Source organism: Pseudomonas sp. TH49, from assembly GCF_016650625.1.
Lineage (GTDB): Bacteria > Pseudomonadota > Gammaproteobacteria > Pseudomonadales > Pseudomonadaceae > Aquipseudomonas > Aquipseudomonas fluorescens_H.
Map to the genome: position 1 here is coordinate 1,804,112 of NZ_JAEKFL010000001.1, position 224,541 is coordinate 2,028,652.

Annotated in this window: 218 protein-coding genes, 1 other RNA gene and 1 pseudogene (1 of these 220 running past the window's edge); 123 read left to right on the forward strand and 97 right to left on the reverse strand. The window is 61.5% G+C overall.

Annotated elements, in window-relative coordinates; all coding sequences use genetic code 11:
- Window positions 1-458: 458 nt before the first annotated feature.
- Window positions 459-719 carry an accessory factor UbiK family protein gene (locus JFU48_RS08120; protein ID WP_007920416.1) on the reverse strand — a complete coding sequence of 87 codons (261 nt, stop codon included), beginning with the start codon at window positions 717-719 and terminating at the stop codon, window positions 459-461.
- A gap of 413 nt (window positions 720-1,132) precedes the next feature.
- Between JFU48_RS08120 and glnK the strand changes: the two genes are divergently transcribed.
- The 4 genes from glnK (at window position 1,133) to sutA (ending at window position 3,917) form a co-directional block, all read left to right on the forward strand.
- Window positions 1,133-1,471 (forward strand): P-II family nitrogen regulator, encoded by a 339-nt coding sequence (gene glnK, locus JFU48_RS08125; RefSeq protein ID WP_002555808.1) that lies wholly within the window; start codon window positions 1,133-1,135, stop codon window positions 1,469-1,471.
- A gap of 37 nt (window positions 1,472-1,508) precedes the next feature.
- Window positions 1,509-2,846 (forward strand): ammonium transporter, encoded by a 1,338-nt coding sequence (locus JFU48_RS08130; RefSeq protein WP_103483682.1) that lies wholly within the window; start codon window positions 1,509-1,511, stop codon window positions 2,844-2,846.
- A gap of 216 nt (window positions 2,847-3,062) precedes the next feature.
- Window positions 3,063-3,488 (forward strand): secondary thiamine-phosphate synthase enzyme YjbQ, encoded by a 426-nt coding sequence (locus JFU48_RS08135; protein WP_003229414.1) that lies wholly within the window; start codon window positions 3,063-3,065, stop codon window positions 3,486-3,488.
- 102 nt (window positions 3,489-3,590) lie between these two features.
- Window positions 3,591-3,917, forward strand: a complete 327-nt coding sequence (gene sutA / locus JFU48_RS08140) for a transcriptional regulator SutA (protein WP_003229413.1) — start codon at window positions 3,591-3,593, stop codon at window positions 3,915-3,917.
- Between the two features lie 188 nt (window positions 3,918-4,105).
- Here sutA and JFU48_RS08145 read toward each other — a convergent pair whose 3' ends face one another.
- Genes JFU48_RS08145 through lptM form a run of 6 tightly spaced genes read right to left on the reverse strand, consistent with a single transcriptional unit; the run spans window position 4,106 to window position 8,718 of the window.
- Window positions 4,106-4,813, reverse strand: coding sequence for an HAD family hydrolase (locus JFU48_RS08145; RefSeq protein ID WP_201136258.1), 708 nt, complete (start codon window positions 4,811-4,813; stop codon window positions 4,106-4,108).
- A complete protein-coding gene (gene xerC / locus JFU48_RS08150; protein WP_003229409.1) occupies window positions 4,810-5,709 on the reverse strand; it encodes a tyrosine recombinase XerC in 900 nt (299 codons plus the stop codon). Before xerC ends, JFU48_RS08145 begins: the two co-directional genes overlap by 4 nt.
- 2 nt (window positions 5,710-5,711) lie before the next feature.
- Window positions 5,712-6,437, reverse strand: a complete 726-nt coding sequence (locus tag JFU48_RS08155) for a DUF484 family protein (RefSeq protein WP_003229406.1) — start codon at window positions 6,435-6,437, stop codon at window positions 5,712-5,714.
- Between the two features lie 13 nt (window positions 6,438-6,450).
- On the reverse strand, window positions 6,451-7,281 hold the full coding sequence (gene dapF, locus JFU48_RS08160; protein WP_201136259.1) for a diaminopimelate epimerase: 831 nt from the start codon (window positions 7,279-7,281) through the stop codon (window positions 6,451-6,453).
- Between the two features lie 3 nt (window positions 7,282-7,284).
- Window positions 7,285-8,532, reverse strand: a complete 1,248-nt coding sequence (lysA, locus tag JFU48_RS08165) for a diaminopimelate decarboxylase (protein ID WP_003229402.1) — start codon at window positions 8,530-8,532, stop codon at window positions 7,285-7,287.
- Between the two features lie 9 nt (window positions 8,533-8,541).
- Window positions 8,542-8,718, reverse strand: coding sequence for an LPS translocon maturation chaperone LptM (gene lptM, locus JFU48_RS08170; RefSeq protein WP_003229400.1), 177 nt, complete (start codon window positions 8,716-8,718; stop codon window positions 8,542-8,544).
- Window positions 8,719-9,033: 315 nt separating this feature from the next.
- Here lptM and cyaY point away from each other — a divergent pair, with 315 nt between their 5' ends.
- The 3 genes from cyaY to rnk all read left to right on the forward strand — a co-directional run bounded on the left by cyaY (window position 9,034) and on the right by rnk (window position 10,268).
- Window positions 9,034-9,366, forward strand: coding sequence for an iron donor protein CyaY (gene cyaY, locus JFU48_RS08175; protein WP_003229398.1), 333 nt, complete (start codon window positions 9,034-9,036; stop codon window positions 9,364-9,366).
- A gap of 4 nt (window positions 9,367-9,370) precedes the next feature.
- Window positions 9,371-9,589, forward strand: a complete 219-nt coding sequence (locus JFU48_RS08180; protein WP_082920365.1) for a DUF1289 domain-containing protein — start codon at window positions 9,371-9,373, stop codon at window positions 9,587-9,589.
- A 259-nt stretch (window positions 9,590-9,848) separates the two neighbouring features.
- A complete protein-coding gene (gene rnk, locus JFU48_RS08185) occupies window positions 9,849-10,268 on the forward strand; it encodes a nucleoside diphosphate kinase regulator (RefSeq protein ID WP_201136260.1) in 420 nt (139 codons plus the stop codon).
- 7 nt (window positions 10,269-10,275) lie between these two features.
- Here the strand turns inward: rnk and JFU48_RS08190 are convergent, their stop codons facing one another.
- From JFU48_RS08190 to JFU48_RS08200, 3 genes are all read right to left on the reverse strand, one after another.
- Entirely contained in the window at window positions 10,276-13,116 is a 2,841-nt protein-coding gene (locus JFU48_RS08190) for a class I adenylate cyclase (RefSeq protein WP_201136261.1), read from the reverse strand.
- A gap of 183 nt (window positions 13,117-13,299) precedes the next feature.
- Window positions 13,300-13,545, reverse strand: a complete 246-nt coding sequence (locus tag JFU48_RS08195) for a TIGR02647 family protein (protein WP_003229392.1) — start codon at window positions 13,543-13,545, stop codon at window positions 13,300-13,302.
- A gap of 255 nt (window positions 13,546-13,800) precedes the next feature.
- Window positions 13,801-14,085 (reverse strand): hypothetical protein, encoded by a 285-nt coding sequence (locus JFU48_RS08200; protein ID WP_201136262.1) that lies wholly within the window; start codon window positions 14,083-14,085, stop codon window positions 13,801-13,803.
- A 123-nt stretch (window positions 14,086-14,208) separates the two neighbouring features.
- On the opposite strand from JFU48_RS08200, the gene JFU48_RS08205 reads away from it, so the two are divergent.
- Window positions 14,209-14,868: a glutathione S-transferase family protein gene (locus tag JFU48_RS08205; RefSeq protein WP_103483675.1), complete on the forward strand. Its 660-nt coding sequence runs from the start codon at window positions 14,209-14,211 to the stop codon at window positions 14,866-14,868.
- A 110-nt stretch (window positions 14,869-14,978) separates the two neighbouring features.
- Here the strand turns inward: JFU48_RS08205 and argH are convergent, their stop codons facing one another.
- Window positions 14,979-16,373, reverse strand: coding sequence for an argininosuccinate lyase (argH, locus tag JFU48_RS08210; protein ID WP_103368168.1), 1,395 nt, complete (start codon window positions 16,371-16,373; stop codon window positions 14,979-14,981).
- A 327-nt stretch (window positions 16,374-16,700) separates the two neighbouring features.
- Between argH and JFU48_RS30510 the strand changes: the two are divergent.
- The 8 genes and pseudogenes from JFU48_RS30510 to rsd form a co-directional block, all read left to right on the forward strand.
- Window positions 16,701-16,841, forward strand: a pseudogene (locus JFU48_RS30510) (sensor histidine kinase); the annotation flags it as partial.
- A complete protein-coding gene (locus JFU48_RS08215; RefSeq protein ID WP_003229385.1) occupies window positions 16,838-17,584 on the forward strand; it encodes a LytR/AlgR family response regulator transcription factor in 747 nt (248 codons plus the stop codon). The pseudogene JFU48_RS30510 and the gene JFU48_RS08215, both read left to right, overlap by 4 nt.
- 137 nt (window positions 17,585-17,721) lie before the next feature.
- Window positions 17,722-18,663, forward strand: coding sequence for a hydroxymethylbilane synthase (hemC, locus tag JFU48_RS08220; RefSeq protein WP_003229384.1), 942 nt, complete (start codon window positions 17,722-17,724; stop codon window positions 18,661-18,663).
- Complete coding sequence (locus tag JFU48_RS08225; protein WP_201136263.1) at window positions 18,660-19,427, forward strand: uroporphyrinogen-III synthase; 768 nt, start codon at window positions 18,660-18,662, stop codon at window positions 19,425-19,427. The genes hemC and JFU48_RS08225 overlap by 4 nt, the downstream gene beginning before the upstream one ends.
- 16 nt (window positions 19,428-19,443) lie before the next feature.
- Entirely contained in the window at window positions 19,444-20,586 is a 1,143-nt protein-coding gene (locus JFU48_RS08230) for a uroporphyrinogen-III C-methyltransferase (protein WP_201136264.1), read from the forward strand.
- Window positions 20,583-21,821: a heme biosynthesis protein HemY gene (locus JFU48_RS08235; protein WP_201136265.1), complete on the forward strand. Its 1,239-nt coding sequence runs from the start codon at window positions 20,583-20,585 to the stop codon at window positions 21,819-21,821. The genes JFU48_RS08230 and JFU48_RS08235 overlap by 4 nt, the downstream gene beginning before the upstream one ends.
- 218 nt (window positions 21,822-22,039) lie before the next feature.
- Window positions 22,040-22,591, forward strand: coding sequence for a disulfide bond formation protein B (locus JFU48_RS08240; protein WP_003229380.1), 552 nt, complete (start codon window positions 22,040-22,042; stop codon window positions 22,589-22,591).
- 186 nt (window positions 22,592-22,777) lie between these two features.
- Complete coding sequence (gene rsd, locus JFU48_RS08245; protein WP_201136266.1) at window positions 22,778-23,236, forward strand: sigma D regulator; 459 nt, start codon at window positions 22,778-22,780, stop codon at window positions 23,234-23,236.
- Window positions 23,237-23,314: 78 nt separating this feature from the next.
- Here the strand turns inward: rsd and JFU48_RS08250 are convergent, their stop codons facing one another.
- Window positions 23,315-23,980 carry an FKBP-type peptidyl-prolyl cis-trans isomerase gene (locus JFU48_RS08250; protein WP_003229378.1) on the reverse strand — a complete coding sequence of 222 codons (666 nt, stop codon included), beginning with the start codon at window positions 23,978-23,980 and terminating at the stop codon, window positions 23,315-23,317.
- Window positions 23,981-24,172: 192 nt separating this feature from the next.
- On the opposite strand from JFU48_RS08250, the gene JFU48_RS08255 reads away from it, so the two are divergent.
- Entirely contained in the window at window positions 24,173-25,318 is a 1,146-nt protein-coding gene (locus JFU48_RS08255; RefSeq protein ID WP_201136267.1) for an AlgP family protein, read from the forward strand.
- Here the strand turns inward: JFU48_RS08255 and JFU48_RS08260 are convergent.
- On the reverse strand, window positions 25,315-25,779 hold the full coding sequence (locus tag JFU48_RS08260; protein WP_201136268.1) for a TIGR02444 family protein: 465 nt from the start codon (window positions 25,777-25,779) through the stop codon (window positions 25,315-25,317). The two genes, JFU48_RS08255 and JFU48_RS08260, sit on opposite strands and share 4 nt — an antisense overlap.
- A gap of 50 nt (window positions 25,780-25,829) precedes the next feature.
- On the opposite strand from JFU48_RS08260, the gene JFU48_RS08265 reads away from it, so the two are divergent.
- From JFU48_RS08265 to rhtB, 3 genes are all read left to right on the forward strand, one after another.
- On the forward strand, window positions 25,830-27,740 hold the full coding sequence (locus JFU48_RS08265; RefSeq protein ID WP_003229372.1) for an ATP-binding cassette domain-containing protein: 1,911 nt from the start codon (window positions 25,830-25,832) through the stop codon (window positions 27,738-27,740).
- A complete protein-coding gene (locus tag JFU48_RS08270) occupies window positions 27,740-28,321 on the forward strand; it encodes a mechanosensitive ion channel family protein (RefSeq protein WP_003229371.1) in 582 nt (193 codons plus the stop codon). The genes JFU48_RS08265 and JFU48_RS08270 overlap by 1 nt, the downstream gene beginning before the upstream one ends.
- Window positions 28,322-28,523: 202 nt before the next feature.
- Entirely contained in the window at window positions 28,524-29,156 is a 633-nt protein-coding gene (gene rhtB, locus JFU48_RS08275) for a homoserine/homoserine lactone efflux protein (RefSeq protein WP_064589768.1), read from the forward strand.
- Window positions 29,157-29,345: 189 nt separating this feature from the next.
- Here rhtB and JFU48_RS08280 read toward each other — a convergent pair whose 3' ends face one another.
- From JFU48_RS08280 to JFU48_RS08300, 5 genes are all read right to left on the reverse strand, one after another.
- Entirely contained in the window at window positions 29,346-30,089 is a 744-nt protein-coding gene (locus JFU48_RS08280) for a penicillin-binding protein activator LpoB (protein WP_201136269.1), read from the reverse strand.
- Between the two features lie 3 nt (window positions 30,090-30,092).
- Complete coding sequence (gene lpoB, locus JFU48_RS08285; RefSeq protein WP_201136270.1) at window positions 30,093-30,680, reverse strand: penicillin-binding protein activator LpoB; 588 nt, start codon at window positions 30,678-30,680, stop codon at window positions 30,093-30,095.
- 36 nt (window positions 30,681-30,716) lie between these two features.
- Window positions 30,717-31,091 (reverse strand): YcfL family protein, encoded by a 375-nt coding sequence (locus JFU48_RS08290; protein ID WP_003229363.1) that lies wholly within the window; start codon window positions 31,089-31,091, stop codon window positions 30,717-30,719.
- Window positions 31,092-31,106: 15 nt separating this feature from the next.
- Complete coding sequence (locus JFU48_RS08295) at window positions 31,107-32,501, reverse strand: COG3014 family protein (RefSeq protein ID WP_201136271.1); 1,395 nt, start codon at window positions 32,499-32,501, stop codon at window positions 31,107-31,109.
- 214 nt (window positions 32,502-32,715) lie between these two features.
- On the reverse strand, window positions 32,716-34,110 hold the full coding sequence (locus JFU48_RS08300) for a COG3014 family protein (RefSeq protein WP_201136272.1): 1,395 nt from the start codon (window positions 34,108-34,110) through the stop codon (window positions 32,716-32,718).
- A 191-nt stretch (window positions 34,111-34,301) separates the two neighbouring features.
- Here JFU48_RS08300 and JFU48_RS08305 point away from each other — a divergent pair, with 191 nt between their 5' ends.
- The 3 genes from JFU48_RS08305 (at window position 34,302) to JFU48_RS08315 (ending at window position 37,749) form a co-directional block, all read left to right on the forward strand.
- Window positions 34,302-35,201, forward strand: coding sequence for a LysR family transcriptional regulator (locus tag JFU48_RS08305; RefSeq protein ID WP_201136273.1), 900 nt, complete (start codon window positions 34,302-34,304; stop codon window positions 35,199-35,201).
- 86 nt (window positions 35,202-35,287) lie between these two features.
- A complete protein-coding gene (locus tag JFU48_RS08310) occupies window positions 35,288-37,183 on the forward strand; it encodes an FTR1 family protein (protein WP_201136274.1) in 1,896 nt (631 codons plus the stop codon).
- Between the two features lie 110 nt (window positions 37,184-37,293).
- Complete coding sequence (locus JFU48_RS08315; protein WP_103483661.1) at window positions 37,294-37,749, forward strand: YaiI/YqxD family protein; 456 nt, start codon at window positions 37,294-37,296, stop codon at window positions 37,747-37,749.
- Between the two features lie 130 nt (window positions 37,750-37,879).
- Here the strand turns inward: JFU48_RS08315 and elbB are convergent, their stop codons facing one another.
- Window positions 37,880-38,548 carry an isoprenoid biosynthesis glyoxalase ElbB gene (gene elbB / locus JFU48_RS08320; protein WP_201136275.1) on the reverse strand — a complete coding sequence of 223 codons (669 nt, stop codon included), beginning with the start codon at window positions 38,546-38,548 and terminating at the stop codon, window positions 37,880-37,882.
- 114 nt (window positions 38,549-38,662) lie between these two features.
- Here elbB and JFU48_RS08325 point away from each other — a divergent pair, with 114 nt between their 5' ends.
- Window positions 38,663-39,898: a sterol desaturase family protein gene (locus JFU48_RS08325; protein WP_201136276.1), complete on the forward strand. Its 1,236-nt coding sequence runs from the start codon at window positions 38,663-38,665 to the stop codon at window positions 39,896-39,898.
- On the opposite strand, the gene JFU48_RS08330 is transcribed toward JFU48_RS08325, so the two are convergent.
- The gene (locus JFU48_RS08330) at window positions 39,879-40,529 is read right to left on the reverse strand and encodes a DedA family protein (RefSeq protein WP_003229351.1); all 651 of its coding nucleotides are present in this window, start codon (window positions 40,527-40,529) and stop codon (window positions 39,879-39,881) included. The two genes, JFU48_RS08325 and JFU48_RS08330, sit on opposite strands and share 20 nt — an antisense overlap.
- Window positions 40,530-40,736: 207 nt before the next feature.
- Between JFU48_RS08330 and hemB the strand changes: the two genes are divergently transcribed.
- A complete protein-coding gene (gene hemB / locus JFU48_RS08335; protein ID WP_201136277.1) occupies window positions 40,737-41,750 on the forward strand; it encodes a porphobilinogen synthase in 1,014 nt (337 codons plus the stop codon).
- A gap of 18 nt (window positions 41,751-41,768) precedes the next feature.
- Window positions 41,769-43,994, forward strand: coding sequence for a polyphosphate kinase 1 (gene ppk1, locus JFU48_RS08340; protein WP_003229347.1), 2,226 nt, complete (start codon window positions 41,769-41,771; stop codon window positions 43,992-43,994).
- A gap of 178 nt (window positions 43,995-44,172) precedes the next feature.
- Here ppk1 and ppx read toward each other — a convergent pair whose 3' ends face one another.
- The 5 genes from ppx to JFU48_RS08365 form a co-directional block, all read right to left on the reverse strand.
- Window positions 44,173-45,675, reverse strand: coding sequence for an exopolyphosphatase (ppx, locus tag JFU48_RS08345; RefSeq protein WP_003229345.1), 1,503 nt, complete (start codon window positions 45,673-45,675; stop codon window positions 44,173-44,175).
- Window positions 45,676-45,917: 242 nt separating this feature from the next.
- A complete protein-coding gene (locus JFU48_RS08350; RefSeq protein WP_007968440.1) occupies window positions 45,918-46,655 on the reverse strand; it encodes an amino acid ABC transporter ATP-binding protein in 738 nt (245 codons plus the stop codon).
- On the reverse strand, window positions 46,642-47,292 hold the full coding sequence (locus JFU48_RS08355) for an amino acid ABC transporter permease (protein WP_201136278.1): 651 nt from the start codon (window positions 47,290-47,292) through the stop codon (window positions 46,642-46,644). The genes JFU48_RS08350 and JFU48_RS08355 overlap by 14 nt, the downstream gene beginning before the upstream one ends.
- Window positions 47,289-47,957: an amino acid ABC transporter permease gene (locus JFU48_RS08360; protein ID WP_201136279.1), complete on the reverse strand. Its 669-nt coding sequence runs from the start codon at window positions 47,955-47,957 to the stop codon at window positions 47,289-47,291. The genes JFU48_RS08355 and JFU48_RS08360 overlap by 4 nt, the downstream gene beginning before the upstream one ends.
- A 22-nt stretch (window positions 47,958-47,979) precedes the next feature.
- Complete coding sequence (locus JFU48_RS08365) at window positions 47,980-48,765, reverse strand: transporter substrate-binding domain-containing protein (protein ID WP_201136280.1); 786 nt, start codon at window positions 48,763-48,765, stop codon at window positions 47,980-47,982.
- 256 nt (window positions 48,766-49,021) lie between these two features.
- Between JFU48_RS08365 and JFU48_RS08370 the strand changes: the two genes are divergently transcribed.
- From JFU48_RS08370 to JFU48_RS08395, 6 genes are all read left to right on the forward strand, one after another.
- Window positions 49,022-49,729: a FadR/GntR family transcriptional regulator gene (locus tag JFU48_RS08370; RefSeq protein WP_045122669.1), complete on the forward strand. Its 708-nt coding sequence runs from the start codon at window positions 49,022-49,024 to the stop codon at window positions 49,727-49,729.
- Between the two features lie 120 nt (window positions 49,730-49,849).
- Complete coding sequence (gene trxA / locus JFU48_RS08375) at window positions 49,850-50,179, forward strand: thioredoxin TrxA (RefSeq protein ID WP_201136281.1); 330 nt, start codon at window positions 49,850-49,852, stop codon at window positions 50,177-50,179.
- A gap of 247 nt (window positions 50,180-50,426) precedes the next feature.
- Window positions 50,427-51,686 (forward strand): transcription termination factor Rho, encoded by a 1,260-nt coding sequence (gene rho, locus JFU48_RS08380; RefSeq protein WP_003229334.1) that lies wholly within the window; start codon window positions 50,427-50,429, stop codon window positions 51,684-51,686.
- A 195-nt stretch (window positions 51,687-51,881) separates the two neighbouring features.
- Window positions 51,882-53,882 (forward strand): acyltransferase family protein, encoded by a 2,001-nt coding sequence (locus JFU48_RS08385; RefSeq protein WP_201136282.1) that lies wholly within the window; start codon window positions 51,882-51,884, stop codon window positions 53,880-53,882.
- A 69-nt stretch (window positions 53,883-53,951) separates the two neighbouring features.
- Window positions 53,952-55,418: a 4-hydroxy-3-polyprenylbenzoate decarboxylase gene (gene ubiD / locus JFU48_RS08390; RefSeq protein WP_003229330.1), complete on the forward strand. Its 1,467-nt coding sequence runs from the start codon at window positions 53,952-53,954 to the stop codon at window positions 55,416-55,418.
- Window positions 55,418-56,386: a CDP-6-deoxy-delta-3,4-glucoseen reductase gene (locus JFU48_RS08395; RefSeq protein WP_103483652.1), complete on the forward strand. Its 969-nt coding sequence runs from the start codon at window positions 55,418-55,420 to the stop codon at window positions 56,384-56,386. Before ubiD ends, JFU48_RS08395 begins: the two co-directional genes overlap by 1 nt.
- A 23-nt stretch (window positions 56,387-56,409) precedes the next feature.
- Here the strand turns inward: JFU48_RS08395 and JFU48_RS08400 are convergent, their stop codons facing one another.
- Window positions 56,410-56,886: a hypothetical protein gene (locus tag JFU48_RS08400; protein ID WP_003229327.1), complete on the reverse strand. Its 477-nt coding sequence runs from the start codon at window positions 56,884-56,886 to the stop codon at window positions 56,410-56,412.
- Between the two features lie 354 nt (window positions 56,887-57,240).
- Here JFU48_RS08400 and JFU48_RS08405 point away from each other — a divergent pair, with 354 nt between their 5' ends.
- Window positions 57,241-57,909 carry a gamma-glutamylcyclotransferase gene (locus tag JFU48_RS08405; RefSeq protein WP_201136283.1) on the forward strand — a complete coding sequence of 223 codons (669 nt, stop codon included), beginning with the start codon at window positions 57,241-57,243 and terminating at the stop codon, window positions 57,907-57,909.
- Here JFU48_RS08405 and glpT read toward each other — a convergent pair.
- A complete protein-coding gene (glpT, locus tag JFU48_RS08410; protein ID WP_003229323.1) occupies window positions 57,885-59,234 on the reverse strand; it encodes a glycerol-3-phosphate transporter in 1,350 nt (449 codons plus the stop codon). The genes JFU48_RS08405 and glpT overlap by 25 nt on opposite strands.
- A gap of 226 nt (window positions 59,235-59,460) precedes the next feature.
- On the opposite strand from glpT, the gene JFU48_RS08415 reads away from it, so the two are divergent.
- Together JFU48_RS08415 and JFU48_RS08420 are read left to right on the forward strand one after the other, a co-directional pair.
- Window positions 59,461-60,090, forward strand: a complete 630-nt coding sequence (locus JFU48_RS08415; RefSeq protein WP_201136284.1) for a flagellar basal body-associated protein FliL — start codon at window positions 59,461-59,463, stop codon at window positions 60,088-60,090.
- 177 nt (window positions 60,091-60,267) lie between these two features.
- Window positions 60,268-60,882 carry an energy transducer TonB gene (locus tag JFU48_RS08420; protein ID WP_103483649.1) on the forward strand — a complete coding sequence of 205 codons (615 nt, stop codon included), beginning with the start codon at window positions 60,268-60,270 and terminating at the stop codon, window positions 60,880-60,882.
- A 90-nt stretch (window positions 60,883-60,972) separates the two neighbouring features.
- Here the strand turns inward: JFU48_RS08420 and JFU48_RS08425 are convergent, their stop codons facing one another.
- Window positions 60,973-61,950, reverse strand: coding sequence for an NADPH:quinone oxidoreductase family protein (locus JFU48_RS08425; RefSeq protein WP_201136285.1), 978 nt, complete (start codon window positions 61,948-61,950; stop codon window positions 60,973-60,975).
- 150 nt (window positions 61,951-62,100) lie between these two features.
- Between JFU48_RS08425 and JFU48_RS08430 the strand changes: the two genes are divergently transcribed.
- The gene (locus tag JFU48_RS08430) at window positions 62,101-62,508 is read left to right on the forward strand and encodes a flagellar basal body-associated protein FliL (protein WP_103519715.1); all 408 of its coding nucleotides are present in this window, start codon (window positions 62,101-62,103) and stop codon (window positions 62,506-62,508) included.
- A gap of 16 nt (window positions 62,509-62,524) precedes the next feature.
- On the opposite strand, the gene JFU48_RS08435 is transcribed toward JFU48_RS08430, so the two are convergent.
- The 4 genes from JFU48_RS08435 to JFU48_RS08450 form a co-directional block, all read right to left on the reverse strand.
- Entirely contained in the window at window positions 62,525-63,643 is a 1,119-nt protein-coding gene (locus JFU48_RS08435) for an ABC transporter permease (protein WP_003229315.1), read from the reverse strand.
- Window positions 63,643-66,369, reverse strand: a complete 2,727-nt coding sequence (gene rbbA / locus JFU48_RS08440; RefSeq protein ID WP_201136286.1) for a ribosome-associated ATPase/putative transporter RbbA — start codon at window positions 66,367-66,369, stop codon at window positions 63,643-63,645. Before rbbA ends, JFU48_RS08435 begins: the two co-directional genes overlap by 1 nt.
- Window positions 66,366-67,331, reverse strand: a complete 966-nt coding sequence (locus JFU48_RS08445; protein ID WP_201136287.1) for an HlyD family secretion protein — start codon at window positions 67,329-67,331, stop codon at window positions 66,366-66,368. The genes rbbA and JFU48_RS08445 overlap by 4 nt, the downstream gene beginning before the upstream one ends.
- A gap of 121 nt (window positions 67,332-67,452) precedes the next feature.
- Window positions 67,453-67,902 carry an EVE domain-containing protein gene (locus JFU48_RS08450; RefSeq protein WP_201136288.1) on the reverse strand — a complete coding sequence of 150 codons (450 nt, stop codon included), beginning with the start codon at window positions 67,900-67,902 and terminating at the stop codon, window positions 67,453-67,455.
- Between the two features lie 197 nt (window positions 67,903-68,099).
- Here JFU48_RS08450 and JFU48_RS08455 point away from each other — a divergent pair, with 197 nt between their 5' ends.
- Window positions 68,100-68,255 carry a hypothetical protein gene (locus JFU48_RS08455; RefSeq protein WP_003229308.1) on the forward strand — a complete coding sequence of 52 codons (156 nt, stop codon included), beginning with the start codon at window positions 68,100-68,102 and terminating at the stop codon, window positions 68,253-68,255.
- Between the two features lie 35 nt (window positions 68,256-68,290).
- Here the strand turns inward: JFU48_RS08455 and JFU48_RS08460 are convergent, their stop codons facing one another.
- The 4 genes from JFU48_RS08460 to JFU48_RS08475 form a co-directional block, all read right to left on the reverse strand.
- Window positions 68,291-68,896, reverse strand: a complete 606-nt coding sequence (locus JFU48_RS08460) for a 5-formyltetrahydrofolate cyclo-ligase (RefSeq protein WP_201136289.1) — start codon at window positions 68,894-68,896, stop codon at window positions 68,291-68,293.
- A gap of 79 nt (window positions 68,897-68,975) precedes the next feature.
- A non-coding RNA gene (ssrS, locus tag JFU48_RS08465) (6S RNA) lies at window positions 68,976-69,154 on the reverse strand.
- A 30-nt stretch (window positions 69,155-69,184) separates the two neighbouring features.
- Window positions 69,185-69,502, reverse strand: coding sequence for a cell division protein ZapA (locus JFU48_RS08470; RefSeq protein ID WP_003229305.1), 318 nt, complete (start codon window positions 69,500-69,502; stop codon window positions 69,185-69,187).
- Window positions 69,499-69,708: a TIGR02449 family protein gene (locus tag JFU48_RS08475; RefSeq protein WP_103483758.1), complete on the reverse strand. Its 210-nt coding sequence runs from the start codon at window positions 69,706-69,708 to the stop codon at window positions 69,499-69,501. Before JFU48_RS08475 ends, JFU48_RS08470 begins: the two co-directional genes overlap by 4 nt.
- 134 nt (window positions 69,709-69,842) lie before the next feature.
- Here JFU48_RS08475 and JFU48_RS08480 point away from each other — a divergent pair, with 134 nt between their 5' ends.
- The 9 genes from JFU48_RS08480 (at window position 69,843) to gcvH (ending at window position 79,412) form a co-directional block, all read left to right on the forward strand.
- Window positions 69,843-70,403, forward strand: a complete 561-nt coding sequence (locus JFU48_RS08480; RefSeq protein WP_201136290.1) for a YecA/YgfB family protein — start codon at window positions 69,843-69,845, stop codon at window positions 70,401-70,403.
- Window positions 70,404-70,430: 27 nt separating this feature from the next.
- On the forward strand, window positions 70,431-71,765 hold the full coding sequence (pepP, locus tag JFU48_RS08485) for a Xaa-Pro aminopeptidase (protein ID WP_135296803.1): 1,335 nt from the start codon (window positions 70,431-70,433) through the stop codon (window positions 71,763-71,765).
- Entirely contained in the window at window positions 71,762-72,949 is a 1,188-nt protein-coding gene (gene ubiH, locus JFU48_RS08490; RefSeq protein ID WP_201136291.1) for a 2-octaprenyl-6-methoxyphenyl hydroxylase, read from the forward strand. Before pepP ends, ubiH begins: the two co-directional genes overlap by 4 nt.
- Entirely contained in the window at window positions 72,942-73,427 is a 486-nt protein-coding gene (locus tag JFU48_RS08495; protein WP_201136292.1) for a DUF4442 domain-containing protein, read from the forward strand. The genes ubiH and JFU48_RS08495 overlap by 8 nt, the downstream gene beginning before the upstream one ends.
- Before the next feature lie 9 nt (window positions 73,428-73,436).
- Window positions 73,437-74,654 carry a 2-octaprenyl-3-methyl-6-methoxy-1,4-benzoquinol hydroxylase gene (locus JFU48_RS08500; RefSeq protein ID WP_201137063.1) on the forward strand — a complete coding sequence of 406 codons (1,218 nt, stop codon included), beginning with the start codon at window positions 73,437-73,439 and terminating at the stop codon, window positions 74,652-74,654.
- A 220-nt stretch (window positions 74,655-74,874) separates the two neighbouring features.
- Window positions 74,875-75,879: an extracellular solute-binding protein gene (locus JFU48_RS08505; protein ID WP_201136293.1), complete on the forward strand. Its 1,005-nt coding sequence runs from the start codon at window positions 74,875-74,877 to the stop codon at window positions 75,877-75,879.
- 245 nt (window positions 75,880-76,124) lie between these two features.
- A complete protein-coding gene (locus JFU48_RS08510; protein WP_003229293.1) occupies window positions 76,125-77,741 on the forward strand; it encodes an ABC transporter permease in 1,617 nt (538 codons plus the stop codon).
- 156 nt (window positions 77,742-77,897) lie between these two features.
- Window positions 77,898-78,980, forward strand: coding sequence for a glycine cleavage system aminomethyltransferase GcvT (gene gcvT, locus JFU48_RS08515; protein ID WP_003229291.1), 1,083 nt, complete (start codon window positions 77,898-77,900; stop codon window positions 78,978-78,980).
- Window positions 78,981-79,028: 48 nt separating this feature from the next.
- Complete coding sequence (gene gcvH, locus JFU48_RS08520) at window positions 79,029-79,412, forward strand: glycine cleavage system protein GcvH (protein WP_201136294.1); 384 nt, start codon at window positions 79,029-79,031, stop codon at window positions 79,410-79,412.
- 56 nt (window positions 79,413-79,468) lie between these two features.
- On the opposite strand, the gene JFU48_RS08525 is transcribed toward gcvH, so the two are convergent.
- On the reverse strand, window positions 79,469-80,611 hold the full coding sequence (locus tag JFU48_RS08525) for a DegT/DnrJ/EryC1/StrS family aminotransferase (RefSeq protein WP_103519705.1): 1,143 nt from the start codon (window positions 80,609-80,611) through the stop codon (window positions 79,469-79,471).
- A gap of 156 nt (window positions 80,612-80,767) precedes the next feature.
- Here JFU48_RS08525 and gcvP point away from each other — a divergent pair, with 156 nt between their 5' ends.
- Window positions 80,768-83,641 (forward strand): aminomethyl-transferring glycine dehydrogenase, encoded by a 2,874-nt coding sequence (gene gcvP / locus JFU48_RS08530; RefSeq protein WP_201136295.1) that lies wholly within the window; start codon window positions 80,768-80,770, stop codon window positions 83,639-83,641.
- Window positions 83,642-83,829: 188 nt separating this feature from the next.
- On the opposite strand, the gene JFU48_RS08535 is transcribed toward gcvP, so the two are convergent.
- Window positions 83,830-84,147 carry a DUF2388 domain-containing protein gene (locus JFU48_RS08535; RefSeq protein ID WP_003229284.1) on the reverse strand — a complete coding sequence of 106 codons (318 nt, stop codon included), beginning with the start codon at window positions 84,145-84,147 and terminating at the stop codon, window positions 83,830-83,832.
- 138 nt (window positions 84,148-84,285) lie between these two features.
- On the opposite strand from JFU48_RS08535, the gene JFU48_RS08540 reads away from it, so the two are divergent.
- The gene (locus JFU48_RS08540) at window positions 84,286-85,263 is read left to right on the forward strand and encodes a hypothetical protein (RefSeq protein ID WP_045122851.1); all 978 of its coding nucleotides are present in this window, start codon (window positions 84,286-84,288) and stop codon (window positions 85,261-85,263) included.
- A 4-nt stretch (window positions 85,264-85,267) separates the two neighbouring features.
- On the opposite strand, the gene JFU48_RS08545 is transcribed toward JFU48_RS08540, so the two are convergent.
- Window positions 85,268-87,052 (reverse strand): GspE/PulE family protein, encoded by a 1,785-nt coding sequence (locus JFU48_RS08545; protein WP_003229281.1) that lies wholly within the window; start codon window positions 87,050-87,052, stop codon window positions 85,268-85,270.
- 90 nt (window positions 87,053-87,142) lie between these two features.
- The gene (locus JFU48_RS08550) at window positions 87,143-87,481 is read right to left on the reverse strand and encodes a hypothetical protein (RefSeq protein ID WP_201136296.1); all 339 of its coding nucleotides are present in this window, start codon (window positions 87,479-87,481) and stop codon (window positions 87,143-87,145) included.
- A gap of 126 nt (window positions 87,482-87,607) precedes the next feature.
- On the opposite strand from JFU48_RS08550, the gene JFU48_RS08555 reads away from it, so the two are divergent.
- Complete coding sequence (locus JFU48_RS08555; RefSeq protein ID WP_027610503.1) at window positions 87,608-88,072, forward strand: Lrp/AsnC family transcriptional regulator; 465 nt, start codon at window positions 87,608-87,610, stop codon at window positions 88,070-88,072.
- A 142-nt stretch (window positions 88,073-88,214) separates the two neighbouring features.
- Here JFU48_RS08555 and JFU48_RS08560 read toward each other — a convergent pair whose 3' ends face one another.
- Complete coding sequence (locus JFU48_RS08560; protein WP_003229277.1) at window positions 88,215-89,585, reverse strand: CYTH domain-containing protein; 1,371 nt, start codon at window positions 89,583-89,585, stop codon at window positions 88,215-88,217.
- A gap of 156 nt (window positions 89,586-89,741) precedes the next feature.
- Here JFU48_RS08560 and argE point away from each other — a divergent pair, with 156 nt between their 5' ends.
- Both argE and argA read left to right on the forward strand, forming a co-directional pair.
- Entirely contained in the window at window positions 89,742-90,896 is a 1,155-nt protein-coding gene (gene argE / locus JFU48_RS08565) for an acetylornithine deacetylase (protein WP_201136297.1), read from the forward strand.
- A gap of 266 nt (window positions 90,897-91,162) precedes the next feature.
- Window positions 91,163-92,461, forward strand: coding sequence for an amino-acid N-acetyltransferase (gene argA, locus JFU48_RS08570; RefSeq protein ID WP_003229273.1), 1,299 nt, complete (start codon window positions 91,163-91,165; stop codon window positions 92,459-92,461).
- Window positions 92,462-92,583: 122 nt separating this feature from the next.
- Here argA and tauA read toward each other — a convergent pair whose 3' ends face one another.
- Window positions 92,584-93,576: a taurine ABC transporter substrate-binding protein gene (gene tauA / locus JFU48_RS08575; protein ID WP_003229271.1), complete on the reverse strand. Its 993-nt coding sequence runs from the start codon at window positions 93,574-93,576 to the stop codon at window positions 92,584-92,586.
- Between the two features lie 366 nt (window positions 93,577-93,942).
- On the opposite strand from tauA, the gene JFU48_RS08580 reads away from it, so the two are divergent.
- The 8 genes from JFU48_RS08580 (at window position 93,943) to JFU48_RS08615 (ending at window position 101,216) form a co-directional block, all read left to right on the forward strand.
- Window positions 93,943-95,286, forward strand: a complete 1,344-nt coding sequence (locus JFU48_RS08580; RefSeq protein WP_003229270.1) for an OprD family porin — start codon at window positions 93,943-93,945, stop codon at window positions 95,284-95,286.
- 294 nt (window positions 95,287-95,580) lie between these two features.
- Window positions 95,581-96,219, forward strand: a complete 639-nt coding sequence (locus tag JFU48_RS08585; protein WP_003229268.1) for a peroxiredoxin — start codon at window positions 95,581-95,583, stop codon at window positions 96,217-96,219.
- A gap of 317 nt (window positions 96,220-96,536) precedes the next feature.
- The gene (gene ssuE, locus JFU48_RS08590; protein ID WP_003229266.1) at window positions 96,537-97,130 is read left to right on the forward strand and encodes an NADPH-dependent FMN reductase; all 594 of its coding nucleotides are present in this window, start codon (window positions 96,537-96,539) and stop codon (window positions 97,128-97,130) included.
- A gap of 88 nt (window positions 97,131-97,218) precedes the next feature.
- Entirely contained in the window at window positions 97,219-98,199 is a 981-nt protein-coding gene (locus tag JFU48_RS08595) for a sulfonate ABC transporter substrate-binding protein (protein WP_201136298.1), read from the forward strand.
- Between the two features lie 25 nt (window positions 98,200-98,224).
- The gene (gene ssuD / locus JFU48_RS08600; RefSeq protein WP_003229262.1) at window positions 98,225-99,373 is read left to right on the forward strand and encodes an FMNH2-dependent alkanesulfonate monooxygenase; all 1,149 of its coding nucleotides are present in this window, start codon (window positions 98,225-98,227) and stop codon (window positions 99,371-99,373) included.
- A gap of 8 nt (window positions 99,374-99,381) precedes the next feature.
- Complete coding sequence (ssuC, locus tag JFU48_RS08605) at window positions 99,382-100,164, forward strand: aliphatic sulfonate ABC transporter permease SsuC (RefSeq protein ID WP_201136299.1); 783 nt, start codon at window positions 99,382-99,384, stop codon at window positions 100,162-100,164.
- Window positions 100,161-100,967: an aliphatic sulfonates ABC transporter ATP-binding protein gene (gene ssuB / locus JFU48_RS08610; RefSeq protein WP_103486210.1), complete on the forward strand. Its 807-nt coding sequence runs from the start codon at window positions 100,161-100,163 to the stop codon at window positions 100,965-100,967. The genes ssuC and ssuB overlap by 4 nt, the downstream gene beginning before the upstream one ends.
- A gap of 33 nt (window positions 100,968-101,000) precedes the next feature.
- Window positions 101,001-101,216 (forward strand): TOBE domain-containing protein, encoded by a 216-nt coding sequence (locus tag JFU48_RS08615; RefSeq protein WP_003229256.1) that lies wholly within the window; start codon window positions 101,001-101,003, stop codon window positions 101,214-101,216.
- A 166-nt stretch (window positions 101,217-101,382) separates the two neighbouring features.
- Here the strand turns inward: JFU48_RS08615 and JFU48_RS08620 are convergent, their stop codons facing one another.
- Both JFU48_RS08620 and JFU48_RS08625 read right to left on the reverse strand, forming a co-directional pair.
- Complete coding sequence (locus JFU48_RS08620) at window positions 101,383-102,015, reverse strand: TetR/AcrR family transcriptional regulator (protein WP_045122665.1); 633 nt, start codon at window positions 102,013-102,015, stop codon at window positions 101,383-101,385.
- Between the two features lie 249 nt (window positions 102,016-102,264).
- Complete coding sequence (locus JFU48_RS08625; RefSeq protein WP_003229254.1) at window positions 102,265-103,641, reverse strand: glutamine synthetase family protein; 1,377 nt, start codon at window positions 103,639-103,641, stop codon at window positions 102,265-102,267.
- Between the two features lie 730 nt (window positions 103,642-104,371).
- On the opposite strand from JFU48_RS08625, the gene JFU48_RS08630 reads away from it, so the two are divergent.
- From JFU48_RS08630 to JFU48_RS08660, 7 genes are all read left to right on the forward strand, one after another.
- Window positions 104,372-105,730 carry a glutamine synthetase family protein gene (locus JFU48_RS08630; RefSeq protein WP_003229252.1) on the forward strand — a complete coding sequence of 453 codons (1,359 nt, stop codon included), beginning with the start codon at window positions 104,372-104,374 and terminating at the stop codon, window positions 105,728-105,730.
- Between the two features lie 56 nt (window positions 105,731-105,786).
- Window positions 105,787-107,151 (forward strand): aspartate aminotransferase family protein, encoded by a 1,365-nt coding sequence (locus tag JFU48_RS08635; protein ID WP_103485652.1) that lies wholly within the window; start codon window positions 105,787-105,789, stop codon window positions 107,149-107,151.
- 171 nt (window positions 107,152-107,322) lie between these two features.
- A complete protein-coding gene (locus JFU48_RS08640; RefSeq protein ID WP_003229249.1) occupies window positions 107,323-108,432 on the forward strand; it encodes a polyamine ABC transporter substrate-binding protein in 1,110 nt (369 codons plus the stop codon).
- Window positions 108,433-108,619: 187 nt separating this feature from the next.
- A complete protein-coding gene (locus tag JFU48_RS08645; protein ID WP_103520968.1) occupies window positions 108,620-109,717 on the forward strand; it encodes a polyamine ABC transporter substrate-binding protein in 1,098 nt (365 codons plus the stop codon).
- A gap of 67 nt (window positions 109,718-109,784) precedes the next feature.
- Window positions 109,785-110,927, forward strand: coding sequence for an ABC transporter ATP-binding protein (locus JFU48_RS08650; protein WP_003229245.1), 1,143 nt, complete (start codon window positions 109,785-109,787; stop codon window positions 110,925-110,927).
- Window positions 110,928-110,962: 35 nt separating this feature from the next.
- The gene (locus JFU48_RS08655) at window positions 110,963-111,844 is read left to right on the forward strand and encodes an ABC transporter permease subunit (protein WP_177434709.1); all 882 of its coding nucleotides are present in this window, start codon (window positions 110,963-110,965) and stop codon (window positions 111,842-111,844) included.
- Window positions 111,841-112,731 carry an ABC transporter permease subunit gene (locus JFU48_RS08660; protein WP_064589709.1) on the forward strand — a complete coding sequence of 297 codons (891 nt, stop codon included), beginning with the start codon at window positions 111,841-111,843 and terminating at the stop codon, window positions 112,729-112,731. Before JFU48_RS08655 ends, JFU48_RS08660 begins: the two co-directional genes overlap by 4 nt.
- 142 nt (window positions 112,732-112,873) lie before the next feature.
- Here the strand turns inward: JFU48_RS08660 and JFU48_RS08665 are convergent, their stop codons facing one another.
- The gene (locus JFU48_RS08665; RefSeq protein WP_201136300.1) at window positions 112,874-113,515 is read right to left on the reverse strand and encodes an HD domain-containing protein; all 642 of its coding nucleotides are present in this window, start codon (window positions 113,513-113,515) and stop codon (window positions 112,874-112,876) included.
- Between the two features lie 314 nt (window positions 113,516-113,829).
- Between JFU48_RS08665 and JFU48_RS08670 the strand changes: the two genes are divergently transcribed.
- Window positions 113,830-114,795: a GlxA family transcriptional regulator gene (locus tag JFU48_RS08670; protein ID WP_201136301.1), complete on the forward strand. Its 966-nt coding sequence runs from the start codon at window positions 113,830-113,832 to the stop codon at window positions 114,793-114,795.
- Window positions 114,796-114,909: 114 nt separating this feature from the next.
- Here the strand turns inward: JFU48_RS08670 and JFU48_RS08675 are convergent, their stop codons facing one another.
- Window positions 114,910-117,321, reverse strand: a complete 2,412-nt coding sequence (locus tag JFU48_RS08675; protein WP_201136302.1) for a penicillin acylase family protein — start codon at window positions 117,319-117,321, stop codon at window positions 114,910-114,912.
- Between the two features lie 102 nt (window positions 117,322-117,423).
- Window positions 117,424-118,002, reverse strand: coding sequence for a DUF6436 domain-containing protein (locus JFU48_RS08680; protein ID WP_003229233.1), 579 nt, complete (start codon window positions 118,000-118,002; stop codon window positions 117,424-117,426).
- 99 nt (window positions 118,003-118,101) lie between these two features.
- Here JFU48_RS08680 and JFU48_RS08685 point away from each other — a divergent pair, with 99 nt between their 5' ends.
- Entirely contained in the window at window positions 118,102-119,049 is a 948-nt protein-coding gene (locus tag JFU48_RS08685) for an alpha/beta hydrolase (RefSeq protein WP_201136303.1), read from the forward strand.
- A 103-nt stretch (window positions 119,050-119,152) separates the two neighbouring features.
- Here JFU48_RS08685 and JFU48_RS08690 read toward each other — a convergent pair whose 3' ends face one another.
- Window positions 119,153-119,905, reverse strand: coding sequence for a DUF2059 domain-containing protein (locus tag JFU48_RS08690; protein ID WP_201136304.1), 753 nt, complete (start codon window positions 119,903-119,905; stop codon window positions 119,153-119,155).
- Between the two features lie 108 nt (window positions 119,906-120,013).
- Between JFU48_RS08690 and JFU48_RS08695 the strand changes: the two genes are divergently transcribed.
- Both JFU48_RS08695 and JFU48_RS08700 read left to right on the forward strand, forming a co-directional pair.
- On the forward strand, window positions 120,014-120,646 hold the full coding sequence (locus JFU48_RS08695) for a 2OG-Fe(II) oxygenase (RefSeq protein WP_103484326.1): 633 nt from the start codon (window positions 120,014-120,016) through the stop codon (window positions 120,644-120,646).
- Window position 120,647: 1 nt separating this feature from the next.
- Entirely contained in the window at window positions 120,648-121,133 is a 486-nt protein-coding gene (locus JFU48_RS08700; protein WP_201136305.1) for a DUF523 domain-containing protein, read from the forward strand.
- A gap of 121 nt (window positions 121,134-121,254) precedes the next feature.
- On the opposite strand, the gene JFU48_RS08705 is transcribed toward JFU48_RS08700, so the two are convergent.
- Entirely contained in the window at window positions 121,255-121,821 is a 567-nt protein-coding gene (locus JFU48_RS08705; protein ID WP_003229223.1) for a transporter substrate-binding domain-containing protein, read from the reverse strand.
- Between the two features lie 135 nt (window positions 121,822-121,956).
- On the opposite strand from JFU48_RS08705, the gene JFU48_RS08710 reads away from it, so the two are divergent.
- Window positions 121,957-122,382, forward strand: a complete 426-nt coding sequence (locus JFU48_RS08710; RefSeq protein WP_103484323.1) for a DUF4399 domain-containing protein — start codon at window positions 121,957-121,959, stop codon at window positions 122,380-122,382.
- A 62-nt stretch (window positions 122,383-122,444) separates the two neighbouring features.
- Here the strand turns inward: JFU48_RS08710 and serA are convergent, their stop codons facing one another.
- Window positions 122,445-123,674 (reverse strand): phosphoglycerate dehydrogenase, encoded by a 1,230-nt coding sequence (serA, locus tag JFU48_RS08715; RefSeq protein ID WP_003229219.1) that lies wholly within the window; start codon window positions 123,672-123,674, stop codon window positions 122,445-122,447.
- Window positions 123,675-123,878: 204 nt separating this feature from the next.
- Here serA and JFU48_RS08720 point away from each other — a divergent pair, with 204 nt between their 5' ends.
- From JFU48_RS08720 to JFU48_RS08735, 4 genes are all read left to right on the forward strand, one after another.
- Window positions 123,879-125,273 carry an FAD-binding oxidoreductase gene (locus tag JFU48_RS08720; RefSeq protein ID WP_201136306.1) on the forward strand — a complete coding sequence of 465 codons (1,395 nt, stop codon included), beginning with the start codon at window positions 123,879-123,881 and terminating at the stop codon, window positions 125,271-125,273.
- 39 nt (window positions 125,274-125,312) lie between these two features.
- Window positions 125,313-125,978 (forward strand): fumarylacetoacetate hydrolase family protein, encoded by a 666-nt coding sequence (locus JFU48_RS08725; RefSeq protein ID WP_003229216.1) that lies wholly within the window; start codon window positions 125,313-125,315, stop codon window positions 125,976-125,978.
- A gap of 192 nt (window positions 125,979-126,170) precedes the next feature.
- On the forward strand, window positions 126,171-127,094 hold the full coding sequence (locus JFU48_RS08730; protein WP_103484321.1) for an SdiA-regulated domain-containing protein: 924 nt from the start codon (window positions 126,171-126,173) through the stop codon (window positions 127,092-127,094).
- A gap of 102 nt (window positions 127,095-127,196) precedes the next feature.
- Window positions 127,197-128,114, forward strand: coding sequence for an SdiA-regulated domain-containing protein (locus JFU48_RS08735; protein ID WP_201136307.1), 918 nt, complete (start codon window positions 127,197-127,199; stop codon window positions 128,112-128,114).
- A gap of 148 nt (window positions 128,115-128,262) precedes the next feature.
- Here JFU48_RS08735 and rpiA read toward each other — a convergent pair whose 3' ends face one another.
- Window positions 128,263-128,937 carry a ribose-5-phosphate isomerase RpiA gene (gene rpiA / locus JFU48_RS08740; RefSeq protein ID WP_007913886.1) on the reverse strand — a complete coding sequence of 225 codons (675 nt, stop codon included), beginning with the start codon at window positions 128,935-128,937 and terminating at the stop codon, window positions 128,263-128,265.
- A 301-nt stretch (window positions 128,938-129,238) separates the two neighbouring features.
- Between rpiA and ilvA the strand changes: the two genes are divergently transcribed.
- Both ilvA and JFU48_RS08750 read left to right on the forward strand, forming a co-directional pair.
- Window positions 129,239-130,753 (forward strand): threonine ammonia-lyase, biosynthetic, encoded by a 1,515-nt coding sequence (gene ilvA, locus JFU48_RS08745; RefSeq protein WP_201136308.1) that lies wholly within the window; start codon window positions 129,239-129,241, stop codon window positions 130,751-130,753.
- Window positions 130,754-130,792: 39 nt separating this feature from the next.
- Window positions 130,793-131,218 carry a DUF2269 domain-containing protein gene (locus tag JFU48_RS08750; RefSeq protein ID WP_003229208.1) on the forward strand — a complete coding sequence of 142 codons (426 nt, stop codon included), beginning with the start codon at window positions 130,793-130,795 and terminating at the stop codon, window positions 131,216-131,218.
- A 103-nt stretch (window positions 131,219-131,321) separates the two neighbouring features.
- Here JFU48_RS08750 and JFU48_RS08755 read toward each other — a convergent pair whose 3' ends face one another.
- Window positions 131,322-131,978, reverse strand: a complete 657-nt coding sequence (locus tag JFU48_RS08755; RefSeq protein ID WP_003229206.1) for a histidinol-phosphatase — start codon at window positions 131,976-131,978, stop codon at window positions 131,322-131,324.
- A gap of 143 nt (window positions 131,979-132,121) precedes the next feature.
- Between JFU48_RS08755 and JFU48_RS08760 the strand changes: the two genes are divergently transcribed.
- Both JFU48_RS08760 and ptsP read left to right on the forward strand, forming a co-directional pair.
- The gene (locus JFU48_RS08760; RefSeq protein WP_003229203.1) at window positions 132,122-132,601 is read left to right on the forward strand and encodes an RNA pyrophosphohydrolase; all 480 of its coding nucleotides are present in this window, start codon (window positions 132,122-132,124) and stop codon (window positions 132,599-132,601) included.
- Between the two features lie 22 nt (window positions 132,602-132,623).
- Entirely contained in the window at window positions 132,624-134,903 is a 2,280-nt protein-coding gene (gene ptsP / locus JFU48_RS08765) for a phosphoenolpyruvate--protein phosphotransferase (RefSeq protein ID WP_003229199.1), read from the forward strand.
- A gap of 116 nt (window positions 134,904-135,019) precedes the next feature.
- On the opposite strand, the gene JFU48_RS08770 is transcribed toward ptsP, so the two are convergent.
- Window positions 135,020-135,766, reverse strand: a complete 747-nt coding sequence (locus tag JFU48_RS08770; RefSeq protein WP_201136309.1) for an NRDE family protein — start codon at window positions 135,764-135,766, stop codon at window positions 135,020-135,022.
- Window positions 135,767-135,896: 130 nt separating this feature from the next.
- Here JFU48_RS08770 and JFU48_RS08775 point away from each other — a divergent pair, with 130 nt between their 5' ends.
- The 3 genes from JFU48_RS08775 to JFU48_RS08785 all read left to right on the forward strand — a co-directional run bounded on the left by JFU48_RS08775 (window position 135,897) and on the right by JFU48_RS08785 (window position 138,610).
- Window positions 135,897-136,679 (forward strand): sulfite exporter TauE/SafE family protein, encoded by a 783-nt coding sequence (locus JFU48_RS08775; RefSeq protein WP_103521532.1) that lies wholly within the window; start codon window positions 135,897-135,899, stop codon window positions 136,677-136,679.
- A gap of 93 nt (window positions 136,680-136,772) precedes the next feature.
- Complete coding sequence (gene lgt, locus JFU48_RS08780; protein WP_003229193.1) at window positions 136,773-137,588, forward strand: prolipoprotein diacylglyceryl transferase; 816 nt, start codon at window positions 136,773-136,775, stop codon at window positions 137,586-137,588.
- A 50-nt stretch (window positions 137,589-137,638) separates the two neighbouring features.
- Complete coding sequence (locus tag JFU48_RS08785; protein ID WP_047596629.1) at window positions 137,639-138,610, forward strand: thymidylate synthase; 972 nt, start codon at window positions 137,639-137,641, stop codon at window positions 138,608-138,610.
- Window positions 138,611-138,733: 123 nt separating this feature from the next.
- Here JFU48_RS08785 and cadR read toward each other — a convergent pair whose 3' ends face one another.
- Window positions 138,734-139,183: a Cd(II)/Pb(II)-responsive transcriptional regulator gene (gene cadR / locus JFU48_RS08790; RefSeq protein ID WP_003229189.1), complete on the reverse strand. Its 450-nt coding sequence runs from the start codon at window positions 139,181-139,183 to the stop codon at window positions 138,734-138,736.
- An 84-nt stretch (window positions 139,184-139,267) separates the two neighbouring features.
- On the opposite strand from cadR, the gene JFU48_RS08795 reads away from it, so the two are divergent.
- The 7 genes from JFU48_RS08795 (at window position 139,268) to JFU48_RS08825 (ending at window position 148,355) form a co-directional block, all read left to right on the forward strand.
- Window positions 139,268-141,523 (forward strand): heavy metal translocating P-type ATPase, encoded by a 2,256-nt coding sequence (locus JFU48_RS08795; protein WP_201136310.1) that lies wholly within the window; start codon window positions 139,268-139,270, stop codon window positions 141,521-141,523.
- 16 nt (window positions 141,524-141,539) lie between these two features.
- Window positions 141,540-142,403, forward strand: coding sequence for a LysR substrate-binding domain-containing protein (locus tag JFU48_RS08800; protein WP_201136311.1), 864 nt, complete (start codon window positions 141,540-141,542; stop codon window positions 142,401-142,403).
- 241 nt (window positions 142,404-142,644) lie between these two features.
- Window positions 142,645-143,721, forward strand: a complete 1,077-nt coding sequence (locus JFU48_RS08805) for a putative 2-aminoethylphosphonate ABC transporter ATP-binding protein (protein WP_201136312.1) — start codon at window positions 142,645-142,647, stop codon at window positions 143,719-143,721.
- Window positions 143,721-145,445 carry a putative 2-aminoethylphosphonate ABC transporter permease subunit gene (locus JFU48_RS08810; protein WP_201136313.1) on the forward strand — a complete coding sequence of 575 codons (1,725 nt, stop codon included), beginning with the start codon at window positions 143,721-143,723 and terminating at the stop codon, window positions 145,443-145,445. Before JFU48_RS08805 ends, JFU48_RS08810 begins: the two co-directional genes overlap by 1 nt.
- A gap of 47 nt (window positions 145,446-145,492) precedes the next feature.
- Complete coding sequence (locus tag JFU48_RS08815; protein WP_003229178.1) at window positions 145,493-146,518, forward strand: putative 2-aminoethylphosphonate ABC transporter substrate-binding protein; 1,026 nt, start codon at window positions 145,493-145,495, stop codon at window positions 146,516-146,518.
- 146 nt (window positions 146,519-146,664) lie between these two features.
- A complete protein-coding gene (locus tag JFU48_RS08820; protein ID WP_201136314.1) occupies window positions 146,665-147,798 on the forward strand; it encodes a TIGR03364 family FAD-dependent oxidoreductase in 1,134 nt (377 codons plus the stop codon).
- The gene (locus JFU48_RS08825) at window positions 147,798-148,355 is read left to right on the forward strand and encodes a phosphonate degradation HD-domain oxygenase (RefSeq protein ID WP_201136315.1); all 558 of its coding nucleotides are present in this window, start codon (window positions 147,798-147,800) and stop codon (window positions 148,353-148,355) included. The genes JFU48_RS08820 and JFU48_RS08825 overlap by 1 nt, the downstream gene beginning before the upstream one ends.
- Window positions 148,356-148,477: 122 nt before the next feature.
- Here the strand turns inward: JFU48_RS08825 and JFU48_RS08830 are convergent, their stop codons facing one another.
- Complete coding sequence (locus JFU48_RS08830; protein WP_103484307.1) at window positions 148,478-149,854, reverse strand: GTPase/DUF3482 domain-containing protein; 1,377 nt, start codon at window positions 149,852-149,854, stop codon at window positions 148,478-148,480.
- Window positions 149,847-151,220, reverse strand: a complete 1,374-nt coding sequence (locus JFU48_RS08835) for a DUF2868 domain-containing protein (RefSeq protein WP_201136316.1) — start codon at window positions 151,218-151,220, stop codon at window positions 149,847-149,849. The genes JFU48_RS08830 and JFU48_RS08835 overlap by 8 nt, the downstream gene beginning before the upstream one ends.
- An 85-nt stretch (window positions 151,221-151,305) precedes the next feature.
- On the opposite strand from JFU48_RS08835, the gene JFU48_RS08840 reads away from it, so the two are divergent.
- On the forward strand, window positions 151,306-151,818 hold the full coding sequence (locus JFU48_RS08840; RefSeq protein ID WP_003229170.1) for a dihydrofolate reductase: 513 nt from the start codon (window positions 151,306-151,308) through the stop codon (window positions 151,816-151,818).
- A gap of 106 nt (window positions 151,819-151,924) precedes the next feature.
- On the opposite strand, the gene JFU48_RS08845 is transcribed toward JFU48_RS08840, so the two are convergent.
- A complete protein-coding gene (locus JFU48_RS08845) occupies window positions 151,925-153,316 on the reverse strand; it encodes an L-cystine transporter (protein ID WP_096795779.1) in 1,392 nt (463 codons plus the stop codon).
- A 241-nt stretch (window positions 153,317-153,557) separates the two neighbouring features.
- On the opposite strand from JFU48_RS08845, the gene JFU48_RS08850 reads away from it, so the two are divergent.
- Entirely contained in the window at window positions 153,558-154,613 is a 1,056-nt protein-coding gene (locus JFU48_RS08850; protein ID WP_003229167.1) for a hypothetical protein, read from the forward strand.
- A gap of 225 nt (window positions 154,614-154,838) precedes the next feature.
- On the opposite strand, the gene ilvD is transcribed toward JFU48_RS08850, so the two are convergent.
- The 6 genes from ilvD to JFU48_RS08880 form a co-directional block, all read right to left on the reverse strand.
- Complete coding sequence (gene ilvD / locus JFU48_RS08855) at window positions 154,839-156,680, reverse strand: dihydroxy-acid dehydratase (protein ID WP_003229166.1); 1,842 nt, start codon at window positions 156,678-156,680, stop codon at window positions 154,839-154,841.
- Between the two features lie 257 nt (window positions 156,681-156,937).
- Window positions 156,938-158,170, reverse strand: coding sequence for an MFS transporter (locus JFU48_RS08860; protein WP_201136317.1), 1,233 nt, complete (start codon window positions 158,168-158,170; stop codon window positions 156,938-156,940).
- Window positions 158,163-159,140: a diiron oxygenase gene (locus JFU48_RS08865; protein ID WP_201136318.1), complete on the reverse strand. Its 978-nt coding sequence runs from the start codon at window positions 159,138-159,140 to the stop codon at window positions 158,163-158,165. The genes JFU48_RS08860 and JFU48_RS08865 overlap by 8 nt, the downstream gene beginning before the upstream one ends.
- On the reverse strand, window positions 159,137-160,210 hold the full coding sequence (locus JFU48_RS08870) for a SagB family peptide dehydrogenase (RefSeq protein ID WP_201136319.1): 1,074 nt from the start codon (window positions 160,208-160,210) through the stop codon (window positions 159,137-159,139). The genes JFU48_RS08865 and JFU48_RS08870 overlap by 4 nt, the downstream gene beginning before the upstream one ends.
- Window positions 160,211-160,647: 437 nt before the next feature.
- Entirely contained in the window at window positions 160,648-161,844 is a 1,197-nt protein-coding gene (locus tag JFU48_RS08875; protein WP_003229162.1) for a class I SAM-dependent rRNA methyltransferase, read from the reverse strand.
- A gap of 250 nt (window positions 161,845-162,094) precedes the next feature.
- Window positions 162,095-162,634 (reverse strand): type 1 glutamine amidotransferase domain-containing protein, encoded by a 540-nt coding sequence (locus JFU48_RS08880; RefSeq protein ID WP_003229161.1) that lies wholly within the window; start codon window positions 162,632-162,634, stop codon window positions 162,095-162,097.
- 228 nt (window positions 162,635-162,862) lie between these two features.
- Here JFU48_RS08880 and JFU48_RS08885 point away from each other — a divergent pair, with 228 nt between their 5' ends.
- The 3 genes from JFU48_RS08885 (at window position 162,863) to JFU48_RS08895 (ending at window position 164,893) form a co-directional block, all read left to right on the forward strand.
- Window positions 162,863-163,675 carry an HDOD domain-containing protein gene (locus tag JFU48_RS08885; RefSeq protein WP_177434710.1) on the forward strand — a complete coding sequence of 271 codons (813 nt, stop codon included), beginning with the start codon at window positions 162,863-162,865 and terminating at the stop codon, window positions 163,673-163,675.
- Window positions 163,676-163,687: 12 nt separating this feature from the next.
- A complete protein-coding gene (gene mutM / locus JFU48_RS08890) occupies window positions 163,688-164,500 on the forward strand; it encodes a bifunctional DNA-formamidopyrimidine glycosylase/DNA-(apurinic or apyrimidinic site) lyase (protein ID WP_003229159.1) in 813 nt (270 codons plus the stop codon).
- A 69-nt stretch (window positions 164,501-164,569) separates the two neighbouring features.
- Entirely contained in the window at window positions 164,570-164,893 is a 324-nt protein-coding gene (locus tag JFU48_RS08895) for a multidrug transporter (protein WP_096795774.1), read from the forward strand.
- A 133-nt stretch (window positions 164,894-165,026) separates the two neighbouring features.
- On the opposite strand, the gene JFU48_RS08900 is transcribed toward JFU48_RS08895, so the two are convergent.
- The 5 genes from JFU48_RS08900 to JFU48_RS08920 all read right to left on the reverse strand — a co-directional run bounded on the left by JFU48_RS08900 (window position 165,027) and on the right by JFU48_RS08920 (window position 169,728).
- Complete coding sequence (locus JFU48_RS08900; protein WP_003195146.1) at window positions 165,027-165,278, reverse strand: YfhL family 4Fe-4S dicluster ferredoxin; 252 nt, start codon at window positions 165,276-165,278, stop codon at window positions 165,027-165,029.
- A 135-nt stretch (window positions 165,279-165,413) separates the two neighbouring features.
- A complete protein-coding gene (gene coaD, locus JFU48_RS08905) occupies window positions 165,414-165,893 on the reverse strand; it encodes a pantetheine-phosphate adenylyltransferase (RefSeq protein ID WP_003229157.1) in 480 nt (159 codons plus the stop codon).
- A 115-nt stretch (window positions 165,894-166,008) separates the two neighbouring features.
- Window positions 166,009-167,604 carry a GMC family oxidoreductase gene (locus JFU48_RS08910; protein WP_201136320.1) on the reverse strand — a complete coding sequence of 532 codons (1,596 nt, stop codon included), beginning with the start codon at window positions 167,602-167,604 and terminating at the stop codon, window positions 166,009-166,011.
- 119 nt (window positions 167,605-167,723) lie between these two features.
- Window positions 167,724-168,269 (reverse strand): twin-arginine translocation pathway signal protein, encoded by a 546-nt coding sequence (locus tag JFU48_RS08915; protein WP_201136322.1) that lies wholly within the window; start codon window positions 168,267-168,269, stop codon window positions 167,724-167,726.
- A 28-nt stretch (window positions 168,270-168,297) separates the two neighbouring features.
- Window positions 168,298-169,728 (reverse strand): coniferyl aldehyde dehydrogenase, encoded by a 1,431-nt coding sequence (locus JFU48_RS08920; protein WP_201136324.1) that lies wholly within the window; start codon window positions 169,726-169,728, stop codon window positions 168,298-168,300.
- 145 nt (window positions 169,729-169,873) lie between these two features.
- Here JFU48_RS08920 and JFU48_RS08925 point away from each other — a divergent pair, with 145 nt between their 5' ends.
- Window positions 169,874-170,545 carry a TetR/AcrR family transcriptional regulator gene (locus tag JFU48_RS08925; protein WP_027610562.1) on the forward strand — a complete coding sequence of 224 codons (672 nt, stop codon included), beginning with the start codon at window positions 169,874-169,876 and terminating at the stop codon, window positions 170,543-170,545.
- A 32-nt stretch (window positions 170,546-170,577) separates the two neighbouring features.
- Window positions 170,578-171,432 (forward strand): sulfurtransferase, encoded by an 855-nt coding sequence (locus tag JFU48_RS08930; protein ID WP_201136326.1) that lies wholly within the window; start codon window positions 170,578-170,580, stop codon window positions 171,430-171,432.
- Window positions 171,433-171,543: 111 nt separating this feature from the next.
- Here JFU48_RS08930 and JFU48_RS08935 read toward each other — a convergent pair whose 3' ends face one another.
- The 5 genes from JFU48_RS08935 to JFU48_RS08955 form a co-directional block, all read right to left on the reverse strand.
- Window positions 171,544-172,383 carry an AraC family transcriptional regulator gene (locus JFU48_RS08935; protein WP_201137064.1) on the reverse strand — a complete coding sequence of 280 codons (840 nt, stop codon included), beginning with the start codon at window positions 172,381-172,383 and terminating at the stop codon, window positions 171,544-171,546.
- Window positions 172,380-173,375 (reverse strand): hydrolase, encoded by a 996-nt coding sequence (locus JFU48_RS08940; protein WP_201136327.1) that lies wholly within the window; start codon window positions 173,373-173,375, stop codon window positions 172,380-172,382. The genes JFU48_RS08935 and JFU48_RS08940 overlap by 4 nt, the downstream gene beginning before the upstream one ends.
- A gap of 162 nt (window positions 173,376-173,537) precedes the next feature.
- A complete protein-coding gene (rsmD, locus tag JFU48_RS08945) occupies window positions 173,538-174,149 on the reverse strand; it encodes a 16S rRNA (guanine(966)-N(2))-methyltransferase RsmD (RefSeq protein ID WP_003229150.1) in 612 nt (203 codons plus the stop codon).
- On the reverse strand, window positions 174,149-175,636 hold the full coding sequence (locus JFU48_RS08950; RefSeq protein WP_201136329.1) for a M16 family metallopeptidase: 1,488 nt from the start codon (window positions 175,634-175,636) through the stop codon (window positions 174,149-174,151). Before JFU48_RS08950 ends, rsmD begins: the two co-directional genes overlap by 1 nt.
- Window positions 175,629-176,984 carry a M16 family metallopeptidase gene (locus tag JFU48_RS08955; RefSeq protein ID WP_201136331.1) on the reverse strand — a complete coding sequence of 452 codons (1,356 nt, stop codon included), beginning with the start codon at window positions 176,982-176,984 and terminating at the stop codon, window positions 175,629-175,631. Before JFU48_RS08955 ends, JFU48_RS08950 begins: the two co-directional genes overlap by 8 nt.
- 344 nt (window positions 176,985-177,328) lie before the next feature.
- Between JFU48_RS08955 and ftsY the strand changes: the two genes are divergently transcribed.
- The 4 genes from ftsY to rpoH all read left to right on the forward strand — a co-directional run bounded on the left by ftsY (window position 177,329) and on the right by rpoH (window position 181,509).
- Window positions 177,329-178,849, forward strand: coding sequence for a signal recognition particle-docking protein FtsY (ftsY, locus tag JFU48_RS08960; RefSeq protein WP_201136333.1), 1,521 nt, complete (start codon window positions 177,329-177,331; stop codon window positions 178,847-178,849).
- On the forward strand, window positions 178,846-179,517 hold the full coding sequence (gene ftsE / locus JFU48_RS08965) for a cell division ATP-binding protein FtsE (protein ID WP_003229148.1): 672 nt from the start codon (window positions 178,846-178,848) through the stop codon (window positions 179,515-179,517). The genes ftsY and ftsE overlap by 4 nt, the downstream gene beginning before the upstream one ends.
- The gene (gene ftsX / locus JFU48_RS08970; protein ID WP_201136335.1) at window positions 179,514-180,539 is read left to right on the forward strand and encodes a permease-like cell division protein FtsX; all 1,026 of its coding nucleotides are present in this window, start codon (window positions 179,514-179,516) and stop codon (window positions 180,537-180,539) included. Before ftsE ends, ftsX begins: the two co-directional genes overlap by 4 nt.
- A 115-nt stretch (window positions 180,540-180,654) precedes the next feature.
- Complete coding sequence (gene rpoH / locus JFU48_RS08975) at window positions 180,655-181,509, forward strand: RNA polymerase sigma factor RpoH (protein ID WP_003229146.1); 855 nt, start codon at window positions 180,655-180,657, stop codon at window positions 181,507-181,509.
- A 179-nt stretch (window positions 181,510-181,688) separates the two neighbouring features.
- Here the strand turns inward: rpoH and mtgA are convergent, their stop codons facing one another.
- The gene (mtgA, locus tag JFU48_RS08980) at window positions 181,689-182,411 is read right to left on the reverse strand and encodes a monofunctional biosynthetic peptidoglycan transglycosylase (protein WP_003229145.1); all 723 of its coding nucleotides are present in this window, start codon (window positions 182,409-182,411) and stop codon (window positions 181,689-181,691) included.
- A gap of 74 nt (window positions 182,412-182,485) precedes the next feature.
- Here mtgA and JFU48_RS08985 point away from each other — a divergent pair, with 74 nt between their 5' ends.
- The 4 genes from JFU48_RS08985 (at window position 182,486) to trmB (ending at window position 184,727) form a co-directional block, all read left to right on the forward strand.
- A complete protein-coding gene (locus JFU48_RS08985; protein ID WP_103484289.1) occupies window positions 182,486-182,857 on the forward strand; it encodes a DUF423 domain-containing protein in 372 nt (123 codons plus the stop codon).
- Window positions 182,858-182,936: 79 nt separating this feature from the next.
- Window positions 182,937-183,137: a sulfur carrier protein ThiS gene (gene thiS, locus JFU48_RS08990; RefSeq protein ID WP_177434703.1), complete on the forward strand. Its 201-nt coding sequence runs from the start codon at window positions 182,937-182,939 to the stop codon at window positions 183,135-183,137.
- A gap of 60 nt (window positions 183,138-183,197) precedes the next feature.
- The gene (locus JFU48_RS08995) at window positions 183,198-183,992 is read left to right on the forward strand and encodes a thiazole synthase (protein WP_047297148.1); all 795 of its coding nucleotides are present in this window, start codon (window positions 183,198-183,200) and stop codon (window positions 183,990-183,992) included.
- Between the two features lie 9 nt (window positions 183,993-184,001).
- Window positions 184,002-184,727, forward strand: a complete 726-nt coding sequence (gene trmB, locus JFU48_RS09000) for a tRNA (guanosine(46)-N7)-methyltransferase TrmB (protein WP_003229138.1) — start codon at window positions 184,002-184,004, stop codon at window positions 184,725-184,727.
- Window positions 184,728-184,856: 129 nt separating this feature from the next.
- Here trmB and JFU48_RS09005 read toward each other — a convergent pair whose 3' ends face one another.
- From JFU48_RS09005 to JFU48_RS09055, 11 genes are all read right to left on the reverse strand, one after another.
- Window positions 184,857-185,405, reverse strand: a complete 549-nt coding sequence (locus tag JFU48_RS09005; protein ID WP_201136336.1) for an RNA 2'-phosphotransferase — start codon at window positions 185,403-185,405, stop codon at window positions 184,857-184,859.
- 138 nt (window positions 185,406-185,543) lie between these two features.
- Window positions 185,544-185,867, reverse strand: coding sequence for a DUF3392 domain-containing protein (locus tag JFU48_RS09010; protein WP_003229134.1), 324 nt, complete (start codon window positions 185,865-185,867; stop codon window positions 185,544-185,546).
- 28 nt (window positions 185,868-185,895) lie between these two features.
- Window positions 185,896-187,101, reverse strand: coding sequence for a radical SAM family heme chaperone HemW (gene hemW, locus JFU48_RS09015; protein ID WP_242486628.1), 1,206 nt, complete (start codon window positions 187,099-187,101; stop codon window positions 185,896-185,898).
- Window positions 187,098-187,694 carry an RdgB/HAM1 family non-canonical purine NTP pyrophosphatase gene (gene rdgB / locus JFU48_RS09020; protein ID WP_201136341.1) on the reverse strand — a complete coding sequence of 199 codons (597 nt, stop codon included), beginning with the start codon at window positions 187,692-187,694 and terminating at the stop codon, window positions 187,098-187,100. Before rdgB ends, hemW begins: the two co-directional genes overlap by 4 nt.
- A complete protein-coding gene (locus tag JFU48_RS09025) occupies window positions 187,691-188,125 on the reverse strand; it encodes a DUF4426 domain-containing protein (protein ID WP_201136342.1) in 435 nt (144 codons plus the stop codon). The genes rdgB and JFU48_RS09025 overlap by 4 nt, the downstream gene beginning before the upstream one ends.
- 26 nt (window positions 188,126-188,151) lie before the next feature.
- The gene (gene metW / locus JFU48_RS09030) at window positions 188,152-188,772 is read right to left on the reverse strand and encodes a methionine biosynthesis protein MetW (protein WP_003229126.1); all 621 of its coding nucleotides are present in this window, start codon (window positions 188,770-188,772) and stop codon (window positions 188,152-188,154) included.
- 7 nt (window positions 188,773-188,779) lie between these two features.
- Window positions 188,780-189,919, reverse strand: coding sequence for a homoserine O-succinyltransferase MetX (metX, locus tag JFU48_RS09035; protein ID WP_003229124.1), 1,140 nt, complete (start codon window positions 189,917-189,919; stop codon window positions 188,780-188,782).
- A gap of 230 nt (window positions 189,920-190,149) precedes the next feature.
- Window positions 190,150-190,443, reverse strand: a complete 294-nt coding sequence (locus JFU48_RS09040; RefSeq protein ID WP_201136344.1) for a DUF167 family protein — start codon at window positions 190,441-190,443, stop codon at window positions 190,150-190,152.
- Window positions 190,440-191,030, reverse strand: coding sequence for a YggT family protein (locus JFU48_RS09045; protein WP_003229120.1), 591 nt, complete (start codon window positions 191,028-191,030; stop codon window positions 190,440-190,442). The genes JFU48_RS09040 and JFU48_RS09045 overlap by 4 nt, the downstream gene beginning before the upstream one ends.
- 10 nt (window positions 191,031-191,040) lie before the next feature.
- Complete coding sequence (gene proC / locus JFU48_RS09050) at window positions 191,041-191,859, reverse strand: pyrroline-5-carboxylate reductase (RefSeq protein ID WP_201136345.1); 819 nt, start codon at window positions 191,857-191,859, stop codon at window positions 191,041-191,043.
- A 28-nt stretch (window positions 191,860-191,887) separates the two neighbouring features.
- Window positions 191,888-192,574 carry a YggS family pyridoxal phosphate-dependent enzyme gene (locus JFU48_RS09055; protein ID WP_003229116.1) on the reverse strand — a complete coding sequence of 229 codons (687 nt, stop codon included), beginning with the start codon at window positions 192,572-192,574 and terminating at the stop codon, window positions 191,888-191,890.
- Between the two features lie 56 nt (window positions 192,575-192,630).
- On the opposite strand from JFU48_RS09055, the gene JFU48_RS09060 reads away from it, so the two are divergent.
- On the forward strand, window positions 192,631-193,665 hold the full coding sequence (locus tag JFU48_RS09060) for a type IV pilus twitching motility protein PilT (RefSeq protein WP_103485177.1): 1,035 nt from the start codon (window positions 192,631-192,633) through the stop codon (window positions 193,663-193,665).
- A gap of 143 nt (window positions 193,666-193,808) precedes the next feature.
- Here the strand turns inward: JFU48_RS09060 and JFU48_RS09065 are convergent, their stop codons facing one another.
- Window positions 193,809-194,435, reverse strand: coding sequence for a C40 family peptidase (locus tag JFU48_RS09065; protein WP_201136346.1), 627 nt, complete (start codon window positions 194,433-194,435; stop codon window positions 193,809-193,811).
- A 248-nt stretch (window positions 194,436-194,683) separates the two neighbouring features.
- Here JFU48_RS09065 and JFU48_RS09070 point away from each other — a divergent pair, with 248 nt between their 5' ends.
- Entirely contained in the window at window positions 194,684-195,115 is a 432-nt protein-coding gene (locus JFU48_RS09070) for an NINE protein (protein WP_041063521.1), read from the forward strand.
- Window positions 195,116-195,267: 152 nt separating this feature from the next.
- On the opposite strand, the gene JFU48_RS09075 is transcribed toward JFU48_RS09070, so the two are convergent.
- The 7 genes from JFU48_RS09075 to gshB form a co-directional block, all read right to left on the reverse strand.
- Entirely contained in the window at window positions 195,268-196,539 is a 1,272-nt protein-coding gene (locus JFU48_RS09075) for a dihydroorotase (RefSeq protein WP_201136347.1), read from the reverse strand.
- Window positions 196,536-197,540: an aspartate carbamoyltransferase catalytic subunit gene (locus JFU48_RS09080; RefSeq protein ID WP_003229107.1), complete on the reverse strand. Its 1,005-nt coding sequence runs from the start codon at window positions 197,538-197,540 to the stop codon at window positions 196,536-196,538. Before JFU48_RS09080 ends, JFU48_RS09075 begins: the two co-directional genes overlap by 4 nt.
- 28 nt (window positions 197,541-197,568) lie before the next feature.
- The gene (gene pyrR / locus JFU48_RS09085; RefSeq protein ID WP_003229104.1) at window positions 197,569-198,075 is read right to left on the reverse strand and encodes a bifunctional pyr operon transcriptional regulator/uracil phosphoribosyltransferase PyrR; all 507 of its coding nucleotides are present in this window, start codon (window positions 198,073-198,075) and stop codon (window positions 197,569-197,571) included.
- Between the two features lie 80 nt (window positions 198,076-198,155).
- A complete protein-coding gene (ruvX, locus tag JFU48_RS09090) occupies window positions 198,156-198,593 on the reverse strand; it encodes a Holliday junction resolvase RuvX (RefSeq protein WP_201136349.1) in 438 nt (145 codons plus the stop codon).
- Window positions 198,593-199,165: a YqgE/AlgH family protein gene (locus JFU48_RS09095; protein ID WP_201136352.1), complete on the reverse strand. Its 573-nt coding sequence runs from the start codon at window positions 199,163-199,165 to the stop codon at window positions 198,593-198,595. The genes ruvX and JFU48_RS09095 overlap by 1 nt, the downstream gene beginning before the upstream one ends.
- A gap of 235 nt (window positions 199,166-199,400) precedes the next feature.
- The gene (locus JFU48_RS09100) at window positions 199,401-200,300 is read right to left on the reverse strand and encodes an energy transducer TonB (RefSeq protein WP_003229097.1); all 900 of its coding nucleotides are present in this window, start codon (window positions 200,298-200,300) and stop codon (window positions 199,401-199,403) included.
- Window positions 200,301-200,407: 107 nt separating this feature from the next.
- Window positions 200,408-201,379, reverse strand: a complete 972-nt coding sequence (gene gshB, locus JFU48_RS09105) for a glutathione synthase (protein ID WP_201136353.1) — start codon at window positions 201,377-201,379, stop codon at window positions 200,408-200,410.
- A gap of 225 nt (window positions 201,380-201,604) precedes the next feature.
- On the opposite strand from gshB, the gene pilG reads away from it, so the two are divergent.
- From pilG to JFU48_RS09140, 7 genes are all read left to right on the forward strand, one after another.
- On the forward strand, window positions 201,605-202,009 hold the full coding sequence (gene pilG, locus JFU48_RS09110) for a twitching motility response regulator PilG (RefSeq protein WP_003229093.1): 405 nt from the start codon (window positions 201,605-201,607) through the stop codon (window positions 202,007-202,009).
- Window positions 202,010-202,069: 60 nt separating this feature from the next.
- Entirely contained in the window at window positions 202,070-202,435 is a 366-nt protein-coding gene (pilH, locus tag JFU48_RS09115) for a twitching motility response regulator PilH (RefSeq protein WP_003229091.1), read from the forward strand.
- A 10-nt stretch (window positions 202,436-202,445) separates the two neighbouring features.
- Window positions 202,446-202,985: a chemotaxis protein CheW gene (locus JFU48_RS09120; protein ID WP_103485180.1), complete on the forward strand. Its 540-nt coding sequence runs from the start codon at window positions 202,446-202,448 to the stop codon at window positions 202,983-202,985.
- A 200-nt stretch (window positions 202,986-203,185) separates the two neighbouring features.
- The gene (locus JFU48_RS09125) at window positions 203,186-205,240 is read left to right on the forward strand and encodes a methyl-accepting chemotaxis protein (RefSeq protein WP_201136354.1); all 2,055 of its coding nucleotides are present in this window, start codon (window positions 203,186-203,188) and stop codon (window positions 205,238-205,240) included.
- Window positions 205,241-205,251: 11 nt separating this feature from the next.
- A complete protein-coding gene (locus JFU48_RS09130; RefSeq protein ID WP_201136358.1) occupies window positions 205,252-211,152 on the forward strand; it encodes an Hpt domain-containing protein in 5,901 nt (1,966 codons plus the stop codon).
- Window positions 211,145-211,615 (forward strand): chemotaxis protein CheW, encoded by a 471-nt coding sequence (locus JFU48_RS09135; protein WP_003229084.1) that lies wholly within the window; start codon window positions 211,145-211,147, stop codon window positions 211,613-211,615. Before JFU48_RS09130 ends, JFU48_RS09135 begins: the two co-directional genes overlap by 8 nt.
- Window positions 211,616-212,149: 534 nt before the next feature.
- Entirely contained in the window at window positions 212,150-212,515 is a 366-nt protein-coding gene (locus JFU48_RS09140) for a DUF6124 family protein (protein ID WP_201136359.1), read from the forward strand.
- A gap of 168 nt (window positions 212,516-212,683) precedes the next feature.
- On the opposite strand, the gene JFU48_RS09145 is transcribed toward JFU48_RS09140, so the two are convergent.
- A complete protein-coding gene (locus JFU48_RS09145) occupies window positions 212,684-213,286 on the reverse strand; it encodes a peptidylprolyl isomerase (protein ID WP_103485183.1) in 603 nt (200 codons plus the stop codon).
- 300 nt (window positions 213,287-213,586) lie between these two features.
- On the opposite strand from JFU48_RS09145, the gene mdcA reads away from it, so the two are divergent.
- The 9 genes from mdcA (at window position 213,587) to madM (ending at window position 220,834) form a co-directional block, all read left to right on the forward strand.
- On the forward strand, window positions 213,587-215,257 hold the full coding sequence (gene mdcA, locus JFU48_RS09150; RefSeq protein ID WP_201136360.1) for a malonate decarboxylase subunit alpha: 1,671 nt from the start codon (window positions 213,587-213,589) through the stop codon (window positions 215,255-215,257).
- Window positions 215,257-216,129: a triphosphoribosyl-dephospho-CoA synthase gene (locus tag JFU48_RS09155; RefSeq protein WP_201136361.1), complete on the forward strand. Its 873-nt coding sequence runs from the start codon at window positions 215,257-215,259 to the stop codon at window positions 216,127-216,129. The genes mdcA and JFU48_RS09155 overlap by 1 nt, the downstream gene beginning before the upstream one ends.
- Window positions 216,129-216,428, forward strand: coding sequence for a malonate decarboxylase subunit delta (locus JFU48_RS09160; RefSeq protein ID WP_201136362.1), 300 nt, complete (start codon window positions 216,129-216,131; stop codon window positions 216,426-216,428). The genes JFU48_RS09155 and JFU48_RS09160 overlap by 1 nt, the downstream gene beginning before the upstream one ends.
- Window positions 216,421-217,272: a biotin-independent malonate decarboxylase subunit beta gene (locus tag JFU48_RS09165; protein WP_201136363.1), complete on the forward strand. Its 852-nt coding sequence runs from the start codon at window positions 216,421-216,423 to the stop codon at window positions 217,270-217,272. Before JFU48_RS09160 ends, JFU48_RS09165 begins: the two co-directional genes overlap by 8 nt.
- Window positions 217,269-218,054 carry a biotin-independent malonate decarboxylase subunit gamma gene (mdcE, locus tag JFU48_RS09170; protein ID WP_201136364.1) on the forward strand — a complete coding sequence of 262 codons (786 nt, stop codon included), beginning with the start codon at window positions 217,269-217,271 and terminating at the stop codon, window positions 218,052-218,054. The genes JFU48_RS09165 and mdcE overlap by 4 nt, the downstream gene beginning before the upstream one ends.
- Complete coding sequence (locus tag JFU48_RS09175; protein WP_201136365.1) at window positions 218,048-218,668, forward strand: malonate decarboxylase holo-ACP synthase; 621 nt, start codon at window positions 218,048-218,050, stop codon at window positions 218,666-218,668. Before mdcE ends, JFU48_RS09175 begins: the two co-directional genes overlap by 7 nt.
- Entirely contained in the window at window positions 218,665-219,585 is a 921-nt protein-coding gene (gene mdcH, locus JFU48_RS09180; RefSeq protein ID WP_201136366.1) for a malonate decarboxylase subunit epsilon, read from the forward strand. The genes JFU48_RS09175 and mdcH overlap by 4 nt, the downstream gene beginning before the upstream one ends.
- A 66-nt stretch (window positions 219,586-219,651) precedes the next feature.
- Window positions 219,652-220,068 carry a malonate transporter subunit MadL gene (gene madL, locus JFU48_RS09185; RefSeq protein WP_003229065.1) on the forward strand — a complete coding sequence of 139 codons (417 nt, stop codon included), beginning with the start codon at window positions 219,652-219,654 and terminating at the stop codon, window positions 220,066-220,068.
- Window position 220,069: 1 nt separating this feature from the next.
- Window positions 220,070-220,834, forward strand: coding sequence for a malonate transporter subunit MadM (madM, locus tag JFU48_RS09190; RefSeq protein ID WP_103485191.1), 765 nt, complete (start codon window positions 220,070-220,072; stop codon window positions 220,832-220,834).
- Window positions 220,835-221,039: 205 nt separating this feature from the next.
- Here the strand turns inward: madM and JFU48_RS09195 are convergent, their stop codons facing one another.
- Entirely contained in the window at window positions 221,040-221,960 is a 921-nt protein-coding gene (locus JFU48_RS09195; protein WP_045122660.1) for a LysR family transcriptional regulator, read from the reverse strand.
- Between the two features lie 142 nt (window positions 221,961-222,102).
- Between JFU48_RS09195 and trhA the strand changes: the two genes are divergently transcribed.
- On the forward strand, window positions 222,103-222,720 hold the full coding sequence (gene trhA, locus JFU48_RS09200) for a PAQR family membrane homeostasis protein TrhA (protein ID WP_003229061.1): 618 nt from the start codon (window positions 222,103-222,105) through the stop codon (window positions 222,718-222,720).
- A gap of 182 nt (window positions 222,721-222,902) precedes the next feature.
- Here trhA and JFU48_RS09205 read toward each other — a convergent pair whose 3' ends face one another.
- Window positions 222,903-223,622, reverse strand: a complete 720-nt coding sequence (locus JFU48_RS09205; RefSeq protein WP_201136367.1) for a 16S rRNA (uracil(1498)-N(3))-methyltransferase — start codon at window positions 223,620-223,622, stop codon at window positions 222,903-222,905.
- Between the two features lie 208 nt (window positions 223,623-223,830).
- A protein-coding gene (locus JFU48_RS09210) for an adenosylmethionine--8-amino-7-oxononanoate transaminase (protein WP_003229058.1) crosses the window boundary here: on the reverse strand, window positions 223,831-224,541 show its 3' portion. 696 nt of this gene lie beyond the right edge of the window; only the last 711 of its 1,407 coding nucleotides appear in the window; its start codon lies beyond the right edge, outside the window — the gene reads right to left on this strand; its stop codon occupies window positions 223,831-223,833.

The window sequence follows — 224,541 nt, forward strand, 5'->3', positions numbered from 1 at the left end:
TAACGACTTGATACAAGTTGTTTAAATCGCTTTTCTAAGGGCGCTCATAAAATCCGCAATGACGATGCCCACTCATGGAGTATTCGCGAAGTGTGGCCGGGAGCGCAAAGACTTCATGTTCCTCGACGCGGTGTGAGACCCGTGCCGGTGCTTTTTTTGGGGGACTCACACCCGGCCGCCTTGGCGGACACACTCACGTGTAGTCCCGAAGGTGTTCGTACGCCGGAAAGTGCATCGGAGGTTTGGCCCCACGCAAGGAGGGCCAAAATATGTCTAAGTTTCTTAAACATATGTGGCGCCTCGTCAGAATCGCGTTATGGGCTTTTCGCCTGTACGAGTTTCTGCGAGACCGTTGGAATAATTCGTTGTAAGGATTGATCTGACGGAAACCGCTCCTGCTTTGGCAGGAGCGGTTTAACTTCTCTTCGCAAACTTGAAGGCATTTCTACTCGGGATTGTTATTCCGCAGGCGGCGTCAGCTTCGCTTCCATCTCGGCAACTTTCGCTTCGAGGCTCTCGAGGCGGGCGCGGGTGCGGGCCAGTACGACCATCTGACTGTCAAACTCTTCCCGGCTCACCAGATCCAGTTTGCTGAACGCACTTTGCAGCAGCATCTTGAACTGGCTTTCGATTTCGGCTTTCGGCAGCGGGGTGTCGCCGCTGAAGAGGCGGGAGGCAGTGCCGCTCAGGGCGTCGAGGAAGTCTTTGGGCGCGAGCATGGTGGATGTCCTGTAAACAATGGCGGGCAGTGTATCACGCAGTGTCTATAGTCATTTGCGCAGGCATGGATGCACGCTTTTCGCGCAAGCGGACGGACGGCAGCGCACCGTTGTTGTGCGTATCCATCGCGGGTTTTGTGCGCGAGCGCCTGCGGCAGCGGCCAAGGGATTGAAATCAGGGGAATTTGGCGAGATGGCAAGCTTTCTGCTTAGTCGGTAGTGACCCATGCACTGATGCAGTCGCTGTGACGAATGCAGTGCGGCAGGCGGGACGGGGAGTTTCGCCGGCAGCGGTTAGCTGGCGTCAGTCGGGCAGGTAAGGCCGACGATGCGTTACAAAGCCAGGCACTGCGCTTAGACTTGAGTCGGGTTTGTTTTCCTGGGGCAAGTCCACCAATTCGGGAGAGAGTTTCATGAAGCTAGTCACTGCCATCATCAAGCCGTTCAAGTTGGACGACGTGCGCGAGTCGCTGTCCGAAATCGGCGTGCAGGGCATTACCGTCACTGAAGTCAAAGGCTTCGGCCGGCAGAAGGGTCACACCGAGCTGTATCGCGGCGCGGAGTATGTGGTCGATTTTCTGCCCAAGGTGAAAATCGACGTGGCCATCGACGACAAGGATCTGGATCGGGTTATCGAGGCGATAACCAAGGCTGCCAACACCGGCAAGATCGGTGACGGCAAGATCTTCGTGGTCAATCTGGAACAGGCGATCCGCATCCGTACCGGCGAAACCGATACCGACGCGATCTAAACGCCGCCACAAACCCAACGCCCCAGGAGAAAACAATATGACTCTGCGTAAATTCGCAGGGCTAGGCGCCCTGTTGTCCATCGTAATGCCCGGCCTGGCTATGGCGGCAGATCCGGTGGCGCCTCCAGTCCTCAATTCCGGCGACACCGCCTGGATGCTGACCTCCACAGCCCTCGTGCTGTTCATGACCATTCCCGGCCTCGCGCTGTTCTACGGCGGCATGGTGCGGTCGAAAAACATTCTTTCGGTGATGATGCAGTGCTTCGCCATTACCGGCCTGGTCACCATCCTGTGGTTCCTTTATGGCTACAGCATGGCGTTCGACACCACCGGGATGGAAGCCAACGTCGTCAACCTGAACTCCTTCGTCGGCAGCTTTGCCAAGGCCTTCCTCGCGGGCATCACGCCTGCCAGCATTACCGGCCCGGCAGCACTGTTCCCTGAAGCGGTGTTCGTCACTTATCAAATGACCTTCGCCATCATCACTCCGGCGCTGATCGTCGGTGCCTTCGCCGAGCGCATGAAGTTCTCCGCGATGCTGGTGTTCATGGGCGTCTGGTTCACTCTGGTGTATGCGCCGATCGCGCACATGGTCTGGAGCGGTCCGGGTTCGCTGCTGGGCGATTGGGGCGTGCTCGATTTCGCCGGCGGCACCGTGGTTCACATCAACGCCGGTATCGCCGGTCTGGTGGCGTGCCTGGTGCTGGGCAAGCGCAAAGGCTTCCCGACTACCCCGATGGCACCGCACAACCTTGGTTACACCCTGATGGGCGCGGCGATGCTGTGGGTCGGCTGGTTCGGCTTCAACGCCGGTTCCGCCGCGGCCGCCAACGGCACTGCCGGCATGGCGATGCTGGTGACTCAGATCGCTACCGCTGCTGCTGCACTGGGCTGGATGTTCGCCGAGTGGATCACCCACGGCAAACCTAGCGCACTGGGCATTGCCTCGGGTGTGGTTGCAGGCCTGGTGGCAATCACGCCGGCAGCCGGTACCGTGGGCCCGATGGGCTCGCTGATCATCGGTCTGGCGGCCGGTGTGGTGTGCTTCTTCTGCGCGACCACGCTGAAACGCAAACTCGGTTACGACGACTCCCTGGATGCCTTCGGCGTGCACGGTATCGGCGGTATCCTCGGCGCGATCCTCACCGGCGTGTTCGCCGCGCCGGCGCTGGGTGGCTTCGGCACCGTGACCGACATCGCTTCGCAAGTGTGGATTCAGTGCAAAGGTGTCGGCTTCACGGTGATCTACACCGCGATCGTCACCTTCATCATCCTCAAGGTACTGGACGTGGTCATGGGCCTGCGTGCCACCGAGGAAGAAGAGGCAGTGGGTCTGGACCTGGCACAACACAACGAGCGCGGCTACAACCTGTAAGTACGCGCATCGAAAAAACTTGCCCGGCTTGCCGGGCATTTTTTTGTCTGGAATTTGTCATTCAGGTAGTGGCTGAAAGGATTTTTCTTACGGCTTTGGTCGTGTTTACGACAAGCGTTTTTCTGCGGCCAATGGCTTACATCATTGCAGGAATATTAGGGCCTTTGTTTTTTCCCAGAGCGCGCTAGAATGCGCCCCGAACGTGCGGAGAACTGTATGTGGCAACAGACTCTGATAACCCTGCGGGCACGGCCCCGGGGCTTTCATCTGGTAACGGACGAGTTACTCGCCGGCCTGCCTGAACTCAAGGCGTGCCGGGTCGGTCTGTTGCATTTGTGGCTGCAGCATACCTCGGCGTCGTTGACCATCAACGAGAACGCCGATCCGGCGGTCCGTCGCGACTTCGAACGATTTTTCAATCGTCTGATCCCACAAGGAACAGACGGCTATGAGCATAACGACGAAGGCCTGGACGACCTCCCGGCGCACTTCAAGGCCAGCGTACTTGGCTGCCAGATCAGTCTGCCGGTTTCGGCAGGGCGACTGGCTCTGGGAACCTGGCAAGGCGTTTATCTGGGCGAGCACCGTGATCATGGCGGTGCCCGTAAAGTCCTCGCCACCCTGCACGGTGAAGGGGCGTAAACCGTTGGTCACCAGCGGTTACCGATTTTTTTACGGCGACTTTCGACAGTCGCCAAAGCTGGTCTATAACTAATCTGCTTTTCGCAAGTCATGAGGTAGAACATGAGCGACGATGATCTGGAAAACGACGACCTCGAAGTAGGCGACGAAGACGAGGCCGAGGAAGGCCTGGAAGCAGCAGCGGAAGACGTTGCTGACGACGATGGCGGTGACGATACGCCGGCCCCGGCTGCCAAAGGCAAAGCCAAGGCTGCGGTGTCGATCGACGAATTGCCGAGCATCGAAGCCAAGAACAAGGAGCGCGACGCCCTGGCCAAGGCCATGGAAGAATTCCTTGCGCGCGGTGGCAAGGTGCAGGAAGTGGAGGCCAACGTGGTCGCCGATCCGCCCAAGAAGCCGGACAACAAGTACGGCAGCCGCCCTATCTGAGGCGTGCCGCTTGCTTGCTGAAAAAGCCCGCCGTCGCTGCGGGCTTTTTCATGCCTGAAATAAAGTCATGGATGCAGGCAATCCCCTGTGGGAGCGGGCTTGCTCGCGAAGGCGGTGTGTCATTCAAATTATATGTCGGCTGACACGGCCTCTTCGCGAGCAAGCCCGCTCCCACAGGGGATAGTGGATCAGTTCGAGAGGGCATTCCAGCGCGCCAGTACTGCCGGCAAATCAGTCAGGCTGCGGATCTCGGCGTCCGGCAGGCGCTCGGCTTCCCAGACCTTGCCCGTCGGGTTGAACCAGATCGCGCGCATGCCTGCCTGCTGCGCCCCGGCAATGTCATCGCCGGGATGATCACCAATGTGTACCGCCAGATCAGCGCTCACACCACCACGCTGCAACGCCTCGTTAAACAGCCGCACATCCGGCTTGGCGATGCCGATGTCTTCCGCGCACAACGCAAACTTGAAGTAATCCGCCAGGCCCAATCGACGCACGTCGGCATTGCCGTTGGTGACCACGCCGAGGGCGTAGTGGTTGGCGAGGATTTCCAGAGTCGGTTCGACCTCGGGAAATACCGTGATCTGGTGCCGCGCGTGCAGGAACACTTCAAAACTCTTGTCGGCCAGATCGGAAGCTTCGCCGTGGGCGTACCCGGCTTCTTCCAGCGCGTGGAACAGCACGCGCCGACGCAACGCGCTGATGCGATGTTTGAGGCCCGGTTCGCTGGCCAGCACCCGCTCGCGAATCGCCCACAGATGCTCCACCGGCACCGCGCCCAGATTGGGTGCGTGTTCGCTCAACCACTGGCGCAATACCGCTTCGGCGCTGACGATCACCGGGGCGGTGTCCCACAGGGTGTCGTCGAGGTCGAAGGTGATCAACTGGATGTTCATGAATCGTCGCCTTTGCTGCGTTTGGCCCGTGGATGGGCGCTGTCGTAGACCGCCGCCAGGTGCTGGAAGTCCAGGTGGGTGTAGATCTGCGTGGTCTTGATGTCCGAGTGGCCGAGCAGTTCCTGCACCGCGCGCAGATCCTGCGAGGATTCCAGCAAGTGGCTGGCGAAAGAGTGCCGCAGCATGTGCGGGTGCAGGTTCTGCCCCAGCTCGCGCTCGCCGGCCAGTTTCACCCGCACCTGAATCGCCCGTGGGCCGAGGCGGCGGCCTTGCTGGCTGACGAACACGGCGTCGTCGGCCGGGTTGGTCATGGCCCGCAGCGGCAGCCATTGCTCGAGTGCTTCGCGAGCCTTTTTGCCGACCGGCAGCAGACGGGTCTTGCTGCCCTTGCCGAGCACCTGAACCATGCCGTCGGCCAGATCCAGCTGATCGAGATTGAGCCCGGTCAGCTCGGACAGGCGCAGGCCCGAGGAATAGAACAGTTCGAGAATCGCCTGATCACGGCGGGCGAGAAAATCGTCCTCGACCGCACCTTCAAGCAGTTGCAATGCACGGTCGGTGTCGAGGGTTTTCGGCAAGCGCCGTTCGCCTTTCGGCGGCGCCAGCCCGGTCGCCGGGTCGTGGTCGCACAGGCCTTCGCGATTCAGATAGTGATAGAGCCCGCGCACCGCCGAGAGCAATCGGGCAAGGCTGCGCGACGACTGCCCCTGGGCATGCAGGCGGGCGATCAGGCTGCGCAGACGCTGAATATCCAGCGCCGCCCAACTGCCGATGTTCTGCTTGAGGCACCAGCCGAGGACTTTATCGAGGTCGCGGCGATAGGCCGACAGGGTGTGCGGCGACACCTGTCGCTCACTGCGCAGGTGTTCGCAGTAAGCGTCCAGTTGTCGTTCCATATTCAGCGTACCGAGCGCAGGGAGCTGTTGACCCGTGGCAGCACGCGGCCCATGACTTCGGCGATGTAGCTGAGGAACAGCGTGCCGACCGAACTCTTGTAGTGCTGCGGATCACGGCTGGCGATTGCCAGAATGCCGTGAATGCCCTGATGACTGACCGCGACCACCGCGGTGGAGCCGATTTGCTTGCGCTGTTCTTCGCCGAACAGGAAGTCCAGCTCATGTTCCCGCAGGGTGCCGCTGACGCTCTTGCCTTCGGTGAGCAGGCCGCCGATCGCGGTCTGCGCGTCGGCATGGGTCACCCAGCGGCCAACCGGCGCCGGGTTGTCGCCGAGCAGGATCAGGCTGACAAAGGGCACCTGAAAATCCTGACGCAGGCTGTCTTCGACGCTGATCACCACGTCTTCGAGGCTGGCGGCGTCCATCAGCGACAGGATCAGACGGCGGGTCTTGTCGAACAGGCGGTCGTTGTCGCGGGCCACGTCCATCAACTGCGAGAGGCGATGCCGCATCTCGATGTTGCGGTCGCGCAGGATGCTCATCTGCCGTTCGACCAGTGATACGGTGTCACCGCGCTGATGCGGAATGCGCAGGGCGGGCAGCAGTTCTTCGTGCTCGACGAAGAAGTCCGGATGAGCCTCGAGGTATGCGGCAACCGCTGCCGCCTCCAGGCTCTCGGACGCTGATTCGTCGGACTGTCGGGCGGGTACCTGAGGCTTATCGGTCATGGCTTCTGCTCACTCAAAGACGCACTTGTCCTTCGTATACACGCACTGCCGGGCCGGTCATCAGCACCGGTTGGCCAGGGCCTGCCCATTCAATGGACAGACGCCCGCCGGGCAGGTCGATCAACAGCGGCGAATCCATCCACCCCTGACTGATTGCAGCTACAGCGGCGGCGCAGGCGCCGGTGCCACAGGCCTGAGTTTCCCCGGCGCCGCGTTCCCAGACGCGCAACTGCGCACGGTTGCGGTCGATGACCTGGATGAAACCGACATTGACCCGCGCCGGGAAGCGCGGGTGGTGTTCGATTTTCGGCCCCAGTTCATGCACCGGTGCGTTGTTGATGTCCTGTACGCGCAGCACCGCATGGGGATTGCCCATCGACACGGCGGCCAGCTCGACCGTGGTGCCGTCGACCTCCAGTTGATAGCTGGCAGCCTGCGCCGGCGCATCGAACGGAATGTCCGCCGGCACCAGGCGCGGCGCGCCCATGTTCACCCCGATCTGGCCGTCGTTACGCACGTCCAGCTCGATGATGCCGCCCTTGGTCTCGACGCGAATCTGCCGTTTGGCCGTCAGGCGCTTGTCCAGAACGAAGCGCGCGAAGCAGCGTGCACCGTTGCCGCACTGTTCCACTTCCGAGCCATCGGAGTTGAAGATCCGGTAACGGAAATCCACGTCCGGATTGCTCGGCGCTTCGACGATCAGCAACTGGTCGAAACCGATACCAGTGTGCCGGTCGCCCCATTGCTTGGCGTGCTTGGGCTGAATATGCGCGTGCTGGCTGACCAGGTCGAGAACCATGAAGTCATTGCCCAGGCCGTGCATTTTGGTAAAACGCAGCAGCATGGGTTACTCCGGCAGCAGGCTTTCGCCGGCAAACAGCTCGGCCACGGTTTCGCGGCGGCGCACTTCAAAAACCTGATCACCGTCTACCAACACTTCAGCGGCACGGCCACGGGTGTTGTAGTTGGAACTCATCACGAAGCCGTAGGCACCGGCCGAATGCACGGCCAGCAGGTCGCCTTCTTCCAGCGCGAGCTCACGATCCTTGGCGAGGAAATCACCGGTTTCGCAGATCGGGCCGACCACGTCGTACTGGCGTGCGGCGCTGTCGCGCGGCTTGACCGCGGTGATGTCCATCCAGGCCTGATACAGCGCCGGGCGGATCAGGTCGTTCATCGCCGCGTCGACGATGGCGAAATCCTTGTGTTCGGTGTGCTTGAGGTACTCGACCTGGGTCAGCAGCACGCCGGCGTTGGCGACGATGAAGCGGCCAGGTTCGAACACCAGCGCCAGGTCACGGCCGTTCAGACGCTCGCGTACGGCCTTGATGTAGTCGCCGGCCAGTGGCGGCTCTTCATCGCGATAACGCACGCCCAGGCCACCACCGAGATCGATGTGGCGCAGGTGAATGCCGCAATCGCCGAGGCGGTCGACCAGATCCAGCAGACGGTCGAGGGCATCGAGGAACGGTGGCAACGTGGTCAGTTGCGAGCCGATGTGGCAGTCGACACCGATCACTTCCAGGTTCGGCAGGTGCGCGGCACGCACGTACACGTCTTCGGCGTCGGCAATGGCGATGCCGAACTTGTTCTCTTTGAGACCGGTGGAAATGTACGGATGGGTGCCGGCGTCGACGTCCGGGTTCACGCGCAACGAAACCGGTGCGCGAACACCCAGCTCGGCAGCCACGACTTGCAGGCGCTCAAGCTCGTCGGTGGATTCGACGTTGAAGCAGTGCACGCCGACTTCCAGCGCGCGACGCATGTCGTCACGGGTCTTGCCGACGCCGGAGAACACGATCTTGTCGGCGCTGCCGCCAGCGGCCAGCACACGTTCCAGCTCGCCACGGGAAACGATGTCGAAACCGGCGCCGAGACGGGCCAGGACATTCAGCACGCCGAGGTTGGAGTTGGCCTTGACTGCGTAGCAGACCAGGTGCGGCATGCCGGCCAGCGCATCGGCGTAGGCCAGATATTGGGCTTCGATGTGCGCACGCGAGTAGACATAAGTGGGCGTGCCGAAGCGGTCGGCGATGGCGGACAGGGCCACACCTTCCGCGAACAGCTCCCCGCCACGGTAGTTAAAAGCGTCCATGGCGATCCCTTATTGGTAAACGTCGTGCTTGTGCGCCTTGGAGGCAGGTTGTTGTTGCGACGACTTGGCTTGCTCGGCCGGGTCCTGATCGTCATCCGGCAGGTACAGCGGGCCTTTTTGACCACAGGCGGAAACGAGGCAGGCAACCGCGACGAGCGCAGCAAGGGAAGAGATCAGGCGCTTCATGGCGAAATCCTTGAAAATGCGTTAATTGCGCCGGAGTATACCGGCCACCCGGCAGCTTGCCTATGCGAGGGGGTTCCCGTCCGGCGGGGCTGCTGGATACACCTGGAGCCTTGTGGGAGCGAGCCTGCTCGCGAAGAGGCCGGCACATCCGATATGTTTGCTGCCAGACACACCGCTTTCGCGAGCAAGCTCGCTCCCACAGGGTTTGGTGTTGATGGGCCGGCAGGCCCTTGGTCGTTATCCTTTGCAATCGGCCAGCAGCGTCCGTATCTTGCGGCGCTTGAGCCTGATCAGACATTTTTTGAGGTTGCCACAATGAGTTTGTCCGAAGCGCGTTTCCACGATCTGGTCGATGAAACCCAGGAAAAACTGGAGGACATCTTTGACGAAAGCGACCTGGATATCGACCTGGAAAGCTCGGCCGGTGTACTGACTGTGAAATTTGAAAACGGCACGCAGCTGATCTTCAGCCGTCAGGAGCCGTTGCGTCAGCTGTGGTTGGCGGCGGTCTCCGGCGGTTTCCACTTCGACTACGACGAAGAGAGCGAGCGCTGGATGTGCGACAAGAGCGAAGAGCAACTGGGCGAGATGCTCGAGCGCATCGTCAAGCAGCAGGCCGGTGTCGAATTCGATTTCGAAGGTCTGTGATTTCGTGACTGACACCGCACCTGTTCGTCCGCCAAAGCCGCTTTACAGCAACATCAGCCCGGCCGTGCCTTCGCCGTGCAGCGGCGTGTGCCGGCTGGATGAACAAAAGGTTTGTCTCGGCTGCTTCCGCCATGTCGAGGATATTCGCGAATGGCGCTCGGCCGATGATGAGCGGCGTCGGATCATCTGCCAGCAGGCTGCCGCACGAAAATCCCTGACTTGACTCGACGTTGTGGTGAGGGGATTTATCCCCGATAGACTGCGCAGCAGTCTCAGAAGCTTGGGGCCGCTGCGCGACCCATCGGGGATAAATCCCCTCGCCACAGGGGTTCTTGCCAGATCAAAAGTGGGTGGCTTGTATATTTTTTGAGCTGTGATAGTGTCCGAACACGCCTCAACCCATCGAGGCCTGGTGAAAACCCCGTCTTTTTTGGCGGGGTTTTGCTTTTTTTGTGTGCAGAAGAAAGGAGTCTGCCCGGATCATGACCGCACCTTCCATCACCCTTACCCGTCTGGACGTGCAACGTCTGGAGCGCTTGATCGACAACCTGAACGAGAAAGACCAGGCTGCGCCGGGCGTGATCGCGCTGCAAACCGAACTGGACCGCGCCGATACACTGGTCGGCCACGATGAAGTGCCCGCTGATGTCGTGACGATGAATTCCCGCGTGCACTGCCGCGAAGAAGGCAGTGGCAAGGACTATCACCTGACGCTGGTCTATCCCAATGACGCCAACGCCGACGAAGGCAAGATCTCGATCCTGGCGCCGGTCGGCAGCGCGCTGCTCGGCCTGAAAGTCGGTCAGCACATCGATTGGCCGGCGCCCGGCGGCAAGACCCTGAAACTGACCTTGCTGGAAGTTGAGTCGCAGCCGGCCAACGGCGGCGATTTCCGCGAGTAACCCCGCCTCAGACCTGTTCGAGCGCCTCGTTCAGGGCGCGCTCCAGGTCGGCCTTGTAGCGCAGATACAAATTGCTTGAACTCTGACCATCACCGAGCAGGCCCGAGAGGTCCAGGTCGGTGATGTAGCAGCGATAGCGCTCGGTCTCGCGGCGTTGCTCGACGATCTCCCGGGCGACCACGCGGAACAACTGGTCGCCATGTTCCAGCTCGCTGAATTCCCGTTGATTGCAATACAGCGTGACCTGCACCTCTCCGGGTGCGGCTTTGCCGACAATCGCCTGTACGTCGTAGAACGGTTTGTTGACCGGTGTCTGCGGCGTTGGCCGAGCCTCGACCCGTCGAGCCCTGCCCGGGCCCGAGGGCAACAGCTGGTAATACAAAATATCGAGAACCGCCGGGCTGGCATCCATTGGCAGCAGCGCTTCACGGCGGTACTGGATCGATTGCAGAAAACGCTGCAGAGGCACCAGCAGGCTCTGTTCGTCGTGATACGGCAGATGCTGTTGCCATAGCGCGTTGAACTCATCCAGCACGTACAGCTCGGCCTGTTGTTCAGTGATCCGGTAGAACACCTGAATCGATTCCGGCTGCCCCATCGGCAGGATCAGCGCGAGATCGTGATCCTCCAGCGCCATCGGGTCCAGGTGCAGCGGGCTGTAGCGCGGCTGTTCTTCGCCGAGGTAATCCAACAGCGCCGGCAAGGTAGCGAGAGCGACATGGTTGACCTGGCCCGGCACCAGCTCCAGCACGTGATAGTGCTGTTGCACCTGAATCAGGTAGCGGTGATTGAGCTCGCTGAGCAGCAGGGTCTGCGCGGTGTCGATGACTTCTTCGACGCGCCGGGCAATGAACTGCGCGCGGTTGTGGCAGAAGCAGCGCACTTTCAATGACGGCTGCTGCGGGCCGCGCGGCAGATTATTGAGGTAGTCGCGCAGGCAATCGAGCAGCGCGTGGGGGCCGTCGAAACGGTTGACCAGCACTTCGTTCCAGCTGTTGAGCGTGACCTGATCGAGGGTCAGCACAAGGTTTTCGCGCACCCCGGCGTAACTCAGCGAATCGGTGCGTTCGGTGGTCATCAGGATGTTCAGGTCGCGGTGATGCTTGAGCGGATCGACACCGACGTTGACCAGCATCAGCACTTCGCTCGGCACCGCAGCGCGCAGCAGTCGTTCTTCGGCGACGGTCGGCAAGGGCAGGGCGATGCACTGCTGCAGGCTGCCGAGCAGGTTGAACAGTTCGAACTCGCTCAAGTCGCTGGTGCCGGGGTGCAGGGCCAGACGGGTGCTGCTGTCGATCACGCCGTTGCGGTGGCACCAGGTCAGCAGTTCGAGCAACTCACGGCTGCGCTTGATCGGCGCGAAGTGCTCCCACTCCAGCGCGGTCAGGCTGCCGTTGTACAGGCCCCACTGGGTTTGCCCGGGTTCTTTTTTGTTTGGCGACTGCACCAGGGTCAAGGTGTCTTCGGCCAGATCCGGGGCGATGCCGGGATTGATGAACTCGACCTTGTCGGCCTTGCGTTCGAACGCGGCGTACAAGCGGCGACCGAGCACGTTCAGGTCGCGCTTGTTGATCAGGCTGACGGTCTGTTCGCTGCGGGCGAACTGAGTCAGGAAGCGATAGCTGTAGTTCAGTTCATTGACCAGGGCGCGGCGTTCGGCACTGACCTGGCGGACTTTCCACTGGCTGCGGCTGTCGAGCAAGGCCAGTTGCCGCTGATCCCAATGCCACTCGTGGGCCAGGCGTTCCAGCAGCGAGCGCTGCCAGCTCTGGGTGCGGCTGTTGCCGGTAAGCTTGCGGTTGACCTTGAGATACAGCGCGCGCCGCACCAGTTCCAACCGCTCCGGTTCGTTGCGGGCGCTGAGGTATTCCTCGATGCGTCGGTACACCACCATGTACGGATCCAGCTCATCCAGATCCAGCTGATTGGCGAACACGGCCTGCTTGTAGCGCAGGCTCAGGCATCGCACGTTCGGGTGTTCGCTGGCGTAGACCTCGGTCAGCAACAGCTTGAGCACCGACTTGTAGGGCGACTCGATGCCCTTGAACAATTGCCACAGGCCGGCGCCGATGAACTCGCCCGGCGGAATCGTCGCCAGATGCCCGAGATCAAGTGTCTCGTCGGCGCGAATGAAGCGCTTGGACAGCAAGGTATGGGTGTACTGGTCGTAAGCGGTTTCTTCGTAGACCGGCACCAGCCACCAGATCGGTGTGCGCCCGGCCAGCCAGATCGCGGTGCGATAAAACTCGTCCAGCAACAGATAGTGCTGAGTGCTGCCGCAGTTTTCCGAGCTGAGCTGGGTGTCGCGTTCGCCTTTGATGAAGCGCACCGGATCGATCAGGAAGAAGTGCGCCTCGGCGCCTTGGGTCGCGGCCCAGGCTTCGAGGAGCTGGCATTTTTTGCGCAGTTCGGCGAGTTCGTTTTCGCTCAGGTCCGGTGCGTGGCAAACCCACACGTCCATGTCGCTCTGATCGGCCTGAGCCAGGGTGCCGAGGCTGCCCATCAGGAACAAACCGTGAATCGGCCGAGGCGGGTTGCTGCCATGGCGCGGCTTGTAGGAGAACGAGCGGGTCAGGCGCTGCGCTTCGGCGAGGGCGCTGGCGTCCGGTTCATAGTTGGACAGCCCGGCGGGGGTGCTGCCGGAAACATAGCCCGGCAACAGCGGGTGATTGACGTGGAAGAACAGTGGTAGCAGGGTCAGCACGCCTTGCTGGCGGGTCGACAGACCTTCGAGCGCCCGGCCAAGGCGACCCTCATTGAGCTTGAGAAAGCGCGCGCGCAGCTGGCTGAGCACCTTGCGGTCGATGCCTTCGTCCAGGTCGGGGCGGATTTCATGGGTGCGCGTCATGTCAGCTCAAACCGGCTCGCAGGCTCGGACGAAGAGGGTCTCGGAATGGGAGGCAGTTTAGCCTTTGCGCAGCGGGACTTTTAAGCTGAATTTGTTTTTTGACGTCAGATTTTTAGCGCGGGGTGCCGGGTAGGCCCGCGGAAATCCCGTGGCAGGAGTTCCCGTGGGCAAAGACGGGGGGAATCAGGCGGTTTCCTGCTCTCTCAGAATGGTCAGCACGGTTTGCACATTTTGCGCGGCATCGCGACCCAGGCTGGTCAGATACCCGCCATCAGGCTGGTCGGTGAGTTCTTTCTCGAAGAGGCGTTTGGCGGCGGCGATATGTTTCGGGGCAGCGGTCTGATGAATTTTCAAACCTTCCTGGGAACTGTCCAGGTTGAAGAGTGCGAGGACTTCCAGTTCGGCAACCAGCTCAGGGGTAAGCGACATAAGGACTCCAGACTTTCTAGGAATTGGACGACAGCGCCCCTAAGGTGAACCCGCTTTTGCGGCATGTCCAGTGCCAGTGGCCGGGTTTTTCCTTTCGAGGTGGAGTGCAGTGTAGTCAGCGGCCTGGAGATGGTGCGGCAGATAAGTAACAAACATTGTAGGAGTGAGCCTGCTCGCGATTGGGCCGTGTCAGTCAGCTGATTTTTTGCTGAAAGAACGCAATCGCGAGCAGGCTCACTCCTACAGGATCGGGGTTTACTGCTTTTCCGGTGGCAGCTCTGGCAGCGCACGCAGCGCAGTTTCATACCACTCGGTATCGAACGCGCGGTCTTCGTCGAGCATCGCGTCAATCTCGTAGGCCAGCACATGGGCCATCAAATTGAGGATCTCCTCGCGCTCGACGCCCACCAGGGTCAGCTTGTTGTAGGTCGCCTTGGCCGCTGGCGGGTTGTCGCTTTCGATCTGGTTCTCGATGGCTTCGATCAACGTCGCCTCGGTGAACTCTTCTTCGTCGTTGTCGATGTCTGTCGGCTCGCTCATGGCAGGCTCCTCAAGGAAAGGCGCCAGTTTACCCGCATTCAGCGGCGTGATGCTGCTGGCAGGATCGTGGCGGGCGATCTATAAACAGTGACTGCCCACCCCGCACGGCCTGGAGGCTATGTGATGTTCAAGCTCTACGGATTCGCTGTCAGCAACTACTACAACATGGTCAAGCTGGCGCTGCTGGAAAAGGGCCTGGCTTTCGAAGAAGTCACCTTCTACCCGACGCCGACGCCTGAATCATTGGCGATCAGTCCACGCGGCAAAGTGCCGGTGCTGGGCGTCGAGGCGGGTTTCATCAACGAAACTGCGATCATCCTTGAATACCTCGAACAGACCCAGAAGGGCACGCCGCTACTGCCGAGCGATCCATTCGAGCGGGCGCAGGTGCTGGCGATTGCCAAGGAAATCGAGTTGTACATCGAGCTGCCGGGGCGCGCCTGTTATGGCGAAGCGTTCTTTGGCGCGGCGGTGCCGGAGGCGATCAAGGAGAAAACCAAAGCCGAGTTGCTGCTGGGTTTCGCGGCGTTGGGTCGACACGGCAAATTCGCCCCGTACGTGGCGGGCGACAGTTTGAGCATCGCGGATGTGTACTTCCTGTACAGCGTGCCGCTGGCGTGTGCGGTCGGGCAGAAACTGTTCGGGATCGATTTGCTGGCAGAGATGCCGAAGGCCAAGGCGCTGTTGGAGCGGCTTGAGCAGAATCCGCATGTGCAGAAGATTGCGGCGGACAAAGAATTGGCGATGCCGGCGTTTTTGGCGATGATCGCAGCGAAGAAGTAGGTCTTGCAGTGTTCTGAAGTCAGCATTCGCGAGCAAGCCCGCTCCCACATTTGGACTGTATTAACAAATCCAGACTGTGGGAGCGAGCCTGCTCGCGAAGCTTTCGACCTTTAGCGGCTGGCGATGAGGGCCTGACCGCGAGCCACGGCGGCCTTGACCTGCGCCGGCGCAGTGCCGCCGATATGGTCACGGGCATTCACCGAGCCTTCCAGGGTCAGCACGGCGAACACGTCCTGCTCGATCTGGTCGCTGAACTGACGCAGTTCTTCCAGGCTCATCTCGGCCAGATCCTTGCCGGTGTCGACGCCGTACTTCACCGCGTGACCGACGATTTCGTGGCAGTCACGGAACGGCAGGCCACGGCGCACCAGGTAGTCCGCCAGGTCGGTCGCGGTGGAGAAACCGCGCAGCGCCGCTTCGCGCATGATCGCGTGTTTCGGCTTGATCGCCGGGATCATGTCGGCAAAGGCGCGCAGCGAATCGCGCAGGGTGTCGGCGGCGTCGAACAGCGGCTCTTTGTCTTCCTGGTTGTCCTTGTTGTAGGCCAGCGGCTGGCCTTTCATCAGTGTCAGCAGGCCCATCAGCGCACCGAACACACGGCCGGTCTTGCCGCGTACCAGTTCCGGCACATCCGGGTTTTTCTTCTGCGGCATGATCGAGCTGCCGGTGCAGAAACGATCCGGCAGATCGATGAACTGGAACTGCGCGCTGGTCCACAGCACCAGCTCTTCGGAGAAACGCGACAGGTGCATCATCGCGATGCTCGCGGCCGAGCAGAATTCGATAGCGAAGTCGCGATCGGAAACGTTGTCCAGCGAATTGCCGCCGACGGCGTCGAAGCCCAACAATTGCGCGGTGTATTCGCGGTCGATCGGGTAGGTGGTGCCGGCCAGCGCGGCGCTGCCCAGTGGCATGCGGTTGGTGCGCTTGCGGCAGTCGACCAGACGCTCGTAGTCGCGGCTGAGCATTTCGAACCAGGCCAGCATGTGGTGGCCGAAGGTCACTGGCTGGGCAGTTTGCAGGTGAGTGAAGCCGGGCATGATGCTCGCGGCTTCGCGCTCGGCCTGCTCCAGCAGGCCTTTTTGCAGGCGGGTGATCTCGGCCAGGATCAGGTCGATTTCGTCACGCAGCCACAGCCGGATGTCGGTGGCGACCTGGTCATTACGGCTGCGCCCGGTGTGCAGTTTCTTGCCGGTGATGCCGATGCGATCGGTCAGGCGCGCTTCGATGTTCATGTGCACGTCTTCGAGGTCGACGCGCCAGTCGAACTGGCCGGCCTCGATTTCGCCCTGAATGGTCTTCAGGCCGTCGATGATGCTGTCGCGCTCGGCATCGGTCAGCACGCCGACCTTGGCCAGCATAGTGGCGTGGGCGATCGAGCCCATGATGTCGTGGCGATACAGGCGCTGGTCGAAGGTGACGGAGGCGGTGAAGCGGGCGACGAAGGCGTCGACGGGTTCACTGAAGCGGCCGCCCCAGGACTGATTGGTCTTGTCAGTGCTCATGAATTCGCTCGTATCGGCTTGAAGAAAGAAGGCGTGAAACGCTGGCGCGGATAATAACAGGGTTGCCAATCCTGTCGCTGACACCGGTCGATACGTTTTTTTCTCATCTGCTCATTCATAGTCGGCGCTGTCTGCGGGGGATTTGCGCAAGGATATTTTTCGATTGAGCAATATCGGCCCGGCAAGCGTCTACAGTTGGACATAAGGGTCGGCGCGACTGCGGATCGCGCAAGTGCCGACTATAAGAAGAGGGGGTGGGTGGTTTTGTCCTTTGGCATACCCCGTGAAAAACGCAGGAAACAGCGGGCTTTGAGCAGTACGACCCGGACACTGGCAAATATTGCTGGCCGACGTACGGCACTTTTTGGCGCTCGGGCTAGTCTTAGCGTGGATCGCGGTGACGGACGTCACTTCACCTGTCTACGCTATCCTTGTGCGAGACTCACGCAGGAATCCAGCGCAATATGAATGTCCTGATCGTTGATGACGAACCACTGGCTCGCGAGCGCCTAAGCCGAATGGTAAGCGAGCTCGAGGGTTATACAGTCCTGGAGCCCAGCGCCACGAATGGCGAAGAGGCGTTGGCGCTGATCGACAGCCACAAGCCGGATATCGTGCTGCTCGATATCCGCATGCCGGGCCTCGATGGCCTGCAGGTCGCTGCCCGTCTGTGCGAGCGCGAAACGCCGCCGGCCGTGGTGTTTTGCACCGGCCCCGATGAATTTGCCGTGGAAGCCCTGCAGGCCAGCGCCGTGGGCTATGTGGTGAAACCCGTGCGAACCGAACATCTGCATGACGCCCTGAAACGGGCTGAACGTCCCAACCGGGCCCAACTCTCGGCCCTGACCCGTCCCGCCGCCGAAAGCGGTAATGGTCCGCGCAGCCATATCAGCGCCCGGACCCGCAAAGGGATCGAGCTGATCCCGCTGGATCAGGTGGTCTATTTCATTGCCGATCACAAATACGTGACCCTGCGCCATGAAAGCGGCGAGGTTCTGCTGGACGAACCCCTCAAGGCCCTTGAAGACGAGTTCGGCGAGCGTTTCGTGCGTATCCACCGCAACGCGCTGGTCGCCCGTGACCGCATCGAGCGTCTGCAACGCACGCCGCTGGGGCATTTCCAGCTGTTCCTCAAAGGCCTCAATGGTGATGCGCTGATCGTCAGTCGTCGACATGTGGCCGGTGTGCGCAAGATGATGCAGGGCCTCTGACCCGGCCTTCGCGCTTGGTTTCACTTTCTTCTACCGGGCATTGCAGGCCAGGGAGGCCACGCCGTTTCTGATTCAAGTCAAAGTGGATTTGGCTGAGCTGTTATTATCCGCCGTATCTATTCAGTACGGATTGATCCATGTCCTCTCGCGAAATCCGCATCGCCACCCGTAAAAGTGCGCTGGCCCTCTGGCAGGCCGAATACGTCAAAGCTCGTCTGCAAGCGGCCCATCCGGGTTTGCTGGTGACGCTGGTGCCCATGGTCAGTCGCGGTGACAAGCTGCTCGACTCGCCGCTGTCGAAAATCGGCGGCAAGGGCCTGTTCGTCAAGGAACTGGAAACCGCGCTGCTGGAAAACGAAGCCGACATCGCCGTGCACTCGATGAAAGACGTGCCGATGGACTTCCCCGAAGGCCTTGGTCTGTTCTGCATCTGCGAACGCGAAGATCCGCGTGATGCTTTCGTTTCCAATACTTACGCCAGCCTGGATGCGCTGCCTGCCGGCGCCATCGTCGGCACCTCCAGCCTGCGGCGTCAGGCGCAGTTGCTGACCCGTCGTCCTGATCTGGAAATCCGCTTCCTGCGCGGTAACGTCAATACCCGTCTGGCCAAGCTCGATGCCGGCGAGTACGACGCGATCATCCTCGCGGCGGCCGGTCTGATCCGTCTCGGTTTCGAAGACCGCATCACCTCGGCCATCAGCGTCGACGACAGCCTGCCGGCCGGTGGCCAGGGCGCCGTTGGCATCGAGTGCCGCAGCGCCGACACGCAAATCCACGCCTTGCTCGCACCGTTGCATCATGCCGACACCGCTTCGCGCGTGACCGCTGAACGCGCGCTCAATAAACATCTGAATGGCGGCTGCCAGGTGCCGATCGCCTGCTACGCCGTGCTCGAAGGTGAGCAGTTGTGGTTGCGTGGGCTGGTGGGCGAACCGAGTGGTGGCAAGCTGCTCAGCGCCGAGGCGCGCGCGCCGCGTGCCGATGCCGAGACGCTGGGGGTGAAGGTTGCCGAAGACTTGCTCAGCCAGGGTGCCGACGACATTCTCAAAGCGGTGTATGGCGAGGCAGGTCACGAGTGACTGGCTGGCGCCTGCTGCTGACGCGCCCTGCGGATGACTGTGCGGCGCTGGCCGCGGAGTTGGCCGGACAGGGGATTTTCAGCAGTTGCCTGCCGCTTCTGGACATAGCGCCGCTGCCGGTCTCTGCCAAGATACGTCAGGCGCTGGCGCGGCTTTCGGGTTGCAGCGCGGTCATCGTGGTCAGCAAGCCGGCGGCGCGGATTGCGCTTGATCTGCTGGACGCTTATGGACCTCAGTCATTGTCGATGCCGTGGTTCAGCGTCGGCGCGGCGACCGCGCAGATTCTTCGCGATCACGGTCTCGACGTACACTTTCCCGCCGACGGCGATGACAGTGAAGCCCTGCTGCAATTGTCGCGTCTGCGCGAGGCGGTCACCGAGCCCGGCGCGCAGGTGCTGATCCTGCGTGGCGAGGGTGGCCGCGAGCTGCTCGCCGAGCGCCTGCGCGCGCTTGGTGCTAGTGTCGAGTATCTGGAGTTGTATCGGCGTGACCTGCCGGCCTACCCGCCGCAAGAGCTGCCGCGGCGGATTGCAGCGGAACGCTTGAACGGGCTGGTGGTCAGCAGTGGACAGGGTTTCGAGCACTTGCGCCAGATGGCCGGCGATGCCTGGCCTTCAATTGCGCAGTTGCCGTTGTTTGTGCCGAGCCCAAGGGTCGCCGAGCTGGCGCGTGCCGCCGGGGCCCGAACAGTTGTGGATTGCCGCGGCGCGAGTGCCGCGGCTTTGCTGACGGTGTTACGGGAGCATCCCGTGCCCGTTCTCTAATGCAAAGGATGGATACGTGAGCGAAACAGCCTTGCCTAAAGATGATGTCCAGCCTGTGATCGATGCCCAGGTTGAAACTCCACCGCCGGCCAAAGAGCCGCGCCGAGGCAACGGACTGGCCATTGTCGCCCTGTTGCTCGGCGCTGCCGGCGTGGCGATCGGTGGCTGGGGTGTCTGGCAGGTGCGTCACCTGCAGACCAACACCGCACAGCAGTCCGATCAGGTGCAGGCGTTGAACGATCAGGCGCAGAGCCTCAAGCTCAACGAACAGCGCCTGACCGAGCGCCTCGCGCAGCTGCCCGGTGCCGATGAACTCGCCGAGCGCCAGCGTCTGGTGACGCAACTGCAGGGTGATCAGCAGCGCCTCAACCAGCGCCTGGAAACCGTTCTCGGCGCCAGCCGCAAGGACTGGCGTCTGGCCGAGGCCGAGCACCTGCTGCGTCTGGCCAGCCTGCGCCTCTCGGCCCTGCAGGACATCAGCAGCGCCCAGGCGCTGGTGCAGGGTGCCGACGAAATCCTCCGTGAACAGAACGATCCCGGCTCGTTCGCCGCCCGCGAGCAAGTGGCCAAGACCCTCGTCGCCCTGCGCAGCACCGAGCAGCCGGATCGCACCGGGCTGTTCCTGCGCATCGGGGCCTTGCGTGATCAGGTCATCGAGCTGACCGAACTGGCGCCGGAGTACAAGGATCGCGGCGAATCGCTGCTGGGCCTGACCGCTGACGGCGATGGTGCCAGTCGCTGGGCGCAGTGGTGGGATCAGGTGTCGCGCTACATCCGCATCGATTTCAATGCCGACAAGAATGTGAAGCCACTGCTGGCCGGGCAAAGTCTGAGTCAGGTACGCCTGGCGCTGAGTCTGGCGCTGGAGCAGGCGCAATGGGCGGCGCTCAATGGCCAGGGGCCGGTCTACAGCCAGGCACTGACCGAAGCGCGGGACGTGCTCAAGGGCAATTTCAATCCGGATAATCCGCAGAGCAAAATCATGCTCGAACAGGTTGCCGAGCTGAGCCAGCAACCTGTGACGGTCAAGACCCCGGACCTGACCGGCACGTTGAGCGCGGTGCAGGCTTACCTGGAACGCCGTAACGTCAACGCTGAAGAATCGGTCAAACCGTTCGCCAAACCTGCCGCCAACACCGCGCAGGAGACCACGCCATGAAACGCCTGTATGTGATCGTGTTTCTGGTGATCGCCGCGACGGCGGCGCTGGGCCTGGCGATTGCCGAGCATTCCGGTTACGTGCTGGTTGCCTACAAGAGCTTTCGCTATGAATCGAGCCTGTGGGCGACGCTGGCGCTGATTGCGGTGTTGTGGCTGTTGATCTGGGGCATCAAGGCCCTGATCGAGCTGATCATGACGTCCGGTGGCGTGGTCAATCCGTGGTCACGGCGCAACCGCAGCCGGCGGGTGCAGGTGGCCATCGAACACGGTCAGCTGGATCTGGCCGAAGGTCGCTGGGCCAGCGCGCAACGTCACCTCGCTCGCGCCGCCGAGGCCGAGCGCCAGCCGCTGTTGTATTACCTCGGCGCGGCACGCGCGGCCAACGAACAAGGCAAGTACGAGGAGTGTGATCAGTTGCTCGAGCGTGCCCTGGAGCGCCAGCCTCAGGCCGAACTGGCGATTGCCTTGAGTCACGCGCAGTTGCAGACCGATCGTGGTGACACTGACGGCGCCTTGGTGACCCTGCAAGCGATGCACGAGCGGCATCCGCATAACGTACAGACCTTGCGACAGTTGCAGCGTCTGCATCAGCAGCGTGGCGACTGGGCGGCGGTCATTCGCCTGTTGCCGGAACTGCGCAAGGACAAGGTGTTGCCGCCGGCCGAGCTGGCGGAACTCGAACGGCGTGCCTGGGGCAACAACCTGTCCCTGGCGGCGCATCGTGACGAGGACGGCAAAGTCGGTCTGCAATCACTCACGCGTGCCTGGGAGCAATTGACTTCCGCGCAGCGTCAGGAGCCGGCGCTGGTGCTGGCATACGCCGAACAACTGCGTCAGCTGGGGGCTCAGGTCGAGGCGGAAGAAGTCCTGCGCAGCGCCCTCAAGCGCAAGTACGACAGCCACCTTGCACGCCTTTATGGCCTGGTGCGCGGCAGCGATCCGGCTCGTCAGTTGCAGACCGCCGAAGGCTGGCTCAAGGAACATCCGGCTGATCCAAGCCTGTTGCTGACCCTCGGTCGTCTCTGTCTGCAAACCAGCTTGTGGGGCAAGGCACGGGATTATCTGGAAAGCAGTCTGCGGGTGCAGCGTAACCCGGAAGCCTGCGCCGAGTTGGCGCGCCTGCTCGCGCAACTGGGTGATACCGAGCGCAGCAACCAGTTGTTCCAGGAAGGTCTCGGCCTGCTGGATGAACGCCTGCTGGCCGCGCCGTTACCGGTGCCGGTTCGCGCCTGAAATCACGAGGGAGGCTGCTCCCTCGTCAACGTTCAGTGAGCGAATAATTACCTCTGGCGGGCGTGTTGGGCAAAGTCCTACAGCGGACTACACCTATTCCTCTCGCGCCTGTCGGGTTTTCCCTACACTTCTGGTGAACTGTCGCCAGGCACCTGCCTTGAAAGGCTGACAAGCTTTCCTCTACCGTAACTGCCTGTCTCCACTGCTACGGAAAAGCCATGTCGTTGGCCTGTTCACGCTCCTTGTTTTTTACGGCTTTCACTGCAGGCGCACTGGCCCTGGGAGCTTCCTATTACCTCGAATATGCGGTCGGGCTGACGCCCTGCAGTCTGTGCCTGGCGCAACGCTTCTTCATGGCGTTGCTGATGGTCTGTTGCGGGCTGGCGGCGATTCACGGCCCACGGCGTGTCGGTCTGTCGCTCTATTGGGCGGCCGCGCTTGGCCTGAGCCTGGGCGGGACCACGGCGGCCTGGCGGCAGGTGTTGTTGCAGAGTGATCCGCTGGTGCAAATGACCAGTTGCGCGCCCGATTCCGAAGCGCTGTTCAGCAACCTGCCGTGGTTGTGCGCAACGCTGCGGATGTTCAAGGGGGGTGTCGATTGCGCGGAAATTTCCTGGACGCTGTTCGATTTGAGCATCCCGGAATGGAGTCTGCTGTTCTTTGTGGCGATGTCGATCCTTGCGGTTTACCAGTTACTGCGTCTGGTCTGGAGCGCGCTGCAGCGACCGCTCAGCGGCGAAGCGTCGCACCGGGCGCTGGTCGGGGATTAAACACTTGTATGAACTTTATCTCCTGCGTACCTTGAAGCCATAGGCGTGCGGGCATAATCTGGCCCGCACGTGTCATTGGATTTATGTTGCTCGATGACGCTCTGCCCGGTCGGCCTCCAAGCGATAAAAGCCAGAAGAGGGGCGCGGGTGTAGAGCAGCATGACCCACAAGGGAAGAGAGATCGCCATGCTCGAAAGTTGTCAGAATGCTCAGGAACGCTGGGGTGGAGTTCATCTGCTGATCGACCGCTGGTTGCAAGAGCGTGAAGAACTGATCGGTGCCTACGACAAGCTGGGTGCGCAACCTCAGGCCTTGTCCGAGAGCCGCAAGCCCTTGCAGGAGTTCTGCGGCGTGCTGGTCGATTACGTCTCGGCCGGGCACTTCGAAATCTACGAACAGCTGACCGGCGAAGCCAAGGCGTTCGGTGACACGCGTGGCCTCGAACTCGCCGAAACCCTCTACCCGCGTATCGACGTCATCACCGAAAAACTCCTCGCCTTCAACGACCTTTGTGATGAAGGCAAATGCGTCGCCGAGAAGTTCAAGGAACTGGGTGGCCTGCTGCACGAACGCTTCGAACTGGAAGATTGCCTGATTGAAGTGCTGCACACCGCGCACAAGCAGGAAGATCCGGTTCAGGCCTGATTCGTTTCGCGCCGACATGAAAAAACGCGGTGCGCCGAAAGCGCACCGCGTTTTTTTATGTCGGCGAGTCGGCGTCGGTCAGCTCGTTGCACCGCGCAATTCGACTTCAAATACCAGCGGTGTAAACGGCGCGATAAGATCGCCCGCACCGTCGGCGCCGTAGGCTTGATCCGATGGAATCACCAGTCGCCACTTCGCGCCAACCGGCATGTTCTGCAACGCCGTACGCCACCCGGCAATCACGCTGTCGAGGCTGAACCATTGTGGCTGAGTGTTCTGATCGAACACGGTGCCATCCGGCAGGCGACCGACATACAGCACCTGCACTTTTCCATCCGGCCCGGCCTTGGGGCCAGTGCCCGGGCTCAGCTCGGTCAGCAGGATGCCGTCGGCCAATTCCTTCACACCCGGTTTGGCTTTTTCGGCGGTGAGAAAACGCTGCTCGTTTTCCATCGCGGCATCACTGGAAGGCAGCGACGAGTGTTCGGCGTTTTGCGATTCGTGATCGGCCAGGATCTGCTCGATCCGCGCTTCGCTCAGGGCCAGCGGCTTGCCTTGATAGGCCTGCTGCAAACCTTCGACCAATGCCTGAATCTGCAATTGCGGCACCTCTTGGCGCAAGCGTTCACCGAGGCTGGCACCGAGGCTGTAGGCCAGATCGTGAGCATCGTTCGCGGTGGTTTTTTCGTCGGCGTGGGCGGCGGAAAAAATCATCCAGAGGGATAAAAAAAGGTAGCGCGACATGGGCACTCTCCGTCCTGAGATGCGGGCGATTATGCCAGCGCGAAGGTCTGCAACGGTGAACTGCTTTTGTCTTTGTGCAGAACATTTTCACTTCGTTGCAACGCAACGGTTTCGATACTGTCAAGATGACCTAGCGGCGGTAACTGCAGAGGTCTAGTATGAGCCGCACTCACGTCAGCCAGGAGGTAAACCATGTCGGCCACCAAGAAGCCTGTAAACACTCCGTTGCACCTACTCCAACAACTCTCGGGCAGCCTGCTCGAGCATTTGGAAAACGCTTGCTCCCAAGCCTTGGCTGATGCTGAAAAACTGCTCGCCAAACTGGAAAAGCAACGCGGCAAGGCGCAAGAAAAACTGCACAAGTCCCGTACCAAATTGCAGGACGCAGCCACTGCCGGTAAAGCCAAGGCGCAGAACAAGGCCAAGGCTGCCGTCAAAGAACTCGAAGACTTGCTCGACGCGCTGAAGGGGCGTCAGTCCGACACTCGCGGCTACATTCTGCAACTCAAGCGTGATGCCCAGGAAAGCCTGAAACTGGCCCAGGGTGTCGGCCGTGTGCAAGAGGCTGCCGGCAAAGCGCTGTCCTCCCGCGCCGCCAAACCAGCAGCAGCGCCTGCGAAAAAAGCGGCAGCCAAACCTGCTGCGGCGAAAGCCCCGGCGAAAACCGCTGCGGCAAAACCGGCAGCCAAACCAGCAGCCAAGGCACCGGCTAAAACCGCCGCCAAACCTGCTGCAAAAACCGCAGTGAAAAAACCGGCTGCGGCGAGCGCTGCGAAACCGGCCGCACGTACTGCCGCTGCCAAACCTGCAGCGGCAAAACCGGCTGCCAAGCCAGCAGCAAAACCTGCTGCGCGCAAAGTCGCTCCGGCAAAAACCGCTGCTGCTAAACCAGCTGCCAAAGTAGCGGTAAAACCGGCTGCCAAACCTGCCGCGAAAACCGCCGCTGCAAAACCGGCAGCCAAGACTGCGGCCAAACCGGTCGCGGCAAAACCTGCTGCCAAGGTTGCTGCCAAACCAGCGGCCAAGCCTGCCGCTAAAACCGCTGCCAAACCTGCAGCAGCAAAACCTGCGACCGCTGCAGCCAAGCCTGCCGCCAAACCAGTAGCCGCAAAGCCAGCCGCTAAACCAGCCGCCAAGCCAGCTGCAAAACCTGCCGCGAAAAAACCGGCCGCTGCCAAACCCGCTGCCGCTAAACCTGCGACTGCACCGGCCGCCAAGCCAGCCGCTCCAGCGCCGGCCGCCGCACCTGCTCCAGCCGCTTCCACCTCGACCACCACGACGGCGCCAACGCCAGCCGCTGCGTCGAGCGTCAGCAGCAACCCGACCAGCGCTTCCTAAGCGCCGGTTGCCGCGACGCGCAGCACGTGCAGCGCGTCGCGGTTCGGGCTGGCGGTCGATCCCGCCAGGCTCTCCAGCCATTGCCCGGACGCTGATACTTCATCGCGCGGCCAGTCCTGCGCAACCTGTTCCAGTTGCCACAGCAGATGCCGTTCGGCTTCCAGCTCCAGCGCCTTCATTTGTGCTCGCAGCCCCTTGAGCACCGGATCTTCCTCGGCCAGGGTTTTCCACTGAGTACGCAACGCACGCAGTGGCTGCACCACCTCCACATCCCACGGCCCCACCAGCGTTTTCAGCTGCTGCACGCGCTGTTCGTCGCAGGCCGCGCCGCGCTGTTCCAGCCATAAACCACACAGCAGCAGGCAGACATTGGCCCCCGCCGTTTGCAGTTGCAGGCAAGCAGGTTCCACGCCCGGTCGGGCGTAGATGGCAAGGGAAAAGCTCCACAGGTCAGAGGACATCGTGCTACTCGCGCCAGTTGTGAGCGAAGCTGGTAGACTCCGCCGCCATTATGATCCGACTTCAGAACCTGACTTTACAGCGTGGCCCGCAACGTCTGCTAGAAGACGCCGAGCTGACCCTGCACGCCGGCCACAAAGCCGGCCTCATCGGTGCCAACGGCGCCGGCAAATCCAGCCTGTTTGCCTTGCTGCGCGGCGAGTTGCACCCGGACTCGGGCGATTGCCTGCTGCCGGCCGACTGGCGGATCGCGCACATGCGCCAGGAGGTCGACACGCTCGAACGCCTGGCGGTCGACTATGTGCTCGATGGCGACCTGCGTCTACGCGAAGTGCAACGTGACCTCGCCGCCGCCGAAGCGGCCCACGATGGCACGGCTCTGGCCCGTCTGCACGCCGAACTCGACAGCGCCGACGGCTATACCGCCGATGCGCGGGCGCGCAAGTTGCTGGCCGGTCTCGGTTTCACCAATGAACAGATGGATCGTCAGGTAGGAGATTTCTCCGGTGGCTGGCGGATGCGTCTGAACCTGGCGCAGGCCTTGATGTGTCCGTCGGACTTGTTGTTGCTCGACGAACCGACCAACCACCTGGATCTCGACGCGATCATCTGGCTCGAAGAGTGGCTGAAAAGCTACCCGGGCACCCTGCTGCTGATTTCCCACGACCGCGACTTCCTTGATGAAGTGGTCGATCACGTGGCCCATGTCGATCAGCGCAAACTGACCCTTTATCGTGGCGGCTACACTGCGTTCGAACGTGCCCGTGCCGAACGTCTGGCCCAGCAGCAACAGGCCTACGAGAAGCAGCAGGCGCAACGTGCGCACATGGAAAGCTACATCGCCCGCTTCAAGGCCCAGGCCACCAAGGCCCGTCAGGCGCAGAGCCGGATCAAGGCCTTGGAGCGCATGGAAGAGCTGTCGGCGGCCCACGTCGATTCGCCGTTCGATTTCGTGTTCCGCGAATCGACCAAGATCTCCAGTCCGCTGATCGACCTGTCCGATGCGCGTCTGGGTTACGGCGATAAAACCATCCTGGAGAAGGTCAAGCTGCAACTGACCCCGGGTGCGCGGATCGGTCTGCTCGGGCCGAACGGCGCCGGTAAATCGACCCTGATCAAGAACCTCGCCGGCGAGCTCGAACCGCTGGCCGGGCGTCTGACCCGTGGCGAGAACACCGTCGTCGGCTACTTCGCCCAGCATCAGCTCGACTCGCTGGATGCCAAGGCCAGCCCGCTGCTGCATTTGCAGCGTCTGGCGCCGACCGAGCGTGAACAGACTCTGCGCGACTTCCTCGGTGGTTTCGACTTCCGTGGCGCGCGCATCGACGAGCCGGTGCTGAATTTCTCCGGTGGCGAGAAAGCGCGTCTGGCGCTGGCATTGATCGCCTGGGAACGGCCGAACCTGCTGCTGCTCGACGAACCGACCAACCACCTCGACCTGGAAATGCGCCTGGCGCTGACCATGGCGCTGCAGGAATTCAGCGGCGCGGTATTGGTGGTGTCTCACGATCGGCACTTGCTCAAGAGCACCACCGACAACTTCTACCTGGTCGCCGATGGCAAGGTCGAAGAGTTCGATGGCGACCTCGAAGACTACGCGCGCTGGCTGGTGGAATACCGTCAGCGCAATGCGCCGGTCAGCAACACTCCGGTCAATCCGGACAAGACCGACAAGAAGGCTCAGCGCCAGGCCGCCGCTGCATTGCGTCAGCAACTGGCACCGCACAAGCGCGAGGCCGACAAGCTTGAAGCCGAACTGGGCAAGCTCCACGAGAAGCTGGCGAAGGTTGATGCCAGCCTCGGCGACAGCGACATCTACGAGCCGGCACGCAAGAACGAGTTGCGTGATCTGCTGGCCGAACAGGCCAAATTGAAGGTGCGCGAAGCCGAGCTCGAAGAAGCGTGGATGGAAGCGCTGGAAACCCTGGAAAGCATGCAGGCGGAGCTGGAGGCGTTGTCCTGATGGACGCGTTCAAGTGGCCATTGCCGGCGGTGTGGGTCGAGCCGATCTGGCTCGGCGTGCAGATTCTGCTGATCCTGCTGGCGGGTTATCTCGCTCAGCGCTTCGTTGCCAAAGGCCTGACCCGTCTGGGTGAGCGCTACCCGTTTCCGCCGCAGCTGCTGATGCCGCTGCGTGGCGGTCTGCGCTGGCTGATCATGGGCAGCGCGCTGATCTTTGTGCTGGAACGCCTCGGGGTGTCGGCCACGGTGTTGTGGACGGCGCTGTCGGGTTTCGTCGCGGTGGCGGCGGTGGCGTTCTTCGCAATGTGGAGTGTGCTGTCGAACCTGCTGTGCGCAATTCTGATCTTCACCGTCGGCCCGTTCCGCCTCGGCGATGTGGTCGAGCTGGTGGACACCACCGACAAGCCCGGCGTCAAGGGCCGGGTGGTGGCGATCAATCTGCTGTACACCACATTGATCGAAGCCGAGGAACTGGGAACTGGCAGTGCCATGGTGCAAGTGCCGAACAGCCTGTTCTTCCAGCGTTCGGTGCGGCGCTGGCGCGGGAGTGATGTGTTTCCTTCGAGCGGTTTCGAGAAGTAGTCTTCGGGCGTCTGATCAGACGCCTTCGCGAGCAAGCCCGCTCCCACATTGGATCTGTGATCGACACAAATCCAATGTGGGAGCGGGCTTGATCGCGAAGAGGCCATCAGCCGCGCCCGGACCATCCAGCAAAAATCGGTAGTCATCCGCGCCAAACCGCATTAGCTTTGACGTCTGTCACGATTCACAGTCGAGGTGTGCGATGGAGCTTCAAACATGGCTGGCATTCTTTGCCGCCTGCTGGGTGATCAGTCTGTCCCCGGGCGCAGGCGCCATTGCGTCGATGTCCAGCGGTCTGCAATACGGTTTCTGGCGCGGCTACTGGAACGCGCTGGGCCTGCAAGTCGGCCTGGCGGTACAGATTGCAATTGTCGGCGCCGGGGTCGGCGCGATCCTCACCGCATCGGCCACCGCGTTCTATGCGATCAAATGGTTTGGCGTGGCCTATCTGGTCTATCTGGCGATCAAGCAATGGCGCGCGCTGCCCATGGACATGAGCGATGACGCCGCCGTGCGCCCGATCGGCAAGCCGCTGGCGCTGGTGTTCCGCGGCTTTCTGGTGAACATCAGCAACCCCAAGGCACTGGTGTTCATGCTCGCGGTGCTGCCGCAGTTCATCAATCCGCACGCACCGCTGCTGATGCAGTACCTGGTGATCGGCGTGACCATGATCTGCGTGGATCTGATTGTCATGGCCGGCTACACCGGTCTGGCGTCCAAGGTGCTGCGCCTGTTGCGCACACCGAAGCAGCAGAAGCGCATGAACCGCACGTTTGCCGGGCTGTTCATTGGCGCGGCGGCGTTCATGGCGACGTTGCGTAAAGCGGTGGTGTAAAACCCGCAGGCAGAAAAAAGGCGACCTCTTGGGGTCGCCTTTTTTTATCCGCCAAGACTTTAGAGTGACGCTCAATTGTGGCGAGGGAGCTTGCTCCCGCTTGAGTGCGCAGCGCTCACAAGCTTTTGGGTCTGCTTCGCAGCCCAGCGGGAGCAAGCTCCCTCGCCACAGAACGCGTTCAGCCAAGAGTCAGTGCAAAATCACCGGCGCAGTATCACGCGGCAGATTGTTGCGCTGCTGCGCTTCACGCGGCTGCTCGTAACCACCGCCACCGAGCTGCATGCTCAGTTGCCCGGCGACGTCTTCGCCCAGCGCTTTCGACACCTCACGCACCACCCGAGGGCGATTCAGCGAGATCTTGATGTCGCGGCCGTTCACCAGTTTGGTGTCCTGCGCTTCGCCCATCGCCGTGAAGGCCGAAGTGATCTCGTAGGTCTTGGTGTTGATCAGGCTGAAATCGGCCACCAGCGTCAGGCCCAAAACCGCCGAATAGCTGTCGGTGTGCGCCAGCTCGTTCATGTCCTGGGTGAAGTCGATGTCCGACACGGTGCCGAACAGCACATAGTCGGCGCCCTTGAAGTTGCCGGCCTTGATCCGCTTGATCACGTCGTACACGTCACCCTTGGACGACGCGGTGTACGGCGTGCCCTGCACCAGCTGAAACATCCCGGTGCGGAGGATCTCGCCCTTGATGTCGCCGGTGAATTTACGCAGCTCACCCTGCTCGATGTAGCTGGTGGTCGCTTCCAGCTCGTTGTAGTTCGAGGAACCACTGGAGCTGTAATAACCCTCGCGATAATTGTTCTGCGCCGAAACGATGTGGATGTACTGCTCCACCCGTTCCTGATACGCCAGATCCGTTACCGCGACTTTCGGGGCCGCTTGCACGCTGAACGCGCAAGCCAGGGCCATCATGCCAATCCATGTGCGCATCAATTAACGCTCCGTGGTTTTGCGGATCTCTTTTTCGTCCATCCACTCGGCCAGACCGCTTTCAACGTCGATCAGTTGCAGGCTGAATTTGTAGAAGACGTCCTTGTAGTCGCTGCTGCGCTTGACGATCGAGCTGATCGAGCCTTCCAGGCGGTATTTGGCAGCGATCATGTTGCCGGTCTTGGCCACGGTGCTCTTCTTGTACAGGCCGCTCTGGTTTTGCAGCTTGAGCTGATCGACCTGGCTCTGCATCGCGGTGTTGTCGCTGGCGAAGCGGGCGGTGCCGGACCTCATCAGCTGAGTCTTGATGCTGGTGGTGATTTCGCGGGTATCGATGTACTCGCTGGTCTTGTTCTTCACGTCGTAGACCTGCACCACCGGGCGGCCCTGCAGGATGCCGGACTGGGCCAGCGAGCGGGTCATCGATTCGGCGATCATTTGCAGGTCGGTCGAGCCGAATTCGTTGGTCACGGTTTCAACCGCTTTGGTATCGCCGTAGCTGATGTTCTTGCTGCCCAGGGTCGGCGAGGTGTTGGCGCAACCGGAAGCCAGCAGGGCGAGGACGGCGATCAAGGAGAAGCGTGCAAACATGGGAATGCTCTCTAAAACAGGAATAGGGTGGCGGACTTAAGGCGTCTTGAGTTCCAGGCGGAAATCCACGGCTTTCGGGGTCGGGGCGATGCCCTGGATGAAGCTGGTCTGGGCGCCGTACATCATCTGGCTTTTCCAGACTTCTTCTTCGGCGATCGGGAAACCTTCCGGGCCCAGCCAGGCGAAACGGTAGTAGAACGTCTTGTTGCTGTTGAGGGTGTTGGTCAACTGCACATTGACGGTCATGAAGCCGTTCTCGCGGGCGACGCGCATGGCGCCGACCGCGATGTGCTTCTGTGGACCCATGGCCACGACCTTGCTCGCGGCGCTGCCCGGCTCCGGTGGTGGCGGGGTGGCGCAGCCGCTGGCCAGGACGGCGAGAGCGGCAACGGCGAAGAGTTTCAAGCGCATGCAAAGACTCCGTTCTTAAGGTTGTTTGAGGCTGGCGACGTTGGTCGCGCCGGCGCTCGGGATGACATGGGCGGCGAGGCCCGCAGCGAACACCTGATTGCCCACGGCGCGCAGGCTGATCACCTGGTAGCGCTGATCGACGGTGACCTTGACCACCGAGCCACCGACGGCGCTCGGCAGACTGACCTGGTGTTCGCCTTTCTTCAAGCGCAGACGCACCACTTGGGTGTTGTCCGGCAGGGTGCGCCACGTACGGGTATCGGCACCTTCCAGCACCGCTGAAGAAATACCCACGGCGAGACCGGCCAGCGGGTTGGTTTCGTTGATCTTCTTCTGCGCCACACCTTTGGTGATCGCGCGCACGGTGGTGCGGACGATGATCCCCGGCATGTCATCGCGCAGGGCGCGACGGGACATGGCGGTGGTGCTGTTGAGGGCGGTCAGGTTGACTTGCTGGCCATCGACGCCAATCTGCGCGAACGGTGCGGTGGAGGTGTCAGGCTTGATGATCGGGAACGACAGCGGGGTGATCACCACGTTGTTGGAGATCGGCAACGGCAGCGGCACGCGGATCGAGTCGCGCGCTGGCGCCAGACCGCTTTGCACCACGATCAGGATGTCGCTGTCTTCGCTCTTGGTCGGCTTGTCCAGATTGACCAGCGCCTGCTCCAGCAGCGGCGTGTTCGGACGCAGTTCGGCGGCTTTGCGGTAGCCCGGCGCGGCCAGGTCTTTCTCGCCCAGGGCTTCGTAGACGAAACCGGCCAGGTAATGGCTGAACGCACTCTGGTAGCTGTTTTTCAGGCTGACCACTTCTGGCGCATCGAGGCTGGCGACCGGGTAACCCTGCAGATCCTTGTACTGAGTCTTGATGCCTTCTTTTTCGGCCTCTTCCTCGCTCTTGAGGTATTCCTTGTCACGCAGGTCGGCGATCACCGCTTCACGTTCGTGAGTCTTCTTGATCGCGGTGCGGGCGCCGTCGAAGTCGTTGACCGCCAGCAAGTTGAGGGCCATCTGCGTGGTCAGCATGACTTTTTCGTAGTCGTAGCCTTCGTAGCGGCGGACCTTGTCGTTAACGATGAAGCTGCCGAACTGCGCCAGGTATTTGCCGGAGTCGAGCTTGACCGCATCTTCCCACTGCCCGACCACCTGATCGGCACTGGTCCAGGCGTTCTGACTGCCGGACAGGTCGCCCTTGGCGCGCAGCAACTCACCTTTCTCGAAGTAATAGAGCAAGTCTTTGTCGGGGCCGGTGTTGTTTTTTTCCAGCAGGGTCAGCGCGGCATCGACGTTGCCGGTGGCCAGTTGCTGGTTGGTCTGGGCCAGTTCCGAATCGTAGTTGCGAAACGCCGAACAGCCGGACAGCAGGGTGACAGCGCTGAGCGCGATCAAGGTGGGAGTGCGCAATGCCATGGGGGTACTTCTTCCCTGAGCTAGAAACTGCATCAGCCGCCGGTGCTGGTCGGGCTGGTGTGACCCATCGACAGTGGCGCTGGCCTCCTGCCAATTCCTCATAACCAGAGGAGCTTTTATGCCGCGTCGCTATAGCGCGGGCGCGGCATTATAAGCGGGCGATGCTGGCCATGTAATAGCTTTTTAATCGCACTTGTTAGTTTGGTGCCATTACTTATTTCACGGCGGATACGCGATTTCCCACCGACGTGGCAGGTTGAAAAGCGCTGCCGTTTGCGTAAATCCGCTCGCCCAGCACGCGAAGGCCGATCATCTGGCGATTCTGGTCGATGCGGATGTTCAGTGGAGCGCCTGAAGTGTTCGGCAGGCTGATCTGGTGCTCGCCCTTTTTCAGACGCAGGCGCACGACCTGTGTCAGGTTGGGCAGGGTGCGCCAGGTGCGGGTGTCGGCCTGCTCGAAACCATCCCACTGGGTGACGTAGGAGGCCTTGGCCGGATTGCGGCGATTGTCGGTACCTTGAACGTCCGCCGCGAGGAACGCCCGGTAGGTGGTGCGCTGGATAATCCCGGGCATGTCGTCACGCAGTGTGCGCAAAGACATATCGGTGATGCTGTTGACCGCGATCAGCTTTTTCTCGCGACCGTCGATGCGGACCTGATTGAACGGCGCGGTGGAGTTATCCGGCACCATCACCGGGAAGGAAATGTTGGCGACGATCACCTGACCGTCCTTGAGCTGCACCGGATACGGTACGCGCACCGAGCTGCGGGCCGGTGCCAGACCACTTTGCACGATGATCAGCACATCGCTTTCGTCGGCCTTGAGTCCGGGGCTGTCGAGGTCGCGCAGTGCCTGTTGGAAAAACGGCATGTCCGGGCGCAGCTCGATGGCCTGACGATAACCGGGCGCCGCCAGGTCTTTTTCGCCAAGCGCCTCATAGGTGAAGCCGGCGAGGTAGTGACTGAACGCGCTCTGGTAACCGTTTTTCAGGGCAATCACTGCCGGGGATTCGAGCATCACCACCGGATAACCCTGCAGGTCCTTGTAGTGCACGCGCGCGCCCTGGGCCTTGGCCGCATCTTCGATACGTTCGTATTCCAGCTCCCGTTGCCGGGCGATCAGCGCTTCGCGTTCGTGGGTTTTCTTGATGTCGGCACGGGCACCGTCGAAGTCATTCAGCGCCAATTGGTTGAGGGCCATTTGCGTGGTCAGCATGACTTTTTCATAGTCGTAGCCATCGTAGCGCCGCAGCTTGTCATTGATGATGCCGCCCCAGTGATCGCCCATCGCCGCGAGCAACTTGTCACCGGTGGTCTCGATCGTGTCCTGGCGCTCGATGATCATCTGCTCGGCGCTGCGCCAGGTTGTCTGGCTCTGCGGCAGCGCGCCGCCGGCGCTGAGGACGGCGCCCTTTTCGAAGTAGTAGAGCAGGTCTTTTTCCGGATCCGGATTGTGCGCTTCGATCAGCGTGAGGGCGCCGTCGATGTTGCCGGCCTTGAACTGGTCGGTGGTCTGTTGCAGTTCCAGGTCGTAGTTGCGATACGCGGCGCAGCCGCTCAGTTGCACAACAGCGGTGATCAACAGGGGCAGCAGCAAGCGGTGGCGCATGAGGGGGTTCATCCTTGAGCGGGAAATGCGACGAGGTGGCGCATTATAGGCGGCAATAGTGGCCAAGTGATGCGTGGTTTTTGTTTGCTGATTGCACAGATCATTGGGATCACGCGGCGGATTTACCGGTGGGATGGATGCGGGGTTTGGGCTAGCCTTGCTGGCCTGACGCTTAACATTGCGGGACTTCAATGAATCAACTGCAAGCCATGCGCGCCTTTCGTTGCATCGTCGAGTGTCGCGGGTTCAGCGCCGCTGCCGAGCGCCTCGACACCACCCACTCGACGATCTCCCGACAGTTGCAGCAGTTGGAAAGCGAACTGGGCACGCGGCTGATCAATCGCAACACTCGTGGGTTCAACCTGACCACGGCGGGGCAGCAGTATTACGCGGCGTGCGTGGACATTCTCGAACGCCTCGATCAAGCCGCGCTGGCTGTCGGTCAGGCCCATGAAAGCCCCAGCGGTGTGCTGCGCATCAGTGCACCGATGGTGATCGGTACGCTGGAACTGGCGAGCTGGCTGCCGGCATTCCAGCAGCGCTATCCCGAGATTGAGGTGGACCTGTCCTGCGATGACCGTTTCGTCGATCTGATCGCCGAGGGTTTCGATGTAGCCCTGCGCATCTGCGGGTCCCTGGCCGATTCATCCATGGTGGCGCGGTTGCTGACCGTCTCGGACATGTTGCTGGTGGCTTCGCCGGCTTACGTGGCGCGCAATGGTCTGGTGCGTCTGGTGCGCGAACTCGCCGAGCATCAGTTGCTGGCGTTTGCCGGTGGCAGCGACTGGACGCTGACCGATGCGCGCGGGCTCACCAGCAGCGTGCGCGCGCAGGGCCGCTTCAAGGCCGATTCGATCAGTGCGTTGCATGCTGCCGCGCTGGCCGGGGTCGGCATCGCCGCGTTCACCCGGGCCACGGTGCAGGAGGATCTGCTCAGTGGTCGGCTGGTGCAGATCCTGCCCAACTACAACCTGGGGCAGCGCCACTATTACGCGCTCTATCCGCATGCCCGGCATGTCGCGCTGAAGGTGCAGGTGTTCGTCGAATTCATGCTGGAGCATTACCGCAACACACCCGTCGCGCTGCGTTAAAACGCCACGAGACATCGACAGAGCTTGAGTGAAAAGCGTTCGAAGTGAACAATATGTAACTTCGCATTTCCATTTGAGACTCATTCATGACTGCCGCGTCCCGATTCCTGGCCTGGCTGGTGTTCCCTCTGTTGGCCCTGAGCAGTTCCAGCCTGCTGGCCGACACCGTGGAAGGCGCCCCGCAGGCGCTGCACCTGCTCGATTACATCAGCGCCGACTACCCGCCGACGGTCGAGGCGGGCAAGGTCGTCGACGACGGCGAATACCGCGAGCAACTGGAATTCACCCAAGTGCTGCAGGGGTTGATCGGCGGCCTGCCGGCCAAACCGGAGAAGGCGGCGCTGGAGCAGGGCGTCGAGGCTCTGCATGCGGCTATCACCGCGAAGCAGGACGGCGCTGAAGTCGCGCGTCAGGCCCGGCAACTGGGGGCGCAACTGGCGGTGGCGTATGAAGTCAGCCAAGCGCCGATCATTACTCCTGATCCGACCCGGGGCGCGCCGCTGTACGCCCAGAACTGCTCGGTGTGCCACGGCGCCAGCGGTGCCGGCGACGGCCCGGCGGGCCTCGGCATGACGCCGCCACCGGCCAATCTGCGCGATGCCGCACGCATCGATCACCTGAGCCTGTACGCGATCTACAGCACCCTCGGCCAAGGCGTCGAAGGCACGGACATGCCGGCGTTCGCCGATCAACTGGACGACCGTCAGCGTTGGGATCTGGCGACCTACATTGCCGGTTTCAGTGCCGACCCGGCCGCAGCCAAGTCCGACAAGACCTTCAACATCGCCGATCTGGCGCGCCAGACTCCGGCAGAAGTGCAGGCCGCCGAAGGCTCGCAAGCGGCGGCGACCTTCCGTGCTCAGCGCGCCCAGCCACCGCAGGTCAAGCGCGGCCCGGCGCAGTTGCTCGATTACACCGCCGCCACACTGGACAAGAGCCTGGCGGCGTATCGTGCCGGTGATCACGATCAGGCCTATGACCTGTCGGTGGCGGCGTATCTGGAAGGTTTTGAACTGGTCGAAAGCTCGCTGGATAACGTCGACGCCAACGTGCGCAAGGACACTGAAAAATCGCTGATGGCCTACCGTCAGTCGTTGCAGGACGGCTTGCCGGTGGCGCAGGCCGAACAGCGTCTGGACGCGGCCAAGGGCAAATTGAAAGAGTCCGCCGAACTGCTCGGCAGCGATGGCCTGAGCTGGTCGCTGAGCTTCATTTCCGGCCTGCTGATTCTGCTGCGTGAAGGCCTCGAAGCGATTCTGGTGCTGGCGGCGATCCTCGCGTTCCTGCGCAATACCGGCCAGCAGTCGGCAGTGCGCAGCGTCAACATCGGTTGGGGCCTGGCGCTGCTCGCCGGCCTCGGTACCTGGGCGCTGGCGGCGTATGTGATCGACGTCAGCGGTTCGCAGCGTGAACTGCTTGAGGGCGCGACGGCGCTGTTCGCCAGCGTCATGGTGCTGTGGCTCGGCGTGTGGATGCACGACCGGCGCCACGCGGCGGCCTGGCAGGATTACATCAAGCAGAGTCTGGTGGGCGGCGGCGGGCGCTTCGGCTTCGCGATCCTCGCGTTCTTCTCGGTGTACCGCGAGTTGTTCGAAGTGATCCTGTTCTACGAAACCCTGTGGCTGCAGGCCGGCCCCGCCGGGCACGACGCGGTGCTGGCCGGTGGTGCGACGGCGCTGGTGCTGCTGATCGGTCTGGCCTGGGTGATCCTGCGTGGCTCGGCGAAACTGCCGCTGACGTTGTTCTTCAGCATCAACGCCGGTCTGCTCTGTGCGCTGTCGGTGGTGTTTGCCGGGCATGGTGTGAAAGCGCTGCAGGAAGCCGGGATCTTTGGCACGCGGCCAGTGGCGTTCTTTGAATTCGACTGGCTGGGGATTCATGCCGATGCCTATTCGCTGACGGCGCAGGCGCTGGCGATTCTGGCGATTGTCGTGTTGTACGGGCGTAGCCGGATGGTCGAGAAGCGGCGGGTCGTCGCTTAAAAAGCATTCGCTGGCGCTCACATTCGCGGGCAAGCCACGCTCCCACAGGATTAGCGTTAACCTTGTGGGAGCGTGGCTTGCCCGCGATGCTTTTAAGAGAGGAAAAGAAGATGCGTGTATGGATCGATGCCGACGCCTGCCCCCGGGCCGCCAAGGATCTGGTGGTGAAGTTCGCCCTCAAGCGCCAGTTCGAAGTGGTGCTGGTGGCCGGGCAGCCGCAGACCAAACCGGGGCTGGCCATCGTCAAACTGATCGTGGTGCCCAGCGGCCCGGATGCGGCGGACGATTATCTGGTCGAGCACGCCGTGCCCGGAGAGCTGGTGATCTGCAGCGATATTCCGCTGGCCGATCGTCTGGTGAAGAAAGGCGTGGCGGCGCTGGATCCGCGCGGCAAGGAGTTCGACGCACAGAACATGGGCGAGCGCCTGGCGGTGCGCAACCTGTTCACCGACCTGCGCGAACAGGGCCAGATCAGCGGCGGCCCGGCACCGTTCGGCGAGCGCGAGAAGCAGGCGTTTGCCAATGCGCTGGACCGCATCCTCACGCGGCTGATCCGCAAACCCTGAGCCAAACACAAATCCCATGTGGGAGCGGGCTTGCTCGCGAAGGCGTCGTATCAGACAACATTGATTGGAATGACACACCGCTTTCGCGAGCAAGCCCGCTCCCACATTTCGCTCTGCATGCAGTCAGAGATCAAACATCGTTTTCGTGGGTCAGTTCGAGCACCCGGTCCACCAGTTTGTTGATCCCCGAAGCCGCTTCACTGATGTTCTGCGCCAGCATGTAAGCCGGGGTCGTCACCAGTTTGCGTGCCTTGTCTTCGATGATGTCGGTCACCGCGCAGTCTTCGTGGGTGGCGCCCATCTTGTTCATCGCGGTGGCGGTGTCGGTATCGTTGCCGATGGTGCAGGTCACGCCCGGGCCGTAGATCTTTGCCGCCAGTGCCGGCGAGATGCACATCAGGCCTACCGGTTTACCCGCTTCGGCGAACGCTTCGGCCAGTTCCAGCACTTGCGGCTGCACGCTGCAGCCGGCGCCTTCGACGGCGAAATTCGAGAGGTTCTTCGCCGCACCAAAACCGCCAGGCACGATCAGCGCGTCGAAGTCATCGACGTTGGCCTCGCGGATGTCCTTGATGTTGCCGCGGGCAATGCGCGCCGACTCGACCAGCACGTTGCGCGTCTCGGGCATTTCTTCACCGGTCAGGTGATTGATTACATGCAATTGCGCGATGTTCGGGGCGAAGCATTGCACCTGCGCGCCACGTTGATCCAGGCGCAGCAGGGTGATGACGCTCTCGTGGATCTCGGCGCCGTCGTACACGCCGCTGCCGGACAGGATCACTGCAACTTTTTTGCTCATGGGTTTCTCTCCAGGTTCATGGCGCTAAATGTCCACTAAATTGTCGCGCGTTGCCATAGGGGGAAAGGACGGCTACACCTAGGATCTGTCCATAGAATCCGAGCGGGGCGCGCCATGGACTTCATTCTGTATGCAGTGCCGTTTTTCTTCGTGCTGATGGCCGCCGAACTGCTTGCCGATCGCTGGCGCGGGACCAGCCACTATCGCCTCGCGGACTCGGTCAACAGCCTCAGCGCCGGGGTGTTGTCGACCACCACCGGCCTGCTGACCAAGGGGGTTGGGCTGCTGACGTATGCGTTTGCCCTGGATCATCTGGCGCTGATCAGGTTGTCGGCGGACAGCCTCTGGGTCTGGGCGTTGGCCTTCGTCTTCTATGACTTCTGCTATTACTGGCTGCACCGGTTGGGCCACGAGCGCAACATTCTCTGGGCCGCGCACTCGGTGCATCACCAGAGCGAGGAATACAACCTCTCCACGGCGTTGCGCCAGACCAGTACCGGGTTTCTGCTGGGCTGGATCTTCTATTTGCCGATGGCCGTGCTCGGCGTGCCGCTGCTGGTATTTGTCAGCGTCGCGGCGATGAATCTGCTGTATCAGTTCTGGGTGCACACCCGGCACATTCCCAAGCTCGGCGGGTTCGAGTGGTTCTTCGTTACGCCATCCAATCATCGGGCCCACCATGCACAGAACGCTCTCTACATGGATCGCAACTACGGCGGGGTGTTCATTCTTTGGGATCGGCTGTTCGGCACGTTCCAGGAAGAGGACGATAACGAGCCAGTGATATTCGGTGTGACCACGCCGCTGGCGAGCTGGAATCCGCTGTGGGCCAACGTGCAGTTTTATGCGCAGCTGTGGGACGACGCTCGTCGCGCCGAACGTCCGTGGGACAAGCTGCGAATCTGGTTCATGCGCACTGGCTGGCGTCCGGCGGATGTCGCGGCCAAGTACCCGCTGAACAAGCCGGACCTGAGCCGCTTCCGCAAATTCGAAGTGCCGCTCGACAGCCGCCGCCAGTGGTATGTGGTGTTGCAGTTCTGCGTCTATATCGCGCTGGGCAGTTACCTGATGGGGCAGGCGCAGCATCTGCCGATCGCCGCGTTGGTGCTGGGTTGGGGCGCGGTGGCGTGGGGTTTGTTTGTGCTGGGGGTGGCGCTGGAGAGTCGCCCATGGGCGTTGTCGGTCGAGCTGCTGCGGCTGGCGTCGAACCTGCCGCTGGTGTGGCTGGCGCCGCTGCTCGGGCTATGGCCGGCCAGCCCGTTGGCCTGGGCTGGTTTGCTCGGTTACAGCCTGCTCAGCGGCATCGGGCTGTATGGCTGTCGCCAGCGCGTTACTCGGCTGGCGTCTTAGGTTCGGCGGGTTTGGTTTGCTCCGCTTGAAGCAGGTGCGCCGCTTTTGCGGCTTGCTCGTCGGCGTAAACCTGCTTGGCCAGGCGCGCATTCTTGAAGCGGCGACGCAGCCACAGGCCGACACCCAGTACCAACAGCGCGCCGAGGACCCACAGTTCGTACTTCTTGATGCTGCCGAGCATGCCTTCGAGCACCGCGCCGAAGTGGTAGGCAGCGGCCGCGAGGGCGGTGGCCCAGATTGCCGCACCGATGCCGTTGAGCAGCAGATAACGTCCCGGCGGATACCCCGACAGGCCGATCGCCACCGGCATCACCGTGCGCAGGCCATAGACGAAGCGGAAGCTCAGGACCCAGATGTCCGGGTGCTTGCGGATGTGTTCCAGCGCGCGGTCGCCCATCATCTGCCAGCGCGGTTTGCGCGCCAGCAATTTGCGCCCGTGCTTGCGCCCCAGGAAGTACCACAGCTGATCGCCGGCATAACTGCCGAAGAACGCCACGACCACCACCAGGTTGATGTCCATGTATCCACGGAACGCGAGGAAGCCTGCGAGCACCAGGATGGTTTCGCCTTCGAAGAACGTGCCGAGGAACAAGGCAAAGTAGCCGAAGTCATGCAGAAATTGTTGGAGCATTGTCTGGGTGCTGGCGAAATGAACGCGCAGCCTAACCCTTCGGACACATTCAGGAAAGTGTCGAAATGTGTCTCGACGTGAACAATTCCTACGCTGACAATGGAATGCGGCTACATGTCACGGGGTGCGCACAACTGTAATCTGTTGGTCATAATGGCCGCTTATAACTGTCACGCTCGCCCGTTTGCGCGGGCTCAGGAGTCTGCCGTGAGCTTTACCCCTGCCAACCGTTTGTTCCCAGCCACGCGTTTGCGCCGCAACCGTCGTGATGATTTTTCGCGCCGGCTGGTACGGGAAAACGTGCTGACGGTCGATGACCTGATCCTGCCGGTGTTCGTGCTTGAGGGTGAAAACCGTCGCGAAGCCGTGGCCTCGATGCCCGGTGTCGAACGCCTGACCATCGATCTGCTGCTTGAAGAGGCGGCGCAATGGGTCGAACTGGGGATCCCGGCGCTGGCGCTGTTCCCGGTCACGCCAACCGAATTGAAATCCCTCGACGCTGCCGAAGCCTGGAACCCGCAGGGCATTGCCCAGCGCGCCACTCGCGCATTGCGTGAGCGTTTCCCGGAATTGGGCGTGATCACTGACGTCGCCCTTGATCCGTTCACCACCCACGGGCAGGACGGCATTCTCGATGAAGAAGGCTACGTGCAGAACGACATCACCGTCGACGCACTGGTCAAGCAGGCACTGTCCCACGCCGAAGCCGGCGCTCAGGTCGTGGCGCCGTCGGACATGATGGACGGTCGCATCCAGGCGATCCGCGAGGCGCTGGAGCTGGCCGGTCACGTCAACGTGCGGATCATGGCCTACTCGGCCAAGTACGCCAGCGCCTACTACGGGCCGTTCCGTGATGCCGTGGGTTCGGCAGCGAATCTGGGCAAGGCCAACAAGGCCTCCTATCAGATGGACCCGGCCAACAGCGACGAAGCGCTGCACGAAGTCGGTGCGGACTTGTCTGAAGGCGCGGACATGGTCATGGTCAAACCCGGCATGCCGTACCTGGACATTCTTTTCCGGGTAAAAGATGCCTTCAAGGTGCCGACCTTCGTCTATCAGGTTAGCGGCGAATACGCCATGCACATGGCGGCGATCCAGAATGGCTGGTTGAGCGAGGCGGTGATTGTCGAATCACTGACCGCCTTTAAACGTGCCGGCGCTGATGGCATCCTGACTTACTTTGCTGTCCGTGCCGCTCAATTGTTACGAGAGCAGAAATAGCCCTCCCAGGAACATTCGATGAATACCGAAGGACTCACTGAAACTGCAGTAAAAGAAGCTCAACCGGTGGTGGAGCAAATCACCGAAACCCCGCCGGAACTGGAGCCTGCGCCACCCGCGCCGGTCACCGAACCCGTCGCGGCGGCGCCAGTGATTGCGATCCCGGGGCTGGATGACAGCAGCCTGTACATCCACCGCGAGCTCTCGCAACTGCAGTTCAACATCCGCGTGCTGGAACAGGCGCTGGACGAGTCCTATCCGTTGCTGGAGCGGCTGAAGTTCCTGCTGATCTTCTCCAGCAACCTCGACGAATTCTTCGAGATCCGCGTCGCCGGCCTGAAGAAGCAGATCACCTTCGCCCGCGAACAGGCCGGTGCCGACGGTCTGCAACCGCATCAGGCGCTGGCGCGGATCAGCGAGCTGGTGCACGGTCACGTTGACCGCCAGTACGCGATCCTCAATGACATCCTGCTGCCGGAGCTGGAAAAGCATCAGGTGCGCTTCATCCGTCGCCGTCACTGGACGACCAAGATCAAGACCTGGGTGCGCCGCTACTTCCGCGATGAGATCGCACCGATCATCACCCCGATCGGCCTCGACCCGACGCACCCGTTCCCGTTGCTGGTGAACAAGAGCCTGAACTTCATCGTCGAACTGGAAGGCATCGACGCCTTCGGTCGCGATTCCGGTCTGGCGATCATCCCGGCACCGCGTCTGCTGCCACGGATCATCAAGGTTCCGGAAGAAGTCGGCGGCCCGGGCGACAACTATGTGTTCCTGTCGTCGATGATCCACGCCCACGCCGATGACCTGTTCCAGGGCATGAAGGTCAAGGGCTGCTACCAGTTCCGCCTGACCCGAAACGCCGACCTGGCGCTCGACTCCGAAGACGTCGAAGACCTGGCGCGCGCCCTGCGTGGCGAGCTGTTCTCGCGGCGCTACGGTGATGCGGTGCGTCTGGAAGTCGCCGACACCTGCCCGAAACACCTGTCGGACTACCTGCTCAAGCAGTTCAACCTGAGCGAGACCGAGCTGTATCAGGTCAACGGTCCGGTCAACCTGACCCGTCTGTTCAGCATCACCGGTCTGGACAGCCACCCGGAGCTGCAATACACGCCGTTCACCCCGCAGATTCCGAAACTGCTGCAGAACAGCGAGAACATTTTCAGCGTCGTCAGCAAACAGGACATCCTGCTGCTGCACCCGTTCGAGTCGTTCACCCCGGTGGTCGACCTGTTGCGTCAGGCAGCGAAAGACCCGCATGTATTGGCCGTGCGCCAGACCCTGTACCGCTCCGGCGCCAACTCGGAAATCGTCGATGCGCTGGTGGACGCCGCGCGTAACGGCAAGGAAGTGACCGCGGTCATCGAACTGCGCGCACGCTTCGACGAAGAGTCCAACCTGCAACTGGCCAGCCGTCTGCAAGCGGCCGGTGCGGTGGTGATTTACGGTGTGGTCGGCTTCAAGACCCACGCCAAGATGATGCTGATCCTGCGTCGCGAGGCCGGCGAGATCGTGCGTTACGCGCACCTCGGCACCGGTAACTACCACGCCGGCAACGCCCGTCTGTACACCGACTACAGCCTGCTGACCTCCGATGACGCGCTTTGCGAAGACGTCGGCAAACTGTTCAGCCAGTTGATCGGCATGGGTAAAACCCTGCGCATGAAGAAGCTGCTGCATGCGCCGTTCACCCTGAAGAAGGGCATGCTCGACATGATTGCCCGGGAGACCCAGTTCGCCCTCGATGGCAAACCGGCGCACATCATCGCCAAGTTCAACTCGCTGACCGATCCGAAGATCATCCGCGCGCTGTACAAGGCCAGCCAGTCCGGCGTGCGCATCGATCTGGTGGTGCGTGGCATGTGCTGCCTGCGTCCTGGCATCGCCGGGGTTTCGCACAACATCCATGTGCGCTCGATCATCGGTCGCTTCCTCGAGCACACCCGGGTGTTCTACTTCCTCAACGGTGGCGAGGAGCAGATGTTCCTCTCCAGCGCCGACTGGATGGAGCGCAACCTCGACAAGCGCGTCGAGACTTGCTTCCCGGTGGAAGGCAAGAAGCTGCTGACCCGCGTGAAGAAAGAGCTGGAGCTGTACCTGACCGACAACACCCACAGCTGGAGTCTGCAGTCGGATGGCCGTTACATCCGCAACACGCCAACCGGCAACCAGAACCCGCGCAGTGCGCAGGCGACGTTGCTGGAGCGGCTGGGCAGCCCGATTCTGCCGGTGAGCAGCTAAGCCGCAAGCGCAATAAAAAAGGCGATCCCTCGGGATCGCCTTTTTTGTACCTGCATGCATTCATTCGTGGTGAGGGGATTTATCCCCGATGGGCGCGAAGCGGCCCCGGTCTTTTTCGCCAAGAATGCTGGGACTGCTCCGCAGTCCATCGGGGATAAATCCCCTCACCACAGGGTGATCAGTGCACGGTGAGGACGATGCCAACCCGCGTCAGCCAGTCGGCTTCGAGACCAAAGTCGGCCTGAGTCAGCTGATTCTCATCCAGCCAGTTCTCCGGGAACTCCACGTCGAGGTTGTCGCCCTTGGCATGCAGCGTCACTTGCGGCATCGCCTGGGTGCCACGGATGTGGTGGAACAGGATCGCGAAGCGCAGCAGCACACAGAGGCGGATCAGCTTGTCGCCGTCGTCACCGAATTCGGCGAACTTGTCCTTGGGGATGTTGCGGCGATGGCCGCGCACCAGCAGCGCGAGCATTTGCTGGTCCTCGCGGGAGAACCCGGCCAGATCCGAGTGCTCGATCAGGTAGGCGCCGTGCTTGTGGTAGTGGTAGTGCGCGATGTCCAGGCCGACTTCGTGGACTTTCGCCGCCCAGCCCAGCAGTTCACGCCAGATGCCGTCGTCCAGTTCCCAGTCTTTGGCGACCTGATCGAAAGCGTGCAGGGCTTTGCGTTCTACCCGCGCGGCCTGTTCCAGGTCGACATGGTAACGCTCCATCAGCGAAGTCAGGGTGCGTTCGCGCACGTCTTCGTGGTGATGGCGGCCGAGCAAGTCGTAGAGCACGCCTTCACGCAGCGCGCCTTCGCAGTGATCCATACGTTGCAGTTCGAGGGCGTCGAAGATCGCTTCGAGAATTGCCAGACCTGCGGGGAAGATCGCCCGGCGGTCAGGCTTGATGCCTTCGAAGTCGATCTTGTCGACGTCACCCAGTTTGAACAGTCGGCGCTTGAGCCACGCCAGGCCTTCGGCATTCACTTCGCCGGTGCCATGCCCGCCGGCCTTCAGCGCCAGACCGATGGCGCGGATGGTGCCCGAGGAGCCGATGGCTTCATCCCAGGTCAGGCGATGCAGGGCGTGTTCGATGCTCATGATCTCCAGCCGCGCCGCGGTGTACGCCTGGGCGTAACGGGCCGGGGTGATCTTGCCGTCCTTGAAGTAACGCTGGGTGAAGCTGACGCAGCCCATTTGCAGGCTTTCGCGCAGCAGCGGTTCAAAACGCTGACCGATGATGAATTCGGTACTGCCGCCGCCGATGTCGGCCACCAGGCGCTTGCCCGGGGTGTCGGCGAGGGTGTGCGAAACGCCCAGATAAATCAGCCGCGCTTCTTCACGGCCGGAGATGACTTCCACCGGGTGGCCGAGGATTTCTTCGGCGCGGTGGATGAATTCCAGGCGATTGCGCGCTTCGCGCAGGGCGTTGGTGCCGACGATCCGCACGGCGCCCAGCGGCATGCCGTTGATCAGTTGGGCGAAACGCTTGAGGCAGTCGAGGCCACGCTGCATCGATTCTTCGTTGAGATGGCGCTCATCGTCGATACCGGCGGCGAGCTGCACTTTCTCTCCGAGGCGCTCCAGGATACGGATTTCACCGTTCTGGGCCTTGGCCACGACCATGTGGAAGCTGTTGGAGCCCAGGTCGATTGCGGCGATCAGGGACAGATTCTTGGCTTTGGATTGCGGCATGGTCTGGGGGTCTCGGTCGATAACCCCGCCATCGTGCCACGATCAAACGCTGGCGCCAACGCGCATGGCTCAAACCGTTGATCCAACACAGCTTCTGTGGCGAGGGAGCTTGCTCCCGCTGGGCTGCGAAGCGGCCCTGAAGCCATTCACCTTGATATTCAGGTAAATCGCGCTCGGCGGGTTTCACGACTGCTGCGCAGCCGAGCGGGAGCAAGCTCCCTCGCCACAGAGGATGTGCAGGATCAGTTGGCGGCTTCAACGGTACCAATGAAATTCGCCAGCTCTGCCGTCTGCGGATGGGCGAACAACACCTTCGGATCCCCCACCTCATGCACCTTGCCATGGTGCATGAACACCAGTTTGTCGCCGACCTCGCGGGCGAAGCGCATTTCGTGGGTGACCATGATCAGCGTCATGCCTTCCTTGGCCAGTTGGCGCACCACAGCGAGCACTTCGTTGACCAGTTCCGGGTCCAGCGCCGAGGTGATTTCGTCGCACAGCAACACTTTCGGCGACATCGCCAGTGCCCGCGCAATCGCCACGCGCTGTTGCTGACCACCAGACAAGCGATCCGGGAAGGCGTCGAATTTCTCTCCAAGGCCCACGCGTTCGAGCATTTTGCGCGCCAGCTCCGCAGCCTTGGCCTTTGGCACTTTCTGCACCACCTGCGGCGCGAGCATCACGTTTTCGCCGACGGTCAGGTGCGGGAACAGGTTGAACTGCTGAAACACCATGCCGACTTTCTGTCGCAGACTGCGCAGGTCGGCGCGGGCGGCGTCGAGGTATTCGCCGTCGACTTCGATCACCCCGTCGTTGATCGACTCCAGGCCATTGAGGGTGCGCAGCAGGGTGGATTTGCCCGAGCCGCTGCGGCCGATGATTGCCACCACCTGGCCTTCCTCGACACTCAGGTCGATGCCTTTGAGCACGTGGTGATCGCCGTAGTATTTATGCAGGGCGGAAATTCTAAGCAGAGGCATGCAGTCTCCTTTCCAGGTAGCGCGCACTGAGCGACAAGGGGTAGCAGAGCAGGAAGTAGCCGAGGGCGACGAGGCCATAGACCATGAACGGTTCGAAGGTGGCGTTGGCGAGCATGCCGCCGGTCTTGGTCAGCTCGGTGAAACCGATGATCGAGGTCACCGCAGTGCCTTTGACCACTTGCACCGAGAAGCCCACGGTCGGCGCCACGGCGATGCGCAGCGCCTGCGGCAGGATCACGTAGCACAACTGCTCCAGTGGATTCAGCGCCAGGCTCGACGAGGCTTCCCACTGACCATTGGGAATCGCTTCGACGCACCCGCGCCAGATCTCCGCCAGGTACGCACTGGTAAACAGCGTCAAGGCAATCGCCGCGGCCATCCACGGCGAGATTTCGATCCCGGCCAGCGCCACGCCGAAGAACACCAGAAACAGTTGCATCAGCAACGGTGTGCCCTGGAACAGCTCGATCCAGGTGCGGGCAATGTTGCTCGGCAAGCGGTTTTTCGAAATGCGCATCACCAGAATCAGCAGCCCGACGAGGCCGCCACCGATGAACGCTACCAGCGACAGCGCCAGCGTCCATTGCAGGCCGGTGAGCAGGTTGCGCAGGATGTCCCAGAAGGTGAAGTCGCTCATCGGCTGCTCCTCGCGATATAGCGGCGGCCGACCCAGTTCAGCAGTTGGCGGATCAGCAGCGCCATGCACAGGTAGATCAGCGTGGTCAGCGCATAGGTTTCAAAGGCGCGGAAATTGCGCGACTGAATGAAGTTGGCGGCGAAGCTCAGCTCCTCGGTGGCGATTTGCGAACACACCGCCGAGCCGAGCATGACGATGATGATCTGGCTGCTCAGGGCCGGCCAGACCTTGCCCAGCGCCGGCAGCAGGATCACATGACGGAACGCCTCGAAACGGCTCATTGCCAGTGCCGCAGCGGCCTCCAGTTGTCCGCGCGGCATCGCCTGGATGCCGGCGCGGATGATCTCGGTCGAATACGCACCGAGGTTGATCACCATCGCCAGCACCGCCGCCTGCCACTCGGAAATCTGCACCCCGAGCGAGGGCAGGCCGAAGAAGATGAAGAACAGTTGCACCAGGAATGGCGTGTTGCGGATCAACTCGACGTAGACGCCGAAGATTGCCGAGAACGGGCGGATGTTCCACGCTCGCACCAGCGCGCCGACAATGCCCACGCCGACCCCGAACAGCGCGCCAATCGCCGTCAGTTCCAGGGTGAAGAGTGCGCCGCGCAGCAACAGATCGGTGTTTTGCAGCACCGGCATGAAATCGAACTGATATGCCATCAATTGTCTCCCGCGTGATCGATCAGAGATCGGCCGGCAGCGGCTCTTTGAGCCAGGTCTGCGAGTTTTTCTCCAGCGCGCCGTCAGCCTTGGCGGTGGCGAGGATCTCGTTGACCTTGCCCAGCAGCGCTGGCTCGTTCTTGTTCACGCCAACGTAGACCGGCGAATCCTTGAGCTTCACTTTCAGCGCCGGTACGCGTTTCGGGTTCTTCTCGCTGATGGCGACCATCACCACGTTGCCGCTGGCGATCAGGTCGACTTGCCCGGCGAGGTAGGCGGCGATGGTCGAGTTGTTATCTTCGAAACGCTTGATGGTCACGCCTTCGGGGGCGACCTTGGTCAGCTCAATGTCTTCGATAGCGCCACGAGTGACGCTGATGGTCTTGCCTTTGAGGTCGTCGAGGCTGCTGATTGCCGCGTCCGGCGGGCCGAACACGGCGAGGTAGAACGGCGCGTAGGCGTTGGAGAAGTCGATGACTTTCTCGCGCTCCGGGTTCTTGCCCAGGCTGGAGATCACCAGGTCGACCTTGCCGGTGGTCAGGAACGGGATGCGGTTGGTGCTGTTGACCGGGGTCAGTTCAAGTTTGACTTTGAGTTGGTCGGCCAGCAGCTTTGCCGTGTCGATGTCCAGGCCACGGGGTTTCATGTCCGGGCCGACCGAGCCGAACGGCGGGAAGTCCTGGGGCACCGCGACTTTCAGCGTGCCGCGTTTGACCACGTCGTCCAGACCGTCGGCGTGGGCGGGGGCCTGGCTCAGCAGCAGGCTGGCAAACAGGGCGGTGAGGAGGGCGCTGTAACGCAGGCTCATGGCAAATCTCCGGATCGGCGGGAAGTGTTTTCTGCGATCGGACAGAGCACGCGCCGTGCCAATACCCGGATTTATCCCCGGCAGGCCGCGGGTTTGCCGGGTTTGTTCGGTCTTACTGGTCTGAACAGTCAAGTGGTTTTTCGCACCTCGATAGCGCATCGACAGCGGACGCCGAACCCCGCTGGGGCACGACTTGCCGGATCCGGCGAATAGCTTTACAACTAGCCGCACCTTGGCCTGGCTCGTCTGAAAAACCATGAACTCGATTTCCCGTGCGGTACCCGAAGTGGCGCTGCAAGCGATCCGCAAACTGATCACCGAACAGGGTTTCGGCGCGGGCGATGCGTTGCCGTCGCAACGGGACTTGGCGGTGCAACTGGGGGTCAGCCGCGCGTCGTTGCGTGAGGCGCTGTCGTCGCTCAGTGCGCTGGGCGTGATCAGCATCCAGCCGGGCAAAGGCGTGTTCGTGCAGGCGCCGGTGGAACTTGGGCACGGTGAAAATGCCCCGGGCTGGCCGTTCGCGGCGCAGGCTTCGCCGCTGGATATCTTTCAGTTGCGCTATGCACTGGAGGGTTTTGCCGCCGGGTTGGCGGCGGTGACCTTGAGCACGTTCGATCTGGATGCGCTGGAGGACAACGTTGCGGCGATGCGCGAGCAATTGAAGGCTGGGGACTTCGAGGCCGCGGCGAAACTCGACTTCGAATTCCACCGGCGCATTCTGCTGGCCAGCGGCAATCAGGCGATGCTGAGCATCCTCACCGCCAGCGCCGAAATCTTCCTCGAGAGTCAGAAACTACCGTTCATCCGCGCCGAACGGGCGATGGAAACCTGGCAGGAGCACCGCAAGATCCTTCGTGCCCTGGCCCGCCGGGCGTCTGCCGCCGCCCAGAAAGCCATGCAGGAGCACGTGCGCAACGCGGCACTGCGCACCGGGATCGCCTTCATCGCCCCCGCCACCGCGTGACTTGAGCTATACCCAGACTCATGGGCCGCCATAGCAAGACTCAATCATCTGCGGCTTCCTGAACAAGGGAAGGGCGGATATGATGGGCCACGTTTTTTTGCTTACAACCTGGAGAATTCCATGAGCAGCGATCTTATCAAACACGTTAGCGACGCCAGCTTCGAAGCCGACGTACTCAAGGCCGAAGGCGCTGTACTGGTCGACTACTGGGCTGAATGGTGCGGCCCTTGCAAAATGATCGCTCCGGTTCTGGACGAGATTGCCGAGACTTACAAAGGCAAGCTGACCGTCGCCAAACTGAACATCGACGAAAACCAGGAAACCCCGGCCAAGCACGGCGTGCGTGGTATCCCGACGCTGATGCTGTTCAAGAACGGTGAAGTGGCAGCGACCAAGGTCGGCGCTCTGTCGAAGTCGCAACTGGCTGCTTTCCTCGACGCCAACATCTAAGCGTCGCTGCAAAGTGCCCTGAAAAAGCCCCGCAAATTGCGGGGCTTTTTGCGTATTCAGGGCTAGACGCTCCGAAATTCAGGTGGTACATTCGGCCCCGCACTGGTTTCTCCACTGCCCCCTGCTAGCCGTCGCCGACGCACTCCTTTTCGAACAAGTTCGCGATCCTGTCGCCTTCTCCGCGGCGCGGCCTCATTAAGCCAAAAGCTTAATTTCCCCCCTCCATAAATGATTACGTCATTCCTATATGAATCTGACTGAACTCAAGCAAAAGCCGATTACCGAACTGCTCGAATTGGCCGAACAGATGGGCATAGAAAATATGGCCCGTTCGCGCAAGCAGGACGTGATTTTCTCCCTGCTGAAAAAGCACGCGAAAAGCGGCGAGGAAATCTCCGGTGATGGCGTGCTGGAGATTCTCCAGGACGGCTTCGGCTTCCTGCGCTCCGCTGACGCTTCCTACCTCGCCGGCCCGGACGATATCTACGTCTCGCCGAGCCAGATCCGTCGTTTCAACTTGCGCACCGGTGACACCATCGTTGGCAAGATCCGCCCTCCGAAGGAAGGCGAGCGTTACTTCGCTCTGCTCAAGGTCGACACGATCAACTTCGATCGTCCGGAGAACGCGAAGAACAAGATTCTCTTCGAGAACCTGACCCCGCTGTTCCCGACCGTGCGCATGAAGATGGAAGCCGGTAACGGTTCCACCGAAGACCTGACCGGTCGTGTGATCGACCTGTGCGCCCCGATCGGCAAAGGCCAGCGTGGTCTGATCGTTGCACCGCCGAAAGCCGGTAAAACGATCATGCTGCAGAACATCGCCGCGAACATCGCCCGTAACAATCCTGAAGTTCACCTGATCGTGCTGTTGATCGACGAACGTCCGGAAGAAGTGACCGAAATGCAGCGCACCGTGCGTGGCGAAGTGGTTGCCTCGACCTTCGACGAGCCGCCGACCCGTCACGTGCAGGTTGCCGAAATGGTGATCGAGAAGGCCAAGCGCCTGGTCGAACACAAGAAGGACGTGGTGATCCTGCTCGACTCCATCACCCGTCTGGCCCGTGCCTACAACACCGTGATCCCGAGCTCCGGCAAGGTGCTGACCGGTGGTGTTGACGCCCACGCCCTGGAGAAACCGAAGCGTTTCTTCGGTGCTGCGCGCAACATCGAAGAAGGCGGCTCGCTGACCATTATCGCCACCGCGCTGGTTGAAACCGGCTCGAAGATGGACGAAGTGATCTACGAAGAGTTCAAGGGTACCGGCAACATGGAGCTGCCGCTGGACCGCAAGATTGCGGAAAAGCGCGTCTTCCCGGCCATCAACATCAACCGCTCCGGCACCCGCCGCGAAGAGTTGCTGACGGCCGACGACGAACTGCAGCGCATGTGGATCCTGCGCAAGCTGCTGCACCCGATGGACGAAGTGGCTGCCATCGAGTTCCTGGTCGACAAGCTGAAAACGACCAAGACCAACGACGAGTTCTTCCTGTCGATGAAGCGCAAGTAACATCGCCGGTTGAACCGATAAAAAGGCGTCCCCTAAGGGGCGCCTTTTTTTTGCATGAAATTTGATCCGGCAATGGGAGGTTCTTGGTCTGGTAAGGTCTGTGATCGGGTAACTGAACAAACAGCGCTCGCGAGCCTCCGTTATTCAAGCTCAAGCTGTACAAAAAACAACCACCTGATTGGCATTAAAGATTTTATGAGCACACTCGCTTATCGAAGGGATATCGACGGCTTGCGGGCAGTCGCAGTGATCGCCGTGGTGCTGTTCCATTTTGGCGTCCCGGGGTTTACCGGCGGTTTTGTCGGCGTGGACGTGTTCTTCGTGATTTCCGGCTACCTCATCACCTCGATCATCTGGAATCAGCGTCAGGCGGGGCGTTTCAGCTTCGTCGAGTTCTGGGCGCGGCGCGCCCGGCGCATCCTGCCGGCGCTGTTTGCGATGATCATTGCGGTGCTGGCGGTGGGCTGGTTCCTGCTGGCGCCCAAGGATTACGAAGAACTGGGGCGCTCGGTGCGGTATCAGGTGACGTTCGTCTCGAACCTCCTGTTCATGCGTCAGGACGGCTACTTTGATGTCGCCTCCGACCTCAAACCGTTGTTGCACACTTGGTCGCTGGCGGTGGAGGAGCAGTTCTACATCTTCTTCCCGCTGCTGCTGACGTTGCTATCCAGTCGCCTGAAACACTGGCGGCTGGCACTGTTCGGCGTGCTGCTGGTGTCGTTCGGGCTGAGTGTGTGGGCGATCCATCATCACCCGGAAAAAGCCTTCTTCCTGCTGCCGATGCGCGCCTGGGAACTGCTCGCCGGGGCGATGCTGGCGGTTGCACCGCAACACGCCTGGCGCTTGAAGCCAATGGCTGCCCAGGCCTTGAGCCTGCTCGGCATGGGGTTGATCCTGCTGGCGGTGTTTGCCTATGACAAATCGACGCCATTCCCGGGTGTCACGGCGTTGCTGCCGGTACTGGGCGTGGTGCTGCTGATTCTGGCCAACGGTCATCGCGAGACCCTGGTGGGCCAATTGTTGAGCAGTCGGGTGATGGTTGGTCTCGGGCTGATCTCCTATTCCTGGTACCTGTGGCACTGGCCGGTGTTCGTGTTCTCCAGCTACGCCAGCGTCGATGAGCCGGGCGCGCTCGATACGGCCGGGTTGATCCTGCTGACCCTGGTGCTGGGTTATCTGTCGTGGAAATTCGTCGAAACACCGTTCCGTGAACGGCGCTTGCTCGCCGGGCGCCGGCAGATTCTGCTGGCTGGTTTCTGCGGGATTCTGCTGATCGGTCTGGCCGGGCAAGCCTTGCGCTGGACCGATGGCCTGCCATGGCGCTTGTCCGAGCAGGCACTGCAATACGCCAAGGGCCGCGAGTGGCGACCGGAGCTGATGGCGTGTCTGGCGGATGACAAGACTCCTGACGACAAACTGTTCTGCCATTACGGCGTGAAGGATCTGCCGACCCGGGCACTGGTCTGGGGCGACAGCCATGCCACGGCACTGATCCCGGTGTTCGATGACGGTGCCAAGGCCCATGGCGTCAACGTGATCCTTGCCAGTTCTCCTGGTTGCATTCCGGTTGATGGATTGGAGTACGACGGAGTCTGTGCGCGCTTCAACAAGCGGGTCGAGCAGGGGCTGAAAACCCAGGCGATCAGCGATGTGGTGCTGGTCGCCCGCTGGAGCCTGTACCTGTACGGCGACGCCAAGGGCGATCTCGGTCATGTGCTGAGAACACCGGACGGCCGTTACGATCGCGCCGAGGCCGAGCAGCGTTTTGCCGCAGGCCTGCGCACTCGCGTGGCGCAATTGCGTGCGGCCGGGTATCGCGTATGGCTGGTGAAAGAGGCGCCGTTGCAGGCGTTCAGCCCGCCGTATCGGCTGACGCGGCTGGCGATGCTCGATCGTCCGGTGGATGACGTCGGTCTGGCCGTCGAGGCGCACCACAAGCGTCAGGTGTTCATCAGCCAGTTGTTCGCGCAGTTGGCGCAGAATGATCCGGCGGTGCGCGTGGTCGATCCGGCACCGCGGCTGTGTGATGACAAGGGCCTGTGCCACGCCGAACTCGGTGGGTATTCGCTGTACACCGATGACAATCACCTGTCCGAAGTTGGTGCGCGGTTTGTGGCGCCGATCCTTGAGCCGCTGTTTATCGGCCTGCAAGCCCGGGAAAACCTTGGCAAAGCGCAGACGAATGCAGCCAAGTAAGCAGCGACAGGCTGCCACAGGGCTGCATAGCAGGTAGGATGTACGCCTATTTTGAGGGTGCCATCGTCAATGAAATTCAAGGATCTTCGGGATTTCGTGCAGCAGCTTGAGCAGCGCGGAGAGTTGAAACGCATCCAGATTCCCGTCTCGCCGGTGCTGGAGATGACCGAGGTGTGCGACCGCACACTGCGGGCCAAGGGCCCGGCGCTGCTGTTCGAGAAACCCACCGGTTACGACATTCCGGTGCTCGGCAACCTGTTCGGCACCCCGGAGCGGGTGGCCATGGGCATGGGCGCCGAGTCGGTCAGCGAACTGCGCGAGATCGGCAAGCTGCTGGCCTTCCTCAAGGAACCGGAGCCGCCGAAGGGCCTGAAGGACGCGTGGTCGAAACTGCCGATCTTCCGCAAGATCATCTCGATGGCGCCGAAAGTCGTCAAAGACGCGGTGTGCCAGGAAGTGGTCATCGAAGGCGACGACGTCGACCTGGCGATGCTGCCGGTGCAGACCTGCTGGCCCGGTGACGTCGGCCCGCTGATCACCTGGGGCCTGACCGTCACCAAAGGCCCGAACAAGGACCGCCAGAACCTCGGTATCTACCGTCAGCAAGTGATCGGCCGCAACAAGGTGATCATGCGCTGGCTCAGCCACCGTGGCGGTGCGCTGGACTTCCGTGAGTGGTGCGAGAAGCACCCGGGTCAGCCGTTCCCGGTGTCTGTGGCGCTGGGTGCAGACCCGGCGACCATTCTCGGTGCAGTGACGCCGGTGCCGGACAGCCTCTCCGAATACGCTTTCGCCGGTCTGTTGCGCGGTAACCGCACCGAATTGGTCAAATGCCGTGGCAACGACCTGCAAGTGCCGGCCACTGCCGAGATCATCCTCGAAGGTGTGATCCATCCGGGCGAAATGGCCGACGAAGGCCCGTACGGCGACCACACCGGTTACTACAACGAAGTCGACAGCTTCCCGGTGTTCACCGTCGAACGCATCACCCACCGGATCAAGCCGATCTACCACAGCACCTACACCGGTCGTCCGCCGGATGAGCCGGCGATTCTCGGCGTGGCGCTGAACGAAGTGTTCGTGCCGATCCTGCAGAAGCAGTTTCCGGAAATCACCGACTTCTACCTGCCGCCCGAAGGCTGCTCGTACCGCATGGCCGTGGTAACGATGAAGAAGTCGTATCCGGGGCATGCCAAGCGCGTGATGCTCGGTGTCTGGTCGTTTTTGCGACAGTTCATGTACACCAAGTTCGTTATCGTCACTGACGACGATATCAACGCCCGGGACTGGAACGACGTGATCTGGGCCATCACCACGCGCATGGATCCCAAGCGCGACACGGTGATGATCGACAACACGCCGATCGACTACCTCGACTTCGCCTCGCCGGTGTCCGGCCTGGGCTCGAAAATGGGCCTGGATGCCACCCACAAGTGGCCGGGCGAAACCACTCGCGAGTGGGGCCGTGTGATCGTCAAGGACGACGCCGTCACCCAGCGGATCGATGCCATCTGGAATCAGTTAGGAATAGATTGATGCGTGTAACCCTGCAGCCCTCCGGAGCGGTGCTTGAGATACGGCCCGGTGAGCGGATTCTCGATGGTGCGCGGCGCCTGGGCTACGACTGCCCGCAAAGCTGCCGCAACGGCAATTGCCATGTGTGTGCGGCGTTGCTGGTGGAAGGCCGGGTCGAACAGGCCGGCAAGGTGCACGACCACGGCGAGTTCTACACTTGCATAGCCGAGCCGCTGGAAGATTGCATCCTGCTGTGGGATGGCGTGCTCGCGTTGGGAGAACTGCCGGTGCGCAGCCTGTCGTGTCAGGTCATCGAATGCCGGGACGTCGGCGGCGACACCTGGCGCGTGCGTCTGCGGGCGCCGGCCGGCAAGCCGCCGCGTTATCACGCCGGGCAGTACCTGATGATCGAGCGTGAGAGCGGCGAGAAGTCGGCGTTCTCCATGGCCTCGGCGCCGCACGGCGGGCGCGACCTGGAAATCCACGTACTGGCCCGCGAAGCCAGTGCCCTGAGTCTGATCGAGCAACTGCAGCGCAACCCGCTGGTGCGCGTCGAATTGCCGTTCGGTGACACTCACCTCGCCGAATTGCCCGACGGGCCGCTGGTGCTGATCGCCGCCGGTACCGGCATGGGCCAGATCCACAGTCTGATCGAACACTGCCGTGCCAACGGCTTCAAACACCCGGTGCATCTGTATTGGGGTGTACGCCGTCCGGAAGATTTCTACGAGATCGAGCATTGGGACGAATGGTTGAAGCTGCCCAATCTGTTCCTGCACAAAGTGGTCAGCGACCAGTGCGGTTGGGAAGGGCGCTGCGGGATGTTGCACCAGGCCGTGTGTGAAGACTTCGCCGATCTGAAGTCCCTGCACGTCTACGCCAGCGGCTCGCCGGCGATGGTCTACGGCACGCTGGATGCTCTGGTGGAAGCCGGCATGGATGCACACCAGATGCGCGCCGACGTATTTGCCTACGCGCCTCGATCCTGATCCGTGCGAATTGAGCCGCGCCCCTAGAAACGCACGCCGGTCGTCACCATCGCCGCATTGGCGCCGAGAAACACCAGCTCGGCGGCCAATGGGCCGTAGTGAGTGCCGACGGACGGAATGATCACCGGCGCAACGCCGTAGCGGTTCAACGGAATCTTGTCCTTGTAATCACCGCGATAGCCCTGCAACAGCCCACCCGTGACTTTCAGATACACCGGATACTCGCTGCTGTCATAGCGTTTGCCGGCATAGGCGTAATTCGATCGCTGGCGGAACGAGTTACGGAAAGTTGCCCCGCCAAATACCCAGCCGGAAGCCTGATTGCGTTCGATGCCGATCAAGTCCTGATGATTATTGTGTTCGGGGTCGGGCGAATAATGTCGGGTATAGACACTGGTCTGTGCATACCAGAAGCCCTGGTCTTTTTGAGTGTCATCCTCGGCCAGCGCCTGGTCGGTTTGAATCAATAGCAATGCGGCCAAAAGCCTTGGTTTCTTCATTGTGCAGCCTCGGTTAAACGGGATGGCTTGCGCCAGAGGAAGGCCGTTATACGTAGGCGTTCAGCGACGGGAAAGACAGAAAGTCCGACAGTTTAGTAGGAAGATTCCTGCGCTTTCTTGAACCAATCCTGAACAAGCGAAGGCTTATGCATATTTCATTCGGGTATTTAAGATATTTCGGCAATGGTATTAGGGTATATGAAACCGCATAGCGTTGACTGATACACCTGGTTTAGCGCTATCGAGCAGGTCATACATCCTTTAGCACTTTTCGTTTTAGATTTACTGCTATATGTTCTATCGAACGAATTGCGCTTACATCTTGTAATACTTGCGGGGCCGAACACTTCCGTCATGACAGCCATAGAATCTGCTTTTCTGAATCTGGCTTATCCTCCGCGGCTCGATCTGGGGCCGCAGCTCACTCACGAACAACTTCTCGCTTCCATGCAATCGACCATGGCGCGCCACAAGGGCGGGCCGGTGTGGCTGTTCGCCTACGGGTCGCTGATCTGGCGCCCGGAATGTTCGGCGGTGCAGCGGGTGCGCGGGCGAGTGCATGGCTATCATCGCGGTTTGTATCTGTGGTCGCACGAGCACCGTGGGACGCCGGAAATGCCCGGGCTGGTGTTCGGTCTGGATCGCGGCGGTTCGTGCAGCGGCTTTGCCTATCGGCTGCCGGAAGAAAATCTCGACGCTGCGCTGTACGCGCTGTGGAAACGCGAGATGCCGTTCCCGTCCTATCGCCCACACTGGCTCAACTGCCGTCTTGAGGACGGTAGCCAGGTTCAGGCGTTGGGGTTTGTTTTGGAGCGACACCTGCCCAGCTATGCCGGCAACTTGCCGGATCATGTGCTGAGTCAGGTGTTCGAAAGCGCTTGCGGGCGCTACGGCACCACTCGCGATTATGTCGAGCAGACCGCCCACGCCCTGCGCAGCCACGCCATGCCGGATCGAAATCTGGAGGCGCGGCTCAAGCGCTGCCAGTCAAAAGCCGATCAGGCGACGGCTTCACGACTCTGACTGGCGACTTGTTTGTGCCATAGCGTCGGCGCCAGGAAGGCCATCGACAGCAGGCAAGCGCCCACCAGCAGCACGAAACCACCGTCCCAGCCGAAGTGGTCAACGGTGTAGCCCATCGCCGCACTTGCCGCGACCGAACCACCCAGATAGCCGAACAGACCGGTAAAGCCCGCTGCCGTACCGGCGGCTTTCTTCGGTGCCAGTTCCAGCGCCTGCAGGCCGATCAGCATCACCGGGCCGTAGATCAGGAAGCCGATGGAGAACAGCGCGATCATGTCCACGGTCGGGTTGCCGGCCGGATTCAGCCAGTAAACCAGGGTCGCAACGGTCACCAGCGCCATGAACACCATGCCGGTCAGGCCACGGTTGCCACGGAAGATCTTGTCCGACATCCAGCCGCACAGCAGCGTGCCCGGAATGCCCGCCCATTCGTAGAAGAAGTAGGCCCACGAAGTCTTGTCGACGTCGAAGTGCTTGGCTTCTTTCAGGTAGGTCGGCGCCCAGTCCAGTACGCCGTAACGCAGCAGGTAGACGAAGACGTTGGCCATGGCGATGTACCAGAGCATTTTGTTGCGCAGCACGTATTTGACGAAGATTTCCTTGGCACTGAATTCGTCTTCGTGGCTGGCGTCGTAGCCTTCCGGGTAGTCGTTCTTGTACTTTTCGATCGGCGGCAGGCCGACCGATTGCGGGGTGTCGCGCATGGTGATGAAGGCAAACACCGCCACGCCCAGCGCCACCGCTGCCGGAACGTAGAAGGCTGCGTGCCAGTCATTGAACAGGCCCATGCCGATCAGGAACAGCGGGCCGATCAGGCCGCCGCCGACGTTATGCGCCACGTTCCATACCGAAACCACGCCGCCACGTTCCTTCTGCGACCACCAGTGCACCATGGTGCGACCGCTCGGCGGCCAGCCCATGCCCTGGGCCCAGCCGTTGATGAACAGCAGGATGAACATCATGGTCACGCTGGACGTCGCCCACGGCGCGAAACCGAAAATGAACATCACTCCCGCCGACACCAGCAGACCGAACGGCAGGAAGTAGCGCGGGTTGGAACGGTCGGAGACCAGGCCCATCAGGAACTTGGACAGGCCGTAGGCAATGGCGATGGCCGACATCGCCAGACCCAGATCGCCACGGCTGTAGCCCTCGTCGATCAGGTACGGCATGGCCAGCGAGAAGTTTTTGCGCAGCAGGTAGTAACCGGCGTAACCAAAGAAGATACCGGCGAAGATCTGCCAGCGCAGGCGTCGGTAAGTACTGTCTATTTTTTCTTCAGGCAATGGAGCCTGATGTGCGGCAGGTCGAAAGAAAGCAAACATTCAAGAGCTCCAGATTTCTTGTTTTGACTGCGGATGCGAATGTTACAGTTTCGTTACCGAAAATAGCACCGGTTCGCATCGGCAAAACAGCGGAAAATGTTGGAAGTCGCATGTTCTTTTACGAACCTGTCGCTCAGCTGTAAGAACAGGGCGTTTTCACCCCTTATCAACATTGGGTGACTTAGACTCGCGGCCCGTTCAGCCGATTGATCAGCCGAGATAAGAAATGTCACTGAAGGTTCGCATGTTGGTGCCGAGATTTTTGGTGGCGGCTGGAATCGCCGTTGTCATGCTGCTCTTGATCGTCACCGATCATCCGGCCCATTCCGGTCTGCGCAACACCACGGTGCTGATCATTCGGCACGCGGAAAAGCCGGATGCGGGATCGCTACTCAATGCCCGCGGCGAACAGCGTGCGGCCGCCTACGTCGACTATTTCAATCCGCTGAAACTCGACGGCCAGACGCTCACCCCCCAGCGCTTGATCGCTGCCGGCGACACCCCGGAGAGTTCGCGCTCGCGCCTGACGCTGACGCCGCTGTCCGAGCGTTTGAAACTGCCGATCGAGCAGCCCTACATCAATGGCGATCTCCATCAACTGGTCGGCTTGTTGCGCAAGAGCAATCAGGCGCCGACGGTGCTGATCGCCTGGCATCACGGCCATATCAATAAGCTGATCAAGGCGTTCGGTGGCGACGCGACAGCGCTGATGGGACAGGAAAAATGGCCGGATGATGTATTCGACTGGCTGATCGTCCTGCGCTTCGATGAGAACGGGCGACTGATCCCGTCTCGCAGCCATAAAGTGCAGGAACACCTGTTGCCGGGCGACCTCGCTGGTGCAAACGGCGGCTAAACGTCCGTCAGAAAATGTACCTGCAGCCCTTTGCGCAGGGGACTCGCCAGAATTCCCACCGAGATCAGGAAATGTCCTGCATCGCAAAGCGAAGCTGCGCCATTCAGTTAAAGGGCCTTGCTCCGTAACCTTTCTGTAGTTGCCGAACAGGCATTTCACTAGGGAAGGGGCGGGATCATGCGATGGTTTTTTGCTGGGCTTTTATTGATGATCTTCAGCCTCGCGCTGGCAGCGGAAGGGTTGCTCATACCCGAAAACAATCCCATGCCGATTTACCCCAAGGTGTTGTCCAGAGCCGGGGTCGAAGGCGAGGTCAGGGTCAGCTTCATCGTCAAGGCGGATGGTTCGGTCAGCGGGATCAACATTGTGCAAAGTGCTCATCCCGAGCTGGCTGAGGTGGTCAAAGATGCGGTAACACAGTGGCGATTCAAACCCTGGACGGTAGCGGGAGAGCGGCCGGCGGAGCAGTCGGTCGTTGCGCCGATAGTCTTTCGCCTGGATCTGGACCAGCCGATCGACATCAATCAGTGGCTGAAGTCAGTTAAGTGTCACGTCATCAATGGCGGTTTCAGAAACATGCCAGAGCACGCGTTGGTTGACGCGAAGGTGTTCGACTACACCCGTGCGTACATTTCGAACGTGATCCACAAGAGTCAGTTGGCCTATGAGCAGCGACTGGCGATCATCGCCGAGATGAACCGGCGCGTACCGATGATCGTCAGGGGCTGCCGGGAAAACCCCATGCGTAGATACATGAGTTTTCTGCCGGGGGAGGTTCGTGATTTGCTTTGACAGGTGGCGACGCAGCGCCGTTGAGGGTGACGCTGCGTCGCTGCTGTGCGCGGCTCAAGCCGGTTGCGGGAAGTCACCGGCCTGAAAAACTCAGCGCACCTGCACCACCACCTTGCCCACAGCCTTGCGTTGCCCCAGATCATTGATCGCTTGCGCCGCGTTGCTCAGCGGATACACCTGCGACACCAGCGGTTTCAACTTGCCCTCGGCGAACCAGCTGAACAACTGCTGGAAGTTCGCCGCGTTTTCCTGCGGCTGGCGCTGGGCGAAGGAGCCCCAGAACACGCCGACCACTGCCGCGCCCTTGAGCAGGGCGAGGTTGACCGGCAGTTCGGGGATGCGCCCGCTGGCGAAGCCGACCACCAGCAGGCGGCCGTTCCAGGCGATGGCCCGAATGGCCTGGTCAAACAGGTCGCCGCCGACCGGGTCGTAGATCACGTCGGCGCCCTGGCCGTCGGTGAGGCGTTTGATTTCGTCCTTGAGGCTGGTTTCGCTGTAGTTGATCAGTTCATCGGCGCCGGCGGCCTTGGCCACGGCGAGTTTTTCCGCGCTGCTGGCGGCGGCAATCACTCGGGCGCCCATGGCTTTGCCGATTTCCACCGCCGCCAGACCAACGCCGCCGGAAGCGCCGAGCACCAGCAGGGTCTCGCCCGGTTGCAGGTTCGCGCGTTGCTTGAGGGCGTGCATCGAAGTGCCGTAGGTCATGCTGAACGCCGCAGCGGTATTGAAATCCATCGACGTCGGGATCGGCAGCACGTTGTAGCCCGGCACGGCGACCTGTTCGGCGAAGCTGCCCCAGCCGGTCAGGGCCATGACCCGGTCGCCGACTTTCAGATGGCTGACTTTCTCACCGACGGCGCTGACCACGCCGGCCGCTTCGCCCCCCGGAGAAAACGGGAAGGGCGGCTTGAACTGATACTTGCCCTCGATGATCAGCGTGTCCGGGAAGTTGACCCCGGCGGCGTGCACCTCCAGCAGGATTTCGTTCTTCTTCGCGACAGGACTGGCGACGTCTTCCAGCACCAGCGATTCGGCAGGGCCGAAGGCTTTGCACAGCACGGCTTTCATCAGGGCTATTCCTTTGGGAGTGATGGCCGATAAGTGTAGGTGTGTCAGTCAACGGGTCAACGAGCATGCCCGACCCTGATAGTCAGCCATAAGCTTGTGCTTGCGCGGCGGGTCGTTATGCTAGGCCGCAAACCGGATAAGGAGCGAATTGTGAAAGCGTGGATCATGTTGTTGCTGGCCCTGTCTCTGCCTGTGGCAGCGCTGGCCGAAGAAGCCAAAGAAGGCGAGGCGCCGAAGGTCAACTACATCACCCTGAACCCGCCGTTCGTGGGTAACTACGGGCTGGACGGCACGCCCAAGCTCAAGGTCTACAAGGCCGACGTGGCGCTGCGTGTGACCGGCGACGAGGCGACCAAACTGGTCAAGGCCAACGAGCCGCTGATCCGCAATCAACTGGTGGCGCTGTTCACCCAGCAGACGACCGAGGCGATGGGCAGCATCGAAGGCAAGGAGAAGCTGCGTCAGGAAGCGCTGAAGCAGACTCAGCAAGTGATGAATGACGAGACCGGCAAGCCGGTGGTTGAAGATCTGTTGTTCAACAACCTGATCATTCAGTAACCACGCTGGCCGCTGTTCAGGACGCCAGGCTTTTGCGAAAGCGTGCCAGCGCGATGAGGAAGAACAGCAGGCCGATGCCCGTCAGCGCCAGCAAGTCCGGCCAGACCACGCTCAGCCCGGCATCGCGAAACAGAATCGCGGCGCTGAGGCTGACAAAGTGTGTGGACGGCGAGCCCTGCATGACCCATTGCAGCCACTGCGGCATGCTGTCCAATGGCGTGCTGCCGCCGGACAGCAGCAACATCGGGATGATCACCGGAATCGCCAGCAGACCGAACTGCGGCGTCGAACGCGCCAGCGTCGCCAGAAAGATGCCCAGCGCGGTACTGGCAAACAGATAAACCGCGGTCACCAGCAAAAACAGGCTCATCGAGCCGGCCAACGGCACGCCCAACGCGCCTTTGACCACCACCTCCAGCGACAGCCAGGTGCACAGCACCACCACCAGCAGGTTGCTCCAGATTTTCGCCAGCATGATTTCCAGCGCCGTCAGCGGCAGCACCAGTAAATGGTCGAGCGTGCCGTGTTCGCGTTCGCGCAGCAGCGCAGTGCCGGTGAGGATGATCGCCAGAATGGTGATGTTGTTGACGATCTGAATCACCGCCAGAAACCAGCCACCCTCCAGATTGGTGTTGAACAGGGCGCGAGTAGTCAGTTGCACGGGCGCCTTGGCCGCTGCGTTGCCCTGACCGGCATAGTCGAGCAATTCGCGCTGGAAGATCCGGCCGATGTAGCCGGCGCCCATGAACGCTTGGCTCATGGCTGTGGCATCGACGTTGACCTGAATCGCCGGTTGCCGCGCGGCGAGCAAGTCGGTTTGAAAGCCCGCCGGAATATTGATCACGAAGGTGTACTGACCGCTGTCCATGACCTGATCCAGTTGCGCATAAGGCAGCAGCACCGGCGTCTGGAATTCCGGCGGCTGCAGGGCCTGGGCCAATTGGCGTGAGAGGGCGCTGTGGTCTTCGTCGACGATGGCCACGCTGGCGTTGTGCACGCCGATCACCGAACCGGCGGCGGGCATGTAGATCGCAACGGTGAAAGCGTAGAACAGGAACAGCAGCAACACGCTGTCATGGCGCAGGCTGGTCAGCTCCTTGAGTCCCAGGCGCAGGATGTGCGCGAACTTGTGCATCAGGCCTCCTGCTTTTTCAGCATGATCAGGCTCAGCCCGGTGAACCCGACAAAGAACCCGAACAGCGCCAGGCACTGCGGCCAAAGCTGACGCAAGTCCAGCGCTTTGGTAAACGTGCCCACCGCAATGTCGAGGAAGTGCCCCGCCGGAAACAGCGTGCCCATCACTGCTGCCGCACCTTCCAGTGAAGAGCGCGGCACGATCAATCCGGAGAACTGGATGGTCGGCAGGCTGGTGATGATCATGGTGCCGAGGATCGCGGCGATTTGTGTGCGGGTGAATGCCGAAATCAGCAGGCCCATGCTGGTGGTGGCCAACACATACAGCAGTCCGCCGAATGCCAGCGTCAGCAGGCTGCCCTTGAACGGCACGCCGAACAGCCAGCGATTCATCGCCACCAGCACTGCGAGGTTGACCAGACTGACCAGCAGGTACGGCGCCTGTTTGCCCAGCAGAAACTCCAGACGGGTCAGGGGCGTGGCGTAGAAATTGGTGATCGACCCCAGCTCCTTTTCGCGGACGATGCCGAGCGCCGTGAGCATCGCCGGAATGAAGGCGAGGATCAGCGCCATGACCCCGGGGCCGATGGCGTTGACGCTGACCACGTCCTGGTTGTAGCGAAAGCGGGTTTCCAGACTAGCGGCCGCCGGATGGGCCAGCGCGGGGCTGCTCTGCTCGGCCAGCTGTTGCAGATTGCCCAGGTGCACGGCTTCAACATAGTTACGGCTGGTTTCGGCGCGAAACGGCATGCCGCCATCCAGCCACGCCGCCACGGCGGGTTGACGCCCGGCGTACAGATCGCGGCCGAATCCGGGGGGAATCTCCAGCGCCAGTTTGATTTCCGAGCGTTGCAGGCGCCGGTGCAGTTCCTGCGGGTCATGAATGGCCGGCTGTTCATCGAAGTACCGGGAGCCGCGAAACGCCTCCAGATAAGCTCGGCTTTGCGGTGTCTGATCCTGGTCGTACACGGCGAACGCGAGGTTTTCCACGTCCAGCGAGATGCCGTAACCGAAGATCACCATCATGAAAATCGCCCCGGCCAAGGCGAACGCCATGCGCACTTTGTCGCGCAGCAGCTCCTTGCCTTCGCGACTGGCCACGGCCAACAGGCGACCGAGGCTGAAACCGTGCTGGGGCACTGGTGTTGTCGCAGCGCTCGGCGGCGCCATTTGCGGCTCGGCCACAGGCGCTGATGCCTGAGCACCCTGAGCCTGTTCCAGGCAGGTGACGAAGGCCGCTTCCAGCGTCTCTCCCGCAAACTGGCGTTGCAGCGCCGCCGGGGTGTCGCACGCGAGGACCTTGCCGGCGTGCATCAGTGAGATGCGGTCGCAGCGCTGCGCTTCGTTCATGAAGTGCGTGGAGAGGAAGATCGTCACGCCTTGCTCGCGGGACAACTCGATCAACAGTCGCCAGAAGTCATCGCGAGCCGCCGGATCGACGCCGGAAGTCGGCTCATCGAGGATCAGCACTTCCGGGCGGTGCAGCACCGCCACCGCCAGTGACAGACGTTGGCGCAGTCCCAATGGCAACGCCCCGGAAGGCTGGTCGGCGACCGCAAGCAGATTGAAGCGCTGAATCAATGCCTCGATGCGTTGTGCACTCTCGGTTTTTGGCAGATCGAACAGCCGCGCGTGCAGCTCGAGGTTCTGCTGCACACTCAGTTCGCCATACAGCGAAAAACTCTGCGACATGAACCCGACCCGCTTGCGCGTGGCCAGATCCTTGGCGTTCACCGGGTTGCCGAGCAGCGTTGCACTGCCTTCGCTGGCCGGCATCAACCCGGTCAGGACTTTCATGGTGGTGGTCTTGCCGCAGCCGTTGGAGCCAAGAAAGCCGAAAATTTCGCCACGCCCAATGGCAAAACTGACGTGATCCACAGCGGTGAAATCGCCGAAGCGCAGCGTCAGATCGTGGGCTTCGATGGCGATGTCGCTGCTGTTGCCGCTGCGCGGTGGAATCACCAGCGGCTGAGCGTCGTGATGGCTGTCACCCTGAAAATGAGTGAAGGCGTCGTCGAGCTTGCCGCTGGAGGTGACGGTCGCCAGCTCACGACTCAGGCCGGTGGCGATCAACTTGCCGGCGTCGAGCATCAGGCAATGCTCGAACTGCTCGGCTTCTTCCATATAGGCCGTGGCAACCAGCAGCGTCAGTTGCGGGCGCTGGCGTCGCACATCGTCGACCAACTCCCAGAAGCGCCGGCGCGAGAGCGGGTCGACGCCGGTGGTAGGCTCATCGAGGATCAGCAGATCCGGTTCATGGATTAGCGCGCAGCACAGCCCGAGTTTCTGCTTCATGCCGCCGGACAACTTGCCGGCGGGGCGCTCGGCGAACTTCAGCAGATCCGTGGCGAGCAGCAGGCTATGCATGCGCTGCTCGCTTTCAGCCTTGGACAGGCCGAACAACGTCGAAAAGAACTGGATGTTTTCGCGGATCGACAGCTCGGGGTACAAGTTGCCGCCCAGCCCCTGCGGCATGAAGGCGATGCGCGCATAGAGTGTGTCGCGATGCCGGCGATCCTTGATCGCGCCACCGAGCACCTCCAGTTGCCCTTGCTGTAAGGTCTTCACGCCGGCAATCAATCCCAGCAGGCTGGACTTGCCCGCACCATCGGGGCCGATCAGCCCGCAGCGGGTGCCGGTGGGCAGGCTGAAGGCAATGTCGCTCAGCGCTTGCTGTTTGCCGTAGCGGTGGGCGATACCGTTCGCTTGAACCGCAAGGCCGCTCATTGCAGATTGGCCGGCCATTCGACGGGCGCGATCCGCACGTAGCCGGCGCCGGGCATGCCGGGTTTGGCCTGCGGCACGGCGCTGGGCTGGACCAGGCGCAGCTTGACGCGGAACACCAGTTTTTGCCGCTCGTCGCGGGTCTCGACCTCTTTGGGGGTGAACTGCGATTTGGCCGCGACGAAACTGATTTTTGCCGGCAGCGGTTTATCGGGCAAGGCATCGAGCAGCACTCGCGCCTCGTCGCCCACCGCCAGGCGTCCGGCCACCGCGGCTGACAGATAGAGGTTCATGTACTGGTCGTTGGGATCGATCAGCAGCAAGACCCGGCCCCCGGCCCCCAGCACTTCGCCGGGCTCGGCCATGCGCAGCTGGATCACGCCATCAATCGGCGCGCGCAGACTGCTGTCGTCAATTTCGCTGGTCAACTGCGCGACTTGAGCCTGTGCCGCGCCAATCGCCGCACTGACAGCAGACACCTGGGCCCGGGCGGCGACAACGGCGGCATTACCGGTGCCAAGACGTGACTGCAGTTGATCGATGATTTGCGCGCTGACATAACCGTGCTTGAACAGTGATTGCGAACGCCCGAGCTCTTGCTGGGCCAGCAACAGCTCACTCTGGCGCAATTGCACATTGGCCTGAGCGGCGTTGAGATTTTCCCGGGCGCGCAACACTTGGGCTTCGGCCTGATTGCGCTGGGCTTCGAGGGTTCGGGTGTCCATGCGCGCCAGCAGTTGCCCTTTACTGACTTTGTCGCCTTCATCCACAAGCACCTCGGCGAGGCGCCCGGGAGTCTTGCTGGCGATCTGCACTTCGGTGGCTTCCAGCCTACCGTTGCCCATCGACAGCCCTTCGACCAGGCGGCTGCTGATGGACATCCAGTAACCCAATCCGCCAGCGGCGGCGAGTAACACCAGGAGCGAACCGGCGTATAGAAGTGAAGAACGGCTGTGCGTCGACATGGGGGCATCCTGCGGCAGTGGCTTGCAGTCTGACTGTTCAAGCGTTCCGTTCGCTTGATGTCAGTCAAATGAGCGTCAAGCCTAGCCCCTTTTGTCGGTAAAAACCGTGACCGGCAAGTTCTCAGCGCAAGCCGAGCACGGCGGCCCACTGTTCGGCTGTCACCGGCATGACCGATAGACGACTGCCTTTTTGCACCAACGGCATTTCAGCCAGGGCGGTCTGCTGTTTCAGATAATCGAGCTTCAGCACCCGGGCAAACGTCTCGACATGTGCAACATCGATTGCGCTCCAGGCGTTTTTCTCTGGCGTGGCCTTGGGGTCGAAGTAATTGCTTTGCGGCTCCAGTGCGGTGGGATCCGGGTACGCCGCCTCGATTATTTTGCCGATCCCGGCGATACCCGGCTCCGGGCAACTGGAGTGGTAGAAAAAGAACTCATCGCCGACCGCCATCGCCCGCAGGAAATTGCGCGCCTGATAGTTGCGAACCCCGTCCCAGCGCGCTTTGCCGAGTTTCTCCAGATCTTTGATCGAGAGTTCGTCGGGCTCGGATTTCATCAGCCAATAGGCCATGTCTTTTGCTCCTCAAGCGGTCATTGGGCAGGTTGTCGGGCAATTTTATGACAAACCGACGGTCGGTTGACGTCAGCGTTTGCGCCGAGGTTCACGTTGTCGCAAAATGCCGGCCTTTAAAGCTTGACGCTGCTGCACGGCCTACGAATGGAAACCGCTGCTGTCATCGTGATGATGTGCCTTGAGGGGGGCAATCGATGAAACGCAAACCGGATTTGCTATGGACTTTGGTTATTTTGTTCGGCCTTGGCGTCGTGACCACCGGTTACGCGCAAAGTCTATGGACGAGCAAGACCGATGCTCCGGTTGAAGTCGCGCAACAGGTCCAACAATCGACCGCCTTCAAGCGCTGAAACTGCCTTCCCGACGCCGCTGATCTGCGCGGCGTCTATCCCGCGAAATACCACGCCTTATCGGTGACCGTGCCTTGCAACGGTACATCCCAGCTGGCCTGCGCCAGGCGTTCGACCTTCTGACATTCATGGGCCAGGCCCAGCAACGTCGGCTTGCGCCAGTTTTTGCGCCGGGCCAGGTACGCCAGACTGCGATCGTAGAATCCGCCGCCCATCCCCAGGCGTCCGCCAGCATCGTCAAACCCCACCAGTGGCAACAACACCAGATCCAGGGTCCAGATCTTGCGCTGATGGGCCAGATTGGCTCGTGGTTCGAGAATGCGGAAGCGGTTGGGCTTGAGCTTGTCGCCGGGGCGAATCCGCTGGAACACCATTTTGGTTCGCGGCCAGGCGCTGAGCACCGGCAGGTAGGTGGCCTTGCCGCGGCGCTGGGCTTCGCGCAGGAGCAGGCGTGGATCGATTTCGCCATCGGTGGGCAGATACAGCGAGATGTGTCTGGCCCGGCGAAAGTGCGGGTCTTGCGCCAGTTGCCGGAACAAGCCTTTGGCGGCCTGCCGTTGTTCACCAGGAGTCAGTGCACGGCGCGCCTTGCGCAGCAGGCGGCGGAGTTGCGGGCGGGGCAGCAGCGCAGGTTCGGTCATGGTTCGGCTTCGGCAGGTGAGGGCGAAAACGCACGCATAAAAAATCCGATGCCGGCAAAACCGGCATCGGATTCGAATCAGGCTCCCCGGATGAACCGCTGTCAACTTAGCCCTTGAACCCGAAAGTTCAAGGTGGAAGATGCAGTAGACTTTAAGGCTTTCCGTCTGGCGGACATGCACACCAGCCCAACGTGCAACTTCCAGGGTAGTGCGAATCGGCTCAGGGACATCGTCAACTGGCAAGCACCCCAGGGAGTGCGGCGAGTATACCTCAAGCGGCCTGGCGAATCAGCCCTTGCTGATGTCCGGATCGTCGGCCAGCACCAGATCGACACGATCGAGCAAGTCGCGCACCTGTTCACGAGTCGAGCCGCTGGCCTGGACGTCCGGGCGCTCTTCTTTGTGCAAGAGGTCGTGGGTGATGTTCAGCGCAGCCATCACCGCAATACGGTCGGCGCCGATGACTTTGCCGCTGCTGCGGATCTCGCGCATCTTGCCGTCCAGGTAGCGGGCGGCGCTGACCAGATTGCTGCGTTCTTCCTGGGGGCAGATGATCGAATATTCTTTGTCGAGGATCTGCACGGTAACGCTATTGCTTGAACTCATGAGTCTTGCTCCAGGGCCTTGAGGCGCGAAATCATCGATTCGACCTTACGCCGGGCGATTTCGTTTTTTTCAATGAGGTGAGCGCGTTCCTCGCGCCAGGTCTTTTCCTGAGCTAGTAAGAGTGCGTTTTGACTCTTTAGTTGCTCGACTCGGGTAATCAGCTTTTCGAGTCTGGCCATCAGCGCTTGCAGGTCGGTGTCTTCCATTGTGTCCACTGAATTCATCTGATGGGCGGCAGGCGCCTGGCTGGCGGACAGCCTTTAATAGTCTTGGCGAGTCTGTCGATGTAGGATACAAGGCCTTCATTCTAGACATAGCGCCGTCTGGCGCCTAGCTGCCCATGACCATTGCGAATTCCCCGTACCAAGCCTTTGCCACCCTGCTGACTGCCAGCGGCCACAACGTCTCGCCTGCCGAACTGCATGGCCTGCTGCTCGGCCGCAGCTGCGCCGGTGCCGGCTTCGATAACGAAGGCTGGCTGATCGACGCCGCCGAACTGCTCGAAGGCGACCTCCAGGACAACGTCCGCAACGCCCTGATCGGCCTGCAAGAGATGGTCAAGGGCGAGCTGACCGGTAGCGACGTCACCGTCGTTCTGCTGTTGCCAACCGATGACGCACCGCTGGCCGACCGCGCCGCCGCACTGGGCCAATGGTGCCAGGGCTTCCTCAGCGGTTTCGGCCTGAACTGCCGCGACAGCAGCATGCTCAGCACCGAAGCCACCGAAGTGCTGCAGGATCTCGCGGCGATCTCCCAGGTGCAAGACGCTCTGGAAGAATCCGAAGACGGCGAAAGCGACTACATGGAAGTCATGGAATACCTGCGCGTCGCGCCGCTGCTGCTGTTCTCGGAAACCAAAAAAGCCGACGTGCCGCCAGCCGCCAAGCCGTCGCTGCATTAATCGCGTGCCAGGGAAAGCCATCTGCCCATGATCCATATCCCCAAAGCGGAATACAGCCGTCGCCGCAAGGCCCTGATGGCGCAGATGGAACCCAACAGCATCGCGATCCTGCCCGCCGCCGCGGTCGCGATCCGCAACCGCGACGTCGAGCACGTCTACCGCCAGGACAGCGACTTCCAGTACCTCAGCGGATTTCCCGAGCCACAGGCGGTCATCGTCCTGATGCCCGGCCGCGAGCACGGCGAGTACGTGCTGTTCTGCCGTGAACGCAATGCCGAACGCGAGTTATGGGACGGCCTGCGCGCCGGCCAGGAAGGCGCGATCCGTGATTACGGCGCCGACGACGCGTTCCCGATTACCGACATTGACGACATCCTCCCGGGCCTGATCGAAGGCCGCGACCGGGTGTATTCGGCAATGGGCAGCAACCCGGAATTCGATCGGCACCTGATGGACTGGATCAACGTGATCCGCTCCAAGGCGCACCTCGGCGCCCAGCCACCGAACGAATTCGTTGCCCTGGATCACCTGCTGCACGACATGCGCCTGTATAAATCGGCGGCAGAAGTGAAGGTGATGCGCGAAGCCGCACGGATTTCCGCTCAGGCGCATATCCGCGCGATGCAGGCCAGCCGGCCCGGGCTTTACGAGTACAGCCTGGAAGCCGAACTCGATTACGAATTCCGCAAGGGCGGGGCGAAGATGCCGGCCTACGGTTCGATCGTCGCTGCCGGGCGCAATAGTTGCATCCTGCATTACCAGCAGAATGACGCGCTGCTCAAGGACGGCGATCTGGTGTTGATCGACGCCGGTTGCGAGATCGACTGCTACGCCAGCGACATCACCCGCACCTGGCCGGTCAACGGCAAGTTTTCCGCCGAGCAGAAAGCGATCTACGAACTGGTACTGGCCTCGCAGGAAGCCGCATTCGCTGAAATCGCCCCGAACAAAAACTGGAATCAGGCGCACGAAGCCACGGTCAGGGTGATTACCGCAGGCCTGGTCAAACTCGGAATCCTGCAAGGCGAGGTCGATGAGTTGATCGCGACCGAAGCCTATAAAGCGTTTTACATGCACCGTGCCGGCCACTGGCTGGGCATGGATGTACACGACGTCGGCGAGTACAAGGTCGGCGGCGAATGGCGGGTGCTGGAGGTCGGCATGGCGCTGACCGTGGAACCGGGCATTTATATCGCCCCGGACAACCAGAACGTAGCAAAGAAATGGCGCGGCATTGGCGTGCGCATCGAGGATGACGTGGTAGTGACCAAGACCGGTTGTGAAATATTGACCAGCGGCGTACCGAAAACCGTCGCCGAAATCGAAGCGCTGATGGCGCAAGCACGGACACACGCGGCATGAGTCGAGTCAATCTGGCAATCATCGGTGGCGGCCTGGTCGGCGCCAGCCTGGCGCTGGCCTTGCAGGCCGGGGCCAAGGCGCGTGGCTGGAAAATCGTCCTGATCGAACCGTTCGCCCCCGGCGACAGCTGGCAGCCGAGCTACGACGCACGTTCGTCGGCGCTGTCCTTCGGCTCGCGGCAGATCTATCAGCGGCTGGGCGTGTGGCAGGACATTTCCCGCCGAGCCGAGCCGATCAAACAGATTCACGTCTCCGACCGTGGTCGCTTCTCCACCGCTCGTCTGTCGGCGATGGAAGAGGGCGTGCCGGCCTTGGGCTACGTGGTGGAAAACGCCTGGCTCGGCCAATGCCTGTGGCAGCATCTGGATAAAGACGTGATCAGCTGGCGCTGCCCGGCGGAAGTCACGCGCATGGAGCCGCTGCCCGACGGCTATCGCCTGACCCTCAACGATGAAACAACCGTCGAGTGCGATCTGGCGGTGCTCGCCGATGGTGGTCGCTCCGGTCTGCGCGAGCAACTGGGCATCAACGTGCGCAAGCGTCCGTACAACCAGAGCGCACTGATCGCCAACATCACCCCGAGCGAAGCGCACAACGGCATGGCCTTCGAGCGTTTCACCGACGAAGGGCCGATGGCCTTGCTGCCGCTGCCGGACAACCGTTGCGCGCTGGTCTGGACCCGTCTGGGCATGGACGCGCAACGCCTGGCCGATTTGAGCGAACGCGATTTCCTCAGTGAACTGCAAGGCGTGTTCGGCTACCGCCTCGGCACCTTGAAACAGGTCGGTGCGCGGCATCTGTATCCGTTGTCGCTGGTCGAGGCCGAGGAGCAGGTGCGCTCGCATCTGGCCGTGCTGGGCAATGCCGCGCACAGCCTGCACCCGATTGCCGGACAGGGTTTCAACCTGTCGCTACGCGACGCCGATGCGCTGTCCGCCGCACTGCTTGCCAGCGACAAACCGCTGGGCGACTTCCCTACATTGCAGGCGTATCGCGAGCGGCAGCGCCTGGATCAGGAGCTTACCGTGGGCTTCTCTGATCAAGTCACCCGACTGTTCGGCAGCACCCAGCCGCTGGTCTCGCTGGGGCGCAACATCGGCCTGCTCGGCCTCGATCTGCTGCCGCCGGCCAAACGCTGGTTCGCCCGTCAGGCCATGGGACTGGGGACGCGGCCGGATGCTTGAGTGGTTGAGCCGTTCGTTCGGCAAGGCGCGCTTGATGCGCTGGGTGATGACCTTCTACCCACCGTACCTCGGCTCCGGGGTGCGGGTGCGGCACATCAGCGATGATTTTCGCGACGTTCAGGTGTCGATGGGGCTGGGCTGGTACAACCGCAACTACGTCGGCACCCAGTTTGGCGGCAGCCTGTACTCGATGGTCGATCCGTTCTACATGCTGATGCTGATGGAGAACCTCGGGCCGCGTTACATCGTCTGGGACAAAGCGGCCGACATCGATTTCATCGCCCCCGGCAAGGGCGCGGTGTTTGCCCGGTTCAATATCGACGACACCCTGCTCGACGAGATCCGCCGGCAGACCGCCAGTGGCGAGAAATACCTGCCGCAGTTGCAGGTCGACATTCATGACGGCGCCGGCAACCTCGTGGCGCGAGTCGGAAAAACCCTTTACGTGCGGCTCAAGCCGCAAGCGAGACAGGCTTAAAGCATGGAAATGCGCGCAGATCTGCTGATTGTCGGAGCCGGAATGGTCGGCAGCGCCCTTGCGTTGGCGTTGCAGGACAGCGGCCTGGAAGTGCTGCTGCTCGATGGCAGCCCGCTGAGCGTCAAACCGTTCGATACCGACGCGCCGTTCGAGCCGCGGGTCAGCGCGCTGTCGGCGGCCAGCCAGCGGATTCTCGAACGCCTCGGCGTCTGGGATGGTATCGCCAAACGTCGCAGCAGCCCGTACACCGACATGCACGTGTGGGACGGCAGCGGCACCGGACAGATTCATTTTTCGGCGAGCAGTGTGCATGCCGAAGTGCTCGGTCATATCGTCGAAAACCGCGTGGTGCAGGATGCCTTGCTCGATCGTTTGCACGATTGCGATCTGGGCATGCTGGCCAACGCACGGCTGGAGCAGATGCGCCGCTCCGGCGACGACTGGCTGCTGACCCTGGCCGACGGTCGCCAGTTGCGTGCGCCGCTGGTGATTGCCGCGGACGGCGCCAACTCGGCGGTGCGCCGCCTGACCGGCGTCGCCACCCGCGAGTGGGATTACTTGCACCACGCCATCGTCACCAGTGTGCGCAGCAGCAAGCCACACCGGATGACCGCATGGCAGCGCTTCACCGATCACGGGCCGCTGGCGTTTCTGCCGCTGGAGCGTGACGGGCAGCAGGACTGGTGCTCGATTGTCTGGTCGACCACCCCGAGTGAAGCCGAACGCCTGATGGCGCTGGATGAAACCGCGTTCTGCCGTGAACTGGAGCGGGCGTTCGAAGGCTGCCTGGGCGAGGTGATCAGCGCTGATCCGCGCCTGTGCGTGCCGTTGCGTCAACGCCACGCCAAACGTTACGTGGCCGAAGGCCTGGCACTGATCGGCGACGCGGCGCACACCATTCACCCGTTGGCCGGGCAGGGTGTGAACCTTGGTTTCCTCGATGCGGCGGTGCTGGCTGAAGTGCTGTTGCAGGCCGCCGAACGTGGCGAGCGTCTGGCGGATGTGAAAGTGCTGAGCCGCTACGAACGCCGGCGCATGCCGCATAACCTGGCGTTGATGGCGGCGATGGAGGGCTTCGAGCGTCTGTTCCAGGCCGATCCGCTGCCGCTGCGCTGGTTGCGCAACGCCGGGTTGAAGCTGGTGGAGCAGATGCCCGAGGCGAAGGCGTTGTTTGTGCGTGAGGCGCTGGGGTTGACCGGCGACCTCCCAGCGCTGGCCAAACCCTAGAACCTAATTGAGGCTGATGGCCTCTTCGCGAGCAGGCTCACTCCTACAAGGGAACGTATTCCAACTGTAGGAGTGAGCCTGCTCGCGATGGCGTCAGTCCATTCACCGTAGTCTCGGATCTGTGCAACATCTGGTAACTCCTTGGAAAAGTGATCGATTGAGAAGCTAAATGTGAGTCCTTATCATTTGGCCCACATTTTCCGACCGAGAGACCACTCCCATGTTGGCACCCAAGCGTCTTCTGACCGCACTGGCCCTGACCCTGATCGGTAGCGCCACCGTCCAGGCCGCCGACGAGGTGGTGGTCTACTCCTCGCGTATCGATGAGCTGATCAAACCGGTGTTCGACGCCTATACCGCGAAAACCGGGGTGAAGATCAAGTTCATCACCGACAAGGAAGCGCCGCTGATGCAGCGCATCAAGGCCGAAGGCGAGAACGCCACCGCCGACCTGCTGCTCACCGTCGACGCCGGCAACCTCTGGCAGGCCGAGCAGATGGGCATCCTGCAGCCGTTCACCTCGAAAACCATCGACAGCAACATTCCTGCGCAATACCGCTCCTCCAGTCACGCCTGGACCGGTCTGAGCCTGCGTGCGCGGACCATCGCCTATTCCACCGAGCGGGTGAAACCGGGCGAGTTGACCACCTACGAAGCGCTGGCCGACAAGAATTGGGAAGGGCGCCTGTGCCTGCGCACGGCGAAGAAGGTCTACAACCAGTCGCTGACCGCGACCATGATCGAAGTGCACGGCGCCGAGAAGACCGAAAAGATCCTCAAGGGCTGGGTCAACAACCTGTCCACCGATGTGTTCTCCGATGACGTCGCAGTGCTGGAGGCGATCAATGCCGGCCAGTGCGACGTCGGCATCGTCAACACCTACTACTACGGTCGCCTGCACAAGCAGAAGCCGGACCTGCCGGTGAAACTGTTCTGGCCGAATCAGGCCGACCGCGGCGTACACGTGAACCTGTCGGGCATCGGCCTGACCAAGCATGCGCCGCACCCGGAAGCAGCCAAGGCGCTGGTGGAGTGGATGACCACGCCTGAGGCGCAGAAGATCTTCGCTGACGTGAACCAGGAATTCCCGGCCAACCCGGCGGTGAAGCCTTCGGAGGAAGTGGCGGCGTGGGGCCAGTTCGTCGCTGATACCTTGCCGGTGGAAGTGGCGGGCAAGCGTCAGGCGGAAGCGATCCGGATGATGGATCGGGCGGGTTGGAACTGAGTATTTGCCGGTCGCTGTGTTCGCTCAAGATCGCTGCCCTCACCCCAGCCCTCTCCCGGGGGGAGAGGGAGCCGATCTCCATGGCTTTCAAGACCGGAGCTCGGCTCGATGTATCAGGTCGGCGTAAATCGAAAGATCACCACGTTCAGTCCCCTCTCCCTCCGGGAGAGGGTTAGGGTGAGGGCAGCAATCTCGAGCTGAAACACCTGAATCAGAACCACCAACCACCCCTCAGAGTCCCAAAAGTGGCCCACCCCGCCCAACGCCGCTGGTATCCCATCGTCCTCGCCATTGCCGCGCTGGTGCTGCTACCCCTGAGTGTCCTGCTGCTGTCGTGGCAGACCATCGATCAGCAAATCTGGTCGCACCTGTGGGAAACCCAGATGCCACGCCTGCTGGGCAACACCTTGATGCTGGTGCTTGGCGTCGGCGTCGGCGTGACGCTGCTCGGTGTCAGTCTGGCGTGGCTCACCAGCCTCTGCGAATTCCCCGGACGGCGCTGGCTCGACTGGGCGCTGATGCTGCCGTTCGCCATCCCCGCCTACGTGCTGGCGTTCGTCTTCGTTGGCCTGCTGGATTTCGCCGGCCCGGTGCAAACGCTGCTGCGTGAGTGGTTCGGCAGCGGCTTGCGCCTGCCACGGGTACGCTCCACCGGCGGGGTGATCGTGGTGCTGGTGCTGGTGTTTTATCCCTACGTTTACCTGCTGGCGCGCACCGCTTTCCTCGCGCAGGGCAAAGGCCTGATGGAAGCGGCGCGGGTACTCGGTCAGTCGCCCTGGCAGGCGTTCTGGCGGGTGGCGTTGCCGATGGCGCGTCCGGCGATTGGCGCCGGTGTCGCACTGGCGCTGATGGAGACGTTGGCGGATTTCGGCGCGGTGTCGGTGTTCAACTTCGACACCTTCACCACCGCCATCTACAAGACCTGGTACGGCTTCTTCAGCCTGCCGAGCGCGGCGCAACTGGCCAGTCTGTTGCTGCTGGTGGTGATGCTGGTGCTGTACGGCGAGCGACGCGCGCGCGGCGCCAACCGGGCGAGCAACGAGCGACCACGAGTCAAGGCGCTGTATCAGCTGCGCGGACTCAAAGCGTTCGCGGCGACCGGTTGGTGTCTGGTGGTGTTTGCCTGCGCGTTCGTGATTCCGCTGCTGCAACTGCTGGTGTGGTTCTGGCAGCGCGGGCGCTTCGATCTGGATGAGCGTTACGCCGGGCTGATCCTGCACACCCTGTATCTGGGCGCTATGGCGGCGTTGATCACCGTCAGCGTCGCGCTGTTGCTGGCGTTTGCCCGACGTCTGGCGCCGACCCGGGCGATCCGTTCCGGAGTCAGTCTGGCCAATCTCGGTTATGCGCTGCCGGGTTCGGTGCTGGCAGTGTCGATCATGCTGGCGTTCAGTTATCTCGACCGCGCATTGGTGATTCCGCTTTCGGGCTGGCTCGGCGGCGCCGGCAAGCCGCTGCTGCTGGGCAGTCTGGCGGCGTTGCTGATGGCCTATCTGGTGCGCTTTATCGCGGTGGCCTACGGGCCGCTGGAAAACAGTCTGGCGCGTATACGGCCTTCATTGCCCGAAGCGGCACGTAGTCTGGGTGTCAGTGGGCCGCGACTGTTTTTCAAAGTGTATCTTCCGTTGTTGCTGCCCGGCACGCTGAGCGCGGCGTTGCTGGTGTTTGTCGATGTGCTCAAGGAAATGCCCGCCACCCTGCTGATGCGCCCGTTTGGCTGGGACACGCTGGCCGTGCGGATCTTTGAAATGACCAGCGAGGGCGAGTGGGCGCGTGCATCGCTGCCGGCGCTGACCCTGGTGTTGGTCGGCCTGTTACCGGTCATCGGCCTGATCCGCCGCTCGGCGCACCGAAACACTTAGTCGTCAGTCCTGAATCATGCGGCTACAATGCGCGGCATTCGGTGCGGTTCGTCTGACAGACCCGTTCGCTGAAATCGGCTGAAAGCCTTCTATTTCGTGGCTTTCACCCCGTACAGCGGCTGTCCGCACCTTCGCCACGCCCGGAAGGAGAAACCCATGGGACAGCGTACGCCTCTGTATGACCTGCATCTTGCCCTCGGCGCGAAGATGGTCGATTTTGGCGGTTGGGACATGCCACTGCATTACGGCTCGCAGGTCGAGGAACACCACGAGGTGCGCCGCGATTGCGGGGTGTTCGATGTTTCCCATATGACCGTGATCGACGTTGATGGCCCCCAGGCCAAGGCCTGGCTGCAGCATTTGCTGGCCAATGACGTCGAACGCCTGCACCGCCCCGGCCGTGCGCTCTACAGCACCATGCTCAACGAGCGTGGCGGCATCGTCGACGACATGATTGTCTATCGCCTCGAAGACCGTTATCGCCTGGTGTTCAACGCCTCCACCCGCGACCAGGATCTGGCGTGGATGCAGGCGCATGTCGCCGGTTACGAGGTGCAACTGCACGAACGCCAGGAACTGGCGATGCTCGCCATTCAAGGCCCGCAGGCCCGGCACAAGATTGCCGAACTGGTGACCCAGTCCCGCGCCGCACTGATCCAGCACCTCAAACCGTTCGAAGCCGAAGTCGATGGCGACTGGTTCATTGCGCGCACCGGTTACACCGGTGAAGACGGGCTGGAAATAGCCTTGCCGGCCGAGCAGGCACCGGGCTTCTTCAACGATCTGGTCGGCGCCGGCATTTCTCCCATCGGTCTCGGTGCCCGCGACACGCTGCGGGTCGAGGCCGGGATGAACCTCTACGGCCAGGACATTCATCAAGATGTCTCGCCGCTGGCGTCCAATATGGCCTGGAGCATTGCCTGGGAACCGGCCTCGCGACAGTTCATCGGCCGTGCTGCGCTGGAAGCGGAAAAAGCTGCCGGTGTTGCCCACAAACTGGTGGGGCTGGTGCTTGAGGAGCGGGGTGTTTTGCGCGCCCATCAAGTGGTTCGTATCGCCGATGTTGGCGAAGGAGAGATCACCAGTGGTAGTTTCTCTCCTACGCTAAGCAAATCGATTGCCCTGGCGCGTGTACCGATGGCCACAGCCGACCGCGCCGAAGTGGAAATCCGTGGCAAGTGGTATCCGGTACGAGTGGTCAAACCGACCTTCGTGCGCCATGGCAAAACCTTGATCTAACCTTTCCCGGCGGGCCTGACCGCTGACAATTTCTTGAGGACACCGAGCATGAGCAATATCCCCGCTGAACTGCGTTTTGCCGAAAGTCATGAGTGGGCGCGTCTGGAAGCCGACGGCACCGTTACCGTGGGCATCAGCGATCACGCGCAGGAAGCGCTGGGCGATGTGGTGTTCGTTGAACTGGCCGAAGTCGGCAAGGTATTTGCTGCCGGTGAGGCTGCCGGTGTTGTCGAGTCGGTGAAGGCCGCTTCCGACATCTACTCCCCGGTCGGCGGTGAAGTGATCGCGGTCAACGAAACGCTGGCTGACTCGCCGGAAGAACTGAACAACGATCCGTACGCTGCATGGATCTTTAAGCTCAAGCCAAGCGACAAGGCCGAGCTGGACAAGCTGCTGGACGCTGCTGCCTACAAGGATGCCATCGGCGAATAAGCAGACTGTGATACTGCAAAAGCCCCGATCTCTCGGGGCTTTTTTGTGGGCGTCGATCAGGCGTCGCGCAATACCGCTTTCACTGCCGCCACCGAACGCTCGACGTCGTCCTTGGTCATGGTGGTGAACATCGGCAACGACACGATCAAGCGTCCAACGCGCTCGGCAACTGGCAACATGCCTTCCTTGAACCCGCGCTCGCGGTACAGGCTCAGCAAGTGGATCGGCGGGTAGTGATAGCCGATGCCGATACCTTTGGCCTGCATTTGCTCCATGAACGTGGCGCGGGCCGGCAAGCCGTCCTTGCGTTCCGGCAGGACCAGCTGGAACAGGTGCCAGTTGCTCTGGGTGAAATCCGCTGGCGGTAGTTGCGCGCCATAGGTCGCTTCAAAGTCATCGCCAAAACATTTGAAGTAGTGTCGGGCCAGTTCCTGACGATGGGCGGTCAGCGCCTCGATATGGGCGAATTGACCCAGGCCGATGGTGGCGGCGATGTCGGTCATGTTGAACTTGCCACCGAGCACGTCGACGTCCAGACCATCGAAGCCGTTGCGGGTCACGCCTTGCAGGCGGTACTTCTCCGCCAGCCGTGCTTCTTCCGGAGTGTTCAGCACCAGACAGCCGCCCTCGGAGCAGGTGACGTTCTTGTTCGCCTGAAAACTGAACGAGACGAAATCGCCGGTGGCGCCGATGCGTTGACCGTTCCAGCTCGAACCCAGGGCCTGAGCGGCGTCTTCGACAATGCGCAAGTTGTGTTTGCGGGCGATGGCGTACAAGCGTTCCATGTCCACCGGCAGGCCGGCGAGGTACACCGGAATCACCGCTTTGGTGCGCGGGGTGATGGCCGCTTCCAACTGGTCCAGATCGATGTTGCGGGTCACCGGATCGATGTCGGCAAACACTGGTGTGGCGCCGACTTCGAGGATCACGTTGGCGGTGGCGACCCAGGAAATCGGCGTGGTGATCACTTCGTCACCCGGCCCGATGCCGGCGATGCGCAAGGCGATTTCCATGGTGCAGGTGCCGGAGTTGAAGGTGCGTACCGGGCGCCCGCCGAAGTATTCCGACAGTTGTGCTTCAAAGGCCTGGACCTTCGGCCCGCTGGTAATCCAGCCGGAGCGCAGCACATCGCCGACGGCGGCAATCGTGGCTTCATCAATGACAGGTTTGGAAAACGGCAGGAACGGCAGTTGGCTCATGAGGATTCGATCATCCGAAAGTTGGACGCCTGATGCAGGCGCTACAGCATGCCCCGGAACCCCCTCTGCCGCCAAGCCGTGCGCGTCGGGATCGGCTGCTATGCTGGTTTGACCGTGTTGCATTGACGCCGAGCGCCAGCCAAGAGAGAGCCCGTCATGTCCCAGTTGCCATCCTTGAGCCAGTTACGCGACCCCGAAGCCTTCCTGCGCCGCCATTTGGGGCCCGACGCCGCTGAACAACAGGCGATGCTCGACAGCCTCGGCCTCGGCAGCCGGGTCGAACTGATCGAGCAGACGGTGCCGCCGGGCATTCGTCTGAATCGGGCGCTGGATTTGCCGCCGGCCCTCGACGAGCAGGCGGCGCTGGCCAAGCTGCGCGGTTACGCCGAGCAGAACCAGGTCTGGACCAGCCTGATCGGCATGGGTTACCACGGCACGCTGACGCCAACCGTCATCTTGCGTAACGTGCTGGAAAATCCCGGCTGGTACACCGCGTACACCCCGTATCAACCGGAGATTGCCCAAGGCCGTCTCGAAGCGTTGTTGAATTTTCAGCAACTGACCATCGACCTCACCGGGCTTGAACTGGCCAACGCCTCATTGCTCGACGAGGCTACGGCTGCTGCGGAAGCCATGGCCCTGGCCAAGCGTGTGGCGAAGTCGAAGAGCAATCTGTTTTTCGTCGATGAAAACTGTCATCCGCAGACCATTTCCGTGGTGCAGACCCGCGCCGAAGGCTTCGGCTTTGAACTGATCATCGACGCTGTGGATAACCTCAGCCGGCATCAGGTGTTCGGCGCGTTGCTGCAGTATCCCGACACCCACGGCGAGATCCGTGATCTGCGCCCGGTCATTGATCAGCTGCACGCGCAGCAGGCGTTGGCCTGTGTCGCCACCGATCTGCTGAGCCTGTTGCTGTTGACGCCGCCGGGTGAACTGGGCGCGGATGTGGTGTTCGGGTCGTCCCAGCGCTTTGGCGTACCGATGGGCTACGGCGGCCCGCATGCGGCGTTTTTTGCCAGCCGCGAAGAGTACAAACGGGCGATTCCGGGGCGGATCATCGGCGTGTCGAAAGACGCCCGAGGCAATGTGGCGTTGCGCATGGCCCTGCAAACCCGTGAGCAGCATATTCGCCGCGAGAAGGCCAATTCGAACATCTGCACCGCGCAGGTGCTGCTGGCCAACATCGCCAGTTGCTACGCGGTGTATCACGGGCCGCAAGGCTTGAAACGCATCGCCCAGCGTGTGCACCGCTTGACCTGCATTCTGGCCGCGGGCCTTGAGCGCCATGGCATCCAGCGGGTCAACGGGCAGTTTTTCGACACCCTCACGCTGGAAGTGGGCGGCGCGCAAAGCGCGATCATCGACAGCGCCAGGGCCGCGCAGATCAACCTGCGGATTCTCGGCCGTGGCCGAGTGGGGTTGAGCCTCGACGAGACTTGCGATGCAAACACGGTGGCCAAACTGTTTGATGTGCTGTTGGGCGCCGATCATGGGTTGAACGTCGACGACATTGATGCAGAGGAGCTGGTTTCCGGGATTCCCGAGCACCTGCAACGCAACACGCCGTACCTGCGTCATCCGGTGTTCAATGTGCATCACAGCGAAACCGAGATGCTGCGCTACCTCAAGCAACTGGAGAACAAGGATCTGGCGCTCAACCAGTCGATGATCCCGTTGGGCTCCTGCACCATGAAACTCAACGCCACCAGCGAGATGATCCCGATCACCTGGCCGCAGTTCGCCAACCTGCACCCGTTTGCGCCTCGGGAGCAGGCGGTCGGTTACACCTTGATGATCGAAGAACTGCAGCGCTGGTTGTGCGCGATCACCGGGTTCGATGCGATCTGCATGCAGCCCAACTCCGGAGCCCAGGGCGAATACGCCGGGCTGTTGGCGATTCGCAAATATCACGAGAGCCGACAGCAGGGCGCGCGGGATATCTGCCTGATTCCGTCTTCGGCCCACGGCACCAACCCGGCCTCGGCGCAGATGGCCGGGATGCGCGTGGTGATCGTCGAGTGCGACGAGGCCGGCAACGTCGATCTGGACGACCTGAAAACCAAGGCTGCCGCGGCGGGGGACAAGTTGTCGTGCCTGATGGCGACCTATCCGTCGACCCATGGTGTGTACGAGGAGGGCATCAGCGAGATCTGCGAAGTTATTCACCAGCACGGCGGGCAGGTGTACATGGACGGCGCCAATCTCAATGCGCAGGTCGGGCTGGCGCGGCCGGCGGACATTGGCGCCGATGTGTCGCACATGAACCTGCACAAGACGTTCTGCATCCCCCACGGCGGCGGCGGGCCGGGCATGGGGCCGATCGGCATTCGCGCGCATCTGGCGCCGTTCGTTGCCAATCACCCGGTGGTGCCGATTGACGGCCCGTTGCCACAGAACGGCGCAGTCAGCGCGGCGCCGTGGGGCAGTGCGAGCATTTTGCCGATCAGCTGGATGTACATCGCGATGATGGGGCCGCAGTTGGCAGATGCCAGCGAAGTGGCGATCCTCGCCGCGAATTATCTGGCGCAGCATTTATCCGGCGCATTTCCGGTGCTGTACACCGGACGCAACGGGCGGGTGGCCCATGAGTGCATTCTCGATCTGCGGCCGTTGAAGGCGCAGACCGGGATCAGCGAAGAGGACGTCGCCAAGCGCCTGATGGACTATGGCTTCCATGCGCCGACCATGTCCTTCCCGGTGCCAGGGACGTTGATGGTCGAGCCAACCGAGAGCGAGTCCAAGGCCGAACTCGATCGGTTCATCGGCGCGATGCTGAGCATCCGCGCGGAAATCACCGAAGTGCAGAACGGCAACTGGCCGGCGGAGGACAACCCGCTCAAGCGCGCGCCGCATACCCTGGCGGATGTCACCGGAGTGTGGGAGCGGCCTTACAGCATCGAGCAGGGGATCACCCCGGATGCGCATACCAAGGCGCACAAGTATTGGCCGGCGGTGAATCGGGTCGATAACGTTTATGGGGATCGCAATCTGTTTTGTGCCTGCGTTCCGGTGGACGATTACCGCTGATCCTCAGGAAACACACAGACCCATTGTGGGAGCGGGCTTGCTCGCGAAGGCGCTGGGTCAGGCATATGTATGTTTTCTGGCAGGACGCCTTCGCGAGCAAGCCCGCTCCCACAGGGTGGCGTGGTGAATCCGGAATTACGGGCAAAAAAATGCCGCTCGATCGAGCGGCATTTTTGTCGGCGCAAGGCTTACTCGGATTCCACTGCGTTCTTCGCCAGAATCGCATTCGCCAGTTCCATGTCCGTGGCCTGCAGGCCCGGGTTGTCGGCGCGGACTTTCTGCATCGCCGCTTCCAGGTACGGCCCGCGGATACCGCCGTCACTGGCGACGAAGCTGCCGGCGTCGTCCTGCGCGGCGACGATCAGCTTGTGATCCTTGAAGGTCAGGTAGGTCGAACCGGTGGTGGCACCGGAGGAAATGACGTTACGCCAAAAGCCGTCGGCCATCGCTGAACCAACGGGAAGGGACAGCAAGGCAAGGGTCGCGACAGCAAGTTTGAGACGCATGATTGAGTGACTCCTGGGGGTTATCTAAGGCGTTGGATCGTCATTTACCCGATCCGGTTCCATGACTGCTCAGTCATGGAGCTGATGAGCTGGAGGTACGCAGGGTAGTTTGGCACCATGCACCCCGGTTTTTCATGCATGGACGCTGCCTTGGCTTTTATTTCTCTGATGTACGTGATGGTGTGGACAGTATGCACGGCGGCCTTTATCGGGCTTACGGTGCTGGTGATCATGCTGTGTGTGCCTACGTGGCGTCGTGCACTGTTGCGTCATCCACGCAAAGTGAGTGTTCTGGGGCTGCTTTGTCTATCGGTTGTCGGTGTGACCATCAACCAGATCACCAGCAGCATCGCAGACACTCTTGCCCGCAATTTAAGACTGAAGCACGAGGTTCAGGTCGAGGGTCTCAAATTGCCTGCGGGCACGTGGTTGCATCTGATGACCATCGATCCACTGGACGCGAACGGTCAACCGCAGATCCATGGCCTGGCGAGTCTGGACACTGCCAGGTTTCCTGCGCCGCAAACCCTCATGGGGGCGCGGGTTTCTTCACTGCAGATGTATCACCTGACGAGCGGAGAGATGCGCCTCGTCGGTGACCAGATAATTGATGGCTGGCCCTGTGCCCGCGACACGTTGCTGACCGTGAACTTCAGCGAAGAAACCCGGTTGCGCCCCGACCTCTGGCAGTTTGACGGCTGTACTTTGGTCGCCGGTGCAAAAGTCGCCGGTTTGGCCTGGCCAACCAAGAGTGGAGTGCAGAAGCAGGGCAACGAATACAGTGTCAGCTATTGGCAGGCATCGGAGTCCGTTTCGATTCAGGGCATTGAGTTGATGACCGCGACCGTGGAGCTCGATCAGCAACGCAATCCTCTGCATTGGAGTGGTCAACTGCGCAATCCAATGGCGCTGGGTGATTGGCGGTACCCCCGAGGCACTCGGGCAGCCCAGGGCAAGCCGCAAACATTGCGCATGACGTCGAGCCAGACGTATACCGCGAAAAATGTGCGCACCGGTGAGACCCTGAAGCCCAATTACTCGATCCTGCAACGTGTGCCAAATGGGCAGGTGCTATGGATCAAACCCAATGCCGAGATTGATGATCTCGACTGGTAGCTGGTTATTTCTGTTCGCTCTGCGGTGTTACCCGCAGCACCTCCTCAATGGTGGTCAGCCCCGCCGCAACCTTTTGTGCGCCCGACAGGCGCAGGCTGCGCATGCCTTCCTTGAAGGCTTGCCGCCGGATCGCGGTGAGGTCGGCGTCGGGGGTGATGAAGGCCTTGAGGCTGTCGCTCAATTGCATGATTTCGTAGACCCCGGCGCGTCCGCGATAACCGGTGTCGCGACATTCCAGACAACCGATAGCGCGTTGCGCATTGCCCGGCAGCGGCGCCTGCCAGGGCCGGGTCAGGGTTTGCCAGTCTTCCTCGTCCAGCGTCAGCGGCGCCTTGCAGTGCGGGCACAGCGTGCGCACCAGACGCTGGGCCATGACCCCGAGCACCGTAGCCTTGATCAGATAGTGCGGCACGCCGAGTTCCAATAGCCGACTGATCGCGCTGGGGGCATCGTTGGTGTGCAGGGTCGACAGCACCAGGTGGCCGGTGAGTGCAGCCTGAATCGCCATTTCCGCGGTTTCCAGATCGCGGATCTCGCCGATCATGATGATGTCCGGGTCTTGCCGCATCAGCGCGCGTACCCCGGCGGCGAAACTCAGGTCGATGTTGTGCTGGACCTGCATCTGGTTGAACGCCGGCTCGACCATTTCGATCGGGTCTTCGATGGTGCAGAGGTTGATTTCCGGCGTCGCCAGTTTCTTCAGCGTGGTGTAGAGCGTGGTGGTCTTGCCCGAACCGGTTGGCCCGGTGACCAGAATGATGCCGTTGGGCTGGCGGGTCATGTCCTGCCAGCGGCGCAGGTCGTCGGCGGAAAAGCCCAACTGATCGAAGTCCTTGAGCAGCACTTCCGGGTCAAAAATCCGCATGACCATTTTTTCGCCAAACGCGGTGGGCAACGTCGAGAGCCGCAGCTCCACCTCGCCACCGTCCGGGGTCTTGGTCTTGACCCGGCCGTCCTGGGGTTTGCGCTTCTCGGCGACGTTCATCCGCCCGAGGCTTTTCAGGCGGCTGACAATGGCCATGGTCACCTGCGGCGGAAATTGATAGACGTTGTGCAACACGCCATCAATGCGGAAACGCACGGTGCCCTGTTCGCGGCGCGGTTCGATGTGGATATCGCTGGCGCGCTGCTGGAAGGCGTACTGGAACAGCCAGTCGACGATGTTGACGATATGCGCGTCGTTGGCGTCCGGCTCCTGATCGCTGGCGCCGAGGTTGAGCAGTTGTTCGAAGTTGCCGAGGTTGCCGCTCTGCGCGTCGGCATTGCTGGCGCCGCTGACCGATTTGGCGAGGCGGAAGAACTCGACGCTGAAGCGCTGGATATCCGCCGGGTTGGCGACGACCCGTTTGATCGGCAGCTTCAGCACGTGGGTCAGGTCAGCCTCCCAACCGGTGACGTAGGGCTGGGCGCTGGCCACGACCACCGCGTCGCGATCGACCGCCACCGCGAGAATCTTGTGGCGTTGGGCAAAGGCGTAGGACATCAGCGGGGTGATCGCCGCAACGTTGATCTTCAACGGGTCGATGCGCATGTACGGCTGGCCGGCCTGTTGCGCCAGCCACAGGGTCAGGCTTTCCAGATCCAGATGCTTGCCCGGACGGCTGAGGTCATCCAGTTGCTGGCTGGCAATGAATTCCAGCGGATGCTGCTGGCCGTGGGGCGCGTGGCGGCGCCGGGCATTGAGCGCCTGCTCCGCCGAATCCTGGCTGATAAAGCCCTGGGCGACCAGTTCACGCAACACATCGTTGAGATCCAGCCAGCGGTCCTGAGTGGCGAGTTGAACGGACATGCGGGCTCCTTTTGAACGACTGTGCGCAAAGGATAGTCGTGGCCCCGCAGACTGTTGGGCCACTACCCGACAAAGCCGTTGCCGGATTTGTCAGCCGGCCGCCTGGGCTGGCGCATCCCACGCCGTGTCGACGTTTTGCAGATTCACCGAGCAGACGCTGATCAGGTTACGAAGTTTTTCCGCAATCACCTGCGCGCGATGCCAGCTCAGCCCGTCGATGACGATGTCGATCGACAGCAGATCGTCGAGCCGTTCGACGTGGACCTGCTGCGGCGTGAGGAACTGCAACGCGAACAGGTTCAGCACCCGTACCAGCAGATCCGGCTCGGCTTCGGCGAGCAGCTGATATCGCGCACAACAGTGGGCGTTGTTGACGTTCCACACATCGGCGCGGGGCGCAGGGGTATTCACGGCTTCGAGGTGAGGCATGTCCGGTCTCCAGAGTCAGTGGAGGAATTTTTACATTCGGTGTCGGGCATTTCTTGTCTAAGATGAGCGGATTCGCGGATTGCTCGACTGGAACGATTCGCAAAATGTTCATTTTGAGGATTGATTATGCATAGCGAGCTGGACAGCTACGACCGGCGGATTCTTGCCTTGCTGCAAGAGGACGCGTCACTGTCCAGCGCGCAGATCGCCGAGCAGGTGGGACTGTCGCAGTCGCCGTGCTGGCGGCGGATTCAGCGGATGAAGGAGGAGGGGATCATTCGCGGGCAGGTGACCTTGCTTGATCGCAAGAAGATCGGCCTGAACACGCAGATCTTCGCCGAGATCAAACTCAACGCCCACGGGCGTTCGAACTTCACCGAATTCACCGAGGCGATTCGCGGATTTCCGGAAGTGCTGGAGTGTTATGTGCTGATGGGCGCGGTGGACTTTCTGTTGCGCATTGTCGCGGCGGACATCGAGGCGTATGAGCGGTTTTTCTTCGAAAAACTGTCGCTGGTGCCGGGGATTCAGGAAGTGAACTCGATTGTGGCGCTGTCGGAGATCAAGTCGACGACCAGCCTCCCGGTCTAGCACGGATGGCCTCTGTGGCGAGGGCGCTTGCTCCCGCTGGGCTGCGAAGCGGCCCCAAAATCTGCAATTGCAGGAATCGGGAGTCCTTCGGCCTCCAGCGGGAGCAAGCTCCCTCGCCACAGTTTTCAGGTGTTGCTGAGCATCACATGCGCAGCAGCATTTTCCACGCACGATTCTGGTAAACCGCAATCGCCTGCTGCTTGCGCGCATCGAGCAGTTCGTCAGTGATGGTCGGTTCGTTGGCCAGTTGCGCCAGTTTGTTCAGCTCGCCGTACAGGCGATCCATTTCCGCGATCTCCAGCACGTTACGCGCATGGTGCAGCCAGACCTGGATGCGTTCGATGCGCGGCAGTTGCTCGGCCAAATCTTCCGGTTGCTGCTGATAGCGCTGCAATTGCAGGGACGTGGCTTCTTCGCCGAGCAGGCGCGGCAGCCAGCTGTGCAGTTGCGCGGCGCCCTGGCGGTTGCCGCGGGTGTTGCGCTCGGCGGTCCAGGTGCGAGCCAGCAACCAGCGCGACGCAGTCAGCGAGAACAGACCCCAACGCGGGTCTTCCAGCTCCTCAAGGAACTGTTCCGGCGCCGCTTTGCGCACGTCTTCGTCTTCGATGCCGACCTGAACCAGCGGGCGCCAGTCTTCGAGCAATGCGTCCAGCGCCACGCGCAGGTCGTGAGTGGCCGGACGCGGTGCGGCCTGGCCGAGGCTGCTGAGCAGGGCGCGCATTTCCGCAAGGTTCTCGACCCAGTCCTGCAGCAGGCGCCAGTGGCCGTTGAAACGATACTGTTCGGCCAGACGCTGGCTGCTGCCGAGCAAGTGCCAGCCTAGCGCGGCGAAGGCGTCGTCGAGTTGGGTTTCCGGAGTCAGTTGCGGCGCCGGCAGGCTCAGCGAGTAGCTGTTGGCGTCGTACAGACGGTAGCCGCGCTCGGCCTTGCTGATGTCGCACGGCATCAGGGCCAGGGTCTCGGCCAGTTCGGCGGCCAGTTCCAGCAGCGCGGCAGGCTCGCCTTCGCGCAGTTCCAGTTCCAGCTCACAGATTTCTTCTTTCTGTTTGCCGACCACCACGTGACCGAGGTCCAGCGCGGCTTCAATAACCACTTTGGCCTTGCCGCGGCCCCAGGCGATTTCCGCGCGCTCGCGGACGAAATCGGTGGTGAAGATCGGCTTCAGGGTTTTCTTGTCCAGCTCGGCCAGCGACTCGGGCCAGCATTCGCCGTCGAGTTTCTTCACGTCGAGCTTGGCTTTGGGCAACTTCCAGTCGTACTCGTTACGCTCGGACAGACCGGCAACACTCTGACCACGGGTCTTGAGGGTCTGAATCACTTCATCACCGTCCTTGCGCAGGCGCAGGGCGACTTTGGCCTGAGCCAGATCGCGCTCGGGGGTGTCGAAGTACTGGTTCATCAACTCACGGCGTTCCCAGCCATTTTTGTTGCGTTTTTTCAGTAGCGGGTGCTCGCGCAGGGCAGCGAGGGTTTCGCGGCTGACGCGGAGTTTGATTTCGGTTTCTTTCTGCATGGCCGGAAAATCCAGGATCGGGAGCGCAGCCGGGGGAATGTGTGGCTGCCAAGGCCGTGCAGTGTACAGGACTCAAACTTCCTACGCCCTGCGGCGGTTTATTCCGAGCGCCGGATGGCTCTATGATGGACTTCAAATCGGGAGTTGGAGTCAGCGATGCCTTTGCCATCCATGCAAGACCAGTTCGCTGCACTGATCGCCGCACCGTCGGTCAGTTGCACCCAACCGAGCCTGGATCAGTCCAACCGGGCGGTGATCGATTTGCTTGCCGGCTGGCTGGGTGATCTGGGCTTCAGCTGCGATATCCAGCAGGTCAGCCCCGGTAAATTCAACCTGCTCGCCAGTTTCGGCAGCGGCCCCGGCGGTCTGGTATTGGCCGGGCACAGCGACACGGTGCCGTACGACGATGCGCTGTGGCAGACCGATCCGCTGAAACTCACCGAGGTCGACGGCCGCTGGGTCGGGCTGGGCAGTTGCGACATGAAGGGTTTTTTCGCGCTGATCATCGAGGCCGTGCAGCCGCTGCTCGATCAACCGTTCAAGCAACCGCTGCTGATCCTCGCCACCTGCGATGAAGAAAGCTCGATGTCCGGTGCCCGGGCACTGGCCGAGGCCGGCAAGCCGCTGGGCCGTGCAGCGGTGATCGGCGAGCCGACCGGGCTCAAACCGATCCGCCTGCATAAAGGTGTGATGATGGAGCGCATCGACATCCTCGGGCAGAGCGGCCATTCGTCGGATCCGCGCCTGGGCCACAGCGCCCTCGAAGCGATGCACGATGCCATCGGCGAACTGCGCGGTTTGCGTCTGTTGTGGCAGCGTGAATTCAACAACCCGCAGTTCAGCGTGCCGCAACCGACCATGAACTTCGGCTGTATTCATGGCGGCGACAACCCGAATCGTATTTGCGGCCAGTGTTCACTGGAGTTCGACCTGCGTCCGCTGCCGGGCATGGACCCCAATGTCCTGCGTGCGGAAATCCTGCGCAAGCTCAATCCGGTGGCCGAGCGGCATCAGGTGAAGATCGATTACAAGCCGTTGTTCCCGGAAGTGCCGCCATTCGAGCAGGCCGCAGACACCGAATTGGTGCGCATCGCCGAAAAGCTCACCGGTCACCGTGCCGAAGCAGTAGCGTTCGGCACCGAAGCGCCTTATCTTCAGCGCCTGGGTTGCGAAACCATCGTGCTCGGCCCCGGCGACATTGCCTGTGCGCACCAGACCGGCGAATACCTTGAAATGTCACGTTTGCAGCCTACCGTGCATCTATTGCGGCAGTTGATTGAACATTACTGCCTGAGCCCGGACAAACCCTGATGTCCCCTTTGTAGGAGTGAGCCTGCTCGCGATAGCGGTGAACCAGTCACCGAAGATATTGACTGACACACCGCTATCGCGAGCAGACTCACTCCTACAGGGACGGTGTTTTGTCTGACCAAACGCTGTAAATTGCCAGCACCCCAACCCGTATTCATGAGGAGAGCGCGCGTGTCGCCAAGCCTGTTCCGACGATAACCATCAGCCCGCTGTGCGTTTTCCGTTTCGCCCTTTTTCCGGCTGCTATTTATTACAGGCCCAGGTTCATGCCCGAATACGTTAATTGGCTTCGTCACGCGTCCCCTTACATCAATGCCCACCGCGACTGCACCTTCGTCGTCATGCTGCCCGGCGACGGCGTGGAGCATCCGAACTTCGGCAACATCGTCCACGACCTGGTGCTGTTGCACAGCCTCGGCGTGCGCCTGGTGCTGGTCCACGGTTCGCGCCCGCAGATTGAAACCCGTCTCGCCGCCCGCGGCCTGACTCCGCACTACCATCACGGCATGCGCATCACCGACGCGGCGACGTTGGAATGTGTGATCGACGCGGTCGGCCAGTTGCGCATCGCCATCGAAGCGCGGCTGTCGATGGACATGGCCTCGTCGCCGATGCAGGGTTCGCGTCTGCGCGTGGCCAGCGGCAACCTGGTGACCGCGCGGCCGATCGGCGTGCTCGAAGGCGTCGACTATCACCACACCGGCGAAGTGCGCCGGGTCGATCGCAAAGGTATCAATCGCCTGCTGGACGAGCGTTCGATCGTGCTGCTATCGCCGCTGGGTTATTCGCCGACTGGTGAAATTTTCAATCTGGCCTGCGAAGACGTCGCCACCCGTGCCGCCATCGACCTCGGTGCCGACAAGCTGCTGCTGTTCGGCGCCGACCTCGGTCTGATCGACGAGAACGGCAAACTGGTGCGCGAACTGCGTCCGCAGCAGGTGCCGGCGCATTTGCAACGTCTGGGCAATAACTATCAGGCGGAATTGCTGGATGCCGCCGCCGAAGCCTGCCGTGGCGGCGTGGCGCGCAGCCATATCGTCAGTTATGCCGAGGACGGTGCGCTGCTGACCGAACTGTTCACCCGTGACGGTGGCGGTACGCTGGTGGCTCAGGAGCAATTCGAGCTGGTGCGCGAGGCGGCGATTGAAGACGTCGGCGGTCTGCTCGACCTGATCAGTCCGCTGGAAGAGCAGGGGATTCTGGTGCGCCGTTCGCGCGAAGTGCTGGAGCGCGAGATCGAGCAGTTCAGCGTGGTCGAGCGTGAAGGGATGATCATTGCCTGTGCGGCGCTGTATCAGATCGCCGATTCGGATGCCGGTGAGCTGGCGTGCCTGGCGGTGAATCCGGAGTATCGCCATGGTGGTCGCGGCGATGAGCTGCTTGAGCGCATCGAGACCCGTGCCCGGGCGCAGGGCCTGAAAACCCTGTTCGTCCTCACCACCCGCACGGCGCACTGGTTCCGCGAGCGTGGCTTCGAACCCAGCAGCGTCGAGCGCCTGCCGGCGGCGCGGGCGTCGCTGTACAACTATCAGCGCAACTCGAAGATCTTCGAAAAGACCCTCTGACGATTACCGAAGGACTGTTGTGGAGAGGGGATTCATCCCCGATGGGCCGCGCAGCGGCCCCGCTTCACCAAAAGCAGGGACTGCTGCGCAGTCCATCGGGGATGAATCCCCTCACCACCTATTCAATTGTTTTCAGTTACAAACTTCGCGCTGACATACGGCGAATAGTCCGGCAGCACCGTTTCAACCTTGCCCTGTTCCTTCAAAAACTTCGCGGTCTCACCAATCGCCTTCGCCGTGCCGCCGTCCAGCAACGCAGTGGATTGCTGCGCCTTGGCGTCCGGGAACGCCGAACCGGCGAGCAGTTCCGGCACATCGGCGGCGTTGGCACCGGTCAATTTGGCGATTTTCTGTACCGGCTCGGATTCGGCGGTCCAGCTGTCTTTATGGCTGGCGTAATCGGCAAACGCGTCTAGAGTGACCTTGGCAAATTTGGCCACCACCTCAGGATGCTTCTCGGCGTAGTCCTTGCGTGCGACCCAGACTTCGAACGTCGGGGCGCCCCATTGGCCGACTTGTGCAGCATCGGTCAGGGTCTTGCCGGTCTTGCGGATTTCGCCCAGTGCCGGTGACCAGACAAATGCGCCGTCGATGTCGCCACGCTTCCATGCCGCAGCGATTTCCGCCGGTTGCAGGTTCACCACTTTGACTTTCGAGGTGTCCAGGCCCCAGTGCTTGAGTGCGCCGAGCAGGCTGTAGTGGGACGTGGAAACGAAGGGCGTGGCGATGGTCTTGCCGACCAGATCCTGCGGGCTATTGATGCCGCTGCCATTACGCACCACCAAGGCCTCGGCGGCATTGATTTGTGCTGAAACAATGAATGCGACGATCGGCAGATTGCGTGAGGCGGCCGCTGCCAAAGGGCTGGAGCCGAGATTGCCGATCTGCACATCGCCCGATGCAATGGCTGTCACAACTTCCGGGCCACTATTGAAGCGTCGCCAGTCGATCTTCTGGCCGATGGTTGTTTCGTAAGTACCGTCGGCCTGAGGGACTTTGCTCGGGTCGATACCGGTTTGATAACCCACTGTGAGGTCGGCGGCTTGAGCGGAGAAAGAAATTATCGCTGACACACAAACTGTAACAAATTGACTAGATAGTGCCCGTTTGGCCATGATGGCGTCGCCTTTTGGATAGGGTTTGACGTGGTTTGAATACGTCAACGCTAAGCGATCTAAAAAAGGGCGAACAAATACCATTTAGTAATTAGCTTAGTAGCCGATATCCTGTGTTGCGCTGCAGGTGGCCATTACTGGGCCATATAGCTAGATAGTATAAAAAAGAATGAAATAATTCTTTTTGGGGTTATCAGGAAAGTCAGTACTGTGCAGGGACCCAAATACTGCGATTAGACCTTGGTCGTAGACACACAAGGTTACGATTGACTTGTCAGTCACGCTCTGGCGCTAATCGCGAACCTACGGATCCGGGCATTCGACCAGGACCAGGAACACAAGAATTAGAAACGAGAGGAGCTTTACATGAACAAGTCCACCTTGGCCCTGGCTGTGGCCGTAGGGGTTTTGGCGCAGCAGGCAGGCGCCGCCGGTTTCATCGAAGACAGCAAGGCCACTCTGGGCCTGCGCAACTTCTACATCGACACCGACAACCGTGATGGCACGCCATCGAAGACGTCGAACACCCGCAGTCAGAACTCCGAATGGGGCCAGGGTTTCGATCTGCGCTTCATCTCCGGTTACACCCAAGGCACCGTTCAGTTCGGTGTTGATGCTATCGGCCTGTATGGCGTGCGTCTGGACTCCGGTCGCGGTACCCATGGCAACTACACCGGTACTGCTTCGGGCGGTACTGTATTCCCAAGCGATGGCGACCGTGCTGTAGATGATTTCGCCAGCCTGGGCCTGACCGGCAAGGTCAAAGTCTCTCAAACCGAGCTGAAGGTCGGTACTTTGCTGCCGAACAACCCGGTCATCAAGTACAACGATGGTCGTCTGCTGCCACAAACCTTCCAGGGTGCGGCGATCACTTCGAACGAAATCAAGGACCTGACACTGACTGCCGGTCAGGTTGAGGCCGTGAAGGGTCGTAACTCCAGCAACAACGAAAACATGTCGATTGCCGGTGCAAACGCAAACTCGAACTATGATGCTGGCAAATTCAGCAACAAGTTCTACTACGGCGGCGCTGACTACAAAATCACCAAAGACCTGACCGCCTCGTACTACTACGGCGAGCTGAAGGACTTCTACTCGCAGAACTTCCTGGGTCTGGTACATAACTGGGCAATCGGCCCGGGCGTACTGAAAAGTGACCTGCGTTACTACCGCAGCCGTGACAACGGTGCCAACGGTGACACTGCCGCTTACTACACCAGCGGTTACTACGGTGGCACTACCACCAAGGGCAAAGTCGACAACAACCTGTACAGCTACCTGGCTTTGTACTCGGTTGAAGGTCACACCTTCGGTGCGGGTTACCAGTACACCAACGGCGACAGCGACTTCCCTTGGCTGAACCAGGGTGACGGCTCGTCCAACAGCACCATCACCGACATGCAGATCCAGAAGTTCGGTCGCGCCGGTGAGCGTACCTGGCAGGCTCGCTACGGCTACGATTTCGCCAAGATCGGCGTTCCTGGCCTGACCGCCAACGTGATCTACCTGCGTGGCGATAACATCGACACCCCGCTGGGCGACAAGATGGAGTGGGAACGCGACCTGACCATCGGTTACGTAATCCCGGAAGGCCCGCTGAAGAACCTCGGCGTAGCCTGGAAAAACGCGATGTGGCGTACCGACCTGGCGAACACCCGTTCCCAGGACGAAAACCGCCTGATCGTCAGCTACTCGATCCCGCTGCTGTAATAGCGCGTTCAAACTGCTGATGTAAAAAAAGCCCCGTCCGGCACCGTGCCGGACGGTGCTTTTGCGTTTTCGAGTCAGGCTCACCCCCGTAAGCCCGTCCCGAAATTCCCTCTTTGCAGCAACTCAAGGCCTTCTCGAACCTTGAGAGCGATGTTCGTCGCGATGCCGTCGAGCGTCCAGTGAACGATGTTTAATATTCCTTTAGATTCTAGATATCTATTTATTTATTCTTTTTCATGATGTCGAATCCCGAGCTACAGTTGAGTTCTCCAACAACTCATCAGGAGCAGCACCATGAGCCTCAGACTCGGCGACATCGCCCCCGACTTCGAACAGGATTCCAGCGCCGGCAAGATTCGTTTCCACGAGTGGCTGGGCGATAGCTGGGGCGTGCTGTTCTCCCACCCGGCCGACTTCACCCCGGTGTGCACCACCGAGCTGGGCTTCACCGCCAAGCTCAAGGATGAGTTCAGCAAGCGCGGGGTCAAAGCCATCGCGCTGTCGGTTGACCCGGTGGACTCGCACCACAAGTGGATCGAGGACATCAACGAAACCCAGAACACGATCGTCAACTTCCCGATCCTGGCCGACGCCGATCGCAAGGTTTCCGACCTCTACGACCTGATCCATCCGAACGCCAACGACACCCTCACCGTGCGTTCGCTGTTCGTGATCGATCCGAACAAGAAGATTCGCCTGACCATCACCTACCCGGCGAGTACCGGGCGCAACTTCCACGAGATCCTGCGGGTGATCGATTCGCTGCAACTCACCGACAACTACAAAGTGGCGACCCCGGCCAACTGGCAGGACGGTGATGAGGTGGTGATCGTGCCGTCGCTCAAGGATGAGGAAGAGATCAAGCGGCGTTTTCCCAAAGGCTATCGCGCAGTGAAGCCCTACCTGCGTCTGACGCCGCAGCCGAATAAGTGAATCAGTGAGATTTACGGTGTAGCCACCATCGTCATCGCGAGCAGGCTCACTCCTACATTTGAAATGCGTTCCCCTGTAGGAGTGAGCCTGCTCGCGATGGCGTTAGTCCAGCCACCACGGAACCACAAAGCAGGGAATTTCAGGCCGTGTTCACGGCCTGTTTTTTTGCCCGGAACAAAGCAAATAACATATCTCTAAAACGCATAACCAAATGAATAAATATGATTTATGGATATATAAATCAGCTGGTAAGGTCACTCCCATCGAAGCGAGATCGCAACCCGCGAATCGCCTGTAACGCGTAAGGAATCGTCTGAATGCTGGTCGTCTCACTCGGTGGCAGTCCCAGCCTGCGCTCCCGTTCCGGGGTGCTGCTGGAACGCTCGCAACACTGGTTGCGGCAGCAAGGGGTCGAAGTGGTGAGTTATCAGGTGCGGGACTTCCCGGCCGAAGATCTGCTCCATGCCCGCTTCGATAGCCCGAAAGTACTCGACCTGCTGGCGCAGATTGAAAACGCCGATGGCCTGCTGATCGCCACGCCGGTGTACAAGGCGTCGTTTTCCGGTGCGCTGAAAACCGTACTGGATCTGCTGCCGGAACGTGCCCTGAACCACAAGATCGTTTTGCCGATGGCCACCGGCGGCAGCATCGCCCACATGCTGGTGGTCGATTACGCGCTCAAACCGGTTCTGTCGGCATTGAAAGCGCAGGAAATGCTGCAAGGAATTTTTGCCGAGGACAGCCAGATCGCTTACGGCGAAGGCAGTGCCGCGGCGCAACTGGCACCCGCGCTGGAGCAGCGTCTGCATGAAGCGCTGGATCAGTTTGTCAGTGCCATGGCTCGCCGGCCGAAGCCGCTGGAGCCGGGCCTGTTGAATGAACGTTTGTTGAGTGCTCGCTGGAGCATTTAAGCCTCACCGAAATTGAAGTACTGGCCTTACTCGCCCGCCAACGGGCAAGCAGGTGCAGCCACAACCCAACAGCAAAAAGGAGAGCGCTATGCGCACTGTATTTTTGCGTCGCGGTCTGGTCGCTCTGTTTGCTGCGGCTGTGTCCTTCGGCGCCATAACTCAAGCTCAAGCCGAGACCTTGCGGATCGGTTATCAAAAATACGGCACGCTGGTGCTGCTCAAAGCCAAAGGCACTCTGGAAAAGCGTCTGGCCGCCCAAGGCGTGGACGTGCAATGGACTGAATTCCCCGGCGGCCCGCAGCTGCTGGAAGGCCTGAACGTCGGCTCGATCGACTTCGGCGTCACCGGTGAGACGCCACCGGTATTCGCCCAGGCTGCCGGCGCCGATCTGCTCTACATTGCCTACGAACCGCCAGCACCGACCAGCGAAGCGATCCTTGTGCCGAAAGACTCGCCGATCAAATCGGTGGCCGATCTGAAGGGCAAGAAAGTCGCCCTGAACAAAGGCTCCAACGTGCACTACCTGCTGGTGCGCGCACTGGAAGACGCCGGTCTCAAATACTCTGATATTCAAACCGTATTCCTGCCGCCGGCCGATGCCCGCGCCGCGTTCGAGCGTGGCAGCGTCGATGCCTGGGTGATCTGGGATCCGTACCAGGCCGCTGCCGAAAACCAGCTGCAGGCGCACACCCTGCGTGACGGCAAAGGCATCGTTGACAACCACCAGTTCTATCTCGCGACCAAACCTTACGCGCAGAAAAATCCCGAGGTGATCAAGACCCTCGTCGAGGAAGTGCGCGCGGTGGGCGAGTGGTCCAGGGCCAACCCGCAGGACGTGACTCAACAGGTCGCGCCGCTGCTCGGCCTGTCGCCGGAGATCACCCTGACCTCGGTGAAACGCCAGGGCTACGGTGCGTTGTTCCTGACCCCGGATGTGGTCGCCGCGCAACAGAAAATTGCCGACACCTTCTACCAGCTCAAGCTGATTCCCAAGCCGTTGAGCATCAAGGATGTGATCTGGACACCACCGGCCGCTGTGGCCCAAAGCTCGGTTACCCAAGCCCAGTAAATCGAATCCCCAAGGAGACCACTCCATGAGCCTCAACATCTTCTGGTTCCTGCCTACCCACGGCGACGGCCATTACCTTGGCACCGCCGAAGGCGCACGCGCCGTTGACCACGGTTATCTGCAACAGGTCGCGCAAGCGGCGGATCGTCTGGGCTTTGGCGGCGTACTGATCCCCACCGGCCGTTCCTGCGAGGACTCGTGGCTGGTGGCCGCGTCGCTGATCCCGGTGACCCAGCGTCTGAAATTCCTTGTCGCCCTGCGCCCCGGGATCATTTCCCCGACGGTGGCGGCGCGGCAGGCTGCGACCCTGGATCGTCTGTCTGGCGGTCGTGCGCTGTTCAACCTGGTGACCGGTGGTGACCCGGAAGAGTTGGCCGGTGATGGTCTGTTCCTCAACCACGAAGAGCGCTATCAAGCCTCGGTGGAATTCACCCGCATCTGGCGTCGGGTGCTGGAAGGCGAAACCGTCGATTACGACGGCGAACACATCAGCGTGAAGGGCGCCAAACTGCTCTATCCGCCGATCCAGCAACCGCGTCCGCCGCTGTACTTCGGCGGCTCGTCGGAAGCGGCGCAGGATCTGGCCGCCGAACAGGTCGAGATGGTGCTGACCTGGGGCGAGCCGCCAGCGGCCGTCGCCGAAAAGATCGAGCAGGTGCGCGCCAAAGCCGCCAAACTCGGGCGTACCGTGCGCTTCGGCATTCGTTTGCATGTGATCGTGCGGGAAACCAACGCCGAAGCCTGGCAAGCGGCAGACCGGCTGATCTCGCATCTGGACGACGACACCATCAAACGTGCGCAGGCATCGCTGGCGCGTTTCGATTCGGTCGGTCAGCAACGCATGGCCGCGCTGCATGGCGGTAGCCGCGACAACCTCGAAGTCAGCCCGAATCTGTGGGCCGGCGTCGGTCTGGTGCGTGGCGGCGCCGGTACTGCGCTGGTCGGCGATGGTCCGACTGTGGCCGCCCGCGTCAAGGAATACGCGGATCTCGGTATCGACACCTTCATCTTCTCCGGTTATCCACACCTCGAAGAGTCGTACCGCGTCGCTGAACTGCTGTTCCCGCACCTCGACATCGAGCGCCCGGAGCTGCCGAAAAGCGCCGGTTACGTCAGCCCGTTCGGCGAGATGGTGGCCAACGACATTCTTCCCAAAGCCGCGTCGCAGAGCTGAGGCGCGCCATGAAGAAAATTATCCACAGCCTCGCGCCCTGGGCGTTGCCGGTGCTCCTGCTGGCGGTGTGGCAGTTGTCGGTGTCGGCCGGTTGGTTGTCGACGCGGATCCTGCCGGCACCGGTGGCAGTGATCGAGGCCGGTGTCAGTCTGGTGCGCAGCGGCGAGATCTGGACGCATCTGGCAATCAGCGGCTGGCGCGCGGCGCTGGGCTTCACCATCGGTGGCAGCATCGGCCTGGTGCTGGGTTTCATCACCGGCCTGTCGAAGTGGGGCGAACGCCTGCTCGACAGCTCGGTACAGATGATCCGCAACGTGCCGCACCTGGCGCTGATTCCACTGGTGATCCTGTGGTTCGGCATCGACGAGTCGGCGAAGATTTTCCTGGTCGCGTTGGGCACGCTGTTCCCGATTTACCTCAACACTTATCACGGCATCCGCAACGTCGATCCGGCGCTGGTGGAGATGGCGCGCAGTTATGGCTTGAGCGGTTTCAGCCTGTTCTGGCAGGTGATTCTGCCGGGCGCGCTGCCTTCGATTCTGGTCGGGGTGCGCTTCGCCCTGGGTTTCATGTGGTTGACGCTGATCGTCGCCGAAACCATCTCGGCCAGCTCCGGCATCGGCTATCTGGCGATGAACGCCCGCGAGTTTTTGCAGACCGATGTGGTGGTGCTGGCGATCCTGCTTTACGCGGTACTCGGCAAGCTCGCTGACCTCGCCGCCCGTGGACTTGAGCGTGTGTGGCTGCGCCGGCATCCGGCGTATCAGGTGGCCAAGGGAGGTGCAGCATGACCGCTCAACAACCTCCACGCCTGCTGCGCGGGATCCCACTGGTGGTGCGCAACCTGCAGAAAACCTTCGGTGCGCGGCAGGTGCTGCGCGACATCGACCTGCACATTCCGGCGGGGCAATTCGTCGCCGTGGTCGGGCGCAGCGGGTGCGGCAAGAGCACCTTCCTGCGCTTGCTCGCCGGCCTCGATCAACCGACTGGCGGCGACCTGCTGGCCGGTGCCGCAGCGCTCAGCGATGCGCGGGAAGACACCCGGCTGATGTTCCAGGAAGCACGGTTGCTGCCGTGGAAAAAGATCATCGACAACGTCGGTCTCGGCCTTAAAGGCAACTGGCGCCCGCAAGCACTGGAAGCGCTGGAAGCGGTGGGTCTGGCGGATCGCGCCCATGAATGGCCGGCAGCCTTGTCCGGTGGGCAGAAGCAGCGCGTGGCGCTGGCCCGGGCGCTGATCCACCAACCGCGCCTGTTGCTGCTCGACGAGCCGCTGGGTGCGCTGGATGCCCTGACCCGGATCGAGATGCAGCAACTGATCGAACGCCTCTGGCAGAAGCATGGGTTCACCGTGCTGTTGGTGACCCACGACGTCAGCGAAGCGGTGGCGATTGCCGACCGGGTGATTCTGATCGAGGACGGCGAAGTCGGCCTCGACCTGCAAGTGGAGTTGCCTCGTCCGCGAGTGCGCGGATCGCACCGACTGGCGGCGCTGGAAACCGAAGTGCTCAACCGTGTTCTGTCCCTGCCCGGCGAGCCGCCGGAGCCGGAACCTGTTTCACCACTGCCTACGCAATTGCGTTGGGCGCAATAACTCAAGTTACAACCAACGACAGGAATCAAAGCCATGACTATCAAAGCCATCAACGTGCGCAACCAGTTCAAAGGCTCGATCAAGGAGATCGTTCTCGGCGACGTGCTGTCGGAAATCGACGTGCAGACCGCTTCCGGCATCGTCACTTCGGTGATCACCACCCGCTCGGTCAAGGAGCTGGAACTGGTGGTGGGCAGTGAGGTGATTGCCTTCGTGAAATCCACCGAGGTGTCGATCGCCAAGTTGTAAGCGTGTGAGTAAAAAACAACCCCGAAAGGCGTGAGCCCTTCGGGGTTTTTCTTTTTGTGCACGGATTTGAATCGGCGGCGCTGCCATCGCGAGCAGGCTCACTCCTACATTTGGAATGCGTTCCCCTGTGGGAGCGGGCTTGCTCGCGAAGGGGCCGGTGAACTCGCTAGAGAACTCTCTTGGGTAGATACGGCGGCAGATACAGGCCGATATAGGCATCAAACACCCGCATCCCTTCCTCGGCCATGCGCGGGGTGATCTGCCCGTGTTGCTGCACCGAGCGCGCATACACGCGGTCGCCCAGTTCCATCGCCAGGGCAAACACGTCGACATCGCTTGGCAGGCGCGGCAATTCGAAGTGATGGTCGAACAGTTTGTGCATCAGGTCGCCGAGTTCGATGTCGTGCTGGCGGTCGGCCTGGGTCACTTCGGTGAGGCCGTGCTGGGCGAGGATCAACTGGCGGGCGGCGGCGTCTTCGTCGTAGATCTCCAGCATGCGCTGCTCGACCAGTCGCGACAGGTCACGCCAGTCGCGCAGCGCCTCGTGGTCGATCGGCGCTTGCAGGCAGGCGCGGAAGGCTGCGTGCACATCGGCAGTCAAGGCTTCCAGCAGCGCCGGGACGCTGGCGAAGAAGTGATACACGGAGGACGGCGGAATCTGCGCGCGTTCGGCGACGCTGTAGATCGACAGACTGGCCACGCCCTCGGCGGCCAGCAGCGTACGCGCGGCGTCGAGTATCGAGTCGATCCGCGCCTGGCTGCGGGCACGGGGTTTGCGAACGGTGGCGGGACGCGTCATGGAAGTCTCCTGCGGGGCAGCGGGCATTGTACGAGCCGAGCCGTGTGTTGTCTGCCAGGACGCCTTCGGGAGCAAGCCCCCTCCCACAGTTGATCTTCTGCGTACAAAAGATCCCCATTCGCTGTAGATCCCCTGTGGGAGGGGGCTTGCTCCCGAACCGCCGCAGGCGGCCATTCAGATCAGAATTCGGCCATAAAAAAACGCCGTGGGCCAAGACGGCCGACGGCGTTTTATCTGGTCGCAATCCGCTTAAACGGTATGCAGATACCAGTTGTACTCAAGGTCGGAGATGGAGTGTTCGAACTCCTCCAGCTCGCTTTCCTTGCAGGCGACGAAGATATCGATGTACTTCGGATCGATGTACTTGGCCATCACCTCGCTGTCGTCCAGCTCGCGCAGGGCATCGCGCAAGTTGTTCGGCAGGCTTTGTTCGTTCTGCTCGTAGCTGTTGCCTTCGACCGGAGCGCCTGGCTCGATCTTGTTCACCAGACCGTGATGCACACCGGCCAGGACCGAAGCCATCAGCAGGTACGGGTTGGCGTCGGCGCCGGCCACGCGGTGTTCGATACGCACGGCATCGGCAGAGCCGGTCGGTACGCGGATCGCCACGGTGCGGTTGTCCAGGCCCCAGCACGGCGAGTTCGGCACATAGAACTGCGCGCCGAAGCGACGGTACGAGTTGACGTTCGGGCAGAGGAAAGCCATCTGCGCCGGCAGGGTCTCGAGCACACCGCCGATCGCGTGACGCAGCGCGGCGTTCTGCTCGGGATCCTCGCTTGCAAAGATGTTCTTGCCATCTTTGTCGAGCACCGAGATATGGACGTGCAGACCATTACCCGCCTGGCCCGGATACGGCTTGGCCATGAAGGTGGTGTCCATTTCATGGTCGTAGGCGATGTTCTTGATCAGACGCTTGAGCAGGACCGCGTAGTCGCACGCCTTGATCGGGTCGGCGACGTGGTGCAGGTTCACTTCGAACTGCGCCGGGGCACTTTCCTTGACGATGGCGTCGGCCGGGATGCCTTGCTCTTTGGCACCTTCCAGAATGTCCTGGAGGCAGTCGACGTATTCGTCGAGGTCGTCGATCAGGTAGACCTGAGTTGAGTGCGGGCGTTTGCCGGAGATCGGCGAGCGTGGCGGCTGTGGACGGCCGTTCACGTTTTCCTGGTCGATCAGGTAGAACTCCAGTTCGAACGCGGCGCAGATGGTCAAGCCCAGCTCGTCAAACTTTGCAACAACTTGACGGAGCACTTCGCGTGGATCGGCGAAGAAAGGGTCACCCTCGAGTTCGTGCATGGTCATCAACAGTTGCGCGGTAGGACGCTTCTGCCATGGCTCGTTGCACAGGGTATCGGGGATTGGATAGCAGATCCGGTCGGCGTCGCCGATGTCCAGACCCAGGCCGGTGCTTTCCACCGTAGAACCATTGATATCCAGAGCAAATAGAGAGGCCGGCAGGTTGATGCCTTTCTCGTAAACCTTGTGGAGGCTGGTGCGTTCGATGCGCTTGCCGCGCACCACACCATTCATATCCGCAATCAGAAGGTCAACGTACAGAACCTCAGGATGTTCCTTAAGGAACGCGTTCGCTTCGTTAAGCTGAACGGCACGCGGGGGTACCGACATGATGCAACACCTTTGTTGTTAAAAATATCAATCATTGATCTTTTCTGGTTTCAGTCAACCCGAACGGCCTGCCGAAGTCAAGCGAGGCCTTTTTTGCCCTAAAAAAGCGCTGCAAGGGCATTTATGGGGCACTTTGGGGCGGTTTTTTGTCCTTGAAACACGTGGCACCCGCAGGCTTGAGCAGGCCGTGTTGTATTTTTTACGGGGGTGTTGTGTAAAAAAATGAACAAGGCTAAGCTCCGACCAAACCCATAACAGCAATAATACCGGGGTGCTTCATGTCTCGCCTGCCGTTAATCGGCATCACCGACTGCTCGCAACAGTCCGGTCTGCATGCTCATCACATCAGTGGCGACAAATCCGTCCGTAATGCAGCCAGCATGGCTCGCGGCGGGTCGACGAGGTTCTCGTGCGCATCAGACCAAACGGCAACGTCCGATATTCTGGACGCACGGGACAGCATCCTGTTTATGGCGTTTCCTTTCAATATAGATCTCTTTGAGTCCCAAAGCCTGTGCCGCTCCCCGAGCCGTGCTCACGATTCTGCACGCCTTGAATGTGCACAGGAAATGCAACGCCAGCGTAAAGGGCAGGTAAGCTCCTCTTTCATTGTCGATGCGCGGTGCCGGGCGTAAGCCGGTACTGCGCGCAAGCAAGCCCCCTTTAACGCGACGCCACGGCGTCAAACTTTGCCTGACACGATGTCAGGAGACTCAGCCCAGAGGCATTTATGAGTAACAACCTCGACCAGCTCACCGATTGGTTGAAAGACCACAAGATCACAGAAGTCGAATGCATGATCGGCGACTTGACCGGTATCACCCGGGGCAAGATCTCGCCGACCAACAAGTTCATCGCCGAGAAGGGCATGCGCCTGCCAGAAAGCGTTCTGTTGCAGACCGTGACTGGCGACTACGTCGAAGACGACATCTATTACGAACTGCTCGACCCGGCCGACATCGACATGATCTGCCGTCCTGACCAGAACGCCGTGTACCTGGTGCCATGGGCCATCGAGCCGACCGCTCAGGTGATCCACGACACCTACGACAAGCAAGGCAACCCGATCGAGCTGTCGCCGCGCAACGTCCTCAAGAAAGTCCTGAAGCTCTATTCCGACAAGGGCTGGCAGCCGATCGTGGCGCCGGAGATGGAGTTCTACCTGACCAAGCGCAGTGATGACCCTGACTATCCGTTGCAGCCGCCGATCGGCCGCTCCGGGCGTCCGGAAATCGGCCGTCAGTCGTTCTCCATCGAAGCGGCGAACGAATTCGATCCGCTGTTCGAAGACGTCTACGACTGGTGCGAACTGCAGGAGCTGGACCTCGATACGCTGATCCACGAAGACGGCACGGCGCAGATGGAAATCAACTTCCGTCACGGCGACGCACTGTCGCTGGCCGACCAGATCCTGGTGTTCAAACGCACCATGCGCGAAGCCGCGCTCAAACACGACGTGGCCGCGACCTTCATGGCCAAGCCGATGACCGGCGAGCCGGGCAGTGCGATGCACTTGCACCAGAGCATCATCGACATCGAGACCGGCAAAAACGTGTTCTCCAATGAAGACGGGACCATGAGCCAGCTGTTCCTGCACCACATCGGTGGCTTGCAGAAACTGATCCCGGAATTGCTGCCGCTGTTCGCACCGAACGTCAACTCGTTCCGCCGCTTCCTGCCGGACACCTCGGCGCCGGTGAACGTCGAATGGGGCGAAGAGAACCGCACCGTGGGCCTGCGCGTCCCGGATGCCGGCCCACAGAACCGTCGTGTGGAAAACCGTCTGCCGGGCGCCGACGCCAACCCGTACCTGGCGATTGCCGCGAGCCTGCTCTGCGGCTACATCGGCATGGTCGAGGGGCTGAACCCGAGCGCGCCAGTCGTAGGCCGTGGCTATGAACGCCGCAACCTGCGCCTGCCGCTGACCATCGAGGACGCGCTGGAGCGTATGGAAAACAGCGCGACCATCGAGAAATACCTGGGCAAGACCTTCATCACCGGCTACGTCGCGGTCAAGCGGGCCGAGCATGAAAACTTCAAGCGCGTGATCAGTTCCTGGGAGCGTGAGTACCTGCTCTTCGCCGTCTGATACGCCGGGCGCGGTGGCCAGCCGCCGCGCCTTCACCGATAACAAGGAGAATTGGCATGACCAGCAACAACCCGCAAACCCGTGAGTGGCAAGCCCTGAGCAGCGATCACCACCTGGCCCCGTTCAGCGATTTCAAGCAGCTGAAAGAGAAGGGTCCACGGATCATCACCAACGCCAAGGGCGTGTACCTGTGGGACAGCGAGGGCAACAAGATCCTCGATGGCATGGCGGGTCTGTGGTGCGTGGCGATCGGTTATGGCCGCGATGAACTGGCCGACGCGGCCGCTAAACAAATGCGCGAACTGCCTTACTACAACCTGTTCTTCCAGACCGCGCACCCGCCAGCCCTGGAACTGGCCAAGGCCATCGCCGACGTGGCGCCGGAAGGCATGAACCACGTGTTCTTCACCGGTTCCGGCTCCGAAGGCAACGACACCATGCTGCGCATGGTTCGCCACTACTGGGCGATCAAGGGCCAGCCGAACAAGAAAGTCATCATCAGCCGCAAGAACGGTTACCACGGTTCGACCGTGGCGGGTGCGAGCCTCGGTGGCATGACGTATATGCACGAGCAGGGCGATTTGCCGATCCCGGGTATCGTCCACATTGCGCAGCCGTACTGGTTCGCCGAGGGCGGCGACATGTCGCCGGAAGAGTTCGGCATCTGGGCGGCCAATCAACTGGAAGAGAAAATTCTCGAAGTCGGCGTGGACAACGTCGGTGCCTTTATTGCCGAGCCGATCCAGGGCGCCGGTGGCGTGATCATTCCGCCAGACACCTACTGGCCGCGCATCAAGGAAATCCTCGCCAAGTACGACATCCTCTTCGTCGCCGACGAGGTGATCTGCGGTTTCGGCCGTACCGGTCAGTGGTTCGGTTCGGATTTCTATGACCTGAAACCCGACATGATGACCATCGCCAAAGGCCTGACGTCCGGCTACATCCCGATGGGTGGCCTGATCGTGCGTGACGAAGTGGTGAAGGTGCTCAACGAAGGCGGCGACTTCAACCACGGCTTCACCTACTCCGGGCACCCGGTGGCGGCGGCGGTGGGGCTGGAAAACATCCGGATTCTGCGCGACGAGAAAATTATCGAGAACGCGCATAACGAAACGGCACCGTATTTGCAGAAACGTCTGCGCGAACTCAACGATCACCCGCTGGTGGGTGAAGTACGCGGGGTGGGGCTGCTGGGGGCGATCGAGCTGGTGCAGGACAAGGCCACTCGCAAACGTTACGAAGGCAAGGGCGTGGGCATGATCTGCCGGCAGTTCTGCTTCGATAACGGCCTGATCATGCGCGCCGTGGGCGACACCATGATCATTGCGCCGCCGCTGGTGATCAGCAAGGCGGAGATCGATGAGCTGGTGACCAAGGCGCGCAAGTGCCTGGACCTGACCCTCAGTGCGTTGCAGGCCTAAGTGCTAGGCTTCGAGCGGGGGAGCTGCGGCGCTCTCGCTCGAAGGTGTCAGAAAGGTTGGCCTTTTCTTGAAAGACCGCCTCCGATCTTGCCAGACTAGCCGCAGTTCCAGTTGTCCGGGTTCGGCCGCTGAACAAAGTGGTTCAAAAAAGAAAAATTTGGAGCATGACGCATGAAGGCATTAGGTAAAAAGCTTGCTGGCAAGACTCTTCTCGCTTTGTCCGTTGCGGGCATGATGGCGGGTGCGGTTCACGCGGACGACAAGGTGTTGCACGTCTACAACTGGTCCGACTACATCGCTCCTGACACCATCGCCAACTTCGAGAAAGAGTCCGGGATCAAGGTCGTCTACGACGTATTCGACAGCAACGAAACCCTGGAAGCCAAATTGCTGGCGGGCAAGTCCGGTTACGACGTGGTCGTACCGTCGAACAACTTCCTGGCCAAGCAGATCAAGGCCGGCGTCTATCAGGAGCTGGACAAGTCCAAGCTGTCCAACTACGGCAACCTGAACAAGTCGCTGCTCAAGGCCGTTTCGGTCAGCGACCCGGATAACAAGCACGCCTTCCCGTACATGTGGGGCTCGATCGGCATCGGCTACAACCCGGAGAAGGTCAAGGCTGCACTGGGCGTCGACACCATCGATTCCTGGGACGTGCTGCTCAAGCCGGAGAACATCGCCAAGCTCAAGGGCTGCGGCGTGAGCTTCCTCGATTCGCCGACCGAAATGCTCCCGGTCGCGCTGCACTACTTGGGCCTGCCAACCGACAGCCAGAAGAAAGAAGACATCAAGAAAGCCGAGGACCTGTTCCTCAAGATTCGTCCTTCGATCACCTACTTCCACTCCTCCAAGTACATCTCGGACCTGGCCAACGGCAACATCTGCGTAGCGGTCGGCTACTCGGGTGACGTGCAGCAGGCCAAGTCCCGTGCCGCCGAGGCCGGTGACAAGGTCAAAGTCAGCTACGCCATTCCGAAGGAAGGCGCCGGCAGTTTCTATGACATGGTCGCGATTCCGAAAGATGCGGAAAACATCGACGGTGCCTACAAGTTCATGAACTACCTGCTGCAACCGAAAGTGATGGCCGAGATCACTAACGCTGTGCGCTTCCCTAACGGTAACGCCGAAGCGACTCAGTACGTGAACAAGGACATCACCTCCGATCCAGGCATCTACCCACCGGCCGATGTGCAGGCCAAGCTGTATGCGATCGCCGACTTGCCGGCCGCTACCCAGCGTGAACTGACCCGCAGCTGGACCAAGATCAAATCCGGTAAATAAGCCGGTTTGAGGCAACAACCGCTGGCCGTCGTCGCCGTGACGGCGACCAGCGGATCAATTAAATGACAGAAAGTTTTGCTGGAACGGTTTTTCGAGGGTAAGTTGCGCGCCGGTTTTGTTGCCGGGCAGCCATGGCTGTCATGTAGCGCGGGGCAACTTGGGCCCAACTAATTTAGAGGACCTCCACTTGCCTATTTTTTCTTCTTTGCGCAAAGCCCTGCTGGCCACTGCCGGCCTGACGATCGCAGTCGGAGCCCAGGCTGCCGGTACGGTGCATATTTATAACTGGTCGGATTACATCGGCGAGACCACCCTGGCCGACTTCGAGAAAGCCACCGGGATCAAGCCGGTGTACGACGTGTTCGATTCCAACGAAACCCTGGAAGGCAAGCTGCTGGCCGGGCGTACCGGTTACGACGTGGTCGTGCCGTCGAACCACTTCCTCGGCAAGCAGATCAAGGCGGGCGCGTTCCAGAAGCTCGACAAAACACAGCTGCCGAACTACTCGAACCTCGATCCGGTGCTGCTCAAGCGCCTGGAACAGAACGACCCGGGCAACCAGTACGCCGTGCCGTACCTGTGGGGCACCAATGGTATCGGCTACAACGTCGAGAAAGTCAAAGCGGTGCTCGGCATCGACAAGATCGACTCCTGGAGCGTGCTGTTCGAGCCGGAGAACATCAAGAAGCTGCACAGCTGTGGTGTAGCGTTCCTCGACTCGGCCGATGAAATGATGCCGACCGTGCTCAACTACATGGGCCTGAACGCCAACAGCACCAATCCGAAGGACTACGCCAAGGCCACCGACAAACTGCTGGCCGTGCGTCCCTACGTGACCTACTTCCACTCGTCGAAATACATTGGTGATCTGGCCAACGGCGACATCTGTGTGGCCATCGGCTTCTCCGGCGATATCTTCCAGGCCAAACACCGTGCCGAAGAAGCCAAGAAGGGCGTGAACATCGCCTACTCGATTCCGAAAGAAGGCGGCGCGCTGTGGTTCGACATGCTGGCGATTCCGAAGGACTCGTCCAACGTCAAAGAGGCCCACGCCTTCATCAACTATTTGCTGAAACCTGAGGTGATCGCTCAGGTCAGTGATTACGTCGGTTACGCCAACCCGAACCCAGGGTCGGACAAGCTGATGGAACAGTCCATCCGCACCGATGAAGCGGTTTATCCACCGCAAGCAGTCCTCGACAAGACTTACGTGTCGGTCGAGTTGCCACCCAATATTCAGCGTTTGATGACCCGTAGCTGGACCAAGGTCAAGTCGGGCAAGTAAGGCACAAACTATCCTGGGTTCGTCCGCGTTGGGCGAACTGCACTGTTTTTTTCTGGGAGTTTCGTAAATGGCAGTTGCCTCCGGCGCCTATAAGAAAGCCCTCGAGGGCGACCAGACACCTAAGCAGGTGTTGGTCAAAATCGACCGGGTCACGAAGAAGTTCGACGAGACGATTGCCGTGGACGATGTGTCCCTGGAAATCAAGAAGGGTGAGATCTTCGCCCTGCTCGGCGGTTCGGGATCGGGCAAATCCACTCTGCTGCGGATGCTGGCAGGGTTCGAACGGCCCACGGAGGGGCGCATTTTCCTCGACGGCGTCGACATCACCGACATGCCGCCGTACGAGCGACCGATCAACATGATGTTCCAGTCGTACGCCTTGTTCCCGCACATGACCGTGGCGCAGAACATCGCCTTCGGCCTCAAGCAGGACAAGATTCCCAACGCCGAGATCGATGCGCGCGTGGCCGAGATGCTCAAGCTGGTGCAGATGAGCCAGTACGCCAAGCGCAAGCCGCATCAACTGTCGGGCGGTCAGCGGCAGCGTGTGGCACTGGCACGCTCGCTGGCCAAGCGGCCGAAGCTGTTGCTGCTCGACGAGCCGATGGGTGCACTGGACAAGAAACTGCGTTCGCAGATGCAGCTTGAACTGGTGGAAATCATCGAGCGCGTCGGCGTGACCTGCGTGATGGTGACCCACGACCAGGAAGAGGCCATGACCATGGCCGAGCGCATCGCGATCATGCACCTGGGCTGGATCGCCCAGATCGGCAGCCCGATCGACATCTACGAAACCCCGACCAGCCGTCTGGTCTGCGAATTCATCGGCAACGTGAACATCTTCGAAGGCGAAGTGATCGACGACGCCGAAGGCCACGCGACCATCACCTGCAAGGACCTCGACCGGCAGATCTACGTCGGCCACGGCATCAGCACCTCGGTGCAAGACAAGTCCGTGACCTACGCGATTCGTCCGGAGAAGCTGCTGGTTACCGCCGAAATGCCGACCTGCGAATACAACTGGTCGAGCGGCAAAGTGCATGACATCGCCTACCTCGGCGGTCACTCGGTGTTCTACGTCGAATTGCCGAGCGGCAAACTGGTGCAGTCGTTCGTTGCCAACGCTGAACGTCGCGGTCAGCGTCCGACCTGGGGCGATCAGGTTTACGTGTGGTGGGAAGACGACAGCGGCGTGGTACTTCGCTCATGAACATGCGCAAGTTCAAACGACGGCTCAACCGAATAATTCCCAATGGCCGGCAACTGGTCATCGGGGTTCCGTTCATCTGGCTGTTCCTGTTCTTCATGCTGCCGTTCTTCATCGTCCTGAAGATCAGCTTCGCTGAAGCCGACGTGGCCATCCCGCCGTACACCGAGATCTACACCTTCGCCGAGCAGAAGCTGCAACTGCTGCTGAACCTCGGTAACTACGCGATGCTCGGCGACGACGAGTTGTACATCGCCGCCTACCTCGGCTCGCTGAAGATGGCGTTTTTCAGCACGCTGCTGTGTCTGCTGATCGGCTACCCGATGGCCTACGCCATCGCCAGTGCCCGTAAAGAGCTGCAGACGGTGCTGGTGCTGCTGATCATGATGCCGACCTGGACCGCGATCCTGATCCGCGTCTACGCGTGGATGGGCATCCTCAGCAACAACGGCCTGCTCAACGGTTTCCTGATGAGCATGGGCTGGATCGATGAGCCGCTGCAGATCCTCAACACCAACCTGGCGGTTTACATCGGCGTCGTTTACTCGTACCTGCCGTTCATGATCCTGCCGCTGTACGCCAACCTGGTGAAGCACGATCACAGCCTGCTGGAAGCCGCTTCCGACCTCGGTTCGAGCACCTTCAACAGCTTCTGGAAAATCACCATTCCGCTGTCCAAGAACGGGATCATTGCCGGCTGCATGCTGGTGTTTATCCCGGTGGTCGGTGAGTTCGTGATCCCGGAACTGCTCGGCGGCCCGGAAACCCTGATGATCGGTAAAGTGCTCTGGCAAGAGTTCTTCAACAACCGTGACTGGCCGGTGGCGTCCGCCCTGGCGGTGGTGATGCTGGCGATCCTGATTGTGCCGATCATCCTGTTCAACCGCAGTCAGGCCAAGGAAATGGAGGGCAAAGAATGAAGAACTTCCGTTTCTCCAGCCTGATGCTGGTACTGGGTCTGTTGTTCATCTACGCGCCGATGCTGATCCTGGTGATCTACTCGTTCAACGCCTCGAAACTGGTGACGGTGTGGGGCGGTTGGTCGATCAAGTGGTACGTCGGCCTGCTCGACAACACCCAGCTGATGGGCTCGGTGGTGCGCTCGCTGGAAATCGCCTGCTACACCGCCGTGGCGGCAGTGGCGCTGGGTACGCTGGCAGCCTTCGTACTGACCCGCATCACCCACTTCAAGGGCCGCACGCTGTTCGGTGGCCTGGTCACCGCGCCGCTGGTGATGCCGGAAGTGATCACCGGTCTGTCGCTGTTGCTGCTGTTCGTGGCCATGGCGCAGATGATCGGCTGGCCGCAGGAGCGTGGCATCGTCACCATCTGGATCGCCCACACGACGTTCTGTGCGGCGTATGTGGCGGTGGTGGTGTCGGCGCGTCTGCGTGAGCTGGACCTGTCGATCGAAGAGGCGGCGATGGATCTGGGTGCGCGGCCGTGGAAGGTGTTCTTCCTGATCACCATCCCGATGATCGCGCCGTCGCTGGCAGCGGGCGGGATGATGTCGTTCGCCCTGTCGCTGGACGACCTGGTGCTGGCGAGCTTCGTTTCCGGCCCGGGTTCGACGACGCTGCCGATGGAAGTGTTCTCGGCGGTGCGTCTGGGCGTGAAGCCTGAGATCAACGCCGTGGCCAGTCTGATTCTGCTGGCGGTGTCGCTGGTGACGTTCCTGGTGTGGTTCTTCAGCCGCCGCGCCGAAGAAGCGCGCAAGAAAGCCATCCAGCAAGCCATCGAAGAAGGCGCCGCCGATTCGTGGAAGCAACCGGACGTACGCCGCGCGCCTGCGCCGGAAGCGGCTTAAGCCATATCGGGTTGGTCACTTTCTGAGGGCCAACCCAAATCCAAATGTGGGAGCGGGCTTGCTCGCGAAGAGGGCGTGTCAGTCGACAGAAATGTTGTCTGATCCACCGCATTCGCGAGCAAGCCCGCTCCCACATTGGGTATTAGGCAGTCCAGGGAGATTGGCGGATGACTTCAACGAAGTTCATCGGCTTGAACCCCAACTCCTGGTCCTTCAGCACATCGGTCTTCACGTTACCGAATGTAGTCTGCGGACGATGGCGCAAGCCGTCGGCAAACGCGCAGATGATGCACTCCTTGAAACCTTCCCCGCGTGGATGCGCATGCACCACGGCTTCGCGCTGGGTGCTGCTGAATGCCGCGTAATCCATGCCCAGCACATCCATCTCGACACCCGCCGTCACCAGCGCCACGGTCGGACGCAGATGCTTGGGCACGCCCGGTGTGGTGTGCAGGGCAATCGACAGCCACACCTGCTCGATGTCGTCATCGCTCAGCCCGTACGGCTTGAGAAATGCCGCCGCCGCGTTGGCACCATCCACTTCGAAGCGCTCGTCGTCACTGCGATAACCTTCGACCAGACCGAGGTCGTGGAACATCGCGCCGACGTACAGCAGCTCCGGGTTATAGGCCAGTTGCTGGCGCTCGCCGCTCAACGCACCGAACAAAAATACCCGGCGCGAGTGGTGGTAAAGCAGGTCGGATTCAATGTCGCGAATGTACTCGGTGGTGGCCCGGGCGAGGGCGCTGTCGGGGATCTTGATGCCGGCAATGGTCGTGCTCATGAAGGTATCCTCATCGAAAACGCCGTCGTGGCGCTGATGGGCAAAGTCTGTTCCCCGAGGCACTAAACGGACAATCAACGCATGGCTGCGATCCTTGCCAATCGACCTGCAAATCGTGCCAATCTCGCTTGTTGAACGAGGATTGGCTAGGGTTGGCTCAATCAACAAGGCAGGCACGGCCCATGTGGGAGCGGGCTTGCTCGCGAAAGCGGTGTGTCATTCAACAGATAAGTTGAATGTAAGGGCCCTTTCGCGAGCAAGCCCGCTCCCACAGGGATTTGTGTTTGCCACTGCATTGAGGACATTGGAGGCTTATGAACAAAACCATCGCCATCGTGGTATTCCCCGGCGTGCAGGCGCTGGATGTCAGCGGGCCGATGGATGTGTTCGCCGAGGCCAACCGGTTTCTGCCGCCCGAGGACCACTACCAGCTGGAGGTGATCGGCCTCGAACGTGGGCCGATGGCTTGCTCCAATGGCCTGAACCTCAGCGCTCACCGACACTTCAGTGAAGCGCACGATGCTTATGACCTGCTGCTGGTGGCCGGAGGGCCGCAGTTACCGTTCATGGATTTCGGCAAAGGCTTCGACACCTGGCTGCGCGAGGCCTGCGCGCGTGCACGGCGTTTCGGTTCGATCTGCAACGGCGCGTTCATGCTGGCGCGGGCGGGGCTGCTGGAAGGGCGCACGGTCACTACCCACTGGAACGATGCCGAGGCCCTGGCGCAGTTGTGCCCATCGACCCGGGTCGAGGCCGATCGCCTGTACGTCGAGGACGGTGCGCTCTACACCTCGGCCGGGGTCACCGCCGGGATCGATCTGTCGCTGTACCTGCTGGCCCGCGATCACGGCGCTGAAGTGGCGCTGAGTGTGGCCAAGCGGCTGGTGGTGTTCACTCAGCGCTCGGGCGGGCAATCGCAGTTCAGCCCGTTCCTCACACCGCATGCGGAGCCGACGTCAGCGGTGGCGATGGTGCAGTTGTATGTGCTGGCCAACCTCACCGGCGATCTGACGATTGCCGATCTGGCGAACGCGGCGAACATGAGTGCGCGCAACTTCTCCCGGGTGTTCGCCCGTGAGGCTCGGGTCACCCCGGCTGAGTTCGTCGAAAGTGCGCGAGTGGATGCGGCGCGGGTGCTGCTGGAAAGCACCACGGCACCGCTGAAGACCGTGGCCTATCAGTGCGGGTTTCGCGATGCGCAGCACATGCGCAGTGTGTTCAACCGTCGACTGGGCGTGACGCCGCAGCAGTTTCGGCTGAATTTTGCGCTGATGCTCTGAGAGATGTGTTGAGTTGGCGGGCCCCATCGCGAGCAGGCTCACTCCTACAATTGGAATGCGTTCCCCTGTAGGAGTGAGCCTGCTCGCGATAGGGCCCGTCCGGCTAACCGAGAACTATTGGGCAGCCCGCGCCGGCAACAGCTTCAAGGTACTCCGGGTATTGGCCGTCACCTCTTCCTCGCTGAAGTGCGCCTGCACATACATCCCGTCGACATACGCCTCGGCCTGATCGTCATAGTGGCTGTCGAACGGCACGCCGCTCTGGCCGACCGGGTTGATGGTCAGGCTGTGCGCCGGGTCGGCGAAGTCGACCAGCCGACGCGTCGAAGGCCCGTAGGTCACCGGCCATGGCGCCGGGCCGAGCTTGGCCGAGAGGTTGTTCGGCACTTCGTGGCTGCCCGGCGCGGCGAACGGCCCGACGTTGAAGATGTGATCCAGCGGCTTCTGCTGACCCAACGGATGACCGTGGGTCAGGGTGTGCGCCGTGCCCCATTGCCAGTCGGACGGGTTGTCGCCGAGGGTCTGTTTCAGGTGCGCCATGCTCGCCTGCCACGCCGCTTTGACGATGTCGGCACGGGTCTCCTTGTTCGGTGTGTTGCGGTTGTCCCACCACGGCGAGTCCGCATTCGCCGCCAGGCGCGGCAGGGCGGCGTCGATCACCCGGGTCGACAGCAGCGTCTCGAAGAAGTCGTTGCCCAGCTCATCGCGCATCGCCGCATCGGCGAGGTCGTAGAGGAACTGGTTGAACACTGTGGCGCTCACCGAATCCAGTGGATAGTCGCCTTGCCACTGCGCCAGTTGCTCGACCAGTTTCAGCTGTGCCGGATCACTAACCACTTCCCGCAGCACCGGCAGCAACGGCGCCAGGGTGCGCGGGCCGTAACCGGTGGTGGTGCCCAGTTGCAGTTTCTGGTTGGCCTCGTTGCTCCACTTCACGCTCTTGTCGCTGAGCTGACGGTTGAGCTGCTGCCCGCGATCGGCGAGGTTGTAGTAACCGGGAATCGCCATGCCGGTGGGTGACAGCGGCTGGAAGTTGGCCGAGACGATGTAGCCGCGTGCCGGGTTTTCCTCCTGCGGGTTGGCGCTGAACGGGTAGTAGCCGTCCTTGTCCGCCTGATTGCCGCTGCCGTCGAGAATGAACTCCGGGCGCACGCCCGCCGGACGTTTGGGCAGCAGCGCCGAGGCCCACCAGGCGATGTCACCCTTGGCGTTGGCGTAGACGATGTTCAGCCCCGGCGCCTGCACCTTGGCCGCCGCCGCACGGGCCTTGGCCAGGGTGTCGGCGCGGTTGAGCTGGTAGAAACCTTCGAGGATCGGGTTCGGCGTTTCGAGGAACGCCCACCACATGGCGATCGGCGTTTTACCGGCGGCAGTGCCGAGGGCGTCGTTGACGATCGGGCCGTGGGGCGACTGGCGCAAGGTCAGCGTCACCGGCGCCTGGCCCTTCACCGCGATCTGCTGCTGGGTGCTGACCAGATCGTTCCACTGGCCGTGGTACCAGACCTGATTCGGGTTGTCCGGGTTGACCTTCTCGGCGATCAGATCCAGATCGTCATTCTGGAACATGGTCAGGCTCCAACCGAAATCCAGGTTGTGCCCCAGGAACGCAAACGGCACCAGCGCCTGATGATGGCCGTACAACTCAAACCCCGGCGCCGACAGTTGCGCCTCGTACCACACCGACGGCACCGAGAAGCGAATATGCGGATCACCGGCCAGTAGCGGTTTGCCGCTCTGACTGCGGTTGCCGGCAATCACCCAGGCGTTGCTGCCTTCGAATTGCGGCAGGCCGTTTTCAATCAGCGCCTGCTCGCTGAGACGGGCGAGGGCATTGAGGTCTTTCCAGTCGCCGGCGGCGAGGGCTGGGGTCTTGTTGGCGTGATCTTTGGCGAGTACGCCTTTGGGCTGCCAGTCGAGGTCGAAGACATTGAGGTAATCAGCGCCGAGTTGATCGCGCACGTAGGTCAGCAATGGCTCGGTGCGAAACGCCGCCGCAAAACTGTAGGCCATGTAACCGGCGACGCTGATGCTGTCTTCGGCGGTGAACGGCCGCTTGGGGATGCCCAGCACGTCGAACTCGACCGGTGCGGCGTGGCTGTCCTGATATTGATTGATGCCGTCCAGATAGGCTTGCAGGGCCTTCCACGCCGGTGACTGCTTATCGAGACTGGCGACATAACTGGCGGCGCGTTCGCGGATGCGCAGGCTGCGGAACAGTTTGTCGGTGTCGAGCAGCTTCGGCCCCAGCACTTCGGCCAGCTCGCCGCGGGCCAGGCGGCGCATGGCTTCCATCTGGAACAGGCGGTCCTGGGCATGCACGTAGCCGAGGGCGCGATACAGATCGGTTTCGTTCTCGGCACGAATGTGCGGCACCCCGCGATCGTCATAGCGCACGGTCACCGAGCCTTGCAGATTGCGCAGCTCCACCTGACCCTGACGCGTCGGTTGCTTGCTGTAGACGTAACCGCCGATGGCGATGAGCAGGATAACGATGAGCAAGGCAAGAACGGTGAAGACGCGTTTCATGGTGACTCCTTGTGCATGCGGGATTGCCGCCCGTCGGGCTGCAAACAATTAGCACAGACCTTCCGTGCCGTGCATCGCTGTCCTTGAAAAGTCCGGAATACCTTACTGCGCCACTACCGGCCACGGGCAATAACAACCGACCGCCAGGGTGTGCGTGGCGTTGACCGGGCGGTCTTGCGTGAGGGCATTGAGGATCGGTTCGATAAAACTGTTGCTGGAATTGCAGGTCAGCCCTTCGCTGTACGGGCCGAAGTACGCCAGTTTGCCGCTGCGGTCCCAGATCGCCACGGCGGGGCTGGCCGGGATCTGCTCGGAGCCGGGCAGCACGGCGATGGTTTTCAGGTTGCTCAGGGTGGTGGGCAACTGACCGTGGGAGCCGGCGCGCTGCACGGCGAAGAATTCCACACCGCGCGTGCCGTACTGCTCGACCATCTCGGTCAGGTGCTGTTGATTGCCGACGTTGCATGGGCAGGCCGGGTCCCAGAAATGCACGAGACGGATTTTGCCGGGGCCGGCCAGTTCATCCGGCAGGCGCAACGGATCACCGGAAAACACCGCGGTGTGCTGACTGAACGCGCGCAGATAACGTCCCTGAAACCAGTCGTACGCCGCCCACAGCACCCCGGCACACACAAGCGCGAGCAGGCTGGCAAACAGTGCGGTGCGGTAGGGCGAGCGCATGGTTTTCGTTCCCGAAGAGGTGGGCTAGCTTGCCATGCTTGCCGCAACAGATGAATATCGCAGGCCGATAAAGTCTGTTTACCGCTTTGGAATACCCGCATGCCTGACACTTTCGATGCCGATCATTTACGCGCCAGCCTCAAGCCTTTGGCCCAGTGGCAGCCGTTGTCGGACGAGGCCAAGGCGTATCAGCAGTTCTATAAAACCGACTTTCCCGAGCGCGATGTCTGGCGCGGCATGGGCCGGTTCGAGGTGGACGGTTATGAGCTGGTCAGCCATTGCTGGTGGCCGGAGAAGGTCAAGGGCACGCTGTTTCTGCTGCACGGTTTTTACGATCACACCGGGCTGTATCGGCATGTGATCGAGTGGGCGCTGGATCAGGATTTTGCCGTCATCGCCTGCGACTTGCCGGGCCATGGTTTGTCGAGTGGGCCGCGGGCGTGCATCCGCGACTTCTCCGAATATCAGGACACGTTGCAGGCGTTGTTCGCTGAAGCCAGTTCGATTGCCCTGCCGCAACCCTGGCATCTGTGCGGACAAAGCACTGGCGGCGCGATCGTCGTCGATCATGTGCTCAACCATGGCGAGAACAGTCCGGCGCAGGGCCAGTTGATTCTGCTGGCGCCGCTGGTGCGTCCGCGCGCCTGGGGCTGGTCGCAGCTCAGTTATTACTTGCTGAGGCCTTTCGTGCGGGGCGTCACCCGGCGCTTCAGCGAGAACTCCAACGACCCGGATTTCCTGCCGTTTCTGCAGACCGATCCGTTGCAGCCCAAACGTTTGCCGACGGCGTGGGTCGGTGCGCTGTCGCGCTGGATCATCCGTGTGGAACACGCGAAAAAAAGTCCGCGACGGCCGCTGATCATTCAGGGGCAGGCGGACATGACCGTGGACTGGCAGCACAACTTGCAGGTGCTGAAGTGGAAGTTCGACCGGCCGCAGATTCTGCTGCTGCCGGAGGCGCGGCATCATCTGGCGAATGAGACGCTGGAGATGCGCGAGGAGTATTTCGAGTTTCTGAACAAGCGGATCAGGGGCAGAAATTTGTAGTGTTTGTAAGGGCCTCTTCGCGAGCAAGCCCGCTCCCACAGGAGACCGCGATCACCTGTGGGAGCGGGCTTGCTCGCGAAGGCGGCCGGTCAGGCGATGAAGATCACTGGCTGAGGTTCGAGGAGCTTTGCCCCACCGCCAACCCCGCCCGAATCGCCGCCAGCGCCGCCTGGTAATACGCCTTGCCCTCGCTGGACTCGGCGAAGGTCGCGAACTGCTCCAGTTCGTCATCCGACAGATCGCGATAAACGTAGAGCAGCGTGTTGTTCAAATCGGCGCCGATCTGATCCATCAGGCGCTGGCGCTGACCGTTCAACATGCCCTGCGCCTGACCGCCGCCGAGCAGGCCGGGGATCATCGAGCTCAAACTGTCCGCCGCCACCCCGGCAATCGCCAGGCTGACTTCTGCGCCGGCTTCGCGGGCGGGCAGGGCCTGGGCCAGATGGCCGATGATCAACAGACGGCTGTCACTGGCCTGCATTTTTGGCAAGCCCTTGGCGTTCTTCGCCAGTTGATCGCGACGGGTGGCGAGCAATTCAGCGGCGACGATTTTCTTGCCCAGCGGCGATTGAAAGAAGGTCAGCGCCGGTTGTGGATCGGCAAGGTGCTGGCGCAGTTGCGCTTCGGCACGCTGATCCATGGCCTGGGGGGCGAAGCGCTGGTTGCTGTTGTTGACCAGGGCTTGAAACACCGCTGGCGGCAGGTTGTTCTGGTAGCGCTGCTGCGCGGCACTCAGGGCATCATTGAAATGCGCACGTTGATCTGGCCAGCCGGCGATCTTGTACAACTGATCGTGGCCGTCCGCCCAGGCGGGCAAAACGCAGAACATCAACAGTGAAAAAAGCAAACGGCGCATAGGGACTCCTGTCAGCAGCGGACTATTCTCCGTGCGGTGCCGGGACTTGTCGAGAATTCGTAGCAAGCCGCTGCGTGGCTCTGTCGGATTTCTTGCCGCCGGCATACTATGCGCGCCATGCAAATATCCTCTGAACACCCGCTGCTGTTACGTATCGTCGACGACCTGGCCGAACATGGCTGGTCGCAGCAGAACATTTTCCTGCCCGCGGGTTTGACCCGTGAGCTGGCGGCCGAGTGCCGCAAACGTGAGGCCGAGGGTGAACTGGCGCCGGCAGGGGTAGGCCGTGGGCCGTTTTCGGAGATTCGCGAGGGCATTCGTGGCGACCACATCCAGTGGATCGACCCGGGCCAGGCCGAGGCCAGCGACCGTTATCTGAGCCTGATGGACAGTCTGCGCGAGGCGCTCAATCGCGGGCTGTTCCTCGGGCTTGAGGATTTCGAATGTCATTTCGCCCTCTATCCGCCGGGCGCGTTTTACCGCAAGCACGTCGACCGTTTTCGCGACGATGACCGGCGCATGGTTTCGGTGGTGGTCTACCTCAATGACGCGTGGTTGCCGGAAGACGGCGGTCAGCTGCGCATGTACCTGGACGATGAGCGCGTCCACGACGTGCAACCCACCGGCGGCTGTCTGGTGGTGTTCCTCTCCGGCGAGGTGCCGCATGAAGTGCTGCCGGCGCACCGCGAGCGCCTGTCGCTGACCGGCTGGTTCCGTCGCCGTGGCAACGAGCCGTTCTGATATGCAGAAGATTCTGGTCAGCCGCTGCCTGTTGGGCCACCGCGTGCGTTACGACGGCGGGGCCAGCGGGCCGTTCGATCTGCTCGAACAGTGGATCGCCGAGGGCCGCGTGGTACCGCTGTGTCCGGAAGTGGCTGGCGGTTTGCCAACCCCGCGGGCCGCGGCGGAGATCCCGGGCGGGCAGGGCGCGGAAGTGCTCGATGGCCAGGCGGCGGTGATCACCAGCGAGGGCGAGGACGTCAGCGCGCAGTTTCTCGATGGTGCGCGGCAAGCGCTGGAGCTGGTGCAAAAGCATGACATCCGCGTCGCGGTGCTCAAGGCCAACAGTCCTTCCTGCGGGAATTTGCTGACCTATGACGGGACGTTCAGTGGGGTGAAGGTCTCGGGAGAAGGCGTTACGGCGGCGCTGCTCAAACGCCACGGGGTTCAGGTGTTCAGTGAGCTCGAACTGCCTGAGGCCGCAATCGCCCTGACCCAACTCGACTGAAAGCCACCCACAAAACCCATGTGGGAGCGGGCTTGCTCGCGAAAGCGGCGGGTCATCCAACCTGTGTATTGCCTGACACGACGCCTTCGGGAGCAAGCCCCCTCCCACAGGGTTTAAGTGTTCATTTGGGCTCGGTGAACCACTTCTCGGACAACGCCGCCAACCGCCCATCCGCCTTGATCCGCTGCAATGCACCCGCAAGGCTCGCCTGAAACGCCGGGTTGCCCTTCTGAAACGGAATCGCCAGCTCCACCGGGGTCGCCTTCGGCTTTTCCTCGGTCAGCGCCTGTACCAGCACCATCGGCCGTGGCTGCTCATCCTTCTTCGCCCATAGCTGCGAGTCGACCTTGCCGTAAGACTCGCTGAAGTCGAAACGATCCTTGAGTTCAGGTGTCAGTGCTATGTGATTGAGCGCAACGTCGTACTTGCCGCTTTCAACGCCCTGAAGCAGGTCGGCGTCGTCGGTGACGATGAAGTCGGCGCGTACATCCAGCTCGTTGGCCAGCAGTTGCCCAAGCTCGACCTCGAACCCCGTGAGTGTGTCGCCGTCCTTGAAATTGAAGGGCGGTGTATTAGCCTCAAGGGCTATGCGCAACTCGCCACGGTCGTTGACGTCATCAATCAGTTCGGCGTGAGCCAGCGGGCTCAGAAGGGGTAGCAGGCAGATCAGGCCAGGCAGAAAACGCATGGTCACTCCTTTGAAATCATTATCGCGATGCTCTGAGTCAGGCTCGCTTTGCTATGGTTGTCGAGTGCCTTCGACAACGAATGGTCATGAAGTTGTCATGACCGCGCGGATTTTACGAAAAAACTGGAGAAGAGAATGAAAACATTCATGTCACGTGCAGCGCTGGCTGGCCTTCTGTTGGGTGCTTCGATGATGGCCAGCGCCGCCACAGAGGCGCCGGCGGGCGCTTCAGTGAGTATCGTCGAGCCGAGCAGCGGCGCCGTTGTCGACAAGACATTCAAGGTCAAGTTTGAAGTCAAAGGCATCGCACTGGCGCCGGCAGGCGATCCGACCGCGAACACCGGCCACCATCACCTGCTGGTCGATGCCAAGGACATTATCCCGGCGGGCGCGGTGATTCCGGCAGACGCCAATCACATCCACTTCGGCAAGGCGCAGACCGAAACCGAACTGACGCTGACCCCAGGCAAGCACACCTTGCAACTGGAACTGGGCGACAAGGGCCACATGGCTTTCAACCCGCCAATCGTTTCGGAAAAGATCACCGTGACGGTGAAGTAACGTTTTCAGCGGCATGAAAAAGGGAGCCTCGAAGGCTCCCTTTTTCATTGCTCGGCGTTCGATCAGAACAACACGCGGCTACGGATGGTGCCGTTGACGTGTTGCAGCTTCTCTTGCGCCAGCTCCGAGTACTCGGCGTCGACGTCGATCACCACGTAACCGACTTTCTCGTTGGTCTGCAGGAACTGACCGGAGATGTTGATACCGTTTTCGGCGAAGACCTTGTTGATCTCGCTCATCACACCCGGGATGTTCTCGTGGATGTGCAGCAGACGGTGCTTGCCAGGGTGAGCCGGCAGGGCCACTTCCGGGAAGTTCACCGACGAAACGGACGTACCGTTGTCGCTGTACTTGACCAGTTTTTCCGCCACTTCCAGACCGATGTTGGCCTGCGCTTCGGCAGTCGAGCCACCGATGTGCGGGGTCAGGATCACGTTGTCCAGGCCACGCAGCGGGCTTTCGAACTCTTCGTCGTTGGAGCGAGGCTCCACCGGGAATACGTCGATGGCCGCGCCGATCAGGTGCTTGTCCTTGATCGCGTCAGCCAGGGCGTCCAGCTCGACCACGGTGCCGCGCGCGGCGTTGATCAGGATGCCGCCCTTCTTGATGGCGCGGATTTCCTTCTCGCCGATCATCCACTGGGTCGCAGCGGTTTCCGGAACGTGCAGGGTGACGATGTCGGACATGCCCAGCAGTTCGTGCAGGTTGCCGACCTGAGTAGCGTTGCCCAGCGGCAGCTTGGTCACGGTGTCGTAGAAGAACACCTGCATGCCCAGACCTTCAGCCAGAACCGACAGCTGCGTACCGATCGAGCCGTAGCCGACGATGCCGAGTTTCTTGCCACGGATCTCGAAGGAGTTGGCTGCGGATTTGATCCAGCCGCCACGATGGCAGGAAGCGTTTTTCTCCGGAATGCCGCGCAGCAGCAGGATCGCTTCGGCCAGCACCAGTTCCGCGACGGAGCGAGTGTTGGAGTACGGCGCGTTGAACACGGCGATGCCGCGCTCGCGGGCAGCACTCAGGTCAACCTGGTTGGTGCCGATGCAGAAACAGCCGACCGCGACCAGCTTCTTCGCGTGATCGAAGATCTCTTCGGTCAGTTGGGTGCGCGAACGAATGCCGATGAAGTGAGCGTCAGCGATCTTTTCCTTGAGCTCGGCTTCCGGCAAGGAGCCTGTCAGGTATTCGATGCTGGTGTAGCCCGCCGCCTTGAGGACGTCGACAGCCGATTGGTGGACGCCTTCGAGAAGAAGGAACTTGATCTTGCTCTTATCGAGAGAAGTCTTGCTCATCTGCGTAAACCTGTATCCCGGAGAAAAATGGCAGGAAATGGTCAACAGACATTGACCTGGACGACAAGAAAGCCGTCACCGCAGAACTGGCCTTGGGCACTGGCCTGCGGGGTCGGTATGCTAGCATAGCCACCCCGCTAAACACTCATTCCTGCGACGTGAAGCGTCTTCAGGATGACCATGAATTGTTCGAGAGTTCTGTCGATGACCAATCCTGCCCTGATTGATGAACTGAAGACCCTGGTCGAGCCTGGCAAGGTCCTGACCGACGCCGACTCCCTGAACGCGTACGGCAAGGATTGGACCAAGCACTTTGCCCCCGCGCCGAGCGCCATCGTGTTCCCCAAGACCATCGAGCAGGTGCAGGCCATCGTCCGCTGGGCCAACACCCATAAAGTGGCGCTGGTGCCGTCGGGCGGGCGCACCGGGCTGTCCGCTGCCGCCGTGGCCGCGAATGGCGAAGTGGTGGTGTCGTTCGACTACATGAACCAGATTCTCGACGTGAACCTCACCGACCGCACCGCCGTGTGTCAGCCGGGCGTAGTCACCGAGCACCTGCAGAACGTCGCCGAAGAAAATGGCCTGTACTACCCGGTGGACTTCGCTTCGGCCGGTTCCAGCCAGATTGGCGGCAATATCGGCACCAATGCCGGCGGGATCAAGGTGATTCGCTACGGCATGACCCGTAACTGGGTCGCCGGCCTGAAAGTGGTCACCGGCAAGGGCGATGTGCTGGAGCTGAACAAGGACCTGATCAAGAACGCCACCGGCTACGACCTGCGCCAGCTGTTCATCGGCGCTGAAGGCACCCTCGGTTTCGTGGTCGAGGCGACCATGCGTCTGGATCGCGCGCCGAAAAGCCTGACCGCCATGGTGCTCGGCACCGCCGACTTCGACTCGATCATGCCGGTGCTCCATGCCTTCCAGGGCAAGCTTGATCTGACCGCGTTCGAATTCTTCTCCGACAAGGCATTGGCCAAAGTGCTGGGCCGTGGCGACGTACCGGCGCCGTTCGAAACCGACTGCCCGTTCTATGCGCTGCTGGAGTTCGAGGCGACCAGCGAAGCAGTGGCCAACACGGCGCTGGAAACCTTCGAACACTGCGTCGAGCAAGGCTGGGTGCTGGACGGTGTGATGAGCCAGAGCGAAACCCAGCTGCAGAATCTGTGGAAGCTGCGCGAGTACATCTCCGAGACGATCTCGCACTGGACACCGTACAAGAACGACATCTCGGTCACCGTGTCGAAAGTCCCGGCATTTCTGCAGGAAATCGACGCGATCGTCGGCGAATACTACCCGGACTTCGAAATTGTCTGGTTCGGCCATATCGGCGACGGCAACCTGCACCTGAACATTCTCAAGCCGGATAACCTGAGCAAGGACGAGTTTTTCGCCAAGTGCGCGACCGTCAACAAGTGGGTGTTCGAAACCGTCGAGAAGTACAACGGTTCGATCTCCGCCGAACACGGCGTGGGCATGACCAAGCGCGACTACTTGACGTACAGCCGCTCTCCGGTCGAAATCGAGTACATGAAAGCGGTCAAAGCGGTGTTCGATCCGAACGGCATCATGAACCCGGGCAAGATTTTCGCGGTTTGATTGGCAATCCCCTGAATCAATGAAGGCAGGAGTCGGTAAATGAGCTATCAGCACCAGTATGTCGACGGCACGCGCATTCACTTCCCGATCGGGAAAGTCGTGTGCATTGGCCGTAATTACGCCGAACACGCCAAGGAACTGGACAACCCGGTGCCTACCGAGCCGCTGCTGTTCATCAAACCGGGCAGTTGCGTGGTGCCGCTGGAAGGCGGCTTCAGCATTCCGACCGAGCGCGGCTCGGTGCACTACGAAGCGGAAATCGCGGTGTTGATCGGCAAGCCGCTGTCGACCAAGCCGAGCCGTGAAGAAGTGCTCGACGCGATCTCCGGGTTCGCTCCGGCGCTGGACCTGACCCTGCGCGACAAGCAGGCCGAGCTCAAGTCCAAGGGCCTGCCATGGGAAATCGCCAAGTCGTTCGACGGCGCGGCGGTGATTGCCCCGTTCGTGGTCGGCAGCACCTTCGCCGACCTGACCGACATCGGCATCCGCCTGACCATCAACGGTGAAGTACGCCAGGACGGCAACAGCAGCGCGATGCTCAACCCGATCGTGCCGATGATCCAGCACATGGCCGGCTGCTTCTCGCTGCAGGCCGGCGACGTAATCCTCACCGGCACGCCAGTGGGCGTCGGCCCGCTGAATGTCGGTGACGACATCGTCCTGGAACTGGTTGGCGCGAGCCGCTTCAGCAGCAGCGTGCGCTGACCGAACGCATCCGATACACAGCAACTGTGGCGATCCTGCATTGGCTCTGTGTCGTGGCTCGCAAAGCCGCACGACAATCCCGCCTTTTGCCGTTTTTTTCACATCCTGTCCGGATAATTCCTCTCATTCTGGCGTCTGAGCCGGCCTCTTTGTGCTATTACCCATAGCCTGAATTTTCGGAACGCGTCCCTGATGTCAGCTCAAACTCAGCTCAAAACTTCCCGTCGCTCACGTTTTGCCCTGCGCTGGTATGTCTGGCTATTGCTGGTGCTCGCCGTCGCTTATGGCCTGGCGCACATCATGCATTGGGACGACCGTGGCCTGCTGTGGCTGCGCGAACGTTTTGAGAGCCAGGCCGAGCAGAAGGCAAGCATCTGGTTGCCGGACTATCGGGCGGTCATCGACGGCAAGCTGCTGCCGGGCATGGAAAAGGACGAGGCCTCGGACCTGTCCTACAACCCGCAGACCAAAACCCTGTTTTCGGTGATGGGCAAGAACCCGTTCCTGGTCGAACTGACCCTGCAGGGTGATGTGCTGCGCAAGATGCCACTGGTGGGCTGGATCAATCCGGAAGGCGTGACCGTGATGGAAAACGGCCTGATGGCGATTGTCGACGAGCGCGAGCACCTGCTGACCATCGTCAAGGTCGATGCCAATACCCGCGAGCTGAATATCGCCGACTTCCCGAAATACGATCTCGGTCCGTCGAAAAACCAGAACAAGGCGTTCGAGGCAATTACCTGGGATCCGCGCAACCAGCAGTTGCTGCTGGGCGAAGAACGGCCGCCGGCGCTGTTCACCTGGAAAAGCGACGGCAGCCAGATCCTCAAGGGCGACAAGCAGAAGCTGGCCAATGATGAACTGGATATCCGCAACCTCTCGGCACTGGCCATCGACCCGCGTACCGGCCACACCCTGGTGCTGTCCGCCGATTCGCACCTGTTGCTGGAGCTGGACGAGAAGGGCGAGCAAGTCAGCTTCATGACCCTGCTCGGCGGCTTCAACGGATTGAAGAACACCATTCCCCGTGCCGAAGGCGTGACCATGGACGACGCCGGTACGCTGTACATGGTCAGTGAGCCGAACCTGTTCTATCGCTTTGAAAAGCAGAAGTAAGCTCATCGCGGGCGGCTTGTGGCCTGAGGCAAGTGGCCATTAAGCTTCAGTTCAGACAGGCGTGATATTTCATCCGCCTGTTTTGATCCCGAGCCTGCCCGAATGCGTCGACTTGCCCGCCCCAAGCCCCTGTTTGTCATCCTGTCGGTTGTTGCCCTGATCGCGTTGATTGCGATCGGCCAATACCTGCGCCTGTTCGAGCGCGCCTGGTTCAATCTGCAGACCTTGTGGCAGCCGTTGAGCAGCGAGGCCATTGGTCTGGGTCAATACCGGGTCGAGGTCGAAGCTCGGGTCATCGAAGGGCTGAACGACGATGTCTCGGCGCTGACCTACGATCCGGTGCGCAAGAGCCTGTTCACCGTGACCAACAAGAATGCCGAACTGGTCGAGTTGTCGCTTGAAGGCAAGATCCTGCGGCGTATCGCGTTGATCGGCTTTGGCGATGCGGAAGCGGTGGAGTTCATCAGCGCCGACACTTACGTGATCACTGACGAGCGTCAGCAACGGCTGATCAAGGTCCATTTGGAGCAGGGCACGACCTTCCTCGATGCGGCGGACGCCGAACAAATGACCCTCGGCGTGCACATGAGTGGCAACAAGGGCTTCGAAGGCCTGGCGTATGACTCGGTGGGCAAGCGCCTGTTCGTCGCCAAGGAGCGCGATCCGATGCTGATTTATGAAGTGCACGGATTTCCGCACTTCAATCCGGAAAAGTCCTACGCGGTGCACGTGATCAACAACCCCAAGCGCGACGCCGGGATGTTCGTGCGCGATCTGTCGAGCCTGCAATACGACGAGCGCAGCGGCCATTTGCTGGCGCTGTCCGACGAGTCGGGGCTGATTCTGGAGCTGGATGTGGACGGGCGGCCGTTGAGCACACTGTCACTGAACAAGGGACGGCAGGGTTTACAGAAGAGCGTACCGCAGGCCGAGGGCATCGCGATGGATGACGATGGGACGTTGTATCTGGTGAGTGAACCGAACTTGTTTTACGTCTTCAAGAAACCTGCGCAAAACTGACTGACACCCCAAAAAACCAAATGTGGGAGCGGGCTTGCTCGCGAATGCGGTGTATCAGACAAAATAATGTATCTGACACACCGCATTCGCGAGCAAGCCCGCTCCCACAGGGGGTGATGCAATTACCCTAAGAATGGGGCGGCCGGGCTTACTCAGCCTTCAGGGTTTTCACACCTTCGCTGGTGCCCAGCAACAGCAGATCCGCCGGCCGCGCCGCGAACAGACCGTTGGTGACCACGCCGACGATCGCGTTGATCTGCGCTTCCAGCTCCACCGGGTTGGTGATCTGCAGGTTGAACACGTCGAGGATGATGTTGCCGTTATCGGTCAGCACGCCTTCGCGGTACACCGGGTCGCCGCCCAGTTTCACCAGTTGACGGGCCACGTGGCTGCGGGCCATCGGGATCACTTCGACCGGCAGCGGGAATTCGCCCAGCACCGGTACCAGTTTGCTGGCGTCGGCGATGCAGATGAAGGTCTTGGCCACGGCCGCGACGATCTTCTCGCGAGTCAGGGCGGCGCCGCCGCCCTTGATCAGGTTCAGGTGCGCGTCGCTCTCATCGGCGCCATCAACGTAGAACTCCAGGTCGCTGACGGTGTTCAGCTCATACACCGGAATCCCGTGGCCCTTGAGGCGCGCCGCAGTGGCTTCGGAGCTGGCGACCGCGCCATCGAACGCGCCCTTGTGCTGGGCCAGTGCATCGATGAAGCAGTTGGCGGTGGAGCCGGTGCCGACCCCGACGATGCTCTTGTCGTCGAGTTTCGGAAGGATGAAGTCGACGGCGGCCTGAGCCACTGCCTGTTTGAGTTGATCCTGGGTCATGCGGGCTCCGGAAGCGGGCAAGGTGAGTACGGAAAGGCCGGCATTATAGGCCCCGCGGTGGTGAAGGGGGAAACACCCCTGTGGCGAGGGAGCTTGCTCCCGCTGGAGCGCGAAGCGGTCCTTTGCATTCTTTCAGACAAATCGAATGTTCTGATTTACGACTGCTGCGCAACCGAGCGGGAGCAAGCTCCCTCGCCACAATAGTTCTCCACACCCTAAAACCCCCTGTTCAGTGTGGTCGCCCGGGCAAAAGCCGGGTTAGACTCCTTGGCCCTGCCCAACCGCTCAGTGATGCTTTCCGATGCTCGAACAGTACGTCAAAAAGATCCTCACCTCGCGCGTTTATGACGTTGCCGTAGAAACCCCGCTGCAGAAGGCTCGCCAGCTCTCCGAGCGGCTGGGCAATGACATCTGGCTCAAGCGCGAAGACTTGCAACCGGTGTTCTCGTTCAAGATTCGCGGCGCGTACAACAAGTTGACCCAGCTGTCTGACGAAGAGCGCGCCCGTGGCGTGGTCACCGCATCGGCGGGCAACCATGCGCAGGGTCTGGCGCTGGCGGCGAAAGTGCTGGGCGTGAAAGCGACCATCGTGATGCCCAAGACCACTCCCGAGATCAAGGTCGAAGGCGTGCGTTCGCGCGGCGGCAAAGTGGTGCTGCACGGCGATTCCTTCCCGGAAGCCCTGGCCTACTCGCTGAAACTGGTCGATGAAAAGGGCTACGTTTACATCCACCCGTACGACGATCCGCACACCATTGCCGGGCAGGGCACCGTGGCGATGGAGATTCTGCGCCAGCACCCGCAACCGCTGGACGCGATTTTCGTGCCGGTCGGCGGCGGCGGGCTGATCGCTGGCATCGCGGCGTACGTGAAATACCTGCGTCCGGACATCAAGGTCATCGGCGTCGAGCCGGACGACTCCAACTGCCTGCAAGCGGCCATGGCCGCCGGCGAGCGCGTGGTGCTGCCGACCGTGGGCATCTTCGCCGACGGGGTGGCCGTGGCGCAGATCGGCCAGCACACCTTCGACATCTGCAAGGATTACGTCGACGAAGTGATCACCGTCAGCACTGACGAGATCTGCGCGGCAATCAAGGATATCTACGACGATACCCGCTCGATCACCGAACCTGCCGGTGCCTTGGGCGTGGCCGGGATCAAGAAGTACGTCGAGTTGCGCGGCGTCAGCGGCCAGACCTTCGTCGCCATCGACTCCGGGGCCAACGTCAACTTCGATCGCCTGCGCCACGTCGCCGAGCGCGCCGAGCTGGGCGAGGGCCGCGAAGCGATCATCGCCGTGACCATCCCGGAGCAGGCCGGCAGCTTCAAGGCGTTTTGCGAAGCCATCGGCAAGCGCCAGATCACCGAATTCAACTACCGCTACAACACCGGCAGCGAAGCGCACATCTTCGTTGGCGTGCAGACTCACCCGGAAAACGACCCGCGTAGCGCACTGCTGGCGAGCCTGACCGGGCAGGGATTCCCGGTGCTCGACCTGACCGACAACGAGCTGGCCAAGTTGCACATTCGCCACATGGTCGGCGGCCACGCGGCGCACGTCATCGACGAAGTGGTGTTTCGCTTCGAATTCCCGGAGCGTCCTGGCGCGCTGTTCAACTTCCTCAACAAACTCGGCGGGCGCTGGAACATCTCGATGTTCCACTACCGTAACCACGGTGCGGCGGACGGCCGGGTGGTCGCGGGCCTGCAAGTCCCGCATGACGAGCGTCATCTGGTGCCGGCGGCACTGGAAGAAATCGGTTACCCGTACTGGGACGAAAGCGAGAACCCGGCCTATCAGCTGTTTCTTGGCTGAGCGGCTACGCTGATGGGCAGGCCATAAGGAAATCGAACAATGGAAACGTTAACTGCCCTGAAAACCGCGCACATGGTCGCCACCGTGGTGTTGCTGGCCAGTGCGCTGGGTCTGGGAATCTGGGTTTTTCTCGCGCGGCGCAAAGGTGATGCCACGGCGGGCAGCCGCACCCTGCAACGGCCACGGGTGTTCATCTGGTTGTTGATGGGCCTGGCGCTGTTGAGCATGCCGTTCACTGGCTGGGGCATGGTGCATCTGGTTGGCTGGCCGCTGGGACAAACCTGGTTGCTGGCCTCCAGCGTGCTGTACACCGTGGCGGCACTGGCGTGGTTCTGGTTGCTGGTGCGGTTGAATCGGTTGCGCAAGGCGCCGAGCGGGGTGGGGCGGTTCAGCTTTGCCCTGGCGTTGTTCAGCTTTGTCTGCTTTATCGCCATTGCCGGGTTGATGGGGGCCAAGCCTGTTTAAGGCTTCACACCGCGTTGCCCCATTCGCGAGCAGGCTCGCTCCCACAGGGATTTGTGAACGACACAGATAAAATGTGGGAGTGAGCCTGCTCGCGATAGCGTAATCAGTCGCGCAACGAGATAACTGGCCAGCCACGCTTCTCGGCTTCAGCGCGCAGATTCGGATCCGGATCTACGGCAACGGGGTTCGCCACCTGCTCCAGCAGCGGCAAATCATTCATCGAATCGCTATAGAAATAGCTGTCATCCAACGAATACCCAGTCTCATCCAGCCAACGATTCAGGCGCGTCACCTTGCCCTCACGGAAGCACGGAATATCGGTGCTGCGCCCGGTGTAGCGGCCATCGACCATCTCGCACTCGGTGGCAATCAGGGTTTCAACGCCCAGGCGCACGGCAATCGGGGCGGTGACGAAGCGGTTGGTGGCGGTGATGATCACCAGTTTGTCACCAGCGTCGCGGTGCTGTTTCAGCAGTTCCAGCGCCTTGGGCAGCACGATCGGCTCGATGCAGTCGCGCATGTAGTCGTTGTGCCACTGTTCGAGCACGGCCATTTCGGTGCGGCCGAGGATTTCCAGGCAGAAGTTCAGGTACGCGGCGTTATCCAGCTTGCCGGCCAGGTAATCCTGATAGAACTCGTCGTTGCGCGTCTTGTACGCCACCGGGTCGAGGAAGCCGCGTTCGCACAGATAGTCGCCCCAGGCGTGATCGCTGTCGCCGCCCAGAAGGGTGTTGTCCAAATCGAATAGAGCCAGGCGCATTGCAGTTACCCGCTGAAAAGTCAGTAAAAAGGCGACAAGAATACGGTCTTTTCACAAGAGTGCACATAAGGTAGGAACCTTCGTTGCCGCCTTATCAAGCTTTGTGGAACAATGCGGCGACATGCGTTTGCGAGGTTGTTGCCGTGATCGACCCCGATGGTTTCCGCCCCAATGTCGGGATCATTCTGACGAATGACGCCGGCCAGGTGCTATGGGCTCGCCGTATCAATCAAGATGCCTGGCAGTTTCCACAAGGGGGAATCAACCCCGAGGAGACGCCGGAGGACGCCTTGTACCGCGAGCTGAACGAAGAAGTTGGCCTGGAACGTGAAGATGTTGAAATACTGGCCTGTACTCGTGGCTGGTTGCGCTATCGTTTGCCGCAACGTCTGGTGCGTACCCACAGCCAACCGCTGTGCATCGGCCAGAAACAGAAATGGTTTCTCCTGCGCCTGATCTCCAACGAGCAGCGGGTGCGGATGGATTTGACCGGTAAACCGGAGTTCGATGGCTGGCGCTGGGTCAGTTATTGGTATCCGTTGGGCCAGGTGGTGACATTCAAGCGCGAGGTGTATCGACGCGCCCTCAAAGAGCTTGCCCCGCGCCTTTTAGCGCGCGACTGACGACGGAGTTCGACCCCGAGCCATGCTCAATACGCTGCGCAAGATCGTCCAGGAAGTTAACTCCGCCAAGGATCTCAAGGCGGCGTTGGGGATTATTGTGTTGCGCGTCAAAGAGGCCATGGGCAGCCAGGTCTGCTCGGTCTACCTGCTTGATCCCGAGACCAACCGCTTCGTCCTGATGGCCACCGAGGGCTTGAACAAGCGCTCGATCGGCAAAGTCAGCATGGCACCCAACGAAGGTCTGGTGGGTCTGGTCGGCACGCGTGAAGAACCCCTGAACCTCGAAAACGCCGCGGATCACCCGCGCTACCGCTACTTCGCCGAGACCGGCGAGGAGCGCTACGCCTCGTTCCTCGGGGCGCCGATCATTCACCACCGCCGCGTCGTCGGCGTGTTGGTCATCCAGCAGAAAGAACGCCGCCAGTTCGACGAAGGTGAAGAAGCCTTCCTCGTGACGATGAGCGCGCAGCTCGCCGGCGTTATCGCCCACGCCGAGGCCACCGGCTCGATCCGCGGTCTGGGCCGTCAGGGCAAGGGCATTCAGGAAGCCAAGTTCGTCGGCGTACCGGGTTCGCCGGGTGCTGCCGTCGGTACCGCGGTGGTCATGCTGCCGCCGGCGGATCTGGACGTGGTGCCGGACAAGCACATCACCGACATCGACGCTGAGCTGGCGCTGTTCAAGACCGCCATCGAAGGCGTGCGCGCCGACATGCGCGCGTTGTCCGCCAAGCTCGCGACCCAGTTGCGCCCGGAAGAACGTGCGCTGTTCGACGTCTACCTGATGATGCTCGACGATGCCTCGCTGGGCAGCGAAGTCACCACCGTGATCAAGACCGGCCAATGGGCCCAGGGCGCACTGCGTCAGGTGGTCACCGATCACGTCAACCGTTTCGAACTGATGGACGACGCCTACCTGCGCGAGCGCGCGTCGGACGTCAAAGACCTCGGGCGGCGCCTGCTGGCGTATCTGCAGGAAGAGCGTCAGCAGAACCTGGTCTACCCGGAAAAAACCATTCTGGTCAGCGAAGAGCTGACGCCGGCCATGCTCGGCGAGGTGCCGGAAGGCACGCTGGTCGGTCTGGTGTCGGTCCTCGGTTCGGGTAACTCCCACGTCGCGATCCTGGCCCGGGCCATGGGCATTCCGACGGTGATGGGCCTGGTCGACCTGCCGTACGCCAAGGTCGACGGCATCGAGGTGATCGTCGATGGCACCCGCGGCGAGGTCTACACCAACCCCAGCGACGTCCTGCGCAAGCAGTTCGCCGAGGTGGTCGAAGAAGAGAAACAACTGGCGCTGGGCCTCGACACCCTGCGTGATCTGCCGTGCGTGACCCTCGATGGCCACCGCATGCCGCTGTGGGTCAACACTGGCCTGCTGGCCGATGTGGCGCGGGCACAAAAGCGTGGCGCCGAAGGTGTCGGCCTGTACCGCACCGAAGTGCCGTTCATGATCAATCAGCGCTTCCCGAGCGAAAAGGAACAGCTGGCGATCTACCGCGAACAGCTCGCCGCCTTCCACCCGCAACCGGTGACCATGCGCAGCCTGGACATCGGCGGTGACAAGTCGCTGTCGTACTTCCCGATCAAGGAAGACAACCCGTTCCTCGGCTGGCGCGGGATTCGCGTGACCCTCGACCACCCGGAAATCTTCCTGGTGCAGACCCGCGCGATGCTCAAGGCCAGCGAAGGCCTGAACAATCTGCGGATCCTGCTGCCGATGATCTCCGGCACCCACGAACTCGAAGAAGCCCTGCACCTGATCCACCGGGCCTGGGGCGAAGTGCGTGACGAAGGCACCGACGTGCCGATGCCGCCGATCGGGGTGATGATCGAGATTCCGGCCGCGGTGTACCAGACCAAGGAACTGGCGCGGCAGGTGGACTTCCTGTCAGTCGGCTCCAACGACCTGACCCAGTACCTGCTGGCGGTCGACCGCAACAACCCGCGGGTGGCCGATCTCTACGACTACCTGCACCCGGCAGTGCTGCAAGCCCTGCAAACCGTGGTGCGCGACGCGCATGCCGAAGGCAAACCGGTGAGCATCTGCGGCGAAATGGCCGGTGATCCGGCGGCGGCGGTGCTGTTGATGGCGATGGGCTTCGACAGCCTGTCGATGAACGCCACCAACCTGCCGAAAGTGAAGTGGATGCTGCGTCAGATCAACCTGAGCAAGGCCAAGGATCTGCTGGCCGAGCTGATGACCATCGACAACCCGCAAGTGATCCACAGCTCGCTGCAACTGGCGCTGAAGAATCTCGGGTTGTCGAAGATGAATCCGCCGGCGGTCAACAAGGCTCTCTAAAACCTTGTGGGCCTCTTCGCGAGCAAGCCCGCTCCCACATTTGACCGAGTTCTACCTTTGGAATGTGGTCGAATGTGGGAGCGGGCTTGCTCGCGAAGGCGTCAGTTCAAACGCTGCTAAACAGCAATCTCCACCTCGCCCAAATGCCCGCCATATGGCCCAAAGCTGCGCTCGACCATTCGCCGCGTGCCGTCCGCCTGCACAATCAACGCCGTACTCGCCCGTGTGCCATAACTCTGGCTGGCAATGAACACACTCGACAGCAACGATTCGGTGGCCAGCCCGACCCCGGTATCCGGCAGTTCGGCAAACGGCGCGGTCTGCGCATCGCCCAGCAGCTCCAGTAACCGCGCAGGCTGTGGATCATCCAGCACCGCACTCAGTGCAGCCTTGGCCTTGAGCAGTTTCGGCCACGGCGTATCCAGCCCGGCATTCGATAGCCCGTAGATCCCCGGCTCGAGCATCACCGGCTCGGACGTCCGCGCATTGAAGTGCCACAGCTCATGGGCATTACCCAGCAGCAGGTTGAACCCGGCGTACTCTGGCGCGCGAGCGACTACATCGCGCAAATAATCATCAAGCGACGCATCGCCCGTGAGAAACCGCGCCACCAACTCCCCCCGCGACTTGCGCGCCGGTGGCTGGTGCGGGTCGCGGATATTGGTCAGCGCGGCAAAGCGCCCATTGGCGCCGATTCCCAGCCACGTGCCGCCAGCCTCAAGATCGCGCCCCGCGTGCACGTGCGGCGCGTCGGCCCATGGCGCCAGCGGCAGGCTCGGGCGGGCGTAGAACTCGTCACGGTTGGCCGCGACGATCAGCGGCTGGGCATGGCCCGGGCGCCAGGCGAAAACAATCAGGCACATAAGGTGGTCCTTGTGTGTTTTTTGCTCACTCTACGCAGTCAGCGTCCGTGCATCCATCGCCAGTTCCGCCAGAGGGTGTGCATCCGTTACCATGCCGCTCCGGTTTTGGGGATGCGTCTGGGAGACGGCCGTGGAATTTCTGCTCTATCTGGCGCTGGGCGCCTGTGCAGGCGTGCTGGCCGGGCTGTTCGGGGTGGGCGGCGGGATCATTATTGTCCCGGTGCTGGTGTTCAGTTTTACCTTGCAGGGTTTCGATCAGTCGATCCTTACACATCTGGCGGTTGGCACGTCGCTGGCGACGATCATCTTCACCTCGGTCAATGCCGTGCGCGAACACCACCGGCGTGGCGCCGTGCGCTGGCCGATTTTCAAGTGGATGGCGGTTGGCATACTGCTCGGCGCCGGTTTCGGTGCGCTGACGGCCGAGGCGATTTCCGGGCCGAACCTGCAAAAGATCATCGGCGTGTTTGCCTTGGTGATCTCGCTGCAGTTGGCGCTGGACATCAAACCCAAGGCCAGTCGAACCGTCCCCGGCAAACTCGGTCTGACCGTGGCCGGGAGCATAATCGGTTGGGCGTCGGCGATTTTTGGCGTCGGCGGCGGTTCGCTGACCGTGCCGTTTCTGACCTGGCGCAGCGTGCCGATGCAGCAAGCCGTGGCGACCTCGTCAGCCTGTGGCCTGCCGATCGCCCTGGTCAGTGCATTAAGTTTCATGATTCTGGGCTGGCACGATTCGTTGTTGCCGCCGCATAGTCTCGGTTTTGTTTATTTGCCGGCGCTGCTGGGCATTGCCCTGACCAGCATGGTCTTCGCCCGTCTCGGCGCGCGCCTGGCCCACAGATTGTCGCCGCGCTTGCTGAAACGGCTGTTCGCCGCTTTGCTGTTCTGCGTGGGCCTGAATTTCCTGCTCTGACCTGCTGGTTCAGAGCAGGCCGCAATCCTGGCTTAATCCTGAGGTGGCAGCGTCGCCCGGGAATTTTGGTTTCAACTCTAACGAGGAGTCGCAATGCTGCCTTACCCGCAGATCGACCCGGTGGCCCTGGCCATCGGTCCGCTGAAAATCCACTGGTACGGCCTGATGTACCTCGTCGGCATCGGCGGCGCATGGCTGCTGGCGTCGAGCCGGCTCAACCGTTTCGACCCGACCTGGACCAAGGAGAAGCTTTCCGATCTGGTGTTCTGGCTGTCGATGGGGGTGATTGTCGGTGGACGTCTGGGTTACGTGCTGTTCTATGACCTGAGCGCGTACATCGCCAACCCGACGCTGATTTTCGAAGTGTGGAAGGGCGGCATGTCGTTCCACGGCGGATTCATCGGCGTGATGCTCGCCGCGCTGTGGTTCGGCAAACGTAACGGCAAGACCTTCTTCCAACTGATGGACTTCGTTGCGCCGATGGTGCCGATCGGTCTGGGCGCCGGGCGCATCGGCAACTTCATCAATGCCGAACTGTGGGGCAAGCCGACCGACGTGCCGTGGGCGATGATCTTCCCGCCCTTCAGCGATCCGGCGCAGCTGCCGCGTCACCCGTCGCAGCTGTATCAGTTCGCGCTCGAAGGCGTCGCGCTGTTCCTGATCCTGTGGCTGTTCTCGCGTAAACCGCGCCCGACCATGGCTGTGTCCGGCATGTTCGCGCTGTTCTACGGCATCTTCCGTTTCATCGTCGAGTTCGTCCGCGTACCGGACGCGCAACTGGGCTACCTGGCCTGGAACTGGCTGACCATGGGGCAAGTGCTGTGCGTACCGATGATTGTCGCCGGACTGTTCCTGATCTGGCTGGCCTATCGTCGCGCGCCGGCAGCACCGCTCGCGCCGACCGCTTAAACTACGAACCCCGGCGCGCGACGCCGGGGCTCAAAGGACACAGGTAACTCATGAAGCAATATCTCGAACTGGTCTCGCACGTCATTCAGAACGGCACCAAACAGGCCAACCGCACCGGCATCAACACCATCAGCTTCCCGGGTGCGATGCTGCGTTTCGATCTGCAGGAAGGCTTTCCGGCGATCACCACCCGCAAGATGGCCTTCAAATCGGCCATCGGCGAGATGTGCGGTTTTCTGCGTGGCGTGAACAACGCCGCTGAATTCCGTGCGCTGGGCTGCAAGGTCTGGGACCAGAACGCCAACGAAAATGCGCAGTGGCTGGCCAACCCGTTCCGTCAGGGCGAAGACGATCTCGGCGAAATCTACGGCGTGCAATGGCGCAAATGGCCGGCGTACAAGCAGATCCCGCTGAGCAATACCGCCGCCATCGAACAAACCCTGAGCAATGGCTACAAGCAGATCGCCCAGGGCGAAGAAGACGGCCAGGCTTACGTGGTGCTGTACAAAGCCATCGACCAGGTACGCCAGTGCGTCGACACGATCATCAAGGACCCGGGCAGTCGCCGCATCCTGTTCCACGGCTGGAACGTCGCCCAGCTCGATGAGATGGCCCTGCCGCCGTGCCATCTGCTGTACCAGTTCCACCCGAACGTCGAGACCAAAGAGATCTCCCTGACCCTGTACATCCGCTCCAACGACCTGGGTCTGGGCACGCCGTTCAACCTCACCGAAGGCGCCGCGCTGCTGAGCCTGATCGGTCGCCTGACCGGCTACACGCCGCGCTGGTTCACCTATTTCATCGGTGATGCGCACGTCTACGAGAACCACCTTGACATGCTCAACGAACAGCTCAAGCGCGAGCCGTTCGCCATGCCGAAGCTGAAGATTTCGGATCGTGTGCCGGAGTTTGCCAAGACCGGTGTGTATCAGCCGGAGTGGCTGGAGCTGGTGGAACCGAGCGATTTCTCGCTGGAAGGTTACGAGCACCACGCGCCAATGACCGCGCCGATGGCGGTCTGACAAGCAATACAAAAACCTGTGGGAGCGAGCTTGCTCGCGAAGGCGGAGTGTCAGTTGATAGAAATATTGACTGAACTACCGCTTTCGCGAGCAAGCTCGCTCCCACAGTGTTTTAGGGTGTTCTTAATGGCCGTGGCTACGGCCTACGTGGGAGTGTTCGACTTCGGTTGCGACGACTCCGCCACTCACCTCCAGCCGCTGCAAAATCCCGCACTGATCCGCCCCCGGGCCTTCGCCACAGCGTTGGCGCAGGTCGAGCAGTTGTGTCTGCAACGCCAACAAGCCATCAATTCGCGCCTTTACATGCTGGATATGCTCGTCGATCAGCGCATTGACGTTTTCGCACTGGTCCTGCGGGCTGTCGCGCAAGGTCAGCAGGCTGCGGATCTCTTCGAGGGTCATGTCGAGGGTGCGGCAGTTGCGGATGAAAGTCAGGCGTTCGGCGTGGGCCTGGGTGTAAACGCGGTAGTTACCGTCGCTGCGCGCCGGTTCCGGCAGCAGGTTTTCGCGCTCGTAATAGCGGATGGTTTCCACGGCGCAGTCGGTGAGTTTGGCCAGTTCTCCGATCTTCATGACGGCAATCTCCAAAAGGGTGCTTGACCCTATAGTGGCTACAGGGTCTTTACTTGGCAACAGGCACCTTTATGGACGCGACCAATGAGCGATTCCCAGCACAACCACAAATCCCACGCGGGACACGACCACAGCCACAAATTGCAGCCTGTGCATAAGCATGACCACGGTGGCGATTCCTGCTGCGCGTCGAAAGCCGCCGCGCCTGCGCGGGTGCAACTGAGCGAAAAGACCAGCGCTGACGCCCGACTGAGCAGTTTCCGCATCGAGGCGATGGACTGTCCGACCGAGCAGACACTGATCCAGAACAAGCTCGGCAAACTGGCCGGCGTGCAGCAGCTGGAATTCAACCTGATCAACCGCGTGCTCGGCGTGACCCACAATCTGCCGGACACCGCGCCGATTACCGAGGCGATTACCTCGCTGGGCATGCACGCCGAACCGCTGGAGGCGGGCGTCGAAACCCCGGCCCCGGCGCCGGTGAAAAAACACTGGTGGCCCCTGGCGCTGTCCGGCGTTGGTGCGCTGGCGGCTGAAGTGATCCACTTCACCAACGCCGCGCCGACCTGGGTGGTGGCGATCATTGCGCTGGTGTCGATCCTCAGCGGCGGCCTGACCACCTATAAAAAGGGCTGGATCGCCCTGAAGAACCGCAACCTCAACATCAACGCGCTGATGAGCATCGCGGTGACCGGTGCGGTGCTGATCGGGCAGTGGCCGGAAGCAGCGATGGTGATGTTCCTGTTTACCGTGGCAGAGCTGATCGAAGCGCGTTCGCTGGATCGTGCACGCAACGCCATCAGTGGCCTGATGCAGATGACCCCGGAACAGGCCACGGTGCAGCAAGCCGACGGCAACTGGGTCGAACAAGAGGTCAAAAGCGTCGAACTCGGCGCCCGCGTGCGGGTAAAACCCGGCGAGCGCATCGCCCTGGACGGTGAAGTGGTCAGCGGCAGCTCGACCATCGATCAAGCGCCGATCACCGGTGAAAGCCTGCCGGTGGAGAAAACCATCGGCGACAAAGTCTTCGCCGGCACCATCAACCAGGCCGGCTCGCTGGAATACACGGTGACTGCGGCGGCGAACAACTCGACCCTGGCGCGGATCATCCACGCCGTTGAGCAGGCTCAAGGCGCACGGGCGCCGACTCAGCGCTTTGTCGATCAGTTCTCGAAAATCTACACCCCGGTGGTGTTCGTGCTGGCGCTGGCCGTGGCGATCATTCCGCCGCTGTTCATGGGCGCAGTGTGGTTCGACTGGATCTACCGTGCGCTGGTGCTGCTGGTGGTGGCGTGCCCCTGCGCACTGGTGATTTCCACCCCGGTGACCATCGTCAGCGGCCTCGCGGCAGCGGCGCGCAAAGGCATTTTGGTCAAGGGTGGCGTGTATCTGGAGGGCGGTTTCAAGCTCGATTATCTGGCGCTGGACAAGACCGGCACGATCACCCACGGCAAACCGGTGCAGACCGATTACCTGTCGCTGGACCCGACCGCCGACGCCACCGCTCCGGCAATCGCCGCTGCGCTGGCCGGACGTTCCGATCACCCGGTGTCGCTGGCCATCGCCAACGCCGCTGTGGATAAAAACTTCGCCGTGCTGACTGTGGATAACTTCGAAGCGCTGGCCGGTCGTGGCGTGAAGGGCCAGGTCAACGGCCAGACCTATCACTTGGGCAACCACCGTCTGGTTGAAGAGCTGGGCCTGTGCTCGCCGCAACTGGAAGAGAAGCTGTTTGCGCTGGAGAAGCAGGGCAAGTCCGTGGTGTTGCTGCTCGACAGTTCCGGCCCGCTGGCACTGTTCGCCGTGGCCGACACGGTCAAGGAATCCAGCCGCGAAGCGATCCGCCAGTTGCACGCGCTGGGCGTGAAAACCCTGATGCTCACCGGTGACAACGTGCACACCGCGCAAGCCATTGCGGCGCAGGTCGGCATCGATCAGGCCAAGGGCGACTTGCTGCCGACCGACAAACTGCAAGCTATAGAAGAGCTTTACGGCAAAGGCCATCGGGTCGGCATGGTCGGCGACGGTATCAACGACGCGCCGGCACTGGCGCGGGCCGAAATCGGTTTCGCCATGGCGGCCGCCGGTACCGACACCGCGATTGAAACCGCCGATGTCGCCCTGATGGACGACGATCTGCGCAAGATCCCCGCGTTCATCAGCCTGTCGCGCGACACCGCGAGCATCTTGAAACAGAACATCGCCTTGGCACTGGTGATCAAGGCTATCTTTCTTGGGGTAACCTTCGCCGGACTCGCCACCATGTGGATGGCGGTGTTTGCCGACATGGGCGTGAGCCTGCTGGTGGTGTTCAACGGTTTGCGCCTGCTGCGCAAATAAACGATGAGGGATAGTTGTGCTGAGTGCCGAGCTGAAAGCGTTTTATATGGTCGCCCGCCTGGGCAGCATTACGCTGGCGGCGAAAAAGCTCGGCCTCAGCCAACCCACCGTGACCACGCAGATCCGTAATCTGGAAAGTCAGTACTCGGTGGAGCTGTTCTACCGTGGCGGTCGGCGCCTGAGTGTCAGCGACGAAGGCGCGCGGCTGCTGCCAATGGTCAAGGCGCTGTTGCAGCAGGAGGCCGATATCGAGTTCTTCCTGCGCAACAGCGGTCAGGTGCAGGGCACGCTGCGCATCGCTGCCACCGCGCCGTATTACATCCTCGATCTGGTGAAAACCTTCCGCGAGCGCCTGCCGCAGGTGGAAGTGTCGGTGGAAATCGGCAACTCGCAGCAGGTGCTCGAAGCGCTGGAGGATTACCGGGTGGATGTCGCGGCGTCGTCGCAGTTGCTTGAGGATGCGCGCTTGATTCGCCGGGTATTGGGTAGCGATCCGCTGGTGCTGGCGGTGCATCGCAACCATCCGCTGGCGGCGCAGGAACATGTGGCGTTGAGCGCGCTGGCCGGGCATACCTTGCTGATGCGCGAGTCCGGTTCGACCACCCGCCGCCTGACCGAGGAGTTGCTGGAAAGCGCCGGAGTCAGTTTTGGCCCGCTGCTGGAGATCGGCAGCCGCGAGTCGATCCGCGAGGCGGTGCTGCGCAATATCGGCATCAGCATCATTGCCCGCCAGGAAGTCCCGCATGATCCGCAATTGCGGGTGCTGACCATCGAGAATGCGCCGCAGATTCCCGAGTATCTGTATTGCCTCAAGGAGCGCAAGGGCGCCCGGTTGCCGGCGGCGTTTCTCGGGTTGGCCCAGGAAATGTCTCCGGTCTGATTTCTTCAGTGCCCATGCCGGCCTCTTCGCGAGCAAGCCCGCTCCCACATTGGATTTGTGTTGTGAACACTATCCCCTGTGGGAGCGGGCTTGCTCGCGAAGGCGTCAGACCAGGCAACACATGACTTGAAACCTGAACCAAAATCCCCGAATACCACTATCAGCCGTTTTTGCCTCACTGCCACATGACGGACGCATTACAACTCTAGGATTGGCCCCATCAGCTTGATGAGGTCTGTCCATGAATCCTGCAATCGCAACTGCCCTGACCAACCCCGGTGCGCCGATGAAAGTGCGCGGCGTGCAGAAGCGCTTCGGCGCGTTCACCGCACTGGATAACGTCTCCCTCGATGTCGCGGCCGGTGAGCTGGTGTGCCTGCTCGGCCCGTCGGGCTGTGGCAAGACCACGCTGCTGCGCTGCATCGCCGGGCTGGAGAAGCAGGACAGCGGCGAGTTGTACCTCGGCGACCGCGATGTTTCGCACCTCGCGCCGCAAGCCCGGGACTACGGCATCCTGTTCCAGTCCTACGCGCTGTTCCCCAATCTGACCGTCGAAGCGAACATTGCCTACGGCCTCGCCGGCAGTGGTCGTGACGAAGTGCGTCGTCGCGTCGGGCAGATGCTGGAACTGGTCGGCCTCACCGGCAGTGAAAAAAAGTACCCGGGCCAGTTGTCCGGCGGTCAGCAACAAAGGGTCGCACTGGCTCGTGCCCTGGCCCCGGCGCCGTCGCTGCTGTTGCTCGATGAACCGATGTCGGCGCTGGACGCTCGGGTCCGCGAGCATCTGTGCACCGAACTGCGCCAACTGCAGCGCAACCTCGGCATCACCACCCTGATGGTCACGCACAATCAGGACGAAGCCATGCTGATGGCCGACCGCATCGCCGTGATGCACAACGGCCGCGTCGAGCAGTACGCCACCCCGCAGGAAATCTACAATCGCCCGGCCACGCCGTTCGTGGCCGAGTTCGTCGGGCAGGGCAACTGGTTGCCGTTCCAGCGCAGCAGCGCCAGTCACGCCCGGGTTGGCGGGATGGATGTGCGTCTGGCCGATGGTAGCGTCAGCGGCGCCTCGGGCCGACTGTTCTGCCGTCCGGAAGCAATCAGCGTCAATCCGCTGGTGCACGAAGAAAACCTGTTCCCGGCGAAAGTCCGTGAGATCACCTTTCTCGGCAATCGCTGCCGCATGAGCTTCGAACTCGACCAATTGCCGGGCCACGCGCTGCTCGCTGAACTGGCGCCGGAAGCCATGCCGCGCCTCGGTGCCCAGCAGATCATGGTCGCCTTGCCACCGCGCAGCCTGCAGGTGTTTGCCTGATGAGCGCGAACATCGCACTGCCGCTACCGCACAAGCAGGCGCGGCGAATGTCCGGGGCCGAGGTCGGTGACCGGATCTTCGTCCTCGGCGGCAAACTCCTGCTGCTGTTACTGCTCGGTGTCGCTGTGCTGCTGCCGTTGCTGGCGATCTTCTGGCGCGGCTTCAGCAGCGAGGCCGGGCAGGGCGGTGGCTGGCTCGCCGCCAAAGATCTGGTGACCAGCGAGAATTTCCACTGGCTGCTCGGCAATAGCCTGAAAGTTTCGCTCAGCGTCGCGGCCATCGTCGTACCGCTGGCCTACCTGTTTGCCTACGCCCTGCAACGCACACTGATTCCGGCCAAGGGCATCTGGCGCGGGATTTCCCTGCTGCCATTGATGGCGCCGTCGATGCTGCCGGGTATCGCATTGGTCTATCTGTTCGGCAATCAGGGCATGTTGCGCGGGCTGCTCTCGGACAACATCTACGGTTTCTGGGGCATCGTGCTGGGTGAGGTGATCTACACCTTTCCGCATGCGCTGATGATTTTGCTCTCGGCGCTGTCGCTGGCCGATGCGCGGCTGTTCGATGCGGCGTCGAGCATGGGCGCCAGTCCGGTCAAGGCGTTCCGCAGCATCACCTGGCCGGCGACCCGCCAAGCGGTATTCGCTGCGTTCTGTCTGGTGTTCACCCTGACCATCACCGATTTCGGCGTGCCGGTGGTGGTCGGTGGCGACTATCAAGTGCTGGCGCTGGAAGCCTACAAAGCCGTGGTCGGCCAGCAGCAATTCGGTCGCGGGGCGCTGATCGGCATGGTGCTGTTGCTGCCGGCGCTGTTCAGCTTCGGCGTCGATGCCTGGCTGCGCCGCCGTCACGGCGATTCCATGAGCGGCCGCGCCCAGGTGTTCAAACCGGCGCCGTCGAAGCGGCGCGATGCCTGCTATCTGGCGATTGTCCTGCTGATCAGCGCCGCGCTGCTGCTGGTGTTCGGCATGGCGGTGTTTTCCTCGCTGGTGAAGTTCTGGCCGTACAACCTGTCGCTGTCGCTCAATCACTATCAGTTCAACGAGACCGCCGGCGGTGGCTGGCTGGCGTACAGCAACAGCTTGAAGATGGCGCTGGGCACGGCGCTGATTGGCAGCGTGCTGATCTTCACTGGCGCTTATCTGATGGAGAAAACCCGCAGCCAACGCGGCCTCAACCTGACCCTGCGCATGCTCAGTTTCGTGCCGATGGCGGTGCCGGGGCTGGTGCTCGGCCTGGGTTACGTCTTCTTCTTCAACCTCAGCGGTAACCCGCTGCACGTGCTGTACGGCACGATGACGCTGCTGATCGTCTGCACCATTGCGCACTATTTGACCACCGCGCAAATGACCGCGACCACCGCGCTGCGCCAACTCGACGCCGAGTTCGAAGCCGCCGCGCTGTCGCTCAAGGCGCCGCTGTACCGCCACTACCTGCGCGTCACCGTGCCGATCTGCCTGCCGGCGCTGCTGGACATCGTGCGCTACCTGTTCGTCTCGGCGATGACCACGGTGTCGGCGGCGATCTTCCTCTACAGCCCCGACACCATCCTCGCGGCGGTGGCGGTGCTGAACATGGATGACGCCGGCAACGTCGGCGGCGCGGCGGCGATGTCGACCCTGATTCTGTTCACCTCGGCAGGCGTGTCCTTGCTGCTGGCGTGGGCTTCGCGCGGCTTGCTGCGCCGTTCCCAGGCCTGGCGGCAAACCGCGCCCGGTCACTGATTGACGATTTATCCCTACAGCCTCAACTCACCGACAGGAAAACGATCATGTTCAAGCCTATGGCCCTGGCCGCTGCTGTGCTCGCTACTTTCAGCCTGAATGCCTTCGCGGCAAAAACCGAGTTGACGGTGTACACCGCCCTCGAAGCCGAGCAACTGACCGCTTACAAAGCCGCGTTCGAGAAGGCCAACCCGGACGTCGAGATCAAGTGGGTGCGCGATTCCACCGGGATCATCACCGCCAAACTGCTGGCCGAAAAGGCTCGTCCGCAGGCTGACGCGGTGTGGGGCCTGGCCGCTTCGAGCCTGGCGATCCTCGATCAGCAAGGCATGCTGCAAAGCTACGCACCGAAGGATCTGGGCAAGATCGGCGCGAACTACCGCGACGCCGCCAACCCGCCAGCCTGGGTCGGCATGGACGTGTGGGCCGCGACTATTTGCTTCAACACCGTCGAAGCCGAGAAGCAGGGTTTGAGCAAACCGGTGAGCTGGCAGGACCTGACCAAGCCTGAGTACAAGGGCAAGATCGTCATGCCGAATCCGGCGTCGTCCGGCACCGGTTTCCTCGACGTCAGCGCCTGGTTGCAAACCTTCGGTGAGAAACAGGGCTGGGCCTACATGGACGGTCTGCACCAGAACATCGGCCAGTACGTTCACTCCGGTTCCAAGCCTTGCAAACTGGCCGCTGCGGGCGAATTCCCGATCGGCATTTCCTTCGAATATCCGGCGGTACAGCTGAAACGCCAGGGCGCGCCGCTGGACATCATCCTGCCGAAAGAAGGCCTGGGCTGGGAGATCGAGGCGACTGCCGTGATCAAAGGCACCCCGCATGAAGACGCGGCGAAAAAACTCGCGGACTTCTCCGCCAGCGCCGAGGCGATGGATCTGTACAAAGAGAACTTCGCCGTCCTCGCTCAGCCGGGCATCGCCAAGCCGCAGACCGAACTGCCGGCCGACTACGAGCAGCGTCTGATCAAGAACGACTTCGCCTGGGCCTCGAAGAACCGCGACGAGATCCTGACCGAATGGCGCAAGCGTTATGACGGCAAGTCCGAGAAAGTCGTCGCCAAGTAAGATCTTTATCGACTGACAGGGCCTCTTCGCGAGCAAGCCCGCTCCCACATTGGATCTTCAGTGAACACCTATTTTGTGGGCACCAAGAATCCCCTGTGGGAGCGGGCTTGCTCGCGAAGGCGGTCTCCCATTCAGGGAAAATCTCCATGACACAACACAAAGACCTGCTCATCGTCGGCGCCGGCATCCTCGGCCTGTCCCACGCTTACGCCGCCGCCAAGCGCGGCCTCAAGGTCAGCGTTTTCGAACGCACCGCCACGCCCCTCGGCGCCTCGGTGCGCAACTTCGGTCAGGCGCTGGTCACCGGCCAGCCACCCGGGCCGATGCTTGAACTGGCCAAGGCCAGCCGCGAGATCTGGGGCGACTGGGCGCAACTCGCCGGTCTGCAGATCAAGCGCAACGGCTCGTACCTGTTCGCCCGCAGCGAAGCCGAAGAGCAATTGCTCGAAGCCTTCTGCAACGGCCGCGCCGTGGAACACGGTTACAACGTCGCCTTGTTGCGTGGCGCCGCATTGCGTGATCTGTACCACGGTCAGTTCAGCCATCACCGCGCCGCGCTACACGGCGTGGACGATCAACAGTTGTACTCGCGGGAAGCGATCCCGGCGCTGATCGACTATCTGCGCCGTGACCTCGGCGTCGAGTTTCACTTCAGCACGCTGGTGCGTGACGTCGAGCCAGGACGTCTGCACAGCACCGCCGGTAGTTTCACGGCGCAGCAAATCATCGTCTGCTCCGGCCACGATTATCAGACCCTGCTGGCCGAGCCGATTGCCACGCTCGACCCGCAGATCTGCTGCCTGCAAATGCTCCGCGCCAAACCGCAGATCGAGCTGAATCTGCAACACGCCTTGCTCACCGGTTTGAGCTGCGTGCACTACGGCGCCTTCGCCGATTTGCCAGAAGCGGCAGCGGTGCAGGCACAGATCCTGCGCGAACAACCGCACCTGCACGACAACGGCATTCACCTGCTGATCAGTCCGACGCCGTATGGCGAGCTGATCATCGGCGACTCTCACCATTACGGCAGCGATCCGTCGCCGTTCAACGCCGAGCAAGTGGACAACTGGATGCTCGAACTGGCTGAGCACACGCTGGGCTGCAAGGTGCAAGTGGTCGAGCGTTGGCAGGGCGTCTACGGTGCCCGTGGGCCGGGGCCGTTCTCATTCCTGCGGCCGGCACCGGGCTTGAGTGTGGCGCTGATGCACACCGGCGTCGGCATGAGCGTCGGTCCGGCACTGGCCGAGCGCAACGTGGCGCAATTGCTGGAGGAAATCTGATGGTGGGGCATGCGCAAGTCGTTGACCGGGTATTTGCGCTGTATGAACGCTTTGGTGCTAGTGATTACATCGGCGAGCCGGTGTCGCAGATCGAACACATGTCTCAGGCAGCGCAGTTGGCGATGGCTGAAGGCTTTGATGATGAAGTGGTGCTCGCCGCGTTCTTCCACGACATCGGCCACCTGTGCGCCGAAGGTGCCGAGAACATGGGCGGTTATGGCGTGGTCAGCCATGAGCGGCTGGGGGCGGATTATTTGCGTGAGGCGGGATTCAGCGAGCGTATGGCGCGGCTGGTGGAATATCACGTGCAGGCCAAGCGGTATCTGACGCTACGTGAACCGGGGTATTTCGAGCGCCTGAGTGAAGCCAGTCGCCGGACTCTGGAATATCAGGGCGGGGTGATGAGCGAGGCTGAGGCGGATGCGTTTGAGCGCGATCCGTTGTGTACCGTGAGTTTGCGCATGCGGCAGTGGGATGAGTTGGCCAAGGAGAGGGCGGTGCCGGTGATGGATCTGGGAGTATTGAAGGAGAAGGCGGTGCGTCTGCTGGCGGCGTAATCCGTGTCACCGAGTCGCGCCATTCGCGAGCAAGCCCGCTCCCACATTCGACCGAGTTCCACCATAAAGAATGCGATCAAACTGTGGGAGCGGGCTTGCTCGCGAAGAAGCCAGATCAGGCGCTACAAATCTGCAGCCAATAGATCAATCTGCTCCTGCCGCTCCGCCTGATTCAGCTTCGGATGCGGATTGAGTGAAGACCACTGCGGATGCGCCCGTGCCTTGTGCAACGCTTCAGGCAGCTTGCCTTCGCGCCAGGTCTTGTCCTGCGGGGTGGCGACCTGAACCGCTTCCATCGCCGCATGTCCGCGCTGATCGAGCGCCAGCAACAGTTGGCGCTGACGCAACGCCAACAGCCGCAGCACGCCGTCATCCACGGTCAATTCCCGCTGTCCCTTGATCTTGCCCAGCAAGCGGCTGCCATAACTGCGCGCGGTTTGCAGGGCGCCGCCGGCAATCGCACCGGCCAATGCCGCCGCACCGAGGGTAATGCCGCCGACCAGCAGATCCACCCCAGCCCCGGCAGCGGCACCGGCCGCAATCCCGCCGCCCACCCGCACGCCGAGTTGCTTCAGGGTTTCCGGGTTGAACAGATCATCGCCCCAACGCCCATCGAGCAACGGCAGATCACTGGCCGCCGCATCCTGCGGGCGAAACGCATAGAGCTTGAGCAACGCTTCGACGCATTTCTGTTCACGCTGGCGCACGGCTTTGCGCAGTTCGCTGATCGCTTGCTGTTCCTGCTCGGCCTCACTGACCACACTGCGTCGGCAGGCGGCGCAGTCGATCAGCAATTCGGCGATCAAGCGCGCCGCACTTTGTTGGCGGGCGAGGCGCTGGGCCTGTTGATCGGCGATCAAGCGCTCCAGTTGCGGACGGGCGTTTTCCAGCAGCAGCGCAAGGCTTTCGTACAGGCGCCGTTCGCCGTCTTCCGGCGGCGCAACGCTGTCGAAGCGCACCAGCGCATGCAGGCCAAGCCGCGCCAACGCCTCGCGCCAGTCCGGCTCGCGATGGTTGGCGCTGCTGACGAAATTCAGCACCGGCAACAGCGGCTTGCCGCAACTGGCGAGCACTTCGAGTTCGTCACGATACTTGGCCAGCACCGGTTCGCGGGCGTCGATCACATACAGACCGGCGTCGGAGGCGAGTAGCTGTCGCAGCACTTTCGCCTCCTGTTCGAAACGCTGACGCGCTTCGCTGCCGTCGAGAAACCGCGCCAGTCGCGCCGGGCCGTCGAGACGTTCGCCGGGGCGCTCCAGACGCTCAAGGAAATCCAGCAGGGCGATGGCGTCTTCCAGCCCGGGGGTGTCGTAGAGATCGAGCAACGGCTCGCCGTCCACCGACAACCGCGCACCCTCGACATGTCGAGTGGTGCTCGGCCGGTGCGAGACTTCGCCGAAGCCGACGTCGCGGGTCAGGGTGCGCAGCAGCGAGGTCTTGCCGACGTTGGTGTGGCCGACCACCGCGAGTTTCAGCGGCGCTTTCCGGGCATCAGTCATGACCTGTCTCCAGCCAGTTCATCGGTGCGCAATCGGCGAACGGCAACTCCAGTTGTTGCAGCGCAACGTGCCAGTCGCCGAGGCGGGCACTGTCCAGCGCTTCGCCGGGCGGTGCTTGCAGCAGCCAGACCCGGGTGGCGCTGGCGTTGCGCGCCAGTTCGGCGATCAGCGCGAGGCTGCCGCGATCCGGCGAGCGTCGCGGGTCGCAGGCGATCAGCAGGCGCGCCGGAGGGAAACGGCTGAGCTGTTCGAGCAGTTTGTGCCGCGATTCGCGGCTGTCGAGGATTCCGGCGTTGCTCACGGTTTTCGGCAGGGCCGGTGGCCACGGGCGCTGATCGTCGAGTTCGATGGCCACCAGCAAAGCGCCGTCGCTGGCGTGTTCGCTGACGCTGCTTTCAACGCGATGCAACTGCGCAGGCGCCGCGTCGTTGATGCCGAGGCGTTCGCTGGTCGGCATCAGCCGCTCACGCAACTGGGCGTAACCGGGCAAGTTCAGGTCCAGCGTCAGCGCGGCTTTGCCGCGACTCCAGCGCCAGAAACACAACAGCGCCAGCAGCAGGCGCGGCAGCACGCCGTAGACCACCAGTACGCCGACCAGCCAGGTCGCCCAGGCCTGTCGCGCGCTTTCGATATCCAGCGCTGCACCGCCACTGGCGCGGATCATCTCCACGGTTGGTACGTTGAAGCCGAGCAGTGCCGGCAGCGCGCCGAGGGCTTGGGTCAGGTTGATAAAGGTGTCGGCGCCGAGAATGGTGGTTTCCCAGACGAAACCGTAGCGCCGGGTCGCCATCAGTGTCAGCAGCAACAGCAGCGCGCTGAGCATCGCCAGCAACCACAGGCCATTGACCAAAGTGCCGAGCGCCCAGCGATTGAGTTTCCTGCGCTGCAACATCAGCAGCAGGGCCGGCGCGAGTTGCGCGGCTTTGGCATCGCGGGCGAGTTTTTCGCTGAGCCATAGCCACAAGCGCCCGAGGGTGGCGCCGTGTTCACCGGCAAAGATCAGCCCCAGCGCCCAGCTCAGCAGCAGAATCAGGTTCAGTCCGAGCAGACTGCCCAGGGCCCAGAACACATTGACCGGCGTCTGGCTCAGTGCGGCGAAGGCCAGCCCGGCGCCGCTCAGCAGCGCGAAAATGACCAGCAGCACCAGCGCCAGACGCGCGCCTTGCAGCCAGTGCTTGAGTGCTGCGCTCAGCCCGTCGCGCTCGGCCAGCCACACGGCGCGGCGTTGAATACGGCCCGGCAGATCGCCGCCGGCCGCGCGGGCCAGTCGATTGGCTTCCAGATCCTCCAGGGGACCTGCGTGTTCTTCGCGCAGGCGGATGGTTTCGGTCAGCCAGAGGTTTTGCAGTGGAGTCAGTTCAGTCACGCGCCATTCCGTTGCTCGATTGAGCAGTGAGCATAACCGCTGTGGCGCTTATCGGGTCAAGCGAGGCTCTGGTATCCTCGCCGGCATGACTAAATCACTCCCCCTCAGCCTGATCGCAGCCCTCGGTGAAAACCGCGTGATCGGCGTCGACAACAGCATGCCCTGGCACCTGCCGGGGGACTTCAAATACTTCAAGGCCACGACCCTCGGCAAGCCGATTATCATGGGCCGCAAGACCTGGGATTCCCTCGGCCGTCCGTTGCCGGGGCGCTTGAACATCGTGGTCAGCCGTCAGCCGGATCTGCTGCTGGAAGGGGCAGAGGTGTATCCGTCGCTGGAAGCCGCGGTGGTTCGCGCCGAGGAATGGGCGAAAGCGCAGGGTGTCGATGAGTTGATGCTGATTGGCGGCGCGCAGTTGTATGCGCAAGGGCTGGCGCAGGCGGATCGTCTGTATCTGACCCGAGTGGCGCTGAGTCCTGAGGGTGATGCGTGGTTTCCGGAGTTCGATCCGAACCAGTGGAGACTGGTGTCGAATGTGCCGAATCCGGCTGAGGGCGACAAGCCCGCGTACAGCTTCGAAGTCTGGGAAAAGGCTTGAATTGTGGTGAGGGGATTTATCCCCGATGGGCTGCGTAGCAGCCCCAAGAGCATGGGGTCGCTGCGCGACCCATCGGGGATAAATCCCCTCGCCACAAGTGTTGCTGTCAGGCCTGTGCCAGCTCCGCATGCTCATCCGCATCCAGCAGTGCTTTATCGGTCTGCTGCATCACTTGGCTGGTAATCGCACCGGCCGTGATCGAACCACTCACGTTCAACGCCGTACGACCCATGTCGATCAGCGGCTCCACCGAAATCAGCAGCGCCACCAGTGACACCGGCAAGCCCATCGCCGGCAGCACGATCAGCGCAGCAAACGTCGCGCCACCGCCAACACCGGCCACACCGGCGGAACTCAGGGTCACAATCGCCACCAGCGTCGCGATCCAAAGCGGATCCAGCGGGTTGATGCCGACGGTTGGCGCAACCATCACCGCCAACATCGCCGGGTACAGACCGGCGCAACCGTTCTGGCCGATGGTCGCACCGAACGAGGCGGCGAAACTGGCGATCGACTGCGGAATGCCCAGGCGACGGGTCTGCGCTTCGATGCTCAGCGGAATGCTCGCCGCGCTGGAGCGACTGGTGAACGCGAACGTCAGCACCGGCCAGATCTTGCGGAAGAACCGCAGCGGGTTGATCCCGGCCGCCGACACCAGCAGGCCATGCACCACGAACATCAGGCCCAGACCGAGGTACGAGACCACCACGAAACTGCCGAGCTTGATGATGTCCTGCAGGTTGGAACCGGCGACCACTTTGGTCATCAGCGCCAGCACGCCGTACGGGGTCAGCTTCATCACCAGGCGCACCAGACGCATCACCCAGGCTTGCAGGGTGTCGATGGCGTTGATCACTTTCTGACCTTTCTCGACATCATCCTTGAGCAGTTGCAGCGCCGCGACCCCGAGGAACGCGGCGAAGATCACCACGCTGATGATCGAGGTCGGCTTGGCCCGGGCCAGGTCGGCGAACGGGTTCTGCGGAATGAACGACAGCAGCAGCTGCGGCACATTCAGGTCGGCAACCTTGCCGGCGTAGTCGGTCTGAATGGTTTGCAGACGGGCCATTTCCTGAGTACCGGCGACCAGGCCTTCGGCGGTGAGGCCGAACAGGTTGGTCAGTCCGATACCGATCAGCGCCGCAATCGCGGTGGTGAACAGCAGCGTGCCGATGGTCAGGAAGCTGATCTTGCCCAGCGACGAGGCGTTGTGCAGCCGTGCCACCGCGCTGAGGATCGAGGCGAACACCAGCGGGATCACGATCATTTGCAGCAATTGCACGTAACCGTTGCCGACCAGATCGAACCAGCCGATCGAGGCTTTCAGTACCGGGTTGCCGGCACCGTAAACGGTGTGCAGGGCAACACCGAAGGCTACGCCGAGCACCAGCGCGAGCAGGACTTTTTTCGCCAGGCTCCACGTCGTGTGGCGGGTTTGCGCCAGACCGAAGAGCAGGGCGAGGAACACCAGCAGATTGAGGATCAGCGGCAGATTCATGAAGACTCCGATAAGACTTGTGCCAGTCGCCTTCGGGGGCAACTGCGAACCGGCAAGCCTAACAGTTTGATTTCCAATGAATTAATACCGAAATCGCAGGTTGTCCGTCGTTTTTGGAATAAGCGCTTGTCGCTCTCGGCAATGCAACTGGCGTTGAGGAGACGTAAGCGGTCGCTGACAGACGAGGATTGTCACACTTATTTGTTAGCGTCGATGTCTTTCAGTCAGGGAGAAAACGCCGATGAAGTTCGCACCGAAAATGCTCGCTGTGGTTCTTGGATTGGGCTTGGCCGCTCACGCATTCGCCACCGATCTGAAGCACTGGCCGGCGGATCAGGCCAAGGCACTGGACGCGATGATCGCGGCCAACGCCAACAAGGGTAACTACGCGGTGTTCGACATGGACAACACCAGCTACCGCTATGACCTCGAAGAGTCCTTGTTGCCGTTCATGGAAAACAAGGGGCTGATCACCCGCGAGACGCTTGATCCCTCCCTGAAACTGATGCCGTTCAAGGACACCGCTGACCATAAGGAAAGCCTGTTCAGCTATTACTATCGCCTGTGCGAAGTCGACGACATGGTCTGCTACCCATGGGTGGCGCAGGTGTTCTCTGGCTTTACCCTCAAGGAACTCAAAGGCTACGTCGATGAGCTGATGGCCTCGGGCAAACCGGTGCCGACCACTTATTACGACGGTGACGTGGTGAAGAACCTTGAGGTGCAGCCACCAAAAGTCTTTACCGGTCAGGCCGAGCTGTACAACAAACTGATGGAGAACGGCATTGAGGTCTACGTGATGACCGCCGCCTCCGAAGAGCTGGTGCGCATGGTCGCGGCTGATCCGAAGTACGGCTACAACGTCAAACCGCAGAACGTGATCGGCGTGAGCACATTGTTGAAGAACCGCGAAACCGGCGAGCTGACCACCGCGCGCAAACAGATCACCGCCGGCAAGTATGACGAGAAGGCCAACCTCGGTCTCGAACTGACCCCGTACCTGTGGACCCCGGCGACCTGGATGGCCGGCAAGCACGCGGCGATCCTGACCTACATCGACGAGTGGAAAAAACCAGTACTGGTGGGCGGCGATACCCCGACCAGCGACGGTTACATGTTGTTCCACAGTGTTGACGTGGCCAAGGGCGGCATCCACTTGTGGGTCAACCGCAAAGACAAATACATGACCCAGCTCAACGGCATGATGACCAAGAACGCGGCAGCGCAGGCCAAGGAAGGGTTGCCGGTGACGGCGGACAAAAACTGGGTGATCGTGAAGCCAGAAGAAATTCAGTAAGACCCAATTCTGTGTTGGAGCGCAGATTCCAGAATCACTGACAGTCCCCTGTGGGAGCGGGCTTGCTCGCGAAGAGGGAGTGTCAGGCGAGAGGTTTTTTGACCGGTAGACCGCTTTCGCGAGCAAGCCCGCTCCCACCGTTTTGATCTTCTGTGACTGGGATATTTTGGTCGGGCAAAAAAATGCCCCGCATTTGGCGGGGCATTTTTATCCGGCGGTTAAAACTTACAGCCCGTCGAGCATCGCCTTGTTACGCACCGCACCCTTGTCGGCGCTGGTCGCCAGCAGGGCGTAGGCCTTCAGGGCGGTGGTCACTTTGCGTGGACGCTGCTCGACCGGTTTCCAGCCTTTCTTGTCCTGTTCGACCCGGCGCGCAGCCAGTTCTTCATCGCTGACCAACAGGTTGATCGAGCGGTTCGGGATGTCGATCAGCACTTTGTCGCCGTCCTGCACCAGACCGATCGCGCCACCGGCCGCAGCCTCTGGCGAAGCGTGGCCGATCGAGAGGCCGGAAGTACCGCCAGAGAAACGACCGTCGGTGAGCAGCGCACAGGCTTTGCCCAGACCTTTGGACTTCAGGTACGAGGTCGGGTAGAGCATTTCCTGCATGCCCGGGCCGCCTTTCGGGCCTTCGTAGCGAATGATGACGATGTCGCCTTCCTTCACTTCGTCGGCGAGGATGCCGCGCACGGCGCTGTCCTGGCTTTCGAAGATCTTCGCGTTGCCTTCGAAGACGTGGATCGACTCATCAACGCCGGCGGTTTTCACCACGCAGCCGTCGAGGGCGATGTTGCCGTAAAGCACGGCCAGGCCGCCTTCTTTCGAGTAGGCGTGTTCAAAGCTGCGGATGCAGCCGTTTTCACGGTCGTCGTCGAGGGTTTCCCAACGGGTCGACTGGCTGAACGCGGTCTGGGTCGGGATGCCCGCCGGGCCGGCCTTGAAGAAGTGGTGCACCGCCTCATCGTCGGTCTGGGTGATGTCCCACTTGGCGATGGCTTCTTCCATGCTGCGGCTGTGCACGGTCGGCAGGTCGGTGTGCAGCAGACCGCCACGAGCCAGCGAACCGAGGATGCTGAAGATGCCGCCAGCGCGGTGCACGTCTTCCATGTGGTACTTCTGGATGTTCGGCGCGACCTTGCACAGTTGCGGCACGCTGCGCGAGAGACGGTCGATGTCGCGCAGGTCGAAATCGATCTCGGCTTCCTGGGCCGCAGCCAGCAAGTGCAGGATGGTGTTGGTCGAACCACCCATGGCGATGTCGAGCATCATCGCGTTCTCGAACGCCTTGAAGTTGGCGATGTTGCGCGGCAGCACCGACTCGTCGTTCTCGCCGTAGTAACGCTTGCACAGCTCGACGATGGTACGACCAGCCTGCAGGAACAGTTGTTCGCGGTCACTGTGGGTCGCGAGGGTCGAACCGTTGCCCGGCAATGCGAGGCCGAGGGCTTCGGTCAGGCAGTTCATCGAGTTGGCGGTGAACATGCCGGAGCACGAACCGCAGGTCGGGCAGGCGCTGCGCTCGTACTCGGCAACCTTCTCGTCAGAAGCGCTGGAGTCGGCGGCGATCACCATGGCGTCGACGAGGTCGAGACCGTGGGCAGCGAGTTTGGTCTTGCCGGCTTCCATCGGGCCGCCGGAAACGAAGATCACCGGAATGTTCAGGCGCAGGGCGGCCATCAGCATGCCCGGGGTGATCTTGTCGCAGTTGGAGATGCAGACGATGGCGTCGGCGCAGTGGGCGTTGACCATGTACTCGACGGAGTCGGCGATGATCTCGCGACTCGGCAGCGAATACAGCATGCCGTCGTGACCCATGGCGATGCCGTCATCCACGGCGATGGTGTTGAATTCTTTCGCGACGCCACCGGCGCGTTCGATTTCCCGGGCAACCAATTGACCGAGGTCTTTGAGGTGCACGTGGCCCGGCACGAACTGGGTGAAGGAGTTGGCAATGGCGATGATCGGCTTCTTGAAGTCGTCATCTTTCATCCCGGTGGCGCGCCACAGTGCGCGGGCGCCGGCCATGTTGCGGCCGTGGGTGGATGTTTTCGAGCGGTAATCTGGCATGGAGCACTCCGGGCGGCTAATCAGGTATCAAAAGGGAGTGAGCTTCTATTGACGTCTGGAACACTCAGAAATGGCCGTGTGTCCTGGATGTTGCCGATGACTTTGCGGGATCGCCGCTTGCCTCAGCCTGAGCTCATAAACCCGCCGGGGGATGAATGGCGATGAATCAGCCGATTCTACACCGCTGGCGTCTGGAGGGAATGGCGCAAAGCGTTGTTCCAGTGCCGACGGTGTGTCTGGCATGACGACCGGCAGGCTCAATCGCTGCCAGAGGGCGTGATGGCGCTGGTTCCGATGACTCTGGCGCGGTGGCTGATCCGCTTGTTCAACGCCAGTGCGATGCAGCTGAGCAGGATAAAACAGTAGCCGAGGGTGGCTTGCAGGTTGCTTGGGCTCAGGCTGATCAGGGCGCTGATCAGGCCGCCACAGATGAAAATGATCGTACTGCCTGCGGAGGCCGAGGTGCCGGCATTTTCCGGGAACAGGCTCATGGCCCGCGAAGTGGCAGCAGGGCGCGCGATGGTCGTACCGGCGGTGCAGATCAGCATCGGGATCAGCACCGTGGCCGCCGAGAGCGCCAGGTGCCTGGCCATGAACAGCATCACCAGCCCCGCCAGCAGGATCAGGCTCAGCCCGACCAGCATTTGCTGCCCGGGCGAAATGCGCCGGCTCAGCAGCGTGGCGACGATGCCGCCAGCGACATAGGCCGCGCCGTAGATCAGCAGGATCAGCGAGAAGTCATAGGCTGACAGCTGCAATTGATCCATGAAAATCAGCGGCGAAATGACAATGAACGAGAAGTGGCAGGCGAATGCGAAAGCCGAGATCAGCCAGTAGCCAACGAAGTCGAAGTCCCCCAGCACCCGTCGGTAAGCCTTGAGAAAATGGATCGGTGTATCTCTGACAGCGGGCCGACTGTTGTCCAGAAACACCCAGGCTTTGAGCAACACCACAGCCGCCAGTGCGATGAACAGCCAGAAGCTGCCGCGCCAGCCCAGGGTCGCCTGTAGAAAGGTCCCGGCCAGCGGCGATACCGAGATGAAGATCCCGGTGGCGGTCACCATCAGGATCCGCAGGCGATCGCGCTGTTCGCCCTCGAACAGGTCCTGCACCAGTGCCTGCGACAGGACGAAACAGCCGCAGCCGATGGCCTGCACGATGCGAAAGGTCATGAACAGTGTGTAGTCACTGGTCATGACGCAGCCGATGGCGCCGAGGATCGAGACAGCCATGCCGGCGAGCAACAAGCCCTTGCGCCCGATGACGTCGGACAACGGCCCGATCAGCAGTTGGGCAAAGGCGATGCCCACCGCGAACAGGCTGATCGACAGGGCGATGTCGGTCGGGGTGCTGGCGAAGTGTTCGGCCAGCGCCGGGAACGACGGCAGCAGGACGTCCAGCGGAAACACTCCCAGCAGCACCATGGCCAACAGCAGACTGACCGCCCCGCGTCGTTGTCGGGTCGTTACCACCGTTCTTCCTTCAAGCATCGATCAGTCCTGCCTTGGCGAAAAGTTTGCGGTTGTTGGGGTGCGCGAAGAATCCGGCCCTTTCGAGTGCAGCAAGCGTAGCTGTGGCTCCGGATCTGGCACGCTGGCGGCTGGCCTGTTCGTTGGTCAGGTCATCGAGAATCTCCTTGATTGCGCCTTCGCCAATGCCGGCGCGGCGCAGGCTCTGATGTAGCCATTGCTCGTCGACTTCGAAGAAGGTCGCCAGGGTCTCCAGCAAGGTTCTGGCCGCGAAGGCGCGCTGACGGCTGTTCAGGGTCAGCCAGAGGTAGTGAAAGACTTCGGAAAAAAACCGACTGTGCCGGGCTTCGTCAGCGAGGTGGTCGCGCAACATGTCACTCACGCTGGTCACCAGCGTCTCCCGGCACACATCCAGCAGCTCCCGGGCGATGATGGTTTCCGAGACGAAACCGAGCAGAAACCATGCCAGCGGGCGTTTGCTCTCCGGCGTTCGAGCGATCTGACCGGTCAGGCGGGTAATGCGCAGGGGCATCTGCGGTCGGCCGGTGAAACCATGCAGTTCGGCGATCTGTTCGGCCAGACGATGGGAGAACAGCGCGTGATAACCCTCGTCGGTATAGAGCTGCAGCGCGGCGGTTTTCATCCGTGAAGGAATGTAGGCAGGTAACTCGCCGTGGACGATGGTTTCCACGGCGCGGTTGACGATGCGGTGTTCAAGCAGCGTGGTGTAGTCGAGGAAGTGCACCAGGTGATTGGCCGCCAGTCGATGCATGACCCTGCTGCCTGCGGCTTCAATGGCCGGGTGGGACAGGTACGGCAGGAAGGCCGGCGGAAACCAGAAGCGGGTCTGCAGTTGTAACTGCAGGTCTGCCGGCAACTGGTAGTCGTGCCGGCTCGTACGCACCGAAGCGCGGTTGTCCCAATCGCCAAGCGTGAAGCGAAGCATCCAGGACTCAGGTGTTTCGGGCTGTTCCGCGGTTGACACGTTCATGTACGCGTCTCCTGCAACAGGTCACGCATTTCCTGACACATCGCCTGACCGTCGCTGGCGCCGCAGCCGACAAAGAACAACGGTTGTTCAGCGCTGCCTTCGAGTTTGAGCAGGGCTTCGACCTGCCGATCGGCAAACGCGCCGGTCAGCCACGTTCCCAGGCCCAGCGCCGTGGCCACCAGTTGAAAGGTCTGCGACAGGTGACCCGCCTCGACGAACGCCATGCGATAGGCGCGCGAGTGTTCATACTTCCACCAGAGCTTGTCGAAGCGGGCGGTGATGAACAGACCCAGCGGCAGGTTATTGATGAAATGCTGGCCCGCCAGCAAATGGCCGAGCGCGGGTTCGGGCAAGGGATTGACCCGGCTGAGCGCGTGTTCTGCCGGGTGATAGGCATAGATGCCGGGTTCCAGGCCCTCGATATTGCGAGCCAGGAGAAACCCTTCACAGGCGTTCAACCCGCCACCCGAAGGACTGCTGCGACGGGCGCCCAGGCCCTCGGCGATACTCTCGTCGCGATCATGGTCGCGGTGGCGAAGAAAACCCAGCGAGAGATACATCAGTGTGCCGACGTCACCGAGGGTGATTGATGCGCCAGTAAAGGAGCGGCAGGTTTTTCTCAGGCGCAGGACATTGCCAAGACTGGCAACGGTCAGGGCGGCGGAGGCGGGGAGGGCGATTCGGGGTTCGTCCTGTTGTATCGGACGATCTTGCGCGGGTGCCGGTGTGGTCAGCACGGCGCTGCAATGGTTCAGGTATTGCCTGGACCACTCATGAATATTCTGGGGTATCTGTTCGCAGGGAATGTTCTGGGTGCCGATATGATAAATCTTCGACAACTCATCCCAGCCCCATGGCGGGCTGTCTATTTTTGCAACGGTTAATATGCCCGCATTCAGAAGTTGTGAGTCTATTATGTTGCGTCTGTCGAATTGCTCCGGGTTATTGATAAGTTGTGCAAGTCGACAAGAATAAGTCAGGTCCAGCTCATGCTGAGTATGGTCTTTATAATTCCAGTCTATTTGTCCGGGTGTGCGCGGCAATATGAATAAGTAAGGATTGATGTGCATGTTGTATAGATCGCTCTGGAAAGGGTCGAAAGAACGCTGGGGTGCCGGCACTCCCCAGCGTTCTGGCTCACTTAGCGGGCTTTAGGCGCAACCAGGAAGGCCAGGTTTGCGATTTTGTTGGTTTCCAGAGTAATTGCTTTCATAAGTATGAACTCCTTGTTCATTGAGAGTGAATGTCACCGTCGTGGTGACAACTTAATAATAGGTTGTAATGAATTATTGGCAAGCGATACTTGGGTAGGAAATTTCTATTAATTTTGTCGGAGCGGGCATGCTGCACGGGCGGGCTTGTAAGTTTTAATTCTTAAAATTTAATGCGCAGGGAAATGTCCTGCGTACATGTAGGAAGTTGGTTGTAGGAAAAAGCCAAGGAATTCGACGACATTGCATCGCCGTAAGCAAACGGGAAGCCCGCAGGCTCCCCGTTTCATGGCCAATCAGCTGTTCGGCAGCAGACGGCAGGTGATGCTCTTGATGTAGCGGGTCTCGGCGATGGCCGGGTGTACCGGGTGATCCGGGCCTTGACCACCACGTTCCAGCAACTGGATGTTGCGATCCAGGTGACGGGCGCTGGTCAGCAGGATGTTCTGCAGATCATCTTCCGGCAGGTGCATGGAGCACGAAGCGCTGACCAGAATGCCGTCCTTGGTGAGCAGGCGCATGGCTTGCTCGTTCAAGCGACGGTAGGCGCCTTCACCGTTCTTCATGTCTTTCTTGCGTTTGATGAACGCTGGCGGGTCGGCAACGATCACGTCGAAACGTTCTTCGCTGGCCTTGAGTTCTTTCAAGGCTTCGAAGACGTCGCCTTCGATGCAGGTCATCTTGTCGGCGAAGCCGTTCAGTGCAGCGTTACGCTCAACGCCGTCAAGGGCGAAGCCGGATGCGTCGACGCAAAACACTTCGCTGGCGCCGAATGCCGCAGCCTGCACGCCCCAGCCACCGATGTAGCTATAGAGGTCGAGCACGCGTTTGCCTTTGGCATAGGGGGCCAGGCGGGCGCGGTTCATGCGGTGGTCGTAGAACCAGCCGGTTTTCTGGCCGCCGATCACCGGCGCTTCAAACTTCACGCCGTTCTCTTCCAGCGCGACCCACTCCGGCACCAGACCGAACACGGTTTCGACGTAGCGGTTGAGGCCTTCGGCGTCACGGGCGGCGGAGTCGTTCTTGAACAGAATGCCGCTTGGCTTGAGCACTTGGGTCAGCGCAGCGATCACGTCATCCTTGTGCGCTTCCATGGTCGCCGAGGCAATCTGCACCACGAGGATGTCGCCGAAACGGTCGACCACCAGACCCGGCAGCAGGTCGGAATCGCCGTACACCAGGCGGTAGAACGGCTTGTCGAACAGGCGCTCGCGCAGCGACAGGGCCACGTTCAGACGATGCACCAGCAGCGACTTGTCCAGAGGCAGCTTGATGTCGCGCGACAACAGGCGAGCGCAGATCAGGTTGTTCGGGCTCATCGCGACGATGCCCAGCGGCTTGCCGCCGGCGGCTTCGAGGATCGCCTGATCGCCGGCCTTGAAGCCGTGCAGTGGCGTGGCGGCCACATCGATTTCGTTGCTGTAGACCCACAAGTGGCCGTTGCGCAGGCGACGGTCGGCGTTGGCTTTGAGGCGCAGGCTAGGCAGGGACATGACGTCGCTCCGGAAAAAAGAGCGGGAGTATACCGTGTTGCTCGGCCTGATTGGCTGGAGAGTGGACATGTGGCAAGGGGAATCAGTGATGAAGGAATTTATCTGTGGCAAGGGATTTATCCCCGATCGGCTGCGTAGCAGCCGCAAACCCCAACGCAGTTTTCTGACTGACCGCGTAAGTCGATTTGGGACAGCTGCGCTGTCCATCGGGGATAAATCCCCTCACCACATAAACTCACAACCCCACAGATCAGGCGGAGAGCGCGTCGATCAACTCACGGTTGAACGCCGGAATATCATCCGGCTGACGGCTGCTGATCAGGTGGCCGTCCTTGACCACTTCCTTGTCGACCCAGTTGGCCCCGGCATTCACCAGATCATCCTTGAGCGTCTTGTAGCTGGTCAGGGTCTTGCCGTTGACCAGCCCGGCGGATATCAGCAGCCAGCTGCCGTGGCAGATCACCGCGATCGGTTTGCCGGCGGAGGCGCCGGTCTTGACCAGGTGCTGGGCATCCTGGTCGATGCGGATGGTGTCGGAGTTCTGTACGCCACCCGGCAGGACGATCGCGTCGTACTGCTCGCTGCTGGCGCCTTGAAAGGTCTGATCGACCTTGAAGTCGTCCGCCGGTTTGTCGTGGTTCCAGCCTTTGACCTTGCCGGCCTCGGCCGAAAGGATGTCGACCTGGGCGCCGGCCTGCTCCAGTGCTTGCTTGGGACCGGTCAGTTCGACCTGTTCGAAACCGTCTGTTACCAAAATGGCGACACGCTTGCCGCTGAGGGAATTAGCCATGATTAAGCTCCTGAGTCTGCGGGAAATTGCCGCCGAGCCGGTGCTTGAGTGTCCGGTCGGCCTTACAAAGTCCGAAGCCTGAGCGGGAATGAAAGTTCCTGACAAATGCCCACTGGTGTGTCGTCGTGCGGTTTTTAGAGGTTAGAATCGCCGCCTGTCCCAGAGTGTGTACTTATGTCCCAAGAGCTGACCACCGAACAGATTCAACAATCCCTGCAAGGCATCAGTGTGCCGGCGCAGCCGCAGATCATGGTGGATCTGCAAATGGAGCAGTACATGCCCGACCCGGACCTGGAGGTGATCGCCAAGCTGATCTCCCAGGACCCAGGCCTGTCCGGCTCGCTGCTGAAAATCGTCAACTCGCCGTATTACGGCCTGAGCAACAAGATCACCTCGATCCAGCGTGCGGTGAACCTGTTGGGCAGCCGCTCGATCATCAACCTGATCAACGCGCAGTCGATCAAGGGCGAGATGAACGACGACACCATCGTCACCCTCAACCGTTTCTGGGACACCGCTCAGGACGTGGCGATGACCTGCCTGACCCTGGCCAAGCGCATCGGCACCCAGGCCGGTGATGAAGCCTATGCCTTGGGTCTGTTCCATGACTGTGGCGTGCCGTTGATGCTGCAGCGTTTCCCCAATTACATGTCGGTGCTGGAAAAGGCCTATGCCAATGCCAGCGCAGAGTGCCGGGTGGTGGACACCGAAAACAGCGAGTTCAACACCAACCACGCCGTGGTCGGCTACTACACCGCCAAGTCGTGGCGCCTGCCGGAGCACGTCAGCGCGGCGATTGCCAATCACCACAACGCCTTGGCGATCTTCAGCGACGAGTCGTCACGCAACAGCCAGCTGAAAAACCTGCTGGCGATCCTGAAGATGGCCGAGCACATCTGCGCGTCCTACCGGGTGCTGGGCAATCAGACCGAAGACTTCGAATGGAATGCTGTCGGGCCGCTGGTACTCGATTACGTCGGCCTGTCGGATTACGACTTCGAAACCCTCAAACAAACGATCCGCGACCTCGGCGCGCATTGATTCGAGGACACCATGCCTGAACTGCCGGAAGTCGAAACCACCCGCCGGGGTATTGCCCCGCACCTTGAAGGCCAGCGCGTCAGTCGGGTGATCGTGCGTGACCGCCGGCTGCGCTGGCCGATCCCTGAAGACCTCGATGTGCGCCTGTCCGGGCAGCGCATCGTGCTGGTCGAGCGGCGGGCCAAGTACCTGTTGATCAATGCCGAGGTCGGCACGCTGATCAGTCACCTGGGCATGTCGGGCAACTTGCGGCTGGTGGAGGTCGGGTTGCCGGCGCTCAAGCACGAGCACGTCGATATCGAGCTGGAGTCCGGTCTGGCGCTGCGCTACACCGATCCACGCCGTTTCGGCGCGATGCTGTGGAGTACCGACCCGCTCAATCACGAACTGCTGATTCGCCTCGGGCCGGAGCCATTGACCGATCTGTTCGACGGCGAGCGCCTGTTCCAGTTGTCGCGCGGGCGTTCGATGGCGGTCAAGCCGTTCATCATGGACAACGCGGTGGTGGTGGGTGTCGGCAACATTTACGCGACCGAAGCGCTGTTCGCTGCCGGGATCGATCCGCGCCGCGAAGCCAAAAGCATCTCCCGGGCGCGTTATCTGAAGCTGGCGATCGAGATCAAACGGATTCTCGCTGCAGCCATCGAGCGCGGCGGCACCACGTTGCGGGATTTCATCGGCGGTGACGGGCAGCCCGGCTACTTCCAGCAGGAACTGTTTGTCTATGGTCGCGGCGGTGAGCACTGCAAGGTCTGCGGCACCGGCCTGCGCGAAGTGAAGCTGGGTCAACGGGCCAGTGTGTTCTGTCCGCGTTGCCAGACCTGAGGCAAAAATCTGAAAAAGTCCTACGGTCTATAGTGAGTTGTCTCACTGTTCAGCCCGAAGGATCGTGCCATGAAGTCCTTGCAAGTCCTGTTTGCAGCACTGCTGCTGTGTTCCAGCTTGGCCGTTCAGGCCACGGAAAACGGCAGCGGTGATCCGCGCTACACCATCCAGAACCCTCCCGCCTACGCCATGATCGGCGATTTGCTGATTGCCCGACCTTTATTGGTGGTGGCAACGGTGCTGGGTGCGGGGGTGTTTGTGGTGTCATTGCCGTTTACCGCGCTGGGTGGCGGGGTCGGCGATGCGGGACAGGCGCTGGTGGTGGATCCGGCGAAAGCGGCGTTTGTGCGCTGTTTGGGGTGTACAGGGGAGGGGTTTGAGCAGCGCGAGTGAGCTGATCAGGATGGTGTGGTGTTGCTGATGGCCCTTTCGCGAGCAAGCCCGCTCCCACCATTGAAATGCATTCCAACTGTGGGAGCGGGCTTGCTCGCGAAGAGGCCCGAAAGAGCGCTACAAAATTGCCGGATCAGGCCTTGCCGGTGATCTTGCGGTACTTCTCCATCAACTGTTCTTCAGTCTCCGGATGCGCCTCGTCCAGTGGAATGCAATCCACCGGGCAGACCTGCTGGCACTGCGGTTCGTCGTAGTGGCCGACGCACTGGGTGCACAGGTTCGGGTCGATCACATAGATCTCTTCGCCTTGGGAAATGGCGGCGTTCGGGCACTCGGGTTCGCAGACGTCGCAGTTGATGCAATCGTCGGTGATGATCAGGGACATGCTAACTCCAGCCGGGGCGGCAGGCCCGGGCGCTATAAATCAATGCGCGCAATTGTGCCGCATTGGCGAGCGCAGTGCACGCGGCTGCGATCAAGGGCTGAAATCAAAAGCCAGGATCGCAGCATGCGGCAGCTCCTACTTTTTAAAGCGTAGCGTCAGGGCATCGGCCACGGCCGGATGCACGAACTTGCTGATATCGCCGCCCAGCGCGGCGATTTCCCGCACCAGCGTCGAGGAAATGAACGAATAACGCTCGGACGGGGTGAGAAACAGGCTCTCGACGTCCGGGGCCAGTTGGCGGTTCATGTTGGCCAGCTGGAATTCGTATTCGAAGTCCGACACCGCACGCAGGCCACGCAGGAACACATTGGCGTTCTGCTCCTTGGCGAAATGTGCCAGCAGCGTCGAGAAACCGACCACTTCGACGTTGGGCAGGTGTTTGGTGACCTCGCGAGCCAGCTCAACCCGTTGTTCCAGCGGGAACAGTGGATTTTTCTTCGGGCTGGCGGCGACCGCAATGATCACGTGATCGAACAGGCGCGAGGCGCGTTCGACCAGATCGCCATGGCCCTTGGTAATAGGGTCGAAGGTACCTGGGTACAACACTCGGTTCATCGCGTCGTCCTGGCGGGAGTCCGTTGGGGAGTCGGATGGTATCGCAGCCGTCCCGGTCGGCCAAGTCGCCTGTTGGGTAAGAAAGCACTATAGACGACGCGATAAACCGGTTTTTTCACGGATTTCTCAGCCGTTCAGCGAGAGACGTCGCCAATTGTGCAGTCAGCCCATACACCGACAATTGCGGGTTGGCGCCAATGCTGGTGGGGAACAGCGAGCCATCGTGAATCGACAGATTGCTCAGTTGATGATGCCGGCCGAGGCTATCGGTGACCGCGTTTTTCGGCTCTTCGCCCATCGCACAACCACCCATCACGTGGGCGCTGCCCAGACGTGTGCGGTACAGCTCAAGGCTCAAACTGTCGATCAAAGTGCGGGCTTCGGCCAGGGTTTTCACGTAGCGCGCATCCGCGTGCATCGGCATCACGGCTTTGGCGCCGCCGGCAAACTGGATCTCGGCCATGCTGTGAAAGGCGCGGCGCAAGCCTTCCCAGGCGTAAGGCGAGACCTGATAGTCGAGCACTGGCGAACCGTCGCCGCGCAATTCGACACTGCCACCGGGGCTGTCCGGGTGGAAACCGTCGCGCAGCAACGCGAGCATCGCGTGGGTGTGCGGCAGGTCAGCCATGTGTTCGGCGTTCTGCTGGCCGAAGCCGCCGAGCAGCGTCGCGGCCAGCGCCGGTTGCAGCGGTGGCACTTCGAGTTTGTAGCCCATCGGCCCACTGGTGCCGTCCTTCCACTGGAAATGATCCGAGTAGATCGACTGCGGCGCGCCGTAGAACGGGTTGATCACTTCGTCGAAACGCCCGGCGGACATGTTCACCAGATGCAGGAACGTGCGTTTGCCGAGGCGCTGATGCGGGTCTGGCGCGTCCGAACGCAGCAGCAGGGCCGGGCTGTTGATGCCGCCGCCGGCCAGCACGTAATGCCGGGCCTTGACTGTGATTTTGCGTCCGGTCGGCTCGACGCAGCGCTCGTCCATCGCCACGCATTGCAGGCCGGTGATCTTGTCGCCGCTAATCAACAGCTTTTCCGCACGGGCCAGGTACAGCAGCTCGCCGCCCTTTTCCAGCGTCGCCGGGATGGTGGTGACCATCATCGACTGCTTGGCGTTGGTCGGGCAGCCCATGCCGCAATAGCCAAGGTTCCAGCAGCCACGCACGTTGCGCGGGATCACGTGCCAGCTGTAGCCGAGTTGCTCGCAGCCCTTGCGGATCACGTCGTTGTTGGCGTTGGGCGGGACCATCCACGGCGCGACGCCGAGGCGCTGCTCCATTTTTTCGAACCACGGCGCCATCTCGGCCGGGCTGTGGCCTTTGACGTTGTGTTCCTTGGCCCAGTGCTCGAGGGTCGGCTCGGGCGTGCGGAAACTCGAGGTCCAGTTGATCAGCGTGGTGCCGCCGACCGCACGGCCCTGGAGGATAGTGATCGCGCCGTCTTTGCTCATGCGGCCGATGCCTTCCTGATAGAGGCTGCTGTAGGCCTGGTCTTCGAGCATCTTGAAGTCGGAACTGGTCTTGAGCGGGCCTTCTTCGATCAGCAGCACTTTGTAACCGGCGGCGCTGAGGATTTCTGCCGTGGTGCCGCCACCGGCACCGCTGCCGATGATCGCCACGTCGGCTTGCAGCGTCAGATCGCCGGTCAGTTGGGCGCCGTTGTAGGTTTTCCAGCCACGGGCGAGGCCTTCGCGGAACGGGTCGGGTACGGGCATGGATCAGGTTCTCTTGTTTTTGTTGTTCTTGCGGGCCTCTTCGCGAGCAGGCTCGCTCCCACATTTGCATCGCAACCCCCTGTGGGATCAGGCTTGCTCGCGAAGGGCGCGACTCGGTTTCAAACAGCAGGCGGGCCGGGGTAGCCGCAATGGCCCCAGGACTCGGCGCGGGTGTACCAGGCCATCATCACCATCTGCTGCAATGAGCTGTGGCCCATGCGCAGCAGGCTCAATGAACTGTTCTGCCAGCGCTCGAGGAAGTGGCGCAGCGCCTCGGGACTGGCGTTTTCCCAACTGCCCCAGATGCCGGTGAGCGGCCCGCGCGTGATGGCCATGCCCAGCACGTCGAACAGTTGCCGGGTGAGTTTGAGCATCTCCGGCGACAAGTGATCGAGGCTGTAGTCCAGCGACTTCAGGGTGCCATCCACCGCACCGGGCATTTTCTCGGCGGCCACGGCGCCTTCGAGCATCACCGGAATCAGTGCGCGCAGAAACAGCAGGTCGCCGTCACGCAAGGTGACGAAGCCGTTGGCCGCGACACTCGATGAACAGCCACTGAGGCTGGCGCCGAGGCCGGCGGTGGCGAGAAACGCCGTGGCGCCGAGGCTGAATTTCAGCAGGCCACGGCGCGACAGGGCAGGTGTTTCGGTCAGGCTTGGGTGCATTGTTGTTATTACCCGGCGGTGACGACGATTAGCGGATGAACAGCTTCTGGATCAGTTTCTGAATCGATTTGCCGTAGGGCGGATAAATCAGCTTCGCTGCATTGAAGCGCTGTTTGATCAGCACGCCCTTGGCCTTGCTGAAGGTCAGGAAGCCTTCATGGCCGTGGTAATGGCCCATGCCCGATGGGCCGATGCCACCGAACGGCATGTCGTCCTGCGCCACGTGCAGCAGGGTGTCGTTCAGGCACACGCCGCCTGAGTGGGTCTCGTGCAGCACGCGGTTCTGTTCGCGCTTGTCGTAGCCGAAGTAGTAAAGGGCCAGAGGACGAGGGCGCTGATTGATGTAGGCAAACGCCTGATCGAGGTCTTGATACGGCACGATCGGCAGCAACGGGCCGAAGATTTCGTCCTGCATCACGGTCATCTCGTCAGTGACATTGAGCAGCAGGCTGTGCGGCATGCGCCGGCCCTGGCCCTGTTCGAACAGCGGGATCAGCAGCGCGCCCTTGCTCGTGGCGTCGCTGACATAACCGTTGAGCCGGGCCAGTTGGCGCTCGTTGATGATCGCGGTGTAGTCCGGGTTGTCGGCGAGGGTTGGATAGAAATTGTTGACCACCTGACGATAGGCTTCGACGAACGCGCCGACGCGGTCTTGCGGCACCAGCACGTAATCGGGGGCGACGCAGGTCTGCCCGGCATTCAGGGTCTTGCCGAAGGCGATGCGTTCGGCGGCGTCCTTGAGCGGCACGTCGCGAGAGACGATGGCCGGGGATTTGCCGCCCAGTTCGAGGGTCACCGGGGTCAGGTTTTCCGCCGCAGCGCGCATCACGTGTTTGCCGATGCTGGTGGCGCCGGTGAACAGCAGGTGATCAAAACGCAGGCGGGAGAACGCCACGCCGATGTCGGCCTCGCCCAGCACCACGCAGACCAGATCTTCGGGGAAAATCCGTCCCAGCAGGGTCTTGAGCAACTGGCCGGTGGCCGGGGTCGATTCGCTGAGCTTGAGCATTACCCGGTTGCCCGCTGCCAGCGCGCCGACCAGTGGGCCGATGGCCAGATACAACGGGTAGTTCCACGGGACGATGATGCCGACCACGCCGAGCGGCTGGTACACGACTTTGGCCGACGCCGGCTGGAAGGCCATGCCGACTTTGCGCCGCGACGACTTCATCCAGCCCTTGAGGTGGCGGCTGGCGTAATGGATGCCGTGCAGGCTGGGCATCAGTTCGGCGAGCAGGGTTTCATCGGCGCTGCGATGACTGAAATCCGCGCTGATGGCCTCGACCAGCGCCTGCCGCTCATGGCTGAGCAACTCGCGCAATGCCTTGAGCCACTGCTGGCGCTGGTCTGCCGGTGGCATCGGGTTGGCAGCATAGGCGGCGCGCTGTGCCGCGAACAGCCGATCCAGCTCTTCCAGGGGCTGTTGCAGCGTTTGCAGATAAGCAATGTCGGCAGTCATCGTCGGCTCCGGATTTATTGTAGTGATGACGTTCTAGAGTCTATGCTCTAGAAAGTCAAATGACTTCCCGACACAGCTTTGTTTTATCCCATTCCGGTTAGGTCGTAAGATGCCCCTCACCGCACTCTGAATTAAAGCTCAAGCCATGGCCCCACGAATAAAAACCAGCGAGCGCATCGTGCAGAACAGCCTCGAACTGTTCAATCAGCAGGGCGAGCGCAGCATCAGCACCAATCACATCGCCGCCCACATGGAGATTTCTCCGGGCAATCTGTACTACCACTTCCCGAACAAGCAGGCGATCATCGCCGTGCTGTTCAGTGAGTACGAGACGCTTGTGGACAGCTTTCTGCGCCCGCCGCAGGGGCGTGCCGCCACTGTCGAAGACAAGCGCTATTACCTCAAGGAGCTGCTGTCGGCGATGTGGGGCTACCGCTTTCTGCATCGGGATCTCGAGCACCTGCTCGACAGCGACCCGGACCTGGCCGCGCGCTACCGGCGTTTTTCCCAGCGCTGCGTGATCCAGGGCATGGCGATCTACGAGGGCTTCGTCGCCGCCGGCATCCTCAAGATGGATCGGGTGCAGATCGAATCCCTGACGATCAATGCCTGGATCATCCTCACCTCGTGGGTGCGCTTTCTGTGCACCACCCGGGAAAACTCCAATCACCTCAGCGAACAGGCCATCAAGCGTGGCGTGTATCAGGTGTTGGTGCTGGAAGCCGGATTCGTCACCGATCAGGCCCGTGAAGAGGTGAATGCCTTGTTCGACGAGTTCTACGTGCCGCTGGCCCAGGCCCTCGAGGAAGGGCGCTAAACCCATTTCGAAGTCGCTCACAGGAGTCCGTTATGCCGATTGCGCAACTGCTCAGCCCGAATGCACTGGATGCCCGCAAGGAGCAGCCGGGGCTGGTGATTCTCGATTGTCGTTTTGCCCTCGAAGACCCGGACTACGGGCAGCGCAGCTATGCCGAAGGGCACATCGCCGGCGCCCGCTTCGCCGACCTTGAACGTGACCTCAGTGGCAAGGTGGTCAAAGGCGTGACCGGGCGTCACCCGTTGCCCGAGCCGGCGGCGCTGATCGAGCGTCTGCAGGCGTGGGGCATCAATGCCGACAGCGATGTGGTTTTGTACGACGACGGCCCCGGTGCCTATGCGGCCCGCGCCTGGTGGTTGCTGGCGTGGCTGGGCAAGCGCGACGGCGTGTTCATTCTCGACGGCGGGCTCAAGGCCTGGCACGCGGCGGGTTTGCCGCTGAGCCTGGATGCGGCATCGGTCAGCCGGGGCAACTTCAGCGGGCAGCCGGATATGAACCTGCTGCTGAGTGCCGAGCAATTGCAGCAACGCCTCGGTCAGCCAAGCCTGACCCTGATCGACGCCCGGGCCTTGCCGCGCTTCAAGGGTGAGGTGGAGCCGATCGACCCGATTGCCGGGCACATTCCCGGCGCGCAATGCGCAGCGTTTACCGAAAACCTTGGCAGCGACGGGCGATTCCTCCCGGCGGAGCAGCTCAAGCAGCGCTTTGCCGCAAAACTCGGCGAGCGTTCACCTGCGGAACTGGTCGCCTATTGCGGCTCCGGGGTGACGGCGTGTCACAACCTGTTTGCGTTGTGCCTGGCGGGGTATCCGCTGGGTTCGCTGTATGCCGGGTCGTGGAGTGAGTGGATCAACGAGCCTTCTCGGGGCATCGCCACCGGCGAATAAAGTCACCATACCCCCAATGTGGGAGCGGGCTTGCTCGCGAAAGCGGTGTATCAGCAGGCATCATTGTCGACTGAAACACCGCTTTCGCGAGCAAGCCCGCTCCCACAGGGGTTAATCGCCGCTAACAGGTTGTCTGGCACTGCGATACGCCGCCGGCCCCACGCCATACACCTGCTTGAACTGCCGGCTCAGATGACTCTGGTCGGCAAAGCCCAACTGCATGGCGACTTCCACCGGCAGGCAACCGTGCTGCAATAAACCCCGGGCCGTGGCGATGCGCTGCTGCATCAGCCAGGTGTGCGGTGGCATGCCGGTGGCGCGGCGGAATACCCGGGCGAAGTGGAAGGGCGACAGATTCACTGCGGCCGCCAGCTCTTCCAGCGACGGCGGCGCAGCGAGTTGCGCATGCAGCAACTCCTTGGCCATCACCACCGCGCGGTGTTCCTTGCCCGGTTTACCGTTGATCTGCACCGCCGCATGCCGCTGCAACAGCAGCATCATCATCTCGCGCCATACCGTTTGCTGTTGCAGCGCGGTGGCGGGGCTTTCCAGCAAGCGATGCAGCTGACAGAAACCGTTGACCAGATCCGGGTCGCGGTACAGCGTCGCGCCAAACGCCGGCATCGGTGCGGTGGGCAGTTCCAGTTCTTCGAGCAGTGAAACGATCTTTCCGGTATCGGGATAAAACGCCCGGTACAGCCAGCCGTCCTCGGTGCCCTTGTGCCCGGTGTGCAATTCGTCCGGGTTGATCAGCACCAGGGTGCCGCTGCCAGCCAGGTGTTCGGCACCGCGATAGCGATAACGCTGGGCGCCGGCCATGATCATGCCGATCACATAACCCTCGTGGACGTGCGGGGCGAAGCGATGCTCGATGTAGCGCGCCGACAGCAACTCGACCCCGGCCAGTGGCGCGGTCTGCCAGAAACGGATCGACTCGCCCTGGTCGCTCATGACGTCACACGGGCCAGCCATTGCGGGATGCGCCGTTCCAGGTAGTAACCGGGCTGGCGCAACGTGCCATCGACAAACCCGACATGCCCACCCTTGGCCTGCAGCTCGAACTGCGTGGTGGCGGACAACTCCTCGGTCGTCGGCAGGCTGTGGGGGAACACGAACGGATCGTCAGCGGCTTGAATGATCAGGGTCGGGGTGCGGATCTCGCCGAGAAAGTAGCGACTCGACGCCCGGCGATAGTAATCCTCGGCATCGGTAAAACCGTGCAGCGGCGCGGTGACCCGGCCGTCGAAGTCCCAGAAAGTCCGCATGTTCTCCAGCGAACCGAGCGCCGCCAGAGCCGCCAGGCCATCCTCGCGCCCGTCGTGCTGGAACTGCCGTTGCTTGTTCTTGATGTAGGCGACCATCTCGCGCATGAAATGCGCCTGATAGACCTTGGAGAAGCCCTGACCGATCCGGTCTGCACACTGATCAAGGCGAAACGGCACCGACACCGCCACCGCACCGAGCACGCCGCTGTCGCTGCCGGTCTCGCCGAGATGCTTGAGCAACACATTGCCGCCGAGGGAATAACCGACCGCATACAGCGGCGCCAGCGGGCGTTTGGCGCGCAAGTGTTGGATGGCTTCGGCGAGGTCTTCGCTGGCACCGGAGTGGTAGCTGCGCGGCAGCAGATTGGGTTCGCCGGAGCAGCCACGCCAGTTCAGCGCGACACTGGCCCAGCCTTGTGCGGCGAGGGCGGCCTGAATTCCGGCGACGTAGGGCGAATTGGAAGAACCGGTCAACCCGTGCAATACCAGCACCAGCGGCGCGTCGGCGCTGTGCGGGCCATGCCAGTCGAGGTCGAGGAAGTCCCCGTCGTCCAGCCACAGGCGTTCGCGCTCGCGTTCAAGGTGGACGGTTTTGCGCCACAGCGGCCCCCACAAGGTTTGCAGGTGCGGATTGCCGAGGCCGAAGGCGGGGATGAAGCGTTCAAAAGAAGCGGGCACGATGATTCTCGATGCAGCTTTGTGGGCAGAGTACGCACGCTTTTGTGGCGAGGGAGCTTGCTCCCGCTGGACTGCGCAGCAGGCCTCGCTGCTGAAAAAGGGGCCGCTTCGCGACCCAGCGGGAGCAAGCTCCCTCGCCACAGATTTAGCGCAAACTTTCAGTTAACCGGCGATCTCTGCCATACGTTGCCACAACGCGTAGTACACCCGCCCGGATTTCTGCTCGCGGTGCAGGCGCCAGTTGCCCGGCAGGCCCAGCGTCGAAGGCGCAGTCTCGCTTTCAGTGTAGATCCACGAATCCGGCGCCAGCCATTGGCGTTCTTCCAGCAAAGTGCAGACGGCTGGCAACAGGTTCTGGTTGAACGGCGGATCGAGAAATACCAGATCGAACGGCGTGGCGACCTGGGTTTCCAGATAACGCAGCGCGTCGGCGGTCTGCACCTGGCCGTTGGTGCAGCGCAGGGTGCCAAGGTGTTCCTTCAGGCTCGATACCGCAACGTTGCTGGCATCCAGCGCCTGGCCCATGGCCGCGCCGCGGGACAATGCCTCCAGAAACAGCGCGCCGCTGCCGGCGAACGGATCCAGCACCTTGGCCCCGGCCACATACGGCGCGAGCCAGTTGAACAGGGTTTCGCGCACGCGATCTGGCGTCGGGCGCAGGCCGGGGGCATCAGGGAAGCTCAGTTTGCGGCTGCGCCATTCGCCGCCGATGATGCGCAGCTGGTTCACACCGTTGTGGACGTTCTGCGCAGGTTTTTTAGGGCGAGTAGCCATTAATGCTCCGGAACCCCGAGCGGTTGCTCGGCAGGTTTATCAGATGGGGCCGGTAACGGCTTTTGCGGCACGGTCGGGCCAGCGCTGACGATGACCAGTTTGTCCGTGCTCAGGTGTTTGTTCATCGCGTCTTTGACCTGCTCGACTGTCAGGCTCTGGGACTGACGCATGAAGTCATCCAGATAGCTCAGCGGCAGGTTATAGAAACCCATGGCGCCCAGCTGGCCGACGATATCGGCGTTGCTCGCGGTGGACAGCGGGAAGCTGCCGGCCAGTTCGCGTTTGGCATCATCGAGTTCTTTCTGGGTTGGACCAGTCTTCAGGTAGTCGGCGAGCACGTCCTGCACCAGTTTCAGGGTGCCTTCGCTCATTTCCGCGCGGGTCTGCAGGTTGATCATGAACGGGCCGCGAGCCTGCATCGGGCTGAACCCGGAATACACGCCGTAGGTCAGGCCGCGCTTCTCGCGCACTTCGCTCATCAGGCGGGTACCGAAACCGCCGCCACCGAGGATCTGGTTGCCCATCGACAGCGCCGCGTAATCCGGGTCGTCACGGTCGATGCCCAGTTGCGCGAGCAATAGGTTGGTCTGCTTCGACGGAAACTCGATGTGATTGATGCTGGCTTTCGGTTCCTGCGGCTGAGCGATCTTCGCCAGTGCCGGGCCTTTCGGCAGGGCAGAGGAGACCTGATTGGCAATCGCCTCGGCCTCGGCGCGCGACAAGTCACCGACCAGCGCGATCACCACGTTGCCGGCCGCGTAGGCCTTGGCGTGGAACTCACGCAGTTGCGCCAGAGTGATCTTCGGCACGCTCTGCGCATTACCGTCGCTGGAATGCGCATACGGGTGGTTGCCGTACAAACGCTTCATCAGCTCGAGGCTGGCGAGTTTGCCGGGGTTCTGTTTCTGGTATTCGAAACCGGCGAGCATCTGGTTCTTGATGCGCGCGAAGGAATCGGCCGGGAAGGTCGGTTTGCCGACCACCTCGGAGAACAGCTTCAGCGCCGGCTCGCGCTTGTCGGCGGCACTCAGACTGCGCAGCGAAGCCAGCGCCATGTCCTTGTAGGCGCCGTTGCCGAAATCCGCCCCGAGGCTTTCGAAGCCCTGGGCGATGGCGCCAACGTCCTTGCCCGCCACGCCCTCGTTGAGCATGGCGTTGGTCAGGATTGCCAGGCCCGGCGCATTGCCGTCCTGGCTGCTGCCCGCGGCGAAGATCAGGCGCATGTCGAACATCGGCAGCTCATGGGCTTCGACGAACAGCACCTTGGCGCCTTCGGCGGTGTTCCAGCTCTGCACGTCGAGCTTGCGGCTGGCCGGGGCCTTGCCATCGAGTTCGGCCAGCGATTGCAGCTTCTGGCTGGACTTGGCGTTGTCCAGTGCTTCACTGGCGTCGGTTTTAACGCCGGGCATCAGATAGAACGCGGCAGAGCCGATCACAGCGATGGCGATCAGGCCGAGCAACAGGCGCGGGGTTTTACGCTCACTCATGAGTCGTCTCCAGTGGCAGGACATGGGCGACGCTGAGACGTTCGCGGGTGAAATACAGCTTGGCGGCGTTCTGGATGTCTTGCGGGGTCACGCTTTCCAGATCGGCGAGTTCGGTGTCCATCAATTTCCATGACAGACCGACCGTTTCCAGTTGGCCGATGGCGGTGGCCTGGCTGGTGATCGAGTCACGTTCGAACACCAGACCGGCGATCACTTGCGCACGCACGCGCTCCAGTTCTTCGGCGGACGGTGCGCTGGTTTTCAGCTGTTCCAGCAGTTTCCACAGACCGGCTTCAGCTTGCGCCATGGTCTTGTTCTTCTGCGTGTTCGGCGTCGCCGACAGGGTGAACAGGCTGTCACCACGGGTGTAGGCGTCGTAGCTCGACGAACCGCCGGAGACCAGCTCTTCGCCGCGCTCCAGTTGCGTCGGGATGCGCCCGCTGTAGCCGCCGTCGAGCAGCGCCGAGATCAGGCGCAGGGCGTTGACCGAGCGCTTGTCTTCAGCGGTAGCGATGCTGGGCACGTTGAAACCGAGCATCAGGCTGGGCAGTTGAGTCTGCACATGCAGGGTGATCTGGCGCTCACCCGGCTCGGCCAGCTCCAGCGGTTTCTTCGCTGGCGGCACGTCGCGCTTGGCAATCGGCCCGAAATAGCGCTGGGCGAGGGTCTTCACTTCATCGGGGGTGACGTCGCCGACCACTACCAGCGTGGCGTTGTTTGGCACATACCAGGACTGATACCAGTGGCGCAGCTCTTCGACCTTCATCCGGTCCAGGTCGGCCATCCAGCCGATGGTCGGTGTGTGGTAGCCGCTGGCCGGGTAAGCCATCGCCTTGTAACGCTCGTAAGCCTTGGACATCGGCTTATCGTCAGTGCGCAGGCGACGCTCTTCCTTGATGACTTCGATTTCCTTGGCGAACTCGTCAGCCGGCAGGCGCAGATTGGCCATGCGGTCGGCTTCCAGTTCGAACGCTACGCCCAGACGGTCGCGGGCCAGCACCTGGTAATACGCGGTGAAATCGTCGCTGGTGAAGGCGTTTTCTTCGGCGCCCAGGTCGCGCAGGATCAACGAGGCTTCGCCGGGGCCGACTTTCTCGCTGCCCTTGAACATCATGTGCTCGAGCGCGTGGGACAGGCCGGTCTGGCCCGGGGTTTCGTAGCTGGAACCGACCTTGTACCAGACCTGCGACACCACCACCGGCGCGCGATGGTCTTCGCGCACGACGACCTTCAGGCCGTTGTCGAGGGTGAATTCGTGGGTCGGTTGCGGGTCGGCCGCCAGGGCCGAAAGGGGCAGGCAGACTGTGCTGAGCAGCAGGCCTGCAGCGCGGCGGGCTAGAGCATTCATTCGTTTTTTAACCTGTTGGGCTGCCCGCTTGGTCTTAGCGTCGGCGGGCGAGAGGGTGCTAGGATACTGATCCGTTTTACCGGCGACCACGCCTATCAGGTTTTCAGGCCTGAACCGGCTGTATGGGTTTGCGGCAGAAAGCTGCGGTTTATCGACTAGACTTCGCTTTTTCGCCGATTTTGCCGGTTTAGTCCTTCGTTTATACGATTCTTTGAGGTGCCGCTGGCGCCTCGACAAAATGTTGCGCGTGAACAAGCTGGATGAAACACAGTCTGTTCTGCATCGAATATTTATTTGCCGGGGCGCCCTTATGGCGCGTCGCTACCGTGAGATAGCCGTCCTCCATGTTTGGTTCCAACGACGACAAGAAGACCCCAGCTGCGGCTGGCGAGAAGAAAAGCCTGTTCGGATGGCTGCGTAAGAAACCGCAGGAACCCGTCGTCGAACAGCCGCACGTGATTCCTGAGCCGGCTCCGGCGCCAGTCATTGAAGCAGAGCCGGCGCCGATCGTGCTGCCGATTGCCGAGCCGGTGCTGCAACCGGTCGAGCCCGAGCCAGAACCTGAAACCCCGGTGGCGGCCGAGCTGCCACTGACCCCGGCGACCGAGCCGTGGCTGACCTTGCCGGTGGCGGAAGAACCGGTGGCCTTGGTCGAAGAGGCCGCGCCGCATGTGACGCCGCCGATTCCTGCGCCGGCCGCGTTCGTTCCTGAAGTTGCTCCGGCGCCTGTGGTTGAGCCAGTTGTCGAGCCTGCACCGGTTGTTGCCGAGCCGGCGGCCCCGGTGTTCGTTGCCCCTGTTTCGCCGGTCGTTCAGCAGCCCGAGCCTGCACCTGCACCTGCACCTGCACCTGCACCGGTCGTCGCTGCTCCGGTTGTGCCGGTGGAAGTGGTTGCTGAAACGCCAGTCGAAGCCCCGCGCAGCGAAGAAACCAAAGTCGGCTTCTTCGCCCGCCTCAAGCAAGGCCTGTCGAAAACCAGCGCCAGCATCGGCGAGGGCATGGCCAGCCTGTTTCTCGGCCGTAAAACCATCGATGACGACCTGCTCGATGAGCTGGAAACCCGCCTGCTGACCGCCGACGTCGGTGTTGAAGCCACCACCCAGATCATCCAGCGCCTGACCCAGAAGGTCGCCCGCAAAGAGCTGGCCGACGCCGACGCGCTGTACAAGTCGTTGCAGGCCGAGCTGGCGGCGATGCTCAAGCCGGTCGAGCAGCCGCTGAAAATTGCCTCGCAGCACAAGCCGTTCGTGATTCTGGTGGTCGGCGTCAATGGCGCTGGCAAGACCACCACCATCGGCAAACTGGCGAAGAAGCTGCAACTGGAAGGCAAGAAAGTCATGCTCGCCGCCGGTGACACCTTCCGCGCCGCTGCCGTCGAGCAGCTGCAGGTCTGGGGCGAGCGCAACAAGATCCCGGTGATCGCCCAGCACACCGGCGCCGACTCTGCTTCGGTGATCTTCGACGCCGTGCAGGCCGCCAAGGCCCGTGGCATCGACGTGCTGATCGCCGACACCGCCGGTCGTCTGCACACCAAAGACAACCTGATGGAAGAGCTGAAGAAAGTTCGCCGGGTGATCGGCAAGCTCGACGCCGACGCGCCGCACGAAGTGCTGCTGGTGCTCGACGCCGGCACCGGTCAGAACGCGATCAACCAGGCCAAGCAATTCAACCAGACCGTCGAACTGACCGGATTGGCGCTGACCAAGCTGGACGGTACCGCCAAGGGCGGGGTGATTTTCGCCCTGGCCAAGCAGTTTGGCCTGCCGATCCGCTACATCGGCGTCGGTGAAGGCATCGATGATCTGCGTACCTTTGAAGCCGAACCCTTTGTCCAGGCACTGTTTGCCGAGCGGGAGCGTTCATGATTCGTTTCGAACAGGTCGGTAAACGCTACCCGAACGGTCACGTCGGCTTGCATGAGCTGAGCTTTCGAGTCCGTCGTGGCGAGTTTCTGTTTGTCACCGGTCACTCCGGTGCCGGTAAGTCCACGCTGTTGCGCCTGTTGCTGGCGATGGAGCGTCCGACCAGCGGCAAACTGCTGCTGGCCGGGCAGGATCTGAGCACCATCAGCAACGCGCAGATTCCGTTCCTGCGTCGGCAGATCGGCGTGGTGTTCCAGAATCACCAGTTGCTGTTCGATCGCACGGTGTTCAACAACGTCGCGCTGCCGTTGCAGATTCTCGGCCTGTCCAAGGCCGAAATTGCCAAGCGCGTCGATTCGGCGCTGGAGCGCGTGGCGTTGTCGGATAAAACCGATCTGTACCCGGGCGACCTGTCCACCGGTCAGCAACAGCGCGTCGGCATCGCTCGCGCCATCGTGCACCGTCCGGCCCTGCTGCTGGCGGACGAACCGACCGGTAACCTCGATCCGCGTCTGGCGGCCGAGATCATGGGCGTGTTCGAAGACATCAATCGGCTGGGCACCAGCGTGCTGATCGCCAGTCACGACCTGGCGCTGATTGCGCGTATGCGGCACCGCATGCTGACCTTGCAGCGCGGCCGATTGATCGGCGACGGGGAGGCCGGCGTATGAGTGCGACACGCAGTCCGAAGGTTTCCGAGCGCGTGGCCCCGAAAGCCGCCGACCCGCAGCCGCCGAAGAAGAAAAAACACGACGATGACGACGGCCCGGACTTTTCCACGCTGTTGCGTTCGTGGATCGAAAGTCACCGCGCCAGCCTGCTCGACAGCCTGCGTCGCCTCGGCAAGCAGCCGATCGGCAGCTTTTTCACCTGCATGGTGATGGCCGTGGCGTTGAGCCTGCCGATGGGCCTGTCGCTGCTGATCAACAACGTCGAGCGTCTCGGCGGTTCGTGGCAGCGTGCGGCGCAGATTTCGCTGTACCTGCAGCTGGATGCCACGCCCGCGCAGGGTGAGGCGTTGGGCGAGCAGATCAAAGGCATGCCCGGCGTTGCTGATGCCGAATATGTCGGCCGTGATCAGGCGCTGGAGGAGTTCCAGCAGCAGTCCGGTCTGGGCGAGGCCCTGCGCGAGCTGCCGGAAAACCCGCTGCCGGGCGTGGTGCTGGTGACCCCGAAGGAAGTCGACAAGCCGACGCTGGAAGCATTAAGACAAAAACTTTCCGAGCTGCCCAAGGTACAACAGGCGCAACTTGATCTAGTCTGGGTCGAGCGTCTGGCCGCTATCCTCAAGCTCGGTGATCGTTTTGTCTTCGGTCTGACAGTGCTGCTGGTTTCTGCATTACTTTTGGTGATAGGCAATACCATTCGTCTTCATATTGAAAACCGCCGCACAGAGATAGAAGTGATTAAACTCGTCGGCGGCACTGACAGCTATGTGCGTCGTCCCTTTCTTTATATGGGCGCGTTGTATGGCTTCGGTGCGGGTGTTCTGTCCTGGGGAGTGCTGGCGTTCGGCCTCAACTGGCTGAACGACGCGGTGGTTGGACTGGCCGGTTTGTACGGCAGTGATTTCGCGCTGGCCGGAGTGCCAGTTGCCGACGGTCTGTCGCTCTTGCTTGGCGCGGTGCTGTTGGGTTATATCGGTGCATGGATTGCAGTCGCACGTCATCTCAGGGAGCTGGCGCCGAAGTAGAATCTTTTTTGCGCGTGATTGACCTCGCGGTTTTTTTGGGAACTTGTACTTGAATTCCCGGTCAATTTTTCGCAGTGCCGAGAGGCACGAGTATGTAAGTGGGAGGTTTTTTCGCATGACCAATTCTTTGCAACCTGCGTATGCGTTGGTTCCGGGTGCGAACCTGGAAGCCTATGTGCACACCGTCAACAGCATTCCATTGCTGACGCCGGAGCAGGAGCGTGAACTGGCCGAGAGTCTCTACTATGAGCAGGATTTGGGGGCGGCTCGGCAGATGGTGCTCGCCCACCTGCGTTTTGTCGTACACATTGCCCGTAGCTATTCCGGCTACGGTCTGGCTCAGGCTGACCTGATCCAGGAAGGCAACGTCGGCCTGATGAAGGCTGTAAAACGCTTCAACCCGGAAATGGGTGTGCGTCTGGTGTCGTTCGCCGTGCACTGGATCAAGGCGGAAATTCACGAGTTCATCCTGCGCAACTGGCGCATTGTGAAAGTCGCGACCACCAAGGCCCAGCGCAAGCTGTTCTTCAACCTGCGCAGCCAGAAGAAACGTCTGGCGTGGCTGAACAACGAGGAAGTCCACCGTGTGGCGGAAAGCCTTGGCGTCGAACCACGTGAAGTGCGCGAGATGGAAAGTCGTCTGACCGGCCACGACATGGCCTTCGACCCGGCTGCAGAAGCTGACGACGACAGCGCTTTCCAGTCGCCGGCCAACTACCTGGAAGACCACCGGTACGACCCGGCGCGTCAACTGGAAGATGCCGACTGGAGCGACAACTCCAACCACAACCTGCACGAAGCGCTGGAAGTGCTGGACGAACGTAGCCGCGACATCCTCTACCAGCGCTGGCTGGCAGAAGAGAAAGCCACGCTGCACGACCTGGCGCAGAAGTACAACGTGTCGGCCGAGCGAATCCGTCAGCTCGAGAAGAGCGCGATGAACAAGCTCAAGTTGTCGATCGCCGCATAACCGGCGCCTCGGCAAACAAAAAACGCCCCGATCAGCGATGATCGGGGCGTTTTCATTTCTGGCTCAACACAAACCCCTGTAGGAGCGAGCCTGCTCGCGATAGCGTCATGTCAGTCACCACAAGTGTGGCAGGAAGACCGCTATCGCGAGCAGGCTCACTCCTACAGGGGGCTTCAGCGTTATTCGGCCCAAGGCGCCCGGCGCGAGTCGTTGAGCCCCAGCAGATAACTGGTCCCGCCCAACTGACTCATCTGTTGCCGAATCCACCCGGCCCGGCGTGACACATAAGCCGTAGGATGACTGGCGCTCCACACTCGCGGATTGGGCAGCACCGCCGCCAGATAACTCGCCTGCTGCCGCGATAACGACTTGGCGCTCACGCCAAAGTGATGGCGTGCCGCCGCTTCGGCACCAAACACCCCGTCGTCCCACTCGACGCTGTTCAGATAAACCTCAAGAATCCGCTGCTTGGGCCAGAACACCTCGATCAGCGCGGTAAACCACGCCTCCAGGCCTTTGCGCAGATAACTGCGGCCCGACCACAGAAACAGGTTCTTGGAGACTTGCTGGCTCAAAGTGCTGGCGCCGCGAATCGAACCGCCGAGCTCGTTGTGGGCCAATGCAGCCTGGATCGCGCCGAAGTCAAAGCCCCAGTGCTCGGGAAATTTCTGGTCTTCGCCGGCCATGACCGCGACCTTGAGGTCGTCGGAAATCTCGTCCCACGGCTTCCAGGTGCGCTGCAGGTCAATCGGCTCGCCGTCGACCCAGGATTCGATCTTGCGCTCGACCATCAGCGCCGTGCCCGGCGGTGGCACGAAGCGAAACAGCAACACCAGCAATACACTGCCGCCCGCGAACCAGAGCAGGGCCTTCGTGAGACGACGCAAAAGTGAACGCAGCATAGAGATGGCTTGGCCGAACCGATAGAGCGGGCCATTATACAGACCCTGCCGAACGAGTCTGACTGGAGTTCCACATGCTGCGTGGCTTTCTGATGCTGGCCGCTTTCTTTGGTTTTACCGGTGTGGGCCTGGGCGCCTTCGCCGCTCATGGCCTGAAGAGCCGCCTGACCCCCGAGTATCTGGCGATTTTCCACACCGGCGTGACCTATCAACTGGTGCACACCCTGGCGCTGTTCGGCGTGGCGCTGCTGGCCACGCAGATTCAGGGACGTCTGGTGACCTGGGCCGGCATTTCGTTCGCCGTCGGCATTCTATTGTTCTCCGGCAGTCTGTATGTGCTGACCACCACCGGCATCAGCAAGCTCGGCATCATCACCCCGTTCGGCGGTCTGGCGTTTCTGCTCGGCTGGCTGTGCCTTGGACTGGCCGCCTGGCGCCTGCAGTAACCGCTTGACGCTTGGTGCTGACCTTTAGGTCATGATCGGGCTAGAATGCCACCCCCTAAAAATGATGGCGGCCTGGCGCATGCGCATTCAGTTGAACGGCGAATCCCTTGAACTGCCCGACGGTGAAACCGTTGCGGCCCTGATCACCCGCCTGGAACTGACCGGACGCCGGGTGGCAGTCGAACTCAATCTGGACATCGTTCCACGCAGCCAGCATGCCGAGACCGTTCTCAACGACGGCGACAACGTCGAAGTGGTGCACGCCATCGGCGGCGGCTAGCCGCCGGGTCCGCAAGGGCACAGAATTCTGCAAGACCCTCACCCTTAAAGAGGATTCCCCATGAGCATCGTTCGTAGCGACAAGCCTTTTGTTCTGGCCGGTCGTACTTACCAGTCGCGTTTGCTGGTCGGTACCGGCAAGTACCGTGACATGGAAGAAACCCGTCAGGCCATCGAAGCCTCGGGTGCCGAGATCGTCACCTTCGCCGTGCGCCGCACTAATCTGGGCCAGATCGAAGGCGAGCCGAACCTGCTCGACGTGCTGTCGCCGGATCGCTACACCTTCCTGCCGAACACCGCCGGTTGCTACGACGCTATCGAAGCCGTGCGCACCTGCCGCCTGGCCCGTGAGCTGCTCGATGGTCACAACCTGGTGAAGCTGGAAGTGCTGGCCGACCAGAAAACCCTGTTCCCCAACGTGATCGAAACCCTCAAGGCCGCCGAAACGCTGGTCAAGGAAGGCTTCGACGTGATGGTTTACACCAGTGATGACCCGATCATCGCCCGGCAACTGGCGGAAATCGGCTGCATCGCGGTCATGCCGCTGGCCGGTCTGATCGGTTCCGGTCTGGGGATCTGCAACCCGTACAACCTGCAGATCATCCTCGAAGAAGCGAAAATTCCGGTGCTGGTGGATGCCGGTGTCGGTACCGCTTCCGACGCCACCATCGCCATGGAACTGGGCTGTGACGCGGTGCTGATGAACTCGGCCATCGCCCACGCCCAGCAACCGGTGATGATGGCCCAAGCCATGCAACACGCGATCGTCGCGGGCCGCCTGGCCTACCTCGCCGGCCGCATGCCGAAAAAACTCTATGCCAGCGCCTCTTCGCCGCTGGATGGTCTGATCAAGTAAGAGCCATTGATGACTGAATCGAACGACACGCCTCTCCAGACGGAAGAGGGCGACGAGCGCCAACACCGCCGCATCAAGAGTTTCGTGATGCGCGCCGGGCGCATGACCGAAGGCCAGCAACGTGGTCTGGATCAGGGCGCGCCGCTGTACGTGCTGCCGCTGGCCGACGCGCCGGTGGATTACGATCAGGTGTTCGGCCGCTCGGCGCCGCGCTCGCTGGAGATCGGTTTCGGCATGGGTCACTCGCTGCTGGAAATGGCCGCGGCGGCGCCGGATCAGGACTTCATCGGTGTGGAAGTGCACCGTCCGGGTGTCGGTGCGCTGCTCAACGGCGTGCTGACTCAGGGCCTGACCAACCTGCGGGTCTACGATTGCGATGCGATCGAAGTGCTCAACCGCTGCATCGCCGACAACAGCCTCGATCGCCTGATGCTGTTCTTCCCGGATCCATGGCACAAGAGCCGTCACCACAAGCGTCGTATCGTTCAGGCGTCCTTCGCCGAACTGGTGCGCAGCAAGCTGAAGGTTGGCGGCATCCTGCACATGGCCACCGACTGGGAGCCGTACGCCGAGTACATGCTGGAAGTGATGAACGTCGCCCCGGGCTACCGCAACCTCGCCGAAGACGGCAAGTGCGTACCACGCCCGGCTGAACGCCCGATCACCAAGTTCGAACGCCGCGGCGAACGTCTTGGGCATGGCGTGTGGGATCTGAAGTTCGAGAAAATCTCCTAAGCATCACGCAAAACCCAATGTGGGAGCGGGCTTGTTCGCGAAAGCAGTGGATCAATCAACGTTGATGTTGACTGATCCGACGCCTTCGCGAGCAAGCCCGCTCCCACAGTTGTTTTGTGTGCTCAGAAATTACAGGGTGGAAAGAAATCGAGCCGGCACCTGTTCTGTAAGCCAGACACCGTTTTCGGCCTGATAGAACTTGAAGCCCTGTTCTTCCATTTGTCGTGCGGCGACTTTCAGAATCACCACGGTACCGTAGCGCTGCCCGACCGCCGTAGCGGTGTCGATGTCTTGGGAAAGGTGCACGTGATGGCGTGATCCCGGGATCAGGCCTTGTTCTTTGATTGACTCAAGAAAGCGCGTCGCCGTGCCGTGATACAGCATTTGCGGGGGCTGTTTCTGCTCAAACTGCAGATCCACGCTTTTCGTTGAATGGCCCTGAACCGCACGAATCAGTTGGCCGTCCTCGGAAATCGAGAAGCGCTTTTTGTCGCTACTTGTAACGACTGCTTCAATCAGTTCGCGATCCAGTTTACGCCCGTCACGCGCAGCGCCGCTGATCAGTGCGTCGATATTCGCCCAGCCTTCAGAATCCAGCGTCAGACCAACCGCCTGAGGTTCATGGCGCAACACGAAGCTGAGAAATTTGCTTGTCTCGTCCAACAGTTTTTTGCTCATGAACGTCCCTGTCATTGCGATCAACTGTGGGAGCGGGCTTGCTCGCGAAAGCGGAGAATCATTCAACGTTGATGTTGACTGATCCGACGCCTTCGCGAGCAAGCCCGCTCCCACAGTTGTTTTGGGGGGGTATTGGATTCAGCGGCGGTCGGCGACTACGCCGATAAGGACGAGGACCACCAGCAGCACCGGCGCCAGGCTGTAGTTGTTGAACTGGCTCAGGCCCTTGACCACCCACGGTGTGGCGTAGATCAGTGCGGCGCCGCTGCCGATCACGCACAGCAGGGCCATCAGCGGTACGCGCAGGGCGCCGGCGATGCTGCCAAGGCGTTGTTCGACCCAGCCTTTGAAGTCGGCGCCGAACAGCACCAGCAGGCAGCCCACCAGCGCCAGGGCGATTTCCGAGAGGTTGCTGCGGCTCCAGCGGGACACGGTGGCGAGCAGATCGAGTATCAAATCCATGCGGTTTTCCTTAGGGCGGCCGTGGGGCTCAGCTCAGAAATTTCTGCAGCAAGTCGTTGAGAAACAGTTGTCCGCGCTCGGTGGCCGCCAGACGTGACGGTTCGACCTGCATCAGGCCGCTTTGTTCGGCCTCGCGGCGGTGTTCGGCGAGACTTTCCAGCGGCAGGCCGGTGCGCTCGGGATACAGGTGCGATTCCACCCCGGCCGTCAGGCGCAAAGCGTTCATCAGGAACTCGAACGGCATCTCGTCGTTGGTCAGGGCTTTCTCGCCGGCCTGGAAGCTCTTGGCCGGGTTGAGATAGTCCTTCGGCAGGCGTGTCTTCCAGGTGCGGACGATGCGCCCGTCCGGGTGGCTGAGCTTGCCGTGGGCGCCGGCACCGATGCCGATGAAGTCGCCGAAACTCCAGTAATTGAGGTTATGCCGCGCCGGGCGCCCAGGCTGCGCGTAGGCCGAGACTTCGTATTGCGCGTAACCGTGCGCGGCCAGCAGCGCTTGCCCGGCTTCCTGAATGTCCCACAGCGTGTCGTCTTCCGGCAGCACCGGCGGCTGGTTCCAGAACACCGTGTTCGGCTCCAGTGTCAGCTGATACCACGAGATGTGCGTCGGTTTCAGTTCGATGGCCTGGCGCAGGTCGCTCAAGGCATCGTCCAGCGACTGATCCGGCAAGCCGTGCATCAAGTCGAGGTTGAAGTTATCGAACCCGGCCTGGCGCGCCATACCCGCCGCGCGTACCGCTTCGTCACCGTTGTGGATACGTCCGAGGGCTTCGAGTTTCTGCTGCTGGAAGCTCTGGATGCCGATCGACAGGCGATTGATCCCCAGCTTGCGGTACGCAACGAACTTCTCTTGCTCGAAGGTGCCGGGATTGGCTTCCAGGGTGATCTCGATATCGTGGGCGAACGGGATGCGCTGCTCGACGCCTTTGAGCAAGCGCCCGAGCGCTTCGGCGCTGAACAGACTCGGCGTACCGCCACCGAAGAAGATCGAACTGATCTGACGGCCGTACACCGCGTGCAGATCCTGATCGAGATCGGCCAGCAACGCGTCGACGTATTCCTGTTCCGGCAGCACTGGGCTGGCGGTGTGCGAGTTGAAATCGCAATACGGACATTTGCGCACACACCACGGGATGTGGATGTACAGCGCCAGGGGCGGCAGCGTTGGCAGCGGCGCCCGCGGCGAAGAGGCGGCGCCGCCGATGATCAGCGACGACGCGGAGGGGGTATCGGTCATTTCAGGCCCAGACGCTGGCGCAGCAGATCCATTGCACGGGCGCGGTGGCTGATCCGGTTCTTGTCGGCCGGGCTCAGTTCGGCGCTGGACAGGTCACGCTCCGGCACCCAGAACAGCGGGTCATAGCCGAAACCGTGCTCGCCGCTGGCGGCGGTCAGGATGCGTCCGTGCCACAGACCTTCGCAGAGAATCGGCAATGGATCATCGGCGTGACGCACCAGTGCCAGCACGCAGACGAACTGCGCGCCGCGCTCGGCTTCCGGCACATCTTTGAGGGCGTCGAGCAGTTTGGCGTTGTTCGCCGCATCGCCATTGCCGTCGGCATACCGCGCCGAGTAGATGCCCGGTGCACCGCCGAGGAAATCCACCGCCAGACCGGAATCATCGGCCAGCGCCGGCAGGCCGGAGATGCGTGCGGCATTGCGCGCCTTGAGGATCGCGTTCTCGACGAACGACAGGCCGGTTTCTTCCGGCTCGACCTTGCTCCATTCGCCGATCGAGCGCAGTTGCACCGAGTCGCCGAGCATGGCCTGGAGTTCCTTGAGTTTGCCGGCGTTATGGCTGGCCAGTACGAGCTGCTTGATGTTCATCATTCGCCGGGAAAGAGTTCTTGGTTGAAATTGATGGTGTTGATCTTGTCGCCCGTCTGCACCTTGATTTCAAAGGTGCGGGTTTCCTGTTGTTCCACCGGGTACTGGGCGATGTAGTAGATCGCGCCCTGTTCGGACACCTGACGGAAATTCAGCCTCACGCTCTGGCTGGTCAGGTCCTTGACTGTGCCGGTGACGTTGGCGCTCAGCGGTTTGCCGTCCTTGATCACCGAGACATTGATCACGCCCTGATTGTTGCTGCGGATCAGCTTCGCTGCCTCGGCGATGTCCGGCTGCAGGTAGGTGGAGTTGAAGGTGTTGTAGTGCACCGTCACGTCGCCGAAGGTTTCCTGGCGCTCGCTTTTGATGATGTCCGCCGCCATGGCGCTGGCGCTCAGGCAGGCGGTCAGTAACAACAGGGCTAGACGACCCATGATCGTTCTCCTCGAAATGTCGTGGTTCAGACCGCGACCCGATGATCTGCAAGCACCGGGCTGCTGACGCGGTAGATACCGATCTCACCTAACAGATTAGGCCATAGCTTACTGGCCCACCCGTGACGGTGCTGTTGATCCACGGCAAGCCGATCAATGACCTTCGCATCACGTTCGCGACAAAGTTCTTCAAAATCTTCGAAGGTGCAGAAGTGAATGTTCGGCGTGTTGTACCAGGTGTACGGCAGAAACTCGGAGACCGGCATCCGGCCCTTGCTTGCCAGATACCAGCGGCAGCGCCAGTGGCCGAAGTTGGGGAAGGTGATGATGCACTGACGACCGACCCGCAGCATTTCGTCGAGGATCTTGTCCGGGTAATGCACGGCTTGCAGGGCCTGGGTCATGACGACGATGTCGAAACTGTTGCTGGCGAAGTTGCCCAGCCCCTTGTCCAGGTCCTGCTCGATGACGTTGATGCCCTTGGCCACGCACTCGGCGATGTTGTCGGCGTCGTTTTCCAGGCCATAACCGGTGACGTTCTTGTTGTCGCGCAGCCAGGTCAGCAACTCGCCGTCGCCGCAACCGAGGTCGAGCACGCGGCTGCCGGCGGGGATCCATTCCTGGATGATTTCCAGATCAGCTCTCATGGCTTGTTCACACCGTAATTCGGTTCATGTAATTGCCGAACGCCTGCAAATAGCGCGGGATCGGAATCAGGAAGGCGTCGTGGCCCTGTGGCGCGTCGATTTCCAGGTAGCTGACGTCTTTGCGTGCCGCCATCAGCGCGTCCACCAGCTCCCGCGAGCGGGCCGGGGAGAAGCGCCAGTCGGTGGTAAACGACATCACACAGAACTTGGCGGTGGCGTTTTCGAAAGTTTTCGCCAGGTTATCGTCGAAGTTCGCCGCCGGATCGAAGTAGTCCAGTGCCTTGGTCATCAACAGGTAAGTGTTGGCATCGAAACGCCCGGAGAATTCTTCACCCTGATAGCGCAGGTAGCTTTCGACCTGGAACTCGACGCTGTGGAAGTCGTAGTTGAGCTTTTCGCTCTTCAGGCCGCGGCCGAATTTCTCGCCCATCGAGTCGTCGGACAGGTAGGTGATGTGCCCGACCATCCGCGCCAGCATCAGCCCGCGCTTGGGGATCACGCCCGCTTCCTGGAACGAACCGCCGTGGAACTCCGGGTCGGTAAGGATCGCCTGGCGCGCCACTTCGTTGAAGGCGATGTTCTGCGCCGACAGCTTGGGGGCCGAGGCGATCGCCAGACAGTGGCGCACGCGATCCGGGTAAGTGATGGTCCATTGCAACGCCTGCATGCCGCCGAGGCTGCCGCCGATGACGGCGGCGAACTGACGAATGCCGAGCAGGTCAGCCAGACGCGCCTGACTGTGCACCCAGTCTTCGACGGTGAGCACCGGGAAATCGGCGCCGAACGGCTTGCCGGTCTCCGGGTTGATACTGCTCGGGCCGGTGGAGCCGTTGCAGCCGCCCAGATTGTTCAGGCTGACCACGAAGAACTTGTTGGTGTCGATCGGTTTGCCGGGGCCGATGCAACTGTCCCACCAACCGGGCTTGCGGTCGTCGGGGCTGTGATAGCCGGCAGCGTGATGGTGACCAGACAAGGCGTGGCAGATCAGCACGGCGTTGCTCGCCTGTGCGTTCAGCGTGCCGTAGGTTTCGTAGATCAGGTCGTAGGCAGGCAGCGAACGGCCACAGGCCAGAGCCAGAGGTTCACTGAAGTGCGCCGTTTGCGGCGTCACCAGACCAACAGAATCGGGGGGAAAGGCAGCTGGCATCGACCCTGCTCTCGTTGAAATGAGGCGTAAGTCTAAAGAGCATGGGGGTTAGCGGCAAGCAACGATCGGGCCTGATCGTTGATTGAGCGAAGTCCCTGTGGTGAGGGGATTTATCCCCGATGGCTGCGTAGCAGCCCTGTAATCTTTGGCCGTGCAGAGAGAATGAGGTTGGCAGCAACAAGGGGGCCGCTTCGCGACCCATCGGGGATAAATCCCCTCACCACAGTGGATCAGGCTGGACGCACCAGTCCGGGCAACTCCGGCAGCTTCTTCGGCGCACAGATCTTCACCCGTTTCTGCCGGTTCAACTCGCCGCTGAGCAAGCTGACCTGGCTCTTGGACACCCCAAACGCCTTGGCCAGAAAGCCCATCAGATACGCATTGGCCTTGCCCTCGACCGGCGGCGCGGTGAGGCGGATCTTCATGCGGTCACCGTGCAGCCCGGCGAAATCATCGCTACGGGCTGCCGGTTGCAGGTGACATTCGAGGATCAGATCGTCGCCGTCCCAGCGAAACCAGCTCACATCAGCAGGCGCAGGATGTCCGGCATCATGGTCATTGCCGCCAGATTGTTGATCACCAGCATGTCGATCAGCTTCAGCGCCAGAAAGGCGAAGATCGGCGACAGGTCGAGACCGCCGAGGTTCGGCAGGATGCGGCGGAACGGTGCCAGCGCCGGCTCGCAGATCTGGTTCACCAGTTCAGCGCCCGGGTTGTGGCTGCCCGGGGCGACCCACGACAGGATCACGCTGATGATCAGGGCGAAGAAGAAAATCTTCAGGAACAGCGCGGTGACGCCGATGATCGACCAGATAAACAGTTGCAGCGGGTTGCCGGTGGTGCCGTAGGTCAGCAGCAGGGTCAGGGCCATCAGCGCCAGCTGCACCAGAATCGCCAGCACCAGCGACGACATGTCGAGGCCGAAGATGCTCGGGATGATCCGGCGCAGTGGTTTGAGCAGCGGCTGGGTAGCCTTGACCACGAATTGGCACAGCGGGTTGTAGAAGTTCGCGCGCACCAGTTGCAGGACGAAGCGCAGCAGCACGATCAACAGGTACAGGCTGCCGAGGGTTTGCAGCACGTAAACCGCTGCAGTGTTCAATCCAATCATGTAAGGCTCCTTATTTGCCCAGTTGTTCGGCCATTTCGGCCGAGCGGTGCGCGGCGGCGCCGAGTGCTTTTTCCACCAGGGCTTCGAAGCCGTTAGCCTGGAATGATTTGATCGCGGCCTCTGTGGTGCCATTTGGCGAGGTCACGCGGCGGCGCAGTTCGGCAGCGTCAACATCGCTGGATACCGCCATGTGCGCGGCGCCCAGAGCCGTTTGCAGGGTCAGTTGCTCGGCGATTTGCTTTGGCAGGCCGAGTTTGACGCCAGCGGCGGTCATCGCTTCGATCAGCAGGAAGAAGTACGCCGGGCCGGAACCGGAGACGGCGGTCACCGCATCGAGTTGCTGCTCTTCGTCCAGCCACAGCGCGATACCCACGGCGGACAGCAGCTCTTCAGCCTGTTGACGCTGTTCGGCGGTCACTTCGCTGGTGGCGTACAAGCCGCTGACGCCCTGACGTAGCAGCGCCGGGGTGTTCGGCATGCAGCGCACGATGGGTTGCTCGCCGAGCCATGCAGTCATGCTCGCGCAAGTGATGCCGGCGGCGATCGACACCACCAGTTGCTGCGGTTTCAGGCTTGGGCGGATGGCTTCGCACACGGCTTTCATCGCCTGTGGCTTGACCGCCAGCACGATCACGTCGACGCCATCGATGGCCTGGGCGTTGTCGGCGAAGGTTTCGATGCCGTGTTCGGCGCTGACGCGTTTGCGCGTCTCTTCGCCCGGATCGCTGGCGCGGATGTGGCTGGCTTGCAGACCCTTGGCCCGCAGGCCGCCGATCAGGCTGGCGGCCATGTTGCCGGCACCGATAAAGGCAATGCGTGTGTTGCTCATGTCAGGTCCTTTTTCAGATGGCTGTCGGTCATTGCTGACCGTAATCTCTGGCGCCAAACAGCGCGGTACCGATCCGCACCCACGTGGCGCCTTGGGCGATGGCCGACTCGAGGTCGTGGCTCATGCCCATGGAAAGTGTGTCGAGCGGCAGATTCAGGCTGGCCTGCAAACGTTGCACGGCAGCAAAAGCGGCATCCTGTTCGGCGCGATCTTCGGTCGGCTCGGGAATCGCCATCAGCCCGCGCAGTTTCAGCCGGGGCAGGGCGCTGATGGCCTCGGCCAGCGCCGGCAGGTCGGCCGGGGTGCAGCCGGACTTGCTGGCTTCACCACTGACGTTGACCTGAATGCAGATGTTCAGCGGCGGCAGCTCGGCCGGGCGCTGTTCGGACAGGCGTTGGGCGATTTTCAGGCGATCCACGGAGTGCACCCAGTCGAAATGCTCGGCGATGGCGCGAGTCTTGTTCGATTGAATGGGGCCGATGAAGTGCCAGATCAAGGGCAGGTCGGCCAGTTCGAGCTGTTTGCCCAGGGCTTCCTGCAGATAGTTCTCGCCAAAGTCACGCAGGCCGGCGGCGTAGGCTTCACGCAGGTCCTGCGCCGGCTTGGTCTTGCTCACGGCCAGCAACTGGATGCTGTGTTCATCGCGGTTTGCAGCTTTGGCCGCTGCCTGGATACGCGAACTAACCTGAAGAATGTTGTCTGCTATCGTGGACATCAAGAGGCGCCGGCGGTCTGAAGGTTCGCGGCATTCTACTGGAATTGAGGGACGCTATGGATATCACTGAACTGCTGGCGTTCAGCGCCAAACAGGGCGCTTCCGACCTGCACCTGTCGGCCGGTCTGCCGCCGATGATCCGCGTCGATGGCGATGTGCGGCGGATCAATCTGCCGGCGCTGGATCACAAACAAGTGCACGAATTGATCTACGACATCATGAATGACACCCAGCGGGTCGACTTCGAGAAACACCTGGAAACGGATTTCTCGTTCGAAGTCCCCGGCGTCGCGCGCTTTCGGGTCAATGCGTTCAATCAGAACCGTGGCGCTGGCGCGGTGTTTCGCACCATTCCCTCGAAAGTGCTGAGCATGGAAGACCTCGGCATGGGCGATGTCTTTCGCAAGATCACCGATGCGCCGCGCGGGCTGGTGCTGGTGACCGGGCCGACTGGGTCCGGCAAATCCACCACGTTGGCGGCGATGATCGACTACCTCAACACCCATCGTCACCACCACATCCTCACCATCGAAGACCCGATCGAGTTCGTCCACGAATCGCGTAAATGCCTGATCAATCAGCGCGAAGTCCATCGCGATACCCGCAGCTTCGCCACGGCGTTGCGCTCGGCGCTGCGCGAAGACCCGGATGTGATTCTGGTGGGCGAGATGCGCGACCTGGAAACCATTCGCCTGGCCCTGACCGCTGCCGAGACCGGGCATCTGGTGTTCGGCACGCTGCACACGACGTCAGCCGCCAAGACCATCGACCGTATTGTCGATGTGTTCCCGGGCGACGAGAAGTCCATGGTGCGTTCGATGCTGTCCGAGTCATTGCTGGCGGTGGTGTCGCAGACCCTGATCAAGAAGATCGGCGGCGGACGGGTGGCAGCGCACGAGATCATGCTGGGAACGTCGGCAATCCGTAACCTGATACGCGAGGACAAGGTGGCGCAGATGTATTCGGCGATTCAGACCGGCGGGTCGTTGGGGATGCAGACACTCGACATGTGCCTGAAGGAGCTGGTGACCAAGGGCCTGATCAGCCGCGAGCATGCGCGGGAGAAGGCGCGTACGCCGGATAATTTCTGAGAGAGGCTTGTGTTGCTTTCACTGGCCTCTTCGCGAGCAAGCCCGCTCCCACATTGGATCTGTGTCGTTCACAAATCAAATGTGGGAGCGGGCTTGCTCGCGAAGGGGTCAGTACTGCTTGAACAGATTCTGGATCAGTCAGCTCAGCGCTGAACCACGCGCATCTGCTTGCCGGCCGGTTCTTTCGGCAACACACGCTTGGCAACCACGTAATGCTGTTCCCAGTACGGCTTGTTCAGCGTATCGATGCTCACCGCTTTGCCACGGCGTGGGGCGTGGATGAAGCGGTCGTTGCCCAGGTAGATGGCAACGTGGTTGACCCGACGGCTCTTGATGTTGAAGAAAATCAGGTCGCCCGGTTTCAGATCCTTGCGTTCGACTTTCTCGCCATGACCGCTGGCCATCGCGTTGGACGTACGTGGCAGGTTGAACGTGGCGTCGTTGAACGCATATTTCACCAGACCACTGCAATCGAACCCTTTACTTGGGCTGCTGCCGCCCCAACGATAAGGAGTACCAAGGACGTTCACCGCACGGCTCAGGACGTTGCTGCTTTCCTTGTTGGCCATCGGTGGCACCAGCTTGCCGTGATGCTTGCTGGCGAGGGTGGTGTGTTTCGTTTGTTTGCTGCTCTTGCTCGAAGGAGCCGAAGCATGGGATTTAGGGGTGAAACCGTTAACGTTGGGAAGACGTTGCTCACGATTGGTGGCGTGGGCGGCCAGTGGCATTAATAGGCAAATAGTTAGCCATGTCTTGAAAAATGGTCGCATTAGGCGTGGCTCTTATGTGGTAGCGCGCAACTTTATAACAGCTTTTTCGTCCCTTCCGAGGCCGTTGGTCGATTCCATCTGAGGGCAACGGAACCAAACAAGCGGCAAATGGACGCAATTGTCGGACAGAAGTCCGGTGCTATAAGGCTTTGACGGACGACACGGTAACATTTGCCGTACGTCGGCCACATGTAAAAAAGTCACAAAGAATTAAAGAAAATTTATCTATTGGGTGAATCGAGGTCTTCATGAACCGCTATCAGCAGGTTGCTGCACCGCAGGATACGCACAGCAAAATCATCGGGTATCTGCTGTGGATTTTTGGTTTCACCGGCGCGCACCGCTTCTATTACGGCAAGCCGGTGACCGGGACGATCTGGTTCTTCACCTTCGGTCTGCTGGGTATTGGCTGGCTGATCGACGTGTTTCTGATCCCGGCGATGGATCGCGAGGCGGATCTGCGTTTCACCGCAGGACCGATCGAATACAACGTGGCGTGGATTCTGCTGACCTTCCTGGGCGTATTCGGCGTGCACCGGATGTACCAGGGCAAGTGGATCAGCGGGTTGCTGTATCTGCTGACCGGCGGGTTGTTCTTTGTCGGCGTGTTGTATGACTTCTGGACCCTGAATGATCAGGTGTCGGTGCGTAACGCGCAGAACCGCGGCGCCTTCCAGTAACCTGTGGCGAGGGGATTTATCCCCGATGGGGCGCGTAGCGGCCCTAAAACATTCAACCGCGGAGGAACTGAATCACCGCGGTTGTAGATTGAGGGCTGCTGCGCAGCCCATCGGGGATAAATCCCCTCGCCACAATGTCCCTCAGCAGCCGGTTACGCCTGGTGGCTGATTCGCCCGTCCACCAGCGTATAGAGCACCACACCCGGCAAACTATGCCCAAGGAACGGGCAATTCTCGCCCTTCGACAGCCAGCCTTCGCCAGCCACGGTGGACGCCTTCGGGTCGAACAGCACGATATCCGCCGCGCCGCCCACCGCCAGTTTGCCCGCCGGCAGACGCAGCGCATCCGCAGGCCCGGCACTCAGGCGCGCCAGAAGGGTCGGCAGATCCAGCAAGCCATCCTCAACCAGCGTCATCGCCAGCGGCAACAGCAATTCAACACTGCTGATGCCCGGCTCGGTCGCGCCGAACGGTGCCAGTTTGGCGTCGCGCTCATGCGGTTGGTGATGGCTGGAAATCGCCGAAATCACCCCGGATTTCACCGCTTCGCGCAGGCCGTCGCGGTCGGCGCGGGTGCGCAGCGGCGGTTGCACGTGATACAGGCTGCTGAAGTCGATCAGCGCTTCATCGGTGAGGATCAGCTGATACAGGGCGACATCCGCCGTGACCTTCAAGCCACGGGCCTGCGCCTGGGCGATCAGGGCCACACCGCGCGCGCTGGTCAGTTGGCTGAAGTGCGCGCGCACGCCGGTCTGCTCGACCAGCAGGAGATCGCGAGCGAGGGCCACGGTTTCCGCGGTTTCCGGAATCCCCGGCAGACCGAGGAAACTGGCGACCGCACCTTCATGGGCCAGACCGCCATCCGCCAGATCGTGATCCTGCGAATTGAAAATCACCGTCAGGTCGAAGGTGGCTGCGTAGTCCAGCGCCCGGCACAGGGTGCGGGTGTTGCGGAAGCTCTCCAGACCGTTGCCGAACGCCACACAACCGGCGTCGCGCAGCGCCACCAGTTCGGCCAGTTGCTCGCCGTCCAGACCTTTGCTCAGCGCGCCAATCGGGAACACCTTGGTGTTGCCGGCCTCGCGGGCGCGGTCGAGGATCAGTTCGGCCACGGCCGAAGTGTCGAGCACCGGTTTGGTCTTCGGTGGGCAGCACAGGCTGGTCACGCCGCCGGCCGCAGCCGCGCGGGTTTCGCTGGCGATGCTGCCTTTGCGGCTGTAACCCGGTTCGCGCAGGGCCACGTTCAGGTCGACCAGGCCCGGTGCGGCGACCAGCCCGCTGGCGTCGATGGTTTCTACTGCGGTGAAACCGGCCGGTGCGGCGCCGAGGGCGACGATCTTGCAGGCTTCAACGTGGATGTCGGTGATTTGATCCAGGCCGCTGCTTGGATCGATGACGCGGGCGCCGAGAATGCTGAGCTTCACTGGGCGTTCTCCTGCTCGAATTGACGTTGCGCTGTTTGCCCGCTCATGGCCATCGACAGCACGGCCATGCGGATGGCGATGCCGTAGGTGACTTGATTGAGGATCACCGAGTGCGGGCCGTCGGCCACTGCGGACTCGATCTCTACCCCACGGTTGATCGGCCCCGGGTGCATGACGATGCAATCGGGTTTGGCCCCGGCCAGACGCGCGGTGGTCAGGCCGAACAGGCGGTAGAACTCGCCTTCGCTCGGCAGCAGGCCGCCAGTCATGCGCTCACGCTGCAGGCGCAGCATGATCACCACATCGACGTCCTTCAGGCCTTCGTTCATGTCGGTGTAGACCTTGACGCCGTACTGCTCGATACCGATCGGCAGCAGGGTCTTCGGCGCGATCACGCGGATGTCCGGGCAGCCGAGGGTCTTCAGCGCGAGCATGTTCGAACGCGCCACTCGCGAGTGCAGGATGTCGCCGACAATCGCCACCGAGAGGTTTTCGAAACCGCCCTTGTGCCGACGGATGGTGAGCATGTCGAGCATGCCCTGGGTCGGGTGCGCGTGACGGCCGTCGCCGCCGTTGATGATCGCTACTTGCGGGCAGACGTGTTCGGCGATGAAGTGTGCGGCGCCGGAGTCACCATGGCGTACCACGAACATGTCGGCGGCCATCGCTTCGAGGTTGCGCAGGGTGTCGAGCAGGGTTTCACCTTTGCTGGCCGACGAGGTCGACACGTTCAGGGTGATCACGTCCGCCGACAGCCGCTGGGCCGCCAGTTCGAAGGTGGTGCGGGTGCGGGTGGAGTTTTCGAAGAACACGTTGCACACGGTCTTGCCGCGCAGCAACGGGACCTTCTTCACCGCCCGTGCACCGACTTCGAGGAACGAGTCGGCAGTGTCGAGGATTTCCGTCAGCAACTCGCGGCGCAGGCCGTCGAGCGAGAGGAAGTGGCGCAGCTGGCCCTGATCATTGAGCTGCAGCGGGCGCTTGGTATCTAGAGGCGTCATCGCGAGGGGGACTCTCAATAAGGGCGGGTTAAGGATTCAGGTCTTGCAGTTCGAGCGTCAGCGGCTCCGGGCCGGACAGCTTGACGCGCTCGTTGGCGGCCAGCGACAGGGTCGCGCCGACCACGTTCGGGCGGATCGGCAGTTCGCCAGCGTCCAGGTCGAGCAGGCAGACCAGGGTCACGCTGGCCGGGCGGCCGTAGTCGAACAATTCGTTCATGGCGGCGCGGATGGTCCGGCCGCTCATCAGTACGTCATCGATCAGCACCAGATGCTGGCCTTCGATCTCGAAGGGCAGGGCCGACGGGCGCACTTGCGGGTGCAGGCCGTTCTGGCTGAAGTCGTCGCGGTAGAAGGAAACATCCAGCGTGCCCAGTGGCGCGTCGCTGGCCAATTCCTTGAGCAGGGCCTGCGCGACCCAGATGCCACCGGTGCGGATGCCGATGTAACGCGGTTCGCGGATATCACGCTGTGCCAGGTGCGCCTTGAGGCGGATCGCCATCTGACTGATCAGATCGGCGGGATTGGGCAGGCTCATGGTTGCTCCTTCTTGGGGCCGAGCCGCGTCCTTGGACGAGATTCGGGTTATCACTCAAAAGAAAAGCGCCGAAGCGCTTGTCAGGATTCAAACAATGCAGTGTTTTCGTCGAGCCAGCCTTGCAGCAGCAGGGCGGCGGCGATGGCGTCCACCGGGTTGTCGCGGTAACTGCCTTTCTGCCCGCCACGCACCAGTCGCACACCCTTGGCTTCAAAGGTGGTCAGGCGTTCGTCGTGGGTATAGAAGGGCACATTGAAGCGGCCATTGAGACGGCGAGCGAATTTCTCCGCGCGCAGGCACATCTCGCTGGGCGTGCCGTCCATGTTCAGCGGCAGGCCGACCACCACGGCGTCGGGTTTCCATTCCTTGAACAGCGCTTCGACCTGATTCCAGTCGGGCACGCCGTTCTGCGCTTTCAAGGTGCACAGCTCGCGGGCCTGGCCGGTAATCACCTGGCCGACCGCAACGCCGATCTGTTTGGTGCCGTAGTCGAAGCCGAGAATCAGGCGCAGGGCCATCAGGCGTGCCCCGCCTGACTGGTCAGCAGGCTGAGGTTGATCCCCAGGTGCCGGGCCGCCGCCTCAAGACGCAGTTCGCTGCTGGTGTTGAACAGGATGTCGGCGTCGTACGGGCAGGTCAGCCAGGCGTTGTCGGCCAGTTCGGCCTCCAGTTGCCCGGCTTCCCAACCGGCATAGCCGAGGGCAATCAGGCTTTTCGCCGGGCCCACGCCGTCGGCGATGGCGAACAGCACGTCCTGGGAGGTAGACAGCGCCAGATCACCGTCCAGCTCGACGGTGGCCTGAAAGGACTTGCCCGCCGGGTGCAGGACAAAACCGCGATCGGTCTGCACCGGGCCACCAATGAAGATCGGCACATGCTGGCACAGCGCTGGCGGGTCGATGTCCGGGCGCAATTGCTCGAGGATGTCAGCCAGATTCAGCTCTTGCGGTCGATTGACCACCAGCCCCATGGCGCCATTGGCCGTGTGCTCGACGATGTAGGTCAAGGTGTGGGCAAAGTTCGGGTCGGCCATGTGTGGCATGGCGATCAGGAAGTGATGCTTGAGGTAGCTGGGGCTGACGTTTTTCATGAGCGATAGTGTGGCGTTCAAGGGGCGAACTGACAAGCTGGGGATCAGAGAACAACGCAGATCCATTGTTGAAGCTGAACCTTTGTGGTGAGGGGATTTATCCCCGATGGGGCGCGAAGCGGCCCTGAATCCATTGACGTGATATGCCTGACATACCGCGCATGCTGGTTTTGCGACTGCTTCGCAGCCGATCGGGGATAAATCCCCTCACCACAAAAAACCTGTATGCCGGCGGTCAGTTGCTGGAAAGCTTGTCGCCCCGGGCGAATTTCCAGGTGCGGATGATTTCCAGTCGGTCGATATCCGACAGATCGCCGGTAAACGGCGCAAACGGTGCCGCCAGTCGGACGATGCGCTGCGCGGCCTGATCCAGCAGCGGCTGGCCGGAGGATTCGAGCACCAGCACTTCATACAGCGAGCCGTCGCGGTTGATCGAGACCATCAGCCGCAGGTTGCCGTAGATCTGCTTGCGCCGCGCTTCTTCCGGGTAATTGAGGTTGCCGATGCGCTCGACCTTCTTGCGCCAGTCGTCCTTGTACCAGGCACCCTTGTCGCGCATGGTCGAGGCGGCGCTCAAACGGTGAATGCGCGGGCGCTTGGCGTACAGTTGCTGTTCGTTGGCCAGTTCCGCTTCGAGGCTGGCGATGTCGCTGGACAGCTGCGAGCTGTCGAACGTCGGCGCGTTGACCGCAGGTTTGGTCTCGGTCCTGGTTTCTTCTTTTTTGGTCGGCGCCTTTTGCTGTTTCGGCGCCACCGTGGTCACCGCAGCCTTGGGCGCGGCTTCGCGCACTTCCGGTTTGGCGGCCGGGGGCGGGGTGACTTTCTTGACCTGATTGTCCTGGAACGGCGCGACCTCGGTGGTCTTGGGGATCGCCTTCTTGTCCAGGGTGCCGCTGCCTTCCTGGTTTTCCTGAGCGAGGAAATCAGCCTTTTTCGGCTTGGTTTCGCTCTTGAAGGTGGCAAGGGTGATTTCCAGGGTTTTACTGATCTGCTTGGGCTCGACCATGGTAAAGCCGACACCGAGCAGCAGCGCCAAATGAATCAGCGCCGCGAGAAACAGGGTAAATCCGAGGCGATCGGCCGGGCGCACGCCACGATGGGCGAGTTCTGCGGGCAGATCGGACGGGAGGGTCATGACAAGAAAACCAACATCGCGTTTTTCAGAGGCTGCGCATGATAACGCAATGTTGGTTTCACGCCTTGGGCTTCACGCTTCAAGCGACAAGCTGCATGTGACACACGTCAAGCTTGCGGCTTTTTGCCGGCGGCTTGCAGCTTCTTGTCGATCGCGTCCATCAGCAGGCCGCCGATGTCGGTACCGAAAGCGTTGTCGATTTCGCGGATGCAGGTCGGGCTGGTGACGTTGATTTCGGTGAGGTTTTCACCGATCACGTCCAGACCGACGAACAGCAGGCCTTTCTCGCGCAGAGTCGGGCCGACCTGAGCGGCGATCCAGCGATCCTTGTCGGTCAGCGGCCGCGCTTCGCCACGACCACCGGCCGCGAGGTTGCCACGGGTTTCGCCTTGGGCCGGAATCCGCGCCAGGCAGTAATCCACTGGCTCGCCGTCGATCATCAGGATGCGTTTGTCGCCGTCCTTGATTGCCGGCAGGTAGGCCTGGCCCATGATCTGCTGATTGCCGAGGGCGGTCAGGGTTTCGAGGATCACCGACAGGTTCGGATCGCCGGCGCGGTGGCGGAAAATCGAAGTGCCACCCATGCCGTCCAGCGGCTTGAGGATCACGTCACCGTGCTTGGCGGCGAATTCGCGCAGCACATCGGCGCGGCGGCTGACCACGGTTGGCGGGGTGCACTGCGGGAACAGCGTGGCGAACAGTTTTTCGTTGCAGTCGCGCAGGCTCTGCGGCTTGTTGACCACCAGCACGCCGGCGGTTTCCGCCTGTTCCAGCAGGTAGGTGGAGTAGACGAACTCCATGTCGAACGGCGGATCCTTGCGCATCAGGATCACGTTCAGATCGCTCAGCAGGTTGTCCTGCTCGGCGTCGAGTTCGAACCATTTTTCCGGGTTGGCGAAGACTTTCAGCGGCTTCATGCGCGCCCGGGCCTGACCTTCGGCCTGATACAGGTCGCGCTGCTCCATGTAGAACAGTTCCCAGCCACGTTTCTGCGCGGCCAGCAGCATGGCCAGCGAGCTATCCTTTTTATAGGAGATGCTGGCGATAGGGTCCATGACAATCCCGACGCGAACGCTCATTGGGTTTTCCTCGAAAATTGGCTACCGGATCGGTATTGAAAAAGTGCCGCCAGAGTGGCGCCGGGCGGGTTTTCGGTCAAGGAAAAACCCGTCGATAGATTGCATCTGGAGACTGTGCTAAAAAGGCTGGCATATCGTGCTGGCCCTTGAGCATCAAGGGTTTCCAGCCATTACTCATTGCAAAACGGACAATTTGATTCGCAAAGGCGACGGTAGAGCCCCCTTATGGAACAGCAGTCCAGCGCCTTGAAGGTCATGGTGATCGATGACTCGAAAACGATTCGTCGCACCGCCGAAACACTGTTGAAAAATGTGGGCTGCGAAGTCATCACGGCGATTGATGGTTTTGACGCTTTGGCGAAGATCGCCGACCACCACCCCGGGATCATTTTTGTCGACATCATGATGCCGCGTCTGGATGGTTATCAGACCTGCGCTTTAATCAAGAACAACAGTGCGTTCAAGGCCACGCCGGTGATCATGCTGTCGTCGCGTGACGGGCTGTTCGACAAGGCCAAGGGGCGGATTGTCGGTTCTGATCAATTTTTGACCAAGCCTTTCAGCAAGGAAGAACTGCTCGACGCGATTCAGGCCCACGTTCCGGGCTTTGCCGCCGTTTTGCCGCAGTAAGACACGTACAGTGACGCTCGGCCAGCGGGCCGGATGTCGACAAGAAAAATGGGGAAGACCATGGCACGTATCCTGATCGTCGATGATTCGCCGACTGAAATGTACAAACTCACCGGCATGCTCGAAAAGCACGGCCATGAAGTGCTCAAGGCCGAAAATGGCGCCGACGGCGTGGCCCTGGCCCGTCAGGAAAAGCCCGACGCGGTCTTGATGGACATCGTCATGCCCGGCCTCAATGGCTTCCAGGCCACCCGGCAACTGACCAAGGATGCCGAGACCAGCCATATTCCGGTGATCATCATCACCACCAAGGATCAGGAAACCGACAAGGTCTGGGGTACTCGCCAGGGCGCGAAGGATTACCTGACCAAACCGGTCGAAGAAGACACCCTGATCAAGACCTTGAACAACGTGCTGGCCGGTTGATCGCGCCGCCATGAACCAGTCGCTGACCGCGTTCGAGCTGCTGTGGCAGATCGACCAGCGCTGCCGCCTGCTGGCGGCGGACCTGCCGTCGCAAGCCGGCCGTCAGGATCGCTGGAGCGGTATCGGCTTTCGCCTCGGCGAGCACTGGTACGTGACGCCAATGGGCGAAGTCAGCGAAGTGCTGCACGAACCGCGCTGCACTCAGTTGCCCGGGGTCAAGCCGTGGGTCAAAGGGGTGGCTAACCTGCGTGGGCGCTTGCTGCCGATCATGGACCTGTGCGGATTCTTCGGCCATGAGCTGTCGCCGCTGCGCAAACAGCGGCGGGTATTGGTGGTGGAGCACAACGACGTGTTTGCCGGGTTGCTGGTGGATGAGGTGTTCGGTTTGCAGCACTTCGAGCAGGACAGCTTCGAGCCGATCTCGATCAGCAAGCGCCAGGGCTCCAAGGCGGAGTTCGTCAAAGGCTATTTCCGGCGCGAGCAGAACTGGCGGGTGTTCAGCCTGTTTGCACTGGCCAAATCGCCGGTGTTCATGAGCGTCGCGATATAACCGAAGCACCATAAATCTATGGGGTGGGGGTCTGTGGCGAGGGGATTTATCCCCGATGGTTGGCGAAGCCAACCCAAAACCTGCATTCGCGATGTGCCAGATACAACTCAGTTTTGGGGCCGCTGCGCGACCCATCGGGGATAAATCCCCTCACCACAAATCCCACAGTGGACCGTGGCAGGTTTCATAGGCGAGGACCGATGACAAAAGCAAAAACAGGCAAATCGGCGGAAGGGTCGCGCAGTCGTTCGCAGATCATTGTGCTGTTCATCGCACTGATCGTGTTCATCATGCTGCTGTTCGCCAACTTCGCCTACCTCAACACCCAGGCCAACTACGACAAGCAGTACATCGGCCACGCCGGTGAGCTGCGCGTGCTGTCGCAGCGGATTGCCAAGAACGCCACCGAAGCCGCCGCCGGCAAGGCCGCCGCGTTCAAGTTGCTGAGCGATGCGCGTAACGATTTCGCCCAGCGCTGGGGTTACCTGAAGAAGGGCGATCCGGCCACCGGCCTGCCACCCGCGCCGGCCAGCGTGCGCCCGGAAATGCGCGCGGTGCAGCTGGACTGGGAACGCCTGCTGAAAAATACCGATGCGATTCTCTCCAGCGAACAGACCGTGCTCTCGCTGCATCAAGTCGCCGCGACGCTGGCCGAAACCGTGCCGCAGTTGCAGATCGAATACGAAAAAGTCGTCGAGATCCTTCTGCAACGCGGCGCCCCGGCAGCGCAAGTGGCGATGGCCCAGCGCCAATCGCTGCTCGCTGAACGCATTCTCGGCGCGGTCAACACCGTGCTGGCCGGTGACGAAAACTCGCAGCAGGCTGCCGACGCTTTTGGCCGCGATGCCACCCGTTTCGGCCAGGTGCTCAACGGCATGTTGCAGGGCAACCCGACCCTGAAGATCAGCCAGGTTGAAGACCGCGACGCCCGTGCGCGGCTGAGTGAAATTTCCGAGCTGTTCCAGTTCGTCTCCGGCTCCGTGGACGAAATCCTTGAAACCTCACCGGAACTGTTCAAGGTCCGGGAGTCGGCGAGCAACATTTTCAGCCTGTCGCAGACCCTGCTCGACGAAGCCTCGCACCTCGCCAGCGGTTTCGAAAACCTTGCCGGTGGGCGCAGCACCGACACCATCGGCGGCTACGTGCTGGGCTTGCTGGCGCTGGCCTCGATCATCTTGATCGGCATGGTCATGGTTCGTGAAACCAATCGCCAGTTGCGTGAGACCGCCGAGAAGAACGAACGCAATCAGAACGCGATTATGCGCCTGCTCGATGAGATCGAAGACCTCGCCGACGGCGACCTGACCGTGACCGCCTCGGTGACCGAAGACTTCACCGGGACCATCGCCGATTCGATCAACTACTCGGTCGATCAACTGCGCGATCTGGTCGCGACCATCAACCTCACCGCCGGCCAGGTCGCCGCCGCTGTGCAGGAAACCCAGGCCACCGCGATGCACTTGGCCCAGGCCTCGGAACATCAGGCGCAGCAGATTTCCGAAGCCTCGACCGCGATCAGCGACATGGCCCAGTCCATCGATCAGGTCTCGGCCAACGCCGCCGAGTCGTCGGCGGTGGCCGAGCGCTCGGTGGAAATCGCCAACAAGGGCAACGAGGTGGTGCACAACACCATCCACGGCATGGACAACATCCGCGAGCAGATCCAGGACACCGCCAAGCGCATCAAGCGCCTGGGCGAGTCGTCGCAGGAAATCGGCGACATCGTCAGCCTGATCGACGACATTGCCGACCAGACCAACATCCTCGCGCTCAACGCGGCGATTCAGGCCTCGATGGCCGGAGATGCCGGACGCGGTTTTGCCGTGGTCGCCGACGAAGTGCAGCGACTGGCCGAACGTTCGTCCGCCGCCACCCGGCAAATCGAGACCCTGGTGCGGGCGATTCAGGCTGACACCAACGAAGCGGTGATTTCCATGGAGCAGACCACCACCGAAGTGGTGCGCGGCGCGCGACTGGCGCAGGATGCCGGAGTGGCGCTGGAAGAAATCGAAGGCGTATCGAAGACCCTTGCCGCGCTGATTCAAAGCATCTCCAATGCGGCGCAGCAGCAGACCTCTTCGGCCGGGCAGATTTCCATGACGATGAACGTGATCCAGCAGATCACCACGCAGACGTCATCCGGCTCGACCGCCACCGCCGAGAGCATCGGCAATCTGGCGAAGATGGCCAGTCAGCTGCGCCGTTCGGTATCCGGTTTCACCTTGCCGTCGGCGTCCGCGACGGACAAGGCGTGAGTGGAGTGGTTATGGGTGACCGGCACGACTACGTGGCCCTCGAATGGGTCAAGGGTGAAATTGCCGAAACGCTGAGGCAGGCGCATCAGGCGATTGAAGCCGTGCTCGATGATCCGCAGGCCTCACCGGGGCTGGACGAGTGTCTGACGTATATTCATCAGGTGCACGGCAGCCTGCAGATGGTCGAGTTCTACGGCGCCGCTTTGCTCGCCGAAGAGATGGAGCATCTGGTCGAAGCCTTGCAGCAGGAGCGCGTCAGCCATCGTGACGAAGCCCTGCACCTGCTGCTGCAAGCCCTCGGGCAATTGCCGATCTACCTCGATCGCGTGCAGAGCGCCCGCCGCGACCTGCCGCTGGTGGTGCTGCCGCTGATCAACGATTTGCGCAGTGCGCGCGGCGACAGCCTGCTCTCGGAAACCAGCCTGTTCAGCCCGCCCTTGCCGGATTTGCCGCCGTTGAGCGCACAAGCCTTGGCCGCGCTGGAGCCTCCCGACCTGCCCAATGTGCTGCGCAAATGGCGCCAGATGCTGCAAATGGCGCTGGTCGGTTTGCTGCGCGAGCAGGATGACCAGACCCACCTCGAATACCTGGCGAAAGTCTTCCAGCGCCTCGAAGCGCTGAGCTTTGACGCGCCGTTGAGTCCGCTGTGGCAGGTCGCTTCAGCCCTGGTCGAAGGCATGCGCGAAGGCGCCATCGCCAACAGTCCGGCGCTGCGCAGTCTGTTCAAGGACGCCGACAAGGAGCTCAAGCGCCTGCTCGAACAGGGCATGCGCGGCCTCAACCAGCCGCCCCCGCCGGAGCTGCTGAAAAGCCTGCTGTTCTATATTGCCAAAGCCGAACATCCCACCGGGCAGATGCTGACCATGAAAGATCGCTACTCCCTGGACGACGCGTTGCCCGACAGCGCGATGGTCGACGAAGAACGCGCGCGTCTGGCCGGTCCCGACCGCGATGCGATGCGCTCGGTGCTGGCGGCATTGTGCGAAGAACTGGTGCGGGTCAAGGAACGCCTCGACCTGTTCGTGCGCAGCGACCGTCAGCACACCTCCGATCTGGAGAGTCTGCTGGCGCCGCTGCGGCAGATCGCCGACACCCTCGCGGTGCTCGGTTTCGGCCAGCCGCGCAAAGTCATCATCGATCAACTGGCGGTGGTACTCAGCCTCGTCCAGGGCCAGCGCGAACCGAACGACGCGACCCTGATGGACGTTGCCGGCGCGCTGCTTTACGTCGAAGCCAACCTCGCCGGAATGGTCGGCACCGTAGAGCCGGAAAGCCCCGAAGACGCGCGCCTGCCGACCACTGATCTGACGCAGATCCATCAGATCGTGATCAAGGAAGCACGCATCTGCCTGCAACAGGCCAAGGACATGATCGTCGACTACATCGACGCCGACTGGGATCGCCAGCAACTGCAACCGCTGCCGGAACTGCTGACCCAGGTGCGCGGCGCGCTGGCGATGATTCCGCTGAGCCGCGCGGCGAGTCTGGTCGAGGCCTGCAACAGCTTTATTCGCGAACACCTGCTGCTGGATCCGCACGAGCCGGGCTGGCAGCAACTGGATCATCTCGCCGACGTCATCAGCAGCCTCGAGTATTACCTCGAACGCCTGAGCGACGACCCGCAAGCGCCGAATGAACAATTGCTGGATGTTGCACAGAAAAGCCTCGCCAGCCTGGGGTTCTTTCCACATGAGCAGCACGTGCCGCTGCTCGACGATGTACTCAGCCCCAGCGAAGCGCTGGTGATGCAGGACCTGCAGGCACTGGATGACCCCGAGACCGTGAAGTCGCTGGCCGAGGTGCTGGCCAGCCCGGTGTCGGCGGTCAATCCGCCGGCCTTGATCACCCCCGGCAACCTGATGCCGCCGCCCGCCGATGAAGAACCGGTGGACGATGAACTGCGCGAAGTATTCCTCGAAGAGACCGACGAGGTGCTCGAGGTTCTGCACGAATACCTGCCGCGCTGGACGGCCGACACCCATGACCGCGCCGCACTGACTGAATTGCGTCGGGCCTTTCATACCTTGAAGGGCAGCGGGCGCATGGTGCGCGCATTGATCCTTGGCGAGCTGGCGTGGGCCGTGGAAAACCTGCTCAACCGCGTGCTGGAACACAGCGTCGAACCTAGCGCGCAGGTGCAGCAGTTGCTCACCGACACAGTGTTGCTGCTGCCGGAACTGATCAGCGAATTCGCCACGCACCGCCAGCGTCAACGCAGCGATGTCGATCAACTGGCGGCCCGCGCGCATGCGCTGGCCAAAGGTGTCGAGCCGCTGGCGGCCGAAGACGTCGATGATGTGGCGGCCCTCGATCCGCTGTTGCTGGAGATTTTCCGCAACGAGGCCGAAACCCACCTCGCCAGCCTCAACCGCTTCCTCGATCAGGCCGCCGAGCATGTGCCGCTGCCGGCCAGCGACGAATTGCAACGCGCCTTGCACACGCTCAAGGGCAGTGCGTCGATGGCCGGCGTGTTGCCGATTGCCGAACTGGCGGCGCCGCTGGATAAGTTGGCGCGCGAGTTCAAGGCGCATCAGTTGCCGCTGGATCTCGATGAAGTGGAATTGCTCCTCGAAGCCGAAGGCCTGTTCCGCGTCGGTCTGCGCCAGCTCAAGCACGATCCGCTGGCGCCGATTGTCGGTGCGCAGTCGCTGATCAAACGCACCGAAACGCTGCTGGCCGAGCGCCTGGAAGCGATCCTCAACGCGCCGAACACCGGTCTGCGGATCAAGCGCGATGCGCAACTGATCAACAACTTCCTCGCCCAGGGCATGGACATCCTGCTCGACGCCGAAAGCCTGTTGCAGCGTTGGCAACAACACCCCGGCGAGCGTCAGGAACTCAGCGCGCTGCTGGACGAACTGACCACCCTTGGCGAAGGCGCGCACCTCGCTGATCTGCTGCCGGTGGACGTGTTGTGCGAAGCCTTGCTCGACCTCTATGGCGCCGTCGAAGAAAGCAGCCTGGCGGTCAGCGACAGGTTTTTCCAGGAGGCGCAGAACGCCCACGAAGCGTTGATCAACATGCTCGACGAACTGGCTGCAGGCCAGGAAATCACCCCACAGCCGCAGCGCGTCCGCGCCCTGCACGAACTGCTCGATGAAAGCCTCGACCCGACGGCGATGGGGCTGATTCGCAGCGACGGCAGCCGCACCTTGAGCATCAGCGAACTGGGCGCCGCGACCGCCGAACTCGCCCACGCCAATGCCGAGACCGCACCCGACGACGAGATCGTTGAAATCTTCCTCGAAGAAGCGGTGGATATTCTCGACAGTGCCGGTCAGGCCTTGCAGCGTTGGGTGAGCGACCCGGACAACGCTGCGCCGCTGTCATCGTTGCAGCGCGATTTGCACACCCTCAAGGGCGGCGCGCGGATGGCCGAAGTCGATGCCATCGGCGATCTGGCCCATGAGCTGGAAAGTCTTTATGAAGGTCTGGTGGATCGTCGCCACAGTTACAGCGAGCTGCTTGGGCGCTTGCTGCACAAAAGTCACGACCGCTTGGCGCAGTTGCTCGAACAGTTGCAGAACCACCAGGCGCTGACCCCGGCGCAAGACCTGATCGAAGCGATCCGCCAGTTCCGCCAGGGCCAGTCCGGCAGTCCCGAAACGGCGCAGCCGACGGCTGAACACGACAGCGCGGCGCATGATCCGGAGCTGCTGGAAATCTTCCTTGAAGAAGGTTTCGACATCATCGAAAGCTCCGGCGCGGCGCTGCTGCGCTGGCAGGCAGAGCCGGGCAATCGCCAGGAAGTGGAAACCCTGCTGCGCGATCTGCACACCCTCAAGGGCGGCGCGCGGATGGTCGAGATCGGCCCGATCGGCGACCTCGCCCATGAGCTCGAATACCTTTACGAAAGCCTCGCTACCGGCGTGCTGCAACCGTCCGCCGAACTGTTCGCGCTGGTGCAGCGCGGGCATGACCGGCTGGCGCAAATGCTTGATGGCGTGCGTGCCGGGCAGCCATGCCCACCGGCGGATCGGCTGATCAATGCGATCCAGAATTTCAGCCACCCGGTGACTCTCGACACGCCACCGCTGCAACCGATTCCGGCCAAGACCGAGCCTGCGGCACCCGCCGCTGATGCCGGCGCGGACATGGTCAAGGTCTCCGCCGAACTGCTCGATGAGCTGGTCAATCTGGCTGGGGAAACCTCAATTTTCCGTGGGCGTATCGAGCAGCAAGTCAGCGATGCGCAAACCGCGCTGAACGAGATGGAAACCACCATCGAACGCATGCGCGATCAGCTTCGCCGGCTCGACACCGAAACCCAGGGGCGGATTCTCAGCCGTCAGCAAGTCGATGCCGAACGCCTCGGCTACGAAGAATTCGATCCGCTGGAAATGGACCGCCATTCACAGTTGCAGCAACTGTCGCGGGCGCTGTTCGAATCCGCCTCCGACTTGCTCGATCTCAAGGAAACCCTCGACCGCCGCAACCACGACGCCGAGAACCTGTTGCAGCAACAGGGGCGGATCAACACCGAGTTGCAGGAAGGCCTGATGCGTACGCGCATGGTGCCGTTCGAACGCATGCTGCCGCGCCTGAAACGCATCGTGCGTCAGGTCGCCGAAGAGCTGAACAAAGATGTCGCGTTCATCATCGGCAACGCCGAAGGCGAGATGGATCGCAACGTGCTGGAGCGCATGGCCGCGCCGCTGGAGCACATGCTGCGCAACGCCGTCGACCATGGTCTGGAGTCGGCCGAAGTGCGGCTGGCGGCGGGCAAACCGGCGCAGGGTACGATTACGCTGGACCTGACCCGCGAGGGTGGCGACATCGTTTTCGATATTCGTGACGATGGCGCCGGAGTGCCGCTGGACGCGGTGCGGCGCAAGGCAATCAAGCGCGGCCTGCTGGCACCGGACGCCGAGATCAGCGACCGCGACGTGCTGCAATTCATCCTGCAGCCGGGGTTCTCCACGGCGGAAAAGATCACCCAGATTTCCGGGCGCGGCGTTGGCATGGACGTGGTTCATGAGGAAGTCCGCCAGCTCGGCGGCACCATGAGCATCGATTCGGTGCCGGGGCAGGGCGTGCACTTCCGCATTCGTCTGCCGTTCACCGTGTCGGTCAACCGCGCGCTGATGGTGCAATGCGGCGAGGATCAATACGCGATTCCGCTGAACACCATCGAAGGCATCGTCCGGGTGTTGCCGAATGATCTGGAAGGGCACTACCGCAACGATCCGCCGAGCTATCACTACGCCGGTCAGCGCTACGAACTGTGCTATCTGGGCGAGCTGCTGAAAACCGCGCCACGCCCGAAACTGCTCGGCCAGAGCCTGCCGTTGCCGGTGCTGCTGGTGCAGTGCAATGACCGGCACATCGCGGTGCAGGTCGATGCGATGGCTGGCACCCGGGAGATCGTGGTCAAGAGCCTCGGCCAGCAGTTCGCGGCAGTGCAGGGCGTGTCCGGGGCGACGATTCTCGGCGATGGCCGGGTGGTGCTGATTCTTGATTTGCTCGCACCGATCCGCGCGATGCAGGCGCGGGTTGCACAGCGTCCGGCGCAGGCGGAAATCGACAGCGAACCGCAGAAGCCGTTGCTGGTACTGGTGGTCGACGACTCGGTGACCGTGCGCAAGGTCACCAGCCGTTTGCTCGAACGCCACGGCATGAACGTGCTGACCGCCAAGGACGGTGTCGACGCCATGTTGCTGCTCGAAGAGCACATGCCCGACCTGATGCTGCTCGACATCGAAATGCCGCGCATGGACGGCTTCGAAGTCGCCACCCAGGTACGCAATGACGAACGCCTGCAGCACCTGCCGATCATCATGATCACCTCGCGCACCGGGCAGAAGCACCGCGACCGCGCGATGGCCATCGGCGTCAACGACTACCTCGGCAAGCCGTATCAGGAATCGGTGCTGCTCGAAAGCATTGCCCACTGGAGCAAGAAACATGCATGAGCGCCGCCACAACGCGCGCACCAGCCAACTCACCGGCCTGCTGCTGCCATTGGCCGACCGCAACCTGATCCTGCCCAACGTCGCCGTCGCCGAACTGATCGACTACCAGGCCAGCGCCTTCGACCTCGACACCCCGCCGTGGTATCTGGGGCGGGTGAGCTGGCGTGAACGGCAGATTCCGCTGCTGAGTTTCGAGTCGGCCTGCGGGCAGAAAATCGTCATCGGCGAACGCGCGCGGATCGTCATCCTCAACGCACTTGGCGGCTTGCCACAGCTGAAATTCATTGCGCTGCTGGTGCAGGGGATCCCGCGTTCGTACAAGCTCGACAGTCAGTTGAGTTATGTCGATGTGCCGCTGTGTGCGCTGGAGCAGGCGGCGGTGCAAGTGGGGGAGCAGGTGGCGAAGGTGCCGGATTTGTTGGGGTTGGAGCAGTTGTTGGTGGATGCCGGACTTATCCACTGATCCGGAGTCTTCAGTGGCCTGACTGGCCTCTTCGCGAGCAAGCCCGCTCCCACATTGGAACTTCAGTGAACACAGATTTTGGACACGACACAGATCCCCTGTGGGAGCGAGCTTGCTCGCGAAGGCGCCAGTCGCTTCACTCTGATCCGACAGACAAACCCTCAATTTCTACAGCGCAATAAACACCATTCAGCACAGCTGTTTAAAGACACTCAGTGTTACGCCTCACCAGCCTACAAATCCTTGCGCCACTGCCTACGCATGCACCAGAATCCGCCGGCTTGTGCGCCCTCGGCAGGCTGCGTAACTTGATTGCGTCACTGATTCCCAGTGATCGGGTTTAGCAGCCCGGCTTGTCCTTTCCCCGGTGCACGAGATTCATCCAGTCAGGCATTCGCCTGCGCTTGATGGTGGCTGTGCGCATGGCACCTTCGGGTGCGCCGGGTTGGGGATTGACCGGTCTGCTAACTTGCGCATAGCCGCCACCCTATCGTTTAGCAGCGGGATGGTGCGGCCTAATAGAGGCTTATCCCCATGTTCAAAGTAACGCCAAACCCGCCGTCCACAGACACGGCATCCCCCTACGAAGCCCCCGAATCAAAGAAATTTCACGAAGCCGCCGAGCGCGCCCTCGACCATTACCTCGGCCCGCCAAAACCCGACCTCATGGCCACGCCCTACACCCCCAACACGCTGTACATGGCCAACCCCGACGCCGACAGCGAATCCCTGCTGGCCGACGCCAGTGAATCCCTCGGCTCGGCCACGGTCATGCTCAACAATCATGCGGCGCTGGTTGAAGGCTCGCACCGCAAGACGTTGCAGGGTATTGCTCAGGTGGTGATGGTGGCGGAAATGGCAGTCAATCGCGTATTGGACAGGCTGGTGCCGACTGACTGAGTGATGTGGTGATCTCACCGGCCCCTTCGCGAGCAGGCTCGCTCCCACATTTGGAATGCGTTCCTCTGTAGGAGCTGCGGCACGCTGCGATCCTTTGATCTTGATCCTGAAGATCAAAAGATCGCAGCCTCGTTGCACTCGACAGCTCCTACAGGCTTTTTATTGAAGCTATTTCAGAACATCTACTGGTAATTGTTTGGTTGGCCCTAAGACAGAAGTGGAGGACTGTTGCACGGTTTGTTGCTTGATCAACTTCGTTTCTGGATCGATATCTTCGTCTTGATTCCGACCTGGAGTTACGACAGGGTCTTCGACAATCTTCATCGATATGATCTTGTCAGGATTTCTCACAGGATCGCCACGCTCGAGCCGGTCGATATTCTCCATTCCTTCGATGACCTTTCCCCAAACCGTGTACTGCCCGTCCGAAACAGGAGAGTCCTCAAAACAAATGAAAAATTGACAATCCGCCGAGTCAGGGTCGGATTTCCTAGACATCGAGCAAGTGCCCCGAAGGTGTTTACTTTTCGAAAATTCGGACTTGAGAAAACCGTAGCCGCTCCCGAAGTGTTTGTCGCTACGGTATCCAGTCTGAGCCATGAAACCACCAATGACTCGATGGAAATTGCAACCATCATAATAGTGTTCCTGCGTCAGTTTCTTGATGCGTTCAACATGATTGGGCGCAAGATCGGGGAAAAGCTCAATCCAGACTTTGCCTTGAGTTGTCTCCATGACAATTGTGTTTTTGGGATCCTTGATGTCGGCCATTTCAATCTCCCTTCGTCATTCGAATTTATGACGAGTAACTTTTGGATGAGAACCCAACAGGGGCGTGAGTCCTTTTTAGCAGTAATCGTCTAATGCTGAACCTGTAAGAACTGACAGTTCGTTAATGTGTTTGGCAATTAAAACCGCTGCTTTTAGTCCTGAGGGTTTGCTATCTCGTGCTTGAGCTCCCCCATTGCTCAACCATTACGCTGACCGTAATGATTCACCACCGCGCTTGATTGATGCGCCCCGCTCACACGCCTACCTTGGCTCCACGACAGCGAACCCCGTGGAGTGAGCATGACAACAACAATTTCCCCCGACTCGCGCTGGACGCGGCGGCGTGACGAGAAGCAGCGGCGTCTCGACAAGGTGCGCGGGCTGGCCGATGGTGTGGTGTTGCCCAGCGACAAGATCGTCGCGGCGCTTGAAGCGTTGATCCATCCCGGCGACCGTGTGGTGCTGGAGGGCAACAACCAGAAACAGGCGGATTTCCTTTCCCGTTCGCTGGCCAAAGCCGATCCGGCCAAGCTGCATGATCTGCACATGATCATGCCCAGCGTCGGTCGCTCCGAGCACCTTGATCTGTTCGAACGCGGCATCGCCCGCAAGCTCGATTTCTCCTTCGCCGGCACCCAGAGCCTGCGCATCAGCCAGTTGCTCGAAGACGGCCTGCTGGAAATCGGCGCGATTCACACCTACATCGAACTCTACGCGCGGCTGGTGGTGGACCTGATCCCCAACGTCGTGCTCTCGGCCGGGTTCATGGCCGACCGCGCCGGCAACATCTACACCGGCCCCAGCACCGAAGACACCCCGGCACTGATCGAACCGGCCGCGTTCAGCGACGGCATCGTCATTGTCCAGGTCAACCAATTGGTCGACGACGTCAGCGAACTGCCGCGCGTGGACATCCCGGCCTCGTGGGTCGATTTCGTCGTGGTCGCTGACAAACCGTTCTACATCGAACCGCTGTTCACCCGCGACCCACGGCACATCAAACCGGTGCACGTGTTGATGGCGATGATGGCGATTCGCGGGATCTACGAAAAACACAACGTGCAGTCGCTCAACCACGGCATCGGTTTCAACACCGCCGCCATCGAGCTGATCCTGCCGACCTACGGTGAATCCCTCGGCCTCAAAGGCAAGATCTGCCGCAACTGGACGCTCAACCCGCACCCGACGTTGATCCCGGCGATCGAGAGCGGCTGGGTCGAAAGCGTGCATTGCTTCGGCACCGAACTGGGCATGGAAAACTACATCGCCGCACGCCCGGACGTGTTCTTCACCGGGCGCGACGGCTCGCTGCGTTCCAACCGGATGTTCTGCCAACTCGCGGGGCAGTACGCGGTCGATCTGTTTATCGGCGCAACATTGCAGGTCGATGGCGACGGCCATTCCTCGACCGTGACCCGTGGCCGCCTCGCCGGTTTCGGCGGCGCGCCGAACATGGGCCACGACCCGCGCGGTCGCCGTCACGGCACCCCGGCGTGGCTCGACATGCGCCACGACGACGCGCAGCAACCGATGCTCGAACGCGGCAAGAAACTTGTGGTGCAAATGGTCGAGACCTTCCAGGAGGGTGGCAAACCGACCTTCGTCGAAACGCTCGACGCGGTGGAAGTGGCGAAGAAAAGCGGCATGCCGCTGGCGCCGATCATGATCTACGGCGACGACGTTACCCATCTGCTCACCGAAGAAGGCATCGCCTACCTGTACAAGGCGCGCTCGCTGGAAGAGCGTCAGGCGATGATCGCAGCGGTGGCCGGCGTCACCGCCATCGGTCTGCGCCACAACCCGAAAGACACCGCACGCATGCGCCGCGAAGGCCTGATCGCCTTGCCTGAAGACCTCGGCATCCGCCGCACCGACGCCACCCGCGAATTGCTGGCGGCGAAAAGCGTGGCCGATCTGGTCGAGTGGTCCGGCGGCCTCTACAACCCGCCCGCCAAGTTCAGGAGCTGGTAATGCACGCACTCAATCTGCAAGCGAAACCCCTGAGCCTGAGCGAACGCCTGGCCGATCTGGCGGTGGATGCGCTGATCGACGAAGCCGACCTGTCGCCGAAACCGGCGCTGGTCGACCGGCGTGGCAATGGCGCGCACACCGATCTGCACTTGGGCCTGATGCACGCTTCGGCGTTGTCGTTATGGCCGGCGTTCAAGGAAATGGCTGAAGCGGCGGTGGACATCGGCGAAGTCGATTCAACGTTGCGCGAAGCGATTGGTCGGATCGGCCGTGAAGGCGAGCAAGCCATGCTCACGACCACCAACGGCGTGAACACCCATCGCGGTGCCATTTGGGCCTTGGGGTTGTTGATCACCGCCGCGGCACTGGAACCTAAATCCAGCGGCGCCAGTGCCGTCGCCGTACGCGCTGCGCGATTGGCTTTAATCGATGACCGCCACGCACCGCGCCCACTCAGCCACGGCGCGCAAGTTGCCCTGCGCTACGGCGCACGCGGTGCCCGCGAAGAAGCGCAACTTGGCTTCCCGTCCGTGCTGCAACGTGGCCTGCCGCAACTCAAACGCAGCCGCGCCAGCGGCCACGGCGAGCAGAACGCCCGGCTCGATGCGCTGCTGGCGATCATGACCGATCTGGCCGACACCTGCGTGCTCTACCGCGCGGGCGAAGAGGGTTTGCAGGCCATGCAACAAGGTGCGCAAGCGGTGCTCGACGCTGGCGGCAGCGCCAGCCTCAGCGGACGTCGGCGCCTGCACGAACTGGATCAACAACTCATCGCATTGAATGCCTCGCCCGGTGGCGCCGCCGACTTGCTCGCCGCCACGCTGTTGCTCGATCGTATCGAGCGCGACGGCATCCTTCAGGGAGCGTTTTGATGGAAACCTTATCCTTTGAATTCCCCGCCGGGCAGCCGCCACGCGGGCGGGCGCTGGTCGGTTGTGTCGGCTCGGGCGATCTGGAAGTGCTGATCGAACCGGGTCTGGCCGGCAAGCTGACGATCAATGTGCAGACCTCGGTCAACGGTGCGCAGCAGCGCTGGCAGCATCTGTTCGCGCGGATGTTCGACGGCACCACGCCGCCAGCGCTGGCCATCGATATTCACGATTTCGGCGCCACGCCGGGTGTGGTGCGTTTGCGCCTGGAACAAGGTTTCGAGGAGCTCGGCCATGACTGACAGCGCAGCGCTTTTGCACAAACACAGCTTCGTCGAACTCGGCGCACGGCAACGGGCGAAAGCCTTGCTCGATGCCGGGACCTTCCGCGAATTGCTCGACCCGTTTCAACGGGTCATGTCGCCGTGGCTCGAACGCCAGGGCGTGGTGCCGCAGGCCGATGACGGCGTGGTGCTCGCCAAGGGCAGCCTCGATGGTTTGCCGGTAGTGATCGCCGCAATTGAAGGCGCATTTCAGGGCGGCAGCCTCGGCGAAGTCGGCGGGGCGAAGATTGCCGGCGCGCTGGAACTGGCCGCCGAAGACAACCGCAAAGGCATCCCGACCCGCGCTGTGTTGCTGCTGGAAACCGGTGGCGTGCGTTTGCAGGAAGCCAACCTCGGGCTGGCGGCGATTGCCGATATTCATGCGGCGATTGTCGATTTGCAGCGGTACCAACCGGTGGTCGGTGTGGTCGCGGGCAGCGTCGGCTGTTTCGGTGGCATGTCGATTGCCGCCGCGCTGTGCAGCTATTTGCTGGTGACCCAGGAAGCACGCCTCGGCCTCAACGGCCCGCAAGTGATCGAGCAGGAGGCCGGGATCGAAGAATACGACTCCCGCGACCGGCCCTTCATCTGGAGCCTGACCGGTGGCGAACAGCGTTTCGCCAGTGGTCTGGTGGATCGTTATGTCGCCGATGATGTGGCGCAGATCCGTCAGCAGGTGGGCGAGTTGTTGCAACAAAGCTTGCCAACCCAGCCGCGCAGTCAGCGCGCCGATTGGTTTCTGCAACGCCTGAACCGTTTGGACACTGCCAAGCAAATCGAACCGTCGGTGGTTCGCGATCTGTATCAAGGAGAGCGCTCATGAGTGGTTATTCCGTGCGCGGTTTGAACTGGTTCAACGCCCTCAGCGCTGGTGCGAAAGCGGTCGAAGGTTTGCCGCTATCGTTGAAGGTCGCCGACGGCGAACTTGGGCGCTTTATCGCGGTGGTCGCTGACCCCGACAATCGTTTCCCACGGGCTCGCAACGGTGAAGTCGGATTGCTCGAGGGCTGGGGTCTGGCCAAGGCTGTGGATGACGTGATCACGGCAGATCGCGACGAAGCGCAGAAGCGCCCGATCATCGCCATCGTCGATGTACCGAGCCAGGCTTACGGTCGCCGCGAAGAAGCCCTCGGTATTCATCAGGCCCTGGCCGGGGCGGCGGACAGTTATGCCCGCGCCCGTTTGGCCGGGCATCCGGTGATTGCGCTGCTGGTGGGCAAGGCCATGTCCGGGGCGTTTCTCGCCCACGGTTATCAGGCCAACCGTTTGATTGCCCTGCGCGATCCAGGGGTGATGGTGCATGCGATGGGCAAGGCCTCCGCGGCGCGCGTGACCCTGCGCAGTGTTGAGGAACTGGAAGCGCTGGCCGCCAGTGTGCCGCCGATGGCCTATGACATCGACAGCTACGCCAGCCTCGGATTGCTCTGGGAAACCTTGTCGGTGCAGCAGATCGAGCAGCCGACGGCGGAGGATCTGGCGCGGGTGACCGAGTGCCTGAAACAGGCCATCGGCGATATCGCCAGCACTGACCTGAGCAACCGTCTCGGCGCGAAAAACCGTGAAGCCTCCAGCCGCGTGCGTGAACTGCTGAGGGCGCAGTGGTGAACATGCCACTGGCTCACGACCTGCTCTGGGGCATGACCCCGGCGCAGTTGCCGGCGGATGCGCCGCAGTGGGCAATCGAGTCGTTGGCTACCGGGCAACCGGTGGTCGTGCGGCGCGCGGTGAGCGCTGAAGCTTGGGTCGCGGTGGGCATTCGCGGTGTGCTGCGTGAGCAGCGGCTGGCGGCGTTTATGGCGCTCGATTCGATTGCCTGTCGGGTCAGCCCCGAAGCGCTTTGTCATGTCGATTGCGAGCGCGATCTGCCAGTGATGCAGGCCCTCAAACAACTGCGGCCAATGCTTGATGACTGCGGTTGGGTCTGGGGTGTCAGCGGCAGTGTCGGGTTTGAGTTGGCCAGTGGTTTTACCGCGATGCACGCGGCCAGTGACCTCGATCTGATTCTGCGTACACCGCAACTGATCACGCGTAATCAGGCACGCAAACTGGTCGCGGTTTTTGATCAAGCCGTGTGCCGGGTCGACATGCAATTGCAGACGCCGTTCGGTGCAGTCGCGTTGCGCGAATGGGCCAGCGGGTCTGCACGGGTGCTGCTGAAAAACGCCCATCAAGCCTGTCTGGTCGCTGACCCGTGGAACCCGCAGGAGCAGGCAGCGTGAGCAGCCTGCTGGTGTTCCCCGGCCAAGGCGCCCAGCAACCGGGCATGCTCCAGCGTTTGCCTCGGGAAACCGTGGTCGAGGCCAGCGAGGTGCTCGGTGAAGATGTCTCGCTGCTCGATTCGCCTGAAGCGTTGCGCAGCACCCGGGCGGTTCAGCTGTGCCTGTTGATTGCCGGGGTCGCGGCGTCGCGGCAATTGTTGGAAGACGGACTCACGGTGGATTACGTCGCCGGCCTGTCCATCGGTGCGTACCCGGCAGCGGTGGTCGCCGGGGCGCTGAGCTTCAGCGACGCGTTGCATCTGGTCAGCCTGCGTGGCGAGTTGATGCAGCAGGCTTATCCACAGGGCTTTGGCATGACCGCAATCATCGGTCTGCAATTAGCCACCGTCGAAACGCTGCTGGCGCAGGTGCACAGTGCGGAGTCGCCGGTGTACCTGGCCAACATCAACGCCGATAACCAGGTGGTGATTGCCGGCAGCGACGCGGCGATGCAAGCGGTGGCCGAACTGGCGCGCAGTCGTGGCGCCGGTCTGGCCAAACGCCTGGCGGTGAGCGTGCCGTCACACTGTCCGTTGCTGGAAGCACCGGCGCAAACCCTCGCCGAAGCCTTTGCCAACGTTGAACTGAACACCCCGAAAATCGCTTACCTGAGTGGCAGCCGCGCGCGTCCGCTGGTCAAGCCAGATGCCTTGCGCGACGACCTCGCCTTCAACATGTGCCGCGTGGTGGACTGGCGCGGCACTGTGCAAAGCGCCTACGAGCGCGGCGTGCGGCTACAGATTGAACTGCCGCCCGGTGCGGTGCTGACCGGGCTGGCGCGCCGGGTGTTCGAATCGGGCACGGTCACTGCCTTCGACAGTGCGCGTCTGGACACCTTGCAGACGCTGTTGCGAGAGGAGGGTGGCCGCCAACCATAAACCGCCGCGACTCAGGCTTCGAACAACAAAAACAACATTCGACGATGCACTTTGAGGACTACAACAATGATTATTTACGGTGTGGCGCTGCTGGCGATCTGTACGCTGGCAGGGGTGATCATGGGTGACATGCTCGGCGTGTTGCTGGGCGTCAAATCCAACGTCGGCGGGGTTGGCATCGCCATGATCCTGTTGATCTGCGCGCGGTTGTGGATGCAGAAGCGCGGCGGCATGACCAAGGATTGCGAGATGGGCGTCGGCTTTTGGGGCGCGATGTACATTCCGGTGGTGGTGGCGATGGCCGCGCAACAGAACGTCGTCACCGCCCTGCACGGTGGCCCGGTGGCGGTGCTCGCGGCAATCGGTTCGGTGGTGGTGTGTGGTTGCACGATTGCCTTGATCAGCCGCACCCACAAGGGCGAACCGTTGCCCGACGAACCGGTGGAAGTCACTCCGGTCGGCACCCCGGTAGGAGGTCGCTGACATGTGGGCACTCATTGAAAACGGTCTGGAACACAACGGCCTGATCACCGCGTTCGCTTTCGTCGGCGTGATCATGTGGGTCTCGGTGATTCTCTCGAAACGCCTGACCTTCGGGCGCATTCACGGCTCGGCGATTGCCATCGTCATCGGTCTGGTGCTGGCCTGGGTCGGCGGCACCCTGACTGGCGGCCAGAAAGGCCTGGCGGATCTGACGCTGTTCTCCGGCATCGGCCTGATGGGCGGGGCGATGCTGCGTGATTTCGCGATCGTCGCCACGGCGTTCGAAGTGCAGGCGACCGAGGCGAAGAAGGCCGGGTTGATCGGCGTGATCGCGCTGCTGCTCGGGACCATCCTGCCGTTCATTGTCGGCGCGTGCATGGCCTGGGCCTTCGGGTATCGCGATGCGGTGAGCATGACCACGATCGGCGCGGGCGCGGTGACCTACATCGTCGGGCCGGTGACCGGCGCGGCGATTGGCGCGACCTCGGATGTGATGGCGCTGTCGATTGCCACCGGATTGATCAAGGCGATTCTGGTGATGGTCGGCACGCCGGTCGCAGCGCGCTGGATGGGCCTGGATAACCCGCGTTCGGCGATGGTGTTCGGCGGTTTGGCCGGGACGGTGAGCGGGGTGACCGCGGGGCTGGCGGCGACGGATCGGCGCTTGGTGCCTTATGGGGCGTTGACCGCTACGTTCCACACTGGGCTTGGCTGTTTGCTGGGGCCATCGCTGTTGTTCTTCATTGTTCGCGGGATTGTGGGTTAAAGATCAAAAGCCCCTCACCCTAGCCCTCCCGAAACGTCGGACCGCCCGGAGGGAGAGGGAACCGACCGAGTTGGATATTGGAGGTACGCCGACTTGAAAGTCCTGAGGCGAACTCAGGTCTTGAAACCCATGAAGATCTGCTCCCTTTCCCCCTCTACCCCTTGGGGGAGAGGGTTGGGGTGAGGGGGTAGCTCTTGATCTTGATCTAAACCCCAGCCTGGCGATTGGCATACATCCGACACTCCGCCAGCAACGCCAGCAGATTCGGATCGCGCTCCTTGGCCTTGAGAAACACCACGCCAATGTGCTGCTGCAAGCGGTACTTCTCCTGCAACGGAATCAGCTTCACGCGGTTCTCGTACACCGCTGCAATCCTTCCCGGCAGCAACGCATAACCGACCCCCGAGCTGACCATGCTCAGCAGGGTGAAGATGTCGTTGACCTGCATCGCCACCTTCGGCTCGAACCCCGCCTGCTTGAACACCCGGATGCCGTCCTGATGGGTGGCGAAGCCTTGGGTCAGGGTGATGAAGGTTTCGTCGCGCACTTCCGCCAGATCGACTTCCTGACGCTGGGCGAATCTTGAATCTGCCGGCGTGGCGAGGAAAATGTCGTCGGAGAACAGCGGGATCTGCTCGCAGTCCGGATCGCTGACTGTGTCGTCCAGCGACACCAGAATCGCGTCTACTTCCATGTTCTTCAGCTTGTACAGCAGGTCGATGTTCGAGCCGAGAATCAGGTCGATGTTGAGTTCGCTGCGGCGGATCTTCAGGCCCATGATCAGTTGCGGTACGGTTTTCACCGTCAGCGAATACAGCGAGCCGAGTTTGAAGCGTTCAGCGGAGAATCCGGCGGCCTCGCGGGTCAGGCGCACGCTTTCGACCACGTCCTGAATCAGCTTCTGCGCGCGTTCTTCGAGCACGTAGGCGCTTTCCAGTGGCGTCAGGTTGCGGCCTTCGTGCTTGAACAGCGGGCAGCGCAGGGCGCTTTCCAGCGAATGGATCGCCCGGTGCACGCTGACATTGCTGGTCTGCAACTCGGCAGCGGCGCGCGCCAGATTGCCGGTGCGCATGAAGGCGAGGAACACCTCGAGTTTTTTCAGGGTCAATTCTTCGTCGATCAGCATGGCGCGGACTCTTTTTTATGTCGGCCGATTGTGCCCGGAAGAGCAAAAGATCGCAGCCTGGCTTTGAACAGAAACATTGCGCTTTTACGCTCAAGGCCCGAGCCTTGCGCGCTGCGGTGACGAATAACGAGGTGAGTGACACATGTATCACGGAGAAAAACTCAACGCCTGGACGCACTTGGTCGGGGCAGTGGCAGCGTTTATCGGCGGCGTGTGGATGCTGGTGATTGCCAGCCTCGACGGCAGTCCGTGGAAAATTGTCAGCGTAGCGATCTACGCCTTTACCTTGCTGGTGCTCTACAGCGCCTCGACCGTGTACCACAGCGTGCGCGGGCGCAAGAAAGCGATCATGCAGAAGGTCGATCACTTTTCGATCTACCTGCTGATTGCCGGCAGCTACACGCCGTTTTGTCTGGTGACCCTGCGCGGGCCGTGGGGCTGGACGCTGTTCGGGATTGTCTGGGGGCTGGCGCTGATCGGCATCTTGCAGGAGATCAAGCCACGCTCGGAGGCGCGGATCCTGTCGATCGTGATCTATGCGGTGATGGGCTGGATCGTGCTGGTGGCGGTCAAGCCGTTGATCGCGGCGCTGGGTACGACGGGGTTTGCCTGGCTGGCGTCGGGCGGGGTGTTGTACACCGTGGGGATCATCTTTTTTGCCCTCGATCACCGGTTGCGGCATGCGCACGGGATCTGGCATCTGTTTGTGATCGCCGGGAGTCTGCTGCACTTTGTGGCGATTCTGTTTTATGTCCTGTAGACACGCCACCGTCCCCCTGTAGGAGTGAGCCTGCTCGCGATGGCGTCAGGTCAGCCAACATCCTTGTTGAATGACATACCGCATTCGCGAGCAAGCCCGCTCCGACAGTGGATTTGCAGTGAACACAAATGCTGTGTACACCCAAGAACTACTGTGGGAGCGGGCTTGCTCGCGAAGAGGCCCTAGAAGTCACCCCACAACTGCTGGGCCACCGCCAGTGCCACCACCGGCGCGGTCTCGGTACGCAACACCCGCGGCCCAAGGCGTGCGGCGTGGAAGCCATTGCCCTTGGCCTGCTCAACCTCGGCATCCGACAAGCCACCCTCCGGCCCGATCAGGAACGCCAGTGTCGCCGGTTTGGCATGGCTCACCAGCGGCTCGGCCACCGGGTGCAGCACCAGTTTCAATTCGGCCTGGGTCTGCTTCAGCCAGTCGGCCAGCAGCAGCGGCGGGTGAATCACCGGCACCCGCGAGCGACCGCACTGCTCGCAGGCGCTGATCGCCACCTGACGCCAGTGCAGCAGGCGCTTGTCGGCGCGTTCGTCCTTGAGCCGCACTTCGCAGCGGTCGCTGAAGATCGGGGTGATTTCGCTCACGCCCAGCTCGGTGGCTTTCTGGATCGCCCAGTCCATGCGCTCGCCCCGGGACAGGCCCTGACCGAGGTGGATCTGCAACGGCGATTCGATCTGGCCGGGCAGTTGCTCGTCGATCTGCACGACGACGCGTTTCTTGCCGACTTCCACCAGCGAGCCGCGAAACTCAGGGCCGGAGCCGTCGAACAACTGCACCGCATCGCCCTCGGCCATGCGCAGCACGCGGCTGATGTAATGCGCCTGGGCTTCCGGCAGTTCGTGTTCGCCGGTGCTCAGGGGGGCGTCGATAAAGAAGCGGGACAGTCTCATTTCGGGTCTCTGGAAAATTGGCGCGTACTTGCTGTAAATGCAGAGCTTTTGTGGCGAGGGGATTCATCCCCGATCGGCTGCGAAGCAGTCGTGAAATCATAGAATGCGGTCATTCTGAATCACCGCGATTGCTGATTTGGGGTGGCTTCGCCACCCATCGGGGATGAATCCCCTCGCCACAGGGTTCTACTCAAACCATCAAATCTAATCAGCCCGGATCGCGGAACCCCGGGTGGAAATCCTTCGGCACGGCCACGCTGACGCTGTCACGGGTGGCGATGTCGATGCCTTCGCTGGCGACTTCGGCGAGGAAGTCGATCTGCTCCGGGGTGATCACGTACGGCGGCAGGAAATACACCACGCTGCCCAGCGGACGCAGCAACGCGCCGCGCTCCAGCGCATGCTGGAACACCTTCAGGCCACGTCGCTCCTGCCAAGGGTAGGCCTCTTTCGTGGCTTTATCCTTGACCATCTCGATGGCCAGCACCATCCCGGTCTGGCGCACTTCCGAGACGTTCGGGTGATCGACCAGATGCGCAGTGGCCGAGGCCATGCGCCGGGCGAGGGCCTGGTTGTTCTCGATGACGTTGTCCTGCTCGAAGATGTCCAGGGTCGCCAGCGCCGCCGCACAGGCCAGCGGGTTGCCGGTGTAGCTGTGCGAGTGGAGGAAGGCGCGCAGGGTCGGGTAGTCGTCGTAGAACGCGCTGTAGACCTCGTCGGTGGTCAGGCACGCCGCCAGCGGCAAGTAGCCGCCGGTCAGGGCCTTGGACAGGCAGAGGAAGTCCGGGCGAATGCCGGCCTGTTCACAGGCAAACATGGTGCCGGTGCGGCCGAAACCGACGGCGATTTCGTCGAGGATCAGGTGCACGCCATAGCGGTCGCAGGCTTCGCGCAGCAGCTTGAGGTACACCGGGTGGTA

Coding starts and splice junctions, on each gene's coding strand:
- JFU48_RS08120 (WP_007920416.1), bottom strand. CDS start 719: ATGCTCGCGCCCAAAGACTTCCTCGACGCCCTGAGCGGCACTGCCTCC.
- glnK (WP_002555808.1), top strand. CDS start 1,133: ATGAAGCTAGTCACTGCCATCATCAAGCCGTTCAAGTTGGACGACGTG.
- JFU48_RS08130 (WP_103483682.1), top strand. CDS start 1,509: ATGACTCTGCGTAAATTCGCAGGGCTAGGCGCCCTGTTGTCCATCGTA.
- JFU48_RS08135 (WP_003229414.1), top strand. CDS start 3,063: ATGTGGCAACAGACTCTGATAACCCTGCGGGCACGGCCCCGGGGCTTT.
- sutA (WP_003229413.1), top strand. CDS start 3,591: ATGAGCGACGATGATCTGGAAAACGACGACCTCGAAGTAGGCGACGAA.
- JFU48_RS08145 (WP_201136258.1), bottom strand. CDS start 4,813: ATGAACATCCAGTTGATCACCTTCGACCTCGACGACACCCTGTGGGAC.
- xerC (WP_003229409.1), bottom strand. CDS start 5,709: ATGGAACGACAACTGGACGCTTACTGCGAACACCTGCGCAGTGAGCGA.
- JFU48_RS08155 (WP_003229406.1), bottom strand. CDS start 6,437: ATGACCGATAAGCCTCAGGTACCCGCCCGACAGTCCGACGAATCAGCG.
- dapF (WP_201136259.1), bottom strand. CDS start 7,281: ATGCTGCTGCGTTTTACCAAAATGCACGGCCTGGGCAATGACTTCATG.
- lysA (WP_003229402.1), bottom strand. CDS start 8,532: ATGGACGCTTTTAACTACCGTGGCGGGGAGCTGTTCGCGGAAGGTGTG.
- lptM (WP_003229400.1), bottom strand. CDS start 8,718: ATGAAGCGCCTGATCTCTTCCCTTGCTGCGCTCGTCGCGGTTGCCTGC.
- cyaY (WP_003229398.1), top strand. CDS start 9,034: ATGAGTTTGTCCGAAGCGCGTTTCCACGATCTGGTCGATGAAACCCAG.
- rnk (WP_201136260.1), top strand. CDS start 9,849: ATGACCGCACCTTCCATCACCCTTACCCGTCTGGACGTGCAACGTCTG.
- JFU48_RS08190 (WP_201136261.1), bottom strand. CDS start 13,116: ATGACGCGCACCCATGAAATCCGCCCCGACCTGGACGAAGGCATCGAC.
- JFU48_RS08195 (WP_003229392.1), bottom strand. CDS start 13,545: ATGTCGCTTACCCCTGAGCTGGTTGCCGAACTGGAAGTCCTCGCACTC.
- JFU48_RS08200 (WP_201136262.1), bottom strand. CDS start 14,085: ATGAGCGAGCCGACAGACATCGACAACGACGAAGAAGAGTTCACCGAG.
- JFU48_RS08205 (WP_103483675.1), top strand. CDS start 14,209: ATGTTCAAGCTCTACGGATTCGCTGTCAGCAACTACTACAACATGGTC.
- argH (WP_103368168.1), bottom strand. CDS start 16,373: ATGAGCACTGACAAGACCAATCAGTCCTGGGGCGGCCGCTTCAGTGAA.
- JFU48_RS08215 (WP_003229385.1), top strand. CDS start 16,838: ATGAATGTCCTGATCGTTGATGACGAACCACTGGCTCGCGAGCGCCTA.
- hemC (WP_003229384.1), top strand. CDS start 17,722: ATGTCCTCTCGCGAAATCCGCATCGCCACCCGTAAAAGTGCGCTGGCC.
- JFU48_RS08235 (WP_201136265.1), top strand. CDS start 20,583: ATGAAACGCCTGTATGTGATCGTGTTTCTGGTGATCGCCGCGACGGCG.
- JFU48_RS08240 (WP_003229380.1), top strand. CDS start 22,040: ATGTCGTTGGCCTGTTCACGCTCCTTGTTTTTTACGGCTTTCACTGCA.
- rsd (WP_201136266.1), top strand. CDS start 22,778: ATGCTCGAAAGTTGTCAGAATGCTCAGGAACGCTGGGGTGGAGTTCAT.
- JFU48_RS08250 (WP_003229378.1), bottom strand. CDS start 23,980: ATGTCGCGCTACCTTTTTTTATCCCTCTGGATGATTTTTTCCGCCGCC.
- JFU48_RS08255 (WP_201136267.1), top strand. CDS start 24,173: ATGTCGGCCACCAAGAAGCCTGTAAACACTCCGTTGCACCTACTCCAA.
- JFU48_RS08260 (WP_201136268.1), bottom strand. CDS start 25,779: ATGTCCTCTGACCTGTGGAGCTTTTCCCTTGCCATCTACGCCCGACCG.
- JFU48_RS08265 (WP_003229372.1), top strand. CDS start 25,830: ATGATCCGACTTCAGAACCTGACTTTACAGCGTGGCCCGCAACGTCTG.
- JFU48_RS08270 (WP_003229371.1), top strand. CDS start 27,740: ATGGACGCGTTCAAGTGGCCATTGCCGGCGGTGTGGGTCGAGCCGATC.
- rhtB (WP_064589768.1), top strand. CDS start 28,524: ATGGAGCTTCAAACATGGCTGGCATTCTTTGCCGCCTGCTGGGTGATC.
- JFU48_RS08280 (WP_201136269.1), bottom strand. CDS start 30,089: ATGCGCACATGGATTGGCATGATGGCCCTGGCTTGCGCGTTCAGCGTG.
- lpoB (WP_201136270.1), bottom strand. CDS start 30,680: ATGTTTGCACGCTTCTCCTTGATCGCCGTCCTCGCCCTGCTGGCTTCC.
- JFU48_RS08290 (WP_003229363.1), bottom strand. CDS start 31,091: ATGCGCTTGAAACTCTTCGCCGTTGCCGCTCTCGCCGTCCTGGCCAGC.
- JFU48_RS08295 (WP_201136271.1), bottom strand. CDS start 32,501: ATGGCATTGCGCACTCCCACCTTGATCGCGCTCAGCGCTGTCACCCTG.
- JFU48_RS08300 (WP_201136272.1), bottom strand. CDS start 34,110: ATGCGCCACCGCTTGCTGCTGCCCCTGTTGATCACCGCTGTTGTGCAA.
- JFU48_RS08305 (WP_201136273.1), top strand. CDS start 34,302: ATGAATCAACTGCAAGCCATGCGCGCCTTTCGTTGCATCGTCGAGTGT.
- JFU48_RS08310 (WP_201136274.1), top strand. CDS start 35,288: ATGACTGCCGCGTCCCGATTCCTGGCCTGGCTGGTGTTCCCTCTGTTG.
- JFU48_RS08315 (WP_103483661.1), top strand. CDS start 37,294: ATGCGTGTATGGATCGATGCCGACGCCTGCCCCCGGGCCGCCAAGGAT.
- elbB (WP_201136275.1), bottom strand. CDS start 38,548: ATGAGCAAAAAAGTTGCAGTGATCCTGTCCGGCAGCGGCGTGTACGAC.
- JFU48_RS08325 (WP_201136276.1), top strand. CDS start 38,663: ATGGACTTCATTCTGTATGCAGTGCCGTTTTTCTTCGTGCTGATGGCC.
- JFU48_RS08330 (WP_003229351.1), bottom strand. CDS start 40,529: ATGCTCCAACAATTTCTGCATGACTTCGGCTACTTTGCCTTGTTCCTC.
- ppk1 (WP_003229347.1), top strand. CDS start 41,769: ATGAATACCGAAGGACTCACTGAAACTGCAGTAAAAGAAGCTCAACCG.
- ppx (WP_003229345.1), bottom strand. CDS start 45,675: ATGCCGCAATCCAAAGCCAAGAATCTGTCCCTGATCGCCGCAATCGAC.
- JFU48_RS08350 (WP_007968440.1), bottom strand. CDS start 46,655: ATGCCTCTGCTTAGAATTTCCGCCCTGCATAAATACTACGGCGATCAC.
- JFU48_RS08355 (WP_201136278.1), bottom strand. CDS start 47,292: ATGAGCGACTTCACCTTCTGGGACATCCTGCGCAACCTGCTCACCGGC.
- JFU48_RS08360 (WP_201136279.1), bottom strand. CDS start 47,957: ATGGCATATCAGTTCGATTTCATGCCGGTGCTGCAAAACACCGATCTG.
- JFU48_RS08365 (WP_201136280.1), bottom strand. CDS start 48,765: ATGAGCCTGCGTTACAGCGCCCTCCTCACCGCCCTGTTTGCCAGCCTG.
- JFU48_RS08370 (WP_045122669.1), top strand. CDS start 49,022: ATGAACTCGATTTCCCGTGCGGTACCCGAAGTGGCGCTGCAAGCGATC.
- trxA (WP_201136281.1), top strand. CDS start 49,850: ATGAGCAGCGATCTTATCAAACACGTTAGCGACGCCAGCTTCGAAGCC.
- rho (WP_003229334.1), top strand. CDS start 50,427: ATGAATCTGACTGAACTCAAGCAAAAGCCGATTACCGAACTGCTCGAA.
- JFU48_RS08385 (WP_201136282.1), top strand. CDS start 51,882: ATGAGCACACTCGCTTATCGAAGGGATATCGACGGCTTGCGGGCAGTC.
- ubiD (WP_003229330.1), top strand. CDS start 53,952: ATGAAATTCAAGGATCTTCGGGATTTCGTGCAGCAGCTTGAGCAGCGC.
- JFU48_RS08395 (WP_103483652.1), top strand. CDS start 55,418: ATGCGTGTAACCCTGCAGCCCTCCGGAGCGGTGCTTGAGATACGGCCC.
- JFU48_RS08400 (WP_003229327.1), bottom strand. CDS start 56,886: ATGAAGAAACCAAGGCTTTTGGCCGCATTGCTATTGATTCAAACCGAC.
- JFU48_RS08405 (WP_201136283.1), top strand. CDS start 57,241: ATGACAGCCATAGAATCTGCTTTTCTGAATCTGGCTTATCCTCCGCGG.
- glpT (WP_003229323.1), bottom strand. CDS start 59,234: ATGTTTGCTTTCTTTCGACCTGCCGCACATCAGGCTCCATTGCCTGAA.
- JFU48_RS08415 (WP_201136284.1), top strand. CDS start 59,461: ATGTCACTGAAGGTTCGCATGTTGGTGCCGAGATTTTTGGTGGCGGCT.
- JFU48_RS08420 (WP_103483649.1), top strand. CDS start 60,268: ATGCGATGGTTTTTTGCTGGGCTTTTATTGATGATCTTCAGCCTCGCG.
- JFU48_RS08425 (WP_201136285.1), bottom strand. CDS start 61,950: ATGAAAGCCGTGCTGTGCAAAGCCTTCGGCCCTGCCGAATCGCTGGTG.
- JFU48_RS08435 (WP_003229315.1), bottom strand. CDS start 63,643: ATGCACAAGTTCGCGCACATCCTGCGCCTGGGACTCAAGGAGCTGACC.
- rbbA (WP_201136286.1), bottom strand. CDS start 66,369: ATGAGCGGCCTTGCGGTTCAAGCGAACGGTATCGCCCACCGCTACGGC.
- JFU48_RS08445 (WP_201136287.1), bottom strand. CDS start 67,331: ATGTCGACGCACAGCCGTTCTTCACTTCTATACGCCGGTTCGCTCCTG.
- JFU48_RS08450 (WP_201136288.1), bottom strand. CDS start 67,902: ATGGCCTATTGGCTGATGAAATCCGAGCCCGACGAACTCTCGATCAAA.
- JFU48_RS08455 (WP_003229308.1), top strand. CDS start 68,100: ATGAAACGCAAACCGGATTTGCTATGGACTTTGGTTATTTTGTTCGGC.
- JFU48_RS08460 (WP_201136289.1), bottom strand. CDS start 68,896: ATGACCGAACCTGCGCTGCTGCCCCGCCCGCAACTCCGCCGCCTGCTG.
- JFU48_RS08470 (WP_003229305.1), bottom strand. CDS start 69,502: ATGAGTTCAAGCAATAGCGTTACCGTGCAGATCCTCGACAAAGAATAT.
- JFU48_RS08475 (WP_103483758.1), bottom strand. CDS start 69,708: ATGGAAGACACCGACCTGCAAGCGCTGATGGCCAGACTCGAAAAGCTG.
- JFU48_RS08480 (WP_201136290.1), top strand. CDS start 69,843: ATGACCATTGCGAATTCCCCGTACCAAGCCTTTGCCACCCTGCTGACT.
- pepP (WP_135296803.1), top strand. CDS start 70,431: ATGATCCATATCCCCAAAGCGGAATACAGCCGTCGCCGCAAGGCCCTG.
- ubiH (WP_201136291.1), top strand. CDS start 71,762: ATGAGTCGAGTCAATCTGGCAATCATCGGTGGCGGCCTGGTCGGCGCC.
- JFU48_RS08495 (WP_201136292.1), top strand. CDS start 72,942: ATGCTTGAGTGGTTGAGCCGTTCGTTCGGCAAGGCGCGCTTGATGCGC.
- JFU48_RS08500 (WP_201137063.1), top strand. CDS start 73,437: ATGCGCGCAGATCTGCTGATTGTCGGAGCCGGAATGGTCGGCAGCGCC.
- JFU48_RS08505 (WP_201136293.1), top strand. CDS start 74,875: ATGTTGGCACCCAAGCGTCTTCTGACCGCACTGGCCCTGACCCTGATC.
- gcvT (WP_003229291.1), top strand. CDS start 77,898: ATGGGACAGCGTACGCCTCTGTATGACCTGCATCTTGCCCTCGGCGCG.
- gcvH (WP_201136294.1), top strand. CDS start 79,029: ATGAGCAATATCCCCGCTGAACTGCGTTTTGCCGAAAGTCATGAGTGG.
- JFU48_RS08525 (WP_103519705.1), bottom strand. CDS start 80,611: ATGAGCCAACTGCCGTTCCTGCCGTTTTCCAAACCTGTCATTGATGAA.
- gcvP (WP_201136295.1), top strand. CDS start 80,768: ATGTCCCAGTTGCCATCCTTGAGCCAGTTACGCGACCCCGAAGCCTTC.
- JFU48_RS08535 (WP_003229284.1), bottom strand. CDS start 84,147: ATGCGTCTCAAACTTGCTGTCGCGACCCTTGCCTTGCTGTCCCTTCCC.
- JFU48_RS08540 (WP_045122851.1), top strand. CDS start 84,286: ATGGACGCTGCCTTGGCTTTTATTTCTCTGATGTACGTGATGGTGTGG.
- JFU48_RS08545 (WP_003229281.1), bottom strand. CDS start 87,052: ATGTCCGTTCAACTCGCCACTCAGGACCGCTGGCTGGATCTCAACGAT.
- JFU48_RS08550 (WP_201136296.1), bottom strand. CDS start 87,481: ATGCCTCACCTCGAAGCCGTGAATACCCCTGCGCCCCGCGCCGATGTG.
- JFU48_RS08555 (WP_027610503.1), top strand. CDS start 87,608: ATGCATAGCGAGCTGGACAGCTACGACCGGCGGATTCTTGCCTTGCTG.
- JFU48_RS08560 (WP_003229277.1), bottom strand. CDS start 89,585: ATGCAGAAAGAAACCGAAATCAAACTCCGCGTCAGCCGCGAAACCCTC.
- argE (WP_201136297.1), top strand. CDS start 89,742: ATGCCTTTGCCATCCATGCAAGACCAGTTCGCTGCACTGATCGCCGCA.
- argA (WP_003229273.1), top strand. CDS start 91,163: ATGCCCGAATACGTTAATTGGCTTCGTCACGCGTCCCCTTACATCAAT.
- tauA (WP_003229271.1), bottom strand. CDS start 93,576: ATGGCCAAACGGGCACTATCTAGTCAATTTGTTACAGTTTGTGTGTCA.
- JFU48_RS08580 (WP_003229270.1), top strand. CDS start 93,943: ATGAACAAGTCCACCTTGGCCCTGGCTGTGGCCGTAGGGGTTTTGGCG.
- JFU48_RS08585 (WP_003229268.1), top strand. CDS start 95,581: ATGAGCCTCAGACTCGGCGACATCGCCCCCGACTTCGAACAGGATTCC.
- ssuE (WP_003229266.1), top strand. CDS start 96,537: ATGCTGGTCGTCTCACTCGGTGGCAGTCCCAGCCTGCGCTCCCGTTCC.
- JFU48_RS08595 (WP_201136298.1), top strand. CDS start 97,219: ATGCGCACTGTATTTTTGCGTCGCGGTCTGGTCGCTCTGTTTGCTGCG.
- ssuD (WP_003229262.1), top strand. CDS start 98,225: ATGAGCCTCAACATCTTCTGGTTCCTGCCTACCCACGGCGACGGCCAT.
- ssuC (WP_201136299.1), top strand. CDS start 99,382: ATGAAGAAAATTATCCACAGCCTCGCGCCCTGGGCGTTGCCGGTGCTC.
- ssuB (WP_103486210.1), top strand. CDS start 100,161: ATGACCGCTCAACAACCTCCACGCCTGCTGCGCGGGATCCCACTGGTG.
- JFU48_RS08615 (WP_003229256.1), top strand. CDS start 101,001: ATGACTATCAAAGCCATCAACGTGCGCAACCAGTTCAAAGGCTCGATC.
- JFU48_RS08620 (WP_045122665.1), bottom strand. CDS start 102,015: ATGACGCGTCCCGCCACCGTTCGCAAACCCCGTGCCCGCAGCCAGGCG.
- JFU48_RS08625 (WP_003229254.1), bottom strand. CDS start 103,641: ATGTCGGTACCCCCGCGTGCCGTTCAGCTTAACGAAGCGAACGCGTTC.
- JFU48_RS08630 (WP_003229252.1), top strand. CDS start 104,372: ATGAGTAACAACCTCGACCAGCTCACCGATTGGTTGAAAGACCACAAG.
- JFU48_RS08635 (WP_103485652.1), top strand. CDS start 105,787: ATGACCAGCAACAACCCGCAAACCCGTGAGTGGCAAGCCCTGAGCAGC.
- JFU48_RS08640 (WP_003229249.1), top strand. CDS start 107,323: ATGAAGGCATTAGGTAAAAAGCTTGCTGGCAAGACTCTTCTCGCTTTG.
- JFU48_RS08650 (WP_003229245.1), top strand. CDS start 109,785: ATGGCAGTTGCCTCCGGCGCCTATAAGAAAGCCCTCGAGGGCGACCAG.
- JFU48_RS08660 (WP_064589709.1), top strand. CDS start 111,841: ATGAAGAACTTCCGTTTCTCCAGCCTGATGCTGGTACTGGGTCTGTTG.
- JFU48_RS08665 (WP_201136300.1), bottom strand. CDS start 113,515: ATGAGCACGACCATTGCCGGCATCAAGATCCCCGACAGCGCCCTCGCC.
- JFU48_RS08670 (WP_201136301.1), top strand. CDS start 113,830: ATGAACAAAACCATCGCCATCGTGGTATTCCCCGGCGTGCAGGCGCTG.
- JFU48_RS08675 (WP_201136302.1), bottom strand. CDS start 117,321: ATGAAACGCGTCTTCACCGTTCTTGCCTTGCTCATCGTTATCCTGCTC.
- JFU48_RS08680 (WP_003229233.1), bottom strand. CDS start 118,002: ATGCGCTCGCCCTACCGCACCGCACTGTTTGCCAGCCTGCTCGCGCTT.
- JFU48_RS08685 (WP_201136303.1), top strand. CDS start 118,102: ATGCCTGACACTTTCGATGCCGATCATTTACGCGCCAGCCTCAAGCCT.
- JFU48_RS08690 (WP_201136304.1), bottom strand. CDS start 119,905: ATGCGCCGTTTGCTTTTTTCACTGTTGATGTTCTGCGTTTTGCCCGCC.
- JFU48_RS08695 (WP_103484326.1), top strand. CDS start 120,014: ATGCGCGCCATGCAAATATCCTCTGAACACCCGCTGCTGTTACGTATC.
- JFU48_RS08700 (WP_201136305.1), top strand. CDS start 120,648: ATGCAGAAGATTCTGGTCAGCCGCTGCCTGTTGGGCCACCGCGTGCGT.
- JFU48_RS08705 (WP_003229223.1), bottom strand. CDS start 121,821: ATGCGTTTTCTGCCTGGCCTGATCTGCCTGCTACCCCTTCTGAGCCCG.
- JFU48_RS08710 (WP_103484323.1), top strand. CDS start 121,957: ATGAAAACATTCATGTCACGTGCAGCGCTGGCTGGCCTTCTGTTGGGT.
- serA (WP_003229219.1), bottom strand. CDS start 123,674: ATGAGCAAGACTTCTCTCGATAAGAGCAAGATCAAGTTCCTTCTTCTC.
- JFU48_RS08720 (WP_201136306.1), top strand. CDS start 123,879: ATGACCAATCCTGCCCTGATTGATGAACTGAAGACCCTGGTCGAGCCT.
- JFU48_RS08725 (WP_003229216.1), top strand. CDS start 125,313: ATGAGCTATCAGCACCAGTATGTCGACGGCACGCGCATTCACTTCCCG.
- JFU48_RS08730 (WP_103484321.1), top strand. CDS start 126,171: ATGTCAGCTCAAACTCAGCTCAAAACTTCCCGTCGCTCACGTTTTGCC.
- JFU48_RS08735 (WP_201136307.1), top strand. CDS start 127,197: ATGCGTCGACTTGCCCGCCCCAAGCCCCTGTTTGTCATCCTGTCGGTT.
- rpiA (WP_007913886.1), bottom strand. CDS start 128,937: ATGACCCAGGATCAACTCAAACAGGCAGTGGCTCAGGCCGCCGTCGAC.
- ilvA (WP_201136308.1), top strand. CDS start 129,239: ATGCTCGAACAGTACGTCAAAAAGATCCTCACCTCGCGCGTTTATGAC.
- JFU48_RS08750 (WP_003229208.1), top strand. CDS start 130,793: ATGGAAACGTTAACTGCCCTGAAAACCGCGCACATGGTCGCCACCGTG.
- JFU48_RS08755 (WP_003229206.1), bottom strand. CDS start 131,978: ATGCGCCTGGCTCTATTCGATTTGGACAACACCCTTCTGGGCGGCGAC.
- ptsP (WP_003229199.1), top strand. CDS start 132,624: ATGCTCAATACGCTGCGCAAGATCGTCCAGGAAGTTAACTCCGCCAAG.
- JFU48_RS08770 (WP_201136309.1), bottom strand. CDS start 135,766: ATGTGCCTGATTGTTTTCGCCTGGCGCCCGGGCCATGCCCAGCCGCTG.
- lgt (WP_003229193.1), top strand. CDS start 136,773: ATGCTGCCTTACCCGCAGATCGACCCGGTGGCCCTGGCCATCGGTCCG.
- JFU48_RS08785 (WP_047596629.1), top strand. CDS start 137,639: ATGAAGCAATATCTCGAACTGGTCTCGCACGTCATTCAGAACGGCACC.
- cadR (WP_003229189.1), bottom strand. CDS start 139,183: ATGAAGATCGGAGAACTGGCCAAACTCACCGACTGCGCCGTGGAAACC.
- JFU48_RS08795 (WP_201136310.1), top strand. CDS start 139,268: ATGAGCGATTCCCAGCACAACCACAAATCCCACGCGGGACACGACCAC.
- JFU48_RS08805 (WP_201136312.1), top strand. CDS start 142,645: ATGAATCCTGCAATCGCAACTGCCCTGACCAACCCCGGTGCGCCGATG.
- JFU48_RS08810 (WP_201136313.1), top strand. CDS start 143,721: ATGAGCGCGAACATCGCACTGCCGCTACCGCACAAGCAGGCGCGGCGA.
- JFU48_RS08815 (WP_003229178.1), top strand. CDS start 145,493: ATGTTCAAGCCTATGGCCCTGGCCGCTGCTGTGCTCGCTACTTTCAGC.
- JFU48_RS08820 (WP_201136314.1), top strand. CDS start 146,665: ATGACACAACACAAAGACCTGCTCATCGTCGGCGCCGGCATCCTCGGC.
- JFU48_RS08825 (WP_201136315.1), top strand. CDS start 147,798: ATGGTGGGGCATGCGCAAGTCGTTGACCGGGTATTTGCGCTGTATGAA.
- JFU48_RS08830 (WP_103484307.1), bottom strand. CDS start 149,854: ATGACTGATGCCCGGAAAGCGCCGCTGAAACTCGCGGTGGTCGGCCAC.
- JFU48_RS08840 (WP_003229170.1), top strand. CDS start 151,306: ATGACTAAATCACTCCCCCTCAGCCTGATCGCAGCCCTCGGTGAAAAC.
- JFU48_RS08845 (WP_096795779.1), bottom strand. CDS start 153,316: ATGAATCTGCCGCTGATCCTCAATCTGCTGGTGTTCCTCGCCCTGCTC.
- JFU48_RS08850 (WP_003229167.1), top strand. CDS start 153,558: ATGAAGTTCGCACCGAAAATGCTCGCTGTGGTTCTTGGATTGGGCTTG.
- ilvD (WP_003229166.1), bottom strand. CDS start 156,680: ATGCCAGATTACCGCTCGAAAACATCCACCCACGGCCGCAACATGGCC.
- JFU48_RS08860 (WP_201136317.1), bottom strand. CDS start 158,170: ATGCTTGAAGGAAGAACGGTGGTAACGACCCGACAACGACGCGGGGCG.
- JFU48_RS08865 (WP_201136318.1), bottom strand. CDS start 159,140: ATGAACGTGTCAACCGCGGAACAGCCCGAAACACCTGAGTCCTGGATG.
- JFU48_RS08870 (WP_201136319.1), bottom strand. CDS start 160,210: ATGCACATCAATCCTTACTTATTCATATTGCCGCGCACACCCGGACAA.
- JFU48_RS08875 (WP_003229162.1), bottom strand. CDS start 161,844: ATGTCCCTGCCTAGCCTGCGCCTCAAAGCCAACGCCGACCGTCGCCTG.
- JFU48_RS08880 (WP_003229161.1), bottom strand. CDS start 162,634: ATGGCTAATTCCCTCAGCGGCAAGCGTGTCGCCATTTTGGTAACAGAC.
- mutM (WP_003229159.1), top strand. CDS start 163,688: ATGCCTGAACTGCCGGAAGTCGAAACCACCCGCCGGGGTATTGCCCCG.
- JFU48_RS08895 (WP_096795774.1), top strand. CDS start 164,570: ATGAAGTCCTTGCAAGTCCTGTTTGCAGCACTGCTGCTGTGTTCCAGC.
- JFU48_RS08900 (WP_003195146.1), bottom strand. CDS start 165,278: ATGTCCCTGATCATCACCGACGATTGCATCAACTGCGACGTCTGCGAA.
- coaD (WP_003229157.1), bottom strand. CDS start 165,893: ATGAACCGAGTGTTGTACCCAGGTACCTTCGACCCTATTACCAAGGGC.
- JFU48_RS08910 (WP_201136320.1), bottom strand. CDS start 167,604: ATGCCCGTACCCGACCCGTTCCGCGAAGGCCTCGCCCGTGGCTGGAAA.
- JFU48_RS08915 (WP_201136322.1), bottom strand. CDS start 168,269: ATGCACCCAAGCCTGACCGAAACACCTGCCCTGTCGCGCCGTGGCCTG.
- JFU48_RS08920 (WP_201136324.1), bottom strand. CDS start 169,728: ATGACTGCCGACATTGCTTATCTGCAAACGCTGCAACAGCCCCTGGAA.
- JFU48_RS08925 (WP_027610562.1), top strand. CDS start 169,874: ATGGCCCCACGAATAAAAACCAGCGAGCGCATCGTGCAGAACAGCCTC.
- JFU48_RS08930 (WP_201136326.1), top strand. CDS start 170,578: ATGCCGATTGCGCAACTGCTCAGCCCGAATGCACTGGATGCCCGCAAG.
- JFU48_RS08935 (WP_201137064.1), bottom strand. CDS start 172,383: ATGAGCGACCAGGGCGAGTCGATCCGTTTCTGGCAGACCGCGCCACTG.
- rsmD (WP_003229150.1), bottom strand. CDS start 174,149: ATGGCTACTCGCCCTAAAAAACCTGCGCAGAACGTCCACAACGGTGTG.
- JFU48_RS08950 (WP_201136329.1), bottom strand. CDS start 175,636: ATGAGTGAGCGTAAAACCCCGCGCCTGTTGCTCGGCCTGATCGCCATC.
- JFU48_RS08955 (WP_201136331.1), bottom strand. CDS start 176,984: ATGAATGCTCTAGCCCGCCGCGCTGCAGGCCTGCTGCTCAGCACAGTC.
- ftsY (WP_201136333.1), top strand. CDS start 177,329: ATGTTTGGTTCCAACGACGACAAGAAGACCCCAGCTGCGGCTGGCGAG.
- ftsE (WP_003229148.1), top strand. CDS start 178,846: ATGATTCGTTTCGAACAGGTCGGTAAACGCTACCCGAACGGTCACGTC.
- ftsX (WP_201136335.1), top strand. CDS start 179,514: ATGAGTGCGACACGCAGTCCGAAGGTTTCCGAGCGCGTGGCCCCGAAA.
- rpoH (WP_003229146.1), top strand. CDS start 180,655: ATGACCAATTCTTTGCAACCTGCGTATGCGTTGGTTCCGGGTGCGAAC.
- mtgA (WP_003229145.1), bottom strand. CDS start 182,411: ATGCTGCGTTCACTTTTGCGTCGTCTCACGAAGGCCCTGCTCTGGTTC.
- JFU48_RS08985 (WP_103484289.1), top strand. CDS start 182,486: ATGCTGCGTGGCTTTCTGATGCTGGCCGCTTTCTTTGGTTTTACCGGT.
- thiS (WP_177434703.1), top strand. CDS start 182,937: ATGCGCATTCAGTTGAACGGCGAATCCCTTGAACTGCCCGACGGTGAA.
- JFU48_RS08995 (WP_047297148.1), top strand. CDS start 183,198: ATGAGCATCGTTCGTAGCGACAAGCCTTTTGTTCTGGCCGGTCGTACT.
- trmB (WP_003229138.1), top strand. CDS start 184,002: ATGACTGAATCGAACGACACGCCTCTCCAGACGGAAGAGGGCGACGAG.
- JFU48_RS09005 (WP_201136336.1), bottom strand. CDS start 185,405: ATGAGCAAAAAACTGTTGGACGAGACAAGCAAATTTCTCAGCTTCGTG.
- JFU48_RS09010 (WP_003229134.1), bottom strand. CDS start 185,867: ATGGATTTGATACTCGATCTGCTCGCCACCGTGTCCCGCTGGAGCCGC.
- hemW (WP_242486628.1), bottom strand. CDS start 187,101: ATGACCGATACCCCCTCCGCGTCGTCGCTGATCATCGGCGGCGCCGCC.
- rdgB (WP_201136341.1), bottom strand. CDS start 187,694: ATGATGAACATCAAGCAGCTCGTACTGGCCAGCCATAACGCCGGCAAA.
- JFU48_RS09025 (WP_201136342.1), bottom strand. CDS start 188,125: ATGGGTCGTCTAGCCCTGTTGTTACTGACCGCCTGCCTGAGCGCCAGC.
- metW (WP_003229126.1), bottom strand. CDS start 188,772: ATGAGAGCTGATCTGGAAATCATCCAGGAATGGATCCCCGCCGGCAGC.
- metX (WP_003229124.1), bottom strand. CDS start 189,919: ATGCCAGCTGCCTTTCCCCCCGATTCTGTTGGTCTGGTGACGCCGCAA.
- JFU48_RS09045 (WP_003229120.1), bottom strand. CDS start 191,030: ATGATTGGATTGAACACTGCAGCGGTTTACGTGCTGCAAACCCTCGGC.
- proC (WP_201136345.1), bottom strand. CDS start 191,859: ATGAGCAACACACGCATTGCCTTTATCGGTGCCGGCAACATGGCCGCC.
- JFU48_RS09055 (WP_003229116.1), bottom strand. CDS start 192,574: ATGTCCACGATAGCAGACAACATTCTTCAGGTTAGTTCGCGTATCCAG.
- JFU48_RS09060 (WP_103485177.1), top strand. CDS start 192,631: ATGGATATCACTGAACTGCTGGCGTTCAGCGCCAAACAGGGCGCTTCC.
- JFU48_RS09065 (WP_201136346.1), bottom strand. CDS start 194,435: ATGCGACCATTTTTCAAGACATGGCTAACTATTTGCCTATTAATGCCA.
- JFU48_RS09070 (WP_041063521.1), top strand. CDS start 194,684: ATGAACCGCTATCAGCAGGTTGCTGCACCGCAGGATACGCACAGCAAA.
- JFU48_RS09080 (WP_003229107.1), bottom strand. CDS start 197,540: ATGACGCCTCTAGATACCAAGCGCCCGCTGCAGCTCAATGATCAGGGC.
- pyrR (WP_003229104.1), bottom strand. CDS start 198,075: ATGAGCCTGCCCAATCCCGCCGATCTGATCAGTCAGATGGCGATCCGC.
- ruvX (WP_201136349.1), bottom strand. CDS start 198,593: ATGGCCCTGCGCCTGATTCTCGGCTTCGACTACGGCACCAAACAGATC.
- JFU48_RS09095 (WP_201136352.1), bottom strand. CDS start 199,165: ATGAAAAACGTCAGCCCCAGCTACCTCAAGCATCACTTCCTGATCGCC.
- JFU48_RS09100 (WP_003229097.1), bottom strand. CDS start 200,300: ATGACCCTCCCGTCCGATCTGCCCGCAGAACTCGCCCATCGTGGCGTG.
- gshB (WP_201136353.1), bottom strand. CDS start 201,379: ATGAGCGTTCGCGTCGGGATTGTCATGGACCCTATCGCCAGCATCTCC.
- pilG (WP_003229093.1), top strand. CDS start 201,605: ATGGAACAGCAGTCCAGCGCCTTGAAGGTCATGGTGATCGATGACTCG.
- pilH (WP_003229091.1), top strand. CDS start 202,070: ATGGCACGTATCCTGATCGTCGATGATTCGCCGACTGAAATGTACAAA.
- JFU48_RS09120 (WP_103485180.1), top strand. CDS start 202,446: ATGAACCAGTCGCTGACCGCGTTCGAGCTGCTGTGGCAGATCGACCAG.
- JFU48_RS09125 (WP_201136354.1), top strand. CDS start 203,186: ATGACAAAAGCAAAAACAGGCAAATCGGCGGAAGGGTCGCGCAGTCGT.
- JFU48_RS09130 (WP_201136358.1), top strand. CDS start 205,252: ATGGGTGACCGGCACGACTACGTGGCCCTCGAATGGGTCAAGGGTGAA.
- JFU48_RS09135 (WP_003229084.1), top strand. CDS start 211,145: ATGCATGAGCGCCGCCACAACGCGCGCACCAGCCAACTCACCGGCCTG.
- JFU48_RS09140 (WP_201136359.1), top strand. CDS start 212,150: ATGTTCAAAGTAACGCCAAACCCGCCGTCCACAGACACGGCATCCCCC.
- JFU48_RS09145 (WP_103485183.1), bottom strand. CDS start 213,286: ATGGCCGACATCAAGGATCCCAAAAACACAATTGTCATGGAGACAACT.
- mdcA (WP_201136360.1), top strand. CDS start 213,587: ATGACAACAACAATTTCCCCCGACTCGCGCTGGACGCGGCGGCGTGAC.
- JFU48_RS09155 (WP_201136361.1), top strand. CDS start 215,257: ATGCACGCACTCAATCTGCAAGCGAAACCCCTGAGCCTGAGCGAACGC.
- JFU48_RS09160 (WP_201136362.1), top strand. CDS start 216,129: ATGGAAACCTTATCCTTTGAATTCCCCGCCGGGCAGCCGCCACGCGGG.
- JFU48_RS09165 (WP_201136363.1), top strand. CDS start 216,421: ATGACTGACAGCGCAGCGCTTTTGCACAAACACAGCTTCGTCGAACTC.
- mdcE (WP_201136364.1), top strand. CDS start 217,269: ATGAGTGGTTATTCCGTGCGCGGTTTGAACTGGTTCAACGCCCTCAGC.
- madL (WP_003229065.1), top strand. CDS start 219,652: ATGATTATTTACGGTGTGGCGCTGCTGGCGATCTGTACGCTGGCAGGG.
- madM (WP_103485191.1), top strand. CDS start 220,070: ATGTGGGCACTCATTGAAAACGGTCTGGAACACAACGGCCTGATCACC.
- JFU48_RS09195 (WP_045122660.1), bottom strand. CDS start 221,960: ATGCTGATCGACGAAGAATTGACCCTGAAAAAACTCGAGGTGTTCCTC.
- trhA (WP_003229061.1), top strand. CDS start 222,103: ATGTATCACGGAGAAAAACTCAACGCCTGGACGCACTTGGTCGGGGCA.
- JFU48_RS09205 (WP_201136367.1), bottom strand. CDS start 223,622: ATGAGACTGTCCCGCTTCTTTATCGACGCCCCCCTGAGCACCGGCGAA.